Source organism: Streptomyces sp. NPDC053493 (assembly GCF_044544825.1).
Classification (GTDB): domain Bacteria; phylum Actinomycetota; class Actinomycetes; order Streptomycetales; family Streptomycetaceae; genus Streptomyces.
In genome coordinates, this window is the sequence record NZ_JBITXS010000008.1 from 1 (window position 1) to 223007 (window position 223007).

The 223007-nt window shown below is 73.2% G+C and carries 205 protein-coding genes, 4 tRNA genes, 5 pseudogenes and 1 riboswitch; of the genes and pseudogenes, 103 read left to right on the forward strand and 111 right to left on the reverse strand.

From position 1 onward, the window contains the following. On the reverse strand, nucleotides 1–424 hold a 424-nt coding region (locus ACIGO8_RS22425; protein WP_399733390.1), incomplete at its 3' end, for a Scr1 family TA system antitoxin-like transcriptional regulator. A 31-nt stretch (nucleotides 425–455) separates the two neighbouring features. Here ACIGO8_RS22425 and ACIGO8_RS22430 point away from each other — a divergent pair. The 4 genes from ACIGO8_RS22430 to ACIGO8_RS22445 are packed head-to-tail and all read left to right on the forward strand — an operon-like array spanning nucleotide 456 to nucleotide 2637. Then, complete coding sequence (locus ACIGO8_RS22430; protein ID WP_399733393.1) at nucleotides 456–776, forward strand: hypothetical protein; 321 nt, start codon at nucleotides 456–458, stop codon at nucleotides 774–776. After that, entirely contained in the window at nucleotides 773–994 is a 222-nt protein-coding gene (locus tag ACIGO8_RS22435; RefSeq protein WP_399733395.1) for a hypothetical protein, read from the forward strand. Before ACIGO8_RS22430 ends, ACIGO8_RS22435 begins: the two co-directional genes overlap by 4 nt. Nucleotides 995–1043: 49 nt before the next feature. Then, nucleotides 1044–1793, forward strand: a complete 750-nt coding sequence (gene recO, locus ACIGO8_RS22440) for a DNA repair protein RecO (RefSeq protein WP_389647274.1) — start codon at nucleotides 1044–1046, stop codon at nucleotides 1791–1793. Nucleotides 1794–1812: 19 nt separating this feature from the next. Further along, nucleotides 1813–2637, forward strand: a complete 825-nt coding sequence (locus ACIGO8_RS22445) for an isoprenyl transferase (RefSeq protein ID WP_399734236.1) — start codon at nucleotides 1813–1815, stop codon at nucleotides 2635–2637. A gap of 80 nt (nucleotides 2638–2717) precedes the next feature. Here the strand turns inward: ACIGO8_RS22445 and ACIGO8_RS22450 are convergent, their stop codons facing one another. From ACIGO8_RS22450 to ACIGO8_RS22465, 4 genes are all read right to left on the reverse strand, one after another. Further along, nucleotides 2718–3128 carry a Fur family transcriptional regulator gene (locus ACIGO8_RS22450; RefSeq protein WP_345488510.1) on the reverse strand — a complete coding sequence of 137 codons (411 nt, stop codon included), beginning with the start codon at nucleotides 3126–3128 and terminating at the stop codon, nucleotides 2718–2720. Between the two features lie 71 nt (nucleotides 3129–3199). Further along, a complete protein-coding gene (locus tag ACIGO8_RS22455) occupies nucleotides 3200–4093 on the reverse strand; it encodes a metal ABC transporter permease (protein WP_399733400.1) in 894 nt (297 codons plus the stop codon). Nucleotide 4094: 1 nt separating this feature from the next. Continuing rightward, nucleotides 4095–4862, reverse strand: a complete 768-nt coding sequence (locus ACIGO8_RS22460) for a metal ABC transporter ATP-binding protein (RefSeq protein WP_399733403.1) — start codon at nucleotides 4860–4862, stop codon at nucleotides 4095–4097. A gap of 20 nt (nucleotides 4863–4882) precedes the next feature. Further along, nucleotides 4883–5872 carry a zinc ABC transporter substrate-binding protein gene (locus tag ACIGO8_RS22465; RefSeq protein ID WP_399733406.1) on the reverse strand — a complete coding sequence of 330 codons (990 nt, stop codon included), beginning with the start codon at nucleotides 5870–5872 and terminating at the stop codon, nucleotides 4883–4885. Between the two features lie 144 nt (nucleotides 5873–6016). Here ACIGO8_RS22465 and ACIGO8_RS22470 point away from each other — a divergent pair, with 144 nt between their 5' ends. Beyond that, the gene (locus ACIGO8_RS22470) at nucleotides 6017–7399 is read left to right on the forward strand and encodes a glycine--tRNA ligase (RefSeq protein WP_399733409.1); all 1383 of its coding nucleotides are present in this window, start codon (nucleotides 6017–6019) and stop codon (nucleotides 7397–7399) included. Between the two features lie 70 nt (nucleotides 7400–7469). On the opposite strand, the gene ACIGO8_RS22475 is transcribed toward ACIGO8_RS22470, so the two are convergent. Genes ACIGO8_RS22475 through ACIGO8_RS22485 form a run of 3 tightly spaced genes read right to left on the reverse strand, consistent with a single transcriptional unit; the run spans nucleotide 7470 to nucleotide 10592 of the window. Beyond that, complete coding sequence (locus tag ACIGO8_RS22475) at nucleotides 7470–8057, reverse strand: TetR family transcriptional regulator (RefSeq protein ID WP_399733412.1); 588 nt, start codon at nucleotides 8055–8057, stop codon at nucleotides 7470–7472. 30 nt (nucleotides 8058–8087) lie between these two features. Continuing rightward, nucleotides 8088–9122 (reverse strand): aldo/keto reductase, encoded by a 1035-nt coding sequence (locus ACIGO8_RS22480; protein WP_399733415.1) that lies wholly within the window; start codon nucleotides 9120–9122, stop codon nucleotides 8088–8090. A gap of 42 nt (nucleotides 9123–9164) precedes the next feature. Then, nucleotides 9165–10592, reverse strand: a complete 1428-nt coding sequence (locus ACIGO8_RS22485; protein ID WP_399734238.1) for an MFS transporter — start codon at nucleotides 10590–10592, stop codon at nucleotides 9165–9167. Between the two features lie 125 nt (nucleotides 10593–10717). Between ACIGO8_RS22485 and ACIGO8_RS22490 the strand changes: the two genes are divergently transcribed. Beyond that, the gene (locus tag ACIGO8_RS22490) at nucleotides 10718–11641 is read left to right on the forward strand and encodes a helix-turn-helix domain-containing protein (protein WP_399733418.1); all 924 of its coding nucleotides are present in this window, start codon (nucleotides 10718–10720) and stop codon (nucleotides 11639–11641) included. Here ACIGO8_RS22490 and ACIGO8_RS22495 read toward each other — a convergent pair. After that, a complete protein-coding gene (locus tag ACIGO8_RS22495; RefSeq protein WP_399734241.1) occupies nucleotides 11611–12999 on the reverse strand; it encodes an MFS transporter in 1389 nt (462 codons plus the stop codon). The two genes, ACIGO8_RS22490 and ACIGO8_RS22495, sit on opposite strands and share 31 nt — an antisense overlap. A gap of 145 nt (nucleotides 13000–13144) precedes the next feature. Here ACIGO8_RS22495 and dusB point away from each other — a divergent pair, with 145 nt between their 5' ends. The 7 genes from dusB (at nucleotide 13145) to ACIGO8_RS22530 (ending at nucleotide 27729) form a co-directional block, all read left to right on the forward strand. Continuing rightward, a complete protein-coding gene (gene dusB / locus ACIGO8_RS22500; RefSeq protein ID WP_399733421.1) occupies nucleotides 13145–14281 on the forward strand; it encodes a tRNA dihydrouridine synthase DusB in 1137 nt (378 codons plus the stop codon). Nucleotides 14282–14429: 148 nt separating this feature from the next. Then, nucleotides 14430–15767, forward strand: coding sequence for a hypothetical protein (locus ACIGO8_RS22505; RefSeq protein ID WP_399733424.1), 1338 nt, complete (start codon nucleotides 14430–14432; stop codon nucleotides 15765–15767). Then, the gene (locus ACIGO8_RS22510) at nucleotides 15764–18418 is read left to right on the forward strand and encodes a caspase family protein (RefSeq protein ID WP_399733427.1); all 2655 of its coding nucleotides are present in this window, start codon (nucleotides 15764–15766) and stop codon (nucleotides 18416–18418) included. The genes ACIGO8_RS22505 and ACIGO8_RS22510 overlap by 4 nt, the downstream gene beginning before the upstream one ends. 15 nt (nucleotides 18419–18433) lie before the next feature. Beyond that, nucleotides 18434–19429, forward strand: a complete 996-nt coding sequence (locus ACIGO8_RS22515) for an AAA family ATPase (protein ID WP_399733430.1) — start codon at nucleotides 18434–18436, stop codon at nucleotides 19427–19429. 7 nt (nucleotides 19430–19436) lie between these two features. Next, nucleotides 19437–23048 carry an SAV_2336 N-terminal domain-related protein gene (locus ACIGO8_RS22520; RefSeq protein WP_399733433.1) on the forward strand — a complete coding sequence of 1204 codons (3612 nt, stop codon included), beginning with the start codon at nucleotides 19437–19439 and terminating at the stop codon, nucleotides 23046–23048. Nucleotides 23049–23416: 368 nt separating this feature from the next. Continuing rightward, the gene (ppdK, locus tag ACIGO8_RS22525; RefSeq protein ID WP_399733436.1) at nucleotides 23417–26128 is read left to right on the forward strand and encodes a pyruvate, phosphate dikinase; all 2712 of its coding nucleotides are present in this window, start codon (nucleotides 23417–23419) and stop codon (nucleotides 26126–26128) included. Nucleotides 26129–26685: 557 nt separating this feature from the next. Continuing rightward, nucleotides 26686–27729: an ArsR/SmtB family transcription factor gene (locus tag ACIGO8_RS22530; protein ID WP_399733439.1), complete on the forward strand. Its 1044-nt coding sequence runs from the start codon at nucleotides 26686–26688 to the stop codon at nucleotides 27727–27729. Here the strand turns inward: ACIGO8_RS22530 and ACIGO8_RS22535 are convergent. Continuing rightward, on the reverse strand, nucleotides 27699–28859 hold the full coding sequence (locus ACIGO8_RS22535; RefSeq protein WP_399733442.1) for an alkaline phosphatase PhoX: 1161 nt from the start codon (nucleotides 28857–28859) through the stop codon (nucleotides 27699–27701). The genes ACIGO8_RS22530 and ACIGO8_RS22535 overlap by 31 nt on opposite strands. A gap of 335 nt (nucleotides 28860–29194) precedes the next feature. Between ACIGO8_RS22535 and ACIGO8_RS22540 the strand changes: the two genes are divergently transcribed. After that, nucleotides 29195–29623 carry a VOC family protein gene (locus ACIGO8_RS22540; protein ID WP_399733445.1) on the forward strand — a complete coding sequence of 143 codons (429 nt, stop codon included), beginning with the start codon at nucleotides 29195–29197 and terminating at the stop codon, nucleotides 29621–29623. 24 nt (nucleotides 29624–29647) lie between these two features. Here the strand turns inward: ACIGO8_RS22540 and ACIGO8_RS22545 are convergent, their stop codons facing one another. From ACIGO8_RS22545 to ACIGO8_RS22565, 5 genes are all read right to left on the reverse strand, one after another. Continuing rightward, the gene (locus ACIGO8_RS22545; protein ID WP_399733448.1) at nucleotides 29648–30415 is read right to left on the reverse strand and encodes an SDR family NAD(P)-dependent oxidoreductase; all 768 of its coding nucleotides are present in this window, start codon (nucleotides 30413–30415) and stop codon (nucleotides 29648–29650) included. 85 nt (nucleotides 30416–30500) lie between these two features. Further along, nucleotides 30501–31085 (reverse strand): TetR/AcrR family transcriptional regulator, encoded by a 585-nt coding sequence (locus ACIGO8_RS22550; protein WP_399733451.1) that lies wholly within the window; start codon nucleotides 31083–31085, stop codon nucleotides 30501–30503. A gap of 32 nt (nucleotides 31086–31117) precedes the next feature. Continuing rightward, nucleotides 31118–31468, reverse strand: a complete 351-nt coding sequence (gene nirD, locus ACIGO8_RS22555; RefSeq protein WP_399733454.1) for a nitrite reductase small subunit NirD — start codon at nucleotides 31466–31468, stop codon at nucleotides 31118–31120. Next, on the reverse strand, nucleotides 31465–34005 hold the full coding sequence (nirB, locus tag ACIGO8_RS22560) for a nitrite reductase large subunit NirB (RefSeq protein ID WP_399733457.1): 2541 nt from the start codon (nucleotides 34003–34005) through the stop codon (nucleotides 31465–31467). Before nirB ends, nirD begins: the two co-directional genes overlap by 4 nt. A gap of 1 nt (nucleotide 34006) precedes the next feature. Next, complete coding sequence (locus ACIGO8_RS22565) at nucleotides 34007–35203, reverse strand: NAD(P)/FAD-dependent oxidoreductase (RefSeq protein ID WP_399733460.1); 1197 nt, start codon at nucleotides 35201–35203, stop codon at nucleotides 34007–34009. A 271-nt stretch (nucleotides 35204–35474) separates the two neighbouring features. Here ACIGO8_RS22565 and ACIGO8_RS22570 point away from each other — a divergent pair, with 271 nt between their 5' ends. Then, nucleotides 35475–36260 (forward strand): sulfite exporter TauE/SafE family protein, encoded by a 786-nt coding sequence (locus tag ACIGO8_RS22570; RefSeq protein ID WP_399733463.1) that lies wholly within the window; start codon nucleotides 35475–35477, stop codon nucleotides 36258–36260. Nucleotides 36261–36354: 94 nt separating this feature from the next. Here the strand turns inward: ACIGO8_RS22570 and ACIGO8_RS22575 are convergent, their stop codons facing one another. The 3 genes from ACIGO8_RS22575 to ACIGO8_RS22585 all read right to left on the reverse strand — a co-directional run bounded on the left by ACIGO8_RS22575 (nucleotide 36355) and on the right by ACIGO8_RS22585 (nucleotide 38746). Beyond that, complete coding sequence (locus tag ACIGO8_RS22575; RefSeq protein ID WP_399734244.1) at nucleotides 36355–36918, reverse strand: class F sortase; 564 nt, start codon at nucleotides 36916–36918, stop codon at nucleotides 36355–36357. 159 nt (nucleotides 36919–37077) lie between these two features. Then, the gene (locus ACIGO8_RS22580) at nucleotides 37078–37632 is read right to left on the reverse strand and encodes a hypothetical protein (RefSeq protein ID WP_399733466.1); all 555 of its coding nucleotides are present in this window, start codon (nucleotides 37630–37632) and stop codon (nucleotides 37078–37080) included. A gap of 331 nt (nucleotides 37633–37963) precedes the next feature. Further along, nucleotides 37964–38746, reverse strand: coding sequence for an aminotransferase class IV (locus ACIGO8_RS22585; protein WP_399733469.1), 783 nt, complete (start codon nucleotides 38744–38746; stop codon nucleotides 37964–37966). 68 nt (nucleotides 38747–38814) lie between these two features. Here ACIGO8_RS22585 and ACIGO8_RS22590 point away from each other — a divergent pair, with 68 nt between their 5' ends. From ACIGO8_RS22590 to cutA, 4 genes are read left to right on the forward strand one after another with little or no spacing between them, the layout of a single operon-like run. Then, nucleotides 38815–39402: an NADPH-dependent FMN reductase gene (locus tag ACIGO8_RS22590; protein ID WP_399733472.1), complete on the forward strand. Its 588-nt coding sequence runs from the start codon at nucleotides 38815–38817 to the stop codon at nucleotides 39400–39402. Between the two features lie 15 nt (nucleotides 39403–39417). Further along, on the forward strand, nucleotides 39418–41151 hold the full coding sequence (locus ACIGO8_RS22595) for an ABC transporter ATP-binding protein (protein WP_399733475.1): 1734 nt from the start codon (nucleotides 39418–39420) through the stop codon (nucleotides 41149–41151). Beyond that, entirely contained in the window at nucleotides 41148–43271 is a 2124-nt protein-coding gene (locus ACIGO8_RS22600) for an ABC transporter ATP-binding protein (RefSeq protein WP_399733479.1), read from the forward strand. Before ACIGO8_RS22595 ends, ACIGO8_RS22600 begins: the two co-directional genes overlap by 4 nt. Then, on the forward strand, nucleotides 43268–43990 hold the full coding sequence (gene cutA, locus ACIGO8_RS22605; RefSeq protein WP_399733482.1) for a divalent cation tolerance protein CutA: 723 nt from the start codon (nucleotides 43268–43270) through the stop codon (nucleotides 43988–43990). Before ACIGO8_RS22600 ends, cutA begins: the two co-directional genes overlap by 4 nt. On the opposite strand, the gene ACIGO8_RS22610 is transcribed toward cutA, so the two are convergent. Genes ACIGO8_RS22610 through ACIGO8_RS22620 form a run of 3 tightly spaced genes read right to left on the reverse strand, consistent with a single transcriptional unit; the run spans nucleotide 43977 to nucleotide 47625 of the window. Further along, entirely contained in the window at nucleotides 43977–46094 is a 2118-nt protein-coding gene (locus tag ACIGO8_RS22610) for a molybdopterin oxidoreductase family protein (RefSeq protein ID WP_399733485.1), read from the reverse strand. The genes cutA and ACIGO8_RS22610 overlap by 14 nt on opposite strands. A 45-nt stretch (nucleotides 46095–46139) precedes the next feature. After that, entirely contained in the window at nucleotides 46140–46856 is a 717-nt protein-coding gene (locus ACIGO8_RS22615) for a vancomycin high temperature exclusion protein (RefSeq protein ID WP_399733488.1), read from the reverse strand. Nucleotides 46857–46899: 43 nt separating this feature from the next. Further along, nucleotides 46900–47625, reverse strand: coding sequence for an aquaporin (locus ACIGO8_RS22620; protein ID WP_399733491.1), 726 nt, complete (start codon nucleotides 47623–47625; stop codon nucleotides 46900–46902). 75 nt (nucleotides 47626–47700) lie between these two features. Here ACIGO8_RS22620 and ACIGO8_RS22625 point away from each other — a divergent pair, with 75 nt between their 5' ends. The 7 genes from ACIGO8_RS22625 (at nucleotide 47701) to ACIGO8_RS22655 (ending at nucleotide 58832) form a co-directional block, all read left to right on the forward strand. Next, a complete protein-coding gene (locus ACIGO8_RS22625; protein ID WP_399733494.1) occupies nucleotides 47701–48405 on the forward strand; it encodes a hypothetical protein in 705 nt (234 codons plus the stop codon). Nucleotides 48406–48494: 89 nt separating this feature from the next. Further along, nucleotides 48495–49352, forward strand: a complete 858-nt coding sequence (locus tag ACIGO8_RS22630; protein ID WP_399733497.1) for a sirohydrochlorin chelatase — start codon at nucleotides 48495–48497, stop codon at nucleotides 49350–49352. An 81-nt stretch (nucleotides 49353–49433) separates the two neighbouring features. After that, nucleotides 49434–52946, forward strand: coding sequence for an NB-ARC domain-containing protein (locus tag ACIGO8_RS22635; protein ID WP_399733500.1), 3513 nt, complete (start codon nucleotides 49434–49436; stop codon nucleotides 52944–52946). A 58-nt stretch (nucleotides 52947–53004) separates the two neighbouring features. Then, nucleotides 53005–54321: a deoxyguanosinetriphosphate triphosphohydrolase gene (locus ACIGO8_RS22640; protein WP_399733503.1), complete on the forward strand. Its 1317-nt coding sequence runs from the start codon at nucleotides 53005–53007 to the stop codon at nucleotides 54319–54321. A 150-nt stretch (nucleotides 54322–54471) separates the two neighbouring features. Next, nucleotides 54472–55731 (forward strand): NAD(P)/FAD-dependent oxidoreductase, encoded by a 1260-nt coding sequence (locus ACIGO8_RS22645; RefSeq protein WP_399733506.1) that lies wholly within the window; start codon nucleotides 54472–54474, stop codon nucleotides 55729–55731. 17 nt (nucleotides 55732–55748) lie between these two features. Further along, nucleotides 55749–57647, forward strand: coding sequence for a DNA primase (dnaG, locus tag ACIGO8_RS22650; RefSeq protein WP_399733509.1), 1899 nt, complete (start codon nucleotides 55749–55751; stop codon nucleotides 57645–57647). 57 nt (nucleotides 57648–57704) lie between these two features. Then, nucleotides 57705–58832 (forward strand): RNA polymerase sigma factor, encoded by a 1128-nt coding sequence (locus tag ACIGO8_RS22655; RefSeq protein ID WP_399734247.1) that lies wholly within the window; start codon nucleotides 57705–57707, stop codon nucleotides 58830–58832. A gap of 12 nt (nucleotides 58833–58844) precedes the next feature. On the opposite strand, the gene ACIGO8_RS22660 is transcribed toward ACIGO8_RS22655, so the two are convergent. From ACIGO8_RS22660 to ACIGO8_RS22675, 4 genes are all read right to left on the reverse strand, one after another. Further along, complete coding sequence (locus tag ACIGO8_RS22660; protein ID WP_399733512.1) at nucleotides 58845–60773, reverse strand: ABC transporter ATP-binding protein; 1929 nt, start codon at nucleotides 60771–60773, stop codon at nucleotides 58845–58847. Continuing rightward, nucleotides 60773–62506: an ABC transporter ATP-binding protein gene (locus tag ACIGO8_RS22665; protein ID WP_399733516.1), complete on the reverse strand. Its 1734-nt coding sequence runs from the start codon at nucleotides 62504–62506 to the stop codon at nucleotides 60773–60775. Before ACIGO8_RS22665 ends, ACIGO8_RS22660 begins: the two co-directional genes overlap by 1 nt. Nucleotides 62507–62603: 97 nt before the next feature. After that, the gene (locus tag ACIGO8_RS22670) at nucleotides 62604–64043 is read right to left on the reverse strand and encodes an FGGY family carbohydrate kinase (protein ID WP_399733519.1); all 1440 of its coding nucleotides are present in this window, start codon (nucleotides 64041–64043) and stop codon (nucleotides 62604–62606) included. A 21-nt stretch (nucleotides 64044–64064) separates the two neighbouring features. After that, nucleotides 64065–64358: a YtxH domain-containing protein gene (locus tag ACIGO8_RS22675; RefSeq protein ID WP_399733522.1), complete on the reverse strand. Its 294-nt coding sequence runs from the start codon at nucleotides 64356–64358 to the stop codon at nucleotides 64065–64067. Between the two features lie 136 nt (nucleotides 64359–64494). Between ACIGO8_RS22675 and ACIGO8_RS22680 the strand changes: the two genes are divergently transcribed. From ACIGO8_RS22680 to ACIGO8_RS22690, 3 genes are all read left to right on the forward strand, one after another. Further along, nucleotides 64495–64567 (forward strand) — tRNA-Asn (locus ACIGO8_RS22680). 5 nt (nucleotides 64568–64572) lie between these two features. Beyond that, nucleotides 64573–64648, forward strand: a tRNA-Asn gene (locus ACIGO8_RS22685). Nucleotides 64649–64811: 163 nt separating this feature from the next. Continuing rightward, nucleotides 64812–64888 (forward strand) — tRNA-Ile (locus ACIGO8_RS22690). 320 nt (nucleotides 64889–65208) lie between these two features. Here the strand turns inward: ACIGO8_RS22690 and ACIGO8_RS22695 are convergent. Beyond that, entirely contained in the window at nucleotides 65209–65601 is a 393-nt protein-coding gene (locus tag ACIGO8_RS22695) for a hypothetical protein (RefSeq protein WP_399733525.1), read from the reverse strand. 277 nt (nucleotides 65602–65878) lie between these two features. Here ACIGO8_RS22695 and ACIGO8_RS22700 point away from each other — a divergent pair, with 277 nt between their 5' ends. Continuing rightward, nucleotides 65879–66475 (forward strand): hypothetical protein, encoded by a 597-nt coding sequence (locus ACIGO8_RS22700; RefSeq protein ID WP_399733528.1) that lies wholly within the window; start codon nucleotides 65879–65881, stop codon nucleotides 66473–66475. Between the two features lie 111 nt (nucleotides 66476–66586). Beyond that, a complete protein-coding gene (locus ACIGO8_RS22705; RefSeq protein WP_399733531.1) occupies nucleotides 66587–67309 on the forward strand; it encodes a class F sortase in 723 nt (240 codons plus the stop codon). A 57-nt stretch (nucleotides 67310–67366) separates the two neighbouring features. Here the strand turns inward: ACIGO8_RS22705 and ACIGO8_RS22710 are convergent, their stop codons facing one another. From ACIGO8_RS22710 to ACIGO8_RS22720, 3 genes are all read right to left on the reverse strand, one after another. Then, a complete protein-coding gene (locus ACIGO8_RS22710) occupies nucleotides 67367–67693 on the reverse strand; it encodes a DUF983 domain-containing protein (protein WP_399733534.1) in 327 nt (108 codons plus the stop codon). Nucleotides 67694–67866: 173 nt separating this feature from the next. After that, nucleotides 67867–69921: a phosphocholine-specific phospholipase C gene (locus ACIGO8_RS22715; RefSeq protein ID WP_399733537.1), complete on the reverse strand. Its 2055-nt coding sequence runs from the start codon at nucleotides 69919–69921 to the stop codon at nucleotides 67867–67869. Between the two features lie 271 nt (nucleotides 69922–70192). Then, nucleotides 70193–70609, reverse strand: coding sequence for an organic hydroperoxide resistance protein (locus tag ACIGO8_RS22720; protein ID WP_399733540.1), 417 nt, complete (start codon nucleotides 70607–70609; stop codon nucleotides 70193–70195). Between the two features lie 133 nt (nucleotides 70610–70742). Here ACIGO8_RS22720 and ACIGO8_RS22725 point away from each other — a divergent pair, with 133 nt between their 5' ends. Then, nucleotides 70743–71201 carry a MarR family winged helix-turn-helix transcriptional regulator gene (locus ACIGO8_RS22725; RefSeq protein ID WP_399733543.1) on the forward strand — a complete coding sequence of 153 codons (459 nt, stop codon included), beginning with the start codon at nucleotides 70743–70745 and terminating at the stop codon, nucleotides 71199–71201. Between the two features lie 146 nt (nucleotides 71202–71347). On the opposite strand, the gene ACIGO8_RS22730 is transcribed toward ACIGO8_RS22725, so the two are convergent. After that, on the reverse strand, nucleotides 71348–72469 hold the full coding sequence (locus tag ACIGO8_RS22730) for a nucleotide disphospho-sugar-binding domain-containing protein (RefSeq protein WP_399733546.1): 1122 nt from the start codon (nucleotides 72467–72469) through the stop codon (nucleotides 71348–71350). Between the two features lie 323 nt (nucleotides 72470–72792). Here ACIGO8_RS22730 and ACIGO8_RS22735 point away from each other — a divergent pair, with 323 nt between their 5' ends. The 3 genes from ACIGO8_RS22735 to ACIGO8_RS22745 all read left to right on the forward strand — a co-directional run bounded on the left by ACIGO8_RS22735 (nucleotide 72793) and on the right by ACIGO8_RS22745 (nucleotide 74949). After that, on the forward strand, nucleotides 72793–73251 hold the full coding sequence (locus tag ACIGO8_RS22735) for a GNAT family N-acetyltransferase (RefSeq protein ID WP_399733549.1): 459 nt from the start codon (nucleotides 72793–72795) through the stop codon (nucleotides 73249–73251). Then, nucleotides 73248–74576 carry an MFS transporter gene (locus tag ACIGO8_RS22740; RefSeq protein ID WP_399733552.1) on the forward strand — a complete coding sequence of 443 codons (1329 nt, stop codon included), beginning with the start codon at nucleotides 73248–73250 and terminating at the stop codon, nucleotides 74574–74576. Before ACIGO8_RS22735 ends, ACIGO8_RS22740 begins: the two co-directional genes overlap by 4 nt. Before the next feature lie 199 nt (nucleotides 74577–74775). Beyond that, complete coding sequence (locus ACIGO8_RS22745; protein WP_399733554.1) at nucleotides 74776–74949, forward strand: hypothetical protein; 174 nt, start codon at nucleotides 74776–74778, stop codon at nucleotides 74947–74949. Between the two features lie 30 nt (nucleotides 74950–74979). On the opposite strand, the gene ACIGO8_RS22750 is transcribed toward ACIGO8_RS22745, so the two are convergent. The 6 genes and pseudogenes from ACIGO8_RS22750 to ACIGO8_RS22775 all read right to left on the reverse strand — a co-directional run bounded on the left by ACIGO8_RS22750 (nucleotide 74980) and on the right by ACIGO8_RS22775 (nucleotide 83026). Next, nucleotides 74980–76362: a carboxyl transferase domain-containing protein gene (locus tag ACIGO8_RS22750; protein WP_399733557.1), complete on the reverse strand. Its 1383-nt coding sequence runs from the start codon at nucleotides 76360–76362 to the stop codon at nucleotides 74980–74982. Then, nucleotides 76355–77989: an acyl-CoA synthetase gene (locus tag ACIGO8_RS22755; protein ID WP_399733560.1), complete on the reverse strand. Its 1635-nt coding sequence runs from the start codon at nucleotides 77987–77989 to the stop codon at nucleotides 76355–76357. The genes ACIGO8_RS22750 and ACIGO8_RS22755 overlap by 8 nt, the downstream gene beginning before the upstream one ends. 20 nt (nucleotides 77990–78009) lie before the next feature. Then, nucleotides 78010–79200, reverse strand: coding sequence for an MFS transporter (locus ACIGO8_RS22760; protein WP_399734249.1), 1191 nt, complete (start codon nucleotides 79198–79200; stop codon nucleotides 78010–78012). 155 nt (nucleotides 79201–79355) lie between these two features. Then, the gene (locus tag ACIGO8_RS22765; protein ID WP_399734252.1) at nucleotides 79356–80885 is read right to left on the reverse strand and encodes a GAF domain-containing protein; all 1530 of its coding nucleotides are present in this window, start codon (nucleotides 80883–80885) and stop codon (nucleotides 79356–79358) included. Nucleotides 80886–81264: 379 nt separating this feature from the next. Continuing rightward, a pseudogene (locus tag ACIGO8_RS22770) lies at nucleotides 81265–82287 on the reverse strand (rod shape-determining protein); the annotation flags it as partial. 166 nt (nucleotides 82288–82453) lie between these two features. Continuing rightward, nucleotides 82454–83026: a hypothetical protein gene (locus ACIGO8_RS22775; protein ID WP_399733563.1), complete on the reverse strand. Its 573-nt coding sequence runs from the start codon at nucleotides 83024–83026 to the stop codon at nucleotides 82454–82456. A gap of 122 nt (nucleotides 83027–83148) precedes the next feature. Between ACIGO8_RS22775 and ACIGO8_RS22780 the strand changes: the two genes are divergently transcribed. Then, nucleotides 83149–84000: a hypothetical protein gene (locus ACIGO8_RS22780; protein WP_399733566.1), complete on the forward strand. Its 852-nt coding sequence runs from the start codon at nucleotides 83149–83151 to the stop codon at nucleotides 83998–84000. A 19-nt stretch (nucleotides 84001–84019) separates the two neighbouring features. Here ACIGO8_RS22780 and ACIGO8_RS22785 read toward each other — a convergent pair whose 3' ends face one another. Beyond that, nucleotides 84020–84490, reverse strand: a complete 471-nt coding sequence (locus ACIGO8_RS22785) for a MarR family winged helix-turn-helix transcriptional regulator (protein ID WP_399733569.1) — start codon at nucleotides 84488–84490, stop codon at nucleotides 84020–84022. Between the two features lie 113 nt (nucleotides 84491–84603). Between ACIGO8_RS22785 and ACIGO8_RS22790 the strand changes: the two genes are divergently transcribed. From ACIGO8_RS22790 to ACIGO8_RS22800, 3 genes are all read left to right on the forward strand, one after another. Continuing rightward, complete coding sequence (locus tag ACIGO8_RS22790) at nucleotides 84604–85623, forward strand: NADP-dependent oxidoreductase (protein WP_399733571.1); 1020 nt, start codon at nucleotides 84604–84606, stop codon at nucleotides 85621–85623. A gap of 65 nt (nucleotides 85624–85688) precedes the next feature. Continuing rightward, nucleotides 85689–86111, forward strand: a complete 423-nt coding sequence (locus ACIGO8_RS22795; RefSeq protein WP_190156521.1) for an organic hydroperoxide resistance protein — start codon at nucleotides 85689–85691, stop codon at nucleotides 86109–86111. A 119-nt stretch (nucleotides 86112–86230) separates the two neighbouring features. Further along, a complete protein-coding gene (locus tag ACIGO8_RS22800) occupies nucleotides 86231–87085 on the forward strand; it encodes an EI24 domain-containing protein (RefSeq protein WP_399733576.1) in 855 nt (284 codons plus the stop codon). Between the two features lie 71 nt (nucleotides 87086–87156). Here the strand turns inward: ACIGO8_RS22800 and ACIGO8_RS22805 are convergent, their stop codons facing one another. Further along, the gene (locus ACIGO8_RS22805) at nucleotides 87157–88449 is read right to left on the reverse strand and encodes a serine hydrolase domain-containing protein (protein WP_399733579.1); all 1293 of its coding nucleotides are present in this window, start codon (nucleotides 88447–88449) and stop codon (nucleotides 87157–87159) included. 213 nt (nucleotides 88450–88662) lie between these two features. Further along, nucleotides 88663–89628 carry a LysR family transcriptional regulator gene (locus ACIGO8_RS22810; protein ID WP_399733581.1) on the reverse strand — a complete coding sequence of 322 codons (966 nt, stop codon included), beginning with the start codon at nucleotides 89626–89628 and terminating at the stop codon, nucleotides 88663–88665. Between the two features lie 146 nt (nucleotides 89629–89774). Between ACIGO8_RS22810 and ACIGO8_RS22815 the strand changes: the two genes are divergently transcribed. Continuing rightward, nucleotides 89775–91967: a M4 family metallopeptidase gene (locus ACIGO8_RS22815; protein ID WP_399733584.1), complete on the forward strand. Its 2193-nt coding sequence runs from the start codon at nucleotides 89775–89777 to the stop codon at nucleotides 91965–91967. Between the two features lie 88 nt (nucleotides 91968–92055). Here ACIGO8_RS22815 and ACIGO8_RS22820 read toward each other — a convergent pair whose 3' ends face one another. Together ACIGO8_RS22820 and ACIGO8_RS22825 are read right to left on the reverse strand one after the other, a co-directional pair. Next, entirely contained in the window at nucleotides 92056–92802 is a 747-nt protein-coding gene (locus ACIGO8_RS22820; RefSeq protein WP_399733587.1) for a carbon-nitrogen hydrolase family protein, read from the reverse strand. Between the two features lie 5 nt (nucleotides 92803–92807). After that, nucleotides 92808–93728 carry a LysR family transcriptional regulator gene (locus tag ACIGO8_RS22825; protein WP_399733590.1) on the reverse strand — a complete coding sequence of 307 codons (921 nt, stop codon included), beginning with the start codon at nucleotides 93726–93728 and terminating at the stop codon, nucleotides 92808–92810. Nucleotides 93729–93777: 49 nt separating this feature from the next. Here ACIGO8_RS22825 and ACIGO8_RS22830 point away from each other — a divergent pair, with 49 nt between their 5' ends. Next, the gene (locus ACIGO8_RS22830; RefSeq protein WP_399733593.1) at nucleotides 93778–94575 is read left to right on the forward strand and encodes an NAD(P)-dependent oxidoreductase; all 798 of its coding nucleotides are present in this window, start codon (nucleotides 93778–93780) and stop codon (nucleotides 94573–94575) included. A 58-nt stretch (nucleotides 94576–94633) separates the two neighbouring features. Here ACIGO8_RS22830 and ACIGO8_RS22835 read toward each other — a convergent pair whose 3' ends face one another. Next, nucleotides 94634–95890, reverse strand: coding sequence for a pyroglutamyl peptidase (locus ACIGO8_RS22835; protein ID WP_399733596.1), 1257 nt, complete (start codon nucleotides 95888–95890; stop codon nucleotides 94634–94636). A 95-nt stretch (nucleotides 95891–95985) separates the two neighbouring features. Further along, a complete protein-coding gene (locus ACIGO8_RS22840; RefSeq protein ID WP_399733598.1) occupies nucleotides 95986–96573 on the reverse strand; it encodes a TetR/AcrR family transcriptional regulator in 588 nt (195 codons plus the stop codon). Between the two features lie 139 nt (nucleotides 96574–96712). Here ACIGO8_RS22840 and ACIGO8_RS22845 point away from each other — a divergent pair, with 139 nt between their 5' ends. Further along, entirely contained in the window at nucleotides 96713–99211 is a 2499-nt protein-coding gene (locus ACIGO8_RS22845) for a glycoside hydrolase family 3 protein (protein ID WP_399733601.1), read from the forward strand. Nucleotides 99212–99369: 158 nt separating this feature from the next. Here ACIGO8_RS22845 and ACIGO8_RS22850 read toward each other — a convergent pair whose 3' ends face one another. Then, nucleotides 99370–100308 (reverse strand): GDSL-type esterase/lipase family protein, encoded by a 939-nt coding sequence (locus ACIGO8_RS22850; protein ID WP_399733605.1) that lies wholly within the window; start codon nucleotides 100306–100308, stop codon nucleotides 99370–99372. Nucleotides 100309–100569: 261 nt separating this feature from the next. On the opposite strand from ACIGO8_RS22850, the gene ACIGO8_RS22855 reads away from it, so the two are divergent. Then, entirely contained in the window at nucleotides 100570–101064 is a 495-nt protein-coding gene (locus ACIGO8_RS22855) for a DUF3145 domain-containing protein (protein ID WP_399733607.1), read from the forward strand. A gap of 127 nt (nucleotides 101065–101191) precedes the next feature. Here ACIGO8_RS22855 and fabF read toward each other — a convergent pair whose 3' ends face one another. The 5 genes from fabF to fasR form a co-directional block, all read right to left on the reverse strand. Beyond that, nucleotides 101192–102454: a beta-ketoacyl-ACP synthase II gene (gene fabF, locus ACIGO8_RS22860; protein ID WP_399733610.1), complete on the reverse strand. Its 1263-nt coding sequence runs from the start codon at nucleotides 102452–102454 to the stop codon at nucleotides 101192–101194. A gap of 80 nt (nucleotides 102455–102534) precedes the next feature. After that, on the reverse strand, nucleotides 102535–102783 hold the full coding sequence (locus tag ACIGO8_RS22865) for an acyl carrier protein (RefSeq protein ID WP_399733613.1): 249 nt from the start codon (nucleotides 102781–102783) through the stop codon (nucleotides 102535–102537). A 56-nt stretch (nucleotides 102784–102839) separates the two neighbouring features. Next, nucleotides 102840–103871: a ketoacyl-ACP synthase III gene (locus tag ACIGO8_RS22870; RefSeq protein WP_399733616.1), complete on the reverse strand. Its 1032-nt coding sequence runs from the start codon at nucleotides 103869–103871 to the stop codon at nucleotides 102840–102842. 18 nt (nucleotides 103872–103889) lie between these two features. Continuing rightward, the gene (locus tag ACIGO8_RS22875) at nucleotides 103890–104810 is read right to left on the reverse strand and encodes an ACP S-malonyltransferase (RefSeq protein WP_399733619.1); all 921 of its coding nucleotides are present in this window, start codon (nucleotides 104808–104810) and stop codon (nucleotides 103890–103892) included. 89 nt (nucleotides 104811–104899) lie between these two features. Further along, complete coding sequence (fasR, locus tag ACIGO8_RS22880) at nucleotides 104900–106081, reverse strand: fatty acid biosynthesis transcriptional regulator FasR (RefSeq protein WP_399733621.1); 1182 nt, start codon at nucleotides 106079–106081, stop codon at nucleotides 104900–104902. 84 nt (nucleotides 106082–106165) lie between these two features. On the opposite strand from fasR, the gene ACIGO8_RS22885 reads away from it, so the two are divergent. Further along, entirely contained in the window at nucleotides 106166–106828 is a 663-nt protein-coding gene (locus ACIGO8_RS22885; RefSeq protein ID WP_399734255.1) for a pirin family protein, read from the forward strand. A gap of 108 nt (nucleotides 106829–106936) precedes the next feature. Here the strand turns inward: ACIGO8_RS22885 and ACIGO8_RS22890 are convergent, their stop codons facing one another. Next, complete coding sequence (locus ACIGO8_RS22890; protein ID WP_399733624.1) at nucleotides 106937–107905, reverse strand: GlxA family transcriptional regulator; 969 nt, start codon at nucleotides 107903–107905, stop codon at nucleotides 106937–106939. 227 nt (nucleotides 107906–108132) lie between these two features. On the opposite strand from ACIGO8_RS22890, the gene ACIGO8_RS22895 reads away from it, so the two are divergent. After that, nucleotides 108133–108987 carry a dienelactone hydrolase family protein gene (locus tag ACIGO8_RS22895; protein WP_399733627.1) on the forward strand — a complete coding sequence of 285 codons (855 nt, stop codon included), beginning with the start codon at nucleotides 108133–108135 and terminating at the stop codon, nucleotides 108985–108987. A 21-nt stretch (nucleotides 108988–109008) separates the two neighbouring features. Here ACIGO8_RS22895 and ACIGO8_RS22900 read toward each other — a convergent pair whose 3' ends face one another. Further along, entirely contained in the window at nucleotides 109009–110196 is a 1188-nt protein-coding gene (locus ACIGO8_RS22900; RefSeq protein WP_399733630.1) for an Ig-like domain-containing protein, read from the reverse strand. Nucleotides 110197–110409: 213 nt separating this feature from the next. Between ACIGO8_RS22900 and ACIGO8_RS22905 the strand changes: the two genes are divergently transcribed. The 5 genes from ACIGO8_RS22905 to ACIGO8_RS22925 all read left to right on the forward strand — a co-directional run bounded on the left by ACIGO8_RS22905 (nucleotide 110410) and on the right by ACIGO8_RS22925 (nucleotide 116313). Then, nucleotides 110410–111594, forward strand: coding sequence for a lipid II:glycine glycyltransferase FemX (locus ACIGO8_RS22905; RefSeq protein ID WP_399733633.1), 1185 nt, complete (start codon nucleotides 110410–110412; stop codon nucleotides 111592–111594). Then, nucleotides 111591–113330, forward strand: coding sequence for a murein biosynthesis integral membrane protein MurJ (gene murJ / locus ACIGO8_RS22910; RefSeq protein ID WP_399733636.1), 1740 nt, complete (start codon nucleotides 111591–111593; stop codon nucleotides 113328–113330). The genes ACIGO8_RS22905 and murJ overlap by 4 nt, the downstream gene beginning before the upstream one ends. Before the next feature lie 85 nt (nucleotides 113331–113415). Beyond that, the gene (locus tag ACIGO8_RS22915; protein ID WP_399733639.1) at nucleotides 113416–114105 is read left to right on the forward strand and encodes a response regulator; all 690 of its coding nucleotides are present in this window, start codon (nucleotides 113416–113418) and stop codon (nucleotides 114103–114105) included. Between the two features lie 109 nt (nucleotides 114106–114214). Next, on the forward strand, nucleotides 114215–115699 hold the full coding sequence (locus ACIGO8_RS22920) for an ATP-binding protein (protein WP_399733642.1): 1485 nt from the start codon (nucleotides 114215–114217) through the stop codon (nucleotides 115697–115699). After that, a complete protein-coding gene (locus ACIGO8_RS22925) occupies nucleotides 115696–116313 on the forward strand; it encodes a hypothetical protein (RefSeq protein ID WP_399733644.1) in 618 nt (205 codons plus the stop codon). The genes ACIGO8_RS22920 and ACIGO8_RS22925 overlap by 4 nt, the downstream gene beginning before the upstream one ends. Before the next feature lie 102 nt (nucleotides 116314–116415). Here ACIGO8_RS22925 and ACIGO8_RS22930 read toward each other — a convergent pair whose 3' ends face one another. Continuing rightward, a complete protein-coding gene (locus ACIGO8_RS22930; RefSeq protein WP_399733646.1) occupies nucleotides 116416–116958 on the reverse strand; it encodes a GNAT family N-acetyltransferase in 543 nt (180 codons plus the stop codon). 64 nt (nucleotides 116959–117022) lie between these two features. Beyond that, nucleotides 117023–117865 (reverse strand): serine hydrolase domain-containing protein, encoded by an 843-nt coding sequence (locus ACIGO8_RS22935; protein ID WP_399733649.1) that lies wholly within the window; start codon nucleotides 117863–117865, stop codon nucleotides 117023–117025. A gap of 52 nt (nucleotides 117866–117917) precedes the next feature. Between ACIGO8_RS22935 and ACIGO8_RS22940 the strand changes: the two genes are divergently transcribed. Together ACIGO8_RS22940 and ACIGO8_RS22945 are read left to right on the forward strand one after the other, a co-directional pair. Continuing rightward, nucleotides 117918–118388, forward strand: a complete 471-nt coding sequence (locus ACIGO8_RS22940) for a MerR family transcriptional regulator (protein ID WP_399733652.1) — start codon at nucleotides 117918–117920, stop codon at nucleotides 118386–118388. Further along, the gene (locus tag ACIGO8_RS22945; protein WP_399733655.1) at nucleotides 118385–119434 is read left to right on the forward strand and encodes an aldo/keto reductase; all 1050 of its coding nucleotides are present in this window, start codon (nucleotides 118385–118387) and stop codon (nucleotides 119432–119434) included. The genes ACIGO8_RS22940 and ACIGO8_RS22945 overlap by 4 nt, the downstream gene beginning before the upstream one ends. Before the next feature lie 253 nt (nucleotides 119435–119687). Here ACIGO8_RS22945 and ACIGO8_RS22950 read toward each other — a convergent pair whose 3' ends face one another. From ACIGO8_RS22950 to ACIGO8_RS22980, 7 genes are all read right to left on the reverse strand, one after another. Beyond that, nucleotides 119688–120884, reverse strand: coding sequence for an acyltransferase (locus tag ACIGO8_RS22950; protein WP_399733658.1), 1197 nt, complete (start codon nucleotides 120882–120884; stop codon nucleotides 119688–119690). Beyond that, complete coding sequence (locus tag ACIGO8_RS22955) at nucleotides 120881–121861, reverse strand: alpha/beta hydrolase (protein ID WP_399733660.1); 981 nt, start codon at nucleotides 121859–121861, stop codon at nucleotides 120881–120883. Before ACIGO8_RS22955 ends, ACIGO8_RS22950 begins: the two co-directional genes overlap by 4 nt. Before the next feature lie 223 nt (nucleotides 121862–122084). After that, nucleotides 122085–122795, reverse strand: a complete 711-nt coding sequence (locus tag ACIGO8_RS22960) for a response regulator (protein ID WP_399733663.1) — start codon at nucleotides 122793–122795, stop codon at nucleotides 122085–122087. 43 nt (nucleotides 122796–122838) lie between these two features. Continuing rightward, nucleotides 122839–124110, reverse strand: a complete 1272-nt coding sequence (locus ACIGO8_RS22965; protein ID WP_399733665.1) for a histidine kinase — start codon at nucleotides 124108–124110, stop codon at nucleotides 122839–122841. A gap of 280 nt (nucleotides 124111–124390) precedes the next feature. Continuing rightward, on the reverse strand, nucleotides 124391–125290 hold the full coding sequence (locus ACIGO8_RS22970; protein WP_399733668.1) for a DUF4429 domain-containing protein: 900 nt from the start codon (nucleotides 125288–125290) through the stop codon (nucleotides 124391–124393). A gap of 85 nt (nucleotides 125291–125375) precedes the next feature. Continuing rightward, nucleotides 125376–126761 carry an alpha/beta hydrolase gene (locus ACIGO8_RS22975; RefSeq protein WP_399733671.1) on the reverse strand — a complete coding sequence of 462 codons (1386 nt, stop codon included), beginning with the start codon at nucleotides 126759–126761 and terminating at the stop codon, nucleotides 125376–125378. 157 nt (nucleotides 126762–126918) lie between these two features. Beyond that, nucleotides 126919–127551 carry a TetR family transcriptional regulator gene (locus ACIGO8_RS22980; RefSeq protein WP_399733673.1) on the reverse strand — a complete coding sequence of 211 codons (633 nt, stop codon included), beginning with the start codon at nucleotides 127549–127551 and terminating at the stop codon, nucleotides 126919–126921. Nucleotides 127552–127691: 140 nt separating this feature from the next. Here ACIGO8_RS22980 and ACIGO8_RS22985 point away from each other — a divergent pair, with 140 nt between their 5' ends. Together ACIGO8_RS22985 and ACIGO8_RS22990 are read left to right on the forward strand one after the other, a co-directional pair. Next, the gene (locus ACIGO8_RS22985) at nucleotides 127692–129314 is read left to right on the forward strand and encodes an MFS transporter (protein WP_399733676.1); all 1623 of its coding nucleotides are present in this window, start codon (nucleotides 127692–127694) and stop codon (nucleotides 129312–129314) included. 141 nt (nucleotides 129315–129455) lie between these two features. Then, nucleotides 129456–129884 carry a peptidase inhibitor family I36 protein gene (locus ACIGO8_RS22990; protein ID WP_399733678.1) on the forward strand — a complete coding sequence of 143 codons (429 nt, stop codon included), beginning with the start codon at nucleotides 129456–129458 and terminating at the stop codon, nucleotides 129882–129884. Here the strand turns inward: ACIGO8_RS22990 and ACIGO8_RS22995 are convergent. Both ACIGO8_RS22995 and aceE read right to left on the reverse strand, forming a co-directional pair. Continuing rightward, on the reverse strand, nucleotides 129865–130836 hold the full coding sequence (locus ACIGO8_RS22995) for an ion channel (protein WP_399733681.1): 972 nt from the start codon (nucleotides 130834–130836) through the stop codon (nucleotides 129865–129867). The genes ACIGO8_RS22990 and ACIGO8_RS22995 overlap by 20 nt on opposite strands. An 80-nt stretch (nucleotides 130837–130916) precedes the next feature. Further along, a complete protein-coding gene (aceE, locus tag ACIGO8_RS23000) occupies nucleotides 130917–133649 on the reverse strand; it encodes a pyruvate dehydrogenase (acetyl-transferring), homodimeric type (protein ID WP_399733684.1) in 2733 nt (910 codons plus the stop codon). A 416-nt stretch (nucleotides 133650–134065) separates the two neighbouring features. Between aceE and ACIGO8_RS23005 the strand changes: the two genes are divergently transcribed. The 6 genes from ACIGO8_RS23005 to ACIGO8_RS23030 all read left to right on the forward strand — a co-directional run bounded on the left by ACIGO8_RS23005 (nucleotide 134066) and on the right by ACIGO8_RS23030 (nucleotide 138577). Beyond that, nucleotides 134066–134488: a DUF3052 domain-containing protein gene (locus ACIGO8_RS23005; RefSeq protein ID WP_399733687.1), complete on the forward strand. Its 423-nt coding sequence runs from the start codon at nucleotides 134066–134068 to the stop codon at nucleotides 134486–134488. A 144-nt stretch (nucleotides 134489–134632) separates the two neighbouring features. Beyond that, nucleotides 134633–135091, forward strand: coding sequence for a peroxiredoxin (locus tag ACIGO8_RS23010; protein ID WP_399733690.1), 459 nt, complete (start codon nucleotides 134633–134635; stop codon nucleotides 135089–135091). Nucleotides 135092–135257: 166 nt separating this feature from the next. Then, a complete protein-coding gene (locus tag ACIGO8_RS23015) occupies nucleotides 135258–135833 on the forward strand; it encodes a TerD family protein (protein WP_132917322.1) in 576 nt (191 codons plus the stop codon). 155 nt (nucleotides 135834–135988) lie between these two features. Further along, nucleotides 135989–136564 carry a TerD family protein gene (locus ACIGO8_RS23020; RefSeq protein ID WP_399733694.1) on the forward strand — a complete coding sequence of 192 codons (576 nt, stop codon included), beginning with the start codon at nucleotides 135989–135991 and terminating at the stop codon, nucleotides 136562–136564. A 29-nt stretch (nucleotides 136565–136593) separates the two neighbouring features. Further along, nucleotides 136594–137739, forward strand: coding sequence for a DUF475 domain-containing protein (locus tag ACIGO8_RS23025; protein WP_399733696.1), 1146 nt, complete (start codon nucleotides 136594–136596; stop codon nucleotides 137737–137739). Between the two features lie 103 nt (nucleotides 137740–137842). Continuing rightward, nucleotides 137843–138577 carry a Tellurium resistance gene (locus tag ACIGO8_RS23030; RefSeq protein ID WP_399733699.1) on the forward strand — a complete coding sequence of 245 codons (735 nt, stop codon included), beginning with the start codon at nucleotides 137843–137845 and terminating at the stop codon, nucleotides 138575–138577. A 46-nt stretch (nucleotides 138578–138623) separates the two neighbouring features. Here the strand turns inward: ACIGO8_RS23030 and ACIGO8_RS23035 are convergent, their stop codons facing one another. After that, the gene (locus tag ACIGO8_RS23035; protein ID WP_399733701.1) at nucleotides 138624–139502 is read right to left on the reverse strand and encodes a TerD family protein; all 879 of its coding nucleotides are present in this window, start codon (nucleotides 139500–139502) and stop codon (nucleotides 138624–138626) included. A 154-nt stretch (nucleotides 139503–139656) separates the two neighbouring features. On the opposite strand from ACIGO8_RS23035, the gene ACIGO8_RS23040 reads away from it, so the two are divergent. Genes ACIGO8_RS23040 through ACIGO8_RS23050 form a run of 3 tightly spaced genes read left to right on the forward strand, consistent with a single transcriptional unit; the run spans nucleotide 139657 to nucleotide 144554 of the window. Next, the gene (locus ACIGO8_RS23040) at nucleotides 139657–140898 is read left to right on the forward strand and encodes an HpcH/HpaI aldolase/citrate lyase family protein (protein ID WP_399733703.1); all 1242 of its coding nucleotides are present in this window, start codon (nucleotides 139657–139659) and stop codon (nucleotides 140896–140898) included. A 36-nt stretch (nucleotides 140899–140934) separates the two neighbouring features. Next, nucleotides 140935–143628, forward strand: coding sequence for a phosphoribosyltransferase (locus tag ACIGO8_RS23045; protein ID WP_399733705.1), 2694 nt, complete (start codon nucleotides 140935–140937; stop codon nucleotides 143626–143628). After that, the gene (locus ACIGO8_RS23050) at nucleotides 143625–144554 is read left to right on the forward strand and encodes an HAD family hydrolase (protein ID WP_399733708.1); all 930 of its coding nucleotides are present in this window, start codon (nucleotides 143625–143627) and stop codon (nucleotides 144552–144554) included. Before ACIGO8_RS23045 ends, ACIGO8_RS23050 begins: the two co-directional genes overlap by 4 nt. On the opposite strand, the gene ACIGO8_RS23055 is transcribed toward ACIGO8_RS23050, so the two are convergent. Beyond that, nucleotides 144460–145143 (reverse strand): DedA family protein, encoded by a 684-nt coding sequence (locus ACIGO8_RS23055; RefSeq protein WP_399733711.1) that lies wholly within the window; start codon nucleotides 145141–145143, stop codon nucleotides 144460–144462. The genes ACIGO8_RS23050 and ACIGO8_RS23055 overlap by 95 nt on opposite strands. 469 nt (nucleotides 145144–145612) lie before the next feature. Between ACIGO8_RS23055 and ACIGO8_RS23060 the strand changes: the two genes are divergently transcribed. Next, nucleotides 145613–146674 (forward strand): sensor histidine kinase, encoded by a 1062-nt coding sequence (locus tag ACIGO8_RS23060; protein ID WP_399733713.1) that lies wholly within the window; start codon nucleotides 145613–145615, stop codon nucleotides 146672–146674. Beyond that, on the forward strand, nucleotides 146665–147315 hold the full coding sequence (locus ACIGO8_RS23065; protein WP_399733716.1) for a response regulator: 651 nt from the start codon (nucleotides 146665–146667) through the stop codon (nucleotides 147313–147315). Before ACIGO8_RS23060 ends, ACIGO8_RS23065 begins: the two co-directional genes overlap by 10 nt. A 97-nt stretch (nucleotides 147316–147412) precedes the next feature. Here the strand turns inward: ACIGO8_RS23065 and ACIGO8_RS23070 are convergent, their stop codons facing one another. Together ACIGO8_RS23070 and ACIGO8_RS23075 are read right to left on the reverse strand one after the other, a co-directional pair. Continuing rightward, nucleotides 147413–147625 (reverse strand): zinc ribbon domain-containing protein, encoded by a 213-nt coding sequence (locus ACIGO8_RS23070; RefSeq protein WP_399733719.1) that lies wholly within the window; start codon nucleotides 147623–147625, stop codon nucleotides 147413–147415. Between the two features lie 9 nt (nucleotides 147626–147634). Further along, nucleotides 147635–148885 carry a hypothetical protein gene (locus ACIGO8_RS23075; RefSeq protein WP_399733721.1) on the reverse strand — a complete coding sequence of 417 codons (1251 nt, stop codon included), beginning with the start codon at nucleotides 148883–148885 and terminating at the stop codon, nucleotides 147635–147637. A 148-nt stretch (nucleotides 148886–149033) separates the two neighbouring features. Here ACIGO8_RS23075 and ACIGO8_RS23080 point away from each other — a divergent pair. Continuing rightward, nucleotides 149034–149108 (forward strand) — tRNA-Val (locus ACIGO8_RS23080). A 68-nt stretch (nucleotides 149109–149176) separates the two neighbouring features. Here the strand turns inward: ACIGO8_RS23080 and ACIGO8_RS23085 are convergent. The 5 genes and pseudogenes from ACIGO8_RS23085 to ACIGO8_RS23105 form a co-directional block, all read right to left on the reverse strand. Continuing rightward, a pseudogene (locus ACIGO8_RS23085) lies at nucleotides 149177–149332 on the reverse strand (site-specific integrase); the annotation flags it as partial. Nucleotides 149333–149371: 39 nt separating this feature from the next. Then, nucleotides 149372–149689, reverse strand: a complete 318-nt coding sequence (locus ACIGO8_RS23090; protein ID WP_399733724.1) for a hypothetical protein — start codon at nucleotides 149687–149689, stop codon at nucleotides 149372–149374. Then, entirely contained in the window at nucleotides 149659–150303 is a 645-nt protein-coding gene (locus ACIGO8_RS23095) for a DUF6308 family protein (protein ID WP_399733727.1), read from the reverse strand. The genes ACIGO8_RS23090 and ACIGO8_RS23095 overlap by 31 nt, the downstream gene beginning before the upstream one ends. Further along, nucleotides 150300–151283, reverse strand: a complete 984-nt coding sequence (locus ACIGO8_RS23100; protein ID WP_399733730.1) for a hypothetical protein — start codon at nucleotides 151281–151283, stop codon at nucleotides 150300–150302. Before ACIGO8_RS23100 ends, ACIGO8_RS23095 begins: the two co-directional genes overlap by 4 nt. A gap of 249 nt (nucleotides 151284–151532) precedes the next feature. Continuing rightward, nucleotides 151533–151961, reverse strand: coding sequence for a DUF5958 family protein (locus tag ACIGO8_RS23105; protein ID WP_399733733.1), 429 nt, complete (start codon nucleotides 151959–151961; stop codon nucleotides 151533–151535). A gap of 528 nt (nucleotides 151962–152489) precedes the next feature. Between ACIGO8_RS23105 and ACIGO8_RS23110 the strand changes: the two genes are divergently transcribed. Together ACIGO8_RS23110 and ACIGO8_RS23115 are read left to right on the forward strand one after the other, a co-directional pair. Beyond that, nucleotides 152490–153923, forward strand: coding sequence for a multicopper oxidase family protein (locus tag ACIGO8_RS23110; RefSeq protein WP_399733736.1), 1434 nt, complete (start codon nucleotides 152490–152492; stop codon nucleotides 153921–153923). A 42-nt stretch (nucleotides 153924–153965) separates the two neighbouring features. Further along, nucleotides 153966–154514, forward strand: a complete 549-nt coding sequence (locus ACIGO8_RS23115; RefSeq protein WP_399733738.1) for a DUF4231 domain-containing protein — start codon at nucleotides 153966–153968, stop codon at nucleotides 154512–154514. Nucleotides 154515–154520: 6 nt separating this feature from the next. Here the strand turns inward: ACIGO8_RS23115 and ACIGO8_RS23120 are convergent, their stop codons facing one another. Beyond that, the gene (locus ACIGO8_RS23120) at nucleotides 154521–155291 is read right to left on the reverse strand and encodes a GntR family transcriptional regulator (protein WP_399733740.1); all 771 of its coding nucleotides are present in this window, start codon (nucleotides 155289–155291) and stop codon (nucleotides 154521–154523) included. A gap of 382 nt (nucleotides 155292–155673) precedes the next feature. On the opposite strand from ACIGO8_RS23120, the gene ACIGO8_RS23125 reads away from it, so the two are divergent. Both ACIGO8_RS23125 and ACIGO8_RS23130 read left to right on the forward strand, forming a co-directional pair. Further along, the gene (locus tag ACIGO8_RS23125) at nucleotides 155674–155898 is read left to right on the forward strand and encodes a hypothetical protein (protein WP_399733743.1); all 225 of its coding nucleotides are present in this window, start codon (nucleotides 155674–155676) and stop codon (nucleotides 155896–155898) included. Between the two features lie 74 nt (nucleotides 155899–155972). After that, nucleotides 155973–156179, forward strand: a pseudogene (locus ACIGO8_RS23130) (DUF2277 domain-containing protein); the annotation flags it as partial. A 79-nt stretch (nucleotides 156180–156258) separates the two neighbouring features. Here the strand turns inward: ACIGO8_RS23130 and ACIGO8_RS23135 are convergent. The 3 genes from ACIGO8_RS23135 to ACIGO8_RS23145 form a co-directional block, all read right to left on the reverse strand. After that, complete coding sequence (locus tag ACIGO8_RS23135) at nucleotides 156259–156888, reverse strand: DedA family protein (RefSeq protein ID WP_399734258.1); 630 nt, start codon at nucleotides 156886–156888, stop codon at nucleotides 156259–156261. Between the two features lie 318 nt (nucleotides 156889–157206). Continuing rightward, nucleotides 157207–157674: a DoxX family protein gene (locus ACIGO8_RS23140; protein ID WP_399733745.1), complete on the reverse strand. Its 468-nt coding sequence runs from the start codon at nucleotides 157672–157674 to the stop codon at nucleotides 157207–157209. Between the two features lie 151 nt (nucleotides 157675–157825). Beyond that, on the reverse strand, nucleotides 157826–158476 hold the full coding sequence (locus tag ACIGO8_RS23145; protein WP_399733748.1) for an HNH endonuclease family protein: 651 nt from the start codon (nucleotides 158474–158476) through the stop codon (nucleotides 157826–157828). A gap of 190 nt (nucleotides 158477–158666) precedes the next feature. On the opposite strand from ACIGO8_RS23145, the gene ACIGO8_RS23150 reads away from it, so the two are divergent. After that, nucleotides 158667–159434: an ABC transporter permease gene (locus ACIGO8_RS23150; RefSeq protein ID WP_399733750.1), complete on the forward strand. Its 768-nt coding sequence runs from the start codon at nucleotides 158667–158669 to the stop codon at nucleotides 159432–159434. On the opposite strand, the gene ACIGO8_RS23155 is transcribed toward ACIGO8_RS23150, so the two are convergent. Together ACIGO8_RS23155 and ACIGO8_RS23160 are read right to left on the reverse strand one after the other, a co-directional pair. Then, nucleotides 159409–160080: an HAD family hydrolase gene (locus tag ACIGO8_RS23155; protein ID WP_399733753.1), complete on the reverse strand. Its 672-nt coding sequence runs from the start codon at nucleotides 160078–160080 to the stop codon at nucleotides 159409–159411. The genes ACIGO8_RS23150 and ACIGO8_RS23155 overlap by 26 nt on opposite strands. A gap of 173 nt (nucleotides 160081–160253) precedes the next feature. After that, entirely contained in the window at nucleotides 160254–161045 is a 792-nt protein-coding gene (locus ACIGO8_RS23160; protein ID WP_399733755.1) for a peptidoglycan-binding protein, read from the reverse strand. 730 nt (nucleotides 161046–161775) lie between these two features. Between ACIGO8_RS23160 and ACIGO8_RS23165 the strand changes: the two genes are divergently transcribed. Beyond that, nucleotides 161776–163833 (forward strand): DHA2 family efflux MFS transporter permease subunit, encoded by a 2058-nt coding sequence (locus tag ACIGO8_RS23165; protein WP_399733758.1) that lies wholly within the window; start codon nucleotides 161776–161778, stop codon nucleotides 163831–163833. A gap of 75 nt (nucleotides 163834–163908) precedes the next feature. On the opposite strand, the gene ACIGO8_RS23170 is transcribed toward ACIGO8_RS23165, so the two are convergent. The 5 genes from ACIGO8_RS23170 to ACIGO8_RS23190 form a co-directional block, all read right to left on the reverse strand. Next, nucleotides 163909–164394, reverse strand: coding sequence for a GNAT family N-acetyltransferase (locus ACIGO8_RS23170; protein WP_399733761.1), 486 nt, complete (start codon nucleotides 164392–164394; stop codon nucleotides 163909–163911). An 86-nt stretch (nucleotides 164395–164480) separates the two neighbouring features. After that, on the reverse strand, nucleotides 164481–164792 hold the full coding sequence (locus ACIGO8_RS23175; RefSeq protein WP_399733764.1) for an antibiotic biosynthesis monooxygenase family protein: 312 nt from the start codon (nucleotides 164790–164792) through the stop codon (nucleotides 164481–164483). 21 nt (nucleotides 164793–164813) lie between these two features. Further along, a complete protein-coding gene (locus ACIGO8_RS23180) occupies nucleotides 164814–165488 on the reverse strand; it encodes an O-methyltransferase (protein WP_399733767.1) in 675 nt (224 codons plus the stop codon). 10 nt (nucleotides 165489–165498) lie between these two features. Beyond that, nucleotides 165499–166611: a DUF2330 domain-containing protein gene (locus ACIGO8_RS23185; RefSeq protein WP_399733769.1), complete on the reverse strand. Its 1113-nt coding sequence runs from the start codon at nucleotides 166609–166611 to the stop codon at nucleotides 165499–165501. Nucleotides 166612–166704: 93 nt separating this feature from the next. Beyond that, nucleotides 166705–167949, reverse strand: a complete 1245-nt coding sequence (locus ACIGO8_RS23190; RefSeq protein ID WP_399733772.1) for a cytochrome P450 — start codon at nucleotides 167947–167949, stop codon at nucleotides 166705–166707. 243 nt (nucleotides 167950–168192) lie between these two features. Between ACIGO8_RS23190 and ACIGO8_RS23195 the strand changes: the two genes are divergently transcribed. Continuing rightward, nucleotides 168193–169362: a steroid 3-ketoacyl-CoA thiolase gene (locus ACIGO8_RS23195; protein WP_399733775.1), complete on the forward strand. Its 1170-nt coding sequence runs from the start codon at nucleotides 168193–168195 to the stop codon at nucleotides 169360–169362. A 99-nt stretch (nucleotides 169363–169461) separates the two neighbouring features. On the opposite strand, the gene ACIGO8_RS23200 is transcribed toward ACIGO8_RS23195, so the two are convergent. Further along, a complete protein-coding gene (locus ACIGO8_RS23200) occupies nucleotides 169462–170082 on the reverse strand; it encodes an NADPH-dependent FMN reductase (protein WP_399733778.1) in 621 nt (206 codons plus the stop codon). A gap of 174 nt (nucleotides 170083–170256) precedes the next feature. Here ACIGO8_RS23200 and ACIGO8_RS23205 point away from each other — a divergent pair, with 174 nt between their 5' ends. Further along, a complete protein-coding gene (locus ACIGO8_RS23205) occupies nucleotides 170257–170895 on the forward strand; it encodes a TetR/AcrR family transcriptional regulator (RefSeq protein WP_399733781.1) in 639 nt (212 codons plus the stop codon). Between the two features lie 24 nt (nucleotides 170896–170919). Here the strand turns inward: ACIGO8_RS23205 and ACIGO8_RS23210 are convergent. Next, a pseudogene (locus ACIGO8_RS23210) lies at nucleotides 170920–171591 on the reverse strand (DUF2871 domain-containing protein). Between ACIGO8_RS23210 and ACIGO8_RS23215 the strand changes: the two are divergent. After that, nucleotides 171512–172393, forward strand: coding sequence for a LysR family transcriptional regulator (locus ACIGO8_RS23215; protein WP_399733784.1), 882 nt, complete (start codon nucleotides 171512–171514; stop codon nucleotides 172391–172393). The pseudogene ACIGO8_RS23210 and the gene ACIGO8_RS23215 sit on opposite strands and share 80 nt — an antisense overlap. 89 nt (nucleotides 172394–172482) lie before the next feature. Here the strand turns inward: ACIGO8_RS23215 and ACIGO8_RS23220 are convergent, their stop codons facing one another. From ACIGO8_RS23220 to ACIGO8_RS23250, 7 genes are all read right to left on the reverse strand, one after another. After that, entirely contained in the window at nucleotides 172483–172890 is a 408-nt protein-coding gene (locus ACIGO8_RS23220; RefSeq protein WP_399734261.1) for a transglycosylase SLT domain-containing protein, read from the reverse strand. Between the two features lie 297 nt (nucleotides 172891–173187). Then, entirely contained in the window at nucleotides 173188–174138 is a 951-nt protein-coding gene (locus tag ACIGO8_RS23225) for an ECF transporter S component (protein ID WP_399733787.1), read from the reverse strand. After that, nucleotides 174135–175865: an ABC transporter ATP-binding protein gene (locus ACIGO8_RS23230; RefSeq protein WP_399733789.1), complete on the reverse strand. Its 1731-nt coding sequence runs from the start codon at nucleotides 175863–175865 to the stop codon at nucleotides 174135–174137. The genes ACIGO8_RS23225 and ACIGO8_RS23230 overlap by 4 nt, the downstream gene beginning before the upstream one ends. After that, nucleotides 175862–177082, reverse strand: coding sequence for an energy-coupling factor transporter transmembrane component T (locus ACIGO8_RS23235; RefSeq protein ID WP_399733792.1), 1221 nt, complete (start codon nucleotides 177080–177082; stop codon nucleotides 175862–175864). The genes ACIGO8_RS23230 and ACIGO8_RS23235 overlap by 4 nt, the downstream gene beginning before the upstream one ends. Further along, entirely contained in the window at nucleotides 177079–177729 is a 651-nt protein-coding gene (locus tag ACIGO8_RS23240) for an SCO2322 family protein (protein ID WP_399734264.1), read from the reverse strand. The genes ACIGO8_RS23235 and ACIGO8_RS23240 overlap by 4 nt, the downstream gene beginning before the upstream one ends. 47 nt (nucleotides 177730–177776) lie before the next feature. Next, nucleotides 177777–179045 (reverse strand): prenyltransferase/squalene oxidase repeat-containing protein, encoded by a 1269-nt coding sequence (locus tag ACIGO8_RS23245; protein ID WP_399733795.1) that lies wholly within the window; start codon nucleotides 179043–179045, stop codon nucleotides 177777–177779. 94 nt (nucleotides 179046–179139) lie between these two features. Continuing rightward, nucleotides 179140–179213, reverse strand: a riboswitch (cobalamin riboswitch). 277 nt (nucleotides 179214–179490) lie between these two features. Then, nucleotides 179491–180531, reverse strand: coding sequence for an MBL fold metallo-hydrolase (locus ACIGO8_RS23250; RefSeq protein ID WP_399733798.1), 1041 nt, complete (start codon nucleotides 180529–180531; stop codon nucleotides 179491–179493). Between the two features lie 118 nt (nucleotides 180532–180649). On the opposite strand from ACIGO8_RS23250, the gene ACIGO8_RS23255 reads away from it, so the two are divergent. The 3 genes from ACIGO8_RS23255 (at nucleotide 180650) to ACIGO8_RS23265 (ending at nucleotide 183045) form a co-directional block, all read left to right on the forward strand. After that, nucleotides 180650–182119: an aldehyde dehydrogenase gene (locus ACIGO8_RS23255; RefSeq protein WP_399733800.1), complete on the forward strand. Its 1470-nt coding sequence runs from the start codon at nucleotides 180650–180652 to the stop codon at nucleotides 182117–182119. After that, entirely contained in the window at nucleotides 182119–182352 is a 234-nt protein-coding gene (locus ACIGO8_RS23260; protein WP_399733801.1) for a ferredoxin, read from the forward strand. The genes ACIGO8_RS23255 and ACIGO8_RS23260 overlap by 1 nt, the downstream gene beginning before the upstream one ends. A 141-nt stretch (nucleotides 182353–182493) precedes the next feature. Further along, complete coding sequence (locus ACIGO8_RS23265; protein WP_399733804.1) at nucleotides 182494–183045, forward strand: hypothetical protein; 552 nt, start codon at nucleotides 182494–182496, stop codon at nucleotides 183043–183045. A gap of 35 nt (nucleotides 183046–183080) precedes the next feature. On the opposite strand, the gene ACIGO8_RS23270 is transcribed toward ACIGO8_RS23265, so the two are convergent. Then, complete coding sequence (locus tag ACIGO8_RS23270) at nucleotides 183081–183707, reverse strand: TetR family transcriptional regulator (protein WP_399733807.1); 627 nt, start codon at nucleotides 183705–183707, stop codon at nucleotides 183081–183083. 206 nt (nucleotides 183708–183913) lie between these two features. On the opposite strand from ACIGO8_RS23270, the gene ACIGO8_RS23275 reads away from it, so the two are divergent. The 4 genes from ACIGO8_RS23275 (at nucleotide 183914) to ACIGO8_RS23290 (ending at nucleotide 188411) form a co-directional block, all read left to right on the forward strand. Continuing rightward, nucleotides 183914–185233 carry a glycosyltransferase family 4 protein gene (locus ACIGO8_RS23275; protein ID WP_399733809.1) on the forward strand — a complete coding sequence of 440 codons (1320 nt, stop codon included), beginning with the start codon at nucleotides 183914–183916 and terminating at the stop codon, nucleotides 185231–185233. A 163-nt stretch (nucleotides 185234–185396) separates the two neighbouring features. After that, nucleotides 185397–186203, forward strand: coding sequence for a class I SAM-dependent methyltransferase (locus ACIGO8_RS23280; protein WP_399733812.1), 807 nt, complete (start codon nucleotides 185397–185399; stop codon nucleotides 186201–186203). A 14-nt stretch (nucleotides 186204–186217) separates the two neighbouring features. Further along, on the forward strand, nucleotides 186218–187276 hold the full coding sequence (locus tag ACIGO8_RS23285; protein ID WP_399734267.1) for a prenyltransferase: 1059 nt from the start codon (nucleotides 186218–186220) through the stop codon (nucleotides 187274–187276). Nucleotides 187277–187475: 199 nt separating this feature from the next. Beyond that, on the forward strand, nucleotides 187476–188411 hold the full coding sequence (locus ACIGO8_RS23290) for a DUF2690 domain-containing protein (protein WP_399733815.1): 936 nt from the start codon (nucleotides 187476–187478) through the stop codon (nucleotides 188409–188411). Nucleotides 188412–188634: 223 nt separating this feature from the next. Here the strand turns inward: ACIGO8_RS23290 and ACIGO8_RS23295 are convergent, their stop codons facing one another. Beyond that, the gene (locus ACIGO8_RS23295) at nucleotides 188635–189366 is read right to left on the reverse strand and encodes a helix-turn-helix domain-containing protein (RefSeq protein WP_399733818.1); all 732 of its coding nucleotides are present in this window, start codon (nucleotides 189364–189366) and stop codon (nucleotides 188635–188637) included. 414 nt (nucleotides 189367–189780) lie between these two features. Between ACIGO8_RS23295 and ACIGO8_RS23300 the strand changes: the two genes are divergently transcribed. Further along, a complete protein-coding gene (locus ACIGO8_RS23300; RefSeq protein WP_399733821.1) occupies nucleotides 189781–190341 on the forward strand; it encodes a hypothetical protein in 561 nt (186 codons plus the stop codon). A gap of 87 nt (nucleotides 190342–190428) precedes the next feature. On the opposite strand, the gene ACIGO8_RS23305 is transcribed toward ACIGO8_RS23300, so the two are convergent. The 3 genes from ACIGO8_RS23305 to ACIGO8_RS23315 form a co-directional block, all read right to left on the reverse strand. Continuing rightward, nucleotides 190429–191439 carry an LLM class F420-dependent oxidoreductase gene (locus ACIGO8_RS23305; RefSeq protein WP_399733824.1) on the reverse strand — a complete coding sequence of 337 codons (1011 nt, stop codon included), beginning with the start codon at nucleotides 191437–191439 and terminating at the stop codon, nucleotides 190429–190431. Nucleotides 191440–191568: 129 nt separating this feature from the next. After that, nucleotides 191569–192441 (reverse strand): DUF5336 domain-containing protein, encoded by an 873-nt coding sequence (locus ACIGO8_RS23310; RefSeq protein WP_399733827.1) that lies wholly within the window; start codon nucleotides 192439–192441, stop codon nucleotides 191569–191571. Nucleotides 192442–192532: 91 nt separating this feature from the next. Next, entirely contained in the window at nucleotides 192533–193363 is an 831-nt protein-coding gene (locus tag ACIGO8_RS23315; protein WP_399734269.1) for an N-acetylmuramoyl-L-alanine amidase, read from the reverse strand. A gap of 322 nt (nucleotides 193364–193685) precedes the next feature. Between ACIGO8_RS23315 and ACIGO8_RS23320 the strand changes: the two genes are divergently transcribed. Continuing rightward, nucleotides 193686–195326 carry a hypothetical protein gene (locus ACIGO8_RS23320; RefSeq protein WP_399733829.1) on the forward strand — a complete coding sequence of 547 codons (1641 nt, stop codon included), beginning with the start codon at nucleotides 193686–193688 and terminating at the stop codon, nucleotides 195324–195326. 60 nt (nucleotides 195327–195386) lie between these two features. Here the strand turns inward: ACIGO8_RS23320 and ACIGO8_RS23325 are convergent, their stop codons facing one another. After that, on the reverse strand, nucleotides 195387–196274 hold the full coding sequence (locus ACIGO8_RS23325; protein WP_399733832.1) for a LysR family transcriptional regulator: 888 nt from the start codon (nucleotides 196272–196274) through the stop codon (nucleotides 195387–195389). A 105-nt stretch (nucleotides 196275–196379) separates the two neighbouring features. On the opposite strand from ACIGO8_RS23325, the gene ACIGO8_RS23330 reads away from it, so the two are divergent. Then, nucleotides 196380–197105, forward strand: a complete 726-nt coding sequence (locus ACIGO8_RS23330) for an SDR family NAD(P)-dependent oxidoreductase (RefSeq protein WP_399733835.1) — start codon at nucleotides 196380–196382, stop codon at nucleotides 197103–197105. Between the two features lie 3 nt (nucleotides 197106–197108). Here the strand turns inward: ACIGO8_RS23330 and ACIGO8_RS23335 are convergent, their stop codons facing one another. Further along, entirely contained in the window at nucleotides 197109–197759 is a 651-nt protein-coding gene (locus ACIGO8_RS23335; RefSeq protein ID WP_399733838.1) for a class I SAM-dependent methyltransferase, read from the reverse strand. 49 nt (nucleotides 197760–197808) lie between these two features. Continuing rightward, nucleotides 197809–198216 (reverse strand): ATP-binding protein, encoded by a 408-nt coding sequence (locus ACIGO8_RS23340; protein WP_399733841.1) that lies wholly within the window; start codon nucleotides 198214–198216, stop codon nucleotides 197809–197811. Nucleotides 198217–198300: 84 nt separating this feature from the next. Here ACIGO8_RS23340 and ACIGO8_RS23345 point away from each other — a divergent pair, with 84 nt between their 5' ends. The 4 genes from ACIGO8_RS23345 to ACIGO8_RS23360 all read left to right on the forward strand — a co-directional run bounded on the left by ACIGO8_RS23345 (nucleotide 198301) and on the right by ACIGO8_RS23360 (nucleotide 200298). Continuing rightward, a complete protein-coding gene (locus tag ACIGO8_RS23345; RefSeq protein WP_399733843.1) occupies nucleotides 198301–199140 on the forward strand; it encodes a Scr1 family TA system antitoxin-like transcriptional regulator in 840 nt (279 codons plus the stop codon). After that, nucleotides 199109–199381 (forward strand): DUF397 domain-containing protein, encoded by a 273-nt coding sequence (locus tag ACIGO8_RS23350; protein ID WP_399733846.1) that lies wholly within the window; start codon nucleotides 199109–199111, stop codon nucleotides 199379–199381. Before ACIGO8_RS23345 ends, ACIGO8_RS23350 begins: the two co-directional genes overlap by 32 nt. Nucleotides 199382–199386: 5 nt before the next feature. Further along, entirely contained in the window at nucleotides 199387–199809 is a 423-nt protein-coding gene (locus ACIGO8_RS23355; RefSeq protein ID WP_399733848.1) for a hypothetical protein, read from the forward strand. Between the two features lie 81 nt (nucleotides 199810–199890). Further along, nucleotides 199891–200298 carry a hypothetical protein gene (locus ACIGO8_RS23360; protein ID WP_399733851.1) on the forward strand — a complete coding sequence of 136 codons (408 nt, stop codon included), beginning with the start codon at nucleotides 199891–199893 and terminating at the stop codon, nucleotides 200296–200298. On the opposite strand, the gene ACIGO8_RS23365 is transcribed toward ACIGO8_RS23360, so the two are convergent. Beyond that, nucleotides 200295–200705 (reverse strand): DUF4259 domain-containing protein, encoded by a 411-nt coding sequence (locus ACIGO8_RS23365; RefSeq protein WP_399733854.1) that lies wholly within the window; start codon nucleotides 200703–200705, stop codon nucleotides 200295–200297. The two genes, ACIGO8_RS23360 and ACIGO8_RS23365, sit on opposite strands and share 4 nt — an antisense overlap. A gap of 219 nt (nucleotides 200706–200924) precedes the next feature. On the opposite strand from ACIGO8_RS23365, the pseudogene ACIGO8_RS23370 reads away from it, so the two are divergent. After that, nucleotides 200925–201158, forward strand: a pseudogene (locus tag ACIGO8_RS23370) (DUF6584 family protein); the annotation flags it as partial. A gap of 224 nt (nucleotides 201159–201382) precedes the next feature. Here the strand turns inward: ACIGO8_RS23370 and ACIGO8_RS23375 are convergent. Next, nucleotides 201383–201838 (reverse strand): hypothetical protein, encoded by a 456-nt coding sequence (locus tag ACIGO8_RS23375; protein WP_399733856.1) that lies wholly within the window; start codon nucleotides 201836–201838, stop codon nucleotides 201383–201385. A 77-nt stretch (nucleotides 201839–201915) separates the two neighbouring features. On the opposite strand from ACIGO8_RS23375, the gene ACIGO8_RS23380 reads away from it, so the two are divergent. The 5 genes from ACIGO8_RS23380 to ACIGO8_RS23400 all read left to right on the forward strand — a co-directional run bounded on the left by ACIGO8_RS23380 (nucleotide 201916) and on the right by ACIGO8_RS23400 (nucleotide 207832). Beyond that, nucleotides 201916–202227: a hypothetical protein gene (locus ACIGO8_RS23380; protein WP_399733859.1), complete on the forward strand. Its 312-nt coding sequence runs from the start codon at nucleotides 201916–201918 to the stop codon at nucleotides 202225–202227. Between the two features lie 177 nt (nucleotides 202228–202404). Beyond that, nucleotides 202405–204594 carry an acyl-CoA dehydrogenase gene (locus tag ACIGO8_RS23385; protein WP_399733862.1) on the forward strand — a complete coding sequence of 730 codons (2190 nt, stop codon included), beginning with the start codon at nucleotides 202405–202407 and terminating at the stop codon, nucleotides 204592–204594. A 13-nt stretch (nucleotides 204595–204607) separates the two neighbouring features. Continuing rightward, entirely contained in the window at nucleotides 204608–205801 is a 1194-nt protein-coding gene (locus ACIGO8_RS23390; RefSeq protein WP_399733864.1) for a lipid-transfer protein, read from the forward strand. A gap of 175 nt (nucleotides 205802–205976) precedes the next feature. Further along, nucleotides 205977–207482: an MFS transporter gene (locus ACIGO8_RS23395; protein ID WP_399733867.1), complete on the forward strand. Its 1506-nt coding sequence runs from the start codon at nucleotides 205977–205979 to the stop codon at nucleotides 207480–207482. After that, entirely contained in the window at nucleotides 207476–207832 is a 357-nt protein-coding gene (locus tag ACIGO8_RS23400) for a hypothetical protein (protein ID WP_399733870.1), read from the forward strand. The genes ACIGO8_RS23395 and ACIGO8_RS23400 overlap by 7 nt, the downstream gene beginning before the upstream one ends. Here the strand turns inward: ACIGO8_RS23400 and ACIGO8_RS23405 are convergent. Further along, nucleotides 207829–208461: a response regulator gene (locus ACIGO8_RS23405; protein WP_399734272.1), complete on the reverse strand. Its 633-nt coding sequence runs from the start codon at nucleotides 208459–208461 to the stop codon at nucleotides 207829–207831. The genes ACIGO8_RS23400 and ACIGO8_RS23405 overlap by 4 nt on opposite strands. Before the next feature lie 170 nt (nucleotides 208462–208631). On the opposite strand from ACIGO8_RS23405, the gene ACIGO8_RS23410 reads away from it, so the two are divergent. Then, entirely contained in the window at nucleotides 208632–208775 is a 144-nt protein-coding gene (locus ACIGO8_RS23410; RefSeq protein ID WP_399733873.1) for a hypothetical protein, read from the forward strand. 14 nt (nucleotides 208776–208789) lie between these two features. On the opposite strand, the gene ACIGO8_RS23415 is transcribed toward ACIGO8_RS23410, so the two are convergent. Further along, nucleotides 208790–209671 carry a hypothetical protein gene (locus ACIGO8_RS23415; RefSeq protein ID WP_399733875.1) on the reverse strand — a complete coding sequence of 294 codons (882 nt, stop codon included), beginning with the start codon at nucleotides 209669–209671 and terminating at the stop codon, nucleotides 208790–208792. Nucleotides 209672–209833: 162 nt separating this feature from the next. Between ACIGO8_RS23415 and ACIGO8_RS23420 the strand changes: the two genes are divergently transcribed. Together ACIGO8_RS23420 and ACIGO8_RS23425 are read left to right on the forward strand one after the other, a co-directional pair. Then, nucleotides 209834–210340, forward strand: a complete 507-nt coding sequence (locus tag ACIGO8_RS23420) for a DinB family protein (protein WP_399733878.1) — start codon at nucleotides 209834–209836, stop codon at nucleotides 210338–210340. Nucleotides 210341–210357: 17 nt separating this feature from the next. Further along, a complete protein-coding gene (locus ACIGO8_RS23425; RefSeq protein WP_399733881.1) occupies nucleotides 210358–210876 on the forward strand; it encodes a GNAT family N-acetyltransferase in 519 nt (172 codons plus the stop codon). A 3-nt stretch (nucleotides 210877–210879) separates the two neighbouring features. On the opposite strand, the gene ACIGO8_RS23430 is transcribed toward ACIGO8_RS23425, so the two are convergent. Both ACIGO8_RS23430 and ACIGO8_RS23435 read right to left on the reverse strand, forming a co-directional pair. Then, nucleotides 210880–211707: a tyrosinase family protein gene (locus ACIGO8_RS23430; RefSeq protein WP_399733884.1), complete on the reverse strand. Its 828-nt coding sequence runs from the start codon at nucleotides 211705–211707 to the stop codon at nucleotides 210880–210882. A 38-nt stretch (nucleotides 211708–211745) separates the two neighbouring features. After that, nucleotides 211746–212174: a tyrosinase cofactor gene (locus tag ACIGO8_RS23435; protein WP_399733887.1), complete on the reverse strand. Its 429-nt coding sequence runs from the start codon at nucleotides 212172–212174 to the stop codon at nucleotides 211746–211748. A gap of 327 nt (nucleotides 212175–212501) precedes the next feature. Here ACIGO8_RS23435 and ACIGO8_RS23440 point away from each other — a divergent pair, with 327 nt between their 5' ends. Further along, nucleotides 212502–212732 carry a hypothetical protein gene (locus ACIGO8_RS23440; RefSeq protein ID WP_399733890.1) on the forward strand — a complete coding sequence of 77 codons (231 nt, stop codon included), beginning with the start codon at nucleotides 212502–212504 and terminating at the stop codon, nucleotides 212730–212732. A 91-nt stretch (nucleotides 212733–212823) separates the two neighbouring features. On the opposite strand, the gene ACIGO8_RS23445 is transcribed toward ACIGO8_RS23440, so the two are convergent. From ACIGO8_RS23445 to ACIGO8_RS23460, 4 genes are all read right to left on the reverse strand, one after another. Then, nucleotides 212824–213675 (reverse strand): class E sortase, encoded by an 852-nt coding sequence (locus ACIGO8_RS23445; protein ID WP_399733892.1) that lies wholly within the window; start codon nucleotides 213673–213675, stop codon nucleotides 212824–212826. Nucleotides 213676–213829: 154 nt separating this feature from the next. Further along, the gene (locus ACIGO8_RS23450) at nucleotides 213830–215008 is read right to left on the reverse strand and encodes a sensor histidine kinase (RefSeq protein ID WP_399733895.1); all 1179 of its coding nucleotides are present in this window, start codon (nucleotides 215006–215008) and stop codon (nucleotides 213830–213832) included. Nucleotides 215009–215079: 71 nt separating this feature from the next. Beyond that, nucleotides 215080–215802, reverse strand: a complete 723-nt coding sequence (locus tag ACIGO8_RS23455) for an ABC transporter permease (RefSeq protein ID WP_399733898.1) — start codon at nucleotides 215800–215802, stop codon at nucleotides 215080–215082. Beyond that, complete coding sequence (locus ACIGO8_RS23460; protein WP_399733900.1) at nucleotides 215799–216797, reverse strand: ATP-binding cassette domain-containing protein; 999 nt, start codon at nucleotides 216795–216797, stop codon at nucleotides 215799–215801. The genes ACIGO8_RS23455 and ACIGO8_RS23460 overlap by 4 nt, the downstream gene beginning before the upstream one ends. A gap of 349 nt (nucleotides 216798–217146) precedes the next feature. Between ACIGO8_RS23460 and ACIGO8_RS23465 the strand changes: the two genes are divergently transcribed. From ACIGO8_RS23465 to ACIGO8_RS23475, 3 genes are read left to right on the forward strand one after another with little or no spacing between them, the layout of a single operon-like run. After that, on the forward strand, nucleotides 217147–218091 hold the full coding sequence (locus tag ACIGO8_RS23465) for a MaoC/PaaZ C-terminal domain-containing protein (protein WP_399733903.1): 945 nt from the start codon (nucleotides 217147–217149) through the stop codon (nucleotides 218089–218091). A 20-nt stretch (nucleotides 218092–218111) separates the two neighbouring features. Beyond that, on the forward strand, nucleotides 218112–219188 hold the full coding sequence (locus tag ACIGO8_RS23470) for a Zn-dependent alcohol dehydrogenase (protein WP_399733905.1): 1077 nt from the start codon (nucleotides 218112–218114) through the stop codon (nucleotides 219186–219188). A 13-nt stretch (nucleotides 219189–219201) separates the two neighbouring features. Beyond that, nucleotides 219202–220146: a 3-oxoacyl-ACP reductase gene (locus tag ACIGO8_RS23475; protein WP_399733907.1), complete on the forward strand. Its 945-nt coding sequence runs from the start codon at nucleotides 219202–219204 to the stop codon at nucleotides 220144–220146. A 218-nt stretch (nucleotides 220147–220364) separates the two neighbouring features. Here ACIGO8_RS23475 and ACIGO8_RS23480 read toward each other — a convergent pair whose 3' ends face one another. Then, nucleotides 220365–220487 (reverse strand): hypothetical protein, encoded by a 123-nt coding sequence (locus tag ACIGO8_RS23480; protein WP_399733910.1) that lies wholly within the window; start codon nucleotides 220485–220487, stop codon nucleotides 220365–220367. A gap of 49 nt (nucleotides 220488–220536) precedes the next feature. Further along, entirely contained in the window at nucleotides 220537–221679 is a 1143-nt protein-coding gene (locus ACIGO8_RS23485; RefSeq protein WP_399733913.1) for a hypothetical protein, read from the reverse strand. 226 nt (nucleotides 221680–221905) lie between these two features. Between ACIGO8_RS23485 and ACIGO8_RS23490 the strand changes: the two genes are divergently transcribed. Then, a complete protein-coding gene (locus tag ACIGO8_RS23490; RefSeq protein WP_399733916.1) occupies nucleotides 221906–222946 on the forward strand; it encodes an ABC transporter substrate-binding protein in 1041 nt (346 codons plus the stop codon). Nucleotides 222947–223007 lie beyond the last annotated feature (61 nt).

The window sequence follows — 223007 nt, forward strand, 5'->3', positions numbered from 1 at the left end:
TCCGTGAGGTGACCTTCTCCTCGATGTAGTCCTCCGCGGCGAACGGATGCACAGCCAGCGTCACCGCACGCGCGTACTCCGGAGTCTGAAGCAGCACCGGCACCACCATTGGCGCGAACTCGCACAGCTTCGTCGCCACCGACTCCAGCTCCGCCACCTCGTGGAAATACGAGGCGTACGGCGAGCCGTCGATGAGCTTCTTACAGGTCTGTTCGAAAATACCGGCGGTTTGTAGCACCTCGTCGATTCTCTTCGCCACATCCAGCTGCGGCTTCCGCACACCCTGCTCGAACAGGCCGATGTACGTCCCCGAGACGAACACCTGTGCACCCAGGTCGTTCCGCGAGAGCCCCGCCGCCTCCCGGCGTTCCCTCAGCAGCTCTCCGAAGAACTCCCACGCGTTCTGCTGTTTGCCCTTGGCCATGGATTAACTCCCGAACGCCACACCGCAGTTGTTGTACCAGCGCGTCTGTCGATTCTACGGACCGGCCTCCACCCTGGATGTGGAAAGCGAGGAAATGGATTCGGAAAGGAACGCGTTGGTGAAAGAACATCACATGCGGCGGTCGTCGGAGACGGAAGAGGCGCGGGAGGCGGTGAGGGAATTGCGGGACGCGCTCGGGCGGGCCGGAATCACGCTGCCCTCACTCGGGCTCGACGTGGTGAGCCTCGCCGCCGATCCTCCTCGGCCGCTGGTCGAACTCGGGTGCTGCACGGCGGCGACCGCGCGACTGCTCGCCGCGGCGCTCGTGAGGAAGGAAGGGGGACGCGGATGAACGTGAAGCTGCCCATCGGGGCGTACGTCGTCGACATCCACACCGGGAAGGTCGGCACGGTGATGGGGCACGAGGGCCCGTATCTCCAGCTCCGGCCCATCGGTGGCGGGCGCGAGTGGGACTGCGAGCCGGACGGGGTCCGGGTCGCCACCGCCGCCGAGCGGCTGCGGGCGGCGACGGCGCACGCGAACGCCAGGAGCCGCGGCGAGGTGCCGTGAGGCTGCGCGGCCGTGCCGGGCCGCTCCCGCCGTGCGCGAGAATGGGCCCATGAGTCTGTTCCGCGACGACGGCATCGTGCTGCGCACCCAGAAGCTGGGTGAAGCGGACCGCATCATCACGTTGCTCACGCGCGGTCACGGCCGCGTACGCGCCGTGGCGCGCGGGGTGCGGCGGACGAAGTCGAAGTTCGGGGCCCGGCTCGAACCGTTCTCGCACGTGGACGTGCAGTTCTTCGCCCGCGGGAGTGAGCTGGTGGGACGCGGGCTGCCGCTGTGCACGCAGAGCGAGACCATCGCGGCGTACGGCAGCGGCATCGTCACCGACTACGCCCGGTACACCGCGGGCACCGCGATGCTGGAGACGGCGGAACGGTTCACCGACCACGAGGGCGAGCCGGCCGTGCAGCAGTACCTGCTGCTGGTCGGCGGACTGCGCACGCTGGCGCGCGGGGAGCACGCCCCTCACCTCATCCTCGACGCGTTCCTGCTCCGCTCGCTCGCCGTCAACGGCTACGCACCCAGCTTCGAAGACTGTGCGAAATGCGGACTTCCCGGCCCGAACCGCTTCTTTTCGGTCGCAGCGGGCGGAGTGATCTGCGCGGACTGCCGCGTGCCCGGAAGCGTCGTACCCTCTGCGGAGGCCGTAGGGCTGCTCAGCGCGCTGCTGACCGGCGACTGGGAGACGGCGGACGCGTGCGAGCCACGCCACGTCAGGGAGGGCAGCGGTCTCGTGTCCGCCTATCTGCACTGGCACCTGGAGCGCGGGCTGCGCTCGCTGCGGTACGTAGAGAAGAGCTAGGAGATCCATCGCCATGGCCATCGCACGACGCGGAATCCTCGGACGCCAGCGCCGGGAGTACAAGCTTCCCGAGCCGCACCCGTCCGGTGCGACCCCGCCGAAGCTCCCCGCCGAGCTGGTGCCGAACCACGTCGCCTGTGTGATGGACGGCAACGGCCGCTGGGCCAAGGAGCGCGGCCTGCCCCGCACCGAGGGCCACAAGGTCGGCGAGGGCGTGGTCCTCGACGTGCTCAAGGGCTGCCTGGAGATGGGCGTCAAGAACCTCTCGCTCTACGCCTTCTCCACCGAGAACTGGAAGCGGTCGCCGGAAGAGGTCCGCTTCCTGATGAACTTCAACCGTGACGTCATCCGCCGCCGCCGCGACGAGATGGACGAGCTGGGCATCCGCATCCGCTGGGTCGGCCGCATGCCGAAGATGTGGAAGTCGGTCGTCCAGGAGCTCCAGGTCGCCCAGGAGCAGACAGTGGACAACGACAAGATGACGCTCTACTTCTGCGTCAACTACGGCGGGCGCGCGGAGGTCGCGGACGCGGCGAAGAAGATCGCGGAGGACGTGGCCGCCGGCCGGCTCGACCCGTCCAAGGTCAACGAGAAGACCTTCCAGAAGTACCTGTACTACCCGGACATGCCGGACGTCGACCTCTTCCTGCGTCCCAGCGGCGAGCAGCGCACCTCCAACTACCTGATCTGGCAGAGCAGCTACGCGGAGATGATCTTCCAGGACGTGCTGTGGCCCGACTTCGACCGCCGTGACCTGTGGCGGGCCTGCGTCGAGTACGCCTCGCGCGACCGCCGCTTCGGCGGTGTGGACCCGGCCGACCTCGCGGTTCTCGACAAGGCCTGACACGCCGGCTCACGGGCGAGGCGTACGCGAAAGGGCCCGCACCGGACGACCGTCCGGTGCGGGCCCTTCGGCGTACAGGGCTACTTCGCCGCGCACTCCGCGCAGGTGCCGAAGATCTCCACCGTGTGCGCCACGTTCACGAAGCCGTGCTCGGCGGCGATCGTCTCCGCCCACTGTTCCACCGCAGGGCCCTCGACCTCCACGGCCTTGCCGCAGACGCGGCAGACCAGATGGTGGTGGTGGTCACCGGTCGAGCAGCGGCGGTAGACCGTCTCGCCGTCGCTGGTGCGCAGGGCGTCGACCTCGCCGGCCTCGGCGAGCGACTGGAGCGTGCGGTAGACGGTGGTGAGGCCGACGGAGTCACCGCGGTGCTTGAGCATGTCGTGCAGCTCCTGGGCGCTGCGGAACTCGTCCACCTCGTTCAGCGCCGCCGAGACAGCGGCCCGCTGCTTGGTGGAGCGGCCTCGTACGGGGGGTCCTGCCGTCACCACGGGGGCCTCCTTGAATCCTTGTCTGCCCCCGCCATTCTGCCAGCCCCCCGTCCTGCCGAAGTCGGACGACGTCAGACCCTGACGTCGTCCGACGGGCGCCGGGTGGCCGGAACGGTGGCGTCGCAGGCGTTCGCGGCGGCTTCCGCGGCCCGGGCGCGGCGCCGGGCGAGCGGCGTGGCGAGGGCGGTGAGGGCGATGAAGACGCCGATCGCGTAGAGCACGATGGTCGCCCCGGGCGGGGCGTCGACGTAGTACGTGGTGACCGTGCCGGACAGGGTGACGGTGATGCCGATCACCACGGCGAGCACGAAGGTCGTCCGGAAGGAGCGGGACAGCTGCTGGGCCGCCGCCACCGGGACCACCATAAGCGCGCTCACCAGGAGCAGACCGACGACCCGCATGGCGACGGTGACGGTCATGGCGGCGGTGACGGCGACGATCAGGTTCAGGGCGCGCACCGGCAGGCCGGTGACGCGGGCGAACGCCTCGTCCTGGCTGACGGCGAACAGCTGACGGCGCAGACCGACGGTCACCAGCAGGACGATCGCGGCCAGGACGACGATCGCGGTGACGTCCTCGGGCGAGACCGTCGACAGCGAGCCGAAGAGGAACGAGCTGAGGTTGGCGTTGGAGCCGGTGTCCGAGAGGTTGATGAGCAGGACGCCGCCGGCCATGCCGCCGTAGAAGAGCAGCGCGAGGGCGAGGTCGCCGCGGGTCTTGCCGTAGGCGCGGATGAGCTCCATGGCGACGGAGCCGGCGACGGCGACGGCGGTCGCCATCCAGATGGGGCTGGAGTTCAGGAGGAAGCCGAGGCCGACTCCGGTCATGGCGACATGGCCGATGCCGTCGCCCATGAGCGCCTGGCGGCGCTGGACGAGGTAGATGCCGACGGCGGGTGCGGTGATGCCGACGAGGAAGGCCGCGAGGAGCGACCTCTGCATGAAGGCGTCGTTGAGGAATTCCATGTCAGGTCAGCAGTCCCGTACGGAGCGGCTCGTCGGCCGCGTGCGGATGGACGTGGTCGTGGCCGGGCAGGGCGTGCTGGCCGACGGCCTGCGGCGGCGGGCCGTCGTGGACGACGCAGCCGTCGCGCAGCACGACCGCGCGGTCGATCAGCGGCTCCAGCGGGCCGAGCTCGTGCAGGACGAGGAGGACGGAGGTGCCGCCGGCGACCTGCTCGCGCAGCGTCGAGGCGAGGATCTCCTGGCTGGCGAGGTCGACGCCGGCCATCGGCTCGTCCATGATCAGCAGCTCGGGTTCGGAGGCGAGCGCGCGGGCGATGAGGACGCGCTGGTGCTGGCCGCCGGAGAGCGCGGAGACGGAGTCCTTGGCGCGGTCGGCGAGGCCGACGAGCTCGATGGCCCGGTCGACGGCGGCCCGGTCGGCCCGGCCCAGCCGGCCGAAGCGGCGGCGGGCGAGCCGGCCGGAGGTGACGACCTCGCGGACGGTGGCCGGGACGCCGCTGGCGGCGGTGGTGCGCTGCGGCACGTAACCGACGCGGGCCCAGTCGCGGAAACGCTTGCGGGGCGTGCCGAAGAGCTCGATGGTGCCGCTGGTCAGCGGGACCTGGCCGATGATCGAGCGGACGGCGGTGGACTTGCCGGAGCCGTTGGCGCCGAGCAGCGCGACGACCTCGCCGCGCCGGACGGTGAGGTCCACGCCGCGCAGGACGGGGCGCGCGCCGAGGGCCGCGCCGGCGCCGCGTACGGAGATGACGGCCTCGTCGGTGCTCACGACTGCCTCCTGGGTGGGTGTCACTTGGCGCCGAGGGCCTTCTTCAGCGCGGTGAGGTTCGACCGCATGACCTCGAGGTAGTCAGCGCCCTTGGACTTGTCCGTGATTCCCTCCAGCGGGTCGAGGACGTCGGTCTTCAGGCCGGTGTCCTGCGCGAGGGTCTTGGCGGTCCTGTCGCTGGCCAGGGTCTCGAAGAAGACGGTGGAGACCTTGTCCTTCTTCGCGATCGCCTGGAGTTCCTTGATGCGGGCGGGGCTCGGCTCGGCCTCGGGGTCGATGCCGGAGATGCCCTCCTGCTCCAGGTCGTAGCGCTCGGCGAGGTAGCCGAAGGCGGCGTGGGTGGTGATGAAGGTCCGGGTGGCGGTGTTCTTCAGGCCCGTGTCGAACTCGGTGTTCAGGGCGGCGAGCTTCGTCATGAGGGTCTGGGTGTTCGCCCGGTACGTGGCGGCGTGGGCCGGGTCGGCCTGCTCGAAGGCGGCGCCGACGCCCTGGGCGACCTCGCCGTACTTGACCGGGTCGAGCCAGATGTGCGGGTCGGCGCCGGCCTCGGAGCCGTGGTCGTGGCCCTCGTGCTCCTCGTGGCCTTCGGCGCCGTGCTCGTGGCCGCCGGTCTCGGTGCCGTGCTCCTCGAGCTTGGTGAGGGTGGCGGCGTCGACGGTCGTCCCGGCGCCGGACTGCGCGATGGCGTCGTCGACGGCGGGCTGGACGCCCTTGAGGTAGAGGATGACGTCGGCGTCGCCGAGCTTGCCGATCTGGCGCGGCTTGAGCTCCAGGTCGTGCGGTTCGACGCCGGGCTTGGTGAGCGTGTCGACGGTGACGTACCGGCCGCCTATCTGCTCGGCCAGGAACTGCATCGGGTAGAACGACGCGACGACGTCCAGCTTCCCGCTGCCCGCGCCGGCCTTGTCCTCGGCGGCGCCGGAGCTTCCGGAGCAGGCGGAGAGGGTCACGAGACCCAGGGCGACGGCTCCGGCGACGGCGGTGGTGGGTATCAGTCGGCGTACGTTCATGACACTCATTTTCAACAAAGATGGAAACGGTTGTCAATTGCCGGAGGTGTGGGGCGGCCCACTGGCGAACCGATTTGAAAGAGAGGGCGTGGGCGCCGGTAACCTGAGGCATTCGCACTTCGTCGTCGTAATGAAGAGAGCACCGTGGCCGCCGACAAGATCGACACCATCGTCAGCCTGAGCAAGCGCCGTGGCTTCGTCTACCCGTGCAGCGAGATCTACGGCGGCCAGAAGGCCGCCTGGGACTACGGACCGCTGGGTGTCGAGCTGAAGGAGAACATCAAGCGCCAGTGGTGGCGTTACATGGTCACCGCGCGCGAGGACGTCGTCGGTCTCGACTCGTCCGTCATCCTGGCGACCGAGGTGTGGGAGGCGTCCGGTCACGTCGCCACCTTCACCGACCCGCTGACCGAGTGCACCTCCTGCCACAAGCGCTTCCGCGCCGACCACCTGGAGGAGGCGTACGAGGAGAAGCACGGCCGTCTCCCCGAGAACGGCCTCACCGACCTCAACTGCCCCAACTGCGGCAACAAGGGCACCTTCACCGAGCCCAAGCAGTTCTCCGGCCTGCTCTCCACCCACCTCGGCCCGACCCAGGACACCGGCTCCATCGCCTACCTGCGGCCCGAGACCGCCCAGGGCATCTTCACCAACTTCGGCCAGGTGCTGCAGACCTCGCGCAAGAAGCCGCCGTTCGGCATCGCGCAGATGGGCAAGTCCTTCCGGAACGAGATCACTCCGGGCAACTTCATCTTCCGCACCCGCGAGTTCGAGCAGATGGAGATGGAGTTCTTCGTCAAGCCGGGCGAGGACGAGCAGTGGCACGAGTACTGGATGGAGCAGCGCTGGAACTGGTACACCGGCCTGGGTCTCCGTGAGGAGAACATGCGCTGGTTCGAGCACCCGCAGGAGAAGCTCTCCCACTACTCGAAGCGCACCGCCGACATCGAGTACCGCTTCTCCTTCGGCGGCAGCGAGTGGGGCGAGCTCGAGGGCGTCGCCAACCGCACCGACTACGACCTGAACGCCCACTCCAAGGCCTCCGGCGCCAACCTGACCTACCTGGACCAGGAGTCGGGCGACCGCTACACGCCGTACGTCATCGAGCCGGCGGCCGGTGTCGGCCGCACCATGCTGGCCTTCCTGCTCGACGCGTACAACGAGGACGAGGCGCCGAACGCCAAGGGCGTCATGGAGAAGCGCGCCGTGCTGCGCCTTGACCCGCGCCTGGCGCCGGTCAAGGTCGCCGTCCTGCCGCTGTCCCGCAACGCGCAGCTGTCGCCGAAGGCCAAGGGCCTCGCCGCCGACCTGCGGCAGAACTGGAACATCGAGTTCGACGACGCCGGCGCCATCGGCCGCCGCTACCGCCGTCAGGACGAGATCGGCACGCCGTTCTGCGTCACCGTCGACTTCGACACCCTCGAGGACAACGCGGTGACCGTGCGCGAGCGCGACACCATGAAGCAGGAGCGCGTCTCCCTCGACCAGATCCAGGGCTACCTGGCCAGCCGCCTGCTGGGCTGCTGACCCTCAACCCGGTCGTACGGCAAAGCCCCCGGTTCCGCTCTCGGAACCGGGGGCTTTTCCCTGCTCGGGCTCAGGGGCGCAGGCCGCGCAGCAGCAGGCCGACCACCGACGTGAACTCCGCCTCGATGGCAGGGCGCTGCCACTCCGGGGCGTAGGCCGGGTCGTGGAAGCGGGCGGTCGCGTAGAACAGCGCGTGGGCCGTGGCGTCCGGGTCCGGCGCGGTGAACTCGGCCTCCCGGGTGCCCTCCTCGACGATCGTGCGGACCTGGCCGATCAGCACGTCCACGTGCCGGTCCACCACGCCGCTGTTCTCGTCGATCAGCACGCCGTAGGTGGCGAACAGCTCCGGGTCGTCGCCCGCCTTGTGCCGCTTGGCCTCGAAGAGGGTGGCGAACCAGTCGTGCAGCTTGTCGGGCGCGGGCCGCCCCGGGGCCGCGCTCAGCTCGGCGAGCGCCACCTCGGTGCGGGAGAGCCACCGCTCCGTGACCGCCTCCCGCAGCGCCGCCTTCGTGCGGAAGTGGCGATAGACGCTGCCGTGGCTGACGCCGAGGGCCCGGGCCACGTCCACGACGGTCGCCTTGGCGGGGCCGTACCGGCGCAGCACCTCCTCGGTGGCTTCGAGGATGCGCTCGGCGGTCAGGGTCTCCGTGGTGGCCATGAAAGGACACTACCTGTCGGTGCCCGCACCTCAGCGCTCGCTGTCCAGGTGGGCCATCTGGGCCTCCGGATAGCGCGCGCCGGCGGCCGCGTCGGCCGGGACGGCCGCCTCGATCGCGGCCAGGTCGGCGGCGTCGAGCGTGACGTCCAGGGCGCCGAGCGCCTCCGCGAGCCGGTCCCGGCGGCGGGCGCCGATCAGCGGCACGATGTCCACGCCGTGCCGGGGCGCCTGGGCGAGGACCCAGGCGATCGCGGTCTGCGCGACCGTGACGCCCTTGGCCTCGGCGACCGCGCGCAGCCGGTCCACCAGGTCCAGGTTCCGCTCGAGGTTCTCGCCCTGGAAGCGCGGGCTCATGCCCCGGAAGTCGCCCGGGGCCAGCTCGCGGTCCCGGCCGAAGTGGCCGCTGATCAGGCCGCGGGAGAGGACTCCGTACGCCGTGACGCCGATGCCCAGCTCGCGGGCGGCCGGCAGGATCTTCTCCTCGATGCCGCGGGATATCAGCGAGTACTCGATCTGGAGGTCGGCGATCGGGGCGACGGCGGCGGCCCGGCGCAGCGTGTCGGCGCCGACCTCGGAGAGGCCGATGTGCCGGACGTGGCCGGCCTCGACCAGCTCGGCGATGGCGCCGACGGTCTCCTCGATCGGCACGTCCGGGTCGACGCGGGCGATGCGATAGATGTCGATGTGGTCGGTGCCCAGGCGCTGGAGCGAATAGGCGGCGAAGTTCTTCACGGCGGCCGGGCGCCCGTCGTATCCGAGGAAGTCGCCCTCGACGGCGCGCAGGGCGCCGAACTTCACGCTGGTCAGGGCCTGCTCGCGGAGGGCGGCCGGGGCGGTGCGCAGGGCCTCGTTGATCAGCAGCTCGTTGTGGCCCATGCCGTAGAAATCGCCGGTGTCGAGGAGGGTGACGCCGGCGTCGAGGGCGGCGTGGATCGTGGCGATCGACTCGGCGCGGTCGGCCTCGCCGTACAGGGCCGACATGCCCATGCAGCCGAGGCCGAGCGCCGAGACCCGGGGTCCGGAGGCGCCGAGGGTGCGGGTGGGGAGGGAGGTCGTGGTCGTCATGTCACCAACTATGGCATGAGCGATGACAGATTTCCATATCTGTCACTCCATCGAGCGAGGGAGGCGCAGCGCGAGCAGCACCGTCAGCCCGATCACCCCGAGCTGGACCAGCAGCGTCGTCGTCACCGCCGAGCCCATCCCGGCCGGCGAGGAGCCCAGCGACAGGAACAGCGAACCCAGCGTCGCCACGCCCAGCGCCAGGGCCGACTGCTGCGTGGTCACCATGACGCCGCTGCCCACACCCGCCCGCTCCGCCGGCACCTCCGACAGCACCACCCGGAACAGCACCGGCAGCTGCAGCCCCTGGCCCAGGCCCGCGACCGCCATGCCCGGCACCAGCCGCCACACCGACAGGTCCGCCCAGCCGCGCCACGCCTCCCAGGCGATCAGGGCGATGCCGAGCCCCTGGAGCAGGCCGCCCACCGGCACGATCCGGGTGCCCCAGCGCCGTACCACCCGCGGACCCGCCAGCGAGGCCGCGAAGAAGGCCAGCGCCATCGGCACCAGCGCCAGGCCCGAGGCCACCGCACCCATGCCCAGACCCTGCTGGAGCGCCACCGCGATCACGAACATGAAGCCGCTGAAGCCCAGCGACAGCGGCAGCACCACCGCCAGGCCCCGGCGCAGCGAGACCAGTCCGAGCAGGCTCGGCGGCACCAGCGGCACCCCGCCCCTGCGGTCCGTCCGCAGCTCGACCCACCAGAAGGCGCCGGCCGCGAACGGGAACACCGCGAGCGCGACCCAGGTCCACAGCGGCCAGCCCGCCGCCCGGCCCTCGGTCAGCGGCGCCAGCAGCGTGATCAGGGACAGCGCGAGCAGCAGCGTGCCCGGCACGTCGACCGGCGCGGGCCGGTCCGAACGGGTCTCCGGCACGGTGCGGACGGCCAGCAGCAGACCGGCCAGCGCCACCGGCACGTTGACGAGGAAGACCGAGCGCCAGCCGCTGCCCGCGACATCGGCGGCCACCAGCACACCGCCCAGGATCTGGCCCGCGACCATCGACAGGCCCGCCGTCGCCCCGTACAGGCTCAGCGCCCGCGCGTGCCGGGCACCCGACGTCGAGGAGTGGATGGTCGCGAGCACCTGCGGCAGCATCAGCGCCGCCGCCGCGCCCTGGGCCACCCGGGCGCCGACCAGCGTCCAGGCGTCCGGCGCGAGGCCGCAGGCGAGCGAGGTGACGCCGAAGGCGGCCATGCCGGCGAGGAACAGCCGGCGCCGCCCGAACAGGTCACCGAGCCGCCCGCCGAGCACGAGCAGCACGGCGTAGGACAGGCCGTATCCGGCCACGACCAGTTCGAGGAGCGCCGGTCCGGCGGCCAGGTCGTGGTCGATGGTGGGCAGGGCGACGTTGACGATGAAGAAGTCGATCAGTGGCAGTGCCGCACCGAGCAGCACCGTGAACAGGCCGAGGGAGCCCAGCGCCGGCCGGGCGTGGTCGACGACCGTGGCGGAACGGGCGGAAGCCGGGATCGGCGTGGAGGTTGTCGTAGTCACACAGCCGAGCTTCGGCCCCTCCCCAGCCTGGTACCAGAGTCTCTTTATCCTGGTACAAGCACTACCTGGAAACGGGCTGAGCAGCCCTGCACCCTGGGAGCATGACTCTGATGGCGACCGAAGCCCACGCCGAGACCGACATCCGGCGGCACGAACTCGCCGCCTTCCTCCGCAGCCGGCGCGAACGCATCAGCCCCGAACAGGTCGGGCTGCCGCGCGGCCGGCGCCGCCGCACCCCGGGCCTGCGCCGCGAGGAGGTCGCCCAGCTCTCCGCCGTCGGCGTCACCTGGTACACCTGGCTGGAACAGGCCCGGCCCATCCAGGTCTCGCCGCAGGTCCTCGACGCCCTCGCCGGCGCCCTGCTGCTCGACCCGACCGAGCGCACCCACCTCTTCGCCCTCGCCGCACAGACCGACCCGCACCCCGAGACGCCCTGCCCGACCGTCTCGCCCGCGCTGCGCGCCCTGCTCGACCAGCTGGAACCCGTCCCGGCCGCCGTCCAGAACAGCCGCTACGACTTCCTCGCCCACAACCGCACCTTCGGGCGGCTCTTCTGCGACCTCGACGCGCTGCCCCGCGAGGACCGCAACAGCCTCTGGCTGGCCTTCACCAACAACGACTTCCGGGCCGCCGTCCCCGACCTGCCCGAGGTGCTGCGCTCGCTCGCCGGCAAACTGCGCGCCGCCATGGCCGAGCACCTCGCCGAACCCGCCTGGAAGGCCCTGCTCCACCGGCTCCAGACCGCCTCGCCCGAATTCCGCGAGATCTGGGCGCGGCACGAGGTCGTCGACCAGGCCAGCCGTACGAAGCTCATCCGCAACGCCCACGTCGGGCTGCTCCGCCTCGAACACACCAACCTCTGGCTCGGCCCGGCCGCCGGGCCGCGGCTCGTCACCTACGTCCCCGTGGACGAGGCCAGCCGGGCCGGCGTCGAACGCCTCCAGGAGCTCGTGCTCGCCGAGGAGGAGGCCGCCCGGCTCGGGTCCCGGCCCGCTCAGGCCGACGAGGCCCTGGCCGTCGCCTGAGGCCCGGCGTCCTCACCGAGCCGCCGCGCCGTCCGCTCCGCCGTGCCCCGCGCCCACCCGCCGCTGGTCAGCGCGCCGACGACCAGCACGCACAGACCGCAGCCGGTGATGATCCAGTAGACCGGCCTGCTCGCCGCGGCGAAGCCCGCCGTGCCGTGCGCGTACGGGACGGCCGCCATGCCCGCCGTCAGGACCGCGCCCGCCACCGCGACGCCCAGCGTCTGGCCGATCTGGCGACTGGTGGAGGCCACCGCCGCGGCCACGCCGGCCTGCGCGCGCGGCATCCCCGACACCGCCGTGTTCGTGATCGGCGCGTTCACCAGACCGAAGCCGATGCCGAACACCACGTACCCGGTGAACAGCAACGCCGTACTCGCCTCGGCGTCGAAGGCGGCGAAGAGCAGCGAACCGGCCGCCATCGCCGCGCCCGCGAGCAGCAGCGACGGCCGCGGGCCGCGGGCGCCGACCAGACGGCCCGAGAGCGGCGCGAAGACGAGGGTCATCGCGGCCATCGGCAGCATGTAGAGCCCGGCGCGCAGGGCCGACAGACCCCGGACGTCCTGCAGATAGAGCGTGTTGAGGAAGAGGAAGCCGCCGAGCGCCGCGAACGCGCTCACCGCTATGACCGTCGCCCCGCTGAACGGCGCGCTGCGGAAGAACCGCAGGTCGATCAGCGGCTCACGGCGCCGCGGCTCGTAAAGGAGGATCCCGAGCAGCGCCACACCCGCGACACCCGCGAACAGCCCGCTGGTCTCGATGATCGCGTACGTGAGCGTGCCCAGCAGCAGCGTCACCAGGACCTGGCCCACCGGGTCGAAGCGGCGCGGCCGGGGCGCCCGGGACTCGGGGACGTAACGCAGGGTGAGGAGCAGCGCCGTCAGACCCACCGGCAGGTTCAGCCAGAAGATCGCCCGCCAGCCGACCGACTCCACCAGCAGCCCGCCCACCAGCGGCCCCGCCGCCATGGAGACGCCCACCACACCGCCCCACACGCCGATGGCCCGCGCCCGGGCCGCCGGTTCCGTGAAGGTGTTGGTGATGATCGACATGGCGACCGGGTTCAGCATGGAGCCGCCCACGGCCTGCACCATCCGGAACGCGACCAGGGCCTCCAGGCTCGGCGCGAGGGAACACAGCAGCGAGCCCAGCACGAAGACCACGAGACCGGTCGCGAAGACCTTGCGGCGGCCGATCCGGTCGGCGGTCGACCCGGCCGCCATCAGCAGCGAGGCCAGCACCAGCGTGTAGGCGTCGATGGTCCACTGCAGGCCGGAGACGGAGGCGCCCAGGTCCCGCCGGAGCGCGGGCAGCGCCACGTTGAGCGCGGTGTTGTCCAGGCTCACGATCAGCAGGCTCATGCAGCAGATGGCGAGGACGACCCTCTGCCGGGCGCGGGAGAGCCCCGGCCTCGGCTCAAGGCCGGACTCCTGCGGACGCGCGGACGGGGCCATGTGCGGATCGTACGGCTGTCTAAAGACTCGCGCAGTGCGCGACAATGGGCGAATGACCGCGTTCTCCCCCCTCGCCATCGGGCCGCACATCGTGCAGCCGCCGGTGGTGCTCGCGCCGATGGCCGGCATCACCAACGCCCCCTTCCGCACCCTCTGCCGTGAGTACTCCGGAGGGAAGGGCCTGTTCGTCAGCGAGATGATCACCACGAGGGCGCTGGTCGAGCGCAACGAGAAGACCATGCAGCTCATCCGCTTCGACGAGACGGAGAAGCCGCGGTCGATCCAGCTCTACGGAGTGGACCCGGTCACCGTCGGCAAGGCGGTGCGCATGATCGTCGACGAGGACCTGGCCGACCACATCGACCTGAACTTCGGCTGCCCCGTGCCCAAGGTGACCCGCAAGGGCGGCGGCTCCGCGCTGCCCTACAAGCGGCCGCTGCTGCGCGCCATCCTCAACGAGGCCGTGGGCAACGCGGGCGACCTGCCGGTCACCATGAAGATGCGCAAGGGCATCGACGACGACCACATCACCTACCTCGACGCCGGCCGGATCGCCGTCGAGGAGGGCGTCACCGCCATCGCCCTGCACGGCCGCACGGCCGCCCAGCACTACGGCGGCACGGCCGACTGGGACGCCATCGCGCGCCTCAAGGAGCACGTGCCGGAGATCCCGGTGCTCGGCAACGGCGACATCTGGTCCGCGGACGACGCGCTGCGGATGATGCGCGAGACCGGCTGCGACGGCGTGGTCGTGGGCCGCGGCTGCCTGGGCCGCCCGTGGCTCTTCGCCGACCTCGTGGCGGGCTTCGAGGGCACCGCCGCCTACGCCGAGCCCGGCCTGCGCCAGGTCGCCGACGCGATGGTGCGCCACGCCCGGCTGCTCGGCGAGTGGCTCGGCGACGAGGCACGCGGTGTCATCGACTTCCGCAAGCACGTCGCCTGGTACCTCAAGGGCTTCTCGGTCGGCTCCGAGATGCGCAAGAAGCTCGCCGTCACCTCGTCCCTGGACGACCTGCGCGCCCAGCTCGACGAGCTCGACCTGGACCAGCCCTGGCCGGTGGGCGCCGACGGCCCGCGCGGCCGCACCTCCGGCAACAACCGGGTCGTCCTGCCGGACGGCTGGCTGAAGGACCCGTACGACTGCGCCGGCGTCAGCGAGGACGCGGAGCTGGACACGTCCGGCGGCTGACGGCCGGACGCACCACACCGCTGGCCGGTTCTCGACGGTGCCCGCCGGAAGCGGGCACCCGACGGCCGCCGCCGCCCTAGGATGGGCCGCTCGGGACACAGGGGTGGGGGGCCGCGTGGTCAACGTCGTCTTCGTTCACGGCACGGGCGTGCGACAGGAGTCGTACCGGAAGTCCTGGCGGCGGGTCTCCCGCGGTCTCGCCCGGGTGCGGCCCGACGCCCGCCTCGTGCCCTGCTTCTGGGGCGACGCCCTCGGCGCCCGGCTCGCCCTCGGCGGCGCGTCGATCCCCCGTCCCGACCAGAACCGCTCGGTGCCGCTCGGCGACGACGACGCGCTCGGACCGTGGGCGGCGCTGGACGCCGAACCGCTCGCCGAGATCCTCGCCCTCGCGGCCCTGCGCCGTGGCTCCGCCCGCCGCGGATACCTGCCCGGGCGCCGGGGCCCGTGGGACGACCTGGCCGACAAGGTGCGCTCGCTCGACGCGGCCGGGCTGCCGGACGACGTGGAACTGAGCGAGGACCTCGCCCCGCACCTCGGCGCGGCGGCGCGGACCGTCGCCGCCGAGATCGCCCGCCGCCTCGTCGGCACCGACGCCCCGGTCGACGGCGCGTCCCTGGCCGCCCGCGCCGTCGTCGCGGTCGCGATCCGGCTCGCGGACGGAGACGTGGACGGAGGCACGGACGAGGACACGGGCGGGGACACGGGCGGGCGTGTGGTCGGGGGCACGGGCTCCTGGGGCCCGGCCTCGTTGGGCCCGGACGCGACCGCAGGCCTCTGGGGCGCGGACGGGAGCGCGGACTCCGGGAGCGCGGACGCGAGCGCGGACTTCGGGACCGCGGACTCCTGGGGCGCGGCTGCCGACGAGCCGCTGCCCGTGGACGGCGCCGACCGGGACCGGCTGGTCGACACGCTCACCGACCGGCTCGGCGGCAAGGACCGGGGCGTCCTGGGACGCGCCGCCGACCCGCTGCTGTGGGCCGGCGCCGGATACGTACGCGTCCGCGGCCGCGAGACGACCACCGAGGGTGTCGTGCCCGCCGGCGGCGACATCCTGCGCTACCAGGTCCGCGGCGAGGCGTTACGCGAGCGCATCGCCGAGACCGTCGCCCTCACCCGCGAGCAGGAGCCCGACCGCCCCGTCGTCCTCCTCGCCCACAGCCTCGGCGGCATCGCCTGCTTCGACCTGCTCGCCGCCCGCGCCGTTCCCGGCGTCGAACTGCTGGTCACCGTCGGCTCCCAGGCACCCTTCCTCTACGAGATCGACGCGCTGCAGGGACTCCGGCGCGGCGACGGCCTGCCCGAGCACTTCCCCCGCTGGCTCAACGCCTACGACCAGCGCGACCTGCTCGGCTACGTCGGCGCGAAGGTCTTCCCCGGCCGCGTCACCGACGTCCGGGTCAACCTGCGCCAGCCCTTCCCGCGCTCCCACACCGGCTACTTCGCCCACGCCCCGCTCTACCAGCGGCTGGCGGCGGAGCTGCCGTGACGTCGTACCCTCCCCGCGCCACCCCGCACGATCCCGTCCACGGGCCCACCGACCTGTCCGACGCCCACGCCGTCCTCGTCGCCGTCGAGGAGTACGCCGAGGGCGGCGACTGGAACCTGAACGGGCCCGCCGAGGACGCGCTCAGCATGATGCGCTGGCTGATCGGCCGCGGCATGCCGCAGGACCGCATCACCCTGCTCGCCTCGCCGCTCGCCCGGAACGAGGTGCGGTTCGCCGAGTTCCCCGGCGTGACGCGCCGGCCCGCCGACCGGCCCACCGTCAAACGGGTCTTCCGGGAGGAACTCTGCGACCTGCGCGGCGACTGGCTCTGGGTCTACTGGGCCGGCCACGGCGTGCAGATGCGCGGCAACCGCTGGGGCCTGCTCTACCCGGAGAGCAGCTCCAACGACCTCAGCGGCGTCGACGTGGACAACCTGGTGTCCCTGCTCGGCACCGTGCACCTGCCCGCCCAGCGCGTCCGCCGGGCCACCGTCGTCATCGACGCCTGCCGCAGCGCCCTGTCGCCCGCCGAGGCCGCCTTCGTACGGGAACCCGAGCCGCTCACCGAGGAGCCGCAGACCAACCGGGAACGCAAGATCTTCCTGATGCGGGCCAGCCAGTCCGGCGCCGCGGCCAAGAACACCGACGGCCAGGGCCTGTTCACGTCCACGCTGGTCGGGCTGCTGCACGAGCGGAACCCGGTCGGTGCGCCCATCGACCTCGACACCACCTGGGCCCACCTCGAAGCGAAGTTCGAGGCGCTGCGCGCGGCGGGCGAGACCGTCCAGGTGCCCACCCTCCACGTCCGCAACTGGGCCGAGTCGGCGTACGACAACGAACCGCCGCCGGCGGCGGACGAGGAGTCGCGCGAGGTCCGCCAGCAGCTGACCTGGGCCGCCCAGGCGGTCCTGGACACACCCGGCACCTCGCTCGCCCGGATCGCCCAGGGCCTGTCCCGCGAGCTCGCCACCCACCCGGCCGGCGAGGTCAACGGGCCCGCCGACCTGGCGGCCTGGGCCCTGACCCGCCCGCACGGACCGGCCACCCTCCTCCACCTCCTGAACGAAGCCGCGCCCGAGGCGACGGGCGACGCCGTCGAAAGACGCCGGCTCGCCCTGCGGGTCTCGCCCGACCGCTGGCTGCTGTGCGGCGAGTACGACGCGCTCGTCCGGCTCCTCGACGCCGAGGAGCAGCCCGCCCACGCGGTCCTCGCCGACACCGCCGGGGACGTGGTCGGCCTCGTCCTGGACAGCGGCCATCCCGTCCGCGTCGTCGACCAGCTGGAGGCCGTACGGGGAGAGCTGGGCCTGCCTCCGCTGCTGCGCACCGTGGAGCACACCGCCGCCGCCCTCATGCCGTCCCGCTTCGCGGAGGGCCTGCGGGACTGGTCGCTGTGCTGCGCCAAGCGCCTCGGCCTCGAAGCGGCCCTGCTGGAGCGGCGCGAGGTCGCCGAGAAGGCCGCCGGCCGGGCCGGGGGCGGCGCGCCGCCCGGAAGTGCCGCCGCGGTCGACTGCGTACAGATCCGGCTGTCCGGCCCCGACGGCGACGGGCGCCGCACCTACCAGGTCTGGACGTACGGCGCGGGCGGCGCCGAGACGCGCGTCGTGGACGACACGCCCAAGGAACTCGCCGCGCTGCAACGGGACCTGGACGACGTCCTCGCGCGCTACGCCCGCCCCGGGCGGACCCGGGTCGAGTTCTTCCTCGCCGAACGGGACCTCGGGCTGCCCGTGCACCGCTTCCGGATCGGCGCCAACCAGCCGGTCCAGCGCTCGCTGGGCACCGACTTCGACGTCGTGGTGCGCTGCGCCGAGCAGCGCGCGTTCAACGAGGCCATCTGGCGCTCCCGCTGGGCGAAGGCGGCCGCGTCCGGCGTCGAGGACCTGGACCGGCTGCCCACCGCGGGCCTGACGCCGCAACAGATCTACGGCCGGCTCCAGACCCGTCAGCACAAGCCCGGCGTCGTGTTCACCGAGCCGGCCGCGCGCCGCCCGGAGGCGCTGGCCGAGGCGCTCACCATCTGCGTGTTCGCCGGCGTGCCGATCGTGGCGTGGGACGGCACGCCCGAGGCCGACTGCACGGGCGCGGGGACGACCCCGCCGGGCCCGGAGGCGGCTCCGCCGCATCCGTACGCCGCCCCGGCGGCCCCGGCGGCCGCGCCGACCGGCCCGCAGGCCGCAGCATCGGACCCGTACGCCGCCCCGACCGGTCCGCAGGCCCCGGCGTGGGCCCCGCAAGCCGCGGCCACGGAAGCGTCGACGACCCCGCCGGGTCCGGAGGCCGCGGCGTTGGGCCCGGGCGCCGCACCGGCGGCTGCGTGGGCGACTCCTCCGGGTCGGGAGGTCGCTCCGGCCGGCCCGGGCGCCGCACCGGCGGCTGCGGAAGCCGCACCGGCCGGCCCGGGCACCGCGGTGTCGTGTCCGGACGCCACCGCTCCCGCGCCCGGCGCGGAGGAAGGCGGGCAGGCCGTGCTGCGGCAGCTCACCGCCTCCGGGCGGCTGACCGCGCTGCCCGCCGCCCTGCGCACGCTGCGCTCGCACTGCGACGCCCAGGACGACCATCCCGGCCGTCACCTCGCGCTGCTCTGGGACGACCCGGAACGGCCGCTGCCCGCGCCCCTGGCCCTGTCGGCACCGCGCCGGCATTCCTGAGGAGAGAACGGAAACATGACCGACGACTGGCGGCTCTTCCGAGGCGACGGCGTGCCCCACCCGGTCGAGCACTGGCCCGACGCCCCGCCGTGGCGCACCTTCGGCCGGACCGGCGACGAGGACGCGCGCCCGCTGCGCTACGTCATGGCGGACGAGGACCGCGACACCGTCAACGCGGCTCTCCACCTGCACCGGCCGCTGCTCGTCACGGGCCGGCCGGGCACCGGCAAGTCCACCCTCGCCCGTGCCGTCGCCCAGGAACTCGGGCTCGGCGAGGTCCTGCACTGGCCCGTCAACAGCCGCACCACCCTCACCGACGGCCTCTACCGCTACGACGCCGTCGGCCGGCTGCGCGACGCCTCCCTGGCCCGGCGCGACGAGCACGCGCCCGGCCGGGAGCCGGGCATCGGGGACTACCTCCGGCTCGGCCCGCTCGGCACCGCCCTGCTGCCCGCCGCCCGGCCCCGCGTCCTGCTCATCGACGAGCTCGACAAGGGCGACGTGGACCTGCCCAACGATCTGCTGACCGTGTTCGAGGAAGGCACCTTCGAGATTCCCGAACTCGCCAGGCTCGGCCGCGGCGAGGTCACCGTGCGCACCGCGGACGAGGCCCCGCCGCAGGGCGAGGCGGGCGGCGCGGCGGACCCGGCCGGCTCCGTCGTCGTCGTGGACGGCCGCGTCACCTGCCAGGTCTTCCCGGTGATCGTCATCACCAGCAACGGCGAACGGGACTTCCCGCCCGCGTTCCTCCGCCGCTGCGTCCGCCTGCACCTGAGGCCGCCCGGCGAGCAGCAGCTGCGCCAGATCGTCCGGATGCGGCTCGGCGACGGCGTCGACGACCGCGCCTCCGACCTGATCACCCGCTTCCTGCAGCTCAGGGACGGGCAGGAGCACGACCTCGCGACCGACCAGCTGCTGAACGCCGTCCACCTGCGGATCTCCGGCATCGACATCGCCTTCGACAGCCTGCGCGACAGCGTGCTGCGCTCCCTCGTCGAATCGGATCTGTGAGCCCGTCGTGACGATCCACCAGCTGCGCGGAATCCTGGAGGACGCCGGCGTCGACGTCTCCACCGAGGAGCTCCTGGACGTCCTCTGGCTCGCGGTCACGACCGGGCCCGCCGTGCCGGAGGCGGAAGGCGACGTCATGCCGGCGCCGGCCGGGACCGCCGAGCCCGGCCGGTACGGCGACGGCCGGGCCGGCACGGGTGACGTCCTGCCGCGGGAGCGGAACGACGCCCGTGGCGCGGCCGACGGCTCCGGCCGGAAGGCGCCTGCTCCCGCACAGGCGCTGTACGCGCCGGGCGGCGGCGCGGGCCGGCGCCGGGCCCGCCACGTCGACGTCCGCGGCGTCCGGGCGGTTCCGGGCGTCCGGAGCCTGTACCGGGCGCTCCGTCCGCTGCGCCGGCCCGTGCCCTCCCGCACCTCCTTCGTCCTGGACGAGACCGCGACCGCCGATCTGATCGCCGACACCGGACTGCCCGACCTGGTGCTGCGGCCCGCGGCCGAGCGCTGGCTCGACGCCGTCCTGATCGTGGACGACGGCCCCTCGATGGTCCTCTGGCGGCAGTACGCGGCCGAGACCCGCGCCCTGCTCGAACGGCAGGGACTCTTCCACCGGGTCCGCACCTACGGCCTGGACAGCTCGGAGGCCGGCCGGCCCGTGCTGCGCTCCCGGCCCTTCCACGCGTCCGCCGCCCGCGTGTCCGCCCGCCGCCTCACCCACGGCGTGCGTCCCACCGTGGTGCTGGTCCTGTCCGACGGCGTCGGACCGGCGTGGGCGAGCGGCGCGACACCCGAACTGCTGCGCCGCTGGGCGGTCCACTCGCCGGTCGCGGTCGTCCAGCCGCTGCCGCGGCGGCTCTGGCCGGCGGACGGCATGCCCGTCGAGGACCTGTGCGTCACGGCGCCCGGACCGGCCCTGCCCAGCGGGTCCCTCCAGGTGCGCCACCCCGTCCTGCCGGCCGACCTCGTCGCGTACGAAGGGCCCGCGATCCCCGTCCTGGAGCTGGAGGAGACCCTGCTCGGCTCCTGGACGCGGCTGCTGCTGGGCGGCGGCGCCACCGCGACGCTGCCGCTGCTGACCTGGACGGATCCCGAGTCGTACGGCTCCGGGCCGGCCGGCCCGGAGCGTGGCGAGGGTCGGTCCGCGCAGGAGCTGCTGCGCGGCTTCCGCCGGTCGGCGTCCCCGGAGAGCCGCAGACTGGCCGGGGCGCTGGCCGCGGTGCGGCCGTTGACGCTGCCGGTGATGCGGCTCGTCCACCGGGCCGAGCCACCCGGTCCCGGCCGCTATCACCCGTCGCAGCTCGCCGAGGTGTTCCTCGGCGGGCTGCTGCGGAAGGCCGAGGGACGCACGGGCGCGGCGGGGACGGACGGGGCGGAGTACGAGTTCCTGCCGGGCGTCACCGACCTGCTGCTCGACACCGTGCCCACCTCGCACGCGCTGGACACGGCCGCGCGGGTCAGCGACTACCTGATGCGGCGCGCCGGCGCGGGGCTGGAGTTCCGGGCCAAGCTGGGCGGGGACGGGGGCCCTTCGTCCGTCGGCGCCGCGGCGTCTCCCTTCGCCGCGGCCTCGCCGGAGCTGCTGCGGCGCCTCGGGCTCGTGGCGGAGCTCCCGGACCGGCAGGACCGACGCGGACAGGACGGGGACGACGGCGGGGACGACGGCGGGAACGACGACGGGAACGACGAGGCCGAGGACACCTCGGAGGAGACGGAGAGCGGCGCCGGCGAGGACGCCGACGCCGACGGCGAGCGCGTCTCGCTGGCGCACGTGTGGCCGCGGATGGCGAGCTTCGTCCGCAGGCTGCGGGACGACGAGCGGACGCCGGGCATCGTGCGGGACCAGGCCCGGAACCTCGGGACCTGGATCGACCAGGAGGACGCCGAAGGCGCGGTCCTCTTCTACATCGACGGGCTCGCCTCGGCGCTGGTCGCCTCCCGGCAGCACACGGCCGTCGCGGAACTGCGCGAGCTGCTGCGGGACTGCATGGCTCCCTTCCTCGACGACGAGCGGCTGCAAGCACGGAACATCCGCGGTCATTCCGCGATCGCGCTGAGCACCCTCGGTGAGACGGCCGAGGCGGCGGAGCACATGCGGGACATCATCGCGATCTCCTCCCGCGTGCACGGCGAGGAACACGGCTACACGCTGAACGCACGCTCGTTCCTTCACGACCTGTACTGGGACGCCGACCGGCTGGCCGAGGCCGAGGCGGAGGGCCGCGTGCTGATCGCCGTACTGGAGCGACTGCCGCGGACGGACCCGCTCCTGCCGGACTACGGGCGCGTCCAGCTCGTGCAGAGCTCCGTCCACGCGGCCCTGAACAGGCCGGCCGCGGCCCACGCGGCGGCCCGGGCGGCGTACGACGAGCGGGTGGCCCGGCTCGGCCCGGAGGCCGCGGAGACCCTGTACGCGCGGGCCCGTACGGCGAGCCGGCTGCTGGACCTCCGGCGGGCCGTCGAGGCCGAGCGGGAGGCGCGCGCCGTCCTGGCGGCGCTCGACCGGGTCGGGGCCGGCCCGCAGCCACCGGCCGCCCGGGCCTCCTACGACGGGGCGCGCCGGGAGGCGCTCGAGGCGCTGGCCAAGGCGCTCCGCGAGGCCGAGCGCTTCGCCGAGGTCGTCGCCGTACGCCGGGCCGCCCTGGAGGCGGCCCTGGAGCACGGCGGCCCGGCCGGCCTCCAGCAGGTCCTGGCGCGCCGGCTCCTCGCCTCCGCGCTGCGCAGGACGGGTGACCTGGACGCCGCCCAGGAGACGATCGAGGAGGCCGTCGCGCTGGCCCGGTCCGTTCTGGGAGAGGACCACCTCGAGACCCTGCTGTGCCGGGAGCTCGCCGCCATGGTGCTGGCGAGACGGGGCCGCTTCGAGGAGGCGGTGGAGCAGCACCGGGCGGTGCTCGAGCAGGGACGGCGGATCCTGGGCGAGGACGACGCCTTCACCCTGGACTTCCGTCACAACCTGGGCGTGACGCTGCTCGACGCCCGCCGCCACGACGAGGCGGAGGGCGTGCTGAGGTCGGCGCTCGAGGACCACGTGCGGATCCTCGGCTACGAGCACGGCAACACCCGGATGCTGCACCGGTGGCACGCCCGTGCGCTGCAGCGGATGGGGCGCGCGGAAGAGGCCGAGCGCCGGCTGCGGGCGCTGATCGAGAGCGAGGAGGCGCTGCCCGAGGGAGGCGGGATCGCCGCCGGGGTGACGCGCACCGACCTGGGGAAGGTGCTGCTCGACGGCCGGCGTTTCGAGGAGGCGGTGGAGCAGTACACCCGTGCGTGGGAGCTGTGGCGGGAGGCGCTCGGCGCGGAGGCGCCGGCGACGCTCGCCGCGGCGCACGGCCGGGGACGCGCGCTGACCGGCGTCAGGCGGTGGCAGGAGGCGGCGGACGTGCTGCGCGGTGTGGCGGAGGCCCGCGCCCTGGTCCTGGGTCCCGAGCACCCGGACACCTTGTGGTCGAGGCAGTGGCAGGGCCTCGCGCTGGCCCGGCTGGGCCGTCGTGCCGAGGCCGAGGAGCTCTGGCGGGGCGTTCAGGAAGTGGCCGTACGGCGCTGGGGCGAGGACCATGGACTCGCGGTCGCGGCACGCACGTCGTTGTCGGAGCCGCCGGAGCCGGGCGAGGCAGCTGAGTAGTCCGGATCGTGGGAAAACTGTGGTCGCCGCGGAGTGATTCTCGCCACCCCTGATAGGGGTCCCGCTCAGATGAGCAGTTTACAAACCCCTGTGGCGGTTGAAGGGTGGCACGGAGTGCCAGGGCTTTTGCGTTCAAGAGTTGAACGCAATTGCTCGATTGGGCGCTCATGTGAGCGGTGTAGCCCCGCTTTGAGTCAAGGGGGCTTCGGGCCCTGAAAGCGGAAGCTACCCGTCAGTTACTTTCGATGTGCTGGCGGACGGGTGGTTAAGACCGGATGACCGCTAGGCGTACCTCCCCAGACGCCTTCGATCTGGGTATGTTCCTCGCCGTCAGGGCAGCCAACCGAGTCGTCGAGGAGTCGAGACCCGTGTCGGAAAACAATGATCAGAAGTTCGTGTACGACTTCACCGAGGGCAACAAGGACCTGAAGGACCTGCTCGGTGGCAAGGGCGCGAACCTGGCCGAGATGACCAACCTCGGTCTCCCGGTTCCTCCCGGCTTCACGATCACGACCGAGGCGTGCAAGACCTACCTCGACAGCGGCTCCGAGCCGGTGGAGCTCCGCGACGAGGTCAGCGCGCACCTCGACGCCCTCGAGCGGAAGATGGGCAAGAAGCTCGGCCAGGCCGACAACCCGCTGCTCGTCTCCGTCCGCTCCGGCGCGAAGTTCTCGATGCCCGGCATGATGGACACGGTCCTCAACATCGGCCTCTCCGACGTCTCCGTCGCGGGCCTCGCCGCCCAGGCCGACAACGAGCGCTTCGCCTGGGACTCGTACCGCCGCCTCATCCAGATGTTCGGCAAGACCGTGCTCGGCGTCGACGGCGAGCTCTTCGAGGACGCCCTCGACGAGGCCAAGGCCGCCAAGAAGGTCACCAGCGACACCGACCTCGACGCCGCCGACCTGAAGAAGCTCGTCGAGCACTTCAAGAAGATCGTCAAGACCGCGACCGGCCGCGACTTCCCGCAGGACCCGCGCGAGCAGATGGACCTGGCCATCAAGGCCGTCTTCGACTCCTGGAACGGCGACCGCGCCAAGCTGTACCGCCGCCAGGAGCGCATCCCGCACGACCTCGGCACCGCCGTCAACGTGTGCTCCATGGTCTTCGGCAACCTCGGCCCGGACTCCGGCACCGGCGTCGCCTTCACCCGCGACCCCGCCTCCGGCCATCAGGGCGTCTACGGCGACTACCTGCAGAACGCGCAGGGCGAGGACGTCGTCGCCGGCATCCGCAACACCGTGCCGCTCGCCGAGCTCGAGTCGATCGACAAGAAGTCGTACGACCAGCTCATGCAGATCATGGAGACGCTGGAGACCCACTACAAGGATCTCTGCGACATCGAGTTCACGATCGAGCGCGGCCAGCTCTGGATGCTGCAGACCCGCGTCGGCAAGCGCACCGCCGGTGCCGCCTTCCGCATCGCGACCCAGCTCGTCGACCAGGGCCTCATCGACGAGGCCGAGGCGCTCCAGCGCGTCAACGGCGCGCAGCTCGCCCAGCTGATGTTCCCGAAGTTCGACGAGAACGCCAAGGTCGAGCAGGTCGGCCGCGGCATCGCCGCCTCCCCGGGCGCGGCCGTCGGCAAGGCCGTCTTCGACTCGTACACGGCCGTCAAGTGGTCCCGCTCCGGCGAGAAGGTCATCCTGATCCGCCGCGAGACCAACCCGGACGACCTGGACGGCATGATCGCCGCCGAGGGCATCCTGACCTCGCGCGGCGGCAAGACCTCGCACGCCGCCGTCGTCGCCCGCGGCATGGGCAAGACCTGTGTCTGCGGCGCCGAGGAGCTCGAGGTCGACACCAAGCGCCGCCGGATGACCACCGCCTCCGGCGTGGTCGTCGAGGAGGGCGACGTCGTCTCCATCGACGGCTCCACCGGCAAGGTCTACATCGGTGAGGTACCCGTCGTACCGTCCCCGGTCGTCGAGTACTTCGAGGGCCGCATGCACGCCGGCGCCGACGACGCCGACGAGCTGGTCCAGGCCGTGCACCGGATCATGGCCTACGCCGACCGCGTGCGCCGCCTGCGGGTCCGCGCCAACGCCGACAACGCCGAGGACGCCGCCCGCGCCCGCCGCTTCGGCGCCCAGGGCATCGGCCTGTGCCGCACCGAGCACATGTTCCTCGGCGAGCGCCGCCAGTACGTCGAGCGCCTGATCCTCGCCGACACCGACGAGGAGCGCGAGGAGTCGCTGAAGGCCCTGCTCCCGCTGCAGAAGCAGGACTTCGTCGAGCTCTTCGAGGCCATGGACGGCCTGCCCGTCACGGTCCGCCTGCTCGACCCGCCGCTGCACGAGTTCCTGCCCGACATCACCGAGCTGTCGGTGCGCGTCGCCCTCGCCGAGGCCCGCAAGGAGCCGCACGAGAACGACCTGCGCCTGCTCCAGGCCGTGCACCGGCTGCACGAGCAGAACCCGATGCTGGGTCTGCGCGGAGTCAGGCTCGGACTGGTCATCCCCGGCCTGTTCACCATGCAGGTCCGTGCCATCGCCGAGGCCGCCGCCCAGCGCATCGACGCCAAGGGCGACCCGCGCGCCGAGATCATGATCCCGCTCGTGGGCACCGTCCAGGAGCTGGAGCTGGTCCGCGAGGAGGCCGAGCAGGTCATCGCCGAGGTCCAGGCGCAGACCGGCGTCGAGCTGAAGCTCGCGCTCGGCACCATGATCGAGCTGCCGCGCGCCGCCGTGACCGCCGGTCAGATCGCCGAGGCCGCCGAGTTCTTCTCCTTCGGCACCAACGACCTCACGCAGACGGTCTGGGGCTTCTCCCGCGACGACGTGGAGGCCAGCTTCTTCACCGCGTACCTGGAGAAGGGCATCTTCGGCGTCAGCCCCTTCGAGACCATCGACAAGGACGGCGTGGGCTCCCTGGTCCGCAGCGCCGTCGAGGCCGGCCGCGCCACCCGCCCCGACATCAAGCTCGGTGTCTGCGGTGAGCACGGCGGCGACCCGGAGTCGGTGCACTTCTTCCACGAGGTGGGCCTCGACTACGTCTCCTGCTCGCCGTTCCGGATCCCGGTGGCGCGTCTGGAGGCCGGCCGCGCGGCGGCCGAGTCGAAGGGCAGCGACAGCCGCTGACCCACCGCGCGGGCCCGTCAGGGCCCGCCGGGCAGGCCCGTCAGGGCCATGAGCCCCGGAGCCGCCGTTCGTCCCCGACCCTCAGAACCGATGGGCGGCGGCTCCGGTTTCCAAGAGAGACAGGGCGGACACCTTGTGCGGAGGTGTCCGCCCCGTCGTGTTTCGTCCCGGTGCGGCCCCGCCGACCGTTGCATGATCGTTGGGGAAATGTGAGTTCTTGTTCAACTCGCCATGCATCGAAATATTGGGTGTTGAACTTTCGCAAAGAATGAGACGGGCGCGGCCCCCGGATCCCCACCCGGAGGCCGCGCCCATTACCTTCGTCGGGCGGGTGAGCCGCAACCCTCGCCGACCGCCGCCGGACACGGCAAAGCCCCCCACGGTCTTCGCCATGTCACCTCGGTCCTGAAGGTTTCCCGTCCGACACGCACAGCTTTTCGGTTCCCGGCCGTTCGCCGCGATGCGTTTCAAGTGTGGCTGAAACACCCTGGTAACGTGCAGTGATGCTGTGCATACTCGTCGTCGGGGGTGGTTGCGAGTGCACAGGTGGGGGTTTCATGCTCCGGATTCATTTCACCGGAAACGACTTGGCGGGCGTGCGGATGGCCGCCCAGCCGGATGTTCTGTGGGAAACGATTCTCAGTTTTCACCGTTTACGGGACCGGCGCGGCTCCGTCGTCTACGGGGAATGGCGGTCGGAAGCACGTATACGCCTGGGCGCTGAGACCCGCCTGCTCGCCGCGCTCGTCCCGGGTCGCGGCTATTTCCCCGATTTCCTGACGCCGCCCCAGGGCATCCTCGGGCTCGACGAGGGACTCGACGCGGTCCGGGCCACCCCGCCCGGCCGGCTGCACACCGAACTGGCCCTGATCGGCGCCGCCCGCTCCGGCCGGCCCGCCGTCCCGTCCGCGCTGCGCGCCCTCGCCGACGGCGGCACCGAACCGCTGGGACGGCTCCTCGCGGCCCTGCGCAGCTACCACCGGGCCGCCGTCGAACCGTACTGGAGCCACATCCAGGCCCGGGTCGAGGCCGACCGGGCCATGCGCGGCCGGGCCCTGCTCGACGGCGGAGCGGACGAACTCCTCGCCTCCCTGCCGCCGATGCTCCGCTGGCGCAGCCCCGTCCTGGAGGCCGACTACCCGGTCGACCGGGACGTCCACCTCGACGGGCGCGGGCTGCTGCTCCAGCCCTCGTACTTCTGCCGCGGCACGCCGGTCGTGCTGCGCGATCCCGGCCTGCCGCCGGTGCTCGTCTATCCGATCACCCACTGCGAGGCGCCGACCGTGCGCCCGCCGGGCGGCCTGCCCTCGCTCGCCAAGCTCGTCGGGCACACCCGCTCGGCGGTGCTCAGCGCGATCGGCGAGGGCGGCACGACCAGCGAACTGGCCCGCCGGGCGGGCGTGTCGCTCGCCTCCGCGAGCCAGCACGCCGGAGTGCTGCGCGAGGCCGGCCTGGTCGCCACGCTGCGCAACGGCAACGCGGTGCTGCACACCCTGACGCCGCTGGGCGCCGCCCTGCTCGGCGGCGCCCAGCGGCGGGCGGCCGCGGCCGGTCCCGCGGAGCCCCGGTGCTACGCCCGGAACGGGCCGGTCACCTCGTAGGTGATGCCGCCCGAGGAACTGCCGCTGGTGCCGCGCTGGCTGGAGAAGTACAGCCGCCGGCCGTCGGGGGAGAAGGCCGGTCCGGTGATCTCGGAGCCGGTCTGGCCGTTGATCCGCAGGAACGGGGCGACGACGTCGTCCGGCGTGATGAGGCAGATCTCCATGGTGCCGCCGTCCTCCGCGACGAACAGGTCGCCGGAGGAGGAGCCGGTGACGTTGTCGACGCCGGTGAGCGGCGCGGCGCCGCCGGGCACCAGCGAGTCGTCGTAGGCGAGTTCGTAGGTGCCGGAGAGCAGGTTGACCTGCCACACCCGGTTGTCGCCCTTGGTGGTGAACCAGACGGTGTCGTCGGCGTAGTGGCAGCCCTCGCCGCCGTTGAAGCGCTTGGCGCCGGAGACCTGGTTGCGGGTGGTGGTCGGCGAGCCGTCCGGGTCCGGCACGGTCTGCCAGGTGAAGGAGCCGGAGGTGGCGGTGCCGGCCTTGAGGACCTGGAGCGTGCCGGAGGACAGGTCGCCCCAGGTGGTGGGCAGGAAGCGGTAGAAGCAGCCGTCGGTCTCGTCCTCGGTGAGGTAGACCGCCCGGCGCACCGGGTCGGCGGCCGCCGCCTCGTGCTTGAACTTGCCGAGCGCGTCGCGGCGCACGGCGGCGTTCACGCCGTACGGGTCGGTCTCGTAGACGTAGCCGAGGCTGACCTCCTCGCAGGACAGCCAGGTGTTCCACGGCGTCTTGCCGCCGGCGCAGTTCTGCCGGGTGCCCGAGAGGATCCGGTAGGCGCCGGTGACCGTGCCCGAGGAGTTGAACCGCACCGCGCTCGCGCCGCCGCTCGGGTTGATCTCCGAGTTGGAGACGTAGATCCAGCCCGTGCCGTCGGCGAAGCAGGCGCCGCCGTCGGGTGCGTCGTGCCAGACGTACGAGGTGCCCGCCACGGCCTGGCCGGACCGGGCGATCACCCGGCTGGTGAATCCGGCGGGCAACTGGATGCCGTTCGCGTCCGCCGCGCCGAGCGCCCCGTAGGGGCCGGCGCCGGGCTGCGCGGGAGCGGCGAACGCCGCCCCGCTCCACAGGCTGCCGCCGAAGGCGGCGGCCGACGTGCCGATGACCGCTCCACGCAGGAAACTGCGTCGCTCCACGTCTCACTCCGTCAGGGTGTGATCCGCCCCGCCGCGCCGGTCGGCGACGGGGTCGCGCGGAACCGGAACCTAGGCCCGCGGGGTTGCCTGCCCGGCAACGCCCGGTGACGCCCGGACGGCGCCCGCGGGGCGGGCGGGACTTCACGGACACGGCCCGGCGGCCGGCCGCCGGAGTGCGGAGTGCGGAGGGCGGAGGGCAGGGGGCAGAGGGCGGCGGCCGGACGGCGGAAAAAATCTCCGAAGAGATCCTCCGCGGGGCGATGAGTTCCGGGCGGGCCGCCGGTCTTCCCTCTCGAAAGCGCCGACACGGCTCCGACGGAAGAGAGAGTGACACCATGGCTCCCCAGATGATCTTCGTGAACCTGCCGGTCAAGGACCTCGGCGCCGGCAAGGCCTTCTACGAGAAGCTCGGCTGGACGATCAACCCGCAGTTCTCCGACGAGAGCTCCGCGTGTGTCGTCGTCAGCGACACGATCTTCGTGATGCTGCTGACGGAGGAGAAGTTCCGGAGCTTCACCGCGCCGGGCAAGGACCTCACCGACGCGACCAAGAGCACCGAGGTGCTGATCACGCTGAGCGCCGAGAGCCGCGAGAAGGCCGACGAGCTGGCGGACCGGGCCCTGGCGGCCGGCGGCAGCCCGGCCAAGGAGCCCATGGACATGGGCTTCATGTACGGCCGGTCGTTCGCCGACCCGGACGGCCACCACTGGGAGGTCTTCTGGATGGACCCGGCCGCCGTCCAGGGCGACGCCGCGCAGGGCTGATCCCACGGCTCCCGCGGGAACGGTTCAGGCCGAGACGCCGCCGTCGATCACCAGGTCGGTGCCGACGGCGGAGCCGGCCGCGTCCGACGCCAGGTACAGCACCGCCGCCGCGACCTCCGCCGCCGAGGAGATCCGCCCGAGCGGCGACTGCTCCTTCATCCGCACCTCCCGCTCGGCCTCCGTCTCGCCGGGCAGCAGCGACATCGTGGACTCCGCGGCGCCCGGGCTCACCGCGTTGATCCGGATCCCGTCGGCGATGTGGTCGAGGGCCGCGGCCCGAGTGACGGCGGAGACGGCCGCCTTGGAGACCTGGTAGCCGAAGAGGCCCGGCACGCGGACATGGGCGCCCAGATTGGACCCGATGTTGACGATCGCCCCGCCGCCGTGGCCGCGCATGTGGGCGATCTCCGCCTGGAGCGCGTGCAGGACGCCGGTGACGTTGATGTCGAGGAGCGTCTGCCAGTCCTCCAGCGGGAAGTCGGCGGCGCTGTGGCCGCCGAGGAAGACACCGGCGTTGTTGACGGCGACGTCGAGCCCGCCGAAGGCCGTGACCGTGTCCCGTACGAGCAGCCGCATGTCCTCGGCGCGGGCCACGTCGGCGGTGAACGCGCGGGCCGTGCCGCCCGCCGCCTCGATCAGGGCCACCGTCTCGTCGAGGGCGGCGGCGCGACGGCCGGCGACGGCCACCCGGGCGCCCTCGGCGGCGAAGGCGAGCGCGACGGCCCGGCCGAGGCCGCTGCCGGCGCCGGTGACGAGGGCGGTGCGACCGGTGAAACGGGCGAACGACGACATGGCGAGTACACTCCTGATATTTTTGACCGTACGGTCCAGAATGAAGGTCGAAGAAAAGGGCGCCCGAAGGCGCCCGTGGCCGGCGTCAGCCCAGCAGGGCCAGCGCCTGCTCCGCCGCGTCCCGCACCCGGGCCGGGTCGCTGGACGCCTTGCCCACCACCCGCAGGCCCTGCAGCAGGACGAGCAGCATCCGGGCCAGCGCCCGCGGATCGCGCTCCTCGGCCAGCTCGCCCTGCGCCCGGGCCCGGCTCAGCGCGCTGTGCAGCAGGGTCTCCACCTGCTCCCAGCTGAGCTCCACCCGGCGGGCCACAGCCGCGTCGCGCGGCGCCAGCTCGGCCGCCGAGTTGGTGACGAAACAGCCGTTCAGGCGCGACTCCTCGGCGCCCGCCTCGGCCGCGAACCGGCGGACCAGCGCGCGGACGGCCGGCAGCGCCGGCCCGGGCGCCGACAGCTCGGACACGATCAGCGGGTCGCGGGTCTCCAGATAACGCTCGAGCGCCCGCATGTAGAGCTCGTGCTTGCTGCCGAAGGTCGCGTAGACGCTGGCTCGGCCGATGCCGAGGTGCTCGACGAGGTCCGCCATCGTCGTCGCCTCGTAGCCGCGCGACCAGAACAGCTCGAGAGCGCCCTGGAGCGCGGCGTCCGGATCGAATTCCTTGGTCCTGGCCACGAGGAGAACCTACGTCTTTCTGGAACGATCAGTCAAGTTGCGGTGACGTCCTGTCCGACCGTGCGCACCGGGTAGACCGCCACCGCCACCTCGTCGTCGTCCAGGCACCGGCCCGTCTCCAGGTCGAAGCGCTGCTTCAGCAGCGGCGAGGCCACGAACGGCCGCCCGCCCGCCGAGCCGAGGAGCCCGCGCGACAGCACCTGCGCGCCCGTGAACGGATCACGGTTGTCGATCGCGTACGTCCGGCCCGCCCGGTCCCTGAAGACCGCGGCCTGCCGCCCGTCCGGCAGCAGCGCCGCCATGCCCCGGCCCGGAGTGAGCCGGGACTCCTCGCAGACCGTCATCCACGAGTCGCCGGCGGGGGAGAGTTCGAGCGTGGTCATCGGGAGGTGGCTCCTTCCAGGGTGCCGATGGTGAGGATCTCCAGGTCCGGCTTGATCTGGTCCCGCTCCGGCACGAACCGCACCGACGGGTCCGGCGTCTCCGGCGCGTTGACGAAGGACACGAACCGCCGCAGCCGGTCCGGGTCGTCCAGCGTCTCGGCCCACTCGTCCTTGTAGTCCGCGACGTGCGCCGCCATCAGCGCCTCCAGCTCCTCGCACAGCCCCAGCGAGTCGTGCACGACCACGTCCCGCAGGTGGTCGAGTCCGCCCTCCAGGCGCTCCAGCCAGGTCGAGGTGCGCTCCAGGCGGTCCGCGGTGCGGATGTAGAACATCAGGAACCGGTCGATCAGCCGCACCAGTTCGGCGTCCGACAGGTCCTGGGCCAGCAGGTCGGCGTGGCGCGGCGTCGCGCCGCCGTTGCCGCCCACGTACAGGTTCCAGCCGCTCGCCGTCGCGATGACGCCGAAGTCCTTCGACTGGGCCTCCGCGCACTCGCGCGCACAGCCCGAGACCGCCGACTTCAGCTTGTGCGGGGCGCGCAGGCCGCGGTAGCGCAGCTCCAGCTGGATCGCCATCCTGACCGAGTCCTGCACGCCGTAGCGGCACCAGGTCTGCCCCACGCAGGACTTCACCGTGCGCAGCGCCTTGCCGTACGCGTGCCCGGACTCGAAGCCGGCGTCCACCAGCCGCGTCCAGATCGAGGGCAGCTGGTCGACCCGCGCGCCGAAGAGGTCGATCCGCTGACCGCCGGTGATCTTCGTGTAGAGGCCGAAGTCGCGGGCCACCTCGCCGATCACGATCAGCTTCTCCGGCGTGATCTCACCGCCCGGGATGCGGGGCACCACCGAATACGAGCCGTTGCGCTGCAGGTTGGCGAGGAAGTGGTCGTTGGTGTCCTGGAGGGCCGCCTGCTCGCCGTCCAGGATGTAACCGCCCACGCCGAGCGTCGGGGCGAGGGAGGCGAGGATCGAGCCCACCGTCGGCTTGCAGACCTCACAGCCCTCACCGCCCTTCGCCTCCTCCCGGCCGTGCGAGTCGAGCAGCGCGGCGAAGGACGTCACGCGCAGCGTGCGGGCGATCTCGTAGAGCTCGCTGCGGGTGTAGGAGAAGCAGCCGCAGAGTCCTTTGCCGGCGGCCGCCGGCAGCAGCTTCTCGATCACCTTCACGCAACTGCCGCAGCCGGTGCCGGCCTTGGTGCACTTCTTCACCTCGGACAGCGTCGCGCACTGGCCGATGGTGTGCTTGGTGACGTTGTGGCAGGAGCAGATGACGGCGTCGTCCGGCAGCGCGGACGGGCCGAGCGCGGCCGGCGCGCCCACGCCCGCCGGCAGCACCAGCTGCTCGGGCGGGACCGGCGGCCTGCTGCCGGTGAGCGGACGCAGCATGCCGTACGAGTCGGCGTCGCCGACCAGGACGCCGCCGAGCAGCACGCCCTCGCCGTCCACCACGAGCTTCTTGTAGATCCCGGAGCGCGAGTCGGAGTAGACGACGTCGAGGGAGCCCTCGGCGGCGCCGTGCGCGTCGCCGAAGGAGGCCACGTCCACGCCGAGCAGCTTCAGCTTGGTCGACAGGTCCGCGCCGGTGAAGCCGTCCACGGCCTCCTCGGCGATCGCCGCGGCGGCCGTCTGCGCCATCTCGTAACCCGGCGCCACCAGACCGTAGACCCGGCCGTCCGAGGCCAGCGCGCACTCGCCGATCGCGAACACCGCCGGGTCGGACGTCCGGCACAGCTCGTCCACCGCGATGCCGCCGCGCTCGCCCACGTCCAGGCCGCAGTCGCGGGCCAGCTGGTCGCGGGGCCGGACGCCCGCCGAGAACACCACCATCTCGGTGGCCAGTTCGGAGCCGTCCGACAGCCGCATCGCGCGGACCGCGCCGTCCTCGGTGAGGATCTCCTGGGTGCCGGTGCCGGTGTGGACGGTCAGGCCCATCTGCTCGATCGTGCGCAGCAGGGCCGCGCCGCCGCCCTCGTCGACCTGCACCGGCATCAGGCGGGGCGCGAACTCCACGATGTGCGTGTCGAGCCCGAGGCCCTTCAGCGCGCCGGCCGCCTCCAGGCCCAGCAGACCGCCGCCGACGACCGCGCCGGTCGTCCGGCCCTTCGCGTACTCCTCGATCGCCAGCAGGTCCTCGATCGTCCGGTAGACGAAACAGCCGTGGGCGTCCTTGCCGGGCACGGGCGGCACGAAGGGATACGAGCCGGTGGCGAGGACGAGCGTGTCGTAGCCGAAGACCCGCCCGGAGCGGGCGGTGACCGTGCGGGCCGCGCGGTCGACCGCGACCGCCGGGTCGTCGGTGTGCAGCTCGATGCCGTGCTTGTGGAGGAAGCCGTCCTGGACCAGGGACAGGTCGTCGGGCGTCCTGCCGGAGAAGTACGAGGTGAGCTGGACGCGGTCGTAGGCCGGCCGGGGCTCCTCGCAGAGCACCACGACGCGGGCCCGCGCGGTGACGCCCCGGTCCGCGAGCGCCTCCAGGAACCGCTGGCCGACCATGCCGTGGCCGACCAGGACGATGGTGGGGGTGTACGGGGTCGTCATCTCAGGAGCCTCCGTCGTGGGTGAGCAGATGGAGCAGAGGGGCGTCGGGCAGGGCCTCGTCGCCCTCCCAGGCCCGGGCGAGCGTGCCGACCGCGGCCAGATCGCCGAGCAGGACGCCGCCGACGAGCCGGTCGCCGCGGACGACGACCTTGCGGTAGGCCCGCCGGGTCGCGTCCGTGAGCTGCACGACGTCGTCGCCGGGCGCGGCGGTGGTCTCGCCGAACACGGCGAGGTCGAGCGCCTCCCCGGCGCCGGCGAGGGTGAGCCGGGTCAGGGCGCGGGTGCCGGTGTAGCGGGCGCCCGCGGCGCCCTCCGCCCGCAGCACCTCCGCCAGGACGTCGGCCTGGTCGAGGGCCGGGCCCGCGAGGCCGTAGACGCGGCCCGCGTGTTCCGCGCAGTCGCCGATCGCGTGGATGTACGGGTCGGAGGTGCGCAGCTCGTCGTCGACCAGCACGCCGGTGCGGACGTCGAGGCCCGCCGCGCGGGCGAGGGCCGCCCGCGGCCGGACGCCGCACGCGAGGACCACGACCTGGGCGTCGAGGACGAAGCCGTCGGCGAGCTCGACCGCGGTGACCGCGCCGTCCGCCTGCCGCAGGCCGCTCACCCGGCACTCGGTGTGCACCTCGACGCCGAGCTCGGTCATGTGGGCGTGCAGCAGGGCGGAGGAGTGCTCGTCCAGCTGGCGTTCCATCAGGCGCTCGCCCTGCTGGGTGAGCACCACCTCCGCGCCGGTGGCCGCGAGGGCCCGGGCCGCCGAGACGCCGAGCAGACCGCCGCCGACGACGACCGCCCGTACGCCGGGCCGGACCAGCCGGCGCAGCGCGAGGCAGTCGTCCAGCGTCCGGAAGGGGTGGACGCCGGCCGGGAGTTCCGCGCCGCGCAGGCCGCGCAGCGGCGGCAGCACGGGCGCGGAACCGGTGGCCAGGACCAGGCGGTCGTAGCCGACCAGGGAGCCGTCCGCGCACTCCACCGTGCGGGCCGCGCGGTCGATCCGCACCGCGCGGACGCCGAGCCGGGCCGGCTCGCGCGCCTCGGGCAGGGCGATGACCTCGGGGCCGTACCGCCCGGCGAGGACGTCCGCGAGCAGCAGCCGGTTGTACGGCGCGTGCGGCTCCTCGCCGAGGAGGGTGACCGGCAGGCGCTGGGCGAGCCGGGCGCCCGCCGTTCCGCCTCCGACCACCACGATCCGTGTACTCATACCGGGAAGCGTGCGGGGCCGGTGTTACCCGACGGGATCCCGGCTGTTTCCCGTACGGAACGCTGATCTCACGCCGGAGGCCGCGCGCTGTGAGGCCCGGCGGGGCGTATACGGCCGCGGTGCGGTGCGAGCGTACGCTCGGCGCGGCGCACAGGCCTGGCGCGGCGCATGCGGCCGGCGCGGCGGATGCGGGCCGGCCGAAGCTCAGACGTAGCTCAAGCTTTCCCGGACCGATGGATGGCCCATGCATCCGGACCTTAGGCTCACGGCCATGCCTGACATCACCCTGACCACGCTCGCGCTGCTCTGTCTCGCGGCGCTCGCCGCCGGCTGGATCGACGCGGTGGTCGGGGGCGGCGGGCTGCTCCTGCTGCCCGCGCTGCTGCTCGGCCTGCCGCACCTGCCCGCCGCCCAGGTCCTCGGCACCAACAAGGCCGTGGCGATCGTCGGCACCTCCGGCGCGGCCGTCACCTACGTCCGCAAGGCGCCCGTCCAGGTCGGTACGGCGGTACGGATCGGGCTCGCCGCCCTCGCCGGGTCCATGGGCGGCGCCTTCTTCGCGGCCGGCATCAGCAGCGCGGTGCTGCGGCCGGTGATCATGGTGGTGCTGCTCGGCGTGGCCGCCTTCGTGATGTTCCGGCCGTCCTTCGGCACCCGCGCCGAGGGCGCGGAGCGGCCGCCGCTCACCCGGGCCCGGATCGTGACCGCGATCGTCATGGTCGGCGGCGGCATCGGTTTCTACGACGGCCTGTTCGGGCCCGGCACGGGCACCTTCCTCGTACTCGCGCTGACCGCCGTGCTGCACCTGGACCTGGTGACGGCCTCCGCCACCGCGAAGATCGTCAACGTCTGCACCAACGCCGGCGCGCTCGCCATGTTCGCCTACCAGGGCCATGTGATATGGCAGCTCGCGGCCGTGATGGCCGTCTTCAACCTGGTGGGCGGGATGCTCGGCGCCCGGATGGCGCTGCGCAAGGGCGCGGAGTTCGTCCGCGGCGTGCTGCTCGTGGTCGTCTTCTCGCTGGTCGCGAAGCTCGCCTTCGACCAGTGGGCCTGAACCGGGCCCGCGAACGAGGCCCGGCGCCCCCGGGCTCGCGCCCGAGGACGGCGCACGCGGGGCCGGGCGCGGGCTCGGGCCCGCGAGACGTTTTTCAGCGCACGCCGATGAGGTGGCCGAAGGCGACCACGTTGCCCTGGTAGCCGCCGGACCCGCGGGAGAAGCCGCCGCCGCAGGTGATCACCCGGATCTCGGCCCGGTCCGCCTCGCCGTACACCTTGCCGTCGGGGAAGTGCTCCTTGGCGTAGACCTCGACCGCGTCGATCGTGAACACGGCCGTGCGGCCGTCCTGCCGGTCCACCTCGATCCGGTGGCCCTTCTTCAGCGAACCCAGCGCGTAGAAGACGGCCGGGCCCTGGGCGTTGTCGACATGGCCGGCGACGATCGCGGTGCCCTTGGCGCCGGGCCGGGTGCCGTCCCGCCACCAGCCGGCGAGGTTGCGGTCGGCGGCCGGCGGCACCTCGAGGGCCCCGTCCGCGCCGAGGCCGAGGCCCGTCAGCGGTGCGTCGACGTCGATCTCGGGGATCCGCAGCCGGAGCGGTGCGGACGGCGGGAGCGGGTCGGCGGCGGCCTCGGTGTGGACGCTCGGGCCGGCGGCGAAGGCCTGCGCCGCCGTGGGCACGGGCGGAGTGACCTCGGCCGAGCCGTTGTGGATCATCCACAGGCCCACACAGGCGGCGACGGCTATGACCCAGCCCTTGCCGCCACCCTTGCCGCCGGCGTTGCTGTTGCTCACGCGGGTGCCTCCACGGGTGTGGCCCTGCCCCCGCCGGGCCGTCAGCGGGCGCGCGGCGGGGGCAGGACGATGGCGGTACGGTCAGCCCTCCTGCGCGCCGCTCGCCCGGCGGCGCAGGAGCCACGTACCGCCGACGGCGGCCGCGGCCAGCACCGCCGCTCCCGCCGTGATCTGGGCGGTGTCGGGGCCCACACTGCCGCCGACACCGGTCTGCACGTGGCCGCTCGGGCTCTTGTGCTTGACGACGAGATCGCCGCGGGCCGTCTTGCCGTTGTCGCAGGCGACGCTGATGCCGTAGGTCCCGGCCTTGGCGTGGTGCGGCACGGTGAACTGGCCGACCACGACCTCCTTGTGCGTGCTGGGTCGGAGCTGGAAGTCGCCCGCGCCGAGCGAGTTCGCGTCACCGACGCCGTGGCCGTGGGAGCCGCAGGCGAGGGTGTTGACGGTGACGAGCGTTCCCGGGTCGGCGCTGGACGGGTAGAGCTCCAGGGCCTCCGAGCCGTGGCCCTCGTGGGTGCCGTGGCTCTCGCGGCCGTCGTTCCCGTCGCCGGCGTACGCCGTGGGAGCGGCGAGGGCGCCGAGGGCGACGAGCGTGAGCGCGGTACCGGTGAGGAGGGGGACAGGGGAGCGGCGCATGAGGCCTCCGTGGCGCGCGAACGGTCTTCCGGAAAGGGGCTTCCGTAGCACCGAGATAAGCGGCCGGCCGCCGTCGTCGCCTGCTGATGTCCCATCAGAATTGCTCCGTCCGATGCGGCGTGTCGCCTGGATCGCGGACGTTTACGCAGGTCGGAGCGGGTGTCGCGGGGTCAGCTGACGGAGCGTGCCGAACGGGTGATCACATCCGGCCCGCCCGGTGCGCCCGGGCCCTCGCCGCGCGGGTCCGTCCGGTGCGCCGATTCGCCTGGCCCCTCACCGCGCGGCCCGCCCCGGTGCGCCAAGGCCCCCGGCATCCGCGGGCCGCGGCTGCTCACAGCGCGTCCCAGGGCGCCGCCTCGTACGCCGCGTACACCCGTCCCATCAGGTCCTCGTCGACCGTCAGTAGCGTGTCGTCGATCCGGGAGACGGGCGCGATGCCGCGCGCGCTCGTCACGAAGGCCGCGCGGAAGCCGGGCACGTCGGCGAGGGTCACCCGGCGGGTCACGGACGGCAGGCGCGGGGCGAGCAGCGACATGGTGACGCCGACGAGGTGCGGCGCCGCCGGCCATATCACCGAAGTGCCGTCCCAGAAGGCGATGTTGGTGACCGCGCCCTCGGCGATCTCGGCGTCCGGGCCGCCGGTGAGCAGGGCCTCGTCGAAGCCGGCCCGGCGGGCCGCCTCGCCGTGGAAGGCCTGCCCGAAGCCGCCCAGGTGCTTGAGGTGCGCGGCGGGCCGCCAGTACGCGACGGACTTCAGCGCCCGCGGTGCGCGGTCCTCCGGGAACGGCGCCCGCACGGTCACGACCGGGCACCCGCCCTCGTACACGTACACCCGCGCCGAGGCGTCCCGCCGCCCGGCCGCCGCGAGGGCGCCGGTGAGCAGCGAGCGGACCCGGCCGCCGTCGAGGCCCCGGCCGAACAGCTCGCGGGTGGACCGGTCGAGCCGTTCCAGGTGCAGGCCGAGGCCCTGGACCCGGCCGTCGCGGACCTGCATCGCGGTGAAGTGGCCGTAGCCGCTCATGAGGGTCGCGAGGAGCTCCGGGTCGCCGGCGGGGACGCCGTCGACCTCGATGTGCAGGGGCCGGCCGGCGGGCGTCGCGTCGGAGGTCGTCATGAGGTCCACCGTATGCCCACCGGAGCACGCTTGACCTCAACCAAAGTTGAGGTACCACGATCCCCGGCATGGACATCACGAGCCCGCTGCACCTCGCCGTCGTCGTCGCCAGCAACCGCGAAGGCCGCTTCGGCCCGGTCGTCGCCGACTGGTTCGCCGCCCGCACCGCCGAACGCGACGACTTCACCACCCGGGTCGTCGACCTCGCCGACGTCGACCTGCCCACCGCCCTCTCCCACCGCCCCGGACCCGCCGTCCAGGCCGAACTCGCCAAGGTGAGCCCGGTCCTCGCCGCCGCCGACGCCTTCGTCGTCCTCACGCCCGAGTACAACCACTCCTTCCCCGCCTCCCTGAAGGCCCTGATCGACTGGCACTTCACCGAATGGCAGGCCAAGCCCGTCGGCTTCGTCTCCTACGGCGGCATCTCCGGCGGCCTGCGGGCCGTCGAGCAACTCCGCCAGGTCTACGCCGAGACGCACGCCGTCACCGTCCGCGACACCGTCTCCTTCCCGCTGGCCCACGCCCTCTTCGACGAGGACGGCGTGCTCAAGGAGCCCAGCGGCCCCGACACCGCCGCCAAGACCATGCTCGACCAGCTCGCCTGGTGGGCCCGCACGCTCAAGGACGCCAAGGCCGTGCGTCCCTACGCCGGCTGACCGGGAGTCCTCCTCATGCTGCTCCGGCTCGTCGCGACCAGGCTCGGGCCCCACCGGCCGCTGCTCGCGCTCCTCGTCGCCCTCCAACTCGTCCAGACCCTCGCCTCCCTCACCCTGCCCACCCTCAACGCCGGCGTCATCGACCAGGGCGTGCTGCGCGGCGACACCGGCCGCGTCCTGTCCGGCGGCGGCCTCATGCTCGCCGTCACCCTCCTCCAGGCCGCCGCCGCGGCCGCCGCCGGCTACACCGGCGCCCGCATCGCCATGGCCGTCGCCCGCGACCTGCGCTCCGAGGCCTTCCGCCGCGTCCAGGACTTCTCCGCCCGCGAGACCGGCCGCTTCGGCACCGCGTCCCTCATCACCCGCACCACCAACGACGTCCAGCAGATCCAGACCTTCACCGTCCTGGTCCTGACCATGCTGGTCGCCGCGCCCCTGCTGTGCGTCGGCGGACTCGTCATGGCCCTGCGCCAGGACCGGCCGCTCTCCCTCGTCCTGCTGCTCTTCGTGCCCGTCATGACCTGCTCCGTCGGCGCCGTCGTGATCCGCATGCGGCCGCTCTTCCGCGGCATGCAGCGGCGCGTCGACCGGGTCAACCGGCTCCTGCGCGAGCAGATCACCGGCATCCGGGTGGTCCGCGCCTTCGTCCGCGACCGCCACGAACAGCGCCGCTTCGGCGCCGCCAACGACGAACTGCTCGACGTCGGGCTGCGCGCCGGGCGCCTGCAGGCCGTCATGTTCCCGGTGGTCCTGATCGTCTGGCAGCTCGCCACCATCGGCATCGTGCTCGTCGGCGCCCACCGCATCGACGCGGGCGCGCTCCAGCCGGGCGGACTCATCGCCTTCCTCGGCTACCTGCTCCAGATCTCCATGTCCGTGATGATGGTGACCTTCCTCTTCCTGCACCTGCCGCGCGCCGAGGTCAGCGCCGAACGCGTCCGCGAACTCCTCGACACCACACCCTCGGTCGTCCCGCCCGCCACGCCCCTGCCGCCCGCGACCGACCCCGGCCGGCTCGCCCTCGCCGGCGTCGGCTTCCGCTACCCGGGCGCCCAGGAGCCCGTCCTCACCGACGTCGCCCTCACCGCCCGCCCCGGCCGCACCACCGCGATCATCGGCTCCACCGGCAGCGGCAAGTCCACGCTCCTCGGTCTCGTGCCCCGCCTCTACGACACGACGGGCGGGCGCGTCACGGTCGGCGGCACCGACGTCCGCGACCTCGACCCCGTCCTGCTCGCCCGCACCGTCGGCCTCGTCCCGCAGAAGCCGTACCTCTTCTCCGGCACGGTCGCGAGCAACCTGCGTTACGGCAAGCCCGACGCGACCGACGAGGAGCTCTGGCACGCGCTCGCGGTCGCCCAGGCCGACGACTTCGTGCGCGCCCTGCCCGAGGGCCTCGACGCGCCGGTCACCCAGGGCGGCGGCAACCTCTCCGGCGGACAGCGCCAACGCCTCGCCATCGCCCGGGTGATCGTCGCCCGGCCCCGGATCTATCTCTTCGACGACTCCTTCTCCGCGCTCGACAACGCCACCGACGCCCGGCTGCGGGCCGCGCTCGCCGAGGAGACCGCCGACGCCACCGTCGTCATCGTCGCCCAGCGCGTCTCCACCATCCGCGACGCCGACCGGATCGTCGTCCTCGACCGCGGCCGGGTGGTCGCCACCGGCCGCCACGAGGAACTGCTCGCGGCCGACCCGACCTACCGGGAGATCGTCCGCTCCCAGCTCACCGAGGAGGCCGTCGCATGACCACCGCCGCTCCCACCCAGCCGCCCGCCGCCGGGCCCGAGCCGGCCGACCCCACGCCCACCGGACAGTCGTCCGCCGGGTCCGCCGGGTCCGCCGGGTCCGCCGGGTCCGCCGGGTCCGCCGGGTCGCCCTCCGGGTCCGCCGGGTCGCCCTCCGGGGCCGGCTCGTCCGTCGCGTCCGCCGCCCGGTCCGAGGACCGCACGCCCGCCCGCATCGGTCCCGCCGGGGCGCAGCGCGGGCCCGGCGGTCCCGGTCTCACCGGTCCGGCACTCGAACGTTCCCTGCACTTCCGCGCCTCCGGCCTGCGCCTCCTGCGCACCCTCGCGCCCGACCGCCCGCTGCTCCTCGCCGTGCTCGTCGCCGCCGCGCTCGCCGTCGCCCTCTCCGTCACCTCGCCGAAGATCCTCGGCCACGCCACCGACCTCGTCGTCACCGGCGCCCGCACGCCCGCCGGCGTCGACTTCCCGGCCGTCGGCCGGGCCCTCGCCGCCTCCGCCGCCGTGGTCGCCGCCGCGGCCCTCCTCACCTGGCTCCAGCAGCGGCTCGCCACCACCGTCGTCCAGCGGGCCGGCCACCGGCTGCGCGCCCGCGCCCAGGCCAAACTGGCCCGGCTGCCCCTCGCGTACGTCGACCGCCAGTCGCGCGGCGAACTCCTCTCCCGTACCACCAACGACATCGACAACGTCGTCCAGACCCTCCAGCAGGCCTTCAGCCAGATGATCCGGGCCCTGCTCACGCTGGCCGGAGTGCTCGCGATGATGTTCTGGATCTCGCCCGTGCTCGCGCTGGTCGTCCTCGCCACCGTGCCCGTCTCGGTCGGCGTCGCCGCGCTCGTCGGCCGCCGGGCCCAGCCGCAGTTCGTCACCCAGTGGTCGGTCACCGGCCGGCTCAACGGACACGTCGAGGAGATGATCACCGGCCATGCCGAGGTCGTCGCCTTCGGCCGCCGCGAGGAGGCCGTCCGCCGCTTCGACGAGCTAGGCGAGGAGCTGTACCGGGCGAGCTTCCGCGCCCAGTTCGTGTCCGGCTTCATCCAGCCCGCCCTGACCCTCGTCGGCAACCTCACCTATGTGGCGGTCGCGGTCGCGGGCGGTCTGCGGGTGGCGAGCGGCAGCCTGTCCATCGGTGACGTGCAGGCCTTCATCCAGTACTCCTACGAGTTCAACGGCCCCGTCACCCAGGTGGCCGCCATGGCCAACCTCCTCCAGTCCGGTGTCGCCTCCGCCGAACGGGTCTTCGCGCTCCTCGACGCCGAGGAGGAGACCCCGGACCCGGCCCCGCCCAAGGCCCCCGCCCCGGCCCCGCGCCAGGACCAGGACCGGGACGGGGACCAGGCCCAGGCCCAGGACCGGACCGGCCCGCGGCGCGCGCCGCACGCGGCCGGCCGGGTCTCCTTCGAGCAGGTGGCTTTCCGTTACGAGGCGGACAAGCCGCTGATCGAGGACCTGTCGCTGGCGGTGGAGCCGGGCCAGACGGTCGCCATCGTCGGCCCGACCGGCGCGGGCAAGACCACCCTGGTCAATCTGCTCATGCGGTTCTACGAGGTCACCGGCGGCCGGATCACCCTGGACGGCGTCGACATCGCCCGCATGTCACGCGAGGAACTGCGCTCCGGCATCGGCATGGTCCTCCAGGACACCTGGCTCTTCGGCGGCACCATCGCCGAGAACATCGCCTACGGCGCGACCCGCGAGGTCAGCCGCGCCGAGATCGAGGAAGCCGCCAAGGCCGCCCACGCCGACCGCTTCATCCGCACCCTCCCCGACGGCTACGACACCGTCCTGGACGAGGAGGGCGGCGGCCTCAGCGCCGGCGAGCGCCAACTCCTCACCCTGGCCCGCGCCTTCCTCGCCGAACCGGCCGTGCTCGTCCTCGACGAGGCGACCAGCTCCGTCGACACCCGCACCGAGGTGCTCATCCAGAAGGCGATGGCCCGCCTCGCCCACGGCCGTACGTCCTTCGTGATCGCCCACCGGCTCTCCACCATCCGCGACGCCGACCTCATCCTGGTCATGGAGAACGGGTCGATCGCCGAACAGGGCACCCACGAGGAGCTGCTCGCCTCCGGCGGGGTGTACGCCGGGCTGCACGCGGCCCAGTTCGATACGGTGCAGACGTGATCGTCACCGTCCTCACCACCACCGACGCGCGCGCCAAGGCCGAGGCCCTGGCGCGCGGCGCCGTCGAGGCGCGGGTCGCCGCGTGCGCGCAGATCTCCGGGCCCGTCACCTCCGTCTACCACTGGCAGGGCGCGATGGAGACCGCCGAGGAGTGGCAGGTGGTGTTCAAGACCACCGAGGCCCGCTACCCGGCCCTGGAGGAGCACCTCCTGGCCGCCCACGACTACGAGACGCCCGAGATCGTGGCGACCCGGGTGACCCGGGTCAGCGCCGGCTACGCCCGCTGGGTCGAGCAGGAGACCACGGCGGCGCCCGGGACCGAGGCCGCCGTCTCGCACGAGGAGCGGCCGTTCTTCATGTACGGGACGCTGCGCCCGGGCGCGTACAACCACGACCGGTTCCTCGCCGGCCGCGTCGGCGCCGAGGACGACGCCGTGCTGCACGGCGCGGTCCTGCACGACGGGCCCGGCTATCCGTACGCCGTCCCGGCGGAGGAGGGCCAGGTGGTCGGCACGCTGCTGACGCCCGCGCCCGGCGCGTACGGAGAGCTGTTCGGCCTGCTCGACCGCCTGGAGCTGCCGGTCGGCTACGAACGGACGGTGCGGGACGTCGTCCGGGTACGGGACGGGGCGGTGGTGTCGGCCTGGGTGTTCCTGGCGGCGCCCGACGCGCCCCTCGGCCCGGTCATCGCCGGCGGCGACTGGTTCAACCGGACGTAGCCGCGGGCCCGGTCCCCTCCTCGCCGGCCGGCTCCAGGCGGACCGCGCACACCTTGAACTCGGGCATCTTCGAGACCGGGTCGAGCACCGCACTCGTGAGCGTGTTGGCCCGGCCCTCGCCCGGCCAGTGGAAGGGCATGAAGACCGTGTCCGGCCGGATGGCGGCCGTGATCCGGGCGGGCGCCACGGCCCGGCCGCGCCGTGAGACCACCGCGACCGGCCGGCCCTCGGTGACGCCGATCCGCTCGGCGAGGCGCGGGTGGAGCTCCACGAAGGCGCCGGGCGCGGCGGCGTTCAGCTCGGCGACCCGCCGGGTCTGGGCGCCCGACTGGTACTGCGCGACGACCCGCCCGGTGGTCAGCACCACCGGGTACTCGGCGTCCGTCTCCTCCGCCGCCGCCCGGTGCACCACCGGCACGAAGCGGGCCCGCCCGTCGGGCGTCGCGAACCGGTCGAGGAAGAGCCGGGGCGTGCCGGCGTCGCTCTCGTCGGCGCAGGGCCAGAACACGCCCTGCTCCTGCTCGATCCGGCGGTAGCTGATGCCGGCGTAGTCCGCCGGGCCGCCCGCCGAGGCGCGCCGCAGCTCCTCGAAGACCTCCTCCGGGTCGGTCGGAAAGCCCTTCTCCCAGCCGAGCAGCTCCGCGAGCCCGTGCAGCACCTCCAGGTCGCTGCGGACGCCCGGCGGCGGGGTGAGGGCCCGGCGGCGCAGCAGCACCCTGCCCTCCAGGTTGGTGGTGGTGCCGGTCTCCTCGGCCCACTGCGTCACGGGCAGCACGACGTCGGCGAGCGCGGCCGTCTCGGACAGCACGACGTCGGCGACGGCCAGGAAGTCCAGCGACCGCAGCCGCTCCTCCACATGGGCGGCGTTCGGGGCGGAGACGACCGGGTTGGAGCCCATGAGCAGCAGCGCGCGCACCTCGCCGCCGAGCGCGTCGAGGAGTTCGTACGCGCTGCGCCCGGGCCCGGGCAGCGTCGCCGGGTCGACGCCCCACACACCGGCGACGTGTTCCCGGGCGGCCGGGTCGTCGAGCTTGCGGTAGCCGGGCAGCTGGTCGGCCTTCTGGCCGTGCTCGCGCCCGCCCTGCCCGTTGCCCTGGCCGGTGAGGCAGCCGTAGCCGCTGAGCGGCCGGCCGGCCCTGCCGGTGGCCAGGCACAGGTTGATCCAGGCGCCGACCGTGTCGGTGCCCTTGGACTGCTGCTCGGGGCCGCGGGCGGTGAGCACCATGCCGCTGCCCGCGTCGCAGAACATCCGTACGGCCGCGCGCAGGTGCGGCACGGCGACGCCGGTGATCCGCTCGACCTGCTCGGGCCAGTGGGACATCGCCCCGGCCCGGGCGGCCTCCCAGCCGGCGGTGCGGGCCGCGACGAACTCCTCGTCCACCCGGCCCTCGGCGACGACCAGGTGCAGCATGCCGAGGGCGAGCGCCAGGTCGGTGCCGGGCCGCGGCGCGAGGTGCAGGTCGGCCTGCTCGGCGGTGCGGGTGCGGCGCGGGTCGACGACGATCAGCTTGCCGCCGTTCTCCTTCAGCTCGGTGAGGTAGCGCAGCGCGGGCGGCATGGTCTCGGCGAGGTTGGAGCCGACGAGGATCACGCAGCCGGTGCGCGGGATGTCCTCCAGCGGGAAGGGCAGTCCGCGGTCGAGGCCGAAGGCCCGCTGGTGGGCGGCCGCGGCCGAGGACATGCAGAAGCGGCCGTTGTAGTCGATCTGCGAGGTGGCGAGGACGAGCCGGGCGAACTTGCCGAGCGTGTAGGCCTTCTCGTTGGTGAGGCCGCCGCCGCCGAAGACCCCCACGGCGTCGGCTCCGTGGCCGGCGCGGGTCCGGCGCAGCCCGTCGGCGACGGCGGCGAGTGCCTCCTCCCAGGTGGCGGGCACCAGGGCCCCCGTGTCAGGGCAGCGGACCAGGGGCTCGGTGAGCCTGACCCGGGAGGAGAGCACGGCCGGGGCGGTGCGGCCCTTGCCGCACAGCGCGCCCCGGTTGACGGGGAAGTCGGGACGGTCGACCACCTCGACGGGCAGGTCGCCGGCGGCCCCCGGGCGCAGGTTCATGCCGCACTGGAGGGCGCAGTAGGGACAGTGCGTGGGGACGGTGGTGACCTCTGGCATGAGCCGAGGATGCGACGGCCGTGTTACGGGCGGGGTCGCGCCGCATTACGGGCGCGCTGCCCTGCCCTCCCGGTCCGGGTGGCCGCCGGGTGAGGCCAGCGCCTTGGTCACGCCGTCCTCGCGGGCGCCGAGGAAGTACGGGTCGGGGCGCAGGGCCGCGTCGAGGGCGGCCTTGCCGGCGGCGGCGAGTTCGCGGGTGGTGCCGTAGTACCAGGTGGCGTCGTGCGGTTCGCCGACGCCGACGCCGTACGACTCGACGCCCGCCGCCCCGCACAGGGCGACGGCCCGCTTGATGTGGAAGTCCTGCGTGACGAGCACCGCCCGGTCCACGCCGAAGATCTTCTTGGCGCGGACGCAGGAGTCCCAGGTGTCGAAGCCGGCGTAGTCGCTGACGACCTTGCCGTCCGGGACGCCGCGGGCGGCGAGGTACGTCCGCATGGCGCTGGGCTCGTCGTACTCGGTGCGGCTGTTGTCGCCGGTGACGAGGAGGACCTTGACCTTGCCGGTGCGGTAGAGCTCGGCGGCGGCGTCGAGGCGGTGCGCGAGGTACGGGGTGGGGCGGCCCTTCCACAGGCCGGCGCCGAAGACGACGGCGACGTCCTGGGCGGGCACGTCGGCGGTGGTGCGCAGCCGGTCCTGGGTGGTGACGTGCATCCAGGTGGCCGGGGCCAGGGCGAGCACGGCGCCGAGCACGAGGGCCTGGACGGCGCGGCGGCGGCCCCGGGTGGTGCGGGGGAGGCGGGGCAGGCGGACGCCGCGCATGCGGGGAACCTCCGGGGTGCGGGAAGACGGGTCGGGCGGTCTGTCACACCGTCCGACGCGATTCGGCCGGGTTCGGTTCGCCGGTGGCGCGCGGTGTGCCGTACAGCGCACTCGCCAGGCCCATGCCGAGCAGCATCCCGAGGAGCTGGGCGGCGGCGAAGGCGGGCACCGAGCCGGGCGCGATGCCGGTGAAGGAGTCGGAGAAGGCCCGGCCGACGGTGGCCGCCGGATTGGCGAAGGAGCCGGAGGAGGTGAACCAGATGGCCGCGCCGATGTAGCCGGCCACGGCGACCGGGGCGAGGGAGGGCCGGCCGATGCGGCGCAGGCCCTGGACGACGAGGACGAGCCCGGCGGTGGCGACGGCCTCGCCGAGGAGCAGATGGAGTTCGGCGCGCTGCTCGGTGGCGAGGACGGCGCCGGGGGACCGGCCGAACATCGCCTCGGCGAGCAGGGCGCCGGTGACGGCGCCGCCGAGCTGGGCGGCGATGTAGACGACGGTGTCGCGGCCGGCGCTCCTGGCGCGCTCGGTCCACCACTCGGAGAGGGTGACGACGGGGTTGAAGTGGGCGCCGGACAGCGGGCCGATGAGGGCGATGAGCAGGCCGAGGCCGACGGCGGAGGCGGCGGCGTTGGCGAGCAGCCGGACGCCGATGTCCTCGCTGAGGGAGTCGGCGCGGAGGCCGGATCCGACGATGACGGCGACGAGGGCGGCGGTGCCGGTGAACTCGGCGAGCGCGCGCCGGGGCAGGGACGCGGGGGACATTCTCATAGTGGAAAAGATATTCCGTGATTCGGAACGAAAAAAGAGGGGAGGAGAGGGGCGAGACCCCCGTACGATCCCTCGGTGATCACCGACACCGCCCTCCTCGCGGCCGCCGTCCGCAACAACGCCGACTGGTGCGACACCATGGGCCGCGCCCACGGCCTGACCGGCTCCTTCGGCGCCCGCGCCTGGACCAGCCCGCGCCGCGCCCCGCGCTACTACCCGGACGCCGTGACGCTGACCGCCGACGCCCGCGCCGAGGACTTCCTCGACCTCGTCGACCGCACGGCACCCGGCGCCTGCGTCAAGGACAGCTACGCCCGCTGCGACCTCTCCGCCGCGGGCCTCGCACCGCTCTTCGACGCCCGGTGGATCCACCGCCCCGCCGGCCTGCCCCGCCCCGCGCCCGACGACACCTGGCGCCCGGTCACCACACCCGCCGGGCTCGCCGCCTGGGCCCTCGCCTGGAGCGGCGGCGACACCGAGGACGCCGAGCTCTTCCGCCCCGCCCTCCTCGCCGACCCGGCCACCACGATCCTCGCCGGACACGACGCCGACGGCCGGATCCTCGGCGGCGCCGTCCTCACCGCCTCCGCCGGCGTCACCGGCGTCTCCAACCTCTTCACGGCCGCCGGCGTCCCCGTCTCCTCCGCCTGGACCGCCGCCCTCGCCGCCGCCGCACCCGGCCTGCCCGTCGTCGGCTACGAGTCGGGCGACGACCTGGACGCGGCCCTGGCCGAGGGCTTCCGCACCCTGGGCGAACTCCGGGTCTGGCTCGACGCCTGACCGCGACGGCCCGGCCCGCGTGAGGCCGCGGCAACCACCCGTGACCCGCGCGAAACGGCCAGGCAACCTGGCCCCGCAAGGATCGGCGCATGACGACGCCCGAGCCGGACCTCCTGTGCGACAGCAGCGCCGCCGAACTGCTCGGCCGGATCGGCAGCCGGGCCGGCGAACGGCTCGGCCGGGTCCGGCCCTACGGGCGCGGCGGCCCCGCGCCCACCCTCGTCGCCGTCGGGCACGGCAGCCGCGACCCGCGGGCCGCCGCCGCCCTGCGGCTGCTCCTCGACCGCGTCCGCGAACTGCGGCCCGGCCTCGACGCCCGGCTCGCCCACATCGAGATCGACGCGCCGCTGCTCACCTACACCCTCGCCGGCCTCACCGGCGACGTCGTCCTCGTCCCGCTGCTCTTCGCCCGCGGCCACCACGTCACCCGCGACCTGCCCGCCGCCGCGGCCGCCGCCGCACCCGCCGTCCACGCCCGCGTCGCCGAACCGCTCGGCCCGCACCCGCTGCTCGTCGAGGCCCTCGCCGACCGGCTCGCCGAAGCCGGCTGGACCGCCGAGGACAGCGCCTCGCCCGCCACCGGTGTGGTCCTCGCCGCCGCCGGCTCCCGCCACCCCGAGTCCGCCGCCGACATCCGCACCCTCGCCGCCCGGCTCGCCGAACGGCTCGGCGGAGTCCCGGTCGTCCCCGCCTACGCCTCCGCCGCCGCGCCCACCGTCCCCGAGGCCGTCCGCGCCCTCGCCGCCCGCGGCCGCCACCGCGTCGCCGTCGCCTCCTGCTTCACCGCCCCCGGCCTCTTCGCCACCCGCGCCGCCGTCCACGCGCCCTGGCTCGCCTCCGCCCCGCTCGGCCCCCACCCGGCCCTCGCCCGCCTGGTCCTCCACCGCTACGACCAGGCCCGAGCAAGGAACCGCGCGCCCCGGCCGGAACTCGCCACCACGCGGTGACACCGGCCACGTCCGGCCCCTTCGTCCCTCCCGGACCGCAACGCTGGCTAAGGTCAGGGCAGTTGGGAAGGGAGGTGGCTCGTGCGCGGTGCTGTCAAGGGCGCGTCGCTCGCCGGAATCGCGGCGGCTGTCGCCGTACTGGCCTCGCTCGCGGCCAACGCGGCCACGTCGGAGGACCGCTGGCCCGGAGCGCTCGACCGGATCCGGCAGCAGCCGTGGTGGTGGGTCGCCGGCCTCGCCGCCGCCGGCGTGCTCGCGGCCGTCGTCACGGCCTGGCGCCAGGAACGGCCCGCCGTCGTCGCCGGCGACCCTCCACCGCCGCCCCGGCAGGCCGTCCCCGACTGGGTGGTGGACCGCACCGAACGGGCCCGCACGGTCAAAGCCGTCTGCCGCGCCCGCCGCCGCACCGTCGCCCTCACCACCTCGCTCGAAGGCGCGGGCGGCTTCGGCAAGACGGTGCTCGCCCGGTCCGTCGCCGCCAGCCGCCGCGTACGACGCCACTTCCGCGGCCGCATCTACACCGTCACCATCGGCCGCGACGTCCGCGGCCGGGCCGCCGTCGCCGCGAAGGTCGCCGAGGTCACCCGCTTCGTCACCGGCGACACCACCTCCTTCGACGACCCGGGCCTGGCCGGCGACCACCTCGGACGGCTCCTCGACCGCCGGCCCAGGACCTTGCTCCTGCTCGACGACGTCTGGGACGCCGAACAGCTCGACCCGTTCCTGCGCGGCGGCGCCCGCTGCGTCCGCCTGGTCACCACCCGCGTCCCCGGCGCCCTGCCCCGCGGCACCGAACGCGTACGGGTCGACGAGATGTCACCCGCCCAGGCCCGCGCGGTCCTCACCTGGGAGCTGCCCGAACTCCCCGCGACCCTCGTACGCGACCTCCTCGAGGCCACCGGGCGCTGGGCGCTGCTGCTGCGCCTCACCAACCGTCTGATCTCCCGCCGGATCGCGACCGGCGCCGACCCGGAGGACGCCGCGGCTCAGACCCTGCGTGGACTGCGAGCGCACGGCCCGGCCGCCGTGGACACCGAGAGCGTCCCGCTCGACCTGGACGACCCGGCGCGCCGCGCCCAGGCCGTCCGGGCCACCGTCGAGGCGGCCCGGACGCTGCTGCCGGCCGGCGGCGACCGGCGCCTCGCCGAACTGGCCGTCTTCGCGGAGGACGAGTCGATCCCCGTCCGGCTGATCGCCCGCCTGTGGGCGGCCACCGGCGGTCTCACCGAGGACGAGACGCGCGCCCTGTGCGCCGAACTCGACCGGCTGTCCCTGGTCTCGCTCACCGCCGGCCACGGCGGCCGCATCACGCTCCACGACGTGCTGCGCGACTACCTGCACAAGGAGCTGGGCGAGCCGGCCGCGACCACACTGCACGGCACGCTCGCCGACGGCTTCGGCCTCATGCCCTGGGAGTCGGCCGAGGGCTACGTCCTCGACCACGCGGTCGAGCATCTGCTCGCCGCCGGCCGGATCGCCGCCGCCGAGCGCGTCGCGAGCGACGTGCGCTGGATCGAGACCCGCCTGCATCAGCGCGGACCCCTGGCGGCCTGGTCCGATCTCGCCGCCGTGCCCCGCGACATGGCCGCCCGCCTGGCCGACGACCTCACCCGTACCGCCCACCTCCTCACTCCCACCGACCCGCCCGAGCTCCTGACGAACGTCCTGTACAGCCGCCTGGAGTCGCTGCCCCTGTGGACCGACCGGATCCGGCACCGACAGGACGCTCCCGACATCGCGGCCCGCCCGCTGCTGCGCAACCGCCGCATCCCGCCGGACCTCCCCGAACCGGCGCTTCTGCGCACCTTCCTGGGCCACACGGGACCCGTCTGGTCCGTGGCGGTCGCGCGCGACGGCTCCCTCGTCACCGTCGGCGCCGACGGCATGGCCCGCGGGCTCGACCCGAGCAGCGGCGGACGGCTCCACCTGGACGTCCGCGGTCCCGACCGGTTCCGGGTCCTCGCGACCGCCGGGTACGGCGTCCGGCTCGTCACGGCCGGCCCCGGCCGTACCGTTCATCTCTGGTCGACGGACCGGGCCACCCCGCCGGCGCTCGGCCTCGGGCCGGTCGGCGGCCGCGGGGCATCGGTCCGCGCCCTCGCGGCCTACGGACTGCTGATCGCGGCCGTCGCCACGGACGGCGCCCTGGAGGTCTGGAACGGCACGAGCCGGGAGCACGTCGCCGGGATCCTCCCGCAGCGGGGCGACGAGCCCACCTGCGTGGCGTTCGGCCCGAACGGCCGGTGGCTGGCCGTCGGCGGCCGACGCAGCGTCAAGGTGATGTCCGCCGACCTCGCCCGCGCGGAGACCCGCGGACCCACCGCCGGTGCCCCGGTGAATGCCGTCGCCGTGGCGCCGGACGGCAGCTGGATGGCCACCGCCGAGGCGAACGGCGTGCTGCAGATCTGGTGGGAGACCCCGCCGTACGAGCGGTCCTCGATCCCCGCGCACAGCGGACCCGCCACCGCCGTCGCCATCGCACCGGACGGCACCTGGCTGGTGAGCGGCGGCCAGGACGGCACCGTCGCGGTCTGGGACCGGCGGACCCGCACCTGCCGCGCCCGCTACACCGCCCATGGCGGCGCGGTCCACGCCGTCACCGTCACGCCGGACGGCAGCCGGCTGATCAGCACCGGAGAGGACGGCACGGTACGGGTCTGGGACAGCGAGGGACCCGAGCGGATCCGCTCCGGCGACGGCGAGGGCATGCGGACCGTCGCCGTCGTCGGCAATGGCGAACGGCTGGCCGTCGCCTACCGCGACGGAAGGACACGGCTGTGCGACCCGGCCGGTGACACCTGGAGCAGCCCTCTGTCGTCCCCTCACGAGGAATACCGCGGGCCGGTCGCCTTCGCCGCCCGCGGCGACTGGTACGCCGTGGGCCACCGGCACGGCGTCGAGATCAGGAACACAGGGCGGGGCGAGGCGGCCAGCCCGTCCGTCCTCCGGCTCGGGCCCTCCACCGCCGCGCAGGCCCTCGCCGTCGCACCCGACGACAGGTGGCTCGCCGTCGCCGACTCCGACGGCGCGCTTCAGCTATGGCACCGGTCTTCGGGGCGGCGGGCCGCCACCCTGCCCGGCCCGAGGGGCGCCTCCGGGCGGGCGCACCGCGTCGTCGTCGCGCCCGACGCGACCTGGGTGGCCGTGCTCCGCACCCGGCCGCGGACCGGGCCGGCCGGCGCCGAGGCGTCGGTGCGGGTGCACCCGATCGCCCCGGGCGTCCGTGCGGCCGGCCGCCCCGTCGACCTTCCGCACGGCGGTCGGGTCACCGCCCTCGCCGTCACTCCCGACGGCGCCCGCCTCCTCACCGCCTCCGCCGCCGGCGAGGTGCGCCACTGGGATCCCCGCACCGGCGCCCTCCTCGACGCCTTCACCGACCCCGACGGCCCGGTGAACGGCCTCTCCGTCTCCCCGGACGGCAAGTGGATCGCCACCGCCGGCGCCATGCTCCGGGTCCGCGACGCCGTCACCGGCCGCACCGTCGCCGGAGTGCGTGCCGAGACGCCGCTGACCTCCTGCGCCTGGCTGCCGGACGGCCGCGAGCTCGTCGCCGTCGGCGAACGCGGCCTGTACACCTACGAGTTCCGCACCTGATCCGTTCCGCGCCCGCGTCCCGGTCCCGATTGTCCGTCCCGCCCGATACCGTCGGTGCATGGAAGGCTTCACGGAACCCAAGGGCAACAACACCGACACCCCCGGATACGACGAGACCGCCACCGAACGCTGGGCCGCCGAGCCCGACAAACGGCCCGGGCGGACCGCCTTCCAGCGCGACCGGGCCCGCGTGCTGCACTCCGCCGCGCTGCGCAGGCTCGCCGGCAAGACCCAGGTCGTCACGCCCGGCACCCGCAGCCACGCCTGGGACGCCAGCCCGCGCACCCGGCTCACCCACTCCCTCGAGTGCGCCCAGGTCGGCCGCGAGCTCGGCGCCGCGCTCGGCTGCGACCCCGACCTCGTCGAGGCCGCCTGCCTCGCCCACGACATGGGCCACCCGCCCTTCGGGCACAACGGCGAGCAGGCCCTCAACGACGTCGCCAAGGACTGCGGCGGCTTCGAGGGCAACGCCCAGTCGCTGCGCCTGCTCACCCGCATCGAGCCCAAGCGGTTCATCGCCGACCCCGCCACCGGCGAGCCGCTCAGCGTCGGCCTCAACCTCACCCGTGCCGCCCTCGACGCCGCCACCAAGTACCCGTGGCCCCGCGGCGGCCATCCCACCGACCCCGGCTCGAACAAGTTCGGCGTGTACGAGGACGACCTGCCCGTCTTCGCGTGGATCCGGTCCGGCGCGCCCGCCCACCGCAAGTGCTTCGAGGCCCAGGTCATGGACTGGTCCGACGACGTGGCCTATTCCGTGCACGACTTCGAGGACGGCCTGCACGCCGGCCACATCGACCCCAACCTGCTGCTCGCCGAGCCCGAGCGCGCCGACATCTGGTCCGTCGCGCTGGGCCGCTACGTACCGGAGGACACCGACCCGCAGGAGCTCGCCGACGCCCTCGACCGGCTCCTCGAACAGGAGTGGTGGCCGCACGGCTACGACGGCTCCGCCGTCGCCCAGGCCCGTCTGAAGGACGCCACCAGCCAGCTCATCGGCCGCTTCTGCCTCGCCGCCGAGGGCGCCACCCGCCAGGCGCACGGCTCCGGCCGCCTCACCCGCTACGCGGCCGAGCTCGTCGTCCCGCGCGAGACCCGCAACGAGTGCGCCGTGCTCAAGGCCGTCGCCGACCGCTACGTGATGCAGCGCGCCGAGCAGGAGGCGCTGCGCGCCGACCAGCGCATCGTGCTCGCCGAACTCGCCGAGGCGCTCGCCGCCCGCGCTCCCGAGGGCCTCGAACCGCAGTTCCGCGCCCTGTTCGTCAGCGCTCCCGACGACCGTTCCCGCAAGCGGGTGATCGTCGACCAGATCGCCTCCCTCACCGACGCCTCCGCCCGCGCCCTGCACGCCCGCCTCCGCCCGCCGCGCGGCTGAGCGGCCCCGCCGTCCACGCCCCGGCTCGTTCGCCCCCTTTCGTCATCCCGGCCGGTGCGGGACCCTCGCATGCACGTCCCGAGGCGGTGCGGCCCGGGCCGGGCCAGGGGGCGTAGCGTAGAGAACCGGTCGCAACGAGGAGGAATCAACGTGGTCGACGCAGATCAGACCTTTGTCATCGTCGGCGGGGGCCTGGCCGGTGCCAAGGCGGCGGAGACGCTGCGCGCCGAGGGCTTCAACGGCCGGGTGATCCTCATCGGCGACGAACGCGACCACCCCTACGAGCGCCCACCCCTCTCCAAGGGCTACCTCCTTGGCAAGGACGAGCGGGACTCCGTCTTCGTCCACGAGCCCGCCTGGTACGCGCAGCACGACGTCGAGCTGCACCTCGGCCAGCCCGTCACCGCCGTCGACCGGGAGGACCGCACCGTCCGCCTCGGCGACGGCACCGTCATCCGCTACGACAAGCTGCTCCTCGCCACCGGCGCCGAGCCGCGCCGCCTCGACATCCCCGGCACCGACCTCGCCGGCGTCCACCAACTGCGCCGCCTCGCCCACTCCGAGCGGCTGCGCGACGAGCTCAAGGCCCTCGGCCGCGACAACGGCCACCTGCTGATCGCCGGCGCCGGCTGGATCGGTCTGGAGGTGGCCGCCGCCGCCCGCACGTACGGCGCCGAGGTCACCGTCGTCGAATACGCGCCCAGCCCGCTGCACCAGGTGCTCGGGCCCGAACTCGGCCAGCTCTTCGCCGACCTGCACACCGAGCACGGCGTCCGCTTCCACTTCGGCGTGCGGCTCACCGAGATCACCGGCCAGGACGGCATCGTGCTCGCCGCCCGCACCGACGACGGCGAGGAGCACCCCGCCCACGCCGTGCTCATCGCCATCGGCGCGGCGCCGCGCACCACCCTCGCCGAGAACGCGGGCCTCGCCCTCGTCGACCGCGCCGACGGCGGCGGCATCGCCGTCGACGAGTCGCTGCGCACCTCCGACCCCGACATCTTCGCCGCCGGCGACGTCGCCGCCGCCCACCACCCGCTCCTGCACCACCGCATCCGCGTCGAGCACTGGGCCAACGCCCTGAACGGCGGGCCCGCCGCCGCCCGCGCGATGCTCGGCACACACGTCTCCTACGACCGCGTCCCGTACTTCTTCTCCGACCAGTACGACCTCGGCATGGAGTACTCCGGCTGGGCGCCGCCCGGCTCCTACGACCAGGTCGTGATCCGCGGCGACGCCGGCAAGCGCGAGTTCATCGCCTTCTGGCTCAAGGACCGCCGCGTCCTCGCCGGCATGAACGTGAATGTGTGGGACGTCACAGACGCCGTCCAGAACCTCATCCGCTCCCGGGTCCAGGTCGACCCGGACGCCCTCGCCGACCCGTCCGTGGCCCTGGAGACACTCCTGTGAGCCCGTAGAATTCCTGCGTGGCAGGCAGGATCAACGATGACGACGTGAAGGCGGTACGGGACGCGGTCCCGATCGACGCCGTCGTGTCCGAGTACCTCCAGCTCCGCAACGCCGGCGGCGGGAACCTCAAGGGACTCTGCCCCTTCCACGACGAGAAGTCGCCCTCCTTCCAGGTCAGCCCCAGCAAGGGCCTGTTCCACTGCTTCGGCTGCCAGGAGGGCGGCGACACCATCGCCTTCGTGATGAAGATCGACCACCTCTCCTTCTCGGAGACGGTCGAGCGCCTCGCCGCCAAGGCCGGCATCACCCTGCGCTACGAAGAGGGCGGCTACAACCCCGGCCACCAGCGCGGCGAGCGCACCCGCCTGGTCGAGGCCCACACGATCGCCGCCCGGTACTACGCCGAGCAACTCGGCTCCGCCGAGGCCGAGATCGGCCGGAAGTTCCTCGCCGAACGCGGCTTCGACCAAGCCGCCGCCGAACACTTCGGCGTCGGCTACTCCCCGGCCGGCTGGGACCACCTCACCCGCTTCCTGCGCGGCAAGGGCTTCACCGACCGCGAGCTGATCCTCTCCGGCCTCTCCCAGGACGGCCGCCGCGGCCCCATCGACCGCTTCCGCGGCCGGCTCATGTGGCCGATCAAGGACGTCGGCGGCGACGTCGTCGGCTTCGGCGCCCGCAAGCTCCGCGAGGACGACAACGGGCCCAAGTACCTCAACACGCCCGAGACGCCGATCTACAAGAAGTCCCAGGTGCTCTACGGCATCGACCTGGCCAAGAAGGACATCGCCAAGGTCAGCCGCGCCGTCGTCGTCGAGGGCTACACCGACGTCATGGCCTGCCACCTGGCCGGCGTCACCACCGCCATCGCCACCTGCGGCACCGCCTTCGGCGGCGAGCACATCAAGATCCTGCGCCGGCTCCTCATGGACAACGGCTCGGCCCGGGTGATCTTCACCTTCGACGGCGACGCCGCCGGCCAGAAGGCCGCCCTGCGCGCCTTCGAGGACGACCAGAAGTTCGCCGCCGAGACCTACATCGCCATCGCGCCCGACGGCATGGACCCGTGCGAACTGCGCCTGGCCAAGGGCGACGAGGCCGTCGCCGACCTCGTCCAGCCGCGCACCCCGCTCTTCGAGTTCGCGCTGCGCCAGATCGTGAACCGCTACGACCTGGAGATCCCCTCCGGCCGCGCCGCCGCCCTCGACGAGGCCGCGCCGATCGTCGCCCGGATCAAGAACGTCGCCTCGCAGCACGAGGTCGCCGTCCAGCTCGCGGGCATGCTCGGCATCCTCGACACCCAGTTCGTGGTCCGCCGGGTCGCCCAGATCGCCCGCTGGCAGCGCGACCGCGGCGGCAAGGAGCAGGCCCCGCGCTCCTCGCGGGGCCCGCAGCGCACCGCGTACGACATCCAGGCGCCCGCCGCGCAAGCCGGGCCCGCGCTCAACCTCCGCAGCCCCGCCCACCGCACCGAGCGCGAACTGCTCAAGCTCGCCCTCCAGCGGCCCGAACTCGTCTCGCCGGCCTTCGACGCCTACGGCATCGACGAGTTCACCGCACCGCCCTACGCGGCCGTCCGCCAGTGCATCCAGGACGCCGGCGGCGCCACCGGCGCGCCCGCCGACTATCTGGACGCGGTCCGCGAGGCCGCGCCCGACGACACCGTCCGCGCGCTCGTCACCGAACTCGCCGTCGAGACGATCTTCGCCAAGACCGTCGACGAGGCCTACGCGGGCGACCAGCTCGTCACCGTACGGCTGCGCGCCGTCGACCGGCGCATCCGCGACGTCCAGGGCACCCTGGCCCGGCTCGGCGCCCACGGCGACCCGGCGCAGCTGGCGGCCGTGCAGAACGAGCTGTGGGTGCTCACCCAGTACGGCCAGTCGCTGCGCAACCACGGGGCCGCGGCGCTCTGACACACGTTCGGTAGTGCACCGGACTCAAAAAGTCACCGCATGCCCCTCGTAGCGGCGATGTGTCGTACCCCACACTGGGTGGACGGTGCCGTCCCGCCCTGGAGGTCGCCCCCCGTGCAGACCCAGACCCCGACCGTACCCGTGTCCCAGGAACCCTCCCCGGTGGCGCCGTCGCCGGTGGGGCCGTCGCCGGCGGACCTCGCCGCCGACGGGGAACCGGAGGTGCCCGACATCCCGCCCCAGCGCCGGCGCGTCGCGGACGCCGGCGGCAACGGGCCCTCCTCCGACCTGTTCCGCCAGTACCTGCGCGAGATAGGCCGCGTCCCGCTGCTCACCGCCGAGGAGGAGGTCGAGCTCGCGCGGCGCGTCGAGGCCGGGCTCTTCGCCGAGGAGAAGCTCGCCAACACCCCTGATCTGGACAGCCGGTTGGCGCTCGATCTGGACCGGCTCGTGGTCCTCGGCCGGATCGCCAAGCGCAGGCTCATCGAGGCGAACCTGCGGCTCGTCGTCTCCGTCGCCAAACGCTACGTGGGCCGCGGACTGACCATGCTCGACCTGGTCCAGGAGGGCAATCTCGGCCTCATCAGGGCCGTGGAGAAGTTCGACTACGCGCGCGGCTACAAGTTCTCGACGTACGCGACCTGGTGGATCCGCCAGGCGATGTCCCGGGCCCTCGCCGACCAGGCCCGGACCATCCGCGTGCCCGTGCACGTCGTCGAGCTCATCAACCGCGTCGTCCGGGTCCAGCGCCGGATGCTCCAGGAACGCGGCTACGAACCCACCGCCGAGGAGGTCGCCGCCCACCTCGACCTCGCACCCGAACGGGTCGGCGAGGTGCTGCGGCTCGCCCAGGAACCGGTGTCCCTGCACGCGCCCGTCGGCGAGGAGGAGGACGTCGCCCTCGGCGACCTCATCGAGGACGGCGACGCCGCCTCGCCCGTCGAGTCCGCCGCCTTCCTGCTGCTGCGCGAACACCTGGAGGCCGTGCTCTCCACCCTCGGCGAGCGCGAACGCAAGGTGGTCCAGCTGCGCTACGGCCTCGACGACGGCAGGCCCCGCACCCTGGAGGAGATCGGACAGCTCTTCGGCGTGACGCGCGAACGCATCCGCCAGATCGAGTCCAAGACCCTCAGCAAGCTGCGGGACCATGCCTACGCCGACCAGCTCAGGGGCTACCTGGACTGACCGGCCGCCGCCTCAGTCGACCTCGACGACCGCCTGCGCGAACTGCGCCGCGTACAGCCGCGCATAGGCGCCGCCCGCCGCCAGCAGCTCCTCGTGCGTGCCCTGCTCGACGATCGACCCGTTCTCCATCACCAGGATCACGTCCGCGTCCCGGATGGTGGAGAGCCGGTGGGCGATCACGAAGGACGTACGGCCGTGGGCGAGGCGGGCCATCGCCTTCTGGATGAGCACCTCGGTGCGGGTGTCGACCGAGCTGGTCGCCTCGTCGAGGACCAGGATCACCGGATCGGACAGGAACGCCCGGGCGATGGTGATCAGCTGCTTCTCGCCGGCGCTGACGCCCGCGCCCTCGTCGTCGATCACCGTGTCGTAGCCGTCGGGGAGGGTGCGGATGAAGCGGTCGGCGTGGGCGGCCTTGGCGGCTTCCTCGATCTCGGCGCGGCTGACCTCGCGGGTCGCGCCGTAGGCGATGTTCTCGGCGATGGTGCCGCCGAAGAGCCAGGTGTCCTGGAGGACCATGCCGATGCCGGAGCGCAGTTCCTCGCGTGACATGCGGGCGATGTCGACGCCGTCGAGGGTGATCCGGCCGCCGGTGACCTCGTAGAACCGCATGAGCAGATTGACCAGGGTGGTCTTGCCCGCGCCGGTCGGGCCGACGATGGCGACCGTCTGGCCCGGCTCCACCGCCAGCGACAGGTCCTCGATCAGCGGCTTGTCCGCCTCGTAACGGAAAGCCACCTTCTCCAGCGCCACCTTGCCCTTCAGGTCGAGGGGCTTCTCGCTCACCGGCGCGTCCGGCGCCTGCTCCTCCGCGTCCAGCAGCTCGAAGATCCGCTCGGCGGAGGCGACACCGGACTGCACCAGGTTCGCCATCGAGGCGACCTGCGTCAGCGGCATCGAGAACTGCCGGGAGTACTGGATGAAGGCCTGCACGTCACCGATGGACAGGCTGCCGCTCGCCACCCGCAGACCGCCGACGACGGCCACCAGCACGTAGTTCAGGTTCGAGACGAAGAACATCACCGGCTGCATGACGCCGCTGTTGAACTGGGCCTTGAAACCGGCCTCGTACAGCGCCTCGTTCTGCTCGTGGAAGTCCTTCGCGGACTCCTCCTGCCGGCCGAACACCTTCACCAGCGTGTGGCCGGTGTACATCTCCTCCACGTGCGCGTTGAGCCGGCCCGTGGTCTTCCACTGCTGCACGAAGTGCGGCTGCGAACGCTTGCCGATCCGCGTCGCCACGAACACCGACAGCGGCACCGTGATCAGCGCCACCAGCGCCAGCAGCGGCGAGATCCAGAACATCATCGCCAGCACGCCGACGATCGTCAGCAGCGAGTTGATCAGCTGGCCCATCGACTGCTGGAGCGTCTGCGAGATGTTGTCGATGTCGTTGGTCGCCCGCGACAGCACCTCGCCGCGCTTGGCCTTGTCGAAGTACGACAGCGGCAGCCGCGCCAGCTTCGCCTGGACGTCCTCGCGCATCCGGAACACCGTCCGGTTGATCACCCGGATCGACATCCGGGTGGACACCAGCATCAGCAGGCCCGCGAGCACGTACACGGCGAGCGCGAGACCGAGGACCTCGCCGACCGCCGAGAAGTCGATGCCCTGGCCCGGGGTGAAGTCCACCCCGGCCAGCATGTCCGCCATCCCGGTGTCGCCCTTGGCGCGCAGCGCGTCCAGCGCCTGCGCCTTCGTCGTGCCCGCGGGCATCTGCCGCCCGACCACACCCGCGAAGACCAGGTCGGTCGCCCGGCCGAGGATCTTCGGGCCGACCACGGAGGCCGCCACCGACAGCACACCGGCGACCAGCATCACCCACAGCGTGCCGCGCTCCGGCGCCAGCTGCTTCAGCAGCCGCTTGCCCGAGCCCTTGAAGTCCATCGACCTCGAGTCGGGGCCGCCGCCGGCCATCATTCGTCCGCCAGGACCGGCCATCAGGCTGCCTCCGCCTCGGTCAGCTGGGAGAGCACGATCTCCCGGTACGTCTCGTTCTCCGCCATCAGCTCGTGGTGCCGTCCGGTGCCCACGACCCGGCCCTCGTCGAGGACCACGATCCGGTCGGCGTCCCGGATGGTCGACACCCGCTGGGCGACGATCACCACCGTCGAGTCGGCCGTCTCCTCGGAGAGCGCCGCCCGCAGCAGGGCGTCCGTCTCGTAGTCGAGGGCGGAGAAGGAGTCGTCGAAGAGATAGATCTCCGGCTTCTGCACCAGCGTGCGGGCGATCGCCAGCCGCTGCCGCTGACCGCCCGACACGTTCGTGCCGCCCTGCGCGATGGGCGCGTTCAGGCCGCCCTCCAGCTTCGTGACGAAGTCCTTCGCCTGGGCCACCTCCAGGGCGTGCCACAGCTCCTCGTCGGTCGCGTCCGGCTTGCCGTAGCGCAGGTTCGTCGCCACCGTCCCGGAGAAGAGGTACGGCTTCTGCGGCACGAGGCCGACCGTCCGCGCCATCAGCGCCGGCTCCAGCGTCCGTACGTCCACGCCGTCGACCAGGACCTCGCCGCCGGTCACGTCGAACAGCCGCGGCACGAGGCCGAGCAGCGTCGACTTGCCGCTGCCGGTCGAGCCGATGATCGCGGTGGTCTCGCCCGGCCGGGCCACCAGAGCGACCTCCTTGAGGACCGACTCCTCCGCGCCCGGGTACCGGAAGTCCGCGCTCCTGACCTCCAGATGCCCGCGCCGGTCGAGGGTGCTCACCGCGGCGGCCGGCGGGACCACGCTGGACTCGGTCGCGAGGACCTCCTCGATGCGCTCGGCGCACACCTCGGCCCGCGGCACCATCATGAACATGAAGGTGGCCATCATCACGGCCATCACGATCTGCATCAGATAGGCGAGGAAGGCGGTCAGCGCGCCGATCTGCATCCCGCCGCTGTCGATGCGGTGCGCGCCGAACCAGACGACGGCGATCGACGACACGTTCACGACCGTCATCACGGTCGGGAACATCAGCGCCATCAGCCGGCCGGTGGCCAGCGACACGTCCGTGAGCTCGGTGTTCGAGCCCTTGAACCGCTCGCGCTCGTAGCCGTCCCGGACGAAGGCGCGGATGACGCGGTTGCCGGTGATCTGCTCGCGCAGCACCCGGTTCACCGTGTCGAGCCGCTCCTGCATCGTCCGGAACAGCGGCCTCATCCGCCGCACGATCAGCGACACGGCGACGCCGAGCACCGGCACCACCGCGATCAGCACCGCCGACAGCGGCACGTCCAGGCTCAGCGCCATGACGATGCCGCCGACGCACATGATCGGCGCCGACACCATCAGCGTGAACGCCATCAGGACCAGCATCTGGACCTGCTGCACGTCGTTGGTCGTCCGGGTGATCAGCGACGGCGCGCCGAACTGCCCGACCTCCCGCGCGGAGAAGGACTGCACCCGCTCGAAGACCGCGGCGCGGACGTCCCGCCCGAGCGCGGAGGCGGTCCGTGCCCCGAAGTACACGGCCCCGATGTTGCAGACGACCTGGATCAGGGACACGCCGATCATCAGCGCGCCGAACCGCAGGATGTAGCCGGTGTCCCCGTTCACGACACCGTTGTCGATGATGTCCGCGTTCAGGGTGGGCAGGTAGAGGGTGGCGCTGGTCTGCAGCAGCTGCAGCAGCACCAGCAGGGCGATGGGTTTTCTGTACGGCCGGAGGTGGGTTCGGAGAAGTCTTATGAGCACGGGTTCTACTATCGCCCGCGCCGCCGGGGCGTTACGACTCGTTTAGCGGGTCGCGAGAAGCCCTGGCCAAGCCTTTACGCAACGGGCCTGCCCGGCCTCAGGCGCTGAACGCCCCGGGGTGGATCTGCTCACGCGTCGCCGTGTACTGCTGCCGCACGGCCTGACCGACAGCCAGCTCCTCGCCCGCCTCGAAGACCTGCGCCGCGGCGCCCTGCCAGGCCGGCGGAACGGCCGGCGAGAGGGTGCCCCGGGAGACCCCGAGCGTCCAGGCGGCCTGCCGGGCGGCGCCGAGCGCCGCGTAGTCCGCCGGCTGCGGTACGACGGCCTGGGCGCCGAACAGCGCGGGCGCCATGGCCTGGACGGCGGGCAGCCCGGCGGCCGCGCCGAGCAGGAACACCCGGCGCACCTCCACGCCCCGCCCGCGCAGCACGTCCATGGCGTCGGCGAGCGAGCACAGCATGCCCTCGAACGCCGCCCGGGCCAGGTGCTCGGGCTTCATCGACTCGCGCCGCAGCCCGCTGAGCGTGCCGGCGGTGTGCGGCAGGCGCGGCGTCCGCTCGCCCTCCAGATAAGGCAGCAGCACGAGCCCGGAGGCACCGGGCGTGGACTTCAGCGCGAGCGCGGACAGCTCGTCCAGCGACTCCACGCCCAGCATCTCGGCGGTGCCGCGCAGCGCCCGTACGGCGTTGGAGGTGTGGACGACCGGCAGGTGCGTGCCGGCGGCGTCGGCGAACGAGGTGATCGCGCCGTCCGGGTCGGCCAGGGCCTCGTGGTGAACGGCCATGACGGAACCGGAGGCGCCGAGCGAGACGACCGCGTCGCCCGCGCCGAGGCCGAGACCGAGGGCGGCGGCCATGGTCTCGCCCGTACCGGCGGAGATCAGCAGTCCCTCGGGAGTGGTGCCGGCGGCCTCGGCGGGCCCGAGCACCTCCGGCAGCACGGCCTGGTGCCCGAGCGCCAGCTCGACCAGGTCGGGCCGGTAGGAGCCGGTGCGGGCGGACCAGTAGCCGGTGGCGGAGGCGGCGCCGCGGTCGGTGGTGCGGCGCGCGGGCCGGCCCAGCAGCTGCCAGACCAGCCAGTCGTGCGGCTGGAGGATCATCGCGACGCGCTGGGCGTGCTCGGGCTCGGTACGGGCCAGCCAGCGCAGCTTGGCGACGGGCAGCGCGGCCTGCGGCACGGTGCCCACCGCCTCGGCCCACGCCTGCCGCCCGCCGAGCGCCTCGACGAGATCGGCGGCGGCGACCTGCGCCCGCTTGTCGTTGCCGACCAGCGCGGGCCGCACGAGACCGCCCTGCGCGTCCAGCGGCACCAGCCCGTGGCCCTGCGCCGACACGCCGATCGCCTGCACACCCTCGAGCAGCCCGCCGCCGGCCGCCTCGCCGAGCGAGAGCAGCCAGGCCTGCGGGTCGACGTCGGTGGCCTTGGGGTCCACGGGATGCGGGGCATGCCCCTGCCGCAGCACGGCACCCGTCTCGGCGTCACAGACGACGATGCGCGTGGAGTCCGAAGAGCTGTCCAGACCGGCGACTATCCCCATGGCACATGATTCTGCCGTACGTCAGGTGTTGGTCGTCCCCCAGTCGTCCTCCTCGTACAGGGTGGTCTGCCCGTACTGCCCGTCGTGACTGCGCCGCGACCGGACCTTCTGCGCCTGGTCCCCGACCACGTGCCACGCCTTCCCGGCCGCCTGCCGCCCGCCCTGGGCGGCGGTCTCGGCCGCGTTGCGCACCGCGGGGTTCTCGGCGAACTTCCTCGTGGACGTCTTCATCCGCTCGTACACCTCACGCCCGGCTCGCGTTCCGATCACGAAACCGAGGCCCAGTCCGGCGACGAAGACCAGCTTGTACCGCACGCTGCGATCCTTCCCTGGAGCGCCCTGGGGATACCGATTGGCGGAGCACCCCCCTGCTTGCGCTAATCTATGTCTCGCAGCGAGCGCCCGCCCCTCGGCAAGGCCGGAGGTGGGACCGTTCGTCGCAACGCAGCAATCCCCTGTAGCTCAATTGGCAGAGCAGCCGGCTGTTAACCGGCAGGTTACTGGTTCGAGTCCAGTCGGGGGAGCGCGATCCCCTGTAGCTCAATTGGCAGAGCATTCGGCTGTTAACCGGAGGGTTGCTGGTTCGAGTCCAGCCGGGGGAGCCAAGCGGAAGAGGACCCTTCGGGGTCCTTTTTCGTTTCCGGCGGAACCGTGCGCCCGCTCCCGCGGTCTTGATGATCGAGCATCGCCGACCATCCGGAGCAGGAGATCGTATGAGCGGCTATGCTGCGGCAGACGGCGCGCACACTTGTACGCGCCGTGGTGCTCGGGGCGGTAGCTCAGCCGGTTAGAGCAGCGGACTCATAATCCGTCGGCCGTGGGTTCGAGTCCCACCCGCCCCACCACGAAAGATCGTTCTGACCAGGCACGCAGCCGGCCAGGGATGAGCGTGAAGGGTCTTGGCGGCCCGCCTCAGGCAGGAAAACACACCTGGTTGGACAAAGGTTGGACGCAGGTCACGCGGCGCGCTCGAACCCCTCGTTCGGAGCATCCGTGACCGCGTCCCGTGTCACTCCCGGCGCTCTCTCGTTGGCCTTGCCCTCCGACGTCGAGGCCTGATCGGCTCCGGACTTCCCGGCGCTGCACCGGCTGCGGGCGCTCTTCTCAGGGGTCGGCGCGGCCGACAGGTGCCGGGTGTCGTGCGCCGACCGCCCGCGCAGTGGGCTTACCTGCTCTCCAGAGCCTTGATCACGCGGTCCAGTTCCTCCGGCATGACCGCGATGAGGACCTCGCCCTCGGATGATTCGCATTCCACGACGTGGGATCTCGGGTTGAAGGCCATCGCCTCGCGTAGTGAGGGCGACCGCAAGTCCGCCTGACGCAGATCGGCCGGCAGAACGGCTTCCTGCCTGCCAAAGGAAGACTTCCAGGTCAGGGGGTCAGCACCGATCAGCAGACGTCCCGCCCTCCAGCGAGATCCCTGAGCAGACCACTTGAGCATGCAGGGCACCCCTGCCGTTTCCCCGGCGGCTGTCACGTTCGACCTCTGCTGCCGCTTCCGGCGCATCAGCCATCCAACGAGGGCCACAGCGACGACACCAACCACTAGTTCGATCACGCTCGCATTCAAGCAGGCAGAGAACGCGAGCCGGGCAAGAGCCGTACTACGGAGAGGCGCGCACCCGGGACCTCGGGGCGGTCCGTTCGAGAGGCCGGTCCGCCGGTGGCGAGTCAAGGCGACACGCCGTGCGTTGCTCCGGGTCTTTTCGTCCGGCCCCCGGATGCACCCTCCCAAGTGGCAGGCCTCGGAGCCGCGGCTGACGGTGAGCCATGTCGCCGCGTATCGGGAGCCGACAGTGGGTCAGCTGACGCGGCGTACGGAAGGAAGTTCACCGATGCGCTCTGCCCGCATTCTCTTCGCCGCGGCCGCCGCCGCCGGCACCCTGGCGCTCGCCGCACCCGGCGCCTACGCGATCACCGCAGGGGACTGGGACGGTTCCTCCCACAGCCAGGAGCGTGACCACGACGAGCCGAAGGGTGGCATGCACACCGGTTCCGGTGCCCTGTCCCTCGTCAGCGGCGACGAGTGGTCGAAGGAGCAGAAGGAGCACGACACGGGCGGGAAGACCGAGAAGGAGCACGACAAGGGCGGCTACGAGAAGGAGCACGAGAAGGGCGGCTACGAGAAGGAGCACGAGAAGCCGAAGGGTGGCGTGCACACCGGCTCCGGCGCCCTCTCCCTCGTCAACGCCGACGACTGGACCAAGGACACCGAGAAGGACAAGCAGAAGGACTGGACGAAGGACACCGAGAAGGACAAGTCCAAGGAGGACGGCGGCTACAAGTCGGAGAAGCCGAAGGGCGGCATGCACACCGGCGGAGGCGGCCTCGCGGGCGACAGCACGAACGTGGCGGGCGCGGTCCTGGTCGCGGGCGGGCTCGCCGCGTTCGTCCTGCACCGCCGCAGGAAGGCCGCCGGCGCGGCTGCGTGAGTGCGCGGGCGCAGGGGCCGTCTCCCGGACGGCGGCCCCTGCGCCCGGCCGGTCACCCCCGCCGTACCCAGCTGACGGATCTTTCTCCGCCCGAGTCCGAAGGAGTCCCTGGTGACGACCCGACCGGATCCCGCAGACGCGGGAGCCACCCGGCGTATCGCGCGGTGGGTGGTCCCCGCCGTGTTCTGGACCCTGGTCCTCGCTGTCGTGCTGCTCTTCCTCCGCCCCTGGGCGTCCGGCCAGGACACGGAGGCGCCCGCCCGGCCCGCGGCCGCCGCGGAATCCGGCCGCGCCTCGGGCCCCGACGCGTCGTCCCGTCCCGGCGCCTCGCGCCACGGAGTGCGCAGTGCTGTCCCGGCGGACGGTCCGGCGATGCCGAGGTCGGCTCCGGTCCGGCTGCGGATCCCCAGGATCGGCGTGGACGCGCCCTTCGTCGGCCTGAGGATCGGCCCCTCCGGCGCGCTCGACCCGCCTCCGGCCGACAACACCAACCTGGTGGGCTGGCAGGAGTCCGGAGTCTCGCCGGGCGAACGGGGCACCGCGATCATCGCGGGCCATCTGGACACGGCCACCGCCCCCGCCGTCTTCGCCCGGCTCGAGGAACTCAAGGCCGCGGACACCTTCGAGGTGGACCGCGACGACGGCACCACCGCCGTCTTCCGCATCGATTCCGTCGAGGACTTCGACAAGGACGAGTTCCCGGACCGGCTCGTCTACGAGGACACGCCCAACGCGCTCGTCCGCCTCATCACCTGCGCGGGCTCCTACGACCGCAAGGCGAAGGACTATACGGAGAACCTCGTCGTCTTCGCCCACCTGGAGTCCACCGCCTGACCGTGGGCTCACACCGCCCTGGCCGCCCGGTCGTTCAGGCGCGGCCGCCCACCGCGGTCAGGTGGTAGGTGGCCAGTCGACGAGACTCGCGAAGAGCAGCCAGGAGGCGATGACGGCGACCGGGGCCGCGACGGCGAAGACGGGGCGGCGGGGGAGGGCCCAGGCGGTGATCAGAAGGGCCACGGCCACGACCAGGCCGACGGTGAAGGTCGAGAAGGCGGGCGTGAAGCTGTCGGTGAAGCGGCGGTTCTCCTCCTGGTCGCAGGCGTCGCAGGCCATCGGCGAGAGCATCGCGTAGACCAGGGCGAGGAAGCCCAGGGGCAGGGTGACCACGGTCGCGAGGAGCGGAGGCACCCAGGGGCGGGGAGAGTCGTTCGTCGGCATGGGGACAGCCAAGCCCCGCGGGAGGCCCGGGCGCATGAGTGGGCGTACTCATGTGCCCGGGCCGGATGCTCAGTGCGGGGCGCCGGTGCGCGGCGCCCGTACGTAGCTCAGTGCGGGGCGCCGGTGCGCGGCGCTCGTTGGTCGGTGCGCCCGTACGTCAGTACGTCAGTACGTCAGTACGTAAGGATGCCCGGGTCCGACACGCCCGCCGTGCCCGTTTCCACGTGGCCCGCCAGGCGGCGGAGGTAGTCCGTGTTCGACGAGGTCGTGAGCGTGACGTCGTACCAGCGCGAGGACGCCGACAGGTCGACGGTGTGGGTGGTCGTCGCGCCCTTCGGGACCGTGATCGTCTGCGGGGTGCCCGCGTAGGCGTTGGTCACGGTGACCTGGGCGGTCGGGCCGGCGTTCGTGAAGGTCAGCGTGAGGTTGCCGGTCGTCGCGTCGTGGCGGGCCTGGACCTCCGGGACCGCCGTCTTGCCGGGCGAGCGGAAGCGGCGCAGGAAACCGTTCGGGCCGTGCACGGAGAGGTCGGTGAGGCCCCGGGAGTACTTGGTGTTCCAGGTGTCCGAGAGGGACTTGCCGGCCTCGGCGGTGTAGGTCCAGGGCACGTCCGTGCGGTTGGCCGAGGTCACGTAGAACTGGGCGCCCGCGGCCGGGCCGCCGCTGAAGGTGAGGCGGAAGGTGCCGGCGGTCGTGTCGGCGGCGCCGTCGACGTAGGGGGCGTAGGCCAGCGGCCGGGTGGGCTTGGCGCCGCGCTCCTGGCGGGGCATGGTGCCGACGGCCGGCGCGGTGGCGAGGAAGTCGGGGTGGCGGTTGCGGTCCGGCGGGTAGTAGCCGTCGGTCGCGGGCAGCGCGGCGGGCTGGGTGGTGGCGCGGCCGAAGTCGAAGGCGGAGGTCAGGTCGCCGCAGACCGCCCGGCGCCAGGGCGAGATGTTGGGCTCGCGGACACCGAAGCGGCGCTCCATGAAGCGGAGGATGGAGGTGTGGTCGAAGGTCTCCGAGCAGGTGTAGCCGCCGGTCGACCAGGGCGACACGACGATCATGGGCACGCGCGGGCCGAGACCGTAGGGGCCGGCCACGTAACCCGTCTTGCCGGGGAAGTAGTCCAGTGCGGTGGGGACCGTGGACAGGCCCTCCGACGCCGAGCCGGGCGCGTAGGGCGGGACGACGTGGTCGAAGAAGCCGTCGTTCTCGTCGTACGTGATGAACAGGGCGGTACGGGCCCACACGTCCGGGTTGGAGGTCAGCGCGTCGAGGACCTGCGCGATGTACCAGGCGCCGTAGTTCGCGGGCCAGTTGGCGTGTTCGGAGAAGGCCTCGGGCGCGGCGATCCAGGAGATCTGCGGCAGCCGGCCGGCCTGCACGTCGGCGCGCAGCCGGTCGAAGTAGCCGTCGCCGGCCTTGGCGTCGGTGCCGGTGCGGGCCTTGTCGTAGAGCGGGTTGCCGGGCTGGGCGTTGCGGTAGGTGTTGAAGTAGAGCAGCGAGTTGTCGCCGTAGTTGCCGCGGTACGCGTCGTTGATCCAGCCCCAGGAGCCGGCGGCGTTCAGGCCGTCGCCGATGTCCTGGTAGATCTTCCAGGAGACGCCGGCCGCCTCCAGGCGCTCGGGATAGGTGGTCCAGCCGTAGCCCGCCTCGGCGTTGTTGAGGACGGGGCCGCCGCCGGTGCCGTCGTTGCCGACGTAGCCCGTCCACATGTAGTAGCGGTTGGGGTCGGTGGCTCCGATGAAGGAGCAGTGGTACGCGTCGCAGATGGTGAAGGCGTCGGCGAGCGCGTAGTGGAACGGGATGTCCTCGCGGGTGAGATAGGCCATCGTGGCCTTGGTCTTCGCGGGCACCCACTGGTCGTAGCGGCCCTTGTTGTACGCCTTCTGGCCGCCGGCCCAGTCGTGGTTGAGGCCCTGCAGGAACTCCATGCCGAGCTTGTCGCTGGACGGCCGGAAGGGCAGGGTCTCGGTCTTGCCGTCCGACTGGTTCCAGACGGGCTTGCCGCTGGGCAGCGTCACCGGGCGCGGGTCGCCGAAGCCCCGTACGCCCTTCATCGCACCGAAATAGTGGTCGAAGGAACGATTCTCCTGCATCAGCACCACGATGTGCTCGATGTCCTGGATCGTGCCGGTGGTGCCCTGTGCGGGTATGGACGCGGCGCGGGCGATGCTGTCGGAGAGCATCGTGAACGCGGCGGTGCCGCCCGCCAGTTGCAGGAACCGGCGGCGATTGAGTTCGGCCATGGGGGACTTGTCCTCCGGGAGGGGAGCGGACGGTGGGCGCGGGTGCGGTGGCCGGCCGGGGCCGGCGACGAGCGCCCCTAGGAGAGCGTCCGTGAACCACCGCCCGGCGGCCGTCCCATGACTGCCCGTCGTACGCCAGGCGAATCCCCTGTGCCCGGACGTGAAAATCCACCGAGCCCGAACGTGAATACTCACAAGCGAACGCCCCTGGCGCGCCGAACGGCGCCAGGGGCGGACGATTGTCAACAGAAGTCCACTGGAGGACGGCGGGTCACTCGACGACGAGCTCGACCTGGATGTTGCCGCGGGTCGCCTTCGAGTACGGGCAGAAGGCGTGGGTCTTCTCCAGGAGTGCCTGGCCCGCCTCGCCCTGCAGGTGGTCCGGGAACTCGGCGCGCATCACGACCGCCAGGCCGAAGCCGCCGTCCGCCGCGTCCTTGCCGATGGAGACCTCGGCGGTGACGGAGGCCTCGGAGATGTCGATCTTCTCCTGGCGGGCCACCACGCCCATGGCGCTGGCGAAGCAGGCCGCGTAACCGGCGGCGAAGAGCTGCTCCGGGTTGGTGCCCTGGCCGTTGCCGCCGAGGGCGGTCGGGTGGGCGAGCGGGAGGTCGATGTGGCCGTCGGAGCTGACGGCGCGGCCCTCGCGGCCGTTGGCGGTGGCGACTGCGGTGTAGATCGCGTCCATGGGTTCTTCCGTTCCTGTCCGAGGTGCTGGAGGGCGGTGCGGGCGGCGCGGTGCCGCCCTTCATTTGTAGCGCGCCATTAAGTTGTGCACAACTTAATCGGGTGTGATGCGCCTCTCCCGTACGCTGGAGGGCATGGACGAGGACTTCCTCCGGCTCGACAACCAGATCTGCTTCTCCCTGCACGCCGCCACCCGCGCCTTCAACGGCGTCTACCGCGGCGCGCTCAAGGATCTCGGCCTCACCTATCCGCAGTACCTGGTGATGCTCGTGCTCTGGGAGCACGGCGAGCTGCCCGTCAAGGGCATCGGCGAGCGGCTCAAGCTCGACTCCGGCACCCTGTCGCCGCTGCTCAAGCGCCTCGAGGCGGCCGGATACGTCGAGCGAAGGCGCAGCCCCGAGGACGAGCGCTCCGTCACCGTGCGGGTCACGGAGCAGGGCGCCGCGCTGCGAGGGAAGGCGCTCGGCGTGCCGCGCGCGATCGCCACCGCGACCGGGCTCGACCTGGGAGAGATCCAGGACCTGCGCGACCGGCTGCACGCCCTCGCCGCCCGCCTGGACGCGGTCGACCCGGGCGCGCTGGAGTGCGGCTGAGGGACCGAGGTCGGCCGGCGTGTGCCGGAGGCGGCCGGCGCCGGCCGGTGACGGAAGGGCTGGAAGGGCTGGAAGGGGCCGGGAGGGGCCGGGAGGGCCGGACTCGGCCCTCCCTCCGTCAGCGACCTCGCCCGGCCGTCCAGGTCCTAGCGGGCGGCCAGGGCCTCCAGGGCCGGGACCGTCTCCGCCGGGGTCGGCAGGGCGGCGTTCTCCGACCGCAGGCGGGCGGCGGCCTCGGCCAGGGCCGGGTCGGTGACCAGGCGGGTCAGGAGCGCCGCGTCGACGCCCTCGGCGGTGGAGCGCAGCGCGGCACCGGTCGCGGTCAGGGCGTCGGCGTTGGTGAAGTGGTCGGCGCCCTGCGGCAGGACCAGCTGGGGCAGCCCCGCCTGGAGCGCGGTGAGCATCGTGCCCGAACCGCCGTGGTGTATCAGCGCGTCGGAGGCCGTGAGCAGCTCGGCGAGGGGAATCCACGGCAGCGGACGGACATTGTCCGGAAGCGTTCCCAGCGGGCTGAGATCCGCGTCACCCACGGCCAGCAGGAAGTCGGCGTCCACGGACGCCGCCGCCTCCGTCAGGCGCACGATCGCGTTGACGCCGTCCATCTCCGTGAGCACGGTGCCGAGGGTGACCACGATCCGCGGCCGGGTGCCCCGGCGCAGCAGCTCGGTGGGGACGGTGCCGCCGCCGTTGTACGGGAGGTAGCGCATGCGCAGGCTTCCCGCGTCGCCGCCGAGCGAGGCGGGGATGATGTCGAGCGCCGTGGCCGCGGCGGGACCGGCGACGCCGTAGGTCTCGTACGCCTCGGTGAAGTGGGACGCGATCCGGCGCACCATGTCGTGGCCGGAGGTGACGCCGAAGTTCTGGATCACCGAAGGGATCTTGAGCTTGGCCGCGACGAGCGGGGCGGCGGCCTGGAAGGAGTCGTGCACCAGCAGGTCGGCGCCCCATTGCTCGGCGGCCTCCAGGAGGCCGTCGACCGTCGGCCGGGACACGGCCGCGAAGGCGAACGCCGCCCGGTCGAGGATCTGCTCCGAGGTCATCTCCGGCGAGACGTAGCGCACCTCGCCGCCGGTGGCCTGCTCGAAGACCTCCCGGATGTCACGGCCGTCGCCGATCTCCACGACCGGGAAACCGGACTCGCGGAGCCGGTCCAGCGGCCGCGAGCTCGCGAAGAGCACCTCGTGGCCGGCGGCGCGCAGCGCCTGCGCGGTGGGGATCATCGGGAAGAGGTGGCCGGCCGAGGCCGGTCCGGTGAACAGTGCGCGCACGGGTGTCTCCTTGCGGTGGTCTGCGGGGCGGGGACGAGTCGTGCGAACCGCCCCTGCCACCCGAACTCGCGCGAGGGCGGCGGCTGTTCCGGCGGGGATCGATTATCGGACGTTCTCCCGAGCCCGCCCCGAGCCCCCCCGCGAGCCCACCCTGAGCCAGCCCCCAGCCCGCCCCGAGCCCCCCGCGAGCCCGCCCCCAGCCCGCCGCGAGGCCCCCGCGAGCCCGCCCCGAGACCCTCGAACGCCCCGCCCTCCGCACGTCACCGCCGCACCGGAGCGAAAAGGTAAGGAGCCATCCAGCCAGGCGCTCCTATACTCGGCTCATGCCCGACTTCACTCTCCGGCGCGCCACCGCCGACGACTCCAAGCGGCTCACCCGGCTCGTCCGGACCTCCTCCGCCTACGCCGGCGAGTACGCGTCCATGGTCGACGGCTATCAGGTCGGCGGCTCCTACATCGAGCACCACCCCGTCCACGTCGCCGTCGACGCCGGCGGCCGTGTGCTCGGCTTCTACGCCCTCCTCCTCGACGAGGCCGAGCTCGACCTCGCCTTCGTGGCCGATGACGCCCAGGGCCTCGGCATCGGGCGCCTGCTGATCGCGCACATGCTGGAGGAGGGCCGGGCCGCCGGCCTCGACTCGATACGGGTCGTCGCCCACCCGCCCGCCGAGGAGTTCTACGTACGCACCGGCGCCCGCCGCACCGGCACCGTCCAGCCCACCGGACGGATCCACTGGGCGCGCCCCGAGCTGCGCTACGACCTCACCGCCGACGCCGCGTGAGCGCCGCCCGGGAAGCCCGGCAGGGCCAGGAGACCCACGGGACCGAAGCCGCCCCGGACGACCAGGAGCCGCCGGCTCCGGCCGCCGCGCAGGAGGCGCCCCGCCGGGTCTTCGCCGATCTCACCCCGCTGCGCACCTCCGCCGACTACCGCCGCCTGTGGTTCGGCAACTCCGTCAGCTGGGTCGGCCAGGGCATGACGACCCTCGCCGTCTCGCTCCAGGTCTACGACATCACCCGCTCGCCGTTCTCCGTCGGGCTCGTCGGCCTGTTCTCCCTCGTGCCGCTCGTCGTCTTCGGCCTCTACGGCGGGGCCATCGCCGACACCGTCGACCGCCGCAAGCTCGGCCTGGCCAGCGCCGGCGGCTCCGCCGTGCTGTCCGCCGCCCTCGCCGCGGCCGCCTTCGCCGGCTTCCACCATGTCTGGTTCCTGTACGGGATCGTCGCCCTCCAGGCGGTGTGCGCCGCGCTCAACGCGCCCGCCCGCAGCTCGATGATCCCGCGGCTGCTGCCTCCCGAGCAGCTGCACGCCGCCAACGCCCTCAACTCGATGACCTCGACCTTCGGCACGCTCGTCGGGCCCAGCCTCGGCGGCGTCATCGTCGGCCTGGCCGGCTACCAGACCGCGTACCTCGTCGACGCGATCGCCTTCTCCGCCTCCCTCTACGCGATGTGGCGGCTGCCCTCGATGCTTCCGGAGCGCACCGGCGCCCGGCGGGCCTCCGTCCTCGACGGGCTGCGCTTCCTCGCCACCCGCCCCAACCTGCGCATGACGTTCTTCTCCGACTTCTGCGCCATGATCCTCGCGCACCCGCGGGCGCTGTTCCCGGCCGTGGCCGTCCTCTGGTACGGCGGGGACGCCAAGACCACCGGACTCCTCGTCGCCGCACCGGCGTTCGGCGCGCTGCTCGGCGGCGTGCTCTCCGGCTGGCAGGGCCGGATCCGCCACCACGGGCAGGCGATCTTCCTGGCGGTGGCCACCTGGGGCACCGCCATCGCGGTCTTCGGCCTCACCCGCGATCTCTGGCTCGGGCTGCTGCTGCTCGCCGTCGCCGGTTACTCCGACACCGTCTCGATGATCTTCCGCAACACGATGATGCAGGTCGCGGCCCCGGACGAGATGCGCGGCCGGCTCCAGGGCGTCTTCATCGTGGTCGTCGCCGGCGGCCCGAGGCTCGGCGACTTCCTCGCCGGCACCGTCGCCGACCTGACCTCGCCGACCGTGGCCGTCACGGGCGGCGGACTGGCCTGCGTCCTCGCGATCGGCCTCCTCGCCGCGTACGGAAAGGGCTTCCGCCGCTACGACGCGCACCACCCCACTGCGTGAGGCTCCGCGCCTGTGGGCGCCGGGCGGGCGTGGGCGCCGGGCGGGCGCGGGCGTGGGCGCGGGCGTGGGCGCCACCGTTGGGGTGGCCCGTTCCGCTCGAACGGGCCAGCCCGTGCCCCTATCAGCCGCCAGCGTTTGCCGCCGGCGTGCGCCCCGACGAGGCTCCGAAGTGAGCAACCCCGCTCGTCAGGAGGTTTTCATGCGCAAGATCATCGCTACGTTCGCCCTGGCCACCGCGGCCGTTCTGGCCGGCTCCGGCACGGCCCTCGCCCACGAGGGCCCGTCGTGGCTCGACGACAGCGACGTCACCGTCGTGGACCACACGGTCGTCGTCTGCGGCGACTTCAGCCTGTGCCAGGGCGACGACGACTGATCGTCCGCCGAGCCACGGCAGGAAGCCCCCTCACACCGAGGGGGCTTCCTGTTGCCCTTCGGCGGCGGTGTCGACGATGCCGCGGACGACGCCGAGGTCCACCAGGTCCTGCGGCCGCAGCCGGAGCTGGCAGGCGGTGTCCGGGACCTCCTCCGGGCCGCGCTTGAGGATCTGGGCGGCGAGCTCGGGCGCGATGACGGAGAAGTAACCGTCCGGCGTGACCCAGGTGTTGCCGGGCGCGGCCAGCGCGAGTGCGCCGCCGGAACCGCCCTCGCCGACGAGCAGGGAGGTGACCGGGACGCGGGCCTCCGCGATCGCCGCGAAGGCCTCCGCGATGGCCGGCCCCGCCCCGGCCCGTTCGGCCTCGGCGTCGTTGGCCGCGCCGGGCGTGTCGATCAGCGTCAGGACCGGGATCCCGAGCCGGTCGGCGAGCCGCACCAGCCGCGCCACCGTGCGGAATCCGGCCGGCCGGGTCGCCCCGCCGTCCTGCGCCGCGTAGGCCACGACCCGGCCGTCGTGCACACCGAAGCCGCACTCCACACCGGGGTCCACACCGCCGGCCCGGTCACCGTTGACCGCCGCCCGCTCCTCGAAGTAGGCGTCGAGATACGCCCGCGCCCGCGGCCGCCCGGCCGCCCGCGCGCCGCACACGGCGTCCCATCCGGTGGCGGGCAGCACGGGCCCGCCGAGCGCGTGGGGCGGCGGCGCGGCCGGCGGACGCGGCTCGGCGGGTCCGCCGGCCTCCGGCGCGAGCAGGCGCAGCCACCGGGCGACGGCCGCGCCGAGGCGGTCGGGCGGGACGATCGCGTCCACGTGGCCGTGGGCGTGCTGGTCCTCGGCCGTGTAGGCGGCGGGGTCGGCGTGCGGCGGGCGGACGCGCGAGCCGGCGAAGGCGACCTGGGCGGAGGGCAGGGCGAGGACGACGTCGGCGCCCGCGCCGACGGTGGCCCAGCCGCCGCCCGTCGACGGGTCCCGCAGCACCGTGACGTGCGGGACGCCGGCCGCGCGCAGCCTGACCGTCTCGGCGGCGACGCGCTGGAGCTGGGTGAGGGCGATCATGCCCTCCTGCATGCGGCTGCCGCCGGTCGCGACCAGCGACACCAGCGGCAGGCGCCGGTCGACGGCCGTGCGGTACGCGGCGACGAGGCGGTCGCCGGCCGCCCGCCCGAGCGAGCCGCCGAGGAAGCCGAACTCGAACACCACGAGCACGCACGGCCGTCCGCCGACCGTCGCCGTGCCGTACAGCACCGACTCCTCCTCGCCGGTCCGCTCGGCGGCCCGGGCGCGGGAGGCGTCGTAGCCGGCCCAGGCGAGGGGCCCGTCCGGCGGTCCTTCGGGCAGGGGAGTGTCCGCGGCGGCGAAGTCCGCCGTGAGCAGCGCGACCGCCTCCCGTGCGGAGAGCCGCTCAGCCATGGGAGGTCTCCTGGAGGGACTTCTTGAGGATCTTGCCCATGTCGTTGCGGGGCAGCGCCGGCAGGAAGCGGACCTCGCGGGGCCGCTTGTGCGGGGCGAGGAGCGCGGTCACATGGTCGGCGAGCGCCTCGGGCGCCGGCGGGCGCGCCGGGTCCGCCGGCACCACCCACGCCACGATCCGCTCGTCGAGGTCCGGGTCGGGCTCGCCGGTGACGGCGGCCTCGCGGACCTCCGGGTGGTCGAGGAGGGCGTTCTCGATCTCGCCGGCGCCGATCTTGTAGCCACCGCTCTTGATGAGGTCGGTCGCCTTGCGGCCCACGATCCGCACGTACCCGTCGGCCTCCCGCACCGCCATGTCGCCGGTCCGGAACCAGCCGCCGTCGGCGAAGGCGGCCGCCGTCGCGTCCGGGCGGTTCAGATAGGCGCTGAACAGGTTCGGGCCGCGCACCTGGATCTCGCCGACCGTCTCACCGTCGTACGCGGTGAGGACGGAGCCGTCCTCGTCCGTCAGGCGCAGCTCGACGCCCTGGAGCGGGAGGCCCACCGAGCCGGGCCGCGGGCCCGAGCCGACCGGGACCGAGGTGTTCATGAGCGTCTCGGTCATCCCGTACCGCTCGATCACCGTCCGTCCGGTGGCCGCCGTGATCCGCTCGTGGTCGTGCACGGGCAGCGCCGCCGACCCGGAGACCAGCAGCCGGGCTGCCGTCAGGGCCCGGACGAGCGCCGGTTCGTGGGGGAGGGCCTCCGCGAGCCGGTGGTACATGGTCGGCACGCCGAACAGCATCGTCCCGCCGCCGTCGCCGAGTTCCTTCGCGACGCCCTCGACCGAGAAGGCGCCCAGGTGCCGCACCTCACCGCCGCGCCGCAGCGGCCCGAGCACGCCGAGGACGAGGCCGTGGACGTGGAAGAGGGGCAGGCCGTGCACGAGCACGTCGTCGCCGGTCCACGCCCAGGCCTCGGCGAGCGCGTCGAGCGAGGCGGCGATCGCCCGCCGGGACAGCACGACGCCCTTGGGCGGGCCGGTGGTGCCGGAGGTGTAGACGATCAGGGCGGGCGCCTCGGGATCCTCGGACCCGACGGCCGAGGCGGCCCCGGCGGACACGCCTGCATCCGGCGCACCACCGGTGTCCGGCGCCCCGGCTGCGTCCGGCACAGCACCGGCGTCCGGCACAGCACCGGCGGCCGGCACAGCACCGGCGGCCGGCGCGGCACCGGCGTCCGGCACGTCGGGCCCGGGCGCCGTGGCCGCGCCGTCCTCCGCGAGGAGGCCCTCCGGCCGCGCGGTCACGTCGATCCTCGTCAGCCCCGCGAGCCCCGCCGGCAGTGCGTCCCCGGCGCCCGCGAGGACCGCGCCCGGTGCGCTGTCGCCGAGGATGTGCGCCAACTCCCGTTCCCCGATGCGCGGGTTGAGCGGGACGGCCGGCACGCCGGCCAGCAGCGCGGCCACCACGCCGACCGCCGTCGGCGCCGTCGGCGTGGCCCAGACGGCGACGCGTCCCGCGCCCCGAAGCCGTACCGCCACGGCACCGGCGGCCCGCGCCAGTTCCTCGTACGTCAGCGTGTCCTGACCGACGCGCAGCGCGGGCCGGTCGGAGCCGGCCGCAAGGGCCGGGAAGAGGGCGCTCATGGGGGCATTCTGCCCAGGTGTCAGGTGCGGCGCGCTGCGACCTTGCTCACCTCGGGAGCGGACGGCGCCGGGCCGCCCTCGGGCCGCACGGACCGCATCCGCCCGTACGCGTAGACGCAGCCGGCCAGCGCGAGGTCGGAGAGCAGCATGAAGCCGATGGAGTACGAGTCCTTGGCGCTGTAGATCGCGCCCATGACCAGTGGCGGCACGAAGCCGCCGAGCCCGCCCGTCGCGCCGACGATGCCGGTCACGCTGCCCACCTGCGGCTGCGGCGTGACCTGCGAGACGAGCGCGAAGACGGAGCCGCTCGCGGTGCCGAGGCCGGCGGCCATGATCAGCAGCGCGATCGTGCCGCCGGGGTTCAGCGCCGGGTCGAAGGCCTGCACGACGGCGAGGAGGGCGACGAGGGCGAGCGCGACGGCGGTGACCAGGGCCGGGTGGATCCGGTCCGAGAGCCAGCCGCCGATCGGCCGGAAGACGACCGTCACCAGGGCGAATCCGGCGGCCTTCGTGCCCGCGTCGGTCGGGTCGAGGCCGTACCAGCTCTTCAGGTACGTCGGCAGGTAGACGCCGAAGGCGACGATGCCGCCGAAGCCGATCGCGTAGAGGGCCGACAGCTCCCAGGTGACGCGCAGCCGGCCCGCGTCGCGGAGGCGGGTGGTGAGGGAGGCGGACGGCACCGGCCGGTCGGGGCGGTCGGTGACGAACAGCGCGGCGAGGACGGCGTACGCGGCGAGGGCGACGGCCACGACCACGAACGGCAGGTTCTCGCCGTGCTCGGCGATCCGCGGCGTGAAGTAGCCGGAGAGCGCCACACCGCCCATGCCCATGCCGAACACGCCGAGCGCGAAGCCGCGCTTGGCGGGCGGGAACCAGGAGTTGACCAGCGGGATGCCGATCGCGAACGTGGTGCCGCCGAGGCCGAGGAGGAACGCCACGACCAGCATCAGGCCGTAACTGTCCTTGGCGACGACGAGCAGCAGCACCGGCACGATCGTGAGCGCGGAGACCAGCGGGAACATCAGCTTGGCCCCGTAGCGGTCGGTGAGCGCGCCCGCCGGGATCCGGCCCACGGAGCCGACCAGGACGGGGATCGCGACGAGCAGCGACTGCTCGAAGGAGCTGAGCGAGAGCCGGTCGCCGTACCAGCTGCCGAGCGGGGCGATCAGGTCCCAGGCCCAGAAGGTGAGCGTGAAGCCGACGGTGGCCATGAGCAGGTTGCGGTAGGCGGCCGCGGGGACCTTCGCTTCGGTGTCCACGTCCCCAGTCAAGATCGTGCGCGGGGGCGAGGCGCGCCGGACTACGCCGTACGGGCGTGTGCGGGACGACGCCGTACGGGTGGGTGCGCGGCGGCTCGGAGCACCGCCTACGGCCACGTCACCACGGCCGGCGGGTCTCCGTCGTCCTCGACCCGCAGCCGCAGGCCCCTGTCGTCGGCCGTCACCTCGACCGTGACGGCCCCGACGCGCGGCTGGCGCCGGTGAGCCGCGGCGAGCGCCCCGCGCAGCGCGGCGAGCAGCCGGTCGCCGGTGGTGTCGTCGGCGAGGGCGTCGACGGCGCCGGCGAAGTGCACGGAGGGCTGGAAGCCGAGCAGCGCCGCGGCGCCGCCGGTCTCGCGCAGCACCCGGCCGCGGAAGGAGGCCGGGGCGTCGGCGGGCGGCTGCTGGAGCGCGAAGATCGCCGTACGGACCTCCTGGATCGTGGAGTCCAGCTCGTCGACCGCCCGCCCGATCAGCTCGTCCTCGCCGCGCCCGGCGGAGCTGCCGGCGGCCCTGCGCCGGGTCGACTCCAGCATCATCTCGGTGGCGAAGAGCCGCTGCACGACCAGGTCGTGCAGGTCGCGGGCGATCCGGTCGCGGTCCTCGTAGACGGCGAGCCGCTCGCGGTCGTGCTGGGCGTCGGCGAGGACCAGAGCGAGCGCCGCCTGGGAGGCGAACTGGGAGGCGAGCAGCCGGTCCACCGCCGAGTACGGGCGGTCGCCGCGGCGCCGGGGCAGCGCCAGGGTGCCGATGAGCTTTCCGCCGCTCTGCAGCGGCAGCATCATCGACGGTCCGAAGCGGCTGCGGACATGGGTGGTCATCCGGGGATCGGTGGCCGAGTCCTCGATGAACACCGGCTCGCCGCCGAGCAGTTGGACCAGGACGGGAGAGCCGGGCGCGATCGTGGTGCCGATCAGGTCGCCGGGGTCGTCGGAGGTGGAGGCGGCGACGATCTCCATGCCGCCCTCCCGGGTGGGCTGGAGGACGACGCCGGCCGAGGCGCCGGCGAGCAGCCTGGCCCGTTCGGCGACGGCCATCAGGGCGTCCTCGGCCGGTTCGCCGGCGAGCAGCGCGGTCGTGACGGCCGCGGCGCCCTCGATCCACCGTTCGCGCTGGCGGGCCGTCTCGTACAGGCGGGCGTTGCCGATGGCGATGCCGGCCTGGGAGGCGAGGACGCGCAGCAGGGCCAGGTCCTCGTCGGTGAAGGGGCCGGCGCGTTTGTCGGTGAGGTAGAGGTTGCCGAAGACCTCGGTGTGGACGCGGATCGGCACGCCGAGGAAAGAGCGCATCGGCGGATGGCCCTCGGGCACGCCGGACGAGCGCGGGTCGGCGGACAGGTCGTCGAGCCGGAGCGGCTGCGGGTCCTGGACCAGGACGCCGAGGAGTCCGGTGCGGCCGTCGGGGAGGCGGCCGATCCGCTGCCGCTCCTCGTCCGTCATGCCGCTGGTGAACAGCTCGGTGATGCGCCGGCGCTCGGGGTCGACGACGCCGAGCGCTCCGTAGCGGGCGGTGGTCAGCGCGGTGGCGGTGTCCACGATGTGCTGGAGGGTGGCGCGCAGTTCGAGCTCGCTGCCGACGCCGAGGACGGCTTCGAGGAGGGCGGGCAGGCGGGGCGGCGCCTGCCCGTCGTCGTCCATGTCCGCGGTCACGTCCATGTCCGCGGTCAGGCCCACGCCCGTGTGTGCGCCGGTGTCCGTGCCCGTGTCCGCGCCCGTGTCCTCGTCCGCGCCCGTGTCCTCGTCCGCGCCCGCGCCCGCATCCGCGTCCGTGTCCGTGTCCTCGTCCGCGTTCTTGTGCTCGCCCGTGTCCGTGGTCGGCATGGTGTCATGGTCGTACGAAGCGCCCGGCCGCGGACTATTCGCGCTCGCGGCTCTCGGCGGGCTCGCGGTCGTCGCCCCGGAGGCGCTCCCGGTCGCGCTCCCGCTCCAGATCCCGGCCCGGGCCCCGGTCGCGGTCCGTGCCCCTGTCCCCGCCCCCGTCCGCGTCCCGGTCGTCCTGCTCGGTCAGCGGGTCGAGGTCGAGGACCAGCGGCTGGACCCGGCCCTCCAGCATCGCGCCCAGGCCCAGGACGGCGCAGACGTCGGGCCGTTCGGCGATGTGCACCGGCATCCCGGTGGCCTCGCGCAGCATCTGGTCGAGGCCCGGCAGCAGGGCGCTGCCGCCGACCATCATGATGCCCCGGTCGGCGAGGTCGGCCACCAGGTCGGGCGGGCAGTCGCGGAGCACCTTGCCGATGCCGTCGAGGACCGCGGTGAGCGGCGTCTGGATGGCCGAGCGCACGGCGGCGGTGTCGACGGTGACCGAGCGGGCGAGGCCGGTGGCGACGTCGCGGCCGTGGATCTCGGTGAAGCTCGGGCCCTGGACGGTCAGGCCGTTGCCGTGCAGGGCGACCTGGAGCGGGCGGACCGACTGGCTCGGCAGCATCAGCTCGTGCTGGTGGCGCAGGTGCTGGATGACGGCGTGGTCGATGGCGTCGCCGCCGACCGGGATCCGCTCGGCGGTGACGATCGCGCCGAGGGAGAGCACGGCGACCTGGGTGGTGGCGGCCCCGCACACCATGATCATGGTCGCGGTCGGCTGCTCGACCGGGAGTCCGCAGCCCACGGCCGCCGCGATCAGGGTGTCGACGAGTTCCACCCGGCGGGCACCGAGGCCGACCAGGGTCTCCACGGCGGCGCGCTGGGCGAGCGGGTCGCTGTCGTGCGGGGTGCAGGCGGCGGCCCGCAGCCGGGGCTTGCGGCGCAGCTGGCGGCGGAGCTTGTCGCCGAGGAGGTGACGGAGCATCCGCTGGGCCATCTCGATGTCGACGACGGTGCCGCCGGAGACCGGGCGGACCACCCGGATGTAGTCCGGGGTGCGGCCGGTCATCTTCTCGGCGAGCGCGCCGACGGCGATGAGCGCGCCGGTGCGGGTGTTGACGGCGGCGACGGACGGCTCGTCCACGACGAGTCCGGCGCCCTTGACGAAGACCCGGGTGCGGGCGGCGCCCAGGTCGACGGCGACATGGCAGCGGCGCAGCTGCTCAAGGCTGACGGTCACGGCGGTCCTCCGGAGTGCGGTGCTGGCACAGGCGAGGTGGTCTGCGAGGGCCCGCTGAAGCGCGGTCCTGTTCGCATCGTCCTTCCGTGCCCGCCGGCGCGCGCGCTGGGCTGAGCCGCCCGGGGGTGCGGCTTCCCTGACGTAACGTCAGGCCGTGGTCAGGGCTTCACGCCCGGCAGTGGGGCACCAGGCGCTGGAGGAGGCCCCAGGCGAACTCGGCGGCGCCGCGGGTCCCGTCGGGAAGGGTGAAGTCGAGGCGGGTGAGGGCCGGGGCGACGCCTTCGCGCGGTGCCGGGTCGCGAAAGGCCCGCCAGACCTCGTCGGCCGTGACCCGCCACGGGCGCAGATCGGCCTCGGTGCGCAGCTCGGGCGGGGCGGCGCCGGGCGCGCGGGTCAGGGAGCGGGACCAGACGGTACGGCGGGGCGGGCCGGCCAGGACGGTGAAGCGCAGGTCCGGCCAGAGCGGCACCGGCCACGCCCAGGCCTCGCTCCCCGGAAAGCCGGGCGGCTCCTCGCGCGTCTCCGGTTCGCCGAGGACCTGGCGGTAGCGGTCGAACTCGCCGGGGCCGTGCCGGCCGTGCGCCCACGCCTGCCACCGCTTGTTCGCCTCCCGCATCTCGGCGCGGGTGGCGCCCAGTTCCCGCAGGGCGTCCTCGACGAGCCCGGCCTGGTGGTCGGCCATCCGGCGGAGCAGGACGAGCTGGAACTCGTACGGCCCAAAGGGGGCGGCAGGGGTCATGCGCCCATCCTGCCCGAACGGGGAGATACGCGACGACGCGCCGACGACCTGCACTTTCCTCACAGGATCCTCACGTCCGCGCCTATCAGCCAGGTCCGTGGGACGCATAGCCTGCGGGCGCCATGGACTACTGCCACCAGTGCCGACGGCATCTCAACGGCGCCCTGGCCTGTGCGGGCTGCGGGACGCCCGCCGAGGAGCTGCGGTACCTCGCCTCCCACCCGGCTCCGCAGACGCGCGCGGAGCCGGCGTCCGCGCTGCCGTCGGTCGCGCCGGAGTTCAGTTACGAGCTGGACCTGGTCGAGCCGCCCCGCCCGGCCGGGGGCCGCGCCGCCGCGCGCCGGGCGGGCCGGAGCGGCGGCGGCAGGGGCGGGAAGGGCGGCACGGGTGCCGGGAACGGCCGCGCGGGCGGCCGCCGGGCCCGCTCGCGCCGCGGGCGCACCGTGGTGCTCGGCACGCTGGGCTTCGTGCTCGCGGCCGGTTCGCTGAGCATGGCCAAGCTGGCCATGGAGCAGCCCGACGGCGGCGGCTCCGCCACCGCCGTGCAGGAAGAGGACGTGGTCGAGACGCTCGACCCGACGCCGCCGGACCCCACCGGCAGCACCGGCGCGCCGGACGGTCCCGGGCCTGTCGACTCGGCCGGCCCGCGCCCGACCACCACCCCGCACGCCGGACGCGGCACGGGACGCGCCGACGGCGCGGGAAGCGGCACCGGTACGGGAACGGGCACGGGCTCCGATACGGGCACGGGCCCGGGCGACGGGAGCGGTGACGGGTCCGGGCCGTCGCCGAGGGCCTCCACGAGCGGCACCGCCACGCCGTCCGCCACGCCCTCCGACGGCGCCACGCCCTCCGCGAGCGGCTCGGCGCCCGGACAGCCCGGCGGCGGCACACCGGCCACGACCGCACCGACGCCGAGCACCAGTCCGAGCCCGACGCCGACCTGTACCCGCTTCCTGTGGTGGTGCGTGTAGACCGGTCCCGCGGTACGACTTAGGTCGTGTCCTGGCGGGACGCCTCCTGGCGCCCGTCGCCGGGGGCCTCGCCCAGCATCCGCTTGAGCAGGTCGCGCAGCAGCGTGCGCTCGACCTCGGTCAGCTCGCCGAGCGGCTCGCGGGCGAAGCGCAGCGAGTCGCGCAGCCGGCGGGCGGTCTCGCGGCCCTCCTCGGTGGGTGCGGCGACCTTCACCCGGCGGTCGGCCGGGTCGGGGCGGCGTTCCACCAGGCCGCGGGACTCCAGGCGGTCGATGATCCCGGTGACGTTCGACGGCTCGCACTTGAGCTGTTCGGCGATCTTGCGCATGGGCGTGGGCTCCAGGGCGAGCAGCCCGAGGACCCGGGCCTGTGCGCCGGTGAGCGCGTGCGCGGCGGCGGCCTCCTCGTACTCCTCGTGGTAGCGCGCCACGACCGTGCCGATGAGTTCCACGACCTCGCGGGTCAGAGGGTCCGTGCGTGAGCTGGGCATGGGTTCATCCTACTCCGATACTTGACAACATGAAATATTGAGGCGCATGGTTGTTTCAGTTCATGAAGTATCCGAAGCTTCGTGTGAGTGAAGCGTTCCAGGAGGCACCGCCGATGTCCGTACTCCCCGCGTCCAGCCGTGAGTGGCACCTCGTCGCCCGCCCGCACGGCTGGCCCGTGCCCGCGGACTTCGCCCTGCGCGAGACGCCGGTCACCGAGCCCGCCGAGGGCCGCGTCCTCGTGCGCAACCTGCACTTCTCGGTCGACCCGTACATGCGCGGCCGGATGAACGACGTGAAGTCCTACATCCCGCCCTTCAAGCTCGACCGCCCGATGGACGGCGGCGCGGTCGGCGAGGTCGTCGCCTCCAACGCCGAGGGCTTCGCCGTCGGCGACCACGTCCTGCACGGCCTCGGCTGGCGCGAGTACGCCGAGGTGCCCGCCCAGCTCGCCACCAAGGTCGACCCGGAGCTGGCCCCGCTCTCCGCCTACCTCGGCGTGCTCGGCATGACCGGCCTCACCGCCTACGCCGGCCTCTTCGAGGTCGCCTCCTTCAAGGAGGGCGACGCCGTCTTCGTCTCCGGCGCGGCCGGCGCCGTCGGCAGCCAGGTCGGTCAGATGGCCCGCCTCAAGGGCGCCTCCCGCGTCATCGGCTCGGCCGGCTCCGACGAGAAGGTGAAGTGGCTGGTCGAGGAGCTCGGCTTCGACGCCGCCTTCAACTACAAGGCGGGCGCTGTGCGGGACCAGCTGCGCGAGGCCGCCCCGGACGGCATCGACGTCTACTTCGACAACGTCGGCGGCGACCACCTGGAGGCCGCGATCTCCTCGCTCAACGTGCACGGCCGCGCCACCATCTGCGGCATGATCGCGCAGTACAACGACACCGAGCCGGTGCCCGGCCCGCGCAACATGGCCATGATCATCGGCAAGCGGCTCCGCCTCCAGGGCGTCCTGGTCGGCGACCACTACGGGCTGCAGCAGCAGTTCGTCGAGGAGGTCGGCGGCTGGCTGCGCTCCGGCGAGCTGAAGTACGGCGAGACCTTCGTCGAGGGCATCGAGAACGGCGTGGACGCCTTCCTCGGCATGCTCCGCGGCGACAACACCGGAAAGATGATCGTCTCGGCGACCCGTTAGTCTTCCCTCAGCCGTCGCGATCGTGGGCGCGAGTCGCGGCGAACCGAAGTAAGGAAGACAGCAGCATGTCGATTCAGCAGTCCGACGTCCTGTACACCGCCGTCGCCACCGCCGAGAACGGCCGCGACGGCCGCGTCGCCACCGACGACGGCCAGCTCGACGTCGTCGTGAACCCGCCCAAGGCCATGGGCGGCTCCGGCGCGGGCACCAACCCGGAGCAGCTCTTCGCCGCCGGCTACAGCGCCTGCTTCCAGGGCGCCCTGGGCGTCGTGGCGCGCAACGAGAACGCGGACGTCTCCGGCTCGACGGTCACCGCCGAGGTCGGCATCGGCAAGAACGACGAGGGCTTCGGCATCATCGTGAAGATCTCGGCGACCATACCCAACGTGGACGCCGAGACCGCCAAGAGCCTGATCGAGAAGGCCCACCAGGTCTGCCCGTACTCCAAGGCGACCCGCGGCAACATCACGGTCGAGCTCGCCGTCTGACCCGTCGGGGCCGAGACTGGAGGAGGGCCGCACCCTGACCGACCAGGGTGCGGCTCTCCGCGTCTCAACTGGGAAACAAGAATCGGATCCTCCTGCGCGGCCCCACTAGGGTGATCGACATGCGTGATTTCGGGGCGGGATTCGGTTACCTCCTGCAAGGTCAGAAGTGGGTCGGCCGGCACGGACGGTGGTTCGGCTTCGGGCTGCTGCCCGGGCTCGTCACCTTCGTCCTCTACGCGGGAGCGCTCGTCGGCCTCTTCTACGGCGCCGACGACGCCACCGCCTGGGCGACGCCCTTCGCCGACGACTGGGGCTCGCCCTGGCAGGGCCTCTTCCGGGGCGCGCTGACCGCCCTGGTCCTCGCCCTCGGGATCTTCCTCGCCGTGATCACCTTCACGGCCGTGACCCTGCTCGTCGGGCAGCCCTTCTACGAGTCGCTGTCCGAGGCGGTCGACCGCACCGAGGGCGGCGAGGTCCCCGAGTCCGGACTCCCGCTCTGGCGCGAGCTGTGGATCTCCGGCCGTGACAGCCTCCGCGTCCTGCTGCGGGTCGCGTTCTACGGCATCCTGCTCTTCGCGGCCGGCTTCATCCCGGTGGCCGGCCAGACCGTCGTCCCGGCGATCGGCTTCTGCGTCTCCGGCTTCTTCCTCACCGAGGAGCTCACGGCGGTGGCGCTGCAGCGCCGCGGGGTCGAGTTCAAGCAGCGCCTCGGGCTGCTGCGCGGCCGCCGGGCGGCGGCGCTCGGCTTCGGCGTGCCGCTCACCCTCTCCTTCCTGGTGCCCTTCGTCGCCGTCCTGCTCATGCCGGGCGCCGTCGCCGGGGCCACCCTGATGGCCCGCGACCTGAACGGCGAGACGGCGGACCGCGACGACGAGGACGACCGGGGGCCGCGGCCGGCGGCGAACGGCGCCGGCTTCCCCGGCGGCCCGGGCGGCGCACCTGGCGCGGGCGGCCCGGGACGCCACGTCGGCTGAGCCGCGCGGGCGGCCCAGGACGCCACGGCGCCTGAGCCGCCGCGCGGGCGTCCGAGCCGCGGCGCGAGGCGTCAGGGCGAGAGCGGGTGATCCGGGGCGAGCGCCGCGGCGATCCGCTCGGCGACCACCTCCGCCGTGTTGCCGTCGGGCGTGTCCGCCTTCTTGGTCGTGGACACGGCGATGGCCAGACGCCTCGACGGCAGATACGCCTGGATCGCGGCGTAGCCCGAGAAGGACGGGTTCTGCAGCAGCCAGGTGTTGGCGACGATCACCCCGAGGCCGAAGTGCCTGGCCTCGGTCTGCCGCAGACAGACGTCGGCCGGGCACCTCGCGGTCGGGACACCGAGGCCCACCGTGCCCGGGTTCACCAGGGTCCGGTACGAGTCGGGCGAGATCAGCTCGCCGCTGCCGATGCCCCGCGCCGAGCGGGTCATGTCGCAGACGTCCGAGGTGATGACCGCGCCGGGACCCGTGGTCCACGACGGGTTCCAGTAGGTCGACTCCTCGTACGGACCGCGTTCGGACGTGAACGCGTGCAGCACCGGCCGGGGAATCTCCGGCGTGAAGGCGTTGCGGGTGTTGCGCAGGCCCAGCGGGCCGGTGACCTGCTCCTCCACCAGCTTGTCGATCCGCTGCCCGGTGATCCGCTCCAGGGCCCGTTCGAGCAGCAGGTAGTTGGCGTGCGAGTAGCTCCAGTTGGTGCCCGGGGTGTACCAGAAGTCGTGGGAGAACGGGTACGCGAGCAGCTCGTCCGGCGTCCAGGCGCGGAACGGGTGCGCCTCCAGCTCGGCGTCGAACTTCGGGTCGGTCACGTAGTCGTGCAGGCCCGAGGTGTTGTTCGCCAGCATCCGCAGCGTGATCTCCCGCGCGCGCGGGACGTTCGGAAGCCAGCGCTCCACCGTGTCGTCGAGACCGACCCGGCCCTGCTCGACCAGCCGGAGCAGGGTGGTGCCGATGTGGGCGAAGGCCACCGAGCCCGCGCGGAAGTGCATGTCCGGCTCGGCCGGCACACCCGTCATCGACTCGCCGAGCGCGTCCGTGACGACCTCGCGTCCGTCGACGGTGACCCGGAACAGCACCGCGTTCAGACGCAGGTCGGTCTTGGCCTTGCGGACGATGTCGACGACCGCGCGGGCCCGGTCGTCCAGCGGGTGCCGGGTCCGGACGCAGCCGCCACCGCCGTGGCCGCCGTGACCGTCGTGCCCCTTCCGGGCTTCGTGCGCCGGGGGCGCCTCGTGCCCGCCGGGCGGCGGCGCGGCGGCCCCGGCGGGAGCGGCGAGGGCCGTGATCTGGAGCGCCGCGGCGAACAGCGCGGCGACGCCGAGGACGCGCCGCGAGCGGCGGCTGCGGGAGGTGGTTCTCATGCCCGCACTATGGCTCCGCGCCGCGCCCGAGCCGTGCGAACACTCCGCGCCCGGCCCGGGACCGCCCGACCGGTGCAGACGGCCGCCTCCGAATGGGCTCGCCCGCCGGTCCCGGCGCCGGCCCGGCCACCCCGGCGGCCCGCCGGTCCCGGCGACCGGACGGCCCCGCCATCCCCGCCGGTCCCGAGGCCCGCGCCCCTGCCCCCGCCACCCTCAGTCCAGGTCCGGGTGGAGCTCCGGGCGGGACTCCCACCAGGTCCGGTGGAAGGAGTTGTTCGGCACGTTGTCCAGGTAGGCGAGGGCCGCCGCGCGGTAGAGGAGCCGGGCGTGGAGGACCGGGAGGGCGGCGGGACGCCAGGCCAGGCGGATGCGGCCGGTGATCGGGTCGCCGGTGAGCGGACGCAGGACGGTGCCCTCGGCGGGCGGCGCGGTGGGCTGGCTCATGGAGATCGCGCGCCCCGACGCGATCAGGTCGTAGTGCATCTTGCGGTCGGCGATGCGGTGCCGCAGCGTCGGGGTGAAGCCGGCCCGCCGGCAGGCGTCGACCAGCGCCTCCGGCCCGCCGTCGTCGTCCTCGACCAGCGTCATCCAGGTCTCGCCCGCGAGGTCCGCGAGATCGATCCGGTCCCGCCCGGCCAGCGGGTGCGCCGCCGACATCCGTACGCAGAACGGTTCCTTCGGTACGAGGGTGCGGGCGACCACGCCCTCGGGCAGCGGCACCTCGTGGTCGGCCACCTCCCCGTACACGATCGCGTCGTACTGCCCGGCCCCGAGCATGCGGCCGAGCGTGGTCACCGAGTGCTCGACGCTGACCGCGATCTCGGTCTCCTGGCCCGCCATCTCCCGCTCCAGGCGTCCGATCAGACCGTCCACCAGGACGAGCAGGATGCAGCCGAGCCGCAGCGTCGGATGCGGTGCGGCGGCGCGGGCGCCGGCCGCGAGGGCGTCCATCTCGCCGAGCACCCGACGGGCCCTGGACAGCACGAACTCGCCCAGCGGCGTCGGGTCGACGCCGTGCCGGCCGCGGACGAACAGCTCGCCGCCCGCGGCCCGTTCGATCCGCTTCAGCTGGGCGGACAGGGCCGGCTGGGAGACTCCGAGCCGCGCCGCCGCCCGCCCCAGACTGCCCGCTTCCGCTATCCGGCAGACGGCCTCGAGATGCCTCAACTCCAACTGCATCCGGCCAGCGTAGGCAGCGCCGGAGGGCGGACGTAAGGGTTCGGCATAACGCACGTCTTATGGCCGGTGGGATGTCCCCCGCTGGGCATGTTCACGCCCATACTCGGCGCGTCCCACCGTCTCCCCCCACCCGAAACGGAGCAGACGTGCACCCCACCAGACTCCCGGCGGCCCTGGCAGCGATCGCGCTGACGGCGAGCCTCGCGAGCACCCTCGCGGGCACCGCCACCGCCGCGACCGGCGCAGGACCGGCCCAGCCCGTACCGCCCGGGCACGGCAGGTCCCTCGCCCTCGCCGCCGCCGACAAGGCCGCCGACAGCGGGCTCGACGGACTGCGCCACGGCACGGACGAGGAACTCGTCCGCACCGCCGTCACCCCGTGGGCCGGCGGCCTCTACTACGCCGCCTACCAGCGCACCTACAAGGGCCTCCCGGTCGCCGGCGGCGACGCCGTCGTCGTCTCCGACAGCGCCGGCAAGGTCCGCGAGGTCGCCGCCGCGCCCGCCCCGGCCATCCGGCTCTCCACCCGGGCCGCGGTCTCCTCCGCCGCCGCCCTCGCCACCGCCAAGGCCCAGCTGGCGGGCGTCGAGAGCGCGAGCAGCCCCGAACTGACCGTGCTCCTCAAGGGCGCCAAGCCCGTCCTCACCTGGCACACCCTGGTCGTCGGCCGCACCGCCGAGGGCCTGCCCAGCTCGCTCGACACCTACGTCGACGCCCGCACCGGCAAGGTCGCCCGGGCCACCGACAAGATCCTGCACGCCGACGGCCGCGGCTACCACAACGGCAACGTCACCATCGACACCGCCGCGAGCTCCATGACCGACCCGAACCGCTCCGGCTTCCGCTGCGGCGGCCAGAACGGCAGCGCCTACACCGGCACGCCGCCGTGGGGCAACGGCACCGCCAACGACCTCGTGACCGCCTGCGTCGACATCATGTACGCCGCCCAGCGCGAGTCCGACATGCTCAAGCAGTGGTTCGGCTACAACGGCCAGAACGGACAGGGCGGCATGGTCCCGGCCCGGGCCGGCCTGAACGAGGTCAACGCCTACTACGACGGCACCAAGACCACCTACGGCCACAACCAGAACGGCACGATGCAGCTCACCGGCATCGACGTCGTCGCCCACGAGTACGGCCACGAGATCTTCGACAAGACCCCGGGCAGCTCCGGCTCCTCCAACGAGAACGGAGGAATGAACGAGTCCACCGGCGACATATTCGGCGCGCTCACCGAGCACTTCGCCAACAACCCCAACGACACCCCGGACTACACCGTCGGCGAGAAGCTCAACTTCCTCGGCGACAACAAGCCGATCCGCTACATGTACAACCCCTCGCTCGCCGGCGACCCCAACTGCTACCCGCAGCTGAACTCCGGTACCGAGGTGCACGCGGCGGCCGGCCCGCAGAACCACTGGTTCTACCTGCTCGCCGAGGGCTCCAACCCGGGCGGCGGCAAGCCCGCGAGCCCCATCTGTTCCGGCGGCCCGTCGTCCGTGACCGGCATCGGCATCCAGAAGGCCGGCAAGATCTTCATGGGCGCGCTGCTGATGAAGACCTCCTCCTGGAACCACCTGGCCGCCCGCAAGGCGACCCTGTCCAGCGCCAAGAACACCTACGGCAGCGCCGAGTGCAACGCGGTGAAGACCGCCTGGAACGCGGTCGGCGTCCCGGCCCAGTCCGGTGAGACCGACTGCGGCGGCACCACCACGCCGGACTTCTCGCTCGCGCTGAACCCGGCCTCCGGTTCGGTCCAGCCCGGCGCCTCGGTCACCTCGACCGTGAACACGACCACCACCGGCGGCAGCGCGCAGACCGTGCAGCTCTCCGCGAGCGGCGCGCCCAGCGGCGTCACCGTCTCCTTCAGCCCGTCCTCGGTGACCTCGGGCGGCTCCTCGACCATGACCGTCCAGGTCGCGGCCGGCACCGCCAACGGCACGTACCCGATCACCGTCACCGGCAAGGGCTCCGCCACGCACACCGTCACCTACCGGCTGGCGGTCGGCACGACCACGCCGCCGACCGGCTGCGCCGACACCGAGTACACCTACGAGGGCAGCCTCACCGACGGCCAGGCCGAGGCCCAGCCGGACGGCTCGTACTACTACTCGCCGGCCTCCGGCACCCACGTGGGCTGCCTGCGCGGTCCGGCCGGCGCCGACTTCGACCTGTACCTGCAGAAGTGGAACGGGTCCGGCTGGGCGGACGTGGCGGTCGGCGGCACCGAGAGCGCCGACGAGGACATCACGTACAACGGCACCGCGGGCTACTACCGCTACGTGGTCCACGCCTACAGCGGCTCCGGCGCGTACACGCTGGGCCTGACCGCCCCGTAAGGCGAGACCCGGGGCGCCCCGTCAGGGGACGGGCGCCGTCACGGGCAGGGGGTTGCGTGACGGCGTCCCGCGCCGGGCGGCCGGTTCCTCACCGGCCGTCCGGCGCCGCCGCGCGTACGTCCTCGGGCACGTCCACGAGCGCGTACCCCGGCTTGTCCGGGCCGGCGTCCGCGAGCCGCGACCCGTCCGGGCCCCAGCCGCCCGCCAGGCCGCCGCCCACGCCGTCCTCGTTCGTCCCGAGGACGTTGCCGAGGACCACGTACAGACCGAAGTCGCGGGCCCGCGCCGGATAGACCGTCTCGAACGAGTCGTTGTCCGCGCCGAGCACCGAACTGGCCAGATACACCCGGCAGTTGTCGGCGGCGGCCCGCTCGGCCAGCTCAGGGAAGCGGTTGTCGTAGCAGGTGGCGAGCGCGAAGCGGACGCCGTCCAGCTCGAAGCGCCCGTCCGCCCTGCCCGGCTCGAAGACCTCGGCCTCCACCCCGTACAGATGCCGCTTGTCGTAGCGGGTGAGCAGCGTGCCGTCCGGGCCGACGACCAGTGTCGTGACGGCGGGCCGCCCGGCGGCGGTGCGGCCCGGCCCGCCCACCACGGCCGCGGCCGAGACCTCCCGGCAGGCCTCCCGTACGGCTTCGAGCCGAGGGTCGTCGTCGGTGAGCACCAGCTCGGGCTCGTCCCGGATCAGCCGGGGCGCGTAACCGGTGAGGGAGAGCTCGGCGAAGACGACGACCCGGGCTCCCGCCGCGCCGGCGGCCCGGATCAGGTCGGCGGTGGCGCGGACGTTGGCGGCGATGTCCCCGGCGACCGGGGCGAACTGCGTGGCAGCGACGATCATGGCCTTCATCCTCCCACTCCCTCCTCCTCCAGCGAGCGGGCGGTCTCGTGCAGCAGTCCCAGGAACGCGGTCGCCGCCACGGTCGGCGAGGGCGGAACCGCCGCGCAGATCCTGCGGTACGGGACGTCGTCCGGGTGGATCGTCACCAGGGCCACGTCCGGCCGCACGGACGCCGCCGCGAGCGCCGGTACGAGGGTGACGCCGAGGCCCGCCGCGACCGCGCCCAGCTTGGCGATCCAGTCGTGCGCGATCAGGCCCGTACGAGGACGGAAGCCGGCGGCCACCGCGGGCCGGAACAAGGTGTCCTCCAGGCGCTCGTTGCCGACGATCCACTCCTCGTCGGCGAGCGCGGTGAGCCGCACGTCCCGCCGGCCCGCGTACGGATGCCCGCGCTCCAGCGCCACCAGCATCGGCTCGTCGAGGAGGTGATGGAGCGTCACGCCCTCCGGCGCGGGCCGGTCGGCCGCCGGGCTCACCACCGCCAGGTCCTCCTCGCCGGCCGCGACCAGGCCCAGGTGCTTCACCGAGGGCCCCTCCACCCGGGTCACCACGACGCCCGGGTGCCGTGCCCGGAAGGCGGCCTGCGCCCGCGGGACCAGCGCGGCGCTCGCGCTGGCGAAGGCGCCGAGCCGGAGCAGCCCGCCGTCGAGGGTGCGCAGCGCCGCCAACTCGGCGCGCGCGACGGCGAGTCGGGCCCGGACCGCCGCCGCGTGCGGCAGCAGCACCCGGCCCGCCTCGCTCAGCCGCACGCCGCGCGGCAGCCGTTCGAAGAGGGCCGCGCCGGTCTCGTCCTCCAGTGTCCGGATCTGGCGGGAGACCGCGGACTGGGTGTAGCCGAGGGTGCGGGCGGCGGCCGTGAAGGAGCCCTCGTGGGCGACGGCGAGGAACACCTCGTACAAACCATGCGCAGCGGACATGGCAGCCATGCTAGACATTCGCTTGTCGCATGCCGTGGCCGGACCTAGCGTCGAGGCCATGGACAAGAACCCGCAGAAGATCGCGTTCCTCGGCCTCGGCTCCATGGGACTCCCCATGGCCGCGCGCCTGCTCGACGCCGGCCACCCGCTCACCGTCTGGAACCGCACGCCCGGCAAGGCCGACCCGCTCGTCGCCGCCGGAGCCGTCCGGGCCGCGAGCCCGGCCGAGGCCGTCGCCGGCGCCGACGTCGTCGTCACCATGCTGGCCGACCCGGCCGCCGCGCTCGCCGTCGCCGAGTCCATGATCCCGGCGCTGCGCCCCGGCACCCACTGGATCGACACCTCGACCGTCGGCCCCGACACCGTCCGGGCCCTCGCCGCGCGGCTCCCCGAGGGCGTCACCCTGGTCGACGCGCCCGTCATGGGCAGCGTCGACCGGGCGGCGGCCGGTGAACTGACCGTCCTCGCCGGCGGCGACACCACGCCCGTCGCCGCCGTCCTCGACCGCTTCGGCACCGTCACCGCCTGCGGCGGTCCGGGCGCCGGCGCGGCCCTCAAGCTCGTCCTCATCAACGTCGTCATCGGCGGCGTCGCCCTGGTCGCCGAGGCCCTGGCCCTGGCCGAGGCGCTCGGCCTGCCCCGCGAGCTTGCCCTGCGCACCCTCTCCGCGGGCCCGCTCGCCGGCGCCGTCGCCCGCGCCACCGCGACCGGCTCCCACTTCCCGGTCGCCCTCGCCGCGAAGGACGTCCGCCTGGCGACGGGCCTGGCCGAACTGCCCGTCCTGGACGCCGTCCACCACGCCCTGACCCGCGACCCGGCCCTCGCGGCCGAGGACCTGGCCGCGGTCGCCGGCTGAAGTCAGGCGTCGGGCCTCGCCGGGTCCGGGCGCCCACCCGGCCTTCGGGCGGACGACGCTACGTTCCGGACGCGCCCGACGAGCCCGCGGCGACGGCCACGATCGCCCGGACCTGGGCGATGATGTCGAGCCGGTTGCGGACGAAGGCGTGGTCGGTGACCGAGCCCGTCGCCGGGTCGGTGTTGCCCGGGCCGAACTCCAGGACCGGCGTGTGGACATGACCGCCGGGCAGGCCCGTCAGGCCGAGGCGGTCGCGCAGCAGGGTAGCCCGGTAGGCGATCTCGTTGGAGAGGTAGTTCCCGCCGCCGCCCGCCCGGGCGCGGGATCCGGGCGTCGGCCCGTCGGGCCGGACCACGGCGGCGTCGGACCCGGCCGGCAGCTCGGTGACCGAGGTGTTGTCGTGGACGGGGAAGCGGCCGGTGGCCGCCGCCGTGATCGCCGCGTAGGGGAGGGTCGTCGAGGTCCACTGGGGCTGGGTGGCCGGATCGTCGACGGGCACGGTCCCGGTGCGCGAGGCGTTGTCGTTGTCGGGGAAGCCGCCGCGCCAGGCGCCGTTGGTCCGCTCGACGTCGAAGCGGCCGGGACGGCCCTGGCTCACTGTGGTGAACAGGTCCACCTCCGGCAGGTGCGGGGCCAGGGTCCGTTCCACCGTGCCGTCGGCGAAGTCCTGCCAGCGGACCGGGAAGACGGTGGTCTCGATCCGGGCGAGCGAACCGTCGGCGGTGCGCAGCCAGGTGCCGTCCAGGGCGAGGGCGGTGGCCCCGGAGGGATTGCTGATCCGGCTGTCCCGGTCGAGCGTGAAGGGGTCGAAACCGGTCAGGAGGATCCGCTTCACGCCCTTGCCGGCCGGGTAGCGCAGGGTGTCCTGGCCGCGCGAGGTCCGCTCCAGCCGGTCGAGGAGCCGGGCCCTGGCCTCGTCGGTGAGACCGAACTCCGGCTGCCAGGTGCGCAGTTCTCGGCTGAGGGACAGTCGCGCCCAGTACAGCGGCCGGTCGTCGTCCCGGCTGAGGTCGCCGCCCGCCGGTCCGCGGCCCTGGGCCCGGTCCACCGCCCGCTGCCAGAGCCGTGATCCGTACCGTACGACCGTCCGCTCGGCCTGCGCGGCGGAGCGGGCGTGCGCGAGGGCGGCCGTGAACTCCGGCGCGAGGGAGGCGAATCCGGAGCGCCGCAGGATCTCCTGGGGCGCGGCCCGGTCGAGTCTGGCCTCCTCGACGGTGACGGCGGGCGAGGGCGCCTGCACGGCGAGGGCCGGGGCGGCGGGCGCCAGGGCGGTCAGGGTCAGGGCGAGGGCGAGCGCGGTGCGGAGCGGGGGCACGGGAGTCCTTCCGTACGGCGAAGACGGGCCGCCCGGAAGTATTCCGCCCCGCCCGCCCCTGCGCCACGGCGCTGATCGCGCCAACGCGCCTGACGCTAGGGCGCCTTCACCCGGCCTTCCTTGTCCTCCTTCAGGAGCGCGAGGAAGTCCCGGAACGACGCCGGCATGTCCACGGCTTCCGGGTCGAGCAGCCACTGGTACTGCAGTCCGTCCATCACCGCCGTCAGCAGCGGCGCGGCCCGCTCCGGCGTGAGGCCGCCGGGCAGTTCGTCGCCGAACTCGGCGCGCAGGACCTCGGCCATGTTCTCCCGCACCTGGGTGTAGCGCTCGGTGAAGAAGGCGCGGGCCGGGTGGTCCTCCGTGACGCTCTCGCCGAGGAGGGCCGAGAAGGTCTGCACGATGCCGGGGCGCATCGCGTTGTACTCGACCAGCGACTCCATGAGGTCGAGCCGCCAGTGCTCGCGGTCGCGGGCGCCGCTGGTGTCCCAGCGGTCGCGCTCCTCCAGGACCGCGACGAGCAGCGCCTCCTTGGTCGGGAAGTAGTGCAGCAGGCCCTGCTGGGTCAGCCCGACCCGCTCGGCCACGGCGCCGAGCGAGGCGCCGCGGTAGCCGCGCTCGGCGATCACCTCGAGGGCGGCGCGGACGATCTCCGCCCGCCGCTCCTCGCTCCTGGCCCGTGCCATCGCCCGTCCCCCTTTCCGAAGGTCCCTGTCGAGAGGACCGTACGCCATGGACACCATAACGAAACAGTAACGTAACCTACCGATCTACAGGTAGTCGGGTCACCATGGCCGCACCAGGACCCAACGAGGAGGTACGGCCGTGGCAGACACCAGCGCGCAGACCGGCGCGGACACCGGCGCGGACACCGGCGCCGGCGGCGCGGACGGCGCGGACGCCGTACGCGAGCAGGCCGTCGAGGCGGCCCTCGCCAAGCTCGACCTCGACACCAAGACCCGGCTGCTCGCCGGCCAGGACATGTGGTCGCTCCCCGCGCTGCCCGAGATCGGCCTGCGCTCGCTCGTCATGTCCGACGGCCCCATCGGCGTCCGCGGCGTCCGCTGGACCGCCGACGACCCGTCCGTCGCCCTGCCCTCGCCGACCGCGCTCGCCGCCGCCTGGGACCCGGCCCTCGCCCGCCGGGCCGGCCGACTGCTCGCCCAGGAGGCCCGCCGCAAGGGCGTCCACGTCCTCCTCGCACCCACCGTCAACCTGCACCGCACACCGCTCGGCGGACGCCACTTCGAGGCCTACAGCGAGGACCCGTACCTCACCGGAGCCCTCGGCACCGGCTACGTCCAGGGCGTCCAGGACGGCGGCGTCGGCACCACCGTCAAGCACTTCGTCGGCAACGACGCCGAGACCGACCGCTTCACCGTCGACAACCGCATCGCCCCGCGGCCGCTGCGCGAGCTCTACCTCGCGCCCTTCGAGGCCATCGTCAAGAACGCCCACCCCTGGGGCATCATGACCGCGTACAACCAGGTCAACGGCACGACCATGACCGAGCACCGGTACCTCGTCAACGAGGTCCTGCGCGGCGAATGGGGCTTCGACGGCGCCAACGTCTCCGACTGGATGGCCGCCCGCTCGACCACCGGCGACATCGAGGGCGGCCTCGACGTCGCCATGCCCGGCCCGCAGACCGTGTACGGCCCGGCCCTGGCCGCCGCCGTCCGGGCCGGCGAGGTCGAGGAGCAGGCCGTCGACGCGGCCGTACGGAACGTGCTGCGGCTCGCCGCCCGCGTCGGCGCCCTCGACGACGCCCCGCCCGTCGTCGCCGACGCCGCGGCCCTGGAGCGGATCGACGGCGACGCGCTCGCCCGCGAGATCGCCCGCCGCGGCTTCGTCCTCGTCCGCAACGAGAACGGCGCCCTGCCGCTCGCCGCCGGCACCTCCGTCGCGCTCTCCGGCGCCGCCGCCCGTGACGCCCGCGTCCTCGGCGGCGGCTCCGCCCAGGTCTTCCCCGACCACACCGTCTCCCCGCTCGACGGCCTCACCGCCGCGCTCCCCGACGGCCTGCTGACCTTCTCCGTCGGCGCCGACCCCAGCGACGAACTCGCCCCCGCCGACCAGGGCTTCACGCTCCGCGCCGTCTGCCGCGACGCCGCCGGCGCGATCCTCGGCGAGGGCAGCCTGCCCAACGGCCAGGTCCAGTGGATCGGCGACGACCTCCCGGCCGGCGTCACCCACGACACCCTCGCCTCCATCGAGGTCACCGGCACCTTCACCCCGCGCGAGAGCGGTGAGCACTCCTTCGGCACCCGCGGCCTCGGCGCCTACACCCTCACCGTCGACGGGCGCACCCTCTTCGACGGCGTGCAGGCCATGGGCCCCGAGACCGATCCCTTCGAGGCCTTCTTCGGCTCGCCCGTCGAGCGCGGCCGGGTCGCCCTCACCGCGGGCGAGACCGTCGAGGTCTCCCTCCGCCACACCCTCGACAAGGAGTTCGCGGCCCCGCTGCCGGCCGTCATGTTCTCCTTCGTCCACCTCGGTCCGCGCCGCGACCCCGACGAACTGATCGCCGAAGCCGTCGAGGCCGCCCGCGCCGCCGACACCGCCGTCGTGGTCGTCGCCACCACCGAGCGCGTCGAGTCCGAGGGCTTCGACCGCAAGGACCTCGCCCTGCCCGGCCGCCAGGACGACCTCGTACGCGCCGTCGCCGCCGCCAACCCGAACACGGTCGTGGTCGTCAACGCCGGCTCCCCGGTCGAGATGCCCTGGCGGGACGAGGTGGCCGCCATCCTCCTCACCTGGTTCCCGGGCCAGGAGGGCGGCGCCGCGCTCGCCGACGTCCTCACCGGCGCCGAGGAGCCCGGCGGACGGCTCCCCACCACCTGGCCCGTCGCCCTCGCCGACGTCCCGGTCACCGAGGTCACCCCGACCGACGGCGAACTCGACTACGCGGAGGGCGTGTTCATCGGCTACCGGGCCTGGGACAGGGCCGGCGCCGTCCCCGCGTACGCCTTCGGCCACGGCCTCGGCTACACCACCTGGTCCTACGACTCCCTCGTCGTCGGACCGGACGCCGCCACCGTCCGCCTCACCAACACCGGCGGACGCACCGGCCGCGAGGTCGTGCAGATCTACCTCGCGCCGGTCGCCGACGGCGTGGAGCGCCCGGCCCGCTGGCTGGCCGGCTTCGCGAGCGTCGAGGCCGCGGCGGGAGAGAGCGTCGAGGTCACCGTCGAACTGCCGCGCCGCGCCTTCGAGATCTGGGACGAGGCGGCGGGCGGCTGGACCTTCGTCTCCGGCGGCTACGAGGTCCTCGCCGCCCACTCCCTCGCGGACGCGCGCCTGACCGCGCGCCTGGACGTCTGACCGGCCCCGCGAAGACCGGCCCCGCCGACCGGCCCCGCGAAGACCGGCCCCGGAGCGGACCTGACACCTGCTCCGGGGCCCTTTCCGCGTCGGCGGCGGCGGGCCGGGCGTGCGCGGTCGCGTTCGGGGCTGGTCCCGGAGCTAGGTCGTGTCCGGGGCTAGCGGGGCGGCCCGCTCGCCGTGACCTGCCGGTACGCGATCTCCGCGAGCCGCGCCTGGCCGTCCCGGCCCGGGTGGAAGAAGTCCCACGGGCTCAGCTGGGCCGGGCCGAAGGCGAAGGCGAAGACCGCACCGCCGTCGTAGCGGCAGTGCGGGTCCTTCGCGCACACCTCGCGCAGCACGCCGTTGTACGCCACCACCCGGTCGCGCACCGTCCGCCGGCGCGCCTCGGCCGCCGGGCCCAGGTCCTCCGGGTCGGCCAGCATCGAGCCGCAGACGCCCAGTTTCCACACCTGACGGCCCATCGGGACGACCCGCCCGGTCTCCCACAGCCGCCTCAGGTCCGGCACGCTCGACACGTACACCTGCGCCTTCGGCGCGCCCGCCCGCAGCTTGCCGAGCGCCGCGGTGAACGAGGCGCGGAAGTCCGCGACCGGCGTCATGTCCTCCGCCCGGGCCCGGCACGCGTCGTTGGCGCCCATCATGACCGTCACCAACTCCGGCCGCCGGGCCGCCGCGGCGGCCATCTGCTCCGGCAGCTCCGCCATCCGCGCGCCGCTGCGCGCCAGGTTCCAGCTCCGCCCGGCGACCCCGCCCGGACCCAGCAGCCGCAGCGCGAGGCTGTTGACGGCCGCGTCCGTGCCCGTCGCCCACGAGACCTCGGGGCAGTCCGCCAGGACCGTACAGGCGTCGTACGCGCGGGTGATGGAGTCACCGACGGCGGCGACGGAACCGGGAGAGACGTTCCACACGGGCGCGGGCTTCGGCGTGGGCTTCGGCGCGGGTTTCGGCGTCGGCCTGGGCCCCGGCTTCGACGCGGCCGGTACGGACCTGGTCCCGTCGGCCGGTACGCTCGCCGAGCAGCCGCCGGCGAACGCCGCCGCGCACAGCAGCGCCACCGCCGCCGCACCGGTGCGGAAACGTTGTCGCGCGCGCATCCCCGGGCCCTTCCTCGGCGTCCTCGCGAGTGAAAGCTTGGTGTCCACCCGCCTCCGACCGACCGTACGTCACCCCGATGCGGGCGCGGCACGGTAGCTTTTCCCCCGTCGAACCAGAGGCGCCCGAAGCCGATCGGCTCCGGTAAATTACATCACGTCACATGCTGTCCCCATTTTGGGGGTTTGCGAAGCCGCTTCTTCGTGATGTTGTTTACTGAGGCCGCTGGGAAAGGCGAACCTCGTCCCACACTGGAGGTCCCGGTGACGACACGTGGAGTCCTGTACGTACACTCCGCACCGCGCGCGCTCTGCCCGCACGTCGAATGGGCGGTGGCGGGCGTCCTCGGTGCGAGGGTCCAGCTCGACTGGATCCGCCAGCCCGCGTCCCCAGGGACCTGGAGAGCCGAGTTCTCCTGGCAGGGCGAGACCGGCACCGCCTCCAAGCTCGCCTCCGCGCTGCGCGGCTGGCAGATGCTCCGCTTCGAGGTCACGGCCGAGCCGTGCCCGACCGCGGAGGGCGAGCGCTACAGCGCCACTCCCGAGCTCGGCATCTTCCACGCCGTCACCGGCATCCACGGCGACATCCTCGTCCCCGAGGACCGGCTCCGCGCCGCCCTCGCCCGCTCGGCGCAGGGCGAGACCGCCCTGGAGGCGGAGATCGCCAAGCTCCTCGGCAAGCCGTGGGACGACGAGCTCGAGCCCTTCCGCTACGCCGGCGAGGGCGCGCCGGTCCGGTGGCTCCACCAGGTCGTCTGACGCCTTTCCCTCCGCGCGCCTCCCAATCGCCTCCCAGCGCGGACACACCGAAGGCCCCCTGCCGGGACGTTTTGGCAGGGGGCCTTCGGTGTACGGTCACCGGCCTCGAGGGCGGCGACCGGCGGACTCAGACCGTACGGAAGGCGAGGACCACGTTGTGCCCGCCGAAGCCGAAGGAGTTGTTGATCGCCGCGATCGTGCCCTGCGGCAGCTCGCGCGGCTCGCCGCGGACGATGTCGGCGTCGACCTCCGGGTCCAGGTCGTCGACGTTGATGGTCGGCGGGGCCAGCCGGTGGTGCAGCGCCAGGACCGTCGCGACGGTCTCGATGCCGCCCGCGCCGCCGAGCAGGTGGCCGGTCATCGACTTGGTCGCGGAGACCGCGACGTGGTCCAGGTCGTCGCCCAGGACCTTGCGCAGCGCCTTGATCTCGGCGACGTCGCCCTGCGGCGTCGACGTGGCGTGGGCGTTGAGGTGGACGACCTCGGACGGCTTCAGGTCGGTGCCGTCGAGCAGGTGCTGCAGCGCCGCCGCGATGCCGCGGCCGGTCGGCTCGGGCTGCGCGATGTGGTGGCTGTCGGCCGACAGGCCCTGGCCGAGCACCTCGCAGTAGATCCGCGCGCCGCGCGCCTTCGCGTGCTCCTCGGACTCGATGACGATCACGCCCGCGCCCTCGCCGAGCACGAAGCCGTCGCGGCCCTTGTCGTACGGACGGGAGGCCTTCTCGGGCTCGTCGTTGCTCTTGGACATCGCCATCATGTTGGCGAAGGCCGCGATCGGCAGCGGGTGGATCGCCGCCTCGGTGCCGCCGGCGAGGACCACGTCGGCACGGCCGGTACGGATCATCTCGACGGCGTAGCCGATCGCCTCGGCACCCGACGCGCAGGCGGAGACCGGGGTGTGCACGCCCGCCCGGGCGTTCACCTCCAGACCCACGTTGGCGGAGGGGCTGTTGGGCATAAGCATCGGCACGGTGTGCGGGGAGACGCGGCGGACACCGGACTCCTTCAGCACGTCGTACTGGTCGAGCAGGGTGGTGACACCGCCGATGCCGGAGGCGATGACGGAACCGAGCCGCTCGGGCGCGATCGTGCCGTCCTCGCCGGCCGGGGCGGTGAAGCCCGCGTCGGCCCAGGCCTCACGGGCCGCGATCAGCGCGAACTGCGCCGAGCGGTCCAGCTTGCGGGCCAGCGGACGGGGAAGCACCTCGGAGGGCTCCACGGCGACGCGCGCCGCGATGCGTACGGGCAGCTCCTCGAAGCGCTCGCCCTCCAGGGCCTTGACGCCGGAGCGTCCCGCGATCAGACCTTCCCAGGTCGATGCGGAGTCGCCACCCAGCGGAGTGGTTGCGCCGATACCGGTGACGACCACGGTGCGATTGGTCGAGCTCACAGGAATTCTTTCTCCCATGTGTGTGATGGTCGGAAAACGGCGCCACCGCTGGGTGGCGGACCGGGTCAGCAAGGACCGAATCAGCCCTGGTGCTCCAGGATGTAGTTGGTCGCGTCACCGACCGTCTTGAGGTTCTTGACGTCCTCGTCCGGGATCTTGACGTCGAAGCGCTCTTCGGCGGCGACGACGACCTCGACCATGGACAGGGAGTCGACGTCCAGGTCGTCGGTGAAGGACTTGTCGATCTCGACGTCCTCGACCGGGATGCCGGCGATCTCGTTCACGATCTCCGCGAGACCGGCGACGATCTCTTCCTGGGTGGCGGCCATGCTGGCGCTCCTTCTTGTGTGTGCTGTGAAAAAGGCTTCCGGAAGATCCGGAGTGCCTAGGGGAGGGTAACGACCGTCGCGGCGAAGACGAGACCCGCCCCGAAGCCGATGATGAGCGCGGTGTCGCCGCTCTTGGCCTTCCCGGTCGCCAGGAGCCGCTCCATCGCGAGCGGGATCGAGGCGGCCGAGGTGTTGCCGGTGGTCTCCACGTCACGGGCGACCGTGACGTGCTCCGGCAGCTTGAGCGTCTTCACCATCGAGTCGATGATCCGCATGTTGGCCTGGTGCGGGATGAAGACGTCCAGGTCCTCCGCCGAGATGCCGGCGGCGTCCAGGGCCTGCTGGGCGACCTTCGCCATCTCGAAGACGGCCCAGCGGAACACCGCCTGGCCCTCCTGCGTGATGGCCGGGAACTTGACCTCGCCCTGCTCGTTGAGGGGCAGCTTCGACACGTCGCCGACCTGGAACTCGTTCCACGGCACGGTCTGCTTGATCGTCTCGGACTTGTCGCCCTCCGAACCCCACACCGTGGGGCCGATGTGCGGCTCGTCCGAAGGGCCGACGACCACGGCGCCCGCGCCGTCGCCGAACAGGAAGGCCGTCGCGCGGTCCTCCAGGTCCGTCAGGTCGCTCAGCCGCTCCACGCCGATCACGAGGACGTACTCGGCCGAACCCTCGACGATCATGCCCTTGGCGAGCGTGAGGCCGTAGCCGAAGCCCGCGCAGCCGGCGGAGATGTCGAACGCGGCCGGCTTGCCGGCGCCGATCTTGTCGGCGATCTCGGTCGCCACGGCCGGGGTCTGCTTGAAGTGCGACACCGTCGAGACGATGACCGCGCCGATCTGGTCCGGGTCGATCCCGGCGTCGGCGATGGCCTTGCCCGACGCCTCCACCGACATCGCGGTGACGGTCTCCTCGGGGGACGCCCAGTGGCGGGTCGCGATGCCGGAGCGCGAGCGGATCCACTCGTCGGACGAGTCGATCTTCTCGAGGATCACCTCGTTGGGCACCACACGGGTCGGGCGGTAGCCGCCGACACCGATGATGCGCGCGTACGGGGCGCCCTTACTGGGCTTGATCTTCGCCATGCTTCTCGACACTCCTTGTCAGGCCGTTGCCGTCGTCTCGGCGATCAGCGTGCGGGCCGCGTCGAGGTCGTCCGGGGTCTTGAGGGCCACGGTGCGGACACCGGGCAGGGCCCGCTTGGCGAGGCCGGTCAGGGTGCCGCCGGGGCACACCTCGACCAGGCCGGTCGCGCCGAGCTCCTGGAAGGTCTCCATGCACAGGTCCCAGCGGACCGGGTTGGCGACCTGGCCGACGAGACGGGCGATGACGTCCGCGCCGTCCGTCACGACCCGGCCGTCCTTGTTCGAGACGTACGCGACGGACGGGTCGGCCGGGGACAGCTCACGGGCCGCCTCCTCCAGCTTCGCCACCGCCGGGGCCATGTGGTGCGTGTGGAACGCGCCGGCGACCTTCAGCGGGACGACACGGCGCACACCCTCGGGCTTGTCCGCCTCCAGGGCGGCCAGCTGCTCCAGGGTGCCGGCGGCCACGATCTGGCCGGCGCCGTTGACGTTCGCCGGGGTCAGACCCAGCTTCTCCAGATGCGGGACGGTCACCTCGGGATCGCCGCCGAGCAGCGCGGACATGCCGGTCTGCGTGATGGCGGCGGCCTCGGCCATCGCCAGACCACGCGTGCGGACGAGACGCAGCGCGGCGGTGTCGTCGAGGACGCCCGCGAAGGCGGCCGCGGTGATCTCGCCGACGCTGTGACCGGCGACGGCGCCGGGCGCCACGTCACCGAGAGCGGCGGCCGAGAGGAGACCCGCGGCGACGAGCAGCGGCTGGGCCACGGCGGTGTCGCGGATCTCGTCCGCGTCCGCCTTCGTGCCGTAGTGGGCAAGGTCGAGCCCGATGGCGTCGGACCAGGCCGCGACGCGGTCGGCGGCACCGGGGAGTTCGAGCCAGGGAGTCAGGAAGCCGGGCGTCTGGGCGCCTTGGCCGGGAGCGACGAGTACGAGCACCCTCACACTCTCTCTTGGGGACGGTCCTGGGCGCCCGTGGGGACAAGGACGAAGAACCGTCGGGGGAATTGTTGGTGTTCGACAAAAGTCTAGGACTGCGTATCCGCGTCGGCCAAGCGCCCGAGAATCAGCGCGATCCGCAGGGTGAACGCCGAACGGACATCGGAGGGTGACCAGCCGGTGACATCGGTCACACGTCGGAGCCGGTAGCGCACGGTGTTGGGGTGCACGAACAGCATCCGGGCGGCGCCCTCCAGACTGCTCGCCTGCTCCAGGTAGACACTCAGCGTCTCCAGGAGCGCCGAGCCCGCCTCCTCCAGCGGTCTGTAGATCTCCTCCACCAGCTGCTCACGCGCCGACGGGTCGGAGGCGATCGCGCGCTCCGGCAGCAGATCGTCCGCGAGCACCGGACGCGGCGCGTCCTGCCAGGCCGAACACGCCTTCAGACCGGCCGCGGCGGCCTGCGCGGACCGGGTCGCGGCCAGCAGGTCCGGGACGACCGGACCCGCGACGACCGGACCGGCCGCGTACGGCCCGATCAGGGCCTTCGCGACGGCCAGCGGATTGTCGTTGCCGCCCGCGATGACGACCAGCCGGTCGCCGAGCACACCCGTCAGGACCTGCAGCTTGGCGTGCCGGGCCGCGCGGCGGATGGCCTCCACCGTCAGCTCGCTGTCGCCGTCCGGGGCGGTGCCGAGCACCACGCACACGTTCTCCGGCGAGTTCCAGCCGAGCGCGGCGGCCCGCGAGACCGCGCCCTCGTCCGCCTCGCCCGACAGCACCGCGTTGACGACCAGCGACTCCAGGCGGGCGTCCCACGCGCCGCGCGCCTCCGCGGCCTGCGCGTACACCTGGGCGGTGGCGAAGGCGATCTCCCGGGCGTAGACGAGGAGCGCCTCGCGCAGCACGCTCTCGTCGCCCGGCGCCGCGACCTCCTCGATCGCCGTCTCCATGACCTCGATCGTGGTCCGCACCATCTCCACGGTCTGGCGCAAAGTGATCGCCCGGGTCAGCTCGCGCGGCGCCGTGCCGAACACGTCGGTCGAGATCGCCTGCGGGGTCTCCGGGTGCCGGAACCACTCGGTGAACGCGGCGATACCGGCCTGCGCGACCAGACCGATCCACGACCGGTTCTCGGGCGGCATCGCCCGGTACCACGGCAGCGTCTCGTCCATGCGGGCAATGGCGTTGGCGGCGAGCCGCCCGGAGGACTGTTCGAGGCGCTTCAGGGTCGCGGCGTGCGGGTGAGCGGCGTTCACGGGTTCAGACACGGGGACAAGAGTGCCTTATCGGGACGGCCGCGTGCGGGGTCGGGGCGGTTCGGCGACGACCGCGAGGGCTACCGTGAGCCCGTGATACGCATCCAGCGCGCCGCCGAGCGGTACGCGGGCGGCGACCCCGAGGCCGGGATCGACACCCGCCACGCCTTCTCCTTCGGGCCGCACTACGACCCCGACAACCTCCGCTTCGGCGCGCTGCTCGCCTGCAACGAGGAGCGCCTCGCGCCGGGCGCGGGCTTCGACGAGCACCCGCACAGCCACACCGAGATCGTCACCTGGGTGGTCCGCGGCGAGCTGACCCACCGCGACACCACCGGCCGCGCGACGGTCGTGCGGCCCGGCGACGTCCAGCGGCTGTCCGCCGCGGCGGGCGTCCGCCACGTCGAACGCAACGACGGCACCGAACCGCTGGTCTTCGTCCAGATGTGGCTGGCCCCGCGCGAGGCCGGCGGCGAGCCGGAGTACGAGGTCGTCCGCGGCATCTCCGACGCCACGCCCTACGCCCTTCCGGCGGCCGGCGCCCTCCTCCACGTCCGCCGCCTGGAACTCGGCGAACGCACCGCCGTCCCGGACGCCGACTCCGTGTACGTCCACGTGGTGCGGGGCGCGGTACGGCTGGCGGGCGAGGAACTGACCGCGGGCGACGCGGCCCGGCTGACGGCCGCGAAGGACCTGGCACTGCTGGCGACGGCCGACGCGGAGGTCCTCCTCTGGGAGATGCGCGCGGCGGAGGTCTGACGACCGGGCCGGGGACAGAGGCCTGAGGCCGGACGCTTGGCGCCTGGTGCCGGTGAGGCCCGTTGCCCGAGGCCCGGCCGGCCCGGCCGGGCCTCGGGCAACGGGCCGTCAGCCGGTGCGGCGGAAGGCCGCGCGGTAGTCGCGTGGCCGGCGCCCGGTGTGCCGGGCGAAGAGGGCGGCGAACGTGCCGGGATCCCGGTAGCCGACCGTGGCCGCGATGCCGGACACGGTCCGGTCCGTCGTCTCCAGGAGGTGACGGGCGCGCCGGACCCGCGCGCCCTGCAGGTACTCCAGCGGGCTTCGGCCGGTCTCGGCCGCGAAGCGCCGCAGCAGCGTGCGCGTGCTGACCCCGAACGCGGCCGCCAGCGCGCCCAGGTCGTAGCGGGCGCCCAGGTCCTGGTCGAGCCGTCGCATGACCCGTTGGGAGAACCCGTCGCCGGCGCGCGGCAGCAGCCGCTCGTCGACGTAGGGCGCCTGCGAGGACCGCGCGTCGTCGAGCAGCGCCACCCGCGCGGTCGCCCGGGCCACGCCGGCGCCGTCGTGCCGGCGGATCAGGTCCAGCGCGAAGTCGTACATGGCGCTGAAGGCCGCCGTCGTCGTCACTCCCGTGTCCGTGACGACCAGACACTCCGGCCGGACGTCGGCCTGCGGGCAGTGCCGGGCCAGTTCGTCCGCGAGGAGCCAGGCCGTGGTGGCCCGGCGCCGGTCGAGGAGTCCCGCCTCGGCGAGCAGGAACGCGCCGACGCAGATCGACACGACTCCGGTGCCCGCCGCGGCGTACGAGCGGATCGCCGCGACCTCGGGCGCGAGCGGCCGCAGCCGCGCGGCCACGTCCGTGCCCGGCAGGAGCTCGAAACCCGGTACGACGAGGACGTCCACCTCGCGCAGCGGGGACACGTCCAGGGCCGTACCGCCCGACGCGGCGACGCGCCGGCGCGGCGAGACGATCGACACCTCGTATCCCGAGCCGTCCGGCCCTGCGACGTTCCGGGCCATCGTCAGGAGGTCGGGCACGCCGAACACCTCGGACGCGAAGCAGCCCGGATAGGCCAGGACCCCGACGCGCAGCGCGCTCACGCCCGTCCTTCCCACGCCGCCCCTCCCGAGTCCGCCGTCCGTCTTCCGCGGTCCGTCTTCCGCGGTCCGTCTTCCGCGGTCCGTCTCCCGCGGTCCGTCCTCCGCCGTCCGTCCTCCGCCGTCCGTCCTCTGCCGTCGGTACCGAGCCCCGCCGGCGGCGAGATTACCCGCACAGCTGGCGACCTCGCCCCTCACCTCACGCCGGGACGCCGGGCCACGCTGACACCATGAACACTTCCGGTGCACGACCCGACGACCCGATCACGGACTTCGCCCGCCGCAGCGTGGACGTGGCGGGCGTGGTGAAGACGGTGTACGTGGCGGGGCGCGGGCCCGCCGTCGTCCTGATGCCGGAGATGCCCGGCATCAGTCCCGACGTCCTGCGGCTGGCGCGGTGGCTGCGCGACGCCGGCTTCACCGTCCACGTTCCCTCGCTCTTCGGCACCGACGGCGCCTTTCCCACGGTCGAGGAGGGCATGGAGGTGGTCCGCCGGGCGTGTGTCAGCGCCGAGTTCCGTGCGTTCGCCGGAGGCGGGACGAGCCCCGTCACCGCCTGGCTGCGCGGGCTCGCACGCCAGGCGCACGCCGACTGCGGAGGCCCGGGCGTCGGCGCGATCGGCCTGTGCTTCACCGGCAACTTCGCCCTCACCATGGCGCTCGAACCGGCGGTCGTCGCGCCCGTGGTCAACCACCCGTCGTTGCCGCTGGACGACCCGGCCGGGCTCGAGATCGGCGACGAGGACGCGCGCGCGGTGGCGGACCGCGTCGCGCGCGACGGACTGAAGGTGCTCGCCTACCGCTTCGACGACGACCGCTGGTGCACCGGCCGGCGCTTCGCCGCCTACCGGGCCCTGCTCGGCGACGCGTTCGACGGCCGGGTGCTTCCGGGCGGTTCCGCGAACGCCGGCCCGCCGCCGTTCTTCGCCGACGTGGTCGGCACTCCGCACAGCGTCGTCACCGCCCACCTCGTCGACGAGGCCGGGCATCCCACCGTGCGGGCCAGGGACGAGATCATCGCCTTCCTGACCGCACGCCTGCGCCCGGCCGGCCGGGCCACGCCGCTGCCGGGGCGAAGCGGGTGAGACGGCTCGGCCCGGGGCCGGTCAGCCGTTCAGCGCGCTCTTCGCCTTCCACTGCTCCCAGCTCAGGTTCCACGCGCCGTAGCCGTTGCCCGGTGCGACGACGCCCTTGGTGTCGGCGCCCTTGATCTCGAACGGGTCGCCGACCCGGACCGAGGCGTAGAAGGAGGCGGCGTCCGCGTCGCTCATGCCGATGCAGCCGGAGCTCTTGTTCGCCCGGCCGAAGTAGGGGGCGTTCCAGGGAGCCGCGTGGGCGTACATGCCGGACCAGGTCAGGCGCATCGAGAAGTCGACGTCCTTGTCGTAGGCGTCGCCGAGGCCGACCGTCTCGGAGTTCATGTTGATCGTGCCCTCCTTCGCCATCAGCACCGCCGTCCCGCGCCAGGACCGCTTGTCGCCGCCCGGGGTGCCGCCGGAGACCGGGATCGTACGGACGGCGCGGCCGTCGCGCTCGACGGTGAGCCGGTGCCGGTCGAGGTCGACCTTGACGACCCGGGCGACGGAGTCCACGGTGAAGCCGGTGCGGTAGTCCCGTACGAACCAGCCGCCGCCGTCGCCCGAGTCCGTCCCGTTCAGCGTCGCCTCCAGCGTGACCTTGGTGCCCGGCTTCCAGTAGCTCTTCGGCCGCCAGTCGACCCGGTCCTTGCCCGAGTAGTCGGTGAGCCAGCCCCACGAGCCCTCGGTCGGGCTCGAGGTGGTGACCTTCAGCTGCTTCTCCACCTCGGCCTTGTTCCGCACCGGGTGGTCGAACACGATCGACAGCGGCTGGGCGACGCCCACGGTGGTGTTCTTGCCGGGCGCCAGGGTCAGCTTGTTGACCTTGCCGGCCGCCGGGATCGCGTACGTCGACCGGGACGTCGTCTCCTTGCCGCCCGCGCCGCGGGAGGTCACCTCCACCGTGTACGAGGCGCCCGGCGCCGCCTTGCGGTCGGAGGTCCACGAGCCGCCGCCCCCGGCGGTGCGGCCGGTGAGTTCGGCGCCGTCCGCGTCGACCACCTTCACCTTGGCCAGGGAGCCGCCGCTCGCCGTCACGGTCACCGGCCGGCCCGCCGCCGGCGGCGCCACGGTGACCTTCGCGGGCGTGCCCGACGCGGCGCCGGCGTCCGCGCCGCCGGCCCGGGAGGGTGCCTCGTCCGCCGACGCCGCCGAACAGGCGGTGAGCGACACGGCGGCGAGGAGGAAGAGGGGGATGCGTATGCGTGACCGCAGCACGGGACAGACCTCCGCGAGGGGAGTGGAAAAGGTGGAATGCACCGGACTCTAGGCCGGTCCGGGGCCCGGTCACCCGGCCCGGCGGCCATGTGACGACGGCTGCAGAGAAACGGTCATCGTCCGGTCACATTCCTCGCGCGGAGCGGTCAACACCGGCTGTGAGCCTGCTGTGCGCCCCACCACCGAACGGGGCGGAACAAGGAGGCTCCCGTTGTGTCAGCGCTGCTCGTGACGCCCGCGCCCGCCCGCCCGGCCCGCCCGGCGCCGCGGCTCGGCCCCGTCACTCCCGAGGCGTACCGCGCGTTCCTCACCGCCCGCTCCACCGGAGCCGACGGGCCGAGCTTCCTGCAACTGCCCGCCTGGGCCGAGGTGAAGGACGGCTGGAGCCACCAACTCCTCGGCTGGGGCGACGGGTCGGGCCGGCTGAGCGGCGTCGCGCTGGTGCTGCTGCGGGCCTTTCCCGGCACCCGGAAGTACTTCGCCTACCTGCCCGAGGGTCCCGTCGCCGACTGGGCCGACCCGGACCTCGACGGCTGGCTCGAACCGCTCCTCAAGCACCTGCGGGCCGCCGGCGTCTTCGCCGTACGCATGGGGCCCGGGCCCGCCTACCGCCGCTGGACCGCCGCCACCGTCAAGGCGCACACGGGTCCGGGCCGGCGGCTGTCCGACGTCCTCGCCAGCGAGGTCGACCCGCTCGGTTCGGCCGTCGCCGAGCGGCTGCGGGCCCGCGGCTGGCGCCGCTGCGGCGGCGACAGCGAGGACGGCGCCGACGCCCAGCCCCGGCACGTCTACCAGGTGCCGCTCACCGGCCGCAGCTCAGACGACCTGTGGAACGGCCTCAACCAGGAGTGGCGGCGCAACATCCGCAAGGCCCGCAAGAGCGGCGTCGAGGTCGTCGTCGGCTCGGCCGCCGACCTGCCCGAGTTCTACCGGCTGCTGCGCGTCACCGAGGAGCGCGACGGCTTCCGGCTCGGCCGCTCCCTCGCGTACTACGAGCGCCAGTACGCCGTCCTCAACGCCGAGCACCCGGGCCGGATGAAGCTCTACCTCGCCCGCCACGAGGGCGAGGTCCTCGCCGCCCACACGATGATCACGGTCGGCCGGCGGGTCTGGTACCAGACCGGCGCGTCGGCGGACCACCGCCGCGAGGTCCGGCCCTCCAACGCCCTGCAGTGGCGCATGATGCTCGACGCGCACGCGGTCGGAGCCGATGTCTACGACCTGCGCGGGGTACCCTCCACCCTCGACCCGGACGACCGTGCCCACGGGCTGCTGCGCTGGAAGCTCGGCACGGGCGGACAGGTCGTCGAGACCTTGGGGGAATGGGAGACTCCGTTGACCGGCACGACCAACCACACGCTGTACCGCGCCTTCCAGGCGTATCTGGCCCGTCGATGACGGCGACGCTCACCGAACGTCCGGCGGGCGGGAAGACGGCGTCCGTGCTGCGCAGCGGCGCGCTCATGGCCGCCGGATCGCTGGTCTCGCGCGCCACCGGCTTCGTACGGTCCGCGGTCGTCGCGGCCGCCATCGGCACCGGCCTCGTCGCCGACGGCTACGCCATGGGCAACTCCGTGCCCACCATCGTGTACATGCTGCTGCTCGGCGGCGCCCTCAACGCGGTCTTCGTGCCCGAACTGGTCAAGGCGGCAAAGGAGCACGCGGACGGCGGCGCCGCGTACACCGACCGGCTGCTCACGGTCTGCGTGCTCGCGCTGACCGCGCTGACCGCCGTCGCCGTCCTCGCGGCGCCCGCGATCGTCGACGGCTACACCGACTACACCGGCGCCCAGCGCGAGACGACGATCGCCTTCGCCCGCTCCTGCCTGCCGCAGATCTTCTTCCTGGGACTCTTCACGCTGCTCGGGCAGGTGCTCAACGCCCGCGGCCGGTTCGGCGCGATGACCTGGACGCCGGTCCTCAACAACGTCGTCGTGGTCGCCGTCTTCGGCCTGTTCATCGCCGTCTCCGACGGCGGCGGCCTCACGAGCGGCGAGACGGCGCTGCTCGGCTGGGGCACCACCGCGGGCATCGCCCTCCAGGCCCTCGCCCTGCTGCCCTCGCTGCGGGCGGCCGGCTTCCGCTGGCGGCCCCGCTTCGACTGGCGCGGCAGCGGACTCACCGCGCCGCTGCGGTCCGCCGGCTGGCTGGTGCTGCTCGTCCTCACCAACCAGGCCGCCTACTGGGTCACCACCAAGGTCGCCACGGCGGCCGGCCAGCTCGCCGAGGGCGCCGGGCTCAGCGCGTACAACAACGCCTACCAGCTGTGGATGGTCCCGCACGGCATCGTCACCGTCGCCCTCGTCACCGCCCTGATGCCGCGGATGAGCGGCGCGGCGGCGGAGGGCGACGTCGCGGGCGTCCGCAAGGACGTCGCCTACGCCCAGCGCACCAGCGCGGCCGCGATCGTCCCGGCCGCCTGCGCCCTGTTCGCGCTCGCGGTGCCGGTGATCGGCACGGTCTTCCAGTACGGCCGTACGGACGCGGGCGCGGTGCGGTCGATGGCCTGGATCCTGATGGCCCTCGCGCCGGGCCTGGTGGCGCTCTCCGGCCAGTACGTGTGCACGCGCGCCTTCTACGCCCTGCGCGACACCCGCACGCCGTTCTTCCTGAACCTCGTCATCGCCGGCCTCAACGCGCTCCTCGCCGTCTGCGCCTACGCCGTCCTGCCCGCCCGGTGGGCGGTCGCGGGCATGGCGGCCGGCTACTCGCTCGCGCTGTGGGCGGGCTGGGGCCTCACGGCGTACGTCCTCGGGCGCCGGCTCACGCGCACGGCCTGCGCCGACGGCCCGGCGCAGGCGTACGGGCAGGCATACGGGCGGGCGGACGCGGAGCCGTACGCGAAGGAGGCGGGAGGCGCGGCCGGGACGGGAGGCGCGGCCGGGGCGGGAGGCGTGCCCGGGTCGGGAGGCGCGGGAGACGCCCTGCTGCGGCTGCTGGTCGCCGCCGTGCCCGCCGCCGGCTTCGCCCTGGCCGTCGCCCAACTGACCGCCGCCGCCGGCCCGGTGCCCTCCGGCCTCGCCGGCGCCGCGGTGATCGCCGCCGTCTTCGCCCTGCTGGCCCGGCCCCTGCGCCTCACCGAGGTCCAGGCCCTGCTGACGGGCGTCACCGGCCGGCTCGCCCGGCGGCCCTGACCCGCCCGCGGCCCGTGCCGCGACCGTCGTCCCCGCCGGGCCCCCTCCCCGGCGGGAACACCTCCGACCTTGGGATACTCCACAGATGCCACGCGTGCTGCTGATCGAAGACGACCCCTCCGTCCGCGAGGGCGTGGAGCTCGGGCTCCGGCGCCGCGGGCACGAGGTGCGGACCGCCGCGACCGGGGAGTCGGGGCTGGCCGCGCTCGGCGAGTTCCGGCCCGACCTGCTGCTGCTCGACCTGATGCTGCCGGGCATGAACGGCGTCCAGGTCTGCCGCCGGGTCCGCGAGACCAGCCAGCTGCCGATCATCATGCTCACCGCCCGCGGCGACGACTTCGACGTGGTCGTCGGCCTGGAGGCCGGCGCCGACGACTACATCGTCAAGCCCGCCCGTACCGAGGTCATCGAGGCCCGCATACGCGCCGTGCTCCGCCGCATCGAGGAGCCCGGCGGCGGCGCCAGGCCCGCCGTCGAGTTCCACGGCGAGCTGGCCATCGACCGGGCCGGGCTCACCGTCGCCAAGAAGGGCGAGCGGCTCGCGCTCGCGCCCTCCGAGCTCAAGCTGCTGCTCCACCTCACCGCCGCGCCCGAGCAGGTCTTCAGCCGCCAGCAGCTCCTCGAACACGTCTGGGAGCACAGCTTCCACGGCGACGCGCGGCTCGTCGACGCCTGTGTGCGGCGCCTGCGCAACAAGATCGAGGACACGCCCGGCGAGCCGCGCTACATCCAGACCCTGCGCGGTTTCGGCTACCGCTTCGGGCCGCTCCAGTGAGGCGGCGGCGAGGTGCGGCGCCGGCCGTCGAGAGCCCGGCAAGATCCGGAAGGGACGACCCAGGGCAGCCGAGGGCGCCGAGACCGGCGACGCCCGCGCGGGCCGCCGCATGAAGGCCCACGTCCCCGGCGACGTCGACCGGCCCCCGAGAATGCGCCGGCCGCGTCCCTTCGGCCTGCGCACCCGGCTCGTCCTCGCCTTCCTCCTGGTCGCCGCCGTCGGCTGCGGCACCACCGCCGCCCTCACCTACCGGGCCGCCCGCAACGCGATCCTGGAACAGACCCAGGACACCGCCGTCACGGCCTTCCGGCAGCAGGTCGAGAGCCTGAACACCCGGCTTCCGGTCAGCCCCGAGGGACTGCGCCTGGAGCTGCAGCGCATCGCCCGGCTGGGCAAGCCGCGGCCCTGGCGGGTGTACGCGGAGTACGGCAACGTGCGCGTGTCGTCCACCGACCGGCCCGAGTCGACCGTCCTCACGCCCGAACTGCGCCGCCGGGCCACGGCCCTCGGCGTCACCCACGGCAGCTTCCAGCGCGTGGTCAAGGACGGCACCCCGTACCTCACCGTCGCCGTCCCCGTCGTCTTCAGCGGCCGCGGCGGCTATCCGGCGGGCCGTCCCACCGGCCTCGTCCTGTACGCGGTGATGGACCTCGGCGAGGAGGAGGCCAACATCGAGGCCATGGTCCTCGCCGCCCGCGACGGCGCCCTGCCCGCGCTGCTCGTCGCCCTGGTGCCCGCGCTGCTCGCGGCGCGCGGCGTGCTGCGCCCCGTACGCGAACTGCGGCGCGCTGCCCACAGCATGGGCCGGGGCCGCCTGGACACCCGTATCCACGCCAAGGGCAGCGACGAACTCGCCGACCTCGCCCGGACCTTCAACGAGTCGGCCGCCGAGCTGGAACGTTCCGTCGCCGAGCTGCGGCGGGCCGAGGCACGCGCCCGGCGCTTCGCCTCCGACGTCTCGCACGAACTGCGCACACCTCTCGCCGGCATGCTCGCGGTGACGGAGGTCCTCGACGAGGACGCCGCCGCGCTCGACTCCGACACCGCCCGCGCGGTCCGCCTGATCAGCGCCGAGACCGGCAAACTGGCCGTCCTCGTCGAGGACCTGATGGAGATCTCCCGCTTCGACGCGCGCGCCGCCGAACTCCACACGGACGAGGTCGACGCCGCCGAGACGGTCCGCAGGACGCTCCTCGGCCGCCACTGGACCGACCCCGGCCAGGTCGTCACCGAACTCACCGACGGCATACGGGCCCGGCTCGACCCGCGCCGCTTCGACGTCGTCGTCGCCAACCTGGTCGGCAACGCGCTGCGGCACGGCAGGCCGCCGGTGACGGTCCGGGTCTACGTCGAGGAGGCGGCCGACGGCTGGCTGGTCACGGAGGTCGCCGACCGGGGCCCGGGCATCCCGCAGGACGTGCTGCCGCACGTCTTCGACCGCTTCTACAAGGGCGACCCGGCCCGTACCCGCTCGGCGGGCAGCGGCCTCGGCCTCGCGATCACGCTGGAGAACGTGCGGCTGCACGGCGGTACGGTGGTGGCCGCCAACCGCCCCGACGGCGGTGCCGTCTTCACCGTCAGGATCCCGCTGTGACCCCTGCGCCCCGGACCCGGCGGACGCTCGCCGCCCTGTCGCCGCTGCTGCTCCTGTCGCCGCTGGCCGCCTGCGGCATCCAGAAGAGCGACGTCGTGGAGGCGGGCGGCGCGGCCACGGTCGCCGTGCAGCCGACCGGCGGCACGAAGCTGCTGCTGTTCCTCGTCGGCCCGAGCGGGCAGGTGATGCCGGTCACCCGCGACCTCGGCCTGGCCGTCGGCCCGAACGGCGAGACCAGCCTCATCGAGGGCCCGGGCGGCGTCGGCCGGGTCGTGCCGACCCACCCGACGGTCGACGGCGGCTACCGCGTCGCGCCGGACAAGGTGCTCGGCCTGCTCCTGGAGGGCCCGGACGAGCAGGAACGCGCCGCCGGGCTCACCAGCCGCCTCGCCCTCCACGGCGCCGGCGCTCCCCATATCGAGGCGCAGCGGGATCCGTCCGGCAGTCCGTTCCTCCACCTGCGCCTCAGCGCCCGCGTCCAGGACGTCGACCCGGTGGCCGTCCAGCAACTGGTCTGCACGGCCGTCTTCGCCGAGGAACTCGGCAGCGGGGTCCCGGTCGTCGTCGCGGGCACGGACGGGGCCCTGCCGCCGACCGACTGCGACTCGGACTAGCCGGAGCGGGGCGGGGGAGGGGCGGGGGCAAGGTCAGGGCCGGTCCGGGGCCGGGTCCGGGGCCGGGGCCAGGGCCCGTCCGGGTCCGGGGCCGGGGGCGGTTCAGGCCTTCGGGTCCTGCTTCCACTCCTCGGCGAGCAGCCCGAGCAGCACTTCGTCGAGGAACTCGCCCAGCACCCACGCCGAGGAGCGCAGAACGCCCTCGCGCACGAAGCCGTTGCGCTCGGCCGAGCGCAGCATCGCGTGGTTGTCCGCCAGCGTCTCGATCTGCAGCCGCCGCATGCCGCGCACCACGAAGCCGTAGTGGCACAGGACCGCGACCACGTCGGTGCCGTAGCCCTTGCCGCGGGCGGCGGGCAGCAGCCCGAGCCCGATGTGCGCGGACCGGTTGTGGTTGTCGATGCCCCACAGCGTCGCGGTGCCGACGAGCGTGCCGCCCTCCAGCTCCACCACGGAGAAGGGGACGCTTCCCTGCTGCGTCTCGTCCACCACGAGCCGCGGGTCCTTCGAGCCGGGCGTGATCGGCCGCCACGGACCGCCCTCCGCCCGCGAGCCGTTGACCACGTCGTCGTAGAGCTCGGTCCGCAGAACGGGGATGTCCTCGTCGTGGCGGGCCCTCAGCCCGACCTTGGCACCTTTCAGCATGCTGGCTTCCTATCCGACCGGCCTCGCCGACGGCAAACCCTTATCGCCGGCCGGCCGTGGCCGGTCAGCGGCCGGCGTCGGCGGCGCGCAGATCGGCGAGCACCGCGTCCGTGAACGGCGGCCACGCCTCGACGGCCCACGGCCCGAAGGGCCGGTCCGTGAGCGCCACGCACGCGGCGCGCGCGTCCGGGTCGATCCACAGGAAGGTGCCGGACTGGCCGAAGTGTCCGAAGGTGCGGGGCGAGGAGGTGGCACCGGTCCAGTGCGGCGACTTGGAGTCGCGGATCTCGAAGCCGAGGCCCCAGTCGTTGGGCCGCTGGTGCCCGTAGCCGGGCAGGATGCCGGTCAGGCCGGGATACGTCACGGTCATCGCGTCCAGGACGGTGCGCGCGTCGAGCAGCCGGGGCGCCTGCACCTCGGCGGCGAAGCGCACCAGGTCGTCGACGGTGGAGACGCCGTCCTTCGCGGGCGAGCCCTCCAGCGTGGTGGCCGTCATGCCGAGCGGCTCCAGGACGGCCTGGTGCAGGTAGTCGGCGAAGGGGATGTCGGTGGCCTTGGCGACGTGGTCGCCGAGCGCCTCGAAGCCGGTGTTGGAGTAGATCCGGCGGGTGCCCGGCGCGGCCGTCACCCGGTTCTCGTCGAAGGCGAGCCCGGAGGTGTGGGCGAGCAGATGCCGTACGGTCGCGCCCTCGGGCCCGGCCGGCTCGTCGAGGTCGATCGCCCCCTCCTCGTACGCGACGAGGACGGCGTACGCCGCGAGCGGCTTGGTCACGGACGCGAGCGGGAAACGCCGCCCGGTGGGGCCGTGGGTCCCGGCCACCGTGCCGTCCGCTCGGACGACGGCGGCGGCCGCGGTGGGGACGGGCCAGTTCTCGATGGACGCCAGGCTCGGCACGCTGCTCTGCATGCTGCCGAGCCTACTTGCTTAGAGTGCACTCCAACGTTTTAGCGTGGAGGTCATGAACGTGATCGAGAGCACGGGCACGAGCACGGCGGCGATGTCTGCGGGGACGTCCGCGGCGACGTCCGCGGCGACGGCGACGGCGGACGACTCCCGCGAGCGGTTCACCATCAGCGAGGTGGCGGCCCTGACCGGCCTCTCGGCGCACACCCTGCGCTGGTACGAGCGGATCGGCCTGATGCCGCACGTGGACCGCTCGCACACCGGCCAGCGCCGCTTCACCCGGCGCGACCTGGACTGGCTCGCCTTCGTCGGCAAGCTGCGGCTCACCGGCATGGCGGTCGCCGACATGGTGCGCTACGCGGAGCTCGTACGGGAGGGCCGGCACACCCACGGCGAGCGGCGCGCGATCCTGGAGGGCACCCGCAGCGACGTCGTCGCGCGGATCGCCGAACTCCAGGACGCCCTCTCCGTGCTCGACCTCAAGATCGATCACTACAACACCGTGTGCGGAGGCATCACTTCATGAGCGACTTCACGGGCGACTTCACGAGCGTCGGCGGCAGGATCGACACCGTACGCCTCGGCGGCCCCGACGGACCGGAGATCGGCGTCCAGGGCTTCGGTGCGATGGGCATCAGCGAGTTCTACGGCGCCACCGACGAGGCCGCCGCCCGCGACACCCTCGAGGCGGCCCTGGAGGCCGGCGTCACCCTGATCGACACCGCGGACGTCTACGGCGCCGGCACCAACGAGGAGTTCCTCGCGCCGTTCCTCGCCGCGCACCGCGACGAGGTCGTCCTCGCCACCAAGTTCGGCATCGAGCGGCGCGCCGACGACCCCGCCTACCGGGGCGTCCGGAACGACCCGGCCTACATCCGGCAAGCGGTCGAGGGCAGCCTGCGCCGCCTCGGCGTCGAGACCATCGACCTCTACTACATGCACCGCAGCGACCCGGCGGTCCCGTTCGCCGAGTCGGTCGGCGCGATGGCGGAACTGGTCAAGGAGGGCAAGGTCCGGCAGCTGGGCCTGAGCGAGGTGACCGGACCCGAGCTGCGCGAGGCGTACGCGGTGCACCCGATCGCCGCCCTGCAGTCGGAGTGGTCGCTGTTCTCGCGTGACGTCGAGCGCACCGCGGTCGGGGCCGCCGCCGAGCTCGGCGTGACCTTCGTGCCGTACTCGCCGCTCGGCCGCGGCTTCCTCACCGGCTCCTTCGCGGACGCCTCGAAGGAGCTGGCGGACGGCGACTTCCGCCGCAGCCAGCCCCGCTTCACCGGCGAGAACGCCGAGCACAACCGTGCCCTGCTCGAGCCGGTCCGCGCGATCGCGGCGGAGCACGGCGCGACGCCGGCCCAGATCGCCCTGGCCTGGGTCCACCACCGCGCCGCCGTCCACGGCCTGACCGTCGTCCCCATCCCCGGCACCCGCAAGCGCGCCCGCCTGACCGAGAACGCGGCCGCCACCCGCATCAAGCTGACCGACGCGCAACTCGCCGCACTCGAGCCGATCGCGGGCCTGGTGACGGGCGACCGCTACCCGGACATGCGCTTCACATCAGCGGCGCGAGACGCGTAGCCCCACGGGGGGCCGGACCCATCGGGGCCGGACCAGCCGGAGCGCGGCCGGGGCCGCCGGAGCGGGGCCGGTCGCGTCGGGGCAGGGCCGACCGGCCGGGGCAGGGCCGGTCGCCGGCTCCGCGGCGGCCTCCGCGGCGAGGCCCGGCCCGGCGGCGCCTCGGCCCCGCCGGGCCCCGCGCCACGCCAGACCCCGGGCCTCAGGGCCCCGGCCCACCGGTGCCTCCGCGAGGTCGCCCCGCTGCCCCGGCCCGTCACGCCAAGCCCAGGGCGAAGACCGCGAAGCCCGCCGCCAGGATGCCCGCCGCCGCGCGGCGGGCCTTGCCGGCGCGGGTCCAGGGGGACTCGAAGGACCGGGTGTGGCGGCCGACGAGGAGGAGCAGGCCGGCGAAGACCGGCATCCAGGCGAGCCGCGCCAGGATCCAGCCGGCCGAGTCGGGCGCGCCGACCAGGCCGGCGACCTCGCCCGCGTACGAGGCGGGGATCGCGGCGGCCAGCATCGCCGTCTGGTGCCAGCACAGGATCGTCATCGCCGACAGGTTGATCACGACGACCGGCGCCCACAGCGCGGGCCGCTTCAGCAGACGGCCGAGCCGCTCGCGCAGCAGGATCGCGGCGCCGCTCTGCGCGGCGGCGAGGGCCAGGACCAGCAGCGACGGTGGGTGGGAGTTCGTACGGGCCTCGCCGGGCACGCCGACCATCGAGGCCGGGTAGCCGAACCACAGCAGCAGCGCCGCGAACAGCGCCGCGCCGCCCACCAGCAGCCCCCAGGCGTGACGGCGGCCCACCCGGCCCTCGCCCCAGGACACGCCGAGCTGATACGCGAAGAGCCAGCCCGGCAGGATGTTGAGGACGCTCAGCCAGGAGGGCACGGCGTCGGCCCACGGCCCGTAGCGCAGCAGGTCGACGACGGCGACCGAGCCGAGCAGCGGCGCCGCCGCCCACACCCCGAGCCGGCGCGCGGCCCGCACGCACAGCGGCGTGAGCGCGGTGACGACCGTGTAGACGCCGACGAACCACAACGGCTGGATCACCAGCGTGGACGCGGTCCGCAGGGTGTCGGCGGGCACCGCGAAGCCGTAGTGCAGCAGCGGCAGCAGCGCCGCCCACACGGCCGTGACGCCGAGCACCGGCCGCCCGAGGCGGGCGAGCCGGCCCCGCAGCCACGCGCCGGCGGAGCCCTGGTGGCGCCGGTACGACAGCACGGAGGCGTAACCGCCCACCAGGAAGAAGATCCCCAGCATCTGGAGGATCCAGCTGACCGGCGCCAGACCGCCGAACGCCGACAGCGGGCTCGCGTTGTGGATCGCGCCGTCGGAGGACAGGGTGAAGCCGCCGAGCAGCCAGTGCCCGGTGGGCACGGCGAGCAGCGCGAGCGCGCGCAGACCGTCGATCGCCCGGTCGCGGTGGACGGGAGTGCCGGCCTCGATCTTCTCCACGAGCCGCTTCATCGGACGTCTCCCTCGGCGATCGCGGCGAAGGTCCGCAGCGTCCGGGTGCCGGGCGCGAAGTAGCCGTCGTGGCCCCGCGCGTCGTCGGCGGCGATACGGCGGGCGCCGAACTCCGGGTCCACGGGGTCCGTGCCGTGCCCGAGGCCGGCGAACTCGACGTGGGGGACCCGGTCGATCCAGTCGGTCGGGTCCTTGGCGGCCCACACCCGGGCCGCGGTGCCGAGCTCGTTCACGTCGTCGGCGCGCATGCCGGGCGAACCGAGCACCACCAGGTCCTTGGCCTTGATCTCGTGCGCCGCGAGCCCGCAGACGACGGAGCCGTAGCTGTGGCAGAAGAGCGAGGGCTCGGCGGCGCCGACGGCGCGCAGACCGTCGGTGAAGCGGGCGAGCCGCTCGGCACCGGCCTCGGCGAGGTCGCCGGTGGCGGCGTCGAGCCCGACGCCGACGGGCGTGGTGTAGCCGGCCCAGGCGACGACGGCGGTCCGGCCGCCGGTGGCCTCGCGCAGGGCGGTGGCCTTGCGGGTGAGCGGCGCGAGGTTGCCGGCGTCGACGTCGGAGCCGGGCACGATCACGGCCACGTGCGCGGCCTTCGCCAGGTCGCCGTAGACGAGGACGGCCTGGCCGCGGCCCCGCGGGTCGTACGCGAGGATCTGCTGCCCGGCGAAACGCCCGCCCGCCGTGCGGGAGTTGGCGGCGTAACGCAGGGCGGGCGGCACGCCGTCGAGGTTGCCGACGACGCCCGGGTGGGACCGTACGAGCTCCGCCTGCCGCGCGGGGCTCAACGCCCCGAAGAAGTCCCGGACCTGGTCAGCCGTCAGCTTCTCCAGGTCGGGCAGCCCGTCGGCCCGCCAGGCCGCCGTCCCGACCGGCGCGCCGGTGACCGCCTGCTGGCTGTTCCCGGACGCCCAGCCCGCCGTGCCCGCCACCACGGCGGCGGTGAGCGCGGCGGCGACCAGGGTCCTCGTGAACCGGCGCATGTGGGGCTCTCCTTCCGTTCCTGTCTCTCTCGTCGTCGGCGAGAGGAAGGTAGGAAGGGAATGGGTGACGGCACGTCACACCGGGGCGCCAACCCCGAACCGATACCGGGGTAGGGGGAGGAGGAGCAGCGAGCCGGAGGCCGGAGGTGGGGTTTTCCCCCGGGGGCCTCCCGGGGGTCCGGGCGGGGCCTCCCGGGGGCCTTCCGGAGGTCCGGGCGGGGCCCTACCGGCGTCCACCCGGTGTGACCAGGCCCGACTCGTAGGCGAAGATGACCGCCTGCGCCCGGTCGCGCAGGTCCAGCTTGGCGAGCACCCGCCCGATGTGGGTCTTCACGGTCTGCTCGGCGAGTACGAGATGCCCGGCGATCTCCTGGTTCGACAGGCCCCGGGCGATCAGCTCCAGGACCTCCGTCTCGCGCGGGGTGAGGCCGTTGAGGCGCAGCGCCGCCCGGTCGGCGCGCGGCGCGGGCCGGGAGGCGGCGAAGTCGGCGATCAGACGCCGGGTCACGGACGGCGCGAGCAGCGCCTCGCCGGCCGCGACCACCCGGACCGCCGCGATCAGGTCGGCCGGCGGCGCGTCCTTGAGGAGGAAGCCGGACGCGCCGGCGCGCAGCGCCTCGTACACGTAGTCGTCCACGTCGAAGGTGGTGAGCATCAGGACCTTGGGCCCGCGCACCGCCCCGGACGAGGGGTCCGGCCGCCGCGTGGCGGAGGAGGCGTCGAGGATCTCGCGCGCCGCGGCGAGCCCGTCCATCTCCGGCATCCGCACGTCCATGAGGACCACGTCCGGGTGCGTGGCGCGGGCCACCTCCACGCCCTGCCGCCCGTCCGGCGCCTCGCCCACGACGTCGATGTCGGGCTGCGCGGAGAGCAGGGCGGCGAAACCGGCCCGCACCATGGCCTGGTCGTCGACGATGATCACGCGGATGGTCACGGAGCGCCCTTCGGGTCGGCTCCGGGCCCGGAGCGGGGCCCGGTCAAGGAGACATCGGCAGCCGGGCGGCGACCCGGAAACCGCCGTCCGGCAGCGGCCCGGTGTCGAGCGAGCCGCCGGTCAACCGTACGCGCTCCCGCATGCCGACGAGCCCGTGACCGGTGCCGGAGCCGCCCTCCAGCGGCGAAGTGCGCTTCGGGGCAGGGCCGTTGACGACGAGGATGTTCAGCCAGCCGTCGCCGTCACCGCGGACGGACACCCGGGTCGGCGCGCCCGGCGCGTGCCGTACGACGTTGGCGAGGGCCTCCTGCACGATCCGGTACGCCGACAGGTCCACGGCCTGGGGCAGGTCGTCGAGGTCGGCGGCGAGCGACAGTTCGGCCGGCACGCCCGCCCGTACCGTCGCCTCCACCAACTGCTGCACCCGGTCCAGGCCCGGCTGCGGCGCCCGTTCGCCCTCCGTGCCGTCGCTGCGCAGCACGACGAGCAGCCGCCGCATCTCCGCCAGCGACTCGCGGGCGCCGGACGCGATGGAGGCGAACTCCTCGCGGGCCGCGTCCGGCAGACCGGGGATGCGGTACGGCGCCGAGTCGGCCTGCACGGTGATCACGGACATGTGGTGGGCGACGACGTCGTGCAGCTCACGGGCGATCCGGGTGCGCTCCTCCAGGAGGGTGCGGCGGGCCCGTTCGGCCTCGCTGATCGTCTCCTGCTCGACGAGCCGCCGCTCGGCCTCGCCGCGGCCGCGCAGCGTCGCGGACAGCAGCAGCACGATCCCGCTGAGCACGAAGAGGAGCACGACGACGCCGTCGCCCGGCCGGGCGGGCGCGACCAGCGAGAAGACGGCGCCCGCGGCGCCGGTCACCAGCCACACGCCGACCAGGGCGCGCCGGGACTCGCGCAGTCCGAGCGCGAGCGACAGGAAGAGATAGCCGACCACGACCATCGGCGTCCACGGCCAGGGCATCCCGTCGGGCAGGCCGGTGGCGAGCAGGGCGAAGCCGCCGGCCACGTCCGCGGCGAAGATCACCCACCAGGCCTGGAGCGGCCGGGTGACGGCGAGCAGCAACGGCGCGGTCTGCGCGGTGCCGAGCGCGCCGGCGAGGGCGCCGTTGACGTGGTAGTCCTGCACGAGCACGGTGATGGTGACCGGCAGCAGCGTCGCGACGAGCACGAGCCCCACCCCGTACGGCAGCAGGCGCACCCACCTCGACGCCGCCCGCCCGAGCAGCGCCTCGCCGGGCCCCGTGGGCGTCGCCATCGCCACCCCGACCCCGCGCAGCAGCTCCCGCGCCCCGGCCCCTGCTCGCGACATCCGCGGCCACCGCCGCTCTTCATCCCTCATGACCCGCCCAGCGTAGGCACCGCCGGCCCTCGGAAACGTCATACCGGGGTGGCGGTCGGGGCTGATACCGGGGTACGGGGTGGGGATGCAGCGGTGCGGGTCACGGGCGGCGCTGGTGGGAGGGGCGGCGCGGGTGGCACGGGCGGCTCCGGCAACGCCGGCACCGCCGGCGGCCAGGCACCGGCGGCACGCGCCTCCGGCCGGAGGCCCCGCCCACGCCCACGCGCGCGGGCCGTCGGGGCCGGCCCGGCTAGAGCTCCGCCAGGAGTTCCGCCTTCTTCGCGGAGAACTCCTCGTCCGTCACCAGGCCCGCCTGATGCAGCTCACCGAGGTGGCGGATCCTTTCTGCAATGGCGGCCGGGTCATGGGTCGGCTCGGCGCCGCTCCGTACGACGGCCGCCGCGACCGGGACGCGCGTCGAGGAGTGACGGATCGCGGACAGGACGGCCGCGGCGAACGGCAGCGACTCGTGGACCGGGCCGTGGCCGCGGCCGAAGACGACGGAGGCCGGGTCGTGGTCGGGCAGCAGTGGCCGCACCTCGTGGCCGTCCCGCACTCGCGGCACCAGCCGCAGACAGCCGTCCGGCGACTCCGGCGAGCGCCACTCGACCCCGCTCAGCTCCTGGACCCGGAAGGTCTGGTCGCCGGCCTTCCACTTCTCCGAGGCCGCGCCGGACCAGGACCAGCGGAACGCCACCTCGTCCTTCCCGTCGAAGCTCGCCTTCCCGTCGTACGCCTTGAAGGACTGCGGTCCTTCCGGCGCCGCCACCAGGAAGCGGTCCGCGGGCCGCTCCGCGTCGTACGGCGACAGGACGGAACGCAGCTCGTCGCGGAAGCGCGCGGCCGCCGCCTCCCGGTCGGCGGGCAGCACGAGGCGGTACGGATCGCACCCTTCCTTCAGCTGTCCCGCCGCCGCCTCCATCAGCGGATCGGCACCCGCCCGCGGCACGGCGTGCAGCACGACGGTGCCCCGCTTCCCCGGAGCGAGCGTCACCTCCGCCAGCGCCTCGTGCGGCACCCGCCGTTCGCGCAGCGCCTGGAACAGCCGCGGAGTGCGGTTCGTGGCGCGGATCCCCCGTTCGAAGCGGATGACGACGGCGTCGCTCTCGAACGCCCAGGTGGCATGAATTCCGGCCAGCACATCACCCATACGCCTCATCGTATGCGGCGTATGCCCCGACGTCGCCCCTCCGCAACCACCGTAAATTCGCCGTGATCTACGCGCGTGGGACCGTTCACGCGCCGGAGATTCCGCCGAGGCAAGCGCTCTCCACGGCGCCGGCGCCGCTTTCGGCCGCACTTCCGGCCGCGTCCTCGTCCGGCCGGCCCGAGCCGCCCGCACCGCCGTCCCGGCCACCGCTCCAGCGGGTCTCGAGGCCGCCCGTACCGTCCCCGCCGCCGTCCCCGCCGCCGTCCCCGCCGCCGTCCTCGCCGGCACCGTCCCGGCCGCTCCCGGCGCCCGCGCACGTCAGCCGGTCGTACGCCCCGGCCCCTATCGCCGCGAAGTTCTCCAGGCTGCGCGTGCCCGGTTCGAAGTAGCCGGCGTGCCCGACCGCGCCGTCCGCCGACAGCAGCCGCGCCCCGAACTCCGGCGCCACCGGGTCGGCGCCGTGCCCGACTCCGCCGAGTTCCATGTGGGGAACGTCCGCGATCCAGTCGTCGGCGTCCCGCATGGCCCAGACCCGGGCCCGGGTGCCGAGGTCGGCGGCGCTCTCGGCGCGCATGCCGGGGCTGCCCGCCACGACCACGTCCGTGACCCGGCCGGGCAGCCGGGAGGCCGCGACGCCGCACAGGACGGAGCCGTAACTGTGGCAGAAGAGGCTGACGCGCGAGTCGCCCGGCAGCGCGGCGGTCAGATCGACGAGCCGTACGGCGCCGGTCTCGGCGAGCCGCCCGATCGCGGCCTCGATGCCGACGCCGACGGGCGCGGTGTAGTCGGCCCAGGCGATGACGGCGGTCTTCGTACGGGGCTCCGCCCGCCGCTCGGCCGCGTAGAGCGCGTCGGCCATCCCGGCCGGCGCGGAGTAGCGGCGCGCGGTCTTCTGGAAGGTCAGCAGATTGGTGTCGACGCCGGGCACGATCACCGACACCCGCCGGGCCCGCTCCAGGTCGCCGAGGACCTCCGCCGTCCGTCCCGTACCGCTCGGGTCGAAGGCGAGGATCTGACGCCCGGGGCTCATCAGGCTGGCGAACCGGTGCACCCGGCGCAGTGCCTCGTGGCGGCCGTCGGCGGTGAGCCTCGGGTCGTCGACGCGGGGCCGCTCGGCGTCGAGGGCGCTCTTCAGGGACACCCGGTTGGCGCGGTAGCGCAGGGTGACGGGGGCGCCGTTGAGGTTGCCGACGACCAGCGGGTGGGTGTCGGCGAGCCGGGCGCCCTGCGCGGGGCCGATCGAGGCGAAGAACGCGGCGATCGTACGGGCCGGGGCCGCGGCGTCGGGCAGCGCCCGCTTCCCGACCCGGTCGTGCGCCCAGGCGGCCAGCGCCTCCTGCCGGGTCTGTCCTGGCGTGCGCTGATGCCGGATCGTGGTCCACCCGGTGGTCGCGAGGAGCACGAACACGACGGCGAGGGCGAGCAGCATCCGCCAGGCGGTGAGGGTGGGGGAGGTGTCGAAGGAAGGCATTGGGCGTCACCCTAGGGGGAGCCACGGGGTGCCCGGGTGGCGAGTGACGCGGATCACGCGCGGGGGTGGGTCGGGGTGACGGAGTGATGACGCTGCGTGCGCGCGGCGTACGCGGGAGTACTGCTCGCGTACTGCTCGCGTACCGCTCGCGTACCGCTCACGACCTCCAGTGCGGCTCCAGCGCCGGCGCCAGGTGGTCCAGATATCGCTCCGTGAGCGCGCGGATCGCCTCCAGGGTCGGGTCCTCGCTGCGGCCCCAGAGCTGACCCGTCACCCGCATCACTCCGCTGAAGGCCGCGACCGCGATCCGCGGCCGCGGGTCCGCGTCGACGTCGAGCCCCTCGCGTCCGGCGATCAGGCGGGCGATGGACTCCTCCATCTCCGTGGAGCGGCGCAGGTGGACGGCGAGGAGCGCGGGCGTCGACTCGATGACCTGGAAGGTGCGGATGTACAGCTCGACGGGCACGACCTCGGCGATCGCCTCGCCGATGGTGTCCCAGGCGGCCAGCACCGCGTTGCGCATCGCCTCCAACGGGCCCTCCTCGGGCGGCCGTTCGGCCAGTGCGCGGATGAACCGCTCCTCCACCATCTGCTGGACGGCGAAGGCGACGTCCTCCTTGGTGGCGAAGTAGCGGAAGAAGGTGCGCTGCGAGACCTCGACGGCGTCGGCGATCTCGTCGACCGTCGTCCTCTCGTATCCCTGGGTGGTGAAGAGCTCCAGGGCGACCCGGATCAGCGCGTCGCGGGTGCGCTGCTTCTTGCGCTCGCGCAGGCCGGGAACAACGGTCACGTCACAGGCCCCTCTCCGCGGTCCGCCCGCGGTGTTTTTCAGCCACTTCGTCCGGCTCAGCGTACCTGTGAGCTACGTGACAGTTACCCGCGCGTGAATTGCTTTGTCAATTGTCAGCGACTGACATTAGCCTCGCTCGTATGACTAGTCAGACCACCGTGGAAAAGGCCCCGCAGGGTCAGGGGGGTGACCGGGCGTCCGCCGCGGCCCCGGCGAAGGGACTGCGCGGTCACCCGTGGTTGACGCTCTTCGCGGTCGCCGTCGGCGTGATGATGGTCGCGCTCGACGGCACGATCGTCGCCATCGCCAATCCCGCCATCAAGGACGACCTCCAGGCCTCGCTCGCCGAGGTCCAGTGGATCACCAACGGCTATCTGCTCGCGCTCGCCGTCGCCCTGATCACCGCCGGCAAGCTCGGTGACCGTTTCGGCCACCGGCAGACCTTCCTCATCGGCATCGCCGGCTTCGCCGCCGCGTCCGGCGCGATCGGCCTGTCCGGCTCGATCGGGCTCGTGATCGCCTTCCGGGTCCTCCAGGGCCTGTTCGGCGCCCTGCTCATGCCGGCCGCGCTCGGCCTGCTGCGCGCCACCTTCCCGGCCGAGAAGCTCAACATGGCCATCGGCATCTGGGGCATGGTCATCGGCGCCTCGACGGCCGGCGGCCCGATCGTCGGCGGCCTGCTCGTGGAGAAGGTCAGCTGGCAGTCCGTCTTCTTCATCAACGTGCCGGTCGGCGTCCTCGCGCTCGTCCTGGGCCTGGTGATCCTCAAGGACCACCGCGCCGAGAACGCCCCGCGCTCCTTCGACGTCCTCGGCATCCTGCTGCTCTCCGCCGCGATGGCGTCCCTCATCTGGGGCATCATCAAGGCCGGCGAGTCGTGGGGCTGGGGCAGCGGCAAGACCTGGGGCTGCCTCGCTGGCGCCGTCGTGCTCTTCGCGGTCTTCGCCGTGTGGGAGACGAAGGTCAAGGAGCCGCTGATCCCGCTGAAGATGTTCCGCTCCGTGCCGCTGTCGGCCGGTGTGGTCCTGATGGTCCTCATGGCCTTCGCCTTCATGGGCGGCCTGTTCTTCGTCACCTTCTACCTCCAGGGCGTGAAGGGGCTCAGCCCGGTCGACAGCGGTCTCGCGCTGCTGCCGCTGACCGGCATGATGATCGTCTCCTCGCCGCTGGCGGGCGCGCTGATCACCAAGTTCGGCCCGCGGGTCCCGCTGGTCGGCGGCATGGTCTGCACGGCCGTCGCGATGTTCGGCATGATCACGCTCACCGCCGGGACCGGCACGCTCGCGATGTCCCTGTGGTTCGCGCTGCTCGGCCTCGGTCTCGCGCCGGTCATGGTCGGCGCCACCGAGGTCATCGTCGGCAACGCGCCGCTGGAGCTGTCCGGTGTGGCCGGCGGTCTGCAGCAGGCCGCGATGCAGGTCGGCGGCGCGCTCGGTACGGCGGTGCTCGGCGCGGTCATGTCGTCGAAGGTCTCCAGCGCCTTCGCCGAGCACTGGAAGGACGCCGGCATCCCGGTGCCCGCCGACCCGCGCCTGGAGCAGGCGGCCGAGTTCGGCATGGTGCCGCCCGGTCTGGCGCAGGCGCCGGGCATGACGCCCGACCTGGCCGCCACGATCGGCAAGGTCATCCAGGACACGTTCATGGACGGCATGGGCCTCGCCTTCACCGTCGCGGGTGTCGTCGCCGTCGTCGCGGCGTTCGTGGCCGTGCTGACCAAGCGCGGCGAGAACGCGGAGGCGGGTGCGGGCGCGGCCCACATCTGAGGCGCGTCGCCCCGGCTTCGTCAGGGTTCCCGTAGGGGGCCGTCACCCGTTCGCGTGAACGGGGGCGGCCCCTCTTCCTTTCGGGCGGTCGCTGCGCCATCCTCGTGATTACAGAGAGTGACGAAACGGGGGTTCACCTGCATGTATACGAAGATGACGCTGGCCGTCGGTACGGCGCTGACCGCCCTCCTCGCGATCCCGGCGCACGCGACGCCCGCACCGGCGTCCCTGCCCTTGTCCGCGCCAGGGGCGTCGGTGCCTCGGACGTCGGCGCCCCGGGCGACGACTCTCGGGGCCTGCGGGCCCGGCCAGCTCTGCCTGTGGCCCAAGGCCGACTTCAAGGGCCGGCCGCAGACGTACGAGCTGAGCTCGGTCGACATCGAGAGCTGTGTGGCCCTGCCGGGCGGGACGAGCGCCCAGGCCCTCGCCAACCGGACCGGCCGGCCGGTGACCGCCTATCAGTCCGCCGCATGCGCGGAGACCGGCGAGTTCGAGACCTATCCGGGGCGCGGGACGTGGGCGCCGCAGACGCCGTATCAGGTGCGGGCGTTCAAGATCTGGGAGAGATAGGGGAGGCGGGAGAGGGAGGAGAGGCGGGAGAGCGGGGCGAGTCCGGGCTGGGAGCCGGGGCCTCCGGGGTCTCCGGGGGCTCCTGCGGCCCCGGGCACTCGGGCGTCGCGGGCGGCGCGGGCGTCTTGGCCAGGGGTACGGGCAGGGGCGGAGGCGCGGGTGTCCCGAGCGGCGTCGGGGGCGCGGGTGCCTCGGCCGTCGGCCCGGACGAGGACGCCTCGGCCGTCGGTGCGGGCGGCGGCGAGAGGCGCGCGACCTCGGCCCGCAGGGCGCGCACCTCGGCGGTCAGCGCCTCCAGGAGCTCCGTCTGCCGGCGCTCGGCCTCGTCGTCCCGCTCGAAGCGGGAGATGAACCAGGCGGCGATGTTCGCCGTGACGACACCGAGCAGGGCGATCCCGGACAGCATCAGGCCCACCGCGAGCACCCGGCCCAGGCCCGTGGTCGGGGCGTGGTCGCCGTAGCCGACGGTGGTCATCGTGGTGAAGGACCACCAGACCGCGTCCCCGAGCGTCTTGATGTTGCCGTTGGGCGCGTCGCGCTCCACATGGAGCACGGCGAGCGAGCCGAACATCATCAGCCCGACCACCGCGCCCGCCACATACGTGGTGAGCGTTATCTGCGGGGCCATCCGGGCCCGCCGGCCCACGAGGAGGAGGGTGGAGACGACCCTGAGCAGCCGCAGCGGCTGCACCATCGGCAGTATCACCGCGAGCAGATCCAGCGCATGCCCGCGCACGAACGCCCAGCGGGACGGCGCGAGCGCCAGCCGTACGAGGTAGTCCAGGGCGAACGCGGCCCACACCGTCCACTCCACATGGGTGCACAGCCGGTGCACCCAGGGAGCGGCGTCGGGCGCCACGATGGGCACGGCGTAGGCGATGCCGAACGCCACGGCCAGCACCAGCAGCGGCGTCTGGGTGCGCTCTTCCCAGCGATCCTTCATGCCCGGCATCGTAGGGAACGCCGAAGGGCGGCAGGACCCACGGCCCCACCGCCCTCACCAGCGCATACGACCTAGCGGCCGTTGCCGTCCTACGCGTCGCCGCCGGCGGCGCCCGGGTCGGCGGCCGCCACGTCGAGCAGCTGGTAGCGGTCCACGGCCTGCTTCAGCGCCGAGCGGTCGACCTTGCCGTCGCGGGCCAGCTCCGTGAGGACCGCGAGCACGATCGACTGGGCGTCGATGTGGAAGAAGCGGCGGGCCGCGCCGCGGGTGTCCGCGAAGCCGAAGCCGTCCGCGCCCAGCGACGTGTAGGCGCCCGGCACCCAGCGCGAGATCTGGTCCGGCACCGAGCGCATCCAGTCGGAGACGGCCACGAACGGGCCCTGGGCACCCTGGAGCTTGCGGGTCACGTACGGGACGCGCTGCTCCTCGTCCGGGTGGAGCAGGTTGTGCTCCTCGACGGCCACGGCCTCGCGGCGCAGCTCGTTCCAGGACGTGGCGGACCAGACGTCGGCGCGCACGTTCCACTCCTCGGCGAGGATCCGCTGAGCCTCGATCGCCCACGGCACGGCGACGCCCGAGGCCATGATCTGCGCCGGGATCGCGCCGGACTCGCCCGCCCGGTAGCGGTGGATGCCCTTGAGGATGCCGTCGACGTCCACGTTCTCCGGCTCGGCCGGGTGCTGGATCGGCTCGTTGTAGACCGTCAGGTAGTAGAAGACGTCCTCGGCCTCGGGGCCGTACATGCGGCGCAGACCGTCCTGGACGATGTGCGCGATCTCGAAGCCGAAGGCCGGGTCGTAGGCGACGCAGGCCGGGTTGGTCGAGGCGAGCAGGTGCGAGTGGCCGTCCGCGTGCTGGAGGCCCTCGCCGGTCAGCGTCGTACGGCCGGCGGTGGCGCCCAGCACGAAGCCGCGGGCGAGCTGGTCGGCCATCTGCCAGAACTGGTCGCCGGTGCGCTGGAAACCGAACATCGAGTAGAAGACGTAGACCGGGATGAGCGGTTCGCCGTGCGTGGCGTAGGCCGAGCCGGCGGCGATCAGCGAGGCGGTGCAGCCCGCCTCGGAGATGCCGTCGTGCAGCATCTGGCCGGTCGGGGACTCCTTGTAGGCGAGGAGGAGTTCGCGGTCCACGGCCTCGTACTGCTGGCCGAGCGGGTTGTAGATCTTGGCGCTCGGGAAGAACGAGTCCATGCCGAAGGTGCGGTACTCGTCCGGCGCGATCAGCACGAAGCGCTTGCCGATCTCCTTGTCCCGCATCAGGTCCTTCAGCAGCCGGACGAAGGCCATCGTGGTGGCGATCGACTGCTGGCCGGAGCCCTTCTTGACCGCCGCGTAGGTCTTGTCCTCGGGCAGCACCAGCGGCTTGGCGCGGACCACGCGGGTGGGCACGTAACCGCCGAGCGCCTTGCGGCGGTCGTGCATGTACTGGATCTCCTCGGAGTCCCGGCCCGGGTGGTAGTACGGGGGCAGGCCCTCCTCCAGCTGCTTGTCCGTGACCGGGATGTGCAGCCGGTCGCGGAAGTGCTTGAGGTCGTCGACCGTCAGCTTCTTCATCTGGTGGGTGGCGTTGCGGCCCTCGAAGTTGGGGCCGAGGGTCCAGCCCTTGACGGTCTTGGCGAGGATCACCGTGGGCTGCCCCTTGTGCGCCTTGGCCGCCGAGAACGCCGCGAAGATCTTCCGGTGGTCGTGACCGCCGCGGCCCAGGTGCAGGATCTGGTCGTCGGTCATGTTCTCGACCATGGCCCGCAGCCGGTGGTCGTCGCCGAAGAAGTGGTCGCGGATGTAGGCGCCGGTCTCCGTCGCGTACGTCTGGAACTGGCCGTCGGGCGTGGTGTTCATCTTGTTGACGAGCACGCCGTCGCGGTCCTGGGCGAGCAGCGGGTCCCAGGAGCGGTCCCAGACCAGCTTGATGACGTTCCAGCCGGCGCCGCGGAAGACGGACTCCAGCTCCTGGATGACCTTGCCGTTGCCGCGCACCGGGCCGTCGAGGCGCTGGAGGTTGCAGTTGACGACGAAGGTGAGGTTGTCGAGGTTCTCCCGGGCGGCGAGCGTCAGCTGGCCGAGCGACTCCGGCTCGTCCATCTCGCCGTCGCCGAGGAAGGCCCACACGTGCGACGTGGAGGTGTCGGCGATGCCGCGGGCCTCCATGTAGCGGTTCATCCGGGCCTGGTAGATCGCGCCGAGCGGGCCGAGGCCCATCGACACCGTGGGGAACTCCCAGAAGTCCGGCATGAGCCGCGGATGCGGGTAGGAGGACAGGCCGTCGGGGAACTTCGACTTCTCCTGGCGGAAGGCGTCGAGCTGCTTCTCGTTCAGCCGGTCGAGCAGGAACGCGCGGGCGTAGATGCCGGGAGAGGCGTGGCCCTGGAAGAAGATCTGGTCGCCGCCGTCGCCCTCGTCCTTGCCGCGGAAGAAGTGGTTGAAGCCGACGTCGTACAGCGAGGCGGAGGAGGCGAAGGTCGCGATGTGGCCGCCGACCCCGATCCCGGGCCGCTGGGCGCGCGAGACCATCACGGCCGCGTTCCAGCGGGTGGCGTTGAGGATCCGGCGCTCGATCTCCTCGTTGCCGGGGAAGAAGGGCTCGTCCCGGGTGGCGATGGTGTTGACGTAGTCCGTGCTGCGCATCTCGGGCACGGCGACGCGCTTCTCACGGGCCCGCTCGATCAGCCGGAGCATGAGGTAGCGGGCCCGCTCCCGGCCCCGCTCGTCGACGGCTGCGTCCAGGGAGTCGAGCCATTCCCTGGTCTCCTCGGGATCAAAGTCCGGGACCTGGCTGGGAAGGCCGCCAATGATGATCGGGTTGCGATCGGATGCGGAAGCCACGCTGTTCCTTCGCTGGTCGGTGGAGCCCGTGCGGGAGGCGGGCTCCGCGGGGCCGGGATGTTCATCGTGTACCCCGGCGAGGGCGGACGTCATCTTTACCGAGGAGTAACCCCCGCGAGGTGCCTTGTCCGCCCAAATCGCAACCTTACGCCCATCCCGCGCATGCGTTCCGGCGGGACGTTCGGCAGACTGAAGCCTCAGAGGCCCACAATGCGGGGCGAAGAGTGCGTGACTTGTCACGGAGCGCGACGGGCGCTCGCCGGAAGTTGCGGCGAGACGGCCCCAAACGTCACCGTTTCGGCGGTCTCATCGGCCGGGTACTTGCGCGATCCGCCCCGGCCCGTGTGGACTACGGCCAGCGCCGCGCGCCCGCGCGCGGACGAAGCATTTTCCGATACATGATCAGGAGGCAAGCCGTGAGCGCGACCGCGGACCACGCGGAGGAGCGGACCAACCCGGCAGCGAGGCTGGGGTTCGAGCCCGGACAGGTGGTCCAGGAGATCGGCTACGACGAAGACGTCGACTTCGATCTCCGCGAAGGCATCGAGTCCACCATCGGTCAGGACCTCGTGGACGAGGACTACGACGACGTCGCCGACGTCGTGCTGCTGTGGTTCCGCGACGAGGACGGTGATCTCACCGACGCCCTGGTGGACGCCATCGGCCTTCTGGAAGATGGTGGCAACATCTGGCTGCTGACCCCGAAGACGGGCCGCGACGGCTACATCGAGCCGAGCGACATCAGCGATGCCGCGCAGACCGCCGGTCTCTCCCAGACCAAGAGCATCAGCGTCGCCAAGGACTGGACGGGCACCCGCCTGGCCGCCCCGAAGCGCTGATCCACCCATACGCTGCACGGAGCCCCCGCCGGTCGTCACCGGCGGGGGCTCCATGCGTGACGGACACCCGCCGCGGGTTGCGTAGGGTGGGTCCCACCGGGTCGGGTCCAACGGCTGGTCCGCCGGCGAAGGGATGCGTACGCGATGGCGATCGGGATCGGCGCCGAGGCCCCGGACTTCGAGCTGAAGGACAACCACGGCCGCGCCGTGCGGCTCTCCGCGTTCCGCGGCGAGCGCAACGTGGTGCTGTTCTTCTATCCCTTCGCCTTCACCGGCGTGTGCACCGGCGAGCTGCGCGCGCTGCGCGACCGCGTCGACGAGTTCGTCAACGACGACACCCAGCTGCTGGCCGTCTCCAACGACTCCATGCACACCCTGCGCGTCTTCGGCGAGCAGGAGGACCTCGACTTCCCGCTGCTGTCGGACTTCTGGCCGCACGGCGAGGTCTCCCGCGCCTACGGCGTCCTCGACGAGGACAAGGGCTGCGCCCTGCGCGGCACCTTCGTCGTCGACAAGACGGGCACGGTCCGCTGGTCGGTCGTCAACGCCCTGCCGGACGCCCGTGACCTCGACGACTGCGCCGCGGCACTCGCCCGGCTCTGACCCGATGCCCCGCGCGACCGCCCCACGCGGCTGTCCGGCGGGACTCACCGACGGCACTCGGGCGAAACGTCTGTTTCGGCGGGGAACCCGTCACTAGGATCCAGACGTTGATCCGATGCCAACGCACGACTGGGGGCGCTGCCCCTGGAAAACAATGGAGGGACTCGTGGGAGTCAGCCTCAGCAAGGGCGGCAACGTCTCGCTGACCAAGGAGGCCCCTGGCCTGACCGCCGTCACCGTCGGTCTGGGCTGGGACGTCCGCACCACCACCGGTACGGACTTCGACCTCGACGCCAGCGCCATCCTGGTGAACGCGGAGGGCAAGGTCCGGAACGACCAGGACTTCGTCTTCTTCAACAACCTCAAGAGCGCCGACGGCTCCGTCGAGCACACCGGCGACAACCTCACCGGCGAGGGCGAGGGCGACGACGAGCAGGTCAAGGTCAACCTGGCCGGCGTCCCCGCCGACGTCGCCAAGATCGTCTTCCCGGTGTCCATCTACGACGCCGACAACCGCCAGCAGTCCTTCGGCCAGGTCCGCAACGCGTTCATCCGCGTGGTGAACCAGGCCGGCGGCGCCGAGATCGCGCGGTACGACCTGTCCGAGGACGCCTCGACCGAGACCGCCATGGTCTTCGGCGAGCTGTACCGCAACGGCGCGGAGTGGAAGTTCCGCGCCGTCGGCCAGGGCTACGCCTCGGGCCTGCGCGGCATCGCGCAGGACTTCGGCGTCAACGTCTGAGCCGACGCACCGCATCCCGTCCGGCGCCGCACCCTCCGTGCGGCGCCGGACGCGCCTCGGGGGAGCGCGACGCCGCCGGCCCGGCCGGCCGGCCCGCCGGCGCCGTGCGTCCCCGGGCCCGCACCGTTACGAACCACCGGGGAGGAAACACCGTCATGGGCGTCACGCTCGCCAAGGGAGGCAACGTCTCCCTCTCCAAGGCCGCACCCAACCTCACCCAGGTGCTCGTGGGTCTCGGCTGGGACGCGCGCTCCACCACCGGAGCTCCCTTCGACCTCGACGCCAGCGCCCTGCTGTGCCAGTCGGGCCGGGTGCTCGGTGACGAGTACTTCGTCTTCTACAACAACCTCACGAGCCCCGAGGGCTCCGTCGAGCACACCGGTGACAACCTCACCGGCGAGGGCGAGGGTGACGACGAGTCGCTGATCGTGGACCTCACCAAGGTGCCGGCCCGATGCGACAAGATCATCTTCCCGGTCTCCATCCACGAGGCCGACAACCGCGGCCAGACCTTCGGCCAGGTCGGCAACGCCTTCATCCGTGTGGTGAACCAGGCCGACGGCCAGGAACTCGCCCGCTACGACCTCTCCGAGGACGCCTCCACCGAGACCGCGATGATCTTCGGCGAGCTCTACCGCTACAACGGCGAATGGAAGTTCCGGGCGGTCGGTCAGGGGTACGCGTCCGGTCTGAGGGGCATCGCTCTAGACTTCGGGGTCAACGTTTCGTAAAGCGCGTAAATATCACGATGGGGTAGACAGTGCTTCTGAAAACCTTCGGCTGGTCGTTCGCGATCACCGCGCTCGGCCTGGTCGCAGCGGTGCTCTACGGGGGGTGGGAAGCGTTCGGGGTCGTCGCGATCCTCTGCATCCTCGAGATCTCGCTCTCCTTCGACAACGCGGTGGTCAACGCCGGAATCCTGAAGAAGATGAATGCCTTCTGGCAGAAGATCTTCCTCACGGTCGGCGTTCTCATCGCCGTCTTCGGTATGCGACTGGTCTTCCCCGTCGTGATCGTCGCCATCAGCGCCAAGATCGGTCCCATCGAGGCCGTGAACCTCGCGCTCAACGATGCCGACCGGTATCAGCAGCTGGTCACCGACGCGCACCCGTCGATCGCCGCCTTCGGTGGCATGTTCCTGCTGATGATTTTCCTCGACTTCATCTTCGAGGACCGTGACATCCAGTGGCTGCGCTGGATCGAGCGCCCGCTCGCCAAGCTCGGCAAGGTCGACATGCTGTCGGTCTGCATCGCGCTGGTCGTCCTGCTCGTCACCTCCATGACCTTCGCGACCCAGGCCCACCAGCACGGCGGCGTCCACGTCGACAAGGCGCAGACGGTCCTGGTCTCCGGCATCGCCGGCCTCATCACGTACCTCGTCGTCGGCGGTCTCTCCGGCTACTTCGAGAACAAGCTGGAGGAGGAAGAGGAGCGCGAGCACGAGGCCGAGGAAGAGGCCAAGCGCACCGGCAAGAAGGTGTCGGCGGTCCAGCTCGCCGGCAAGGCCGCCTTCTTCATGTTCCTCTACCTGGAGGTCCTCGACGCCTCCTTCTCCTTCGACGGTGTCATCGGCGCCTTCGCCATCACCAACGACATCGTCCTGATGGCCCTCGGCCTCGGCGTCGGCGCCATGTACGTCCGTTCGCTGACCGTCTACCTCGTCCGCCAGGGCACCCTCGACGACTACGTCTACCTCGAGCACGGCGCCCACTACGCCATCGGCGCCCTCGCCGTCGTCCTCATGATCACGATCCAGTACGAGATCCCGGAGATCGTCACCGGCGGCATCGGCGTCGCCCTCATCGCCTGGTCCTTCTGGTCCTCCGTCCGCCGGAACAAGGCGCTCGCGGCGGCCGAGGGAAAAGCTGACTCCTCGGACAAGACCGAGGTGACGTCCGGGGTGTGACAGCCCCGACAATGAGGAACGCTTCCCTGCGGGGCGGCCGGAGCACCCGGCCGCCCCGCAGGCGTGTGACCGGGGTGGAAACGAGCGTGGGGGGTGCGGAGCCATGGGCTTCCTGGACAATCTCTTTCCCGGCAGGGGAGACCCGTTCGACTCCGGCAGCGCCGCGTCGAACTCGATCGACCTGACCCGCCGCCGCCCCGCCGTCTCGCTCACCAAGCAGGGCGCCGCCACCGGCAATCTCCGGGTCAACCTCTCCTGGCGGATGCGCACCTCCGACATCGAGGGCCCGCGCCGGTCCACCAGTCTGCTGCGCCACCCGCTGCGGCTGTTCAAGCCCGAGGAGGTCCAGGCCCACACCCAGGGCGTCGTCAACGTCGACCTGGACCTCGGCTGCCTCTACGAGCTGGCCGACGGCAGCAAGGGCGTCGTGCAGCCGCTCGGCGGCTTCTTCGGCGAGCTGAACGAGCCGCCGTACGTGAAGCTCAGCGGCGACGACCGCTTCGGGGCCCCGTCCGGCGAGACGATCTTCGTCAACCTCGACCAGCGGGACGCCATCAAGCGCCTGCTGTTCTTCGTCTACATCTACGACCAGACGCCGGCCTTCGACCGCACCCACGCCAAGGTCACGCTCTACCCGAGCAACGGCCCGCGGATCGAGATCGAGCTGGACGAACGCGCGCCGCAGGCCCGCTCCTGCGCCGTGTTCACCGTCGAGAACGTCAAGGACGAGCTCGTCGTCCGCCGCGAGGTCCGTTTCGTGTACGGCTTCCAGGCCGAGCTGGACCGGCTGTACGGCTGGGGCCTGCAGTGGGGCCGCGGCTACAAGACGAAGACCTGACGGTGACGGCCGCCGGTGCGGCCGTCACCGGCCGACCGGCACCGGCTTACCGGCCGACGAACTGCGGGCCCATCGGCGGCATCCGGAAGTCGGGAGCCGCGTGCGGATAGCCGTACGCCGGTGCGGGCGCCGGGGCCCCGGTCGGCTGCGGATAGCCGTACGAGGGCGGGGAGGCGGGCTGCGGCGGTACGGCGGGGACCGGCGGCGCGGGCGGCGGCGTCGTGGTCCCGGGCGCCGCGGGATGCGCCACGGTGGCGTCCGGGTCGTGCGGAGCCGGCGTCGAGGCGGAGGTCGGGCCGGAGGCCGAGGCGGAGGTGGAGGCGGAGGTGTCGGCATCCCGGCCGGCGCCGGCGCCGCCGCCGTCCACCGCGTCGTCGACGGACACGCCGAAGTCCGTGGCCAGACCGACCAGACCGGTCGGATAGCCCTGGCCCACCGCCCGGAACTTCCAGCCCTCGCCGCGCCGGTACAGCTCGCCGCAGATGATCGCGGTCTCCTCGCCGGTCTCCGCCGACACGTGGAACACCGCGAGCGGCTCGCCGCCCGCCGGCGCGCCCGCCGCGTCGTACAGCAGGATCCGCAGGTCGGAGACGGAACGGAAGGTGCCGCCGTCCGAGGAGGCCGCGATCACCACCTGGTCGACCGCGGTGTCGAGACGGCCGAGATCGGCCTCCACGGTGTCCGTCAGGCCCTCCGGACCGCGCGTCTTCGCCAGATGGCGCACCAGGCCGGAGGGATGCCGGGGCTGGTTGTAGAAGACGAAGTCCTCGTCCGACCGCACGCGCCGGTCCGGGCCGACCAACAGGGCCGAGGCGTCCACGTCGGGCACCCCGGGGCCCGGGGTCCAGCGGAGCACGGCCCGTACGGCCGCGGTGTCGAGAGGGACGTTGGAGCCCTTCAGCATCGCGTGCGTCATGACCGTCATCTTCCCTGCCCGGGCGGCTTCCGGACAACGCGGGGGGTCGGATGCGGACGAGTTACCTGAACTTCACGCACGCAGGGAACTATGGACACCCTCACCTACGTACTATTACCGGCCACATGTCATCAGCGGCCACCAGGCCGGTCGGGGGAGAAAGATGCGTCATTTCGGGCACATCCCGGCAGCCGTGCGGACCGCGATCTTCCACCGGGAGCCGGCCGAGTTCACGGCCGACTCGCCCGCGCCCACGCTCGCCGTGGCCCTCGGCGCCACGCTCTACAGCCCGGCCACCCGGCCCCGGCTCGCCGAGGACGTGCGCAAACAGGCCGCCCGCGGAGTCCGCTCGATGGTGCTGTGCCTGGAGGACTCCATCAGCGACGCCGACGTGGAGGCGGGCGAGGCCAACCTGGTCCGCCAGTTCGCCGCCCTGGCGGCGGGAAATGGCGCGAACGGTACGGGTGACGGCGCGGGCCGACCGGGCGACGGTGCGGAGCCGGCGGGTGCCGGGGAGGGCGGCGCCGACGACCTGCCGCTGCTCTTCATCCGGGTCCGCGATCCCCGCCAGATCACCGACCTGGTCGCGCGGCTCGGCGAGACCGTACGGCTGCTGTCCGGATTCGTACTGCCCAAGTTCACCGAGAACCGCGGCCGGCCCTTCCTCGAAGCCCTCGCCGTCGCCGAGCGGACCAGCGGCCGCCGGCTCTTCGCCATGCCCGTCCTGGAGTCACCCGAACTGCTCCATCTGGAGACCCGGGCCGAGACCCTGGCCGGCATCGCCTCCCTCACCGGCAAGCACCGCGAGCGGATCCTCGCCCTCCGCCTCGGCGTCACCGACTTCTGCTCCAACTACGGGCTGCGCCGCTCGCCCGACATGACCGCGTACGACGTCCAGATCGTCGCCCACGTCATCGGCGACGTCGTCAACGTCCTCGGCCGCTCCGACGGCACCGGCTTCACCATCACCGGACCCGTCTGGGAGTACTTCCGCCCCGGCGAGCGCATGTTCAAGCCACAGCTGCGCCGCAGCCCCTTCCTGGAGGGCCGCGCCGAGGACCTGCGCACCGCGCTCATCGAGCACGACATGGACGGGCTGCTGCGCGAGATCGAACTCGACCGCGCCAACGGCCTCCTCGGCAAGACCTGCATCCATCCGACGCACGTCCTGCCCGTGCACGCGCTGTCCGTGGTCACCCACGAGGAGTTCAGCGACGCCCAGGACATCCTGCGGCCGGAACAGGGCGGTGGCGGAGTGCTGCGTTCCGCGTATACGAACAAGATGAACGAAGTGAAGCCGCACCGCGCGTGGGCCGAGCGGACCCTGCGGCGCGCCGAGGTCTTCGGCGTGGCCCGCGAGGACGTCGGCTTCGTGGAGCTGCTCACCGCCGGACTCGCCGGCTGACGGCCGGCCGACGGCTGACGAAGGGACAACGACGACGTGGTGTGGACCGGAACCTGGGTCGCGGAGCGACTGGGCGTCGAACTGATCGGCGACGAGAAGCTGCCGGATCTGCTGGGCCTCGCACTGCGCCGCAACCCCAAGCGGGCCCATCTGCTGGTGTCCAACGTGCTCGGCAAACACGTGCCGCAGCGCCCTTCGGTGGTGTGGGAGGCGGGCTACGACCTGGGCGTACGGGTGCGGCGGCTGCTCGGCGACGAGGAGGCGGCGCGGGCCGTCGTCCTCGGCTACGCGGAGACCGCGACCGGCCTCGGCCACAGCGTCGCCGACGGCCTGGCCCTCGCCCCGTACCTCCACTCCACCCGGCGCCCGGTCCCCGGCGTCGCCACCGCCGGTGGCTTCGAGGAGTCCCACTCCCACGCCACCTCCCACCTCCTGCTCCCCGAGGACCCGAAGCTCCTCGCGGGCGACGGCCCGCTGGTCCTGGTGGACGACGAGTTCTCCACCGGCAACACGGTCCTCAACACCATCCGCGCCCTCCACGACCGCCACCCGCGCGACCGCTACGTCGTGGTCGCCCTCGTCGACATGCGCACGCCGGCCGACCACTCCCGCCTCGCCACCTTCGCCTCCGCCCTCGGCACCCACGTCGACCTGATCACCCTCGCCGGCGGGACGGTCACCCTCCCACCCGACGTCCTCACCAGGGGCCAGGCCTTGGTGGCACACCACGAGCCGGCGGAGGAGCCGGCGGCGCGGGTGACAGAGGCGCGGGCGGCCGAGGCGCGCGCGTCGGGCGCGCCGGCGGCCGAGGTGCCTGCGGCCGACGTGCGGGCGACCCAGGGCTTGGCGGCCGGCGTGCCTGGGCTCGAGGCGCCGGCGGCCGACACGACGCTGCCGGACGCGCCCCGGCCCGACGCGCCCGCGGTCACCGCCCCCACCCCCGCGGCCCCCGCCCCCGCTCCCGTACGGCGCGTCGAGCTCGACTGGCCGGTCGGTGTGCCCGACGGCGGGCGGCACGGTTTCACGCCCGAGCACCGTGAGCGCCTGGAGTCCGCGGTGCCGGCCATGGCGGCCCGGCTCGCCGAGGCACTCGGCCGACCCGAGACCGACGCCACCTCCGGCCCCACCTCCGGCCCCACCACCCGGCCCCGCGTCCTCGTGCTCGGCTTCGAGGAGCTCATGTACGCGCCGCTGCGGCTGGCCGTCGGGCTGGAGCAGACCGGCGTCGACGTGCGGTACTCCACCACCACGCGGTCGCCCGTGCTCGCCGTCGACGACCCGGGCTACGCCATAAGGACGCGGCTGGTCTTCCCGGCGCACGACCGCCCCGCCGACGGCCCCGGCGAACGGTACGCGTACAACGTCGCCGGCGGCGGCTTCGACGCGGTCGTGGTCGTCGTCGACTCCGTCGCCGACACGCCCGAACTCCACGCCCCGGACGGCCTCCTCGCCCAGCTCGCCGCGCACATCCCGCACGTGGTGCTGGCCGTCGTCCCCTCGTACGTCCCGTACGTGCCGTACGTCCCGCACGTCCCCGAAGCTCCCGAAAGGAGCTCCATGCTGCCCGGCTCCACCCTGCCCGGCTCCACGCTGCCCGAGCCGCTCCGCGGCCCCGCCTTCTCCTCCTACGCGCCCGAGGAGGTCGGCTGGCTGCTCCAGGACCTCTCGGACGTGGAGCTCGAGGCCCCGACCGAGGAGCGCGAGGAGGCCATCCAGAGCGGCGGCGCGCACTACGCCGAGTCGCTGCCCGTCGAGTACCAGCCGAGCGAGCGCTACCAGGAGCTGTTCCGTACCGCCCTGGAGGAGTCCGCCGACCGGATCGCCCGTGCCGTCGGCACCGTCACCGAGACCGTGCTGGCCGAACGCGGCGCCCGACCCGTCCTCGTCTCCCTCGCCCGCGCCGGCACGCCCGTCGGCGTCCTGATGCGCCGCTGGGCGCAGCACCGGCACGGCGTCGAGCTCCCGCACTACGCCGTCTCCATCGTCCGCGGCCGCGGCATCGACGCCAACGCCCTGCGCTGGCTCGCCGCCCACCACGACCCGGCCGACGTCGTCTTCGTCGACGGCTGGACCGGCAAGGGCGCCATCACCCGCGAACTCGCCGACGCGCTGCTCGACTTCCCCGGCTTCGTCCCGGACATCGCCGTCCTCGCCGACCCGGGCTCCTGCGTCCGCACCTACGGCACCCGCGAGGACTTCCTCATCCCCTCCGCCTGCCTCAACTCGACCGTCTCCGGCCTGATATCGCGCACCGTCCTGCGTTCCGACCTGGTCGGCCCGCACGACTTCCACGGCGCGAAGTTCTACCGCGAGCTGGCCGGCGCCGATGTCTCCGGCGCCTTCCTGGACGCCGTGTCCGCCCGCTTCGACGAGGTCGCGTCGACCGTCGACGCCGACGTCAAGGAGCTCCTCGCCGCTGACCGGGCCCCGACCTGGGCGGGCTGGGCGGCCGTGGAGCGGATCAGCGAGGAGTACGGCATCCACGACGTCAACCTGGTCAAGCCGGGCGTCGGCGAGACCACCCGGGTGCTGCTGCGCCGCGTGCCCTGGAAGATCCTGGCCAAGCGGGGCGCGGGCGCGGACCTGGCCCACGTACGGCTGCTCGCCGAGCAGCGCGGCGTACCGGTCGAGGAGGTCGACGAACTGCCCTACACCTGCGTCGGCCTGATCCACCCTCAGTACACGCGCGGAGCGACCGGCGCCGACGGCAAGGCGGTGGTGTCCCGATGACCGCCGCCCGTCCCGTCCTCGTCGCCAGCGACCTGGACCGCACGCTCATCTACTCCAGCGCGGCCCTCGCCCTCGGCATGCCCGACGCCCAGGCGCCCCGGCTGCTCTGCGTCGAGGTCCACGAGTCCAAGCCGCTCTCCTACCTCACCGAGGAGGCCGCCGCCCAACTGCGGGCGCTGACGGCGGAGACGGTCTTCGTGCCGACGACCACCCGCACCCGCAAGCAGTACCAGCGCATCAGCCTTCCCGGCGCCCCGCCCGCGTACGCGATCTGCGCCAACGGCGGTCATCTCCTCGTCGACGGCGTCTCCGATCCGGACTGGCAGACGGAGGTACGGCGCCGGCTCGCCGACGCGTCCGCGCCGCTCGCCGAGATCCGGGCCCGCTTCACCGCCACCACCGACCCGTCCTGGGTGCGCAAGCAGCGCGTCGCCGAGGACCTCTTCGCCTATCTCGTCGTCGAACGCGAACTGCTGCCGGCGGACTGGCTCGCGGCCTTCACCGCGTGGGCGGACGAACGCGGCTGGACGGTCTCGCTGCAGGGCCGCAAGGTGTACGCGGTGCCGAAGCCGCTCACGAAGAGCGCCGCCGTGCGCGAGGTCGCCCGCCGCACCGGCGCCGCCCTCACCCTGGCCGCCGGCGACTCGCTCCTGGACGCCGACCTGCTGCTCGCCGCCGACCGCGCCTGGCGCCCGGGCCACGGCGAACTCGCCGACACGAACTGGACCGCGCCGCACGTCGAGGCCCTGGCCGAGCGGGGCGTGGCGGCGGGCGAGGAGATCCTGCGCCGCTTCCGCGCGGCGGCGGCGCCGGACCACCCGGCGCCGCGGATCAACGGCGCGCCCGTGCCGCTGCCCGGCCACGTCCACGACTCCGGTCCCGTGCCCGGGCGGCCCGCGCCCGCCGCGCTCCCGGACCCGGCCTGACCGTCCGTACGACGCGTACGGCCACGAAGCACACCGCCGCGGCGAGTGCCGTGACGAGCACCGCCTTCGAGTAGACCGACACGTAGTCGGTGACCTGCTCCCAGTTCTCGCCGAGGACGTAACCGGCGAGAACGAAGGCGGTGTTCCACAGCGCGCTGCCGAGGGTGGTGAGGGCCAGGAAGACGGGCAGCGGCATCCGTTCGACGCCGGCCGGCACCGAGATCAGGCTGCGGAAGATCGGCACCATCCGGCCGAACAGCACCGCCTTCGTGCCGTGCCGGGCGAACCACGCCTCGGTCCGCTCGATGTCCGCGACCTTGACGAGCGGCAGCCGCGCGGCGACCGCGATCACCCGCTCCCGGCCGAAGAGCGCCCCGACGCCGTACAGCGCGAGCGCTCCGACCACCGAGCCGGCCGTGGTCCACAGCAGCGCGGCGAACAGGTTCATCCGCCCCGAGGCGGCCGCGAACCCGGCCAGCGGCAGGATCACCTCGCTGGGAATGGGCGGAAAGAGGTTCTCCAACGCGACGGCGAGTCCCGCGCCGGGCGCGCCGAGCGTTTCCATGAGGTCGTTGATCCAGGTCTCCATGCCGTCGACGCTAGAAACGCGCGAGGTGCGGCGGACTGCTGCGGGCCGCAGGGATCGGTGCGGTTTTCCGCAGGGTGCGGGGCGCCGGAGCGCGCTAGCGTTGCCGATCATGAAGAGGACCGGAGGACTGACGGGGGATCCGCCGGGAGGACCGGCCGAGGGGCCGCCCGGCGGGACCGCAGGAGAGGCGGCCGACCGGACGACGAGCATCGCCTCCGGAGGGCCGCCCGGCGGGACCGCAGGAGAGGCGGCCGACCGCACTGGCGGAGGCACCGTCGGGTGGACTGCCGGTGGGACCGTCGGAAGGGCCACTCGAGGCACCCTCCAAGGCCCCACCGGCCTGACGCCCGCCCGACCGCCCGGAGCACCGCCCCGCCGGCCGGCGCGCGCGAGCGCCATCACGCTCGCCCTCGCTCTCGCCCTGACCCTCGCTCTCGCCCTCGGCGCCCTCTCCGCGCTCCTGGAGGCCGTGGCCGGAATCGTCCTGTTCCCGCTCGCCGCCTGGCCGGGCGGCCGGCGGGCGGTGACGGCCGTGACCGCCCGGCTGGTCCGGGCCGAGCGGTGGCGCCTCGACCGCCTCCTCGGCGTCCGCGTCCCGCCGTACGGACAACCGCGCACCCTCGCGTATCTGGTCGCGCGCTGGCCGCTCGGCCTGCTCGGCGGAGTCGTCCTCGGCTGCGCCGTCGTCGGCCTCGGCTATGCGGCCTTCGCGCTCACCGGCTGGCTGTTCGTCGACCTGCGACAGCCGGTCATGGTGGTCCTGGGCGGCCTCGGCGGGCTGCTCCTCTTCTTCCTCGCCGTCCAGGGCCTCGCCCAAGTGGCGCGGATGGAGGGCGAATTGGCGCTGCGTATGCTCGGGCCGAACCAGGCGGACGCCCTGGAGGCGCGGATCGCCGAACTCGCCGCGAGCCGCGCCGAGATCATGGAGGTCGTCCACGACGAGCGCCGCCGGATCGAGCGCGACCTCCACGACGGCGTCCAGCAGCGGCTCGTCGCCCTCGGCATGCTGATCGGCCGGGCCCGCCGCGGCCAGGCGCAGGGCCAGGACCCCGAACGCGTCGCGGATCTGCTGCTGCAGGCCCATGAGGAGAGCCGCCGGGCCCTCGCCGAACTGCGCGAGGTGGCCTGGCGGGTGCACCCGGAGATCCTGGACCGGGCGGGACTGCGCGAGGCTCTCGAGGCGGTCGCCGAACGCAGCCCGCTGCCCGTGCGGCTGGATTTCGCCGTACCGCCGTCGCGGGCCGGGATGCTGCCGAAGCCGGTGGAGACGGCCGCGTACTTCGTCGTCTCGGAAGCCGTGACGAACGTGGTCAAGCACGCGGGGGCGAGAGCGGTGGACGTACACGTGAGGTGGGAGGACGGGATGTTGGACGTACGGGTACGGGACGACGGCGCGGGCGGCGCGGACGCGGCGGCCGGCAGCGGTCTCGCCGGTCTCGCGAGCCGGGTGGCGGCGCTCGACGGGCGGCTGCGCGTGGACAGCCCGGCCGGCGGGCCGACGACGATCGGGGCGGAGCTGCCGTGCGCGTGATGCTGGCCGAGGACTCGACCCTGCTGCGGGAGGGTCTCGTACGGCTCCTGGCGGAGGAGGGCCACGAGGTGCGGGCGGCCGTCGGCACGGCCGTCGAACTGCTCGCGGCCGTGGACGCCGACCCGCCGGACGTGGTCGTCGCCGACGTCCGCATGCCGCCGACCCACACCGACGAGGGCCTGCGCGCCGCCCTGGAGATCCGCGGCAGGCTGCCGCGGGTCGGGGTCCTGGTGCTCTCGCAGTACGTGGAGAAGCGGTACGCGACGGAGCTGCTCACGGACGGGACCGGGGGAGGCGTGGGCTACCTCCTGAAGGACCGGGTGGCGCAGGTCGACGACTTCCTGGACGCCCTGGAACGGGTCGGGCAGGGCCGTACCGCCTTCGACCCGGAGGTCGTCCGCCGCCTCCTGGCCCGCTCCTCCCACACCGACCCGCTGGCCCGGCTCACGGCGCGCGAGAGCGAGGTCCTGGCGGCGATGGCACAGGGCCACACGAACGCGTCGGTGGCGGCACGGCTGCACGTGTCGCAGAGCGCGGTCGAGAAACACATCAACGCGATCTTCGACAAGCTGGACCTGACGGGCCGGAGCGACGGCTACAGCAAGCGGGTGCTGGCGGTCCTGAGGTACCTCGACAGCTGAGGCGCGTCAAGCCTCGGGGAAGGTCCCGCCGACCATGCCCGTCCCGCGGCCCCGTCCCGCGGCGCTCGCCGAGGCGGCCGGCCTGGTCGACGGGGCCCTATCCGCAGCAGCCGCCGCCGCAGCACCCGCCTCCGCCACCGCCACCGGGCGCGGCCTGCGTCTTCGTGCCGCCCACGGCGACGGCGGAGAGCAGCTTGACGGTGTCGTCGTGCCCGGCCGGGCAGGCGGCGGGGTCGGAGGACTCGGCCATGGGACGGCTGAGCTCGAAGGTGTCGCCGCAGGTGCGGCAGCGGTACTCGTAACGAGGCATGGCCACAGGTTACGGCTTGCCGCGCTCCTCGCGGATCTGCTCGACGACATGCGCGGCGCTGGCCCGGATCGCCTCCAGCTCGGTGAGGAACGCCCAGTAGTCGGGGTGGCGTCCGCTGTCGAGCGTGCCGACCGCCCGCTCGATGCGGGCCACGGCCTCGTCGAGGGGGCGGGCGTGCCGGGGATCGGGGGTGTTCCGCCCGGCCATGGCGAGCCGCTGGGCGTCGCGTACGGCGAAACGGGCACGGTCGATCTCGGCGTGCGGGTCCTTGGCGACGGCGTCGAGGCGGCGCAGCCGCTCGCCGGCCGCCGAGACTCCCTCGTCGGCCGTGTTGAGCAGGGCGCGGGCGGTGGAGAGCAGCGAGGTGGCGTCGGGCCAGCGCTGCTCCGTCCGCGCCTTCGAGGCCTCGGCGAGCCGCTCCTCGGCCTGGCGGGCGGCGCCGGCGGCCTGCTCCGGCACATGCTGGAGGTCCTGCCAGCAGGCTGCGGAGAAACGCCGGCGCAGCTCGGAGAGGACGGGCTCGACTCCTTCGGCGCGGGTGGTGAGCGCCTGGGCGCGGGTCCGCAGCGAGACGAGCCGCTTGTCGATCTCGGCAGCCCGCTCGGGCACGCGCGCGGCCTCGGCCCGCACGCCCTCGGCCTCGCGCAGGACCAGGTCGGCCCGCTGCAGCGTCTCCGTGACGCCGTGCCGCCCGGCACCTTCGTTGAGCCGGGTGAGCTCGGGGCCGAGGCGGGCGAGCCGGGTCGCGAGATCGTCGGCGCGGAAACCCTGCTCGCTGACCGCGTCGAGAGCAGCGCTCGCGTTCCGGAGCGCCTGCCGCGCCCGCTCGACGGCGGGCGCGAGCCGGGCGAGCTGCGTCTCGGCCCGCCCGAGCAGCGGCGCGAGCCCCTGCTCGAAACGTTCCAGCTCGCCCTTGACCCGTACCAGCTCGTCCTTCGCCCGCTCCAACTCCACCCGCGCCCGCCCGGCGCTCGCCGCGTCCAGCTCGACGCGATCGAGATCATGGGCGTCCACGGCGGTGATGTACGCATGGCTGACCTCGTCGATCCGCCGCCCGAGCGCCGCGAAGCCCTCGACGGCCCGACGCGCGTCCGCCGAGTCGTCCACGGCCGTGATCGTCTCGATGGAGATCTCCAGCCCACGCTGCGCGCTGTCCAGCTCGTAGAACGCGGCCGCGGCGGCATCCTTCGCCGCCTGCGCCTCGGCCCGCCGGCTCTCGTCCCGCCCCCCGAACCACCGCCGGGTCCTCTCGGTCGCCACGTTCCCTCTCCCGTGCTGTGTCCACCGCCCTGCCGGGTCCGGTTCATTCTCCCACCTGCAGAGGACGACGACACGGCCCGATCAGTTCACCCCACCATCGGTTTGCCGCACCCACCGGTCGGCCATGTACGCTGTTGCTTCCTTCCACGGGTGCGTAGCTCAGGGGTAGAGCGCTGCTCTTACAAAGCAGATGTCGGCGGTTCGAAACCGTCCGCGCCCACCAGTACAAAGGCCCCCAGCCGATCATGGCTGGGGGCCTTTGACATCCACATCTGAGATCAACGCAGACGGTCAGGGACGGTCGGGCCGCCTCCTGAGCAGCCGATCCATGTGGCTGACAGCCTCGCGCTGCGTGTCTTGGACGACGTGCGTGTAGACGTTCATCGTGACGGCGATCTGGCTGTGCCCGAGGATCTCCATCACGACCCGAGACGGTACGCCGGCGGACGGCGGGCGTACGCTACAGCGCGGAAGCGTCGGCTGTGGCTACGGGCCCCGAAGGACGCCGGCCTCCGCGACGTCCACTTCCACGATCTGCACCACACCGGAAACACCCTCGCCGCGACCGGCGGCGCCACGACGCATGAGCTGGTAGTTGTTCCGGCGCATCTGTCCGCTGCGGGCTCCGGTTAAGACCAGCCCGGTCCTGCCCGGCGCGGCGTAGACGGCGAGATACGTGGCCAGGCTCTCCGCCAGCGAGGCCGGGAAGGCGACGGTGCGTACGCCAGTCGCGCTCTTGGGCGTCTTGATCAGAATGCCGTCGGTACGGGCCTCTAAAGGTGCTCGTCCCTGCCATGAAGCCATGCAGCCGTGTCGAGGATCCTCAGCACGCCGATGTCCTCACCGATGCCTGCCAGGTCGCGGACGTCTTCGAGGTGGGCCACCAGCATGCGGTCGTCAGCGCGAAGTGCGCGGCGCATGTCAGACCAAAAGATCAAGTCTGTTGATGGGCGTTCGAAGACCTTCTTGATCACCGAATCGTAGACGGGCAGCAAGCGAGGGCGCTTGCGAGCAAGTAGTTTCCCAGCGCCGACTGAGCCTATGCCGTTGACATCGCGCAAACTCTGCCACAAGTTCCACACCGGACTGTCTTTGGTGACGTGCCGCTCCTCCGCAGCGGCGAGCTCAAGGTCCACGGGAATCTGTGAGAGTAAACGACTGTAAGGGTTGCGCCCCGTCGGCTCTAGCACGTGGAGGACTGCTCGCACTGGCACGTCAACGCTCAACGTAGCAACGGCAATGAAGTCCGCTGGCGTGAAGTGGTTCGCCACCTCCGGCTGGTCTCCGCCGCCTGTCAACCGCTCGAACCGCGCACCGGTATAGGCAGGCGAACCGTCGGGGAGGAGCGCCCAATAACGACGAAGCAAGCCAGCAACGTATTGCCGATTCCACAGGACCGCCGGGATCTTCAACGTCATCGGGCCTCCCGGTGCTGTGCCGCTGCATTGGTACGCGGCCGCACCGCCTTCCCACTGAACAGGGTCACCAAGGCGGTGGCGGTTGTCAGCGTGGCCTCGGCCGCCTCCTGGGAAACGGGGACCTCCCGCGGACCGCCTGCGTGCCGGTCACTGTGCCCTTCCCACAGATCTGTGAGCATGGCGACCACCCCGCCAGTGTCGCCCCGCTTCCCGGATTTGTCCGTCAGTACGTATTCGTACTTGGCGTCCGCGTTCCGGAGGTGATCGCGGACCTTTCCGAGCGTAGGCAGCGGGTCACGCGGCAGGAACATCGGACAAGCAACAGCCTCAACCGCGCGGATCACGTCAACGTAGGCACCGCTTGGGTCGGTGTGCACCGCCATCAGCTTGTCGCGCGCCCGCTCCAGGTGCTGCCGAGCCGCAAGGTAGCCGCTGCTCTCAGCGGCAGAGGCTGCCACCTTCAGCGCCTCGCTGAGACCCGACTCCATCCTCCGCTGGAGGCCGCGCTGATCTGGTGTCACCTCGTATACCGACCGTGACTCAACCAGCAAGCGGTTCAGCGGTTCGATGATCCGCTTGGTCCGTCTGACACTGCCCCTGAGCCAGCTGGCAAACGGCGGCTTCTCCGGAGCCGGCGGTTCAGTGCACAGCAAGAAGAGCAAGTCGTCAACGACGTCCCACAGGACTTCCCGCTCCGTTCCCCAGGCCAGGAAGAGCACGTGTGGGTCAGGAGGTAGCGGCACAACCGGCGGTCGGCCGGCACGAGTGCCCTCCGTCCTCGTTGCCTGTTCCGCCTCCCAGCGTGCGTCGAGCCGTGCCTGCTCCCTTTCGAGCCTTCGCAGCTCGCGTTCGTATCTGTCCCAATCCACCTGCGGTAGGACGAGATCCAACCGCACCATCACATGCTGTGCTTCGGCGGGATCCAGTGCCGCCGTCTCCAGGATCCAAGCGCGGAGCGCAGGTTCCAGAGACGCTGGCATGCCCTCCATGAGAGCAGGCACAGGAGCCGTGCCCATGCGAACGGACAGGCGGTGACGGCTGGTTGACCTCATGTGCCGACGATAGCGCCCCGAAGGTACACGTCACCTTCTCAATTTCCACACGCAGGGCTATGGGCGCGAAGTGGGCCATAGGCCTATGGAAGAGGACGCCTCCGATCCGTCATCACCGCCTCTGCCGACGAGCACGCGTGACGACGTCCGGCCGTAGCCGTCGGCACCCGCGCACAGCTACTGCTCGATTGCTGTCGGCAGGTTGTGCCAGGCATGTCCGCAGGCGCCTTTGCAGTACGTCTCGCGGCGGCGGGTGTCAGCGACGGCGAACACGGAGACGAGGACGCGGAAGGCCTCGACGTGTTCGGCGGAGGGGAGACCCGCGAAGCCGTAGCGGGGTGGGTCCGTGCAGATCATCACCGACGGGTTGGCCGTCGGCTTCACACCGGACCTCGCCACCCCCGCACGGCCGTCCGCCGCTGTGATGTGTGCCTGCATCGCATAGCCGGCGACTTCCTGCAGAACCGTCTGCCGATGTGTCGGGGCGAGGCCCGAGAACCAGTGCGCGCCGGCGGCCAACGTGCGGAGCCCCTGAGCGATCTCGTTGACGACCCGCTCGATCTCGCGCCGGAAAGCGCGGCCGTCGTCGCTGCTCGGTTCAGTCATCGCTGGATGATTTCACGACGCCGGTTCCGGGCGAGGGCCAGCACCCGCACCCGAGACAGCACGGTCGGGGAACCGGGACAGCCCGCTCCTGGCGCGCGGCCAGCCGCCGGCAGGGCCTCGGAAGCCGACCGCGCGCAGGCGGACGTTCTCGCGAGGCACTGACAGACGGCGGCGGGGACGGTGAGCGTCCGTGGGTCGTGCTCGTCGGTGCGGTGGCCGGCGCCGTCGTGGCCGGCATTGATGTCGACACCATGAAGCGCGACGACGCCGCAACCGGCCGTCGCTGGGTGCTGCAGTGCGTCGTCAGTCGGGCGCGCTCGCGGTGCGTTACGCGCGGGTGGTGGGGCGATTGATCTAGATTGCGGCGATATGGGAGAAAGTAGCAGGCTGACGCGTCGGTCGGTGGTGAAGGCGATTCCCGCCGCGGCTCTGGTGGCGGTGTCCGGTGGGGTTCTCGGGCGGCGGGAGGCCGTTGCGGGGGCGGCGGGGTTTCCGCAGCCGCCGGTGGTGGGCGCGCGGGCGGGGGTGGTGGAGCAGACGCTGGACGTGCGGTTCACGGAGGTCGCCGTGCCGGGGTACGGGCCGATCACCACGCGGACGTACAACGGGACGATCCCGGGGCCGACGCTGCGCGTGCGCGGTGGGCAGACCCTGAGGCTGACGCACGTCAACGGCCTGCCGCCCAATCCGCCGAGTGCCGGCGGGCACAACACGCCGCACCATCCCAACAGCTTCAACCTGCACACGCACGGGATGCACGTGTCGCCGTCCGGGCTCGCCGACAACGTGATGCGCGAGTTCGCGCCGCGTACCCAGGAGGAGGTCGCGGCCGGTGTTCCCGAGCCGCGGTACGTGACGGTCATCGACGTGCCGGCCGGCCACCCCGCCGGCACGTACTGGTACCACCCGCATCTGCACGGTTCCATCGCCGAGCAGATCGTCGGCGGCATGACCGGGGTGATCGTCGTCGAGGGCGACGTCGACGAGGTGCCCGAGATCCGCGCCGCCGCCGATCTCGTCATGTGCGTCAACGAGCTGAAGGTCAAGGACGGCAGGATCCCCGCCTTCACCTCGGGCGGCTGGGTGAACGGCGTCCCCTCCGTCTTCACCGTCAACGGCGCGGTCGGCCCCACGCTCCGGCTGCGGCCCGGCGAGGTGCAGCGGTGGCGGCTGGTGGCCGCGACCGCGTTCACCGGGCTGCGGCTGCGGCTCGCCGGAAGCGGCGAGGACCTGCCGATGCATCAGATCGCGCAGGACGGCGTCACCTTCGCCCGGCCTGTCGCCCTGGACGTGCTGCAGCTGGCCATGGGCAACCGCGCCGACGTGCTGGTGCGGGGAGCGGAGCCGGGCACGTACGAACTGCGGGCCGCAGGCGTGCCGGATCCGCTGATGACGGTCGAGGTCGCCGGAGAGCCCGTCGAACCGCCGATGCGGCTGCCGGCCTCGCTGCCGCAGGGCAGGCCGTTCCTCGACGAGGCGGGCATCGCCAACCCCGACGCGGACCGTGAGGTGGTCTTCCACACCGACGGCGGCGTCTTCGCCGGGCCGTTCCCGAACGCCTTCCGCATCCTCGGTACCGGCGCCACCCCCGCCGCCGACCCCGACGGCGATCCGGCCCGGGACCCGTCCTACGGCCTGTTCGACCCCGACCGCACCAACCACACCCTGCGCGTCGGCACCGTCGAGCGCTGGACGGTCCGCACCGACGGATCCCTGCCGCCGCACCCCCACCCCTTCCACCTGCACACCAACCAGGTCCTGCTCACCCACCGCAACGGCGAACGGCTCGACCCGCCGGTCTGGCACGACACCGTCGGCCTGGCCGGCGGCAGATCCGGCGAGTCGGCCACCTTCCTCGTCGCGTACGAGGACTTCACCGGCCGCACCCTGGCCCACTGCCACCAGCTCCACCACGAGGACCTCGGGATGATGCAGACGGTCGAGTACGTGGACCAGGCATGACGCGGCTTGACGGGTGGGCGGCCGCGGGGTGTACTCCAGCGCATGGGAGACGTGGGGGACGCGCCCGAAGTCGAGGTGCTGAGTGGTGTGATGACGCCGCAGCGCTATCTGGACGAGCGGCTCGGGCAGTATCAGGAGTGGTACGACCGCAAGGCCACCAAGATGAAGGCGATGCACCTGCGGATGCGGACCGTGGCGGTGGTCGGCGGCGCGCTGGTGCCCGTGCTGGTGAATCTGGATCTGGGCTTCGCGCGGGTCACGGCGACCGTGCTCAGTCTGGTCGTGGTGGCCTCGGTGTCGCTGGAGAGCGTCTACCGCTATCGGGAGCAGTGGAAGAACTACCGGTCCACCGAGCAGCTCCTCGGGCACGAGCGGGTGTACTTCGCCGCGCGGGTCGGGCCCTATCACGGGCTCTCGGACCGGAACGCGTTCACGACGCTCGTCGCGCGCGTCGAGAAGGCCATCGCCAGTGAGAACTCCGCGACGCTCAACGTCATGACCCTCGGCGGTCAGGTCAGCGCGGAACTGCAGCAGTACGGGCTCCCCACGCAGCGCTCTTCCGAGCCGGGGAGCCCCGCCGTCTCCTCCTGAGCGGCGTCACGCTCCCGCGTCGAAGTCGTACTCCAGGACGTACGACCCCGAGTCCAGCGTCATCTCGTTGAGTTCGACGGTGACTCCCGCCTCCGTCAGGGCCGTTCGGCTGATCAGGATCACCGGTGTGCCGAAGCCGAGGGACAGGCGGTCGGACTCCTCGGACGTCGGCATGCGACAGCGGATCTCCTCACGGAAGTGGGCCGGACAATGGCCCAGTTCGGTGAGGCGGGCGTACGTGCCGCCGGGGCCGGTGTCGGGCTGGGTGATCGCGGTTCCCTCGGCGAGGGCGGCCGGCAGGTACGAGACCGAGAGCAGCACCGGTTTGTCGTCCAGGACGAAGCGGCGGCTGCGGACGCAGACCGGGTCGTCGGGCGAGCCGAGGCCCAGGGCCCGGGCCACCCGGGTCCCGGCCGGCGCGGCCGGCGTCACCTCGACCTGGTCCACGACCAGGGCACGGTCCTCGACGTCCGCCGACCAGACCGAGCGGCCGTTGGCCCAGTGGTCCCGGGCGAGCCGGGGAATGCTGCGGCGGCGCACCGGGCGGAAGGAGCGGACGAAGACACCGGCGCCCTTGCGCGCCTCCGCGAGGCCCTCGTTGCGGAGCACCGACAGGGCCTGGCGGGCCGTCATGCGCGCGACGTCGTACGTGCCCATGAGATCGTTCTCGCCGGGGAGCCGGTCGCCCGGCGCGAAGGTGCCCGACTGGATCGCGGTCCTCAACTCGTCTGCGATCCGCTGGTACTTGGGCCGATGGCCGCTTTCCTGGTCAGTCATGGATGGACCACTCCCTTCCGTCTGCGGGACACCATAAGGCCCACTTCTGGAGGCTGGAGGGCACATGAGCACGGTCCTGTGCGGCTGATCCATCCTTCGGGTGACATCTCTAGAGATGCGTTGACAGGGAGGGGTCGCAGGGCTTGTCTTGTGTACCCCTTCGAACCGGAGTGAACCGGCGTGAATCGGCGTGGACCGGCGTGAATGACCGTAAACGCGGGTGAAACCGGGCCGGCCCCGGTGCAGGGGAGCGGGTACGGCCGCAGCGGACCCGGCGGACCCTGCGGACCCGGCGGGCGCCGCGGCCGGGCGCCGTGGCCCGGCCGGGTGGGGCGGTGCGGTGCGGTGCGGTGCGGTGGGAGCGTAGTGAACGGAGACACACATGGAGCCGGTGCCCGAGGCGGGTGACCTCGTTCGCGACACCGCCACCGGGCGGGTCGGCTTCTACGTACGCGGCGTCGCCGGACGCTTCCTGATCCGGCCCGTCCGCGGCGGCCCCGAGTGGGAGGCCGAACCCGCCGACGTGCAGCTCGCCACGCCGCTGCGCGAGCTGCGCGCCCGCGCCGCCGAGATCAACGCGCGGAGCCGGCGGAGTCTGGGGAGCTGAGGCGCGCCGGGCGTTGCCGGTGGCCGCCTGCGTCTTGCCTGGGCGTTGTCAGTGGGGCGCGTCACACTGGAGGCATGTGCCGCAGCATCAAGACACTCCGACCGCCCGCCCTGCCCACAGAGGCCACCGAGGACGACATCCGCGCCGCCGCGTTGCAGTTCGTCCGCAAGGTCTCGGGCTTCCGCGCGCCCGCCGCGCACAACCGGGAGGTGTTCGACCGCGCCGTCGACGAGATAGCGGAGGCCACGGAGCGGCTGCTCGCCGGCCTGGAGGTACGCGGGGCGCACGCGAACGGCCAACCGCGCCCGCACACGCACGAGCCGCACGAGCACCCGCACCCGCACGAGCGCCCGCGCCCCGTCAGGACGCCGGAGCGGGAGCCGCAGCCGGACGCCGTATGACGTAGGCCGCGAGCGAGCCCGCCAGGAACAGCGCCACCACGGGGACGCAGGCGCCGAGCCAGGTCGCGCCCAGCCAGCGGCCGCCGAGCCAGCCGAGCCCGACGCCGTACGTCGCCCAGATCGCCGCCGCCAGCGCCGACCAGGGCAGGAAGTCGCGCAGCCGGCGGCCGGTCGCGCCCGCGCCGAGCGAGACGACCGAGCGGCCGGCCGGTGCGAAGCGGGCGAGGACGACGAGCAGGCCGCCGCCGCGTGCCAGCGTCTCGCCGAGACGTTCCTGCGCCACGGCGAGGCGGCGGGAGCGGGCGACGGCGCGGCCGAGGCGGGTCCCGCCGCGCCGGGCGAGCCGGTACGCGGCGAGGTCGCCCAGCACCGAGGCGGTGGCCGCGCAGAGCAGGAGGGGCACCAGGGAAGGGGCGTAGGCGGTGGCCGTGACGGTGGCCGTGGCCGACGCGGTCGCTGCCGTGACCACGAGGATGCCGCTCGGCAGCACCGGCAGGAAGACGTCGAGCAGGATCGACGTCACCACCGCCGCGTAGATCCACGGGCCCGCGGTCAGCGACTGCAGCGACCACCCCGTGCTGTCGAGCACGTTCACAGCGCCAGAGCCTACGCGGCCGCGTGCGGCCAGCCACCGACCGGGGCCGTCCAGGGGCGCCGGGGCCTTGACCCGCGGAGCCGCGGGGCGCGCGGCGGGCGGAGCCCCGTCGCGTCCTCGGCCGCCGTGCCCTCGGCCCGCCGGACTTCGGCCCCGCGCGCCCTCGGCCTGTCGCGCCTTCGGCCCCGCGCGCCCTCGGCCTGTCGTGCCTTCGGCCCGCCCGTGTCCGCGACTCGCCGTGTCTTCGGACCACCGGGCCCTTGACCTGCCGAGCCCTCGGCCGCGTCGCCCGCCGCCCCGCGTGCGTTCGCGTCAGGCCGTCACGGTCGACGGCTGCTCCTCGCGCTGCTCCGCCTCGGCGGACGGCGTGCGGGAGCCGAAGAGGCCGGAGAGGGCGAGGGCGCCCGGGCCCGTGAAGACGAGGAGCAGGAAGGCCCAGCAGAACATGGCCGCGGACTCGCCGCTGTTCTGGAGCGGGAAGAGGGCCTCGGGCTGGTGGACGTCGAAGTAGGCGTACGCCATGGAGCCGGAGGCGATGAGGGCCGCGCCGCGGGTGCCGAGGCCGAGGAGGACCAGGCCGCCCGCGACGAGCTGGATGACGGCGGCGTACCAGCCGGGCCAGGTGCCGCCCGGGATGGTGGCGCCGCTGCCTCCGGCGCCGCCGAGGACTCCGAAGAGCGAGGCGGCGCCGTGGCAGGCGAAGAGCAGGCCGACGACGATCCGGAAGAGGCCGAGCGCGTACGGCTGGGCCTGATTCAGGCGACTGGCAAGCGAGTTCATGGAGGGAAGGACTCCTTCGGTCTGGCCCGCGCCGGCAGGCGCGGCCGGGGGGACGGAACCGACGGGTCCTTAGGTTAGGCACTCCTCACTATTACTTGCAAGTTCAACATTCGAGACACCGGCGGCCTGCCGGAGCGCTGCGGCGGCCGGTTCAGCAGCCGTTGAGGACGGACTGCAGCGCGCTCTTCTCCGCCGAGTCGACGCTGAGGTTGTAGGAGTACTTCACGTGCACCCACATCCGGGCGTACGTGCAGCGGTACGACGTGCGCGACGGCAGCCACTCCGCCGGGTCCTGGTCGCCCTTCGCCTGGTTGACGTTGTCGGTGACGGCGATCAGCTGCGGGCGGGTCAGGTCGTTGGCGAAGGCCTGCCGCTGGCTGGTCGTCCAGGAGTTGGCGCCCGAGCGCCAGGCCTCGGCCAGCGGGACGACGTGGTCGATGTCGAGGTCGGAGGCGGCGGTCCAGGTGGCGCCGTCGTACTCGGAGTACCAACTGCCGCTCACGGACGCACAGCTGGAGTCGGTGACGACGTTCACGCCGTCCCGCTTGAGGACCACCTCGCGGGTGTTGCAGGTGCCGGACTGGGTGATCCAGTGCGGGAAGAGGTCCCGGCTGTATCCGGTGGAGGAACCTTCCGCCTTCACCGTGAGGGCGGCCAGGTACGTACGGGCGGTGGCGGCGCTCACCGGCGTGGGCGGGGACGCCTGTGCGGCCGGCGCGGAGGCGAGCAGACCGGTCACGGTCAGGGCGGCGGAGGTGGCGAGGACGGCTATTCGACGCGCGTAGACAGCGGCGACGGGCATGCGAACTCCCTTGAGGTGGGGGGACCTTGGCCGCCATCCTGGCGGCGCCAGGTTTCGGAGAGGGGTGTGTCAGGTGACAGCCTGCCGACATGAACACGTCACATCAAGGGGTGGGTTGTGAAGGTGTGAGCGGGTCTGGAGGAGCGCGTGCGCGCCCTGTTCGTGCCCGGACACGACCTAGGGTTGGCGCGTGCTACTGGACGTCAACGCGGCCTTCGGGGCCGTACTCGCCGTTCTCCTCGCCCTCGCCGCCGGAGTCGTCGCGCTCGCCCGGCTCGGCCGCGCCCGTGACACCCTCGTCGCCGGCGCCCGCGCCGCCGTCCAGCTCGTCGCCGTCTCGCTCCTGATCGGCTGGGTCGTCCGTTCGCTGCCGCTGCTGCTCTGCTTCCTGCTGCTGATGTACGCCGTGGCCGTCCGCACCGCGGGCCGGCGGGTCGTCCCCGCGCCCGGCCGGGCCTGGCGGTGGGCCGCCGTCCCGATCGCCGCGGCCGTCGTCCCGGTCGTCCTCGCGCTCCTGCTCACCGGACTCGTACCGCTCCGCGGCGTCGCCCTGATCCCGGTCACCGGCATCCTCATCGGCGGCGCGCTCACCGCGACCGTCCTCGGCGGGCGGCGCGCGCTCGACGAACTCGCGACCCGTAAGGGTGAGGTGGAGGCGGGGCTCGCGATCGGGCTCCTGGAACGGGACGCCCGTCTGGAGGTGGCCCGCGAGGCCGCCGCGGACGCCCTGCTGCCCGGCATGGACCAGACCCGTACGGTCGGGCTGGTCACCCTTCCGGGTGCCTTCGTCGGCATGCTCCTCGGCGGCTCCTCGCCGCTGCGCGCGGGCGCGGTCCAGCTCTTCGTGCTCGTCGCGCTGCTGCTCGTCCAGGCCGTGGCCGTCGCCGTCACCCTGGAGCTGGTCGCCCGCGGGCGGCTCGTACGGGCGCCGGCTACGCCCCGGAGAACGTCAGGGTGACGGTGCCGTCCGCACCCGGCTCGACCCGTACGGCGGTCAGGTCCTCGACATGGACGTCGGGGCCGAAGGTGGCGGCGCGCGGGCCCACGCCGATCACGCGCATGCCGGCCGCGCGGCCCGCCTGGATGCCGGCCTCCGAGTCCTCGAAGACGACGCAGTCGGCGGGTTCGAAGCCCAGCGCCGCCGCGCCCTTCAGGAAGCCCTCCGGGTCCGGCTTGCTCGCGCCCACGCCCTCGGCGGTCACCCGGGTCCGCGGCATCGGCAGCCCGGCCGCGCCCATCCGGGCCTGGGCGAGGGCCTCGTCGGCCGAGGTGACCAGGGCGTGCGGCAGCGCGTCGAGCGCGGCCATGAAGGCGGGCGCGCCCGGCACCGGCACGACGCCGTCGAGGTCGGCGGTCTCCTCGGCGAGCATGACCCGGTTGTCGGCGTGGTTCTGCTCCATCGGCCGGTCCGGCAGCAGGACGGCCATCGTGGCGTACCCCTGACGCCCGTGGACCACCTTGAGGACCTCGGCCGGGTCGAGGCCCTGCCGCCGGGCCCAGCGTCGCCAGCAGCGCTCCACGACGGCGTCGGAGTTGACGAGCGTGCCGTCCATGTCGAGCAGGAGGGCACGTGCGGTGAGCGACGCCGGGGTGCTGGCGGCCATCAGGGATCTCCAGGAGGGGTGGTCGGAGATGAGAGGTGGTCGGTACGAAGCGGTCCCGCCCGCCGGTCAGGGGGTGCGGGCGGGGCCACTTTGTTCCTCCACGATACAAAACGAGGCGGCGTCACCGCCACCCCGTCCGCATCGCGGGACCGCACGGCCGCCGACGGCGCGGCTCAGCCGGTCGTCTCGGCCTCCAGCGCGCGGCGCGTGGCCGGGCCGTAGACGCCCTGCGGGTCGTCCCAGATGTCGTTGTCCCACTGGTACTCCGCGACCGCGTTCTCGACCTTCCGCGAGTACGAGCCGTTGATCGGCCCGTTGTAGAGCCACAGCTCCCGCAGCCGCCGCTGGAGCTCGGCCACCTCGGGGCCGCTGGAGCCCGGCCCCAGGGTCGGGGCCTGCGGGCTCCGGGTCGGCGCCGGGCCGCCCGTACTGGTCGGTGCGGTGGCCGTGGGCCGGGTGGCCGGTGCCGACGGAACCGTGGCCGGCGCCGAGGAGGTGCGGGCGGCCGTCGGCGACGGCGACGCCGAGGCCGAGGTCCGGCCGGCGCTCGCCGTCGCCGTGCCCGACGCGGCCGGTTCCGCCGAGGCGGACGAGGACGTCGAAGGCGTGGTGGTCGGGGCCTCCGACACGGCCACGTTCTGCGAGGCGCTGGTGGTGACCTCGGGTACGGCAGCCCGGTCGACGGCGTCGTCGTCGCCGCCGATCATCGCGGTGGCCAGGACCGCCGTGCCGACGACCGCCGCCGCGACCAGGACCGCGATCAGCGCGCCCCGGCCCCGGCCGCGGTTCCGGCCCGGGTCGCCGTGGCCCTCGGGGTCGTACGCGAGCGTGTGCGCGACCTCGTGACCCTCGGCCTCGCCGTCACCGTCGCCCTTGCCCGCAGCCTCGGACGCGTACCCGTACCCGTACCCGTACGCCTCGTCGGTCCCCTGGCCCTGCCCGTACGCCGGCGTCGTCGCTGTCACCGGCGGCACCGATGTCGCCGTGGTCGCCGTGGGCAGCAGCAGCGGCATCGTCTCCGGCCCGCCGTCAGGCCCCACCGCCGACGGCTCGGACCCCGCCGACTGCGCACCCGCCTGCGCTCCCGCCTGCGCTCCCGCCGGCGCACCCGACTGTCCACCCGCCTGCGCACCCGCCGGCACCTCCGCCGGCAGCGGCCCCGGCCCGGCCGGACCAGGCCCCGACGCCGCCGACGGCCCCGGCCCCGGAGCCGCCGCCACCGCCGACGGCCCCGGCCCCGGAGCCGCCGCCACCGCCGACGGTCCCGGCCCCGCCGCCGCTGACGCGCCCGCCTCCACCGCCGGCAGCACCGCCGTCTGGTCCTCCGGTGCGCCCAGCGTCACGTACGGCCGGATGCGCAGGGGATCGAAGTCCTCCGCCGCCGCCAGTTCCGCGGCCGCCGCTGCCGCCCGCTCGCAGGCGCAGCCAGGTCTGTGTACACCGCATTCAGGACAGACGTGTCCGGACATCGCTGGGTCCCCTCCCCGGTCAACTTGCGAGCGATTATGCAGTCCGGTCCCTGCCGCAGGGTGAACGCCTGTGCCCTCCGCAGGCCATAACGGGACCAAAGCCCCAGGATGGACCCCAGGACGAGACGCCAGGAGAGACCGAAGAGGCCGGAGAGCCGGAGAGCAGCCGGAGCAGCCGGAGAGGCCGGAGAGCAGCCGGAGAGCCGCAGACGCCGAGGAGACGCCCATGGCCCAGGAAGTACGCGCGCCCCACACCGGAGGCGGCGGCCCCACGCCCGCGGAGGGACAGAGCCACCGCACCGTCGTCGTCGCGATCGGCGCGCTGCTGCTCGGCATGCTGCTCGCCGCGCTGGACCAGACGATCGTCTCCACCGCCCTGCCGACCATCGTCAGCGAACTCGGCGGCATGGAGCACCTCTCCTGGGTCGTCACCGCCTATCTGCTGGCCTCCACCGCCGCCACGCCGCTCTGGGGCAAGCTCGGCGACCAGTACGGGCGGAAGAAGCTCTTCCAGGGCGCCATCGTCCTCTTCCTGATCGGCTCGGCGCTCTGCGGCCTGGCCCAGAACATGCCCGAGCTCATCGCCTTCCGCGCCGTCCAGGGCCTCGGCGGCGGCGGGCTCATGGTGCTGTCCATGGCGATCGTCGGCGACCTCGTCTCGCCCCGCGAACGCGGCCGCTACCAAGGCCTCTTCGGCGCGGTCTTCGGCGCCACCAGCGTCCTCGGCCCGCTGCTCGGCGGTCTGTTCACCGAACACCTCAGCTGGCGCTGGGTCTTCTACATCAACCTGCCGATCGGCGTCGTCGCCCTCTTCGTCATCGCCGCCGTGCTGCACATCCGGGTCGGCACCACCCGCCACACCATCGACTACCTCGGCACCTTCCTCATCGCCGCGGTCGCCACCTGCCTCATCCTGGTGGCCTCGCTCGGCGGCACCACCTGGTCCTGGGGCTCGCCGCAGATCATCGGGCTCGCCGTCCTCGGAGTGGTCCTCCTCGCCTGGTTCGTCCGCGTCGAACGACGGGCCGCCGAGCCCGTCCTGCCGCTGAAGCTGTTCCGGATCAGGACCTTCACCCTCGTCTCCGTCATCAGCTTCATCGTCGGCTTCGCGATGTTCGGCGCGATGACCTATCTGCCGACCTTCCTCCAGGTCGTGCAGGGCGTCACTCCCACCATGTCCGGCGTGCACATGCTGCCCATGGTCGCCGGCATGCTCATCACCTCGACCGCCTCGGGCCAGATCGTCTCCCGCACGGGCCGCTGGAAGGTCTTCCCGCTCGCCGGAACGGCCCTCACCGCCCTCGGCCTGCTGCTCCTGCACCAGCTGACCGAGACCAGCTCCACCTGGGAGATGAGCGTCTACTTCTTCGTCTTCGGCGCCGGCCTCGGCCTCGTCATCCAGGTGCTCGTCCTCGTCGTGCAGAACGCCGTCTCGTACCAGGACCTCGGCGTCGCCACCTCCGGAGCCACCTTCTTCCGCTCGATCGGCGCGTCCTTCGGCGTGGCGATCTTCGGCACCGTCTTCACCAACCGCCTCACCGGCAAACTGGAGGACGCCCTCGCCGGCCAGGAGCTCCCGCCCGGCACCGGACCCGACCAGCTCGCCGCCGACCCGCGCGCCCTCGCCGACCTCCCGGCCGGCCTCCAGCCCTCGGTCCTGCACGCGTACGCCACGTCCATCACCGACGTGTTCCTGTACGCGGCGCCGGTCGTGCTGCTCGCCTTCGTCGTCGCCTGGTTCCTGAAGGAGGACCGGCTGCGCGGCTCCGTCACCGCGCCCGACACCAGCCAGACCCTCGCCTCGAACCCCGTCGAGCGCTCCTCCTACGACGAGTGCGCGCGGGCCCTGTCCGTGCTCGGCTCCCGCGAGGGCCGCAAGGCGGTCTACGAGAAGATCACCGCCCGCGCCGGCCTCGACCTGCTGCCCGCGTCGAGCTGGATGCTGCTGCGCGTGCGCCGGCACGGCATGGTCGAGCCCGCGCGACTGGCCGAGACCACACCGGTGCCGCTGCGGGCGATCACCGCGGCCGCCCGGCAGCTGGAGGAGCGGCGGCTCGTGGCACGCGAGGGCCTCCAGCTGGTCCTCACCGAGGAGGGCGCGCAGACGGCCGTACGGCTCGCCAAGGCGCGCGAGGAGTCGCTCGCCGAACTCCTCGGCGACTGGTGGGGCCCGGACCGGCCCACCGATCTCGTACACCTGGTGGAGGAGCTGACCGCCGAGCTGAGCGGCTCGGACGCGGAACGGCCCCGCTCGCCGGAGCCGCCGCGCGACCACCACGCGTGACGGTGTCCGTGCCGCGCGACCGCCACGCGCGAAGGCGGCCGTCACGCGCGAAGGTGACCGGGGCGTGCGACGGCGTCAGAGCTCCTTGCCGTACCAGACGTCCATGTACGGGCCGGTGCAGTACGCCGGTATCTCCGCGTACCCGTGGCGCGCGTACAGCGCCCGCGCCTCGACCAGGTCCAGGCGGGTGTTGAGCACCATCCGGCGGGCGCCGAGCTCGCGCGCCGCGTCCTCGAGGTGCCGCAGCAGCTCGCCGGCCCCGCCCTTGCCGCGGAAGCCGTGGCGCAGGAAGACCCGGGTCAGCTCCGCGCGGTCCTCGTCGAGCATGAGCACGCCGCCGCAGCCGGCCGCCTCGCCCTCCCAGCGCGCCACCAGGAACTGCCCGGTCGGCGGAGTCAGCAGCTCCACCCCGTCGCCGTCGAGGCCCTCGTCGATCTCGGCCTCGGTCGCCGGGCGCTTCCAGTAGCGGCCGGCGACGTCGCCGTAGTAGTCGCGGCGCAGGGCGGTGGCGTCCGGGGTGTCGACGCGCTCGGCGGAGAAGTTCCAGGTCATGCCCGCCATTGTGGTGCGCGCACGCCCCGGCCCGCCGCCGAATTTTCTCCGCCCGCCGCCCGCCGCCCGCGCCCCGGTCGCCTCCTGGCGTCAGGTCACTTGGGCGAGGCCTGCTGGACGACCTCGAACGACCACAGCGTGGAGCCGGTCGCGGCCGGCCTGGGGCGGTCCGCGCCACCTTCGTGGGCGGTCTTCATGGAGCCGTTCATCCAGTTCTGGAAGTCCTCCTCGCTGCGCCAGCGGGTGTAGACGAGGTACTGGTCGGTGCCCTCCAGCGGGCGGAGGAGCTCGAACCACTCGAAGCCGTCCGAGCCCTCGACGGCCCCCGCACGCGCCGCGAAACGCTGCTCCAGGACCTCGCGCTGCTCGGCCGGGACGGTCAGGACGTTGATCTTCACGATGCTCATGGAGGGCAGGATATGACCCGGCTAGCTCACCACGCGGGCGAGGAGCAGGCCGTCGTAGCCCTTCGTGCCGACCGTCTGCACGGCCGTGGCCTCCAGGCGCGGCTCGTTGGCGACCAGCTCGAACATCTCGCGGGTGCCGGTGATCGCCGGGTCGTCCGGGTGCGGCGTGGCGACCTTGCCGCCGCGCACGACGTTGTCGACGACGATGAGGGTGCCGGGCCGGGAGAGCTTCAGCGCCCAGGAGACGTAGTGCGGGTTGTTGACCTTGTCGGCGTCGACGAAGACGAAGTCGAACGGGCCCGCGCCCTCCTGCTCCAGGAGCGGAAGGGTGTCCAGGGCCGCGCCGGTGCGCACCTCGACGGTCTTGTCGAGTCCGGCGCGGGCGAGGTTGGCGCGGGCCACGTCGGCGTGCGCGGCGGAGTACTCGAGCGTGATCAGCCGGCCGTCGGCCGGCAGCGCGCGGGCCATCCAGATGGTGCTGTAGCCACCGAGGGTGCCGATCTCCAGGACGTTCTTCGCGCCCTGCGCGGCGACGAGCAGGTGGAGCAGCTTGCCCTGGTTGGGAGCGACGGCGATCTCGGGCAGTCCGGCGGCCGTGGAGTCGGCGAGCGCGGCCTCGAGCGCGTCGTCGGCCGGCGCCAGCAGATCGGTGAAGTAGCGGTCGACGGTGGTCCATTGGGCTTGGTCAGTGCTCATACGGGCGAAACTACACCTGCCCGTGAGCGACGCGCCCGGACCGCGGCCCGGACCTTCGTCCACCCGCCCGTGAGCGACGCGCCCGGACCGCCGCCCATGTGGCCGCCGCGGCCAGGACGAGGAGCACTCCGCCCACGGTGAGCAGCCAGACCGGGACGCCGCCGCCGACGGTCCACAGCCGGTCCTTCCAGATCACCTCGCGGTACGGGGTGTCGGCGGCGGCCCGGACGAGCTCGTGGTCGCCGTCGATCCGGGCGGGCTCGGGGAAGGACTGGTCGACGGCGGTGAGGAACACAGGTCCGGCGCCGGTCAGTTCGGCCAGCGCGCCGGCCGGCCGGTCGACCGCGCCGGCGAAGAGCACCTCGGGCCGGTCGCCGCCGAGGTCGCTCCTCGGCTCCATGCGGTGGCCGGCGAGCACGTACAGGCCGAGGGACTGCGGGGACGTGGCGAGCCGGGAGAGCCGCATCGGGTAGACCGGCGTGTCGTTCCTGAACGTGATCCGCAGCGGGTCGAGCGTGCCGTACAGCGCCTCGCCGGCCTTCTCGGGAGCGAGGCGGACGGCGACGTACTCCCACTTCCGTTCGACGTACGGGCGCAGTCCTTCGGTGAGCCGGTCGGAGAGCTCGAAGCCGTTGCGGTGCAGCCAGTCGCCGAGCGCGGCCGGGTCGGTGGCGGTCAGCCGGGCCACGTCGAAGGGGCCGAGCCGTTCGCGGCCGACGACGCCGACGCCCGGGCCGCCCGCCGCGCCGGGCGGGGCGGCGGCCGCGCCGTCCAGGTCGCCGGTGGAGAAGGGCCAGTCGCCGCCGCGCGGCCAGAAGTAGTCGCGGTCCTTGTGCTCGGGCGCGGTGAGCCGGGCGAGTTCGTCGAAGAGGGCCGGGTCGCCGAGGCGGACGTCGGCCCGGTGCGGCACCGGCATGATCCAGGCGGCGCGTTCGGCGTCGCCGTGGACGGTGAAGCGCATGACGATCTGCTCGGTGCCGGTGCGCTCGTCCCAGCGCACCGCCGAGGTCTCCCGGTCGACGCCGATCCGGGCCATCTTGTCGACGACCATGGCGCCGCAGCCGCAGGCGTAGGCCGGTGCGACGAGCGAGCCGAGCTGGAGCGCGAGCAGCGCGACGATCATCGTGAGAATTCGGTGTGTCCCCCGCATGCCTGCTCGGACGCGCGAACGGACCAGCCGGTTCCGCTCGCGCGCCCCAGCGCGGCACGCTCCTCCTCAGCCGGCCCTGACCTGGAGTTCCTTGATGCCGTTGAGCCAGGCCGCGCGCAGGCGGCGGGGCTCGCCCGCCAGCGACAGGGTGGGGAGTTCGTCGGCGAGGGCCTCGAAGATCAGCTCGATCTCCTTGACGGCGAGGGACTTGCCGAGGCAGAAGTGCGGTCCGCCGCCGCCGAAGCCGAGGTGCGGGTTCGGGTCGCGGGTGATGTCGAAGGTCTCGGGGTCGTCGAAGACCTCCGGGTCGTTGTTGGCGGAGGAGTAGAAGAGCCCGATCCGGTCGCCCTTCCTGATCTTCTGGCCGCCGATCTCGGTGTCCTGGGTGGCGGTGCGCTGGAAGGAGACCACGGGTGTCGCCCAGCGCACGATCTCCTCCGCGGCGGTGGCCGGCCGCTCCCGCTTGTAGAGCTCCCACTGGTCGGGATGGGTGAGGAAGGCGTGCATGCCGTGGCTGATGGCGTTGCGGGTGGTCTCGTTGCCGGCGACGGCGAGGAGCAGCACGAAGAAGCCGAACTCGTCGGAGGACAGGTTGCCCTGGCCCTCGGCGGCGACGAGCTGGGACACGATGTCCTGGGCGGGGCACTCCTTGCGGGCGGCGGCGAGGTTCATGGCGTAGCCGATGAGTTCCATGGCGGCCTCGGCGCCGATCTCCTCGGTGATGGCGTACTCGGGATCGTCGTACGCGACCATCTTGTTCGACCAGTCGAAGATCCGGGCCCGGTCCTCCTGGGGTACGCCGATGAGTTCGGCGATGGCCTGGAGCGGCAGCTCGACGGCGACCTTGGTGACGAAGTCGAAGGCGCCGTCCGGTCCGGCCGCGGCCCTGGCCTCCTCGACGATGGCGCGGGCGCGTGCGCGCAGCGCGGTCTCGAGGCTGCGGATGGCGCGCGGGGTGAAGCCGCGCTGCACGATCTGGCGGACCCGGGTGTGCTCGGGCGGGTCCATGTTGAGCATGATCAGCTTCTGGACCTCGATCTGGTCCCGGGTGATGTGCTCGTTGAAGCGGATGACGGCGGTGTTCTCGTGGGAGGAGAACAACTCCGGGTGGGTGGAGACGTACTTGACGTCGGCGTGCCGGGTCACGGCCCAGTAGCCCTCGTCGGCGAAGCCGGTGACGCCGGCGGGCTGGGCGCACCACCAGACCGGGGCGGTCTGCCGGAGCTGCGCGAACTCCGGGTGGGGGACGCGGCTCTGGAGCAGATCGGGATCGGTGGCGTCGAACCCTTCGGAGAGATGGGGGCAGCGCATCGGCAACACACTCCATGTATCTGATGGACCATCAGAAGTTGCCCGGAAAGGTAATAACGAGTTCTACAAGTAGCAAGGCGCGCGGCGGGAAGTCTTGCCTTCCGGACCCTTGCGTACCGGCGGTAGCAGTCATAAGACTGCAAGCAGAACTAGAACGCGTACTAGTTCTTTGGTCCCTGTCCCACGTGACGTCGACCGGCCGGGGTGCCGGGACACCCCGCCGGGCGAGGAGAGGACGAGCTCATGGCCGCGGAACCCGTCATCGTCGAAGCCGTACGCACACCCATCGGCAAGCGCGGAGGCGCGCTCGCCAACCTCCATCCCGCCTACCTCCTCGGCGAGACCTACCGCGAACTCCTCGGACGCACCGGCATCCACGCCGACTGCGTCGAGCAGATCGTCGGCGGTACGGTCACCCACGCGGGCGAGCAGTCCATGAACCCCGCCCGCACCGCCTGGCTCACCATGGGTCTTCCCTACGAGACGGCCGCCACCACCGTCGACTGCCAGTGCGGCTCCTCCCAGCAGGCCAGCCACATGGTCGCCAACATGGTCGCCGCCGGCGTCATCGACATCGGGATCTCCTGCGGCGTCGAGGCGATGTCCCGCGTCCCGCTGGGCTCCGGATCCAAGCACGGCCCCGGAAAGCCCTGGCCGGACGAGTGGAACGTCGACCTGCCCAACCAGTTCGAGGCCGCCGAGCGCATCGCCCGCCGCCGCGGCCTCACCCGCGAGCGCGTCGACTCCCTCGGACTGCTCTCCCAGGAGCGCGCCGCCGTCGCCTGGTCGGAGGAACGCTTCAAGCGCGAGACCTTCGCCGTGCAGGTCCCGACGACCGAGGAGGAGCAGCACGCCGGGCAGGGCATGTGGCGGCTCGTCGACCGCGACGAGGGACTGCGCGACACCAGCATGGAGGCCCTGGCCCGGCTCAAGCCGGTCATGCCGACCGCCGTCCACACCGCCGGCAACTCCTCCCAGATCTCCGACGGCGCCTCCGCGATCATGTGGGCCTCCAAGCGGATGGCCCGCGCCCTGAAGCTCAGGCCGAGGGCCCGGATCGTCGCCCAGGCCCTGGTCGGCGCCGACCCGCACTACCACCTCGACGGCCCGGTCGACGCGACCCGGGCGGTGCTCGGCAAGGCCGGGATGTCGCTCAAGGACATCGACCTCGTCGAGATCAACGAGGCCTTCGCGTCGGTGGTGCTGAGCTGGGCGCAGGTCTTCGACCAGGACCTGGAGAAGGTCAACGTCAACGGCGGCGCCATCGCGCTCGGCCACCCGGTGGGCGCGACCGGGGCGCGGCTGATCACCACGGCCCTGCACGAGCTGGAGCGCACCGACAAGGAGTTCGCGCTGATCACGATGTGCGCGGGCGGCGCGCTGGCGACCGGCACGATCATCCAGCGGCTCTAGGCCGTCTCTGGGCCGGCTCTGGGCCGCCTCTAGACCGGCTCTAGACCGGCTCTAGGCCGTCTCTTCCGGATCTTGCCGGGTTCGGGGCGGGCCGGTCCGTCAGGCGGCGGCCGGGGCCCCGGCGGCGGTCGCGGCCTCGGCGGCGGCCCTGGCGTCGATCTTGGCCTGGAGGCGGGACAGCAGCTCCTGGAGCAGTTCGACGGTGGTCTCGTCCGTCAGGTTGCCGTCCTCGTCGAAGCGCTCGTGCGAGCGGAACACGTGCACCTCGGGCTTCACCACGACGTCGCTCTCGGTCCAGACGAAGACCTGGCGCAGCGCCAGCTGGGCCCGCACGGTGCCGAAGTTGGTCGGGGCCGCGCCCATGGCGGCGACGGGCTTGCGGTGCAGCGGCAGGCCCTCGCTCTTGGTCCAGTCGGTGCTCAGCCAGTCGAGGGCGTTCTTGAGGACGCCGGGGATCGAGTAGTTGTACTCGGGCGTGGCGATGAGCAGGCCGTCCGCCTCCTGCACCCGCCGGCGCAGGTCGGCCACGACGGCGGGGCGGCGTTCGGGAGTGTCGAGGTCGCGGTCGTACGGCGGGATGTCGCGCAGGCCCTCGTAGATCTCGATCTCTGCTGTGCCCGGGTTGAACTTCCGGGCGGCGTGCAGCAGCCGGGTGTTGTGGGAGGCGGCGCGCAGCGAGCCGGAGAGGGCGAGGATCCGGGACGGGCGGGAAGCGTTCATCGGCGGGACTCCTGGGATCGGGCTGCCCGTGGCAGCGGAGGGTGGTGGCGTGGTGGCCGTCCGCTTCGGGAGGCGGTCGGTCTGAACTGTACCGACTGGTTCATATGAACTCAACAGGTCAGTTCATCTCAGCTGCTAGGCTGGCCCCCGGGAACGAGGGAGAGGGGAGCGGACGTGAAAGAGACCCCGCGCGTGCCGACCGGCGACCGGGCCGCCCGCAAGCGGCTGGCCATCGTCCGGGCCGCCCGGACGGCCTTCGTCCGCGACGGCTTCAAGGTCGGCATGGATACCATCGCCCACGAGGCCGGCGTCTCCAAGGTGACCGTCTACAACCACTTCGGCAGCAAGGACACGCTGTTCCTGGCCGTCGTCGGGGACGCTCTCGAAGAGGCGCTCGGCGAGGCCGTCGCGGGCACCGCCGCCCGCCTCGAAGGCACCGACGACCTGCGCACCGCCCTGCTCTGGACGGCGGACGCCTGGGTGAAGGGCATGATCAGGCCCGAGATGATGGCCCTGCGCCATCTCGTGGTCAACGAGGCCCGCCGCTTCCCCGAACTCGGCCTCGCGTGGAAGCAGCACGGCCCCGACCGGGCGCGGCCCGCGCTGCTCGACACCTTCCGCGGGCTCATCGCCGAAGGGCGCCTCGAGATGCCCGACGTCGAGGTCGCCATCATCCAGTTCTACTCACTGGTGCTGTACCCGCACCTGATCCACAGCGCCTACGGCGAGGCCCTGTCGCCGGAGACCACCGCGGCGCTCAGCGAGACCGGCGTCGACATGTTCCTCGCCTACTACCAGTACCGTCCGGCATAGCCGCAGATCAGCCTGGGCTTCCTGTCACGGGGCCGTCGAGTGCGGGGCCGGCGAGGCGTGCGGGTCGGCGACCGTGCTCGGAGGGGTGCTCCCGGCCGGTATGCGCTTCCCGAGCGTGACGAAGAGCAGCACCAGGCCCGCTGTCAGCAGGAGGTGACCGAGCCCGGAGACCAGGCCGAGGGCCTCGTGCAGGGTGCGCCCCAGCACGGTCAGCGTGCCGCGGACGGCCATCATGGCCACGGTCACCGCCAGCCCGGCGTTTTACGTCCAGAAGAACCAGCCGAAGAGGCGGCTGGACGTCAGCCCGAACAGCTTCTCCAGTACGAGGACGACGAGGAAGAACAGCATCCCCAGCGCGATGACATGGGTGTGCACGACCGCGAGCTGCGTGTCACCGGTGAAGCTCTTCGCCTTGGTCAGTTCGCGGTAGTACAGGCCGCTGACCAGGCCGACGATCATGTAGACATGGGCGGTGTTGAGGATCTTCCGCACGGGTAACCTCTCCCGAATGCAGGTGAGTTGATGACTCCCGGCACGCTTGCACCGCCCCACGGTGGTGATCAAGAATGGGCTCGGCATGGATCCATAACCGGTGGCTAATGATCGGCGGCAGGGCGTGGAACTGCGGGATATCGGGATCTTCCTCACCCTCGCCGAGGAACTGCACTTCACCCGCACCGCCGAGCGCCTGCGCATCACCCAGGCCCGCGTCAGCCAGTCGGTCAGGCAGCTGGAGCGCCGGATCGGCGCACAGCTCTTCCACCGCACCAGCCGCAGTGTCCGGCTGACACCCATCGGCGCGCAGCTGCACCGGGAGTGGGAGGCCGGTTACCGCCAGATCATGCACGGCGTCGACGCCGCCACCGCGGCCGCGCGCGGTCACACCGGCGTTCTCGCGATCGGCACGACGGGACCGCACTTCTGCGTGGTCAAGGGCGCCATCAGGCTGCTCCAGGCCCGCCACCCGGCGGTCCAGGTGCAGCACCGTGAGATCCAGCAGCCTGCCCCGCTCGACCTGCTGGACTCCGGCGAGGTCGACCTGGCGCTGCTCTGGCTGCCGGTCGACGACCCACGCCTCACCGTCGGCCCGGTCGTGCACACCTCGCCGGTACGGCTCATGGTCGGGGCCACGCATCCGCTCGCCCGCCGGGAGTCGGTCCGGCTGGAGGACCTCGCGGACTGCACCTTCGTGGCCGGCCGGGGCCTGCCCGCGGCCATGGCGGACGGACTGGTTCCCTTCCACCCGCCTTCCGGCCGTCCCGTTCACCGCGGCCCGAAGGTCTCCACCTGGAACGAGGCCCTGAACGTGGTGGCCTCCGGACAGGCCGTCGCCACCGCCACCGCCGAGGCGGGCGACTTCTACAACTGGCCCAACCTCGTCTTCCTCCCCGTCGTCGACGCGCCGCCGAGCCGCTGGGCCCTCGTCTGGCCGAGCGAAAGGGAGACCCCTCTCGTCCAGGCCTTCGCCCAGGCCGCGGCGGACTCGGCACCCCGCTGAGCGGAACCGCGCCCGGAAAAGCCGCAGGCCCCGCCCCTCCGGAAGCGGAGGGCGGGGCCTTGCGGTGGCGCTGTGCGGCGTGGTGACTCTTAGTACCAGCCGTGGGTCTGCCAGAAGTTCCAGGCAGCGTTCGGGGAGCCGTAGCGCTCGTTCATGTAGTTGAGACCCCACTTGATCTGGGTGGCGGGGTTCGTCTTCCAGTCGGCACCGGCCGAGGCCATCTTCGAGCCGGGCAGGGCCTGGACCAGGCCGTAGGCGCCGCTGGAGGAGTTGGTGGCGGTGAAGTTCCAGCCGGACTCGTGCTCGACGATCTTGCTGAAGGACGCGAACTGCGCCGGCGGCACGATCTTGCGGGCGATCTCCTGCGCGGGGGCCGGAGCGGCCGAGGCGGTACCCGTCGTGCCCAGCACCGCGCCGGAGGCGCCCAGCAGGACGGCGGCGGAGACGGCGAAGGTCTTCTTGCGGTCGGAGACACGAGTGGCGATGGAGCGGAACAAAACGTCATACCTCACGTCGGGAACATGGTCGCGCCGGGCGATTTCGGCATGCCGGAACCAGAGCCCGGAAGCCCGGGAACTGGTGGGGAACCGGCCGGCCGTGGTGCTGCGCTGAGCACCGGCTGCCTGGCGACGTCCACCAGACAAGCAAACCCGGCGGGGGCGTGCAACGACCCCCTGTACGAGGAGGATTCGGACCCGGGCGAGGCGCCACCGTGCCGCACCGGCCACCCGATTCGGAGTGTTTCCGCAGGTCAAGGGAAGCTATGGGGTGATTTGACCGGCTCGTCCGGTCTCCTATTTCAGGTCGTACGTGACGTGGGTCCTATGAGGGGCCTCACCCTCCGAGGCCCTCTCAGAGGCCTCGAATGTGACCTGGGCCTCGAAGTTCGCCCGCCGGGTGGCCCGCCGCAGCGCCTTCAGGAGCGCGCCGCCGACGGTCAGCGTGAGGACGACCGTGAGCAGCGCGCGGCCCAGGTCCCAGCCGAGCGAGGTGGCGGCGACGTACGCGAGGAAGCGGACCAGGTTGTCCGCCACCGGCTCCCCGGGCCGGAACGAGATCGCCTGCCCGAAGCCGCCGACGGTCACCCACCCGTAGAGGTTGGTGACCGTGCCGTACGCGAAGGCAGCCACGAAGCCGTACGCGGCCAGCATCAGCCGCTCGCCCCGGCCCCGCGGACGCTCCGACAGCAGGCCCGCGCCCATCGTGAACCAGCCCATCGCCAGCATCTGCGTCGGCATCCACGGGCCCACACCGCCGGTGAGCAGCGCCGACGCGAACATCGTGACCGCGCCCAGGACGAAACCGAACCCGGGCCCCAGCACCCGCCCGCTCAGCACCATCAGGAAGAACATCGGCTCCAGACCGGCCGTGCCTGCCCCGAGCGGCCGCAGCGCCGCCCCGACGGCGGCGAGCACGCCCAGCATCGCCACCGCCTTCGCGTCCATGCCGCGGTCCGCGATGGTCGCCACGACGACCGCGATGAGGAGCGGAAGGAGCAGGGCGAAGAACCAGGGCGCGTCGGCGGCGTGGTCGGTGAGGGCGGAGCGGGCGTCGGCGAAGAGCGGCCAGCCGACCGCGATCAGACCGACGAGGGAGACGAGGACGAGCGCGGCGACGGACCGCGGGCCGAGCCGGACCGGACGGGCGGGGCGGGCCGCAGGGCCGGGACGGCCCGAGGGAGCGGGACCGGTACGGGCGGGACGGGCCGGGGGAGCGGGACGGTCCGGGCGGGCGGGCGTGCTCACAGGGCTGCCTCCACCTGCTCGACCGTGAGCCACGGCTCCGGCGCGAGGATCTTCGCGACCTGTGGCGAGAAGGCCGGCGAGGACACCACGACCTCGGCCGTCGGGCCGTCCGCGACCACCTCGCCGCCCGCGACGATCACGACACGGTCCGCGAGCTCCGCCGCCAGCTCGACGTCGTGCGTGGCAAGCACGACGGCGTGCCCGTCGGCGGCGAGCGCGCGCAGCCGCGCGACCAGGCGGGCCTTCGCCGCGTAGTCCAGGCCACGGGTCGGCTCGTCGAGCAGCAGCAGCGGCGGGCGCGCCGTCAGCACGACGGCCAGCGCGAGCGCCAGCCGCTGACCCTCCGAGAGGTCCCGCGGATGCGTGCCGTCCGCGACGCCCGGCAGCAGCTCCGACACCAGCGCCCGACAGCTTCCCGGAGCGGCCCCGGCGTCCGCGTCAGCGGCCGCGCACTCCGCCGCCACGGTGTCCGCGTACAGCAGGTCCCGCGGCTCCTGCGGCACGAGGCCCACCTGCCGGATCAGCGTCCGGGGCTCGGTGGTGTGCGGGGTCAGGCCCGCGACCCGCACGCTCCCGGCCGTCGGCGCGACCATCCCGACGAGCGTCCCGAGCAGCGTCGACTTCCCGGCGCCGTTGCGCCCCATCAGCGCCACGGTCTCGCCGGCCGCCACCCGCAGGTCCACCCGCCGCAGCGCCTCGACCCGGCCCCGCCGGACGCCGAGCCCGGCGACCTCCACGAGCGCCCCGCCGCCCGACGCGTCCACGGCACGCGCGCGCCGCCAACCGAACAGCGGCCGTCGACCGGTGGCCGCGGGCCGGGGCGGCGGGACCGGCGCGACGGCGGCGGGCCGGCCCGGCCGCGTCTCCGCCTCCGCCGCCGCGGGCGAGACCGAGGCCGAGGCCGAGGGCGCGGGCGCGGGCCGGGAGGCCAGGCGGGCCTTCAGATTGGGTGCCGCGCGGCGGGCGTCGCGGACGGTCAGAGGAAGCGGATCCCAGCCGGCCAGACGGCCGAGGGCGACGACCGGAGGATGGACCGGGGAGACGGCCATGATCTCGGCGGGCGGGCCGAGGACCGCCTCGGGAAGGAGCAGGACCTGGTCGGCGTACTGCACGACGCGCTCCAGGCGGTGCTCCGCCATCAGCACGGTCGTGCCCAGGTCGTGCACCAGCCGCTGGAGGACGGCCAGCACGTCCTCGGCGGCCGACGGGTCGAGCGCCGAGGTCGGCTCGTCGAGGACGAGGACCCGGGGATGCGGGGTGAGGACGGAGCCGATCGCGACGCGCTGCTGCTGGCCGCCGGACAGCGTGGCGATCGGGCGGTCGCGCAGCTCGGCGAGCCCCAGCAGGTCGAGGGTCTCCTCGACGCGCCGCCGCATCACCGCCGGCGCGAGGCCCAGCGACTCCATGCCGTACGCCAGCTCGTCCTCGACGGTGTCGGTGACGAAGTGCGCGAGCGGATCCTGCCCGACCGTGCCGACGACGTCGGCCAGCTCGCGCGGCGGATGCGTCCGCGTGTCCCGGCCCGCGACCGTGACCCGGCCCCGCAGCGTCCCGCCCGTGAAGTGCGGGACCAGGCCGGACACCGCGCCGAGCAGCGTCGACTTGCCGACCCCGGACGGGCCCACGAGCAGCACCAGCTCGCCCTCCGGCACCGTCAGGTCGAGGCCGTCGAGGGTGGGTGCGGCCTGATCGTCGTACGTCACCGAGACGTTCTCGAAGCGGATCACCGGACGGACTCCTTCGCCTGCTTCGGCTTCTTCGCCTGCTTCGGCCTCTTCGGCTCCCGGGACTGCCTCGGCTCCACGGACTGCCTCGGCTCCGCGGACTGCCTCGGCTCCGTGGACCGCCGCGGCTGCCGCGGCGGTACGGGAGCCACGACCGCGGGCAGCAGCCCCACCAGCACGGACACCGCGGGCCACACCGGCAGCCGCGGCGCCTCCAGCGGTACGACTCCGGGGTGCATCGCCTCCGGCACGGCCGAGCCGGTCCGGACGACGAGGACGGCCACCGCGATCCCGGACCCGGCCACCAGCCAGGCCCGCGCGCCCCACCGGTCGGGCCGGTAGCGGGTGCGCAGCGTCCGCCGGCCGCCGAGCCGCAGCCCGCCGACCGCCGCGCCGAGCCCGGCGACCAGCAGCGGAAGCCCGTAGCCGGCGCCCTGCGCGGCCAGTAGCCCGTACGAGCCGGCGCACACGCCGAGCAGCCCGCCGAGCGTGAGGACGTTGGTGGTGCGCCGTACCGCCGGCGGGACCTGGGCCGTACGGCCGTAACCGCGCGCGTCCATCGACGCCGCCACCGCCACCGAGCGTTCCAGCGCGCCCTCCAGGACCGGCAGGCCGATCTGGACCAGCGCCCGCACGCCGCCCGTCGGGCGGCCGCGCAGCCGGCGCGCGGTGCGCAGGCGCACCACGTCGGCGACGAGGTTCGGCGCGAAGGTCATCGCGACGACGACGGCGACGCCCGCCTCGTACAGCGCGCCCGGCAGCGACTTCAGCAGCCGCGCCGGGTTGGCGAGCGCGTTCGCGGCGCCCACGCAGATCAGCAGGGCCGCCAGCTTCAGCCCGTCGTACAGCGCGAACACCAGCTGCTCGGCCGTGACCCGGCCGCCGATCCGCACGCCCTGCGCCCAGTCGGGAAGCGGCACCTCGGGCAGCGTGAACAGCACCGCGGAGCCGGGGATCGGCGAGCCGAGGACGAGCGAGAAGGCGATCCGCAGGCCGACGACGAACAGCCCGAGCTTGACGAACGCGCCGTACGAGCGGGCCCACGGCGCGTCCGTACGGCGGGCCGCGACGACAAAGCCGGCGACGCCGACGACCAGGCCGAGCAGCAGCGGGTTGGTGGTGCGGGAGGCGGCCACGGCCAGGCCGAGCGCCCAGAGCCACCAGGCTCCGGGATGCAGGGCGTTGGACCGGCTCGCCTCGGGGGCGCGCAGCCGGTTCATCGGCGGCGGCGGGCCTGCCAGACGCCCGCGGCGCCCAGGAGGAGCACGGCGGCTCCGCCCGCGACGAGCCCGAGGGACGGCCCGCCGGACGAGGAGCCGGAGCTGGAGCTGGAGCTGGAGCTGGAGCCGGAGGCCGTGGCCGGCGCGGTGGGCTTCGTCGTCGACGGGGCCGGGTCCTGCTCCGTCACCTGCTCGCCGCAGCCCTTCGCCGGATAGCCCGCGATCCCGCACAGCAGCGCGTTCGTGTCGTACCGCAGCGGCTTGGCGACCGCCGCCAGCGCCTCCGCGGCCGTGGCGTCCTCGCCCACCTGCGGGCAGCCGACCCGGAGCAGCGGGCGCGGCGGCGTCTCGCCGGGCGGGGCGTCCTCGGGGCCGCCGAAGTCGATGACGACCGCGACCCGCTTGCTGCCCGGCTTCGCCGCGACGCCGGCACAGATGCCCGCGAAGTCGGGCCTGGCGGAGGGCTGCGAGGCGTCGGCGGAGTCCTTGCTGATCGCGAAGCGGAAGCCGAGGACGTCGCCGTCGGCGGGCCGCGCGGTCGCCGGGCCCTGCGTGGCGTAGCCCCACTCCGGGCCCTGGTTCTCCCAGAAGGACCAGTAGCGGTAGCCGGCCGCCTCGGCGGGCGCGGCGAAGGCGCCCACGCTCATGCCCACGGCCAGGAGCGCGGCCCCGGCACCGCCGGCGAGCCGCGCCCTCACTTCTTGCGGCCGCTCAGGAGGAAGCCGATGCCGACGCCGACGACCATGCCGATGCCGATGATCCACCACACGTCGAAGCCGCCCTCGTCCTCGTCGGCGCCCGCGGAGGCCTGGGAGTTGTCGGGCACCTTGGGCTCGGGGCCGGTGGCGTTCAGCTGCTCGAGCAGGTCGACGGTGCCGAAGCTGCGCGGGTCGGTGTCCATGGCGTGCGCGGCGAACACCAGCTGGGCGTAGGCGGCCGGGCCGCTGGTCCTCGCCCAGTTCGCGGAGTTCTTCTCGAGCCAGGCCAGGGCGCCGGTGGCCTCCTTGCGCGCGCCGGTGGCGGCGAGCGCGACGACCGCGTCGGCGGTGTTGCCGTAGTCGGGCAGCTCGGCGCTCCGGGCGGCGCCGGGCATCGGCGGCGTGGTGAGGTGGCCGGTCCTGGCGAGCTGGGCGGCGAGGTAGGACGCGCCGTTGAGCGCGGCCCGCTCGGCCGTCGGCTTGGGCAGGTCGGTGCAGGTGGGCGGCTGCTCGGGCTGCGCGCCGCGCGCGGTGAGGGTCTTGCCGAGTCCGGCGAGGGTGGCGGCGGCGGTGGCGTCGGCGTTCGCGAGGAGCTTGCCGGTCTTGTCGGGCTGGTAGGCGAAGGCGCCCGCGCCGCCGTCCTTGACCGCCGGTCCGGCGCAGGGCAGGGCGAAGGTGAGCAGGGCGTCGTACGGGTTCTTGCCGGCGGCGGAGGTGACGGCGGTGGGCCGGACGCCCGAGGCGGCGAAGGAGCCGATGACGATCGAGGTGGAGTTGGCGTCGCTGGGGCCGCCGGGCGTGTAGCTCCAGCCGCCGTCCTTGTTCTGGACGCTCCGGAGCCAGTCGGTGCCCGCCTTGGCGGCCTTCTCGGCCTTCGCCGGGTCGGCGGACTGGCGCTTGACGGCGGCGAGGGCCTGGACGGCGACGGCGGTGGCGTTGCTGTCGAGCATCGTCTTGGCGTCGCAGGGCGTGGCAGGGTCGGGGCGGTAGGCGGCGAAGGCGCCGTTCGCGCACTGCTGGCCGAGCAGCCAGTCCACGGCCTTGTCGGCGGGCTGGATGCCGGAGGTGCGCTGGGCGAGGAAGGCGAGCGACTGGCGCCAGACGCCGTCGTAGGTCGGGTCCGTGGTGCCGTAGAGACCGGCCGGGATCGTGACGGCGGCCGGGGTCGGGGTCGGCGAGGGTGCGGCGGCGGCCACTCCGGCGGCGGTGGTGCTGAGCACGGCACCTGCCGCGAGTGCGGCGGCGGCGCGGCGAACGCTGATCATGGGTCCCTCTCCTGCGGGCACCGGACACCGGCACCCGGGGAGCCAGCCTCCGGCGCCGTGTTCCTCGACGGTGCCGGCGCTCACGTCCCGTACCGGGCATTCCGACTCGCCGCCCACGGGACGGCTCACGGTTGCGGGACAGTGCCGGACTTGCACCGGCTTCCCCCTGTACGGGCATGACGACGACCGCCCACTCTACCGGCCGGTCACCCGCGCCCGGCGGCGCCGTACGTCACACCCGCACCGCCCGCCACACGCCTCACCGACACCGCCCGTCACGCGCGCGGGCGCCGCCCGTCATACACGCGTCACCGCCCGCCGCACGCCCTTGCCGGCACCTTCGGTCGCACCCGCGCCGCCCGGCCCACCAGCACCTTCGGTCACACCCGCACCGCCCGCCACACGCCCCGCCGACAGCGCCCGTCACACGCGCGGGCGCCGCCCGTCACACCGCCACGTACTCCACCGGATCCGTCCCGGCCACCGGCTCCGCCCGGCCCAGCTTCACCAGACGCCGGACGTGGGCCTCGGCCTCGCTGACGGCGATGTTGCGGGAGCCGTGCGGGATGCGGTCCCAGGGCCGGTTCCACTCCATCCGTTCGGCGAGCTGCCAGGGAGTGAGCGGAGTGGCGAGCAGGGCGAGCAGTCCGGTGAGGCGTTCCTCGTGGTGGGCGAGCAGCTCGCGGACCCGGCCGGCGGCGTCGGGAAAGGCGTGCTGGTGGGCGGGGAGCACCTCGGCGACGCCGAGGCGGCCGATGCGTTCGAGCGAGTCGAGGTAGTCGCCGAGCGGGTCGGTGGCGGTGGCGTCGTCGGGATCCTCGTAGAGGCCGATGTGCGGGCTGATGCCGGGCAGCAGGTGGTCGCCGGAGAACAGCCGGCCGTGGCCGGGCAGGCCGGCCGGGTGCGCCTCCTCCAGATGGAGGCAGACGTGGCCGGGCGTGTGTCCGGGCGTCCAGACGGCGCGCAGCCGCCGGCCGGCCAGGTCGAGCAGTTCGCCGGGGACGATCTCGCGGTCGGGCAGGGCGGAGCGCAGTCCGGGCAGGGTGCGCATGCGTCCGCCGACGGCGCGGGCGGCGAGCAGCGGCGCGGTGTGCTCCTCGGGAGCGCCGACGGCGGCGAGTTTGCGGGCCAGGTAGTCGAGCCAGCTGCCGGGATCGGACGTGCGGGTGCGGCGTACGACGGCGATGTCGGCGGCGTGCATGGCGATCCAGGCGCCGGACTCCTCCCGGACCCGGCCGGACAGGCCGTGGTGGTCGGGGTGGTGGTGGGTGACGACGACTCCGTGCACGTCGCGCGCGGCGAGGCCCAGCGCGCCGAGTCCGGCGGTCAGTTCGGCCCAGGAGGCGGGATCGTCCCAGCCGGTGTCGACGAGGACGGGGCCGCGGCCGGTGTCGAGGACGTGGACCAGGGTGTGGCCGAGCGGATTGTCAGGGATGGGCACCCGCAGGGACCAGACGCCTCCGCCGTGTTCGGTCACCTGCGTCATGAGCGTCCTCATCTCTGCGTCCCGGTGCGGCCATTGGCAACTATAACTAGAAACTGGTATCAGTTCTGAAACACAGTCAGAAAGTCGGCGACCTACGGGTTCCGGGAGGCAGTCGGTCATGACCGAGCTTGTGGAGCACGGAAAACTGTTCATCGGCGGCGCGTTCGCCGATCCGCTCGGCAGCGAGGTCATTGAGGTGATCTCCCCGCACACGGAGGAGGTCATCGGCCGCGTCCCGCACGCCTCCGAGGCCGATGTCGACCGGGCCGTCGCCGCCGCGCGGCGGGCCTTCGACGAGGGGCCGTGGCCGCGGGCGACGCTGGAGGAGCGGATCGAGGTCGTCGGACGGATCAAGGACGCGATCGCCGTACGGCACGAGGAGATCGCCCGCTCGATCAGCGCGCAGAACGGCTCGCCGTACTCCTGGTCCGTCCTCGCCCAGGCGCTCGGCGCCATGATGGTGTGGGACGCGGCGATCACGGTGGCGCGGGAGTACGCGTACGAGGAGCGGCGCTCCGGCGTGCTCGGACCGCTGCTCGTGCGGCGCGAGCCGGTCGGGGTGGTCGCGGCCGTCGTGCCGTGGAACGTGCCGCAGTTCACCGCCGCGGCCAAGCTCGGGCCCGCGCTCCTCGCCGGCTGCACCGTGATCCTCAAGCCCTCGCCGGAATCGCCGCTCGACTCGTACCTCCTCGCCGAGATCGCGGCCGAGGCCGGGCTGCCGGAGGGCGTCCTGAGCGTCCTGCCGGCCGACCGCGAGGTCAGCGAGTACCTCGTCGGCCACCCGGGAGTCGACAAGGTCTCCTTCACCGGCTCGGTCGCCGCCGGCAAGCGCGTGATGGAGGTCGCCTCCCGCAACCTCACCCGCGTCACCCTCGAACTCGGCGGCAAGTCCGCCGCCGTCGTCCTGCCCGACGCCGACCTCGACGCCGCCGTCGCCGGGATCGTGCCCGCCGCCTGGATGAACAACGGCCAGGCCTGCGTCGCCCAGACCCGCATCCTCGCGCCCCGCTCCCGCTACGAGGAGATCGCCGAGGCCCTCGCGGCCGCCGCCGGTGCGCTCGTGGTCGGCGACCCGCTCGACCCGGCCACCCAGGTCGGCCCGCTCGTCGCCCGCCGCCAGCAGCAGCGCTCCCTCGACTACATCGGCATCGGCCAGGCCGAGGGCGCCAAGGTCCTCACCGGCGGCGGCCGCCCGGCCGGCCTGGAGCGCGGCTGGTACGTCGAGCCGACCCTCTTCGGCGGCGTCGACAACTCCATGCGGATCGCCCGCGAGGAGATCTTCGGCCCGGTCATCTGCCTCCTGCCGTACGGCGACGAGGCCGAGGCCCTGCGGATCGCGAACGACTCGGACTACGGCCTCAGCGGCAGCGTGTGGACCGGCGACGTCGAGCACGGCCTCGACTTCGCCCGCAAGGTCCGCACCGGCACCTTCAACGTCAACACCTTCAGCCTCGACATGCTCGGCCCCTTCGGCGGCTACAAGAGCTCCGGCCTCGGCCGCGAGTTCGGCCCCGAGGGCCTGTCCGAATACCTGGAGCACAAGATGATCCACCTGCCCGCCGGCTACGAGGGGCCGGGTGGGGCGTGATGGGCGACCGCTGGCACGTGGAGGTCGACCGCGGCGTCTGCATCGGCTCCGGCATGTGCGTCAACCACGCCCCGGACGGCTTCCGTCTCGACACCGCCCGCCAGTCGCACCCGCGCGACCCGGAGCGGGACGCCGACGAACGCGTCCTGGCGGCGGCCGAGGGCTGCCCGGTGGAGGCGATCACGATCACGCTCGCGGAGGACGGCGAGCCGGTCTTCCCGCCCGAGGAGTAGCGCCGCCGTGCCGCCCGTCCCGCGCCGTCCCGCAGTGCCGTGGCGTCCCCGCTCGCCGCGACCCCGGTGATTTCCGTATGCAAAACTACTGCCTTGATCACGGGGGCAAGAGGCCTTCGTGCGCACGGATTTGGGAGTGTTGTGCGCAAGGCGAAGTGGGTGGCCGCGGCCGCCGGTGTGGTGCTGCTGGTCGCGGGCTGCGGGAGCGGCGGCGGCTCGGACAAGGGCGGTTCGTCGTCGGCTTCGGGCGGCTCGACGGCGGGCGGCTCGGCGTCGGCCGGGTCGACCGGCGGCTCGGAGGCCGGCGGCGAGCTGACGGCGGAGGCCGTGAAGAAGGAGATCGAGACCGCCGCCACCGGTGCCGGCTTCGTCCAGGACGCCACCGGCGACGCGGTGCCGGCCGGCCTGGAGAAGTGCATGGTCTCCTGGAGCGCCGACGCCAAGAAGGCGGCCGACCCGAAGAAGTCCTACGCGGACACGGTCGCGGGTCTGGGCAAGGTCGACTGGAAGACGGACAAGACCTTCGAGCAGAGCGGCTCGACGATCAAGACCCTGTCCAAGGGCGACTGGCAGCTCAAGGCCAGCGACCACAGCGTCGGCGTGCTGAAGATGGTGATGTTCATCGCCAGCAACAACACGCCCGAGTGCCAGGCCGCGTTCGCCGCCGACCTGGCGAAGAACAAGAAGTCCTGAACCCAGGCCTGAACCACGGCCTGAACGACCGCGGCTCAGCCGCGCCCGGCCTCCTGACGGGGCCCGGGCGCGGTCAGGTCGATCAGCCGGCAGACCGTCTCGATGTCGATCTTCACCTGTGCGATCGAGGCCCGGCCCGACAGCCAGGTGATCAGCGCCGAGTGCCAGGTGTGCTCGATCACCCGCACCGCCGACAGCTGCTCGGGCGTCGGGTGCTCCGTGCCCATCGCGTCCAGGATGATCGCGGTCGTCAGCCGCGAGACCGTGTCCACCTCGGCACTCACGCTGCGGTCCGCGAAGGTCAGCGCCCGCACCATCGCGTCGGCGAGCTGCGGCTCGCGCTGCAGTGCGCGGAAGGCCCGCATCAGCGTCTCGGCCACCCGGCGGCCCGGGTCGTCACCGGCCGGCGGGCGCTTGCGCAGCGTGGTGTGCATGTGCTGGAGCTGGTCCTGCATGGTGGCGACCAGCAGATGGATCTTCGACGGGAAGTAGCGGTAGAGCGTGCCGAGCGCCACGCCGGCCGCCTCGGCGACCTCCCGCATCTGTACGGCGTCGAAACCGCCCCGCCCGGCGAGCTGCGCACTGGCGTGCAGGATGCGGCGGCGGCGTGCCTCCTGGCGCTCTGTCAGGGGCGGCGACGCAGGTCTGTCTTCCGCGGTCATGGGTCCCGTTCCGTGCGGTGAGGGAGCGACAGTATGGCGGGTCGGCCGCCGTGGCGCGAATCACCTGGCGCGCCTCTTACGGCGGAGCTACCTGCCGGTAGATTCAGTGCTCCTCGAAGGATCAAGAACGATCAAGTCTGTAACTTGTTCTACATTAGCGCGGGCGGTTACGCTCCCGCGAAAAGCACGCTCGAAGGGGGTCCCAGTTGACCGCGGAGGCCATAGAGGCAAGCCCCCGACAGGGTGCCGGCCCGGGCGGTGACCGTCCGTTGCGGATCGCTCTCCTCACGTACAAGGGGAACCCGTTCTGCGGTGGTCAGGGCGTCTATGTCCGCCACCTCTCCCGCGAGCTCGCCCGCCTCGGGCACAGCGTCGAGGTCATCGGCTCCCAGCCGTACCCGACCCTCGACGAAGGCGTGCCGCTCACCGAGATCGCCAGCCTCGACCTCTACCGCCAGCCCGATCCCTTCCGCACGCCCGCGCGCGAGGAGTACCGGGACTGGATCGACGCCCTCGAGGTCGCCACCATGTGGACCGGCGGCTTCCCCGAGCCGCTCACCTTCTCCCTGCGGGCCCGGCGCATGCTCGCCGCCCGCCGCGGCGACTTCGACGTCGTCCACGACAACCAGACCCTCGGATACGGCCTCCTCGGCGGCCCGCGCGCCCTCGGCGCGCCCCTGGTCACCACGATCCACCACCCCATCACCGTCGACCGGCAGCTCGAACTCGACGCCGCCGCCGACTGGAAGCGCCGCGCCTCCGTCCGCCGCTGGTACGCCTTCACCCGCATGCAGAAGCGGGTGGCACGCCGGCTGACCGACGTCCTCACCGTCTCCGGCACCTCCCGGCAGGAGATCGTCGACCACCTCGGCGTCCGCCCGGACCGCATCCGCGTCGTCCACATCGGCGCCGACACCGACCTGTGGTCCCCGGACCCGTCCGTCGCCGAGGTCCCCGGCCGGATCGTCACCACCTCCAGCGCCGACGTGCCGCTCAAGGGCCTGATCCATCTGATCGAGGCGCTCGCCAAGCTCCGCACCGAGAACCCCGACGCCCACCTCGTCGTCGTCGGCAAGCGCGCCGAGGACGGGCCGGTCGCCCAGGCCATCGAGCGGTACGGGCTCGAGGCCGCCGTGCGCTTCGTCAAGGGCGTCACCGACGCCGAGCTCGTCGACCTCTACCGCTCCGCCCAGGTCGCCTGCGTGCCCTCCCTCTACGAGGGCTTCTCGCTGCCCGCCGCCGAGGGCATGGCCACCGGCACCCCGCTGGTCGCCACCACCGGAGGCGCCATCCCCGAGGTCGCCGGCGCCGACGGCGAGACCTGCCTGGCCGTGCCGCCGGGCGACGCGGGCGCCCTCGCCGTGGCCCTCGGCCGCGTCCTGGGCGACGCCGGACTGCGCGCCCGCCTCGGCGCCGCGGGCCGCGCCCGGGTCCTGGACCGCTTCACCTGGGCGCGCGCCGCCCAGGGCACCGCCGAGCTCTACCGCGAGGCGATCGCCGCGCAGGGCGCCGGAGTCCGCCGGTGACGCTCAGCTCCGTGCGCCGGGCGCGGCCCGGCGGCCGGTTCGTGCCCGTGCCCGTGTCCGTGTCCGTGGCCGTGCCCGTCCCCGTGTCCGTGCCCATGGCCGCCTGCTCTGCCCTGCGGAACGACAGCCCGCAACCCTCCGTCAACCCCGAAAGGCAGACCTCGTGCTGACCGTCGACTTCACCCGCTTCCCGCTCGCCCCCGGCGACCGCGTGCTCGACCTGGGCTGCGGCGGAGGTCGGCACGCCTTCGAGTGCTACCGGCGCGGCGCGCAGGTCGTCGCCCTGGACCAGAACGGCGAGGAGATCCGCGAGGTCGCCAAGTGGTTCGCGGCCATGAAGGAGGCCGGTGAGGCGCCGGCCGGCGCCAGCGCCACCGCCATGGAGGGCGACGCGCTCAACCTGCCCTTCCCCGACGAGTCCTTCGACGTCGTCATCATCTCCGAGGTCATGGAGCACATCCCCGACGACAAGGGCGTGCTCGCCGAGATGGTCCGGGTCCTCAAGCCCGGCGGCCGGATCGCCGTCACCGTCCCGCGCTACGGCCCGGAGAAGATCTGCTGGGCGCTGTCCGACGAGTACCACGAGGTCGAGGGCGGCCACATCCGCATCTACAAGGCGGACGAACTGCTCGCCAAGATGCGCCAGGCCGGCCTCAAGCCGTACGGCACCCACCACGCCCACGCGCTGCACGCGCCGTACTGGTGGCTCAAGTGCGCGTTCGGCGTCGACAACGACAAGGCGCTGCCGGTCCGCGCGTACCACAAGCTCCTGGTCTGGGACATCATGAAGAAGCCCGCCCTGACCCGGGTCGCCGAGCAGCTGCTCAACCCGGTCGTCGGCAAGAGCTTCGTGGCGTACGCGACCAAGCCGCACCTGCCGAAGGCCGACGCGAACGTCGACACGAAGGCCGGGACTACGGCCGACGCGAAGCCCGAGTCGGACGTCGACGCGAAGGCCGACGCCCGGTGACGAGCTCCGAGCGGATGGCGGAACACCTCGTCCTGCCCGGCGTCCTGACCGCCGAGCAGGCCGCCGAGACCGTCGCCGGCATCCTCGCCGTCCAGCGGGAGGACGGCGCCATACCGTGGTTCCGCGGGCACCACCTCGACCCGTGGGACCACATCGAGGCCGCCATGGCCCTCGACACCGCCGGCGAGCACGAGGCCGCCGCCCGCGCGTACGCGTGGCTGGCGCGGCACCAGAACACCGACGGCTCCTGGTACGCGGCCTACCACGACGGCGATCCCGAGGACGTCACCGACCACGGCCGCGAGTCCAACTTCGTCGCCTACGTCGCCGTCGGCGTCTGGCACCACTACCTCTCCACCGGTGACGACGCCTTCCTCGACCGCATGTGGCCCGTCGTCTACGCGGCCGTCGAGTTCGTCCTCGGCCTGCAGCGGCCCGGCGGCCAGATCGGCTGGAAGCGCGAGGCCGACGGCACGGCCGTGGAGGACGCCCTGCTGACCGGCAGCTCCTCCATCCACCAGGCGCTGCGCTGCGCGCTCGCCCTCGCCGAGGAGCGCGAGGAGCCGCAGCCCGACTGGGAGCTGGCGGCGGGCGCGCTCGGCCATGCGATACGCCGCCACCCCGAGCGTTTCCTCGACAAGTCCCGCTACTCGATGGACTGGTACTACCCGGTCCTCGGCGGCGCGGTCACCGGAGCCGAGGCCACCGCCCGGATCGACGCCCACTGGGACGACTTCGTCGTGCCGGGCCTCGGGGTGCGCTGTGTGCTGCCCAACCCTTGGGTCACCGGCGGCGAGAGCTGCGAACTCGCCCTCACGCTGTGGGCGATGGGCGAGTCGGACCGGGCCCTGGAGATCCTCAAGTCGATCCGGCACCTGCGCGCCGAGAACGGCAACTACTGGACGGGTTACGTCTTCGAGGGCAACCAGGCCGTCTGGCCCGAGGAGCAGACCACCTGGACCGCCGGCTCGCTGCTGCTCGCGGTGGCGGCGCTCGGCGGCGACGAGGCCACGGTCGCGGTCTTCGGCGGCGAGCGGCTGCCGCGCGGCCTGGAGCCCGACTGCTGCGGCTGACCGTGCGGTTGGGGGCTCACCCAGCGTGCGTCCGAGGTGCGTCCGAGGTGGGTCCGAGGTGCGTCCGAGGTGCGTTCGAGGCGCGCCGGGAGTGCCGCTGATCGGTGCCTGGTGCACGTAAAACCGGCTGCTCTGCCCGCTTTAGGATGTGCACGTTCATGGCTGGCATGAACATGCATGACAGGGAGTAGCGGTCACGATGGACCGTGCGGGGTCGGTCAGAGACCTGGCGGGCGAACTTCTCGCCCTGAAGAAGTCGTCGGGCGCGAGCTTCGCCCGGCTCAGTGAACAGACCCACTACGCCAAGTCGTCGTGGGAGCGGTGGGTCAACGGAAAGCAGTTCCCGCCGCGGGACGCCGTCGAGAGCCTCGCGAAACTCTGCGCGGCCGACCCGGCGCCCCTCCTCGCCCTCTGGGACGAGGAGGACGCCCGGCGCACGGCACCGGAGCCGAGCGGCCAGGACGGCCAGGAGGGTCCGAGCGGCCAGGACGGCCACGAGGGTCCGGACGGTCCGGACGGTCCGGACGGGCAGCAGACCGACGCCCGGCCGGCCGGGTCGGAAGCCGGCCCGGAGGCGCCTCAGGACGGGCCCACGGGCCCCACGGGCGGCCGCCGCCGGGCCCTGTGGGCCTGGATCGTCCTCGCCGCCCTCCTGGTCGCCGGCGCCGTCTCGTACGCCGTCGTCGCCCTCACCGGCTCCGACGAGCCGCCGGCCGCGCCGAAGCCGAAGCCCGCCGTGAAGGTCGCGGGCCCGGCGACCGGCTGCACCCTCACCCACTGCGAGGGCCGCGATCCCAAGAAGATGAACTGCGGCGCCGACGCGGTCACCGTCCGCACCGGCTCCATCCCCAAGGACCTCGTCATCGAGCTCCGCTACAGCCGTGCCTGCCAGGCCGCCTGGGGCCGGATCTCCTTCGCCCAGGTCGGCGCGACCGTCGTCGTCAACAACTCCGACGGCGCCGCCCAGGCCGACGTGGTCCACTTCGACCGCGACGTCTACACGCCGCTGATCGCGGCTCCCGACGACGGCTCGGTCTGGGTCTGCGCGGCCCTGCCGAAGACCGGGGCGAAGGACGGCCCGCGCAGCTGCACCGGCCGCTTCATCCCGAGCGAGGACAGGGCTCAGCAGCCGTAGCCGGAACCGGAGCCGTAGCCGTAGCCGGAGCCTCGGTAGCGGTAGCGGCGGTGACGGACCATCCGGGGGCGGCGGGCCTTCCGGCGGAGCGGGGCGGGGCCCGGCGCACCCCTGTAGCGCCGGGCCCCGCCCCGCACCGCTTCCCCGGGCGCGGACGGGCCTCGCGTGCGCAAGCCTCGCGCCCGCCGCGCCGCCGCGTCTTGGACGAATGCGCCACGCGCGCTCAGCCCGTGATCCAGGCGGCGTCGGCCGTGCCGGCCGCCGCCAGGAAACGGCCCGGCGGCATGCCCGTGAGGGCGTTGAACTCCCGGCTCAGGTGCGGCTGGTCGAAGAAGCCGCACACGGCGGCCGTCTCCGCCGTCCCGCGTCCCGCCGTCAGTTCCCCGACGGCGCGGCGCAGCCGCAGCACCCGCGCGAGCCGCTTGGGCGACAGTCCGATCTGCTCCCGGAAGCGGTGCTCCAGGTGCCGCCGGCTCCAGCCCGTCCGCTCCGCGAGCTCCCGGATCCGCAGCTGCCCGTGGGCCCGCTCCAGCAGCCGCCAGGCCTCCAGCACCACCGGCGACACCTCCAGCCCGGCCGCCGCGCCCGCCGTCCAGCGCAGCAGCGTCTCGTCGAGCAGCGCGAACCGCTCGGGCCAGCCCGGGGCCGCCGCCAGGGCCTCGCCCAGGGCGTGGACGCGGCCGCCCAGGACGTCGCCGGGATCGGTCAGGACGTCCGCGAGCTCCGCCAGCGAGGCGCCGCCGAAGAGCCGGTACGCCGCCCAGGGCGCGAGCGCCAGCTCCACGCCGTGGAAGTCACCGCCGTGCCCGAGGACCCGCGCCCGGGTGTGCAGCCCGGACACCACCGACGTGTGCCGCGCCGGTGCGCCGCCCCCGCCCCGCACCCGTAGCTCGCCGCCGAAGCCGATGAGCAGCGACACCCGCCCGCTCGGCACCACGAGCCGCTCCCGCGGCACGCCCGCCCTCGTGCGGAACCCGCGATACGCGCCCACGCCCGGCCGCAGCCGCGCGTCCGGCCTCCCGATGAACCACTCGCACCGACTGCCCCCCGTGCACACACGGTGTCTGACCATCGAACTCTCGAACCTCCCGCGCCCGGAACCGTCCCGGGCCGGTGATCCACTGTCGGACGCCGGACGGGCCCGGAGAAGAGCCGCCGGTGTCCCAGGGACGCCGTGGGACGTCCCAGGCCTCTGACCTGCGAAGACGCGCGGAGCGCCGGGAATCGGGGACGCCGGAGGTGCCGATCCGCCTCTCGGCCCGCCCTCGCGACCCGTACGGGCTCACTCCGCTGGCGGACCGCCGGGCGCCGGGCGAGGCTGGCGCCACAGTCCCCGGCCCGGTCCCCGGGGCCCCAGGGAGGTTCCGCCGTGCCCAGCCTCGTCCGCGCCCGCCGCGCCGTCGCCGCCGTCTTCCTGTCCGCCGCGCTCCTCGCCTCGACCGCCGCCTGCGGCGGCGACAGCTCGCAGTCCATGAGCGCGAGCGCGCAGGCGTCGCCGACGACGTCGGCCGGCTTCGAGCGGCAGCGGCTGGCCAAGACCCGGTTCGTCGCCAACGCGGGCCTGGCGGCGGGCGCGACGTACCAGTGGATCGTCAAGCCGTACCGGGCCGGCACGTTCAAGAAGGGCGCGGACGGGCGGACCTTCGCGCTCGTCAAGGCGGGCCTCGCGGGCGCCTTCACCTACAACCGGCTCAAGGCGGCCGTGAACAACGCCAAGGGCGATCCGCTGCTGTCGAAGGCGGTGGCGCCGCTGACTGCCGGGATCGAGTCGCTCAAGGGCCTCGGGACGAAGCTGCGCAAGGGCGAGGTGTCGGAGGCGGACGTGGGCAGCTTCGAGAGCGTCATCAACAACGTGAAGGACGCGGGCAGGAGCGCGGGCGCGCCGGTCGTCGACAAGGTGCCGAGCGCGTCGGAGCTGAACGGCGGCTGACGGACGGACGTCGGGCGTCGGGCGTCGGACGCCGGAAGCCGGGCGCCGGGCGCCGGGCGCCGGGCGCCGGAAGCCGGACGTCGGGCGTCAGGCGTTCAGCTCCGCGAGCGTGCGCAGCGTGACCGGGTCCGGGGCCGTGACGAGGAGGTCGGTGACCGGGCCCTTGCGCCAGGCGTCGAGCCGTTCGGCGATCCGTTCGCGCGGGCCGACCAGAGAGATCTCGTCGGCGAAGGCGTCCGGCACGGCCAGCACGGCCTCCTCGCGCCGCCCGGCCGCGAACAGCTCCTGTATGTGCCGGGCCTCGGCCTCGTAGCCCATGCGCGCCATGAGGTCGGCGTGGAAGTTGCGGGCCGCGTGCCCCATGCCGCCGATGTAGAAGCCGAGCATCGCCTTGACGGGCAGCAGGCCCTCGGTGACGTCGGCGCAGACCTGGGCGCGGACCATCGGCGCGACGAGGAAGCCGTCGGGGAGCTGGTCGGGCAGGGCGTAGACCTCGGCCCAGCGGGTGGGCGACCAGTACAGCGGCAGCCAGCCGTCGGCGATGCGCAGGGTCTGGGCGATGTTCTTCGGGCCCTCGGCGCCGAGGAGGACCGGCAGACCGGCCCGCAGCGGGTGGGTGATGGACCTGAGCGGCTTGCCGAGCCCGGTGCCGTCGGCGCCGGTGTACGGGTGCGGGTGGTAGCGCCCGTCGAGCGCGACGGGCCCTTCGCGCCGCAGCACCTGCCGGACCACCTCCACGTACTCGCGGGTCGCGGTGAGCGGCGAGCGCGGGAACGGCCGCCCGTACCAGCCCTCGACGACCTGTGGCCCGGAGAGCCCGAGTCCCAGCATCACGCGGCCGCCGGAAAGGTGGTCGAGCGTGAGCGCGTGCATGGCGGTGGCGGTGGGCGTGCGCGCCGCCATCTGCGCGACGGCGGTGCCGAGCCGTACGCGGGAGGTGTGGGCGGCGATCCAGGTGAGCGCGGTGAAGGCGTCGGAGCCCCAGGCCTCGGCGGTCCACACGGAGTCGTAGCCGAGCCGCTCGGCCTCGCGGGCGAGCTCGAGGTGGGCGGGTGAGGGGCCACGGCCCCAGTAGCCGAGGGCGAGTCCGAGTCGCATGCCGCGCAACCTTTCTGACGAAGCGTCAGTTCAGCTCGGCTCGGACTGTACGGCAACGGCCCCTCGCCCGGAAGGGATCCGGACGAGGGGCCGTGGAGCGGGGTCGCGGCAAAGCCCTCGGGAGGAGGGTCAGCCGCGCTGGATGCCGGTGGTGTCCTGCAGGACGCCGCGGCGGCCGTCCTGCGTCTGGGCGACCAGCGCCTGGCCGCGCTGCTCGACCGCCAGGTACCAGGTGCCCGGGGCGAGTTCGGCGATCGGGGCGGCGGAGCCGTCCTCGCCGTACAGCGGACGGGCGACCGGGACCGCGAACCAGAACGGCGCGAAGTCCGACGCCGGGGCCTGACCCTGGCCCTGGGCGGGCTGGGCGTCCTGCGGGCCCGGGCCCGGCGCGGGCGCCGCGGCGGCCTGGGTCTGCGGCTGGACGGCCTGCGGCTGCGCGCCGTAGGGCTGGCCGCCGTAGGACGGGTCGGCCGGCTGGGCGCCGTACGGCTGCGGCTGCTGGGCGCCGGGGTAGCCGTAACCGCCGGGCTGGCCCGGCTGCGCGCCGTACGGCTGCGGGGTCTGCGGCTTCGGCGCACCGAGGAGCGGGGCCTGCAGGGCCGGCACGAGCGGACCGGCGATCGCGCCGGCGGCGAGCACGAGCGCGGCGATGACGCCGAGGATCAGGCCGGCGCCCGCGTTGTTCGACTCGAACACCCACATCAGCATGGTCCAGGCGGAGGCCACGGCGAACGCCGCGCCCACCTGGCCGAGCTCCAGACCGGCGACCTTCCGCGGCTGCGGCAGGGCGCGCGAGACGACCACCAGGGCGGCGCCGGCGATGCCCAGGAAGAAGGCGCCCCAGCCGAGCGGCGACACCTCCCAGGAGAAGGTCGTGCCGACCTGGTCGCAGTAGTTGTCCGGCGCGTCACAGCCGGAGATGCCGAGGAACGAGGCGATGAACAGCACCACCGCTGCGCCGATCAGCACGCCATCGCCTCGGGTGAGGGAGCGGATATTCACGTAAGAAGTCCTTCGTCGGGTCGTCTCGTCAGGGTGGCGCGAAGCACGGGGGGCGCCCCATCGTACGGAGGGAATCTATCGCCCGCCGGTTCTACCCCTGGAGGTAGGCCCGGATGCCGTCCGCGATCCCCTGCGCCGCCCGCTGGCGCCACGCGGCGTCGGTCAGGAGCGCGGCGTCCTTCGGGTCACGCATATTGCCGCATTCGAGGAACACCTTCGGCACGGTTGAGAGATTGAGTCCCCCGAGATCGTCGCGGACGTCCAATCCGGTGCCGGATCCGATGTAGTTGGCGGGCTGTGTTCCGGTCGTACGGGCGAACCGCGTGACGATGTGCTCGCCGAGCTTACGGGACGGGGCCACGATCTTCGCGGTGTCCGCGGCACCGCCGCTCACCCGGGCGGGCAGGATCACGTGGAAGCCGCGGTTGCCGGCCGCCGAGCCGTCCGCGTGGACGGAGACGACGGCGTCGGCCTTCGCGGCGTTGCCGATCCGGGCGCGCTCGTCGATGCAGGGCCCGTAGGGCCGCTCGGCGTCGTGGACGAGGACGACGGTGGCGCCCTGCTTCTTGAGGAGATCGCGAAGACGGTGTGAAACATCGAGGGTGAAGGCCGCCTCGGTGTAGCCCGCGTTCGTGGAGGTGCCGGTGGTGTCGCACTCCTTGCGGTTCGTCCCGATGTTCACCTTCTTGTTGATTTCCGCCGAATGGAGGAAGTTGCCCGGGTTGTGCCCGGGGTCGACGACGATCGTCCTGCCCGCCAGCGGCGACGCCGCCGCGGTGCCGTCCGCGGTGGGCGCCGGTGCGGCCGTGACGTCGGCTTTCGCGTCGGCCGAGGTGCCCGGGGCACGGGTCGGCGGCGCGGTCGATTCGACGGCACCGCCGCAGGCGGTCAGGGCCAGCGGCAGCGCGAGGGCGAGGAGCATCCGGTGGTGGTGGGGCACCCCGCGACTGTAGGCGCTCCGGCCCGGGAACGCGCGGACCGGAACCGCGTGTGTGAGGAGACCGTGAAGGGTAAGGGGCAGGAATCGTCGCGACGACCGCAGAGGGGGACCGGTGTCGGGGGACGCACACGACCACGGCAACACCGAGAAGACTCCAGCACCTTGGGAACGCCCACGCCCGGAGGACGGGGGTGCGGGGGACCCAGCCCGGCGCCCGGCGCCGACGTCGGCGCCCACCGAGCCACCGCTTCCGCCGTCCGAGCCGCCGACGGGGCAGCAGGCCGGACCGACGGCCGGAGCGCCGGTGGGGCAGCCGGCTGAAGCGGCGCCCGGGCCGCCGGCCGAGACGCCCGCCGCGCCGCCGGCCGGGCCGCCCGCCGGGCCGCCGCCACCGCCCGTGCATCCGCCCGTGTACGACGCCGTACCGGCACCGCCACCGCCGCCGCCCGGGCCCGCCGACCCGGTGCAAGGCGTCGGTGTCGGGCTGCTCAATCTCTCCGGGCTCGGCCTCGGGTACGCCCTGCTCAAGCGGTGGAAGTCCGCCGCGCTGTGCTGGGCCGCCACCGCCGCGCTGCTCTTCGTCGCGCTGCCCGCCGATCCCGACGGCGTCCCGGCCGCCGCGCTCGTCGCGTACGGGATCTTCCAGCTGGCCGTCGCCGCCGACGGCGCCCGGCGCGGGCTGCGCGCCCGGCCGGAGAGCCTCGCGCTGCCCGGCCCCCGCCGCGGCCTCGTGCTGCCCGCCGCGCTCGCGCTGCTCCTCGTCGTTCCCGGCGGCGGCACCTTCGCCTACGGCGCGGCACGCGACGAGGCCGTCGAGCGGTCGCTCCTGGACCGGCTCGCCGCCGCCGACGCGGTGGTGAAGCAGAACGAGGGCCAGACCTTCACCAGCGTCGAGACGAGCTACCGCCAGGCCCTCGCCACCTACCAGGACCTCGGCACGCGGCACGCCGGCTCGCGCGCCGCCCAGCAGGTCCCCGACCGCCTCGCCACCTACTACAAGACCGTCGCCGCCCCGTACGACAAGAAGGACTACTGCGGCGCCGTCGCCCCGCTCCAGCACCTGCGCGCCCTGCCCGAGACCGTCGACCGCACACTGCTCGGCAGCCTCGCCGGCAAGGCCGACGAGCCGCTCGCCGAGTCCTGGTTCGAGTGCGGGACCCGCACGATCGGCTCCTCCGGCCAGGAGACCTCGGCCGGCGACCACCTCAACGCCCTGCTCACCACCTTCCCGCAGTCGCCGTACGCGCAGAAGGTCGAGCCGACCCTGCGCGAGGGCCTGCGCACCCGCGACAAGGCCATGGGGATCTCGCCCTGCGACACCGCCGCCGAACTGCGCCGCTTCGACACCACCGTCGGACTGCTGCCCAGCGCGGCCTTCGCCTCGCTCGGCGCCGACGCCAAGCGGTCGATCCAGCGCGGCGACTTCGCGTGCGGGATCGACCACTTCAAGAAGAAGGAGTTCGCCGAGGCCCGCACGGCGATGGACGACTACGTCAAGGCGTATCCGTCCAGCCCGCAGACCGGCCAGGCCCGCAACATCGCCATCGCCGCCGAGATCGCCGACGAGTCCCCGGACGCCGGCACCAAGGTCCCGACGGCCGCCACCCCGGACGGCTCCGGCATGGTCATGGTCGTCAGCAACGACGGCCCGGGCGAGGTCGAACTCCTCTACACCGGCCCCGTCACGGGACGCGTCACGATCCCCGCCTGCGGCACCTGCAAGACCTACCCGGGCATCCTCCCGGTGGGCGGCAAGGTCAAGGCCTGCTCGGGCCCGTCCTCGAAGTACCCGAAGCGCACCCTGACCCTGCCGCCGGGCTCGTACCAGATGCTGCAGAAGCGGTCCGGCACGGGCACGTCGACGGGCCAGAAGAAGGTCAGCACGGCCAAGATCGAGTCGGGCTACAGCTACACGAACTGCCTGTACGTGACCTCGATGTTCTGACCCGGGCCCGTCATCCCCGGGCCCGTCATCCCCGGGCCCGCCGACCCGGCCCCGGGCCCGTCATCCCGTCCCCAGGCCCGTCGTCCGGCCGTCCGCTCCCGCGGGCGGCCGGAGGCGGGTCGCGGTGCGGACGAGGTCGGCGACGGCCTTGGACCGGCTGTGCGGCGGCCAGGCGATGACGGTCGTGACCGCCGGTGCGTCCCGCACCGGCACCGTCGCGTGATCGTCGCCCAGCTGCGCCCGAAGGGACTCGGGCACGACCGCGCAGGCCCGCCCGAGCGCGATCAGCTGGAACAGCTGGGTGTGGTCACGCACCTGCGGTCCCGGTCCGTCCGGATAGCCTCCGCCCCGCCGGGGCCAACGCGGCAGCGGCAGGTCCGTCAGGGCGGTGACCTCGGCCGTCGACACATGAGACCGGTCGGCCAGCGGATGCCCCGCGGGCAGGACCAGCACCTGCCGTTCGGTGCGCAGATCCTCGGTGTCGAGCCCGGCCGTCGTGTCGAAGGGCCGCTGGAGCAGCGCGACATCGGCCCGCCCGTCGCGCAGCATCCCTTCCTGCTCGCCGGGCCCGCACAGCACCACCTCGACGGCGACCGCGCCGGGTTCGGCGGCGTAGGCGTCCAGCAGCTTCGCCAGCAGTCCGCGGGCCGCTCCGGCCTTCGTGGCCAGCACCACGCCGGGCGACGCGGCGGCCGCGCGGCGGGTGCGGCGCTCGGCGGCCTCGACCGCGTCGAGCGCGGCCCGGGCCTCCCGCAGCAGCACCGACCCGGCCTCGGTCAAAGCGACCGCGCGCGCGGTGCGGTGCAGCAGATCCGCGCCGAGCCGTCGCTCGAGCTGCCGGATCGCCCGCGACAGCGGCGGTTGCGCCATGCCGAGCCGCTGCGCCGCCCGCCCGAAGTGCAACTCCTCGGCGACCGCGACGAAATAGCGCAGCTCCCGGGTCTCCACCGCGTCATCGTATCCGCCGCTCACCAGCACCGATATCCGTGCGGTATCGCCGCCCACCCAGTCGGTCTTGGACGTCCCGCCCGCGTCCGCACCACGCTTGACGGCATGAGTGCACAGACGATCGCGCTGGTGACCGGTGCGAACAAAGGAATCGGCTACGAGATCGCGGCGGGGCTCGGCTCGCTCGGCTGGCGAGTCGGCGTGGGCGCGCGGGACCGGCAGCGCCGCGACACCGCGGTGGAGAAGCTGCGCGCCGCCGGATGCGACGCGTTCGGCGTCCCGCTCGACGTGGCGGACGACGCGAGTGCGGCCGCCGCGGCCGAGCTGATCGCCGACCGCGCCGGAGGGCTCGACGTCCTGGTCAACAACGCCGCGATCACCGGCCCTGTGCCGCAGACGCCCACCACGGTCGATCCCGCGACCGTACGAAGCGTCGTGGAAACCAACGTGATCGGCGTCCTCCGCGTCACCAACGCGATGCTGCCCCTGCTGCGCGGCTCGTCGTCGCCGCGGATCGTGAACATGTCCAGCAGCGTCGGCTCGCTCACCCTGCAGACCACACCCGGCGTCGACATGGGCCCGGTTCCCGCCGCCTACCTTGCGTCCAAGACCTTCCTCAACGCCGTCACCGTTCAGTACGCCAAGGAGCTGAGCGACACGAACATCCTGGTCAACTCGGCATGCCCCGGCTACACCGCCACCGACCTCAACGGCTTCCAGGGCGTCCGCACCCCACAGCAGGGCGCGGCGATCGCGATACGCCTCGCCACCCTGCCCGACGACGGACCGACCGGCGGATTCTTCGACGACGGCGGAACAGTGCCCTGGTGACGGTCACCGGCCTCCGGAGGCCGGAAGGCGGCGCAGCACCCGCAGCGAGTCGGTGACCGAGACCTCCTCGAAGTCGCCGGACTCCAGCGCGCGCAGATAGATGCGGTACGGAGCCTGGCCGCCGTCCTCCGGGTCCGGGAAGACGTCGTGGATGGCGAGGAGGCCGCCCGGCGCCACCTTCGGGGCCCAGCCCTCGTAGTCGGCGCCGGCGTGCTCGTCGGTGTGGCCGCCGTCGATGAACACGAAGCCGAGCGCGCCGGCCCACACCCGGGCGACCTGCGGGGACCGGCCGACGACCGCGATCACATGGTCTTCCAGGCCGGCCTTGCGGAGCGTACGGCGGAACGTCGGCAGCGTGTCCATGACGCCGACCTCCGGGTCGACCACGGTCGGGTCGTGGTACTCCCAGCCCGGCTGCTGCTCCTCGCTGCCCCGGTGGTGGTCCACGGTCACCGCGACCGTCCCGGCCGCCCGCGCCACGTCCGCGAGCAGGATCGTCGAGCGCCCGCAGTACGTGCCGACCTCCAGCAGCGGCAGGCCCAGCTTCGCCGCCTCGGCGGCCGCCTCGTACAGCGCGAGCCCTTCCTTGACCGGCATGAAGCCCTTCGCGGCCTCGAAGGCGGCGAGGATCTCTGAGGTGGGCTCGACGGACATGGGCGGATCTCCTACTGGCGGGTACGGGTGTACGGGCGCCCATCGTGCCCTACGCGTCGCACTCGAACCACACCGTCTTCCCCACGGCCGCCTCCGCGCAGCCCCACCGGTCCGTCACCGCCTCCACCAGCGCCAGCCCGCGCCCGCCCTCCGCCAGCGGCCCGGCCGCCTTCGCCGCGAGCGTCCCCGCCACCTCGTCCGCGACCTCCACCCGCAGCCCGTACGGCTCCCGCAGGATCAGCACGCTGCAACGGCGCCCGGGCACGTGCCGCACGACGTTCGCGACGAGCTCGGTCAGCGCGAGCGCGGAGGCGTCGGACAGGTGAGCGAGTCCCCACCGCGTGAGGAACATGCGGAGGATGCGACGCATGTGACCGGCGGAGTGCTCACCCACGGTGAAGCCCATCCGGTAGCTGGCGCCAAGTTCCGTGGGAAAGAGGTCGGTTACGTCATTCATGCCGCCAGACTGGAGCCGCGTCGTTACGCTCGGCTACGGACTGGACGCAACGCTTGAACGCGTGAGCTTGGGGGTGACCTCGCCGTGGCCAACATCCGAAACCTCGACCCCAGCGCCTCGCCGCTGGACTACTACGGCTCCGAACTACGGAGGTTGAGGGAGGAAGCAGGGCTCAGCCAGCAGCAGTTGGGCGACATCCTCTACTGCACGGCCTCCCTGGTGGGCCAGATAGAGACGGCGAAGAAGGTCCCGACCCGCCAGTTCTCGGAACGGCTGGACGCGGCACTGATGACGGGCGGTCTGTTCACCCGCCTGATCGGGCTCGTCCTGAAGAGCCAGCTCCCGACGTGGTTCCAGCCGTACGCGGAGATGGAGGCGCGGGCCGCCTACATCTCGACGTACCAGGCGCAGCTCGTCTACGGCCTGCTCCAGACGGTGGAGTACGCCCGCGCGGTGCTGAGCGTCGAGAACCCGGGGCGGCTCGACGAGATGGTGGCGGCCCGGATGGAACGCCAGCGCATCCTGCAGCGCGATCATCCGCCCGTGTTGTGCGTTGTCCTCGACGAGGCCGTGCTCTACCGGGAGATCGGCAGTGCCGAGGTGATGCGAAACCAACTCGCTCACCTGTTGAGCTTCCGCGACCATCCCTGGATCCAGGTGCAAGTGCTCCCGTTCGCGGCAGGCCAGCACTCGGCGATGATGGGTTCGTTCAATCTCCTCCGCTTCGACGACGACCCGGATCTCTTCTACGCAGAGAGCTACGACTCGGGCCACATGACCGCCAATCCGCAAGTGATCAGGGAACGTTCGGTCGGCTACGCTCGGCTGCAAGCCGCGGCCCTCTCGCGGGAGGACTCGGCGGCGCTGATCGCACGTGTGATGGAGGAACGTTATGGGCACCAGCCAGGACCTGCGGTGGCGTAAGTCGTCGTACAGCGGCTCCAATGGTGGCGACTGCATCGAGTGCGCACCGCTCGGCACCGCTGCCTGGCGCAAGTCTTCGTTCAGTGGCGACACGGGCGGGCAGTGCATCGAGGTCGCCGAACTCGACGCTCACGTCGCCGTGCGCGACTCCAAGAACCCCGCCGGCCCCGTCTTCCTCGCCAGCCCCGCCGCCTTCACGGCGTTCGTGGTGGCCGCCGTCGAGGGGCGCATCGGGCGCTGAGCGGCATGGCGACTGTCATAGGAATGGTGATCCTCGCCGGGGCCCTGGCGGCCTGGGCGGGGATCGCCGGCGCCGGGTGGGCGCGGCGGCGGCGGGGCGACGGGCCGAGGACGGGGCCGTCGCGGGCGAAGGTCGCGGCGTGGGCCGCGGTGCTCGCGTACGTCGCGGGCGGGGCCGTCCACGCGTACGGCCTGTCGTATCTTCCGTTCCTCTTCCCCGAGGACGCGTGCTGGTTCAACGCGGGGACGAAGGTCACGCCCGACTCGTCCAGCGGACTGCCGGTCAGTCTGGTCTGCGAGGGCATGGAGGTCGTCCCGGGCTGGATCAATCCGACGCTCGTCGTGCTCGCGGTCACGGCGGTCGGGGCGACCGTCACGGCCGTGGTGCTCACGATCCACGGATGGAGGTCGCGACGGGCGGCCGTCTGAGCGGGTCGGTGTGGGCCTGCCGGAGGGCCCTCCGCGCGTCGCGAGGGCCGGAGGACGGCGGGCGCCGCTAGCTTCGGTGCCATGGCGGAACCGATTTTCTACGTCGACCACTCGGACATCCGTGAGGGCAGGATCGCCGAGGTCAGGGCCGGTATGCGCGAGCTGGCCGCGTTCGTGGAGGAGCGCGAGCCGCAGCTGATCGCCTACCACTTCTACCTCGACGGGGCCGAGTCGACGATGACCGTCGTCGCCGTGCATCCCGACGCGGCGTCGCTGGAGCGGCACCTGGAGCTGGGCGGCCCGAAGTTCCGGGAGTTCGCCGCCCTGATCCGGATGCGGTCCATCGACGTCTACGGCCAGCCGAGCCCGGCGGTCCTGGACCGGCTTCGGCAGAAGGCCGAGATGCTCGGTGACGCCGGCGGCGCCGGTGTCACCGTCCATACCCTCCAGGCGGGCTTCAGCCGGCGCTTCGGCGAGGCAGCCCTCTAGGCGTCGGCGCTCGCGAGCACCGCGCGCAGGGCCTCCGTGCCCGCCTTCCAAGCCGCGCCGTCCGACTCCTCCCACAGCTCCAGGAGTTCCGAGTCCTTGCCGAGCACCCGGTCGAGGGCGGCGACGGCGGCCGGACGCAGGGCCGCCGGGAGCGGCGGTATGGGCTGCTTCGGGCCGTACGAGGTGGTGACGGGCGCTCCGCCGGGGCACTGGGCGGCGACGAGCGCCGCCGCGGCCACGGCCTCGACCGCGAGGTCGGAGTCCAGATAGTCCTCACCGGTCTCGGTCACGTCCCGGAAGGCCGCCAGCAGCACCGCGGCCTTCCGCTCCGCCGGTGCCTCGTCGATCCGGTACGAGAAGTCGGCGGCGGTGTCGTTGTCGAAGGGGCCGATGTCCCAGGTACCCATGGTGTGCTCGCTCTCCGTGCTGCCCGCTGTCTGCCTTCGTATCGTGACAGCCACCACTGACAACGCCCCGGTGCCGTCGTGTGCCGCCGAAGGTCACCCCGAGACGCCGACCGGCGAAGTGAGGAGTCTCGCTGCACAGCGGACCGGCGGCGTCGCGCAGATCTCCCTTGCGTTTCCGGCAGCGAGTGAGGCTGACTTCGAGAGCGGTGGCGCGTTGGAGATTCCTGTGCGGAGGGGCAGCTGCTCGCAGTGCGGACCGCCTGCGCCGCGGAGCTGGGGCACCCCGTCGACTGGGACGACCCCGCCTCCTACCGGGACGGCCTGGAGGAGGAGAACGAGACGCCCGCCGAGCCGTGGACGATCGGTGGTGTGCTGGCGGGCGTCGGTTGCCTGGTGGGCGTCCTTGCGTTCCTCGCGGTCTGGGTGAACGGAGTCCTTGCCCTCTTCGACTGACCTAGTGCTGCATCAGCCAACGTTTGCCCTGCACGTACGTCGGGACATGGATGCCAGCAGCCACCCGACGCTTGGCTGGCCGCCGGAGACGATCGAGGAGTACCGGGCGCAGCAGCTTCAGGAGTAGGCGTCAGAGGCTTGACCAGCCGAGGAGAAACAGAACCCCGCGGACGCGATGCCCACGGGGTTCTGCCCTGCTCGGCCGGCCGAGTGGGAGGTCGGCGTCACTTCCCGCACTTGACCTTGAAGCCGTCCAGCAGAGCCTTGCCGGCATCGGAGTTGTCACGTACATACACGCTATCGCTGATGCTGATCGAGGTGTCACTGGTCGAGATGGGCTCGCTGCCGGTCCGCTCGTTGCGGGGGTCCTCTCCAGCGACCGTCCAGATGATCTGGGACTGATCCTTGTTGAACTCGCCGGTGCTGGTCACGTCCGGCTCCTCATAGACACCATCGCATTCGTACTCATGATGCGAGACGCTGTTGCCCTTGACAACCAACTGGCCGAGGTCGGACGTGCCGTTGACGTCCTTGATGTAGTAGGTACCGTCGCGCTTGCTGCCGCTGGCGCTGTCGCTGCTTCCGCTGCAGGCGGTGAGTATGAGTGAGCCCGCGGCCAGGGCCCCGATGGACACGGCGATCTTGGCCTGCGTCCTACGAGTGGTCCTGGTGATGCCCATGGCGTTCCCCGTTCGTTCGTTCTGGATAGTCGGTTTGAGATAGAAGGCGAGTCAAAATATCCTATGGATAGCTGGCTTTGACGGACCCGGACCGCCTGTCAGGCGCCTTCTCGGAGGTTGTCGAGCCGATGCTCAGTCAGCGCGAGCGCGACCTCGGCCTGATGGAGCGCGTGTTCGCCGTCCTGGATGCGCCAGTGCAGCCGCTGCACGGGCGGGGCGTCTGCTCCTTTGACAGCCAGGTCGCCGAGTTCACGCAGCTCCGCCTACGTTCCCTGCATCTGTTCCTCGTGGTGCAGCCACGAGGGCCTTCGGGTCCTGCTCCATCTGGAGGAACAAGAACGCTGCCGATGAACGGCTACGCGATCTCGTCAAGGGCGAACGTTGCCTGATGTGGCACTAGGTCACCGCGGCCGGCGAGAAGCGCCGCTCAGGGTCCGGGAGTCATCAAGATGACCTTGCAGGGTCCAGAGCTACAGGACAGCCCCGGTGCGACGAGCGCGCCGCTCGGAACATCGACGCGCATCTGACCTTCCGTCAGATTGGAACGTGTTCTAGTCTGCCGTGCCATGGGCATCGCCATCACGCACGAACAGCGGGAGCTCGCCCGATCCGTCCGCGGCTGGCTCACCCGCGCCGTAACGCCCGAGGACGTCCGCAAGCACCTCGACCTGCCCGCTCTCGCCATCGCCCGCCCCGCCCACTGGGACGCGGCCGCCGCGCAGGGACTGCTCGGGATCCATCTGCCCGAGGAGTACGGCGGCGCGGGCGGCGACCTGGCCGACCTCGCCGTGGTCCTGGAGGAGGCCGCGCGGGCGCTGCTGCCCGGGCCGTACCTGCCGAGCGTCCTCGCCGCCGAGCTGCTGCTCCGTAACGGCGAGGAGGCGGAAGCAGCCGGCGTCCTCGCCGCCGGTCTCGCCGCCGGCGAACGGATCGGGGCCGTGGCGTTCGGCGCCGGAACGATGACCGCCGTCCGTACCGACGACGGCTACGCCCTCGACGGCACCGCCCCGCCCGTCCTCGGCGCGGCCGCCGCCGACCTCCTCGTCCTCGCCGCCGCCACCGCCGACGGCGCGGTGTGGCTCGCCGTGGACGCCGGCACCCTCGCCGTACGGCCGCACGACAGCGCCGATCCCACCCGCCCCACCGCCGAGGTGACCGCCGCCGGCGTCCACGTGCCCGCGCCGCGCGTCCTCACCGCCGTCGACTCCGCCCTCGTCCGCGACCTCGCCGCCGTACTCCTCGCCGCCGACGCCTGCGGCACCGCGGCCCGCGCCCTCGACACCGCCGCCGAACACGCCCGCACCCGCGTGCAGTTCGGCCGGCCCATCGGCCAGTTCCAGGGCGTCAAGCACCTGTGCGCCGAGATGCTCGTCCGGCTCGAACAGGCCCGGGCGCTCACCTGGGACGCGGCCCGCGCCGCCGGCGAGACGGACCCGGGCGCACGGTCGCTCACCGCCGCCCTCGCCGCCGCCACCGCGCTCGACGCCGCCTACGACTGCGCCAAGGACTGCATCCAGATCCTCGGCGGCATCGGCTTCACCTGGGAGCACGACGCCCACCTCGCCCTGCGCCGCGCGCTCGTCGCCCGCCAGCTCCTCGGCTCCGGCGACACCCACCGCCTCACCGCCGTACGCCACGCCGCCGCCGGCGCCCGACGCGAACTGCGCCTCGAACTCCCGCCGGAGGCCGACGACTTCAGGGCAGCGGCGCGTACCGCGCTCGCGCCCGCCGTCGGGCTCGACCCGCCGGCCGCCCGCCGCGCCCTCGCCGACACCGGCTACGCGGCCCCGCACCTCCCGCCGCCCTACGGACTCGGCGCGGGACCCGTCCAGCAGCTCGCCGTGCAGCGGGAAACGGAGGCGCTCGGCATCAGGCTCAGCCCCCTGTCCATCGCCACCTGGGTCGTGCCCTCACTCCTCGCGTACGGGACCCAGGAGCAGCGCGACCGCCACCTCCTGCCCACCCTGCGCGGCGAACAGCAGTGGTGCCAGCTCTTCTCCGAACCCGAGGCCGGCTCCGACCTCGCCTCCCTCCGTACCCGGGCCGAGCGGACGGACGACGGCACCGGCTGGCGGATCAACGGGCAGAAGGTGTGGACGAGCTCCGCCAAGGAGGCCGACTTCGGCATCCTGCTCGCCCGCACCGACCCGGAGGCGCCCAAGCACCGCGGCCTCACCTACTTCGTCGTCGACATGCGCAACACACCCGGCATCGACATCCGCCCGCTGAAGGAGATCACCGGCGAGTCCCTCTTCAACGAGGTGTGGTTCGACGACGCCGTCCTGCCCGCCGACGCGGTCGTCGGCGAGGTCCACGACGGCTGGCGGGTCGCCCGCAACACCCTCGGCAACGAACGCGTCCACATGGCCGACCAGGTCGCCTTCGACACCGGCCTCGAAGCGCTCATCGCCGCCTCCGCGACCGCCGACAGCCGCGTACGGGCCGAGGTCGGCGCCCTCCTCGCCGAGGCGCACGCCCTCGCCTGCATCGGGCTGCGCACCACGCTCCTGCAGGTCTCCGGCCTCGAACCGGGCCCGGGCGCCAGCGTCCGCAAACTCGTCCAGACCCGGCACCAGCAGAAGGTCGCCGAACTCGCCCTCGAACTCCTCGGCCCGGCGGGCGCGGTGGCCGAGGGCGCCGGAGCGCGGGCGGTGCACGGGCTGCTGATGTCGCGCTGCCTGACGATCGCGGGCGGGACCACGCACGTGCAGCTCAATGTCGTCGCCGAGCGGCTGCTCGGCCTGCCGAGAGACTGAGGGGGCCCCGGAGATGGGGAAGACGTACATCGTGGGCGTCGGCATGACGAAGTTCGAGAAGCCGGAGACCCGGGACTGGCAGTACTGGGACATGGCGAAGGAGGCCGGCACCGCCGCCCTGGCCGACGCCGGCATCCCGTACGACCGCGTCCAGCAGGTCCCGGTCGGCTACTGCTTCCAGGCCTCGACGGCCGGCCAGCGCGCCGCGTACGAACTCGGGCTCACCGGCGTGCCCGTCTACAACGTCAACAACAACTGCGCCACGGCGTCGACGGCGCTGATGATGGCCCGGCAGTTCGTGGCGGGCGGGGCGGCGGACTGCGTCCTCGCGCTCGGCTTCGAGAAGATGGCGCGCGGCGCGCTGGGCGGCGGGTCGGACGGCGGCGACTTCAAGACTTCGCCGGTCGCCCGGCACTACGGGATCATGGCCGCTGGACACGGTTTCGAGATGTCCCCGCCGACCGCCCAGATCTTCGGCAACGCGGCCCGCGAGCACATGGACCGGTACGGGACGACCGAGGTCCAGCTCGCGGCCGTCGCCGCCAAGAACCACCGGCACTCGTCCCGTAACCCCAACGCCCAGTTCCAGGACGTCTACACGGTCGAGGAGATCCTCGCCGCGAAGACCATCCACCGGCCGCTGACCAAGCTCCAGTGCTCGCCGACCTCGGACGGCGCGGCGGCGGCCGTCGTCGTCTCCGAACGCTTCGTCGCCGAACACGGCCTCGCCGACCGGGCGGTGGAGATCGTCGCCCAGGCCATGACCACCGACACCGAGGAGTCCTTCGCCTCCGGCTCCTGCATCGACGTCGTCGGCCGGCCCATGTCGCGGGCGGCGGCACGGCAGGTGTACGAGGCGTCCGGGCTCGGCATCGAGGACGTGGACGTGATCGAACTGCACGACTGCTTCTCGGTCAACGAGCTGCTGACCTACGAGGCGCTGGGCATGTGCGAGGAGGGCGCCTCCGGCAAACTCGTGGAGTCGGGCGCCACGACGTACGGCGGCCGCTGGGTCGTGAACCCGTCGGGCGGCCTCATCTCCAAGGGCCACCCCCTCGGCGCGACGGGCCTCGCCCAGGCCGCCGAACTCGTCTGGCAACTCCGAGGCGAGGCGGCCGCCCGCCAGGTGCCGGGCGCGCGGGTGGGCCTGGCGCACAACATCGGCCTGGGCGGGGCGGCGGTGGTGACGATGCTGCGGAGGGAGTAGGGCGGCGGCGGGCGGGCCGCAGGGCGGGCGGAGGCTCGGGCCGTAGGGGGCGGGGCAGGCCGGCGGGGGGCGGAGGCTCGGGGTCGTAGGGCGGGCGTCGGTCGGTGGGCGGGGTCATGGGCGAGCGGGTCGTAGGCCGTTGTTCCGATGTACGGAGCGGGGCCGGTCTGGGACCATGACAGCCATGCCGCGATCCGAGCCGCCGACGTCCCCGTCCGCCGACCCCTCCATACCTCCCACGCCCTCCACACCCTCCGCATCCTCCCCGCCAGCCACGCCCTCCGCGCCTTCCTCGGGGCGCCTCTGGGCGGTGGTCCTGGTGGCCTGCGCGGGCCAGTTCCTCGTCGTCCTCGACGTGTCGGTGGTGAACGTCGCGCTGCCGTCGATGCGGACGGACCTGGGACTCACGGCCTCCGGGCTGCAGTGGGTGGTCAACGCGTACTCGATCGCGTTCGCGGGCTTCATGCTGCTCGGCGGCCGGGCCGGTGATCTCTTCGGCCGCAAGCGCATGTTCGTCCTCGGCCTCGCGCTCTTCACCGCGGCCTCGGTCGCGGGCGGCGTGGCCCAGGAGGGCTGGCAGCTCCTCGCCGCCCGCGCCGTGCAGGGCCTCGGCGCCGCCGTCCTGTCGCCGTCCACCCTCACGCTGCTCACCGCCGCCGTACCCGAGGGCCCCGCCCGCACCCGGGCCGTCGGCACCTGGACGGCGGTCGGCGCGGCCGGCGGCGCGGCGGGCGGCTTCGTCGGCGGCGTCCTCGTCGACCTGCTGTCCTGGCGGTGGGTCCTCCTCATCAACGTGCCCATCGGCGTCCTGGTCCTGGCCGGGGCCCTGTTCTGGCTCGGCGAGACCCAGGGCCGTGCCGGTGGCGGCCGGCGGCTCGACCTGCCGGGCGCGGTCCTCGTCACGGCGGGCCTGGCGACCCTCGCGTACGGCATCGGGCAGACCGAGGAGTCCGGCTGGACGTCGGCCGCGACGCTGCTGCCGCTGACGGCCGGCGTGCTGCTGCTCCTCGCGTTCGTCCTGGTCGAGGCCCGCTCGCCGGCCCCGCTGATGCCGCTGCGGATCTTCCGTACGCGCGCGGTGTCGGCGGCCAACGCGACGATGGCGCTGTGCGCGTCGACGACGTTCGGCTCGTGGTTCTTCATGACGGTCTACGCCCAGAACGTCCTCGGCTACACCCCGCTCCAGGCCGGCCTCGCCCTCGTCCCCAGCTCCGTCAGCGTCATCGCCGGCTCCAAGCTGGCCCCGCGCCTGCTGCCCCGCTTCGGCCCGCGCACGGTCGCCGTGACGGGCACCCTGGTCGCGGCCGGCGGCTTCGCCTGGCAGTCCACGATGACGGCCGACGGCACGTACCTGACGTCGATCCTCGTCCCGGGCGTCCTGATGATGTTCGGCATCGGCGTCGCCTCCACGCCGCTCGCCATCCTGGCCACCACCCAGGCACCCGCCTCCGAAGCCGGCCTCGCCTCCGGCCTCATCAACACCTCCCGCACCATGGGCGGCGCCCTCGGCCTCGCCGTCCTCTCCACCGTCGCCGCCTCCACCCTCTCCGGCGCCACCACCCCGCCCGCCCTGACCGCGGGCTACGCGGCGGCCTTCCGCGTGGCGATGTGCGTCCTGCTCGCGACGGCGGCACTGATGACGCTCTGGCTGCCGGCCCGGCGGGCGCGGTCGGCGTGTTGATCGGCTGGGACGTCTACCGGTACATCGTGGCCTTCTGCAGTGCCTGGGCCCTGTTTCTCGGCGTCCTCTTCGGGCTGCAAGGCGGTCCTGTCGAGGATTATGCGGCGACCTTTCAGGGATTTCTCGGCCTCACGGGAGCTCCCTCCTTGGTGCTGATCGTCGTGGCTCGCCTCCTGGTGAACAGGCGAGCGCCCGACGCCTTCCCGGCGGTGTGCGGAGCGCTACTGCTCCTTCCCGCGCTGCTTCCCCTCCTGGTGGGGGCGCCTGAGGTGTTCCTCGTGCAGCTGTTCATAGGAGGCGCGTTCCTGGCGTGGGACAAGTGGAGCCGACGGAGCGCCCGCACTCGTTAGAGCCAGCCCTGCTGGCGGGCCGCGCGGACCGCCTCCATGCGGTTGCGGGTGCCCGTCTTGCCGATGGCGGAGGAGAGGTAGTTGCGGACGGTGGACTCCGAGAGGTGGAGCTTCGCCGCGATGTCGGAGATCGTCGCGCCGTCCACCGAGGCGCCCAGGGCGTCGCGTTCGCGGGCCGTGAGCGGGTTCGGGCCGGCGCTGAGGGCGGCGGCCGCGAGGGCCGGGTCGATGACCGTCTCGCCGCGGAGCGCCTTGCGGATGGCCTCCGCCAGGTCCTCCACCGGCCCGTCCTTGACCAGGAACCCGGCCGCGCCCGCCTCCATCGCACGGCGCAGATAGCCGGGCCGGCCGAAGGTCGTGAGGATCAGCACCCGGCAGTCGGGCACCTCGTCCCGCAACTCCGCCGCCGCGTCCAGCCCCGACCGCCCCGGCAGCTCGATGTCCAACAGCGCCACGTCGGGCCGCACGGTCAGAGCCGTGGCCACGATCTCGTCGCCCCGTCCGACCTGCGCGACGACCTCGATGTCCGGCTCCATCCCGAGCAGCAGCGCGAGTGCGCCGCGCATCATCCCCTGGTCCTCGGCGAGCAGAACGCGGACGGACTTCGACGGACGGTGGTCCTGCGGCATCTCGTTCACGAGGAACAGGGTAGGCGCGGTCGCCTGTTGGGGCGCGCGGGGAAGGGCGCGGACATGGGACGTCTCCCCGGGACCAAGATTTTCCTGGTCACGCGAGCGTGAAGTGGGAGGGAAAGCTCCTGATCAGAGGCGATGCTCAAGAAAGCATCAGGAGGTCAGCCATGCCCGCGAAGCCCACAGCTCCGCCCGTACTCGAACTGCGCATCGGCGGGATGCACTTGACCGTTCAGCGCGTCCCCGGATGGCTCGTCGCCCTGGCGACGACCGCCGGCGGGGCGGCGCTCACGTGGTGGACGCAGCGCTGAGGCAGGTGTCCCCGTCAGCCGGGCGGTCCACCACGGGCGGTCAGGAGGTCACCTCCAGCGCTCTTCGCGGCCCGGGCATCGCGGGCAGCCCGGCGCTCCCCGGCCTCGGCGAGCACCGCGGCTCTGGCTTTCTCTCCGGCATCGAACGCCGCCGGAGAGAACCGGTCGCTGGCTTTGACGTGCCGTTCCCAGCCGTCCTGCCAGAACTTCACCGTCCAGCCCGGCCACAACTCGGGCGTCCGGTAGGCCTGCGGTGAGGAGGAGAGGGACCACCAGCCCAGACGGCGGCGTTCCGGGTCGATGTGGATGCCGGAGTTGACGTGCAGGCGGCAGACTCCGTGCTCAGGGGCGTCTGCCAGGCGGTCGAGCAGGGCGGCGCCCTCGCGGACAGGGTGGTCGAAGGCGTCAGAGGCGACGTGGCAGCGGCCGGTGCCGATCGTCATCACCACACCGCCTGGGTCGGGGCCGGCCAGGTCCTCGTCGTCGGCGGCGAGGAGCGGGGCCAAGGAGAGGGCCGAATCGCGGCAGCGGACGTACTCCGGGTCGAGCCCGACGTACTCCCGCAGTTCGGCCGGGCCGTCGTACAGCCAGCGGGCCTCCCAGCCCGGCCACGCAGCTCGGATCAGTTCGAACGTGGCCGCGCGGTGGCGGAGCTCAGTGCTCGGCCCCTCCCAGGCGAAGAACAGGAGCACCTTGCGGCCGAGGTCGAGCAGTATCCCGCCCTGGGCCATGGTGTCGTCCAACCACCAGCCGTCCTGGCGGAGTCCCGGAAGCATGGCGAGAAGCGCCGTCGGCCCTTCCAGCAGGTCGAGGTCGAGTCCGACCGCCCAGCCGGTCCGGTACAGCTCATGCGTGCCGTTCTCTCGGACCACGATGACGTTGGCTCTGTTTCCCACGGGGTCAGGATGACGGGCCGGGAGGCTGCCGGGCCATCCGATTCCGACGGCTGCGAGGCTCCGATGTCCAGGAGTAGGAGCGATGGTGCGCCGACACGGCGGGGCCGGGGATCTTCAGGTCAGGGGTAGCCTGCGGGGACGGCTTCTTGCCATGATCGGCTGGTGGAAGATGACCAGCGCATACACCCCTCGAAGGTGGCCGGCGACCGTGCGTCGCTCACCTCGTTTCTCGACTATCAGCGGGCCACCCTGGCCATGAAGTGCGCGGGTCTGACCGGTGAGCAGCTGAAGCGGAGGGCGGTTCCGACGTCAGGGCTCACGCTCCTGGGTCTGGTGCGTCATGCGGCCTCCGTCGAGCGGAGTTGGTTCCGCGTCGTCGTGAACGCGGAGGACGTCAAGGTGCCTTGGCCCGGCGAGGTCGACGGCACGTTCGGCGAGTTCCATGTCGAGGACGCCGACGTCGACGAGGCGTTCGGCGTCTGGCGGGAGGAGTGCGACCGAGCGCGCGCCGTCGTTGCTTCCTTCGGTTCGCTCGACGACACCGTCGACTTCCGCGGCGAGACCATCTCGCTCCGCTACGTCCTCACCCACATGATCGAGGAGTACGCGCGCCACAACGGCCACGCCGACCTGCTGCGCGAGGCCATCGACGGAGCGGTCGGCGAGTAGGGGTGGGACGTGGGGGCGTGGAGTGGCCGCCTGCTCCGAGGCGGACCGGGCGGCTGGTGCTGCGCGAGTCCGAGGGGCGGGACCGGGCCGGGTTCGTCGAGTTGTTCGGGTCGGCGGAGGTGGGTGCCTACATCGGCGGGGCCCGGCCGCGCGAGGAGCTCGAGCGGGAGATGCCCGAGGTGCCCGGGCGGCGGCCGGGGCTCTTCGTGGTCGAGGCCGAGGGCACGATGATCGGCATGGTCACGCTCGACCGGCGCGACGCGGAGCGGCCGGAGGCGGCAGGACAGGTCGAGCTCGGCTACCTGTTCCTGCCGGAGGCGTGGGGACGCGGCTACGCGGCCGAGGCGTGCGCGGCGGTGCTCGACTGGTTCGCCGACGCGCGCCCCGGTGAGCCGGTGGCGCTCCGCACGCAGACCGCCAACGACCGCGCGTTGCGCCTCGCGACGAAGCTGGGCTTCACCGAGGTGGAGCGGTACGAGGAGTACGGCGCCGAGCAGTGGCTCGGCGTGCGGTCCCCGGCCGCACCGCCCCGCTGAGGATCAGGCGGCCGTGTCGAAGGTGTAGTGGCGGGTGTGGTCGAGCATGTCCGCCGGGCTCACGTCGTTCCAGGGACGCATGGTGTCGCGGAGGTCGACGACGTTCGGCGTGCCGGCCGCCGGAAGGTACGGGGACTTCGGGTGGCGGGCCTGCCAGTCCGCCCACAGCTTGTCGATGAAGGCGTGGTGCAGCCAGAAGACCGGGTCGTTCGGGGAGACACCGGTGGCCATCTGGCCGCCGACCCACACATGGACGCGGTTGTGGAGGTTCACGCCCCGCCAGCCCTCCAGGTGGTTGCGGAAGCCGTCCGAGGCGCTGTTCCACGGGGCCATGTCGTACGTCTCCATGGCGAGGACGGAGTCCACCTCGGCGCGCGTGGGCAGTTGGCGGCCGCCCGCGCCCAGCTCCCGGCGGAGGAAGTCGCGGCCGTCGACGCGGACGTTGATCGTCCAGCGGTTCCCGGTGCGGGCGAACGGGCCGTCGGTGACCTGACCGTCGCGGGCGCGGCCGGTGCCGCCGAGGAAGTCGGGCGCCCAGAGGGAGGAACGGGCCGTGCGGTCGGCCGTCCAGTCCCAGTACGGCAGGGCGACGGTCGCGTCGACGGACTGGAGTGCCCGCTCGAACTCGAGCAGGAAGCGACGGTGCCAGGGCAGGAAGGACGGCGACCGGTGACCCATGCGGTCGCCGTTGTCGGTGTCGCTCATGATGAAGGCGTTGTGCGTGGTGACGAAGGTGTCGTAGCGCCCGGTGCGCTTGAGTTCGAGCAGGGCCTCGATGAAGCGGCGCTTCTCGTCGGCGGTCAGGGCGGCCTGGTTCTTGCGTATGGTCATGGCGGCGTACGGCTCCTGGAGCGAAGAGGAAGGCGGGATCAGGCGAGGCGGAGGGGCACGAGCGGGGCGCCCTGGAGCTCGCGTACGGCGGCGCGGGCGGCCGCCTTGGGCGTGGTGACGGGCTCGTAGTGGCTGATCACGCTGATCCAGGTGCCGTCGGCGTTCTGCATGACGTGCAGTTCCTCGCCGTCGATCGTGACGCTGTAACCCCCGCCGTGCTGACCGCCGTGACCGGTGTGACCCGCGTGGCCGGTGCCGTCGTGTCCGCCGCCGTTCGTGGGGCCGCCCTTGATGCGGCGGCCGAGGTAGACCTCGTCGAAGGAGGACGAGGAGTCGGCCGGGCCGGATGCGGCCGAGCCCGACGCCGGAGCCGCGGCGGCCGGACCCGCGAGCGCGAGGCCCGCGGCGGCGCCCGCCGCGCCCGCGGCGACGCCCAGGGCCTTGCGGCGCGTGATGGTGGTGGACATGGAAACCCCCTGATGGTCTGTGCGACCGGGGGTTTGGTCATATGCCCCCGGCGGATTCCATCGGTACCTGGGGTCGTCGGCGCGGCGGAAATCGCCGCGGGTCGGTTGGGTGCGATGCGGACAACCTCGTACGAAAAGTGCAGACTTGAACGAAGATGATCTTGCTGACCGGAGTCGTCACCGTGGTGCGGAGGGAAATGTTCCGCGGTGAACCGGGCCGTTTCGCGAAAGATCTTCCGGGATGTGTCCGTGATGTGGTGGAGGCCACCCCGTCAGGCTGTCCGGATAACGACCGCACCCCGATCCCGTCCCGCTCGTTGGCAGGGCATGAACACCACCCAGCGCACCTTCGCCACCCTCCTCCTCGCCGGCGCCGCCCTCGGCCTGTCCGGCGCCCCGCAGGCCCTCGCCGCCGACGACGCCGGCGCGCCCGGCGCCGGGCTCGTCGGCCTCCTCAAGCTCGACGAGGTCGGCCACAAGAGCGAGCCCCAGGGATCCGTCAGCGGGAACACGTCCGTCGCGAACATCGGCGGCCAGACGACCGACCTGAACACCTGACGTCGGACTGCCGGATCGCCGGACGTCTGCCCCTTTGACCGAGTGACCGCCTGAGCCGGCCGTTTTCCCGCTGCCCCCGCGCCCGGTCGCCTCACCGTCCGGCCGGCTCCGCTCGTACGGCGGTCAGCACGCCGATCTTGTCGATGCGGTGCTCCGGATTGCCTTGCGCGTCGCGCCAGAGGTTGCCCGCCGCGTTGTCCTCCGGCGTGGCGCAGGTCGAGAGCGTGATCATCGGCCGGGTCGGCTTGCGGTCGGGCGCGCCGGGCACGGCGGCCCGCTGCTCGGCGAGCGACCGGGTGGAGCGGAAGGAGGTCGTCCGGGTCTCGGTGACGGTGTACTCGTAGACCGTGCCGTCCGCCGTCACCAGCACCTTGGCGCCCACCTCGAGCGCGGGCAGGTCGTGCAGCGGCCCGCCGGCCGAGAGCCGGTGCGCGGTCACCAGGTAGTTGCCGACGTCTCCCGGGCCCACGCCGCCCCGCGGTCCGTACGGGCTGGCGGCGAGGCCCCGGTCCTGGATCCGGGTGCCGGCCCGATCGTCGGTCGTTCCCTTGTACGGAAGGACGCGCAGGTCCCTCACGCCGATCGACGGTATGTCCAGGTCGGCGGGCCGGGGCCCGGAGGCGGGCGTGGGCGAGGGAGGCGGCGGAGGAGTCGTCGGCGCCCCGGAGGTCGGGGCGGCCGCCGAGGCCGGTGCTGCGGAGCCCGGCGCCGCGGAGGTCAGGGCCGCGGAGCCCGGAGCCGCGGAGCCCGGAGCCGCGGAAGCCGGCGACGTGACCGGTGACGCGGGAGCCCGGACCGACGCGGGCGGACCGGACGTCGTCCCGGCCGTCCCGGCGGCGGTCGCGCTTCCCGCCGGGGAGCGGCCCGCGAGGACAGCGACGACCGTCGCGACGACGGTCGCGAGTACGGCGAGCGCCCAGTGGGCTCGGCGGGAGCGGGTCATGGGTCTCCGGCGTCGGGCGTGACACCCGCCGACGGGATGCCGCCCGACCTCTCCACCGTACGCCGCTCGGCCCCACCCGACCCGGCCGAGGTACCGGCCGCTGCCCGTCCCCCGGCCCCCACCCGACCGGCCGAGGGACCGGCCGCTGTCCGTCCTACCCGTACGCCGAGCGCGAGCGGTCCGCCGCGAGCTCCGTCGACGGCTCCACCGGGAGTTCCACCGTGACCCGGAAGCCGCCGCCCGGCCGCGGGCCCGAGACCAGCGTCCCGCCGGCCGCCGCCACCCGTTCCCGCAGGCCCAGCAGACCGCTGCCGGGTGTGCCGGAGCCGGTGCCGCGGCCGTTGTCGGTCACCGTCAGGCGGACCCGCTCCGGGCCGCCGCCGAGCTCGATCTCGCAGCGGGTCGCGCCGCTGTGCCGTACGGCGTTGGTGGCCGACTCCCGTACCACCCAGCTCAGCAGCGCCTCCGTCCGCGCCCCCAGCGGCGGGCCCGACTGGCGGACGACGGGTTCGATGCCGGCCGAGGTCAGGGCGTCGCGGGCGCGGTCCAGCTCGCCGGTGAGGGAGGCCTCGCGGTAACCGGTGACCGCCTCCCGGATCTCGGTCAGGGCCTGCCGGCCGACCGTCTCGATGTCGCCGACCTGCGCGAGCGCCGCGTCCAGGTCGCGCGGCGCCAGCCGCCGGGCGGCCTCCGACTTCACCACGATCACCGACAGGGTGTGGCCGAGCAGGTCGTGCAGGTCCCGGGAGAACCGCAGCCGCTCCTTCTCGACCGCCGTACGGGCCAGCTCCTCGCGGGTCTCGCGCAGCTCGCGCACCGTCTCGCTCAGGGCGAGGATCGCGGACGTCACCATGACCGAGATGAACGTGCCGTACACGATGCCGAGCGAGCCCCAGCCGTCCCGCCACAGCGTCACCGTCCCGACCGCCGCCGTCAGCGCGAAGGCGACCACGGGCAGCAGCAGGCTGCCTCGGACGACAGCGCCGACCGCGAGGCCCAGGAGCGGGAAGAGGAGCAGCCACTCCCGCCCGTAGCCGATCGCGAGCGTGAAGGTCAGCACGCCGAGGGCGACGAGCAGGCCACGGGTGGCCCGCGTCTCGCGTACGCGCCGGTCGAAGGCGCGGAAGGCGATCGAGATGTAGAGGCTGTTGAAGGCCAGCAGGCCCAGGCCGCCCAGCCACGGGTTGGCGGCCTCGCCTCCGATGAGGTGGGACAGCGCGCCCAGTCCCATCAGGAGCCACGGGAGCAGGCTCAGCGCGCTCGGCCCCCGGTCTTCGCGGGCCTTCGCCTTCGCCGAGGCCTTCGCCGCCCGCCGTCGCCACGCGTCTCTCATCGGTCCATGCCCCTCATCGCTTCCCGCCCCCTCATTGCTCCGTGCCCCTCGCCGCTCCATGCCCCTGTGCCTCAGGCCGTCCGTGCGGAACGACGGTACGAGAACGCCGCGTACGTCCCGAACAGCGCCGCCCAGGCCGCCAGGACCGCCAGGGCCGAGGCGCTGGGCGCCGAGCGCTCCGTCACCGCGCGGGCGATCTCGGAGAAGCGGCTGGTCGGGGTGTAGGAGGAGAGCGTCGCCAGCCAGTGCGGGAAGAGCTGGACCGGGAACCAGAGTCCACCGACGACCGCGAGGCCCAGGTTGCACGCCACGTTGGCGACTCCGGTGGTCTGCGCGGTGAGGCGGTAGCCGTTGCCGAGGCCGAGCAGGGTGAAGGGGAGCGAGCCGGCCCACAGGGCGAGGGCCGTCGCGGCCCACTGCCAGGCGTCCAGCCGTACGCCGTTGGCCAGACCGCCGGCGAGCAGCACCGCGACGATGGCGGGCAGCACCACGACCGTGCCGGTCAGGGCGCGGCCGGTGACGACCTGGCGCGGGGACATCGGCGTGACCCGCAACTGGCGCAGCCAGCCGGAGGACTTGTCCTCCGCGACGCCGGTGCCGAGGGACATCGCGGCGCCCAGTGCGCCGTACGCCGCCATGCCGACCATCGCGGCCGTCTTGTACGCGGTGTCGTCGGCGCCGCCGAGGTTGGTGAAGAGGAGGTACATCATGACGGGCACGGCGATCGAGGAGATGGCGAAGCCGACGTCGCGCAGCGTGCGGCGGACTTCGAGGCGTACGTACGCGGTGATCATCGGGTCGTCTCCAGGGTGTCGCGGATGGTCGGGGCGGATGCCTGCGCCGGTGCCTCGGCGGAGGCGGTGCCAAGGGAGGCGGTGCCCCGGGCGCCGGCCTCGCGGGAGGCGGCGTCGCGCGTCAGGGCCAGGAAGGCGTCGTTGAGGGAGACCGGCGTGACCTCCAGGCCGCGGACGGCGCCCCTCGCGGCGAGGGCGAGGACGGTCGCGTCGGAGTCGTCGCTGCGCAGGTGGGCGCGGTCGCCGCGGATCTCCGTCGAGACGACGCCGGGCAGCGCGGCGAGGCCCTCCGTCGAGCCGCCGGCCAGGTCGAAGGAGACGCGGGTGCCGCCCGCGGCCCGCTTCAGCTCGTCCGCGGTGCCGTCGGCGAGGACGCGGCCGGAGTCGACGACGACGATCCGGTCGGCGTTGGCGTCGGCCTCCTCCAGGTAGTGCGTGGAGAACAGCACCGTGTTGCCACGCCGGGCGTAGCCGCGCATGGACTCCCAGAACGCCTCGCGGGCCTCGACGTCGAGCGCGGCGGTCGGCTCGTCCAGGACGACCAGCTCGGGGCTGCCGGCCAGCGCGACGGCGAAGCGGACCCGCTGCGCCTGGCCCCCGGAGAGTCGGTCGACGCGCCGGCCGGCGAGGTCGGTGAGGCCGGCGAGCCGCAGCGCCTCGTCGACCGGCAGCGGCCGCGGGTAGGCGCGGGCGACGAAGTCGACCAGTTCGCGGACGGTGACCCGGGTGACCGGGCGGGTGTCCTGGAGCATGGCGCCGATCCGGCCGGCCGCGACCGCGCGGGCCGGCGCCTCGCCGAAGAGCCGCACCCGGCCGCTGTCCGGCTCGTCGAGGCCGAGGAGCAGGTTGATGGTGGTGGACTTGCCGGCACCGTTGCGGCCGAGGAGGGCGACGGTCTCGCCGCGCCGGATGGTGAGGTCCACGCCGTCGACGGCGCGAACGTTTCCGTACGACTTGGTGGCGGCCTCGAAGGCGACCGCGGGCTCGTTCTTCATGTCCACGACCGTACGGAGCGGGGGCACCGGCCCGGCAGGACCGTGCGTACGGACCTGGCCGTGACAAATGTCCCGGGTGTGCGCCCGCGGACCCGTCCGGCCCCTGCCGGGAACGGCTCCGGTCCTTGCCCCGAACGTCTCCGGCTCTCTGCCGACAACGGTTTCCCGCACACTTTCTGACATGCCGTCAGGAGGGTTCACAACGCCCGGGCCCTCGGCTATACATGGGGATCACCTTCTAGAACGCGTTCTAGAACGCGCTCCGGAACGGTCCCGCACGGCCTCGGCGCGGTCGACGGTGCGGACGGCCGCGCCGAGGTCTTCACCTGCCACAAGGAGCAGCAACGCGATGCCCATTGACGCCGCCAAGGCCGTCGCCGCCGAGCCCCGCAGCGCGGAGATCGGCTGGGACCACAAGGACGTCCAGCTCTACCACCTCGGCCTCGGCGCGGGCGTCCCCGCCACCGACCCCGACGAGCTGCGCTACACCCTCGAATCCCGGCTCCACGTCCTGCCCAGCTTCGCCACCGTCGCCGGCGCCGGCATGGGTGTCGTCGGCGGCCTCTCCGCCCCCGGCATCGACATCGACCTCGCCGCCGTCCTGCACGGCGGCCAGTCCATCACCCTGCACCGCCCGCTGCCCGTCTCCGGCCGGGCCGTCTCCACCTCCCGCGTCGCCGCCGTCTACGACAAGGGCAAGGCCGCCGTCCTCGTGCTGCGCTCCGAGGCGGCCGACGACGACGGGCCGCTGTGGACCAGCGACGCCCAGATCTTCGTACGCGGTGAGGGCGGCTGGGGCGGCGACCGCGGGCCCTCCGAACGCCTCGACGTGCCCGCCCGTGAGCCCGACGCCACCGTCGAGCGGCCCGTCCGCGAGGACCAGGCCCTGCTCTACCGGCTCTCCGGCGACTGGAACCCGCTGCACGCCGACCCCGAGTTCGCCAAGCTCGCGGGCTTCGACCGGCCGATCCTGCACGGCCTGTGCTCGTACGGCATGACGCTCAAGGCGGCCGTCGACACGCTCCTCGGCGGCGACGTCACCCGCGTCCGCGCCTATCGCACCCGCTTCGCCGGGATCGTCTTCCCGGGCGAGACGCTGCGGATCCGGATGTGGCGCCTGGCCGGCCCGGACGGCGGACCGGACGGCGGACCGGAGGGCCAGGTGGACGGCCGGAACGGCGCCCCGGACGGCCAGGCGGACGTCCCGGCGGGCGGCCGGATCCAGATCACGGTCACCGCCGTCGAGCGGGACGACGCGCCCGTACTCGCCGACACCGTCGTGGACCATTCCTGACACCCTGAGGGAGCCGCACCATGCGCGCAGCCGTACTGCACGAGATCGGCCAGGACAAACTCGAAGTCCTCGACGACGTCGAGGCGGTGGGCTTCGGCCCCGGCAAGGTGCGGATCCGGGTCCGGGCCACCGGACTGTGCCACTCCGACGTCTCCGCCATGAGCGGCGTGCTCCCGCAGCCCGCGCCGTTCGTCCCCGGACACGAGGGCGCCGGCGAGATCACCGACATCGGCGACGGCGTCACCGGGCTCACCGAGGGCCAGCGGGTGCTGCTGTGCTGGCTGCCCGCCTGCGGCAGCTGTCCGGCCTGCAGGCGCGGCCAGACCCAGCTGTGTCTGGCCGGCTTCCTGAACGCCGGCACGCCCAACTTCAAGCGCCCCGGCGGTGACGTCTTCGGCTTCGCCGGCACCGGCACCTTCGCCGAGGAGGTCGTCGTCGACGCCGGCTGCGCCGTGCCCATCCCCGACGACGTGCCCTTCGACGTCGCCGCGCTCATCGGCTGCGGCGTGACCACCGGGCTCGGCGCGGCGATCAACACGGCCAAGGTGGAGGCGGGTTCGTCGGTCGCGGTCATCGGCTGCGGCGGTGTCGGCATCTCCGCCATCCAGGGCGCCAAGCTCCAGGGCGCAGCCCAGATCGTCGCCGTCGACCCGGTCGGGTCCCGGCGCGAGGCCGCGCTCCGCTTCGGCGCCACGGAGGCCGTCGCGCCCGACGCGCTCGGCGACGCCAAGCAGCGGATCACCGGCGGTGAGGGCTTCGACTACGTCTTCGAGGTCGTCGGCAAGTCCGCCACCGCGCGCACGGCGTACGAGACGACCCGGCGCGGCGGCACGCTGTGCGTCGTCGGCGCGGGCGCCCTCGACGACCACCTCCAGCTCAACATGTTCGAGCTGTTCTTCGACGAGAAGCGGATCCTGCCGTCCATGTACGGAGGCGGGGACGTGCTGCGCTCGTACGAACGGGCCATCGCCCTCTGGCGGGCCGGCCGCATCGACCTGGAGTCGCTGATCACCCACCGGGTGCCGCTCGCGGGCATCAACGAGGCGATCGAGCAGATGCGCACCGGAGTCGCCCTGCGCACCTGCATCGAGATCTGAGAGGACCCGACCCATGTCACTCCCTCTTGAGGGTCTGAGCGCGATCGTCACCGGCGCCGGCCGCGGCCTCGGCCGGGCCGAGGCGCTGGAACTGGCCCGGCTCGGCGCCGCCGTGGTCGTCAACGACTACGGCCAGCCCGGGCGCGACGGCTCCGGCGAGGCCTCCGCGGCGCCGGCCGAGGAGGTCGCCGCCGAGATCCGCGCGGCGGGCGGCCGGGCCGTCGCCCACCTCGGCGACGTCGCCGACTTCGAGACCGCCCGCGGCCTGGTCGACCTGGCCGTGGCCGAGTTCGGGAAGCTGGACGTCCTGGTCAACAACGCGGGCATCCTGCGCGACCGGATGGTCTTCTCGATGAGCGAGGACGAGTGGGACGCGGTGATCCGGGTCCACCTCAAGGGCCACTTCAACACCACCCACTTCGCCGCCGTGCACTGGCGGGGCCGGGCCAAGGCGGGCGAGAGCGGCGTCTACGGCAGGATCGTCAACACCTCCTCCGAGGCCTTCCTCGCCGGCTCGGCGGGACAGCCCAACTACGCGGCGGCGAAGGGCGGGATCGTCGGTCTGACCACGTCCACCGCGCTGGCCCTCGCCAAGTACGGCGTCACCGCCAACGCCATCTGCCCGCGGGCCCGCACCCGGATGACGGAGGACGTCTTCGCCGGTTTCGCCGAGCCGACGGCCGAGGACGAGCTCGACCCGCTGTCGCCGGAGCACGTGGCACCGCTCGTCGGCTACCTCGCCTCACCGGCGGCCGCCGCCGTCAACGGACAGCTCCTCGTCGTCCACGGCGGCATGGTGGCGGTCGTGGACCGGCCCAAGGTGGCGGCCAAGTTCGACACGGCGAAGGACGTCTTCACGTACGAGGAGCTGGACGGGCTGCTCACGCCGTACTACGCGGCCCGCCCGGCCGGCGAGACCTTCGCGGCGGCCGAGGTGCTCGGTCTCAAGAAGGGCTGAAGGACTGAACGACTGACGGGCTGAAGGGCTGAGCCGGGACGGCGCGGACGGCGCGGACGGCGCGGACGGACCGGAGGACTGGAGGACCGGAGGACCGGAGGACCGGCCACATGGGGGTGTGGTGGGGGAAGGCGGACGGCCCCCGGACGTTTCTCGTCCGGGGGCCGTTCGGCTGTGGTGCGGTGGTGCGGTGGTGCGTCAGCGCGCCGTCGCCGAGGTCACTGCGCCTCGGGCTCGCGCCGGTGGCGGCCGTGCGGGGAGGACGAGGAGTCCTCCGCCGGCGCGGCCGGCCCGCGGTGCTTGCCCGAGCCGTTCGGCTCCTGCGCGTCGGTGTTGCTCATGGTGGAACTCACCCCGTTGTCGTCGCTCTTGCTGTGCGGCTCGGAGATTTTAGCCAGCGGGTTTACGGTCCGTCAGCGGAGCCTGCTGCAAGGGCACGGGACGGCACACCTTGGGTGCCTCCGGGACCGGTTCCGGTTCCGGTACGGGCTGGTCGGCGGGTTCCTCCAGGGCGGCGAGCCCGCACGGCGCCCCGGCCGTCGCGTACGGCAGCCGCAGCACGCCGTCGGCCGTCCACAGGCCGGATCCGGCCAGCCAGCCGGCGGGCGCGGCCAGGTGGTGCATCCGGCGCGAGGAGGGCCGCCACATGCCGACCCAGCTGCCCGCCGCCGCGTCGATGCGCAGCGCGACGCCGCAGCTCTCCGGCATGAGCACCTGCCCCGGCTGCACCGCGAACGGCGTCACCGCCGCGTCGTCGAGCCGCAGGCACTCCGGGAAGCGCACCGGCAGCAGGCTCCCGAGGACGCCCCAGCCGAGCCGGTCGTGGCCCGGTGAGGGCGCGTCGGAGCGGAGGAGCAGCAGCCCGCTGTCGGGGTCCGCGAGGAGCAGCCGGTCGTCGCTGTCCTCGGTGATCTGGAGCAGCGGGGTCACCTCGCCGCCGCGCTCCAGGTCGACGGCGACGGCCTTCACCGGCCCGTCGTCCAGCCGCCGGTCGAGGGCCAGCATCCGTCCCGTACGGTCCAGCCAGACGCCGCCCGTGCAGTGGCCCCTGATCTCGGCGACCGGCTCGGGGCCGAAGGCGCCGCCCGCCACCAGCCACAGCGTGGTCGAGTCCGGGCCGGCGCACATCGCGTACGCGCAGATGCCGTCCGGCGACGGCGGCAGCAGCACCAGGGCGCCCGGGGCGGGGGCCTCGACGGAGCCGAGGACCATCTCGCCGGTCTCCGGGCCGGTCGGATAGAGCAGCGAGAACGTGTGGCGGCGTCCGTCCACCGCGCGGCAGGCCAGGACCCGCCCGTCCGCCAGCGGCAGCAGCATGGTGCCGGGCTCCTCGGGCTGGGCGAGGGGGAGCGGGACGGCGTACGGCTCCGGGCCGTCCAGGGTCCACCGCTCCACGTACAGCGCGTCGCCCGAACCGGCGAGCCGCGCCGCGTAGGCGCCGTTCGCGGTGATCGTGAACGCCCCGTGTCCGGCGGGCGCGGGGCCCATCGGGCCGCCGTCTCCCGCCGCCGTCTCGATGGCACAGGCTGTCATCGACTCGTCACCTCCGGCCACGAAGCTAGTTTTCGCACTTCCAGCCGAACAACGCGAGCCACCTCACTTCACCCCAAAGGGTGGCGCTGTTCCGGTTCCGCTGAGCGGAGGGGGCGGGTTGTGCTGGTGGGGCGCAGGGTAGGTAAGGTAAGGCGACCCTAAGTGGAATCTGGTGCTCCGCTGTGCGGGTCGAGAGCCGTCCCCGTACGCGTACAGGAGATCCCTCATGGCCTTCCGCCGCCGCGGCACCGCCGCCGCCGTCCTCAGCCTCGCCGCCGCGCTCACGCTCGCGGCCTGCGGAGGCGGTGACGGCTCCTCGGGCAGCGCCGGGAAGGAGGACGGCGGCAAGAAGAAGGACGTCGCCGTCGGCGGCAAGGACTTCGGCGACGCGGCGGCCAGGACGGCCGCCCTCGGCACGGACGCGGCGCCGGGTCAGTTCCCGCGCACCCTCACCCACGCCCTCGGCAGGACCGAGATCCCGGCCGCGCCCAAGCGCGTCGTCGTCCTCGACGTCGGCGAGCTCGACAACGTCGTCTCGCTCGGCGTCAAGCCGGTCGGCTTCGCGCCCTCCGAGGGCGACGACGGCATCCCCGGCTATCTGAAGAAGGACGCCGGCGAGCCGAAGTCCGTGGGCACCATCAACAACCTCAACCTGGAGGCGATCGCCAACCTCCAGCCCGACCTCATCCTCGGCAGCCGGCTGCGCGCCGCCGACAAGTACGACGAGCTGTCGAAGATCGCGCCCACCGTGTTCTCCATCCGCCCGGGCTTCACCTGGAAGGAGAACTACCTCCTCAACGCCGCCGCCCTCGACAAGACCGCCGAGGCGAAGGCGAAGCTCGCCGCCTACGAGACCAAGGCGAAGCAGCTCGGCACGGACATCGGCCCCGACAAGCCGACCGTCTCCATGGTCCGCTACCTGCCGGGCAAGATCCGCCTCTACGCCAAGGCCTCCTTCATCGGCACCATCCTCGAGGACGTCGGCCTGCCCCGGCCGAAGAACCAGCAGGTCGACGACCTCGCCGTCGAGGTCAGCCCGGAGAAGATCGACCAGGCCGACGGCGACTGGATCTTCACCGGCGTCTACGGCGACCCGAAGGCCACCAAGCGCGACACCGCCCTGGCCAACCCGCTCTGGAAGAACCTCAAGGCCGTCAAGTCCGGCCAGGCCAAGGACGTGCCGGACGAGACCTGGTACCTCGGCCTCGGCGTCACGGCGGCGAACAGCGTCCTGGACGACCTGCGCGCCGACCTGGTGAAGAAGTAGGACCGGGGGCTTTTCCTCGGGTCTGCCGCTCCCGCGCGCTCCCGTGCCGCCGGGCTTGTCC

Excerpts from the sequence above, each read along its gene's own strand:
- ACIGO8_RS22435 (WP_399733395.1), top strand. The coding sequence starts at position 773 with ATGAACGTGAAGCTGCCCATCGGGGCGTACGTCGTCGACATCCACACC.
- recO (WP_389647274.1), top strand. The coding sequence starts at position 1,044 with ATGAGTCTGTTCCGCGACGACGGCATCGTGCTGCGCACCCAGAAGCTG.
- ACIGO8_RS22455 (WP_399733400.1), bottom strand. The coding sequence starts at position 4,093 with ATGGAATTCCTCAACGACGCCTTCATGCAGAGGTCGCTCCTCGCGGCC.
- ACIGO8_RS22465 (WP_399733406.1), bottom strand. The coding sequence starts at position 5,872 with ATGAACGTACGCCGACTGATACCCACCACCGCCGTCGCCGGAGCCGTC.
- ACIGO8_RS22475 (WP_399733412.1), bottom strand. The coding sequence starts at position 8,057 with ATGGCCACCACGGAGACCCTGACCGCCGAGCGCATCCTCGAAGCCACC.
- ACIGO8_RS22480 (WP_399733415.1), bottom strand. The coding sequence starts at position 9,122 with ATGACGACCACGACCTCCCTCCCCACCCGCACCCTCGGCGCCTCCGGA.
- ACIGO8_RS22490 (WP_399733418.1), top strand. The coding sequence starts at position 10,718 with ATGACTCTGATGGCGACCGAAGCCCACGCCGAGACCGACATCCGGCGG.
- ACIGO8_RS22495 (WP_399734241.1), bottom strand. The coding sequence starts at position 12,999 with ATGAGCCTGCTGATCGTGAGCCTGGACAACACCGCGCTCAACGTGGCG.
- dusB (WP_399733421.1), top strand. The coding sequence starts at position 13,145 with ATGACCGCGTTCTCCCCCCTCGCCATCGGGCCGCACATCGTGCAGCCG.
- ACIGO8_RS22515 (WP_399733430.1), top strand. The coding sequence starts at position 18,434 with ATGACCGACGACTGGCGGCTCTTCCGAGGCGACGGCGTGCCCCACCCG.
- ACIGO8_RS22530 (WP_399733439.1), top strand. The coding sequence starts at position 26,686 with ATGCTCCGGATTCATTTCACCGGAAACGACTTGGCGGGCGTGCGGATG.
- ACIGO8_RS22540 (WP_399733445.1), top strand. The coding sequence starts at position 29,195 with ATGGCTCCCCAGATGATCTTCGTGAACCTGCCGGTCAAGGACCTCGGC.
- ACIGO8_RS22545 (WP_399733448.1), bottom strand. The coding sequence starts at position 30,415 with ATGTCGTCGTTCGCCCGTTTCACCGGTCGCACCGCCCTCGTCACCGGC.
- nirD (WP_399733454.1), bottom strand. The coding sequence starts at position 31,468 with ATGACCACGCTCGAACTCTCCCCCGCCGGCGACTCGTGGATGACGGTC.
- nirB (WP_399733457.1), bottom strand. The coding sequence starts at position 34,005 with ATGACGACCCCGTACACCCCCACCATCGTCCTGGTCGGCCACGGCATG.
- ACIGO8_RS22565 (WP_399733460.1), bottom strand. The coding sequence starts at position 35,203 with ATGAGTACACGGATCGTGGTGGTCGGAGGCGGAACGGCGGGCGCCCGG.
- ACIGO8_RS22570 (WP_399733463.1), top strand. The coding sequence starts at position 35,475 with ATGCCTGACATCACCCTGACCACGCTCGCGCTGCTCTGTCTCGCGGCG.
- ACIGO8_RS22575 (WP_399734244.1), bottom strand. The coding sequence starts at position 36,918 with ATGATCCACAACGGCTCGGCCGAGGTCACTCCGCCCGTGCCCACGGCG.
- ACIGO8_RS22580 (WP_399733466.1), bottom strand. The coding sequence starts at position 37,632 with ATGCGCCGCTCCCCTGTCCCCCTCCTCACCGGTACCGCGCTCACGCTC.
- ACIGO8_RS22585 (WP_399733469.1), bottom strand. The coding sequence starts at position 38,746 with ATGACGACCTCCGACGCGACGCCCGCCGGCCGGCCCCTGCACATCGAG.
- ACIGO8_RS22590 (WP_399733472.1), top strand. The coding sequence starts at position 38,815 with ATGGACATCACGAGCCCGCTGCACCTCGCCGTCGTCGTCGCCAGCAAC.
- ACIGO8_RS22595 (WP_399733475.1), top strand. The coding sequence starts at position 39,418 with ATGCTGCTCCGGCTCGTCGCGACCAGGCTCGGGCCCCACCGGCCGCTG.
- ACIGO8_RS22600 (WP_399733479.1), top strand. The coding sequence starts at position 41,148 with ATGACCACCGCCGCTCCCACCCAGCCGCCCGCCGCCGGGCCCGAGCCG.
- ACIGO8_RS22610 (WP_399733485.1), bottom strand. The coding sequence starts at position 46,094 with ATGCCAGAGGTCACCACCGTCCCCACGCACTGTCCCTACTGCGCCCTC.
- ACIGO8_RS22615 (WP_399733488.1), bottom strand. The coding sequence starts at position 46,856 with ATGCGCGGCGTCCGCCTGCCCCGCCTCCCCCGCACCACCCGGGGCCGC.
- ACIGO8_RS22620 (WP_399733491.1), bottom strand. The coding sequence starts at position 47,625 with ATGAGAATGTCCCCCGCGTCCCTGCCCCGGCGCGCGCTCGCCGAGTTC.
- ACIGO8_RS22630 (WP_399733497.1), top strand. The coding sequence starts at position 48,495 with ATGACGACGCCCGAGCCGGACCTCCTGTGCGACAGCAGCGCCGCCGAA.
- ACIGO8_RS22640 (WP_399733503.1), top strand. The coding sequence starts at position 53,005 with ATGGAAGGCTTCACGGAACCCAAGGGCAACAACACCGACACCCCCGGA.
- ACIGO8_RS22655 (WP_399734247.1), top strand. The coding sequence starts at position 57,705 with ATGTGTCGTACCCCACACTGGGTGGACGGTGCCGTCCCGCCCTGGAGG.
- ACIGO8_RS22660 (WP_399733512.1), bottom strand. The coding sequence starts at position 60,773 with ATGGCCGGTCCTGGCGGACGAATGATGGCCGGCGGCGGCCCCGACTCG.
- ACIGO8_RS22670 (WP_399733519.1), bottom strand. The coding sequence starts at position 64,043 with ATGGGGATAGTCGCCGGTCTGGACAGCTCTTCGGACTCCACGCGCATC.
- ACIGO8_RS22700 (WP_399733528.1), top strand. The coding sequence starts at position 65,879 with ATGCGCTCTGCCCGCATTCTCTTCGCCGCGGCCGCCGCCGCCGGCACC.
- ACIGO8_RS22710 (WP_399733534.1), bottom strand. The coding sequence starts at position 67,693 with ATGCCGACGAACGACTCTCCCCGCCCCTGGGTGCCTCCGCTCCTCGCG.
- ACIGO8_RS22715 (WP_399733537.1), bottom strand. The coding sequence starts at position 69,921 with ATGGCCGAACTCAATCGCCGCCGGTTCCTGCAACTGGCGGGCGGCACC.
- ACIGO8_RS22720 (WP_399733540.1), bottom strand. The coding sequence starts at position 70,609 with ATGGACGCGATCTACACCGCAGTCGCCACCGCCAACGGCCGCGAGGGC.
- ACIGO8_RS22725 (WP_399733543.1), top strand. The coding sequence starts at position 70,743 with ATGGACGAGGACTTCCTCCGGCTCGACAACCAGATCTGCTTCTCCCTG.
- ACIGO8_RS22735 (WP_399733549.1), top strand. The coding sequence starts at position 72,793 with ATGCCCGACTTCACTCTCCGGCGCGCCACCGCCGACGACTCCAAGCGG.
- ACIGO8_RS22745 (WP_399733554.1), top strand. The coding sequence starts at position 74,776 with ATGCGCAAGATCATCGCTACGTTCGCCCTGGCCACCGCGGCCGTTCTG.
- ACIGO8_RS22750 (WP_399733557.1), bottom strand. The coding sequence starts at position 76,362 with ATGGCTGAGCGGCTCTCCGCACGGGAGGCGGTCGCGCTGCTCACGGCG.
- ACIGO8_RS22755 (WP_399733560.1), bottom strand. The coding sequence starts at position 77,989 with ATGAGCGCCCTCTTCCCGGCCCTTGCGGCCGGCTCCGACCGGCCCGCG.
- ACIGO8_RS22760 (WP_399734249.1), bottom strand. The coding sequence starts at position 79,200 with ATGGCCACCGTCGGCTTCACGCTCACCTTCTGGGCCTGGGACCTGATC.
- ACIGO8_RS22765 (WP_399734252.1), bottom strand. The coding sequence starts at position 80,885 with ATGGACGACGACGGGCAGGCGCCGCCCCGCCTGCCCGCCCTCCTCGAA.
- ACIGO8_RS22775 (WP_399733563.1), bottom strand. The coding sequence starts at position 83,026 with ATGACCCCTGCCGCCCCCTTTGGGCCGTACGAGTTCCAGCTCGTCCTG.
- ACIGO8_RS22780 (WP_399733566.1), top strand. The coding sequence starts at position 83,149 with ATGGACTACTGCCACCAGTGCCGACGGCATCTCAACGGCGCCCTGGCC.
- ACIGO8_RS22785 (WP_399733569.1), bottom strand. The coding sequence starts at position 84,490 with ATGCCCAGCTCACGCACGGACCCTCTGACCCGCGAGGTCGTGGAACTC.
- ACIGO8_RS22790 (WP_399733571.1), top strand. The coding sequence starts at position 84,604 with ATGTCCGTACTCCCCGCGTCCAGCCGTGAGTGGCACCTCGTCGCCCGC.
- ACIGO8_RS22795 (WP_190156521.1), top strand. The coding sequence starts at position 85,689 with ATGTCGATTCAGCAGTCCGACGTCCTGTACACCGCCGTCGCCACCGCC.
- ACIGO8_RS22800 (WP_399733576.1), top strand. The coding sequence starts at position 86,231 with ATGCGTGATTTCGGGGCGGGATTCGGTTACCTCCTGCAAGGTCAGAAG.
- ACIGO8_RS22805 (WP_399733579.1), bottom strand. The coding sequence starts at position 88,449 with ATGAGAACCACCTCCCGCAGCCGCCGCTCGCGGCGCGTCCTCGGCGTC.
- ACIGO8_RS22810 (WP_399733581.1), bottom strand. The coding sequence starts at position 89,628 with ATGCAGTTGGAGTTGAGGCATCTCGAGGCCGTCTGCCGGATAGCGGAA.
- ACIGO8_RS22820 (WP_399733587.1), bottom strand. The coding sequence starts at position 92,802 with ATGATCGTCGCTGCCACGCAGTTCGCCCCGGTCGCCGGGGACATCGCC.
- ACIGO8_RS22825 (WP_399733590.1), bottom strand. The coding sequence starts at position 93,728 with ATGGCTGCCATGTCCGCTGCGCATGGTTTGTACGAGGTGTTCCTCGCC.
- ACIGO8_RS22830 (WP_399733593.1), top strand. The coding sequence starts at position 93,778 with ATGGACAAGAACCCGCAGAAGATCGCGTTCCTCGGCCTCGGCTCCATG.
- ACIGO8_RS22840 (WP_399733598.1), bottom strand. The coding sequence starts at position 96,573 with ATGGCACGGGCCAGGAGCGAGGAGCGGCGGGCGGAGATCGTCCGCGCC.
- ACIGO8_RS22850 (WP_399733605.1), bottom strand. The coding sequence starts at position 100,308 with ATGCGCGCGCGACAACGTTTCCGCACCGGTGCGGCGGCGGTGGCGCTG.
- ACIGO8_RS22865 (WP_399733613.1), bottom strand. The coding sequence starts at position 102,783 with ATGGCCGCCACCCAGGAAGAGATCGTCGCCGGTCTCGCGGAGATCGTG.
- ACIGO8_RS22870 (WP_399733616.1), bottom strand. The coding sequence starts at position 103,871 with ATGGCGAAGATCAAGCCCAGTAAGGGCGCCCCGTACGCGCGCATCATC.
- ACIGO8_RS22895 (WP_399733627.1), top strand. The coding sequence starts at position 108,133 with ATGAACACTTCCGGTGCACGACCCGACGACCCGATCACGGACTTCGCC.
- murJ (WP_399733636.1), top strand. The coding sequence starts at position 111,591 with ATGACGGCGACGCTCACCGAACGTCCGGCGGGCGGGAAGACGGCGTCC.
- ACIGO8_RS22915 (WP_399733639.1), top strand. The coding sequence starts at position 113,416 with ATGCCACGCGTGCTGCTGATCGAAGACGACCCCTCCGTCCGCGAGGGC.
- ACIGO8_RS22920 (WP_399733642.1), top strand. The coding sequence starts at position 114,215 with ATGAAGGCCCACGTCCCCGGCGACGTCGACCGGCCCCCGAGAATGCGC.
- ACIGO8_RS22930 (WP_399733646.1), bottom strand. The coding sequence starts at position 116,958 with ATGCTGAAAGGTGCCAAGGTCGGGCTGAGGGCCCGCCACGACGAGGAC.
- ACIGO8_RS22935 (WP_399733649.1), bottom strand. The coding sequence starts at position 117,865 with ATGCAGAGCAGCGTGCCGAGCCTGGCGTCCATCGAGAACTGGCCCGTC.
- ACIGO8_RS22940 (WP_399733652.1), top strand. The coding sequence starts at position 117,918 with ATGAACGTGATCGAGAGCACGGGCACGAGCACGGCGGCGATGTCTGCG.
- ACIGO8_RS22945 (WP_399733655.1), top strand. The coding sequence starts at position 118,385 with ATGAGCGACTTCACGGGCGACTTCACGAGCGTCGGCGGCAGGATCGAC.
- ACIGO8_RS22950 (WP_399733658.1), bottom strand. The coding sequence starts at position 120,884 with ATGAAGCGGCTCGTGGAGAAGATCGAGGCCGGCACTCCCGTCCACCGC.
- ACIGO8_RS22955 (WP_399733660.1), bottom strand. The coding sequence starts at position 121,861 with ATGCGCCGGTTCACGAGGACCCTGGTCGCCGCCGCGCTCACCGCCGCC.
- ACIGO8_RS22965 (WP_399733665.1), bottom strand. The coding sequence starts at position 124,110 with ATGTCGCGAGCAGGGGCCGGGGCGCGGGAGCTGCTGCGCGGGGTCGGG.
- ACIGO8_RS22970 (WP_399733668.1), bottom strand. The coding sequence starts at position 125,290 with ATGGGTGATGTGCTGGCCGGAATTCATGCCACCTGGGCGTTCGAGAGC.
- ACIGO8_RS22975 (WP_399733671.1), bottom strand. The coding sequence starts at position 126,761 with ATGCCTTCCTTCGACACCTCCCCCACCCTCACCGCCTGGCGGATGCTG.
- ACIGO8_RS22985 (WP_399733676.1), top strand. The coding sequence starts at position 127,692 with ATGACTAGTCAGACCACCGTGGAAAAGGCCCCGCAGGGTCAGGGGGGT.
- ACIGO8_RS22990 (WP_399733678.1), top strand. The coding sequence starts at position 129,456 with ATGTATACGAAGATGACGCTGGCCGTCGGTACGGCGCTGACCGCCCTC.
- ACIGO8_RS22995 (WP_399733681.1), bottom strand. The coding sequence starts at position 130,836 with ATGCCGGGCATGAAGGATCGCTGGGAAGAGCGCACCCAGACGCCGCTG.
- ACIGO8_RS23010 (WP_399733690.1), top strand. The coding sequence starts at position 134,633 with ATGGCGATCGGGATCGGCGCCGAGGCCCCGGACTTCGAGCTGAAGGAC.
- ACIGO8_RS23020 (WP_399733694.1), top strand. The coding sequence starts at position 135,989 with ATGGGCGTCACGCTCGCCAAGGGAGGCAACGTCTCCCTCTCCAAGGCC.
- ACIGO8_RS23030 (WP_399733699.1), top strand. The coding sequence starts at position 137,843 with ATGGGCTTCCTGGACAATCTCTTTCCCGGCAGGGGAGACCCGTTCGAC.
- ACIGO8_RS23035 (WP_399733701.1), bottom strand. The coding sequence starts at position 139,502 with ATGACGGTCATGACGCACGCGATGCTGAAGGGCTCCAACGTCCCTCTC.
- ACIGO8_RS23040 (WP_399733703.1), top strand. The coding sequence starts at position 139,657 with ATGCGTCATTTCGGGCACATCCCGGCAGCCGTGCGGACCGCGATCTTC.
- ACIGO8_RS23050 (WP_399733708.1), top strand. The coding sequence starts at position 143,625 with ATGACCGCCGCCCGTCCCGTCCTCGTCGCCAGCGACCTGGACCGCACG.
- ACIGO8_RS23055 (WP_399733711.1), bottom strand. The coding sequence starts at position 145,143 with ATGGAGACCTGGATCAACGACCTCATGGAAACGCTCGGCGCGCCCGGC.
- ACIGO8_RS23070 (WP_399733719.1), bottom strand. The coding sequence starts at position 147,625 with ATGCCTCGTTACGAGTACCGCTGCCGCACCTGCGGCGACACCTTCGAG.
- ACIGO8_RS23090 (WP_399733724.1), bottom strand. The coding sequence starts at position 149,689 with ATGGCTTCATGGCAGGGACGAGCACCTTTAGAGGCCCGTACCGACGGC.
- ACIGO8_RS23095 (WP_399733727.1), bottom strand. The coding sequence starts at position 150,303 with ATGACGTTGAAGATCCCGGCGGTCCTGTGGAATCGGCAATACGTTGCT.
- ACIGO8_RS23100 (WP_399733730.1), bottom strand. The coding sequence starts at position 151,283 with ATGCCAGCGTCTCTGGAACCTGCGCTCCGCGCTTGGATCCTGGAGACG.
- ACIGO8_RS23105 (WP_399733733.1), bottom strand. The coding sequence starts at position 151,961 with ATGACTGAACCGAGCAGCGACGACGGCCGCGCTTTCCGGCGCGAGATC.
- ACIGO8_RS23115 (WP_399733738.1), top strand. The coding sequence starts at position 153,966 with ATGGGAGACGTGGGGGACGCGCCCGAAGTCGAGGTGCTGAGTGGTGTG.
- ACIGO8_RS23120 (WP_399733740.1), bottom strand. The coding sequence starts at position 155,291 with ATGACTGACCAGGAAAGCGGCCATCGGCCCAAGTACCAGCGGATCGCA.
- ACIGO8_RS23125 (WP_399733743.1), top strand. The coding sequence starts at position 155,674 with ATGGAGCCGGTGCCCGAGGCGGGTGACCTCGTTCGCGACACCGCCACC.
- ACIGO8_RS23140 (WP_399733745.1), bottom strand. The coding sequence starts at position 157,674 with ATGAACTCGCTTGCCAGTCGCCTGAATCAGGCCCAGCCGTACGCGCTC.
- ACIGO8_RS23145 (WP_399733748.1), bottom strand. The coding sequence starts at position 158,476 with ATGCCCGTCGCCGCTGTCTACGCGCGTCGAATAGCCGTCCTCGCCACC.
- ACIGO8_RS23155 (WP_399733753.1), bottom strand. The coding sequence starts at position 160,080 with ATGGCCGCCAGCACCCCGGCGTCGCTCACCGCACGTGCCCTCCTGCTC.
- ACIGO8_RS23165 (WP_399733758.1), top strand. The coding sequence starts at position 161,776 with ATGGCCCAGGAAGTACGCGCGCCCCACACCGGAGGCGGCGGCCCCACG.
- ACIGO8_RS23170 (WP_399733761.1), bottom strand. The coding sequence starts at position 164,394 with ATGGCGGGCATGACCTGGAACTTCTCCGCCGAGCGCGTCGACACCCCG.
- ACIGO8_RS23175 (WP_399733764.1), bottom strand. The coding sequence starts at position 164,792 with ATGAGCATCGTGAAGATCAACGTCCTGACCGTCCCGGCCGAGCAGCGC.
- ACIGO8_RS23180 (WP_399733767.1), bottom strand. The coding sequence starts at position 165,488 with ATGAGCACTGACCAAGCCCAATGGACCACCGTCGACCGCTACTTCACC.
- ACIGO8_RS23185 (WP_399733769.1), bottom strand. The coding sequence starts at position 166,611 with ATGATCGTCGCGCTGCTCGCGCTCCAGCTCGGCTCGCTCGTCGCACCG.
- ACIGO8_RS23190 (WP_399733772.1), bottom strand. The coding sequence starts at position 167,949 with ATGCGCTGCCCCCATCTCTCCGAAGGGTTCGACGCCACCGATCCCGAT.
- ACIGO8_RS23195 (WP_399733775.1), top strand. The coding sequence starts at position 168,193 with ATGGCCGCGGAACCCGTCATCGTCGAAGCCGTACGCACACCCATCGGC.
- ACIGO8_RS23200 (WP_399733778.1), bottom strand. The coding sequence starts at position 170,082 with ATGAACGCTTCCCGCCCGTCCCGGATCCTCGCCCTCTCCGGCTCGCTG.
- ACIGO8_RS23235 (WP_399733792.1), bottom strand. The coding sequence starts at position 177,082 with ATGAACCGGCTGCGCGCCCCCGAGGCGAGCCGGTCCAACGCCCTGCAT.
- ACIGO8_RS23240 (WP_399734264.1), bottom strand. The coding sequence starts at position 177,729 with ATGAGCGTGGGCGCCTTCGCCGCGCCCGCCGAGGCGGCCGGCTACCGC.
- ACIGO8_RS23245 (WP_399733795.1), bottom strand. The coding sequence starts at position 179,045 with ATGATCAGCGTTCGCCGCGCCGCCGCCGCACTCGCGGCAGGTGCCGTG.
- ACIGO8_RS23250 (WP_399733798.1), bottom strand. The coding sequence starts at position 180,531 with ATGACGCAGGTGACCGAACACGGCGGAGGCGTCTGGTCCCTGCGGGTG.
- ACIGO8_RS23255 (WP_399733800.1), top strand. The coding sequence starts at position 180,650 with ATGACCGAGCTTGTGGAGCACGGAAAACTGTTCATCGGCGGCGCGTTC.
- ACIGO8_RS23260 (WP_399733801.1), top strand. The coding sequence starts at position 182,119 with ATGGGCGACCGCTGGCACGTGGAGGTCGACCGCGGCGTCTGCATCGGC.
- ACIGO8_RS23270 (WP_399733807.1), bottom strand. The coding sequence starts at position 183,707 with ATGACCGCGGAAGACAGACCTGCGTCGCCGCCCCTGACAGAGCGCCAG.
- ACIGO8_RS23285 (WP_399734267.1), top strand. The coding sequence starts at position 186,218 with ATGGCGGAACACCTCGTCCTGCCCGGCGTCCTGACCGCCGAGCAGGCC.
- ACIGO8_RS23290 (WP_399733815.1), top strand. The coding sequence starts at position 187,476 with ATGGACCGTGCGGGGTCGGTCAGAGACCTGGCGGGCGAACTTCTCGCC.
- ACIGO8_RS23305 (WP_399733824.1), bottom strand. The coding sequence starts at position 191,439 with ATGCGACTCGGACTCGCCCTCGGCTACTGGGGCCGTGGCCCCTCACCC.
- ACIGO8_RS23315 (WP_399734269.1), bottom strand. The coding sequence starts at position 193,363 with ATGCTCCTCGCCCTCGCGCTGCCGCTGGCCCTGACCGCCTGCGGCGGT.
- ACIGO8_RS23330 (WP_399733835.1), top strand. The coding sequence starts at position 196,380 with ATGAGTGCACAGACGATCGCGCTGGTGACCGGTGCGAACAAAGGAATC.
- ACIGO8_RS23335 (WP_399733838.1), bottom strand. The coding sequence starts at position 197,759 with ATGTCCGTCGAGCCCACCTCAGAGATCCTCGCCGCCTTCGAGGCCGCG.
- ACIGO8_RS23340 (WP_399733841.1), bottom strand. The coding sequence starts at position 198,216 with ATGAATGACGTAACCGACCTCTTTCCCACGGAACTTGGCGCCAGCTAC.
- ACIGO8_RS23350 (WP_399733846.1), top strand. The coding sequence starts at position 199,109 with ATGGGCACCAGCCAGGACCTGCGGTGGCGTAAGTCGTCGTACAGCGGC.
- ACIGO8_RS23355 (WP_399733848.1), top strand. The coding sequence starts at position 199,387 with ATGGCGACTGTCATAGGAATGGTGATCCTCGCCGGGGCCCTGGCGGCC.
- ACIGO8_RS23360 (WP_399733851.1), top strand. The coding sequence starts at position 199,891 with ATGGCGGAACCGATTTTCTACGTCGACCACTCGGACATCCGTGAGGGC.
- ACIGO8_RS23365 (WP_399733854.1), bottom strand. The coding sequence starts at position 200,705 with ATGGGTACCTGGGACATCGGCCCCTTCGACAACGACACCGCCGCCGAC.
- ACIGO8_RS23375 (WP_399733856.1), bottom strand. The coding sequence starts at position 201,838 with ATGGGCATCACCAGGACCACTCGTAGGACGCAGGCCAAGATCGCCGTG.
- ACIGO8_RS23385 (WP_399733862.1), top strand. The coding sequence starts at position 202,405 with ATGGGCATCGCCATCACGCACGAACAGCGGGAGCTCGCCCGATCCGTC.
- ACIGO8_RS23390 (WP_399733864.1), top strand. The coding sequence starts at position 204,608 with ATGGGGAAGACGTACATCGTGGGCGTCGGCATGACGAAGTTCGAGAAG.
- ACIGO8_RS23395 (WP_399733867.1), top strand. The coding sequence starts at position 205,977 with ATGACAGCCATGCCGCGATCCGAGCCGCCGACGTCCCCGTCCGCCGAC.
- ACIGO8_RS23405 (WP_399734272.1), bottom strand. The coding sequence starts at position 208,461 with ATGCCGCAGGACCACCGTCCGTCGAAGTCCGTCCGCGTTCTGCTCGCC.
- ACIGO8_RS23410 (WP_399733873.1), top strand. The coding sequence starts at position 208,632 with ATGCCCGCGAAGCCCACAGCTCCGCCCGTACTCGAACTGCGCATCGGC.
- ACIGO8_RS23430 (WP_399733884.1), bottom strand. The coding sequence starts at position 211,707 with ATGACCATACGCAAGAACCAGGCCGCCCTGACCGCCGACGAGAAGCGC.
- ACIGO8_RS23435 (WP_399733887.1), bottom strand. The coding sequence starts at position 212,174 with ATGTCCACCACCATCACGCGCCGCAAGGCCCTGGGCGTCGCCGCGGGC.
- ACIGO8_RS23440 (WP_399733890.1), top strand. The coding sequence starts at position 212,502 with ATGAACACCACCCAGCGCACCTTCGCCACCCTCCTCCTCGCCGGCGCC.
- ACIGO8_RS23445 (WP_399733892.1), bottom strand. The coding sequence starts at position 213,675 with ATGACCCGCTCCCGCCGAGCCCACTGGGCGCTCGCCGTACTCGCGACC.
- ACIGO8_RS23450 (WP_399733895.1), bottom strand. The coding sequence starts at position 215,008 with ATGAGAGACGCGTGGCGACGGCGGGCGGCGAAGGCCTCGGCGAAGGCG.
- ACIGO8_RS23455 (WP_399733898.1), bottom strand. The coding sequence starts at position 215,802 with ATGATCACCGCGTACGTACGCCTCGAAGTCCGCCGCACGCTGCGCGAC.
- ACIGO8_RS23460 (WP_399733900.1), bottom strand. The coding sequence starts at position 216,797 with ATGAAGAACGAGCCCGCGGTCGCCTTCGAGGCCGCCACCAAGTCGTAC.
- ACIGO8_RS23465 (WP_399733903.1), top strand. The coding sequence starts at position 217,147 with ATGCCCATTGACGCCGCCAAGGCCGTCGCCGCCGAGCCCCGCAGCGCG.
- ACIGO8_RS23470 (WP_399733905.1), top strand. The coding sequence starts at position 218,112 with ATGCGCGCAGCCGTACTGCACGAGATCGGCCAGGACAAACTCGAAGTC.
- ACIGO8_RS23475 (WP_399733907.1), top strand. The coding sequence starts at position 219,202 with ATGTCACTCCCTCTTGAGGGTCTGAGCGCGATCGTCACCGGCGCCGGC.
- ACIGO8_RS23480 (WP_399733910.1), bottom strand. The coding sequence starts at position 220,487 with ATGAGCAACACCGACGCGCAGGAGCCGAACGGCTCGGGCAAGCACCGC.
- ACIGO8_RS23485 (WP_399733913.1), bottom strand. The coding sequence starts at position 221,679 with ATGACAGCCTGTGCCATCGAGACGGCGGCGGGAGACGGCGGCCCGATG.
- ACIGO8_RS23490 (WP_399733916.1), top strand. The coding sequence starts at position 221,906 with ATGGCCTTCCGCCGCCGCGGCACCGCCGCCGCCGTCCTCAGCCTCGCC.